The sequence below is a fragment of the Streptomyces sp. NBC_00207 genome (assembly GCF_045160965.1).
In the GTDB taxonomy this organism is placed as follows: domain Bacteria; phylum Actinomycetota; class Actinomycetes; order Streptomycetales; family Streptomycetaceae; genus Streptomyces.
Genome location: NZ_CP130715.1, coordinates 3,390,176 through 3,618,288 on the forward strand (window position 1 = coordinate 3,390,176; position 228,113 = coordinate 3,618,288).

General features: G+C 71.9%; 200 protein-coding genes, 6 tRNA genes and 4 pseudogenes (2 of these 210 running past the window's edge). 84 read left to right on the forward strand and 126 right to left on the reverse strand.

Annotated elements, in window-relative coordinates:
• A protein-coding gene (locus OG472_RS16295) for an FAD-binding oxidoreductase (RefSeq protein WP_401601713.1) crosses the window boundary here: on the forward strand, window positions 1-762 show its 3' portion. Its footprint begins 606 nt before the window's first position; only the last 762 of its 1,368 coding nucleotides appear in the window; the start codon falls outside the window, past its left edge; it ends in the stop codon at window positions 760-762.
• Window positions 763-794: 32 nt separating this feature from the next.
• Here the strand turns inward: OG472_RS16295 and OG472_RS16300 are convergent, their stop codons facing one another.
• Entirely contained in the window at window positions 795-2,807 is a 2,013-nt protein-coding gene (locus OG472_RS16300) for a bifunctional glycosyltransferase 87/phosphatase PAP2 family protein (protein ID WP_405941661.1), read from the reverse strand.
• 107 nt (window positions 2,808-2,914) lie between these two features.
• Between OG472_RS16300 and OG472_RS16305 the strand changes: the two genes are divergently transcribed.
• A complete protein-coding gene (locus tag OG472_RS16305; RefSeq protein ID WP_405941662.1) occupies window positions 2,915-3,262 on the forward strand; it encodes an antibiotic biosynthesis monooxygenase family protein in 348 nt (115 codons plus the stop codon).
• Window positions 3,263-3,352: 90 nt separating this feature from the next.
• On the opposite strand, the gene OG472_RS16310 is transcribed toward OG472_RS16305, so the two are convergent.
• Complete coding sequence (locus OG472_RS16310) at window positions 3,353-3,748, reverse strand: nuclear transport factor 2 family protein (protein ID WP_383576820.1); 396 nt, start codon at window positions 3,746-3,748, stop codon at window positions 3,353-3,355.
• Window positions 3,749-3,856: 108 nt separating this feature from the next.
• On the opposite strand from OG472_RS16310, the gene OG472_RS16315 reads away from it, so the two are divergent.
• Window positions 3,857-4,393, forward strand: a complete 537-nt coding sequence (locus tag OG472_RS16315; protein WP_405941663.1) for a GNAT family N-acetyltransferase — start codon at window positions 3,857-3,859, stop codon at window positions 4,391-4,393.
• 39 nt (window positions 4,394-4,432) lie between these two features.
• Here the strand turns inward: OG472_RS16315 and OG472_RS16320 are convergent, their stop codons facing one another.
• Window positions 4,433-6,502 (reverse strand): DHA2 family efflux MFS transporter permease subunit, encoded by a 2,070-nt coding sequence (locus tag OG472_RS16320; protein ID WP_405941664.1) that lies wholly within the window; start codon window positions 6,500-6,502, stop codon window positions 4,433-4,435.
• 205 nt (window positions 6,503-6,707) lie between these two features.
• Between OG472_RS16320 and OG472_RS16325 the strand changes: the two genes are divergently transcribed.
• Both OG472_RS16325 and OG472_RS16330 read left to right on the forward strand, forming a co-directional pair.
• Window positions 6,708-7,577 (forward strand): peptidoglycan-binding protein, encoded by an 870-nt coding sequence (locus tag OG472_RS16325; RefSeq protein ID WP_405941665.1) that lies wholly within the window; start codon window positions 6,708-6,710, stop codon window positions 7,575-7,577.
• 135 nt (window positions 7,578-7,712) lie between these two features.
• Entirely contained in the window at window positions 7,713-8,402 is a 690-nt protein-coding gene (locus OG472_RS16330) for an HAD-IA family hydrolase (RefSeq protein ID WP_405941666.1), read from the forward strand.
• A gap of 114 nt (window positions 8,403-8,516) precedes the next feature.
• Here the strand turns inward: OG472_RS16330 and OG472_RS16335 are convergent.
• Together OG472_RS16335 and OG472_RS16340 are read right to left on the reverse strand one after the other, a co-directional pair.
• Window positions 8,517-9,054, reverse strand: a pseudogene (locus OG472_RS16335) (DinB family protein).
• Between the two features lie 201 nt (window positions 9,055-9,255).
• Window positions 9,256-9,837 (reverse strand): TMEM165/GDT1 family protein, encoded by a 582-nt coding sequence (locus OG472_RS16340; protein ID WP_401601731.1) that lies wholly within the window; start codon window positions 9,835-9,837, stop codon window positions 9,256-9,258.
• A gap of 611 nt (window positions 9,838-10,448) precedes the next feature.
• Between OG472_RS16340 and OG472_RS16345 the strand changes: the two genes are divergently transcribed.
• The 4 genes from OG472_RS16345 (at window position 10,449) to OG472_RS16360 (ending at window position 14,599) form a co-directional block, all read left to right on the forward strand.
• Window positions 10,449-11,093: an HNH endonuclease family protein gene (locus OG472_RS16345; protein ID WP_405943186.1), complete on the forward strand. Its 645-nt coding sequence runs from the start codon at window positions 10,449-10,451 to the stop codon at window positions 11,091-11,093.
• A 95-nt stretch (window positions 11,094-11,188) separates the two neighbouring features.
• Window positions 11,189-12,847, forward strand: coding sequence for an alkaline phosphatase D family protein (locus tag OG472_RS16350; RefSeq protein WP_405941667.1), 1,659 nt, complete (start codon window positions 11,189-11,191; stop codon window positions 12,845-12,847).
• Between the two features lie 319 nt (window positions 12,848-13,166).
• On the forward strand, window positions 13,167-13,796 hold the full coding sequence (locus OG472_RS16355) for a DedA family protein (RefSeq protein ID WP_401601737.1): 630 nt from the start codon (window positions 13,167-13,169) through the stop codon (window positions 13,794-13,796).
• Window positions 13,797-14,080: 284 nt separating this feature from the next.
• Window positions 14,081-14,599 (forward strand): hypothetical protein, encoded by a 519-nt coding sequence (locus OG472_RS16360; RefSeq protein WP_401601740.1) that lies wholly within the window; start codon window positions 14,081-14,083, stop codon window positions 14,597-14,599.
• Window positions 14,600-14,652: 53 nt separating this feature from the next.
• Here the strand turns inward: OG472_RS16360 and OG472_RS16365 are convergent, their stop codons facing one another.
• On the reverse strand, window positions 14,653-14,877 hold the full coding sequence (locus OG472_RS16365) for a DUF2277 domain-containing protein (RefSeq protein ID WP_266484671.1): 225 nt from the start codon (window positions 14,875-14,877) through the stop codon (window positions 14,653-14,655).
• 147 nt (window positions 14,878-15,024) lie between these two features.
• On the opposite strand from OG472_RS16365, the gene OG472_RS16370 reads away from it, so the two are divergent.
• Both OG472_RS16370 and OG472_RS16375 read left to right on the forward strand, forming a co-directional pair.
• On the forward strand, window positions 15,025-15,099 hold the full coding sequence (locus OG472_RS16370) for a 50S ribosomal protein bL37 (RefSeq protein WP_100661309.1): 75 nt from the start codon (window positions 15,025-15,027) through the stop codon (window positions 15,097-15,099).
• A 280-nt stretch (window positions 15,100-15,379) separates the two neighbouring features.
• Window positions 15,380-15,991 carry a hypothetical protein gene (locus OG472_RS16375; protein WP_405941668.1) on the forward strand — a complete coding sequence of 204 codons (612 nt, stop codon included), beginning with the start codon at window positions 15,380-15,382 and terminating at the stop codon, window positions 15,989-15,991.
• Between the two features lie 648 nt (window positions 15,992-16,639).
• On the opposite strand, the gene OG472_RS16380 is transcribed toward OG472_RS16375, so the two are convergent.
• Window positions 16,640-17,329 (reverse strand): DUF4389 domain-containing protein, encoded by a 690-nt coding sequence (locus tag OG472_RS16380; protein ID WP_405829979.1) that lies wholly within the window; start codon window positions 17,327-17,329, stop codon window positions 16,640-16,642.
• A gap of 337 nt (window positions 17,330-17,666) precedes the next feature.
• Window positions 17,667-17,957 carry a hypothetical protein gene (locus OG472_RS16385; RefSeq protein WP_405941669.1) on the reverse strand — a complete coding sequence of 97 codons (291 nt, stop codon included), beginning with the start codon at window positions 17,955-17,957 and terminating at the stop codon, window positions 17,667-17,669.
• A gap of 99 nt (window positions 17,958-18,056) precedes the next feature.
• Between OG472_RS16385 and OG472_RS16390 the strand changes: the two genes are divergently transcribed.
• Together OG472_RS16390 and OG472_RS16395 are read left to right on the forward strand one after the other, a co-directional pair.
• Window positions 18,057-19,268, forward strand: coding sequence for a Shedu anti-phage system protein SduA domain-containing protein (locus tag OG472_RS16390; protein WP_405941670.1), 1,212 nt, complete (start codon window positions 18,057-18,059; stop codon window positions 19,266-19,268).
• Window positions 19,265-19,600: a hypothetical protein gene (locus OG472_RS16395; protein ID WP_405941671.1), complete on the forward strand. Its 336-nt coding sequence runs from the start codon at window positions 19,265-19,267 to the stop codon at window positions 19,598-19,600. The genes OG472_RS16390 and OG472_RS16395 overlap by 4 nt, the downstream gene beginning before the upstream one ends.
• 272 nt (window positions 19,601-19,872) lie before the next feature.
• Here OG472_RS16395 and OG472_RS16400 read toward each other — a convergent pair.
• Window positions 19,873-19,947: transfer RNA gene (locus tag OG472_RS16400), tRNA-Val, on the reverse strand.
• Between the two features lie 105 nt (window positions 19,948-20,052).
• Between OG472_RS16400 and OG472_RS16405 the strand changes: the two genes are divergently transcribed.
• The 3 genes from OG472_RS16405 (at window position 20,053) to OG472_RS16415 (ending at window position 22,744) form a co-directional block, all read left to right on the forward strand.
• Window positions 20,053-21,297, forward strand: a complete 1,245-nt coding sequence (locus tag OG472_RS16405; protein ID WP_401601752.1) for a hypothetical protein — start codon at window positions 20,053-20,055, stop codon at window positions 21,295-21,297.
• Window positions 21,298-21,714: 417 nt separating this feature from the next.
• The gene (locus tag OG472_RS16410) at window positions 21,715-22,452 is read left to right on the forward strand and encodes a DUF4383 domain-containing protein (RefSeq protein WP_401601755.1); all 738 of its coding nucleotides are present in this window, start codon (window positions 21,715-21,717) and stop codon (window positions 22,450-22,452) included.
• A 76-nt stretch (window positions 22,453-22,528) separates the two neighbouring features.
• A complete protein-coding gene (locus OG472_RS16415) occupies window positions 22,529-22,744 on the forward strand; it encodes a zinc ribbon domain-containing protein (protein WP_327413766.1) in 216 nt (71 codons plus the stop codon).
• A gap of 15 nt (window positions 22,745-22,759) precedes the next feature.
• On the opposite strand, the gene OG472_RS16420 is transcribed toward OG472_RS16415, so the two are convergent.
• From OG472_RS16420 to OG472_RS16435, 4 genes are all read right to left on the reverse strand, one after another.
• Window positions 22,760-23,419, reverse strand: coding sequence for an O-methyltransferase (locus OG472_RS16420; protein ID WP_405829987.1), 660 nt, complete (start codon window positions 23,417-23,419; stop codon window positions 22,760-22,762).
• A complete protein-coding gene (locus tag OG472_RS16425; RefSeq protein ID WP_405941672.1) occupies window positions 23,416-24,246 on the reverse strand; it encodes an HAD family hydrolase in 831 nt (276 codons plus the stop codon). The genes OG472_RS16420 and OG472_RS16425 overlap by 4 nt, the downstream gene beginning before the upstream one ends.
• Entirely contained in the window at window positions 24,243-26,756 is a 2,514-nt protein-coding gene (locus tag OG472_RS16430) for a phosphoribosyltransferase (RefSeq protein ID WP_405943187.1), read from the reverse strand. The genes OG472_RS16425 and OG472_RS16430 overlap by 4 nt, the downstream gene beginning before the upstream one ends.
• 101 nt (window positions 26,757-26,857) lie before the next feature.
• Window positions 26,858-28,024 carry an HpcH/HpaI aldolase/citrate lyase family protein gene (locus OG472_RS16435; protein ID WP_383568507.1) on the reverse strand — a complete coding sequence of 389 codons (1,167 nt, stop codon included), beginning with the start codon at window positions 28,022-28,024 and terminating at the stop codon, window positions 26,858-26,860.
• A 194-nt stretch (window positions 28,025-28,218) separates the two neighbouring features.
• Between OG472_RS16435 and OG472_RS16440 the strand changes: the two genes are divergently transcribed.
• Window positions 28,219-28,974 carry a TerD family protein gene (locus tag OG472_RS16440; protein ID WP_401601766.1) on the forward strand — a complete coding sequence of 252 codons (756 nt, stop codon included), beginning with the start codon at window positions 28,219-28,221 and terminating at the stop codon, window positions 28,972-28,974.
• Window positions 28,975-29,013: 39 nt separating this feature from the next.
• On the opposite strand, the gene OG472_RS16445 is transcribed toward OG472_RS16440, so the two are convergent.
• The 6 genes from OG472_RS16445 to OG472_RS16470 all read right to left on the reverse strand — a co-directional run bounded on the left by OG472_RS16445 (window position 29,014) and on the right by OG472_RS16470 (window position 33,511).
• Entirely contained in the window at window positions 29,014-29,754 is a 741-nt protein-coding gene (locus OG472_RS16445; protein WP_383568501.1) for a Tellurium resistance, read from the reverse strand.
• Between the two features lie 125 nt (window positions 29,755-29,879).
• A complete protein-coding gene (locus tag OG472_RS16450; protein ID WP_383568563.1) occupies window positions 29,880-30,995 on the reverse strand; it encodes a DUF475 domain-containing protein in 1,116 nt (371 codons plus the stop codon).
• Between the two features lie 23 nt (window positions 30,996-31,018).
• Entirely contained in the window at window positions 31,019-31,594 is a 576-nt protein-coding gene (locus OG472_RS16455; RefSeq protein WP_383568560.1) for a TerD family protein, read from the reverse strand.
• A gap of 173 nt (window positions 31,595-31,767) precedes the next feature.
• The gene (locus OG472_RS16460; RefSeq protein WP_030715382.1) at window positions 31,768-32,343 is read right to left on the reverse strand and encodes a TerD family protein; all 576 of its coding nucleotides are present in this window, start codon (window positions 32,341-32,343) and stop codon (window positions 31,768-31,770) included.
• Between the two features lie 138 nt (window positions 32,344-32,481).
• A complete protein-coding gene (locus tag OG472_RS16465; protein WP_327413775.1) occupies window positions 32,482-32,940 on the reverse strand; it encodes a peroxiredoxin in 459 nt (152 codons plus the stop codon).
• A gap of 139 nt (window positions 32,941-33,079) precedes the next feature.
• The gene (locus tag OG472_RS16470; protein ID WP_319721465.1) at window positions 33,080-33,511 is read right to left on the reverse strand and encodes a DUF3052 domain-containing protein; all 432 of its coding nucleotides are present in this window, start codon (window positions 33,509-33,511) and stop codon (window positions 33,080-33,082) included.
• 425 nt (window positions 33,512-33,936) lie between these two features.
• Here OG472_RS16470 and aceE point away from each other — a divergent pair, with 425 nt between their 5' ends.
• Window positions 33,937-36,669, forward strand: coding sequence for a pyruvate dehydrogenase (acetyl-transferring), homodimeric type (aceE, locus tag OG472_RS16475; protein WP_401601770.1), 2,733 nt, complete (start codon window positions 33,937-33,939; stop codon window positions 36,667-36,669).
• Between the two features lie 146 nt (window positions 36,670-36,815).
• Window positions 36,816-37,637, forward strand: a complete 822-nt coding sequence (locus OG472_RS16480; protein WP_405829991.1) for a potassium channel family protein — start codon at window positions 36,816-36,818, stop codon at window positions 37,635-37,637.
• Here the strand turns inward: OG472_RS16480 and OG472_RS16485 are convergent.
• Window positions 37,618-38,013, reverse strand: a complete 396-nt coding sequence (locus OG472_RS16485; protein WP_401601774.1) for a peptidase inhibitor family I36 protein — start codon at window positions 38,011-38,013, stop codon at window positions 37,618-37,620. The genes OG472_RS16480 and OG472_RS16485 overlap by 20 nt on opposite strands.
• 384 nt (window positions 38,014-38,397) lie before the next feature.
• On the opposite strand from OG472_RS16485, the gene OG472_RS16490 reads away from it, so the two are divergent.
• From OG472_RS16490 to OG472_RS16515, 6 genes are all read left to right on the forward strand, one after another.
• Window positions 38,398-39,069, forward strand: a complete 672-nt coding sequence (locus OG472_RS16490) for a TetR family transcriptional regulator (RefSeq protein ID WP_401601776.1) — start codon at window positions 38,398-38,400, stop codon at window positions 39,067-39,069.
• A 218-nt stretch (window positions 39,070-39,287) separates the two neighbouring features.
• Entirely contained in the window at window positions 39,288-40,427 is a 1,140-nt protein-coding gene (locus OG472_RS16495) for an alpha/beta hydrolase (RefSeq protein WP_401602487.1), read from the forward strand.
• 76 nt (window positions 40,428-40,503) lie between these two features.
• Window positions 40,504-41,349 carry a DUF4429 domain-containing protein gene (locus tag OG472_RS16500; RefSeq protein ID WP_405941673.1) on the forward strand — a complete coding sequence of 282 codons (846 nt, stop codon included), beginning with the start codon at window positions 40,504-40,506 and terminating at the stop codon, window positions 41,347-41,349.
• A 96-nt stretch (window positions 41,350-41,445) separates the two neighbouring features.
• Complete coding sequence (locus OG472_RS16505) at window positions 41,446-41,832, forward strand: GntR family transcriptional regulator (RefSeq protein ID WP_383568483.1); 387 nt, start codon at window positions 41,446-41,448, stop codon at window positions 41,830-41,832.
• Window positions 41,833-41,867: 35 nt separating this feature from the next.
• Window positions 41,868-42,716 carry an ATP-binding cassette domain-containing protein gene (locus tag OG472_RS16510; RefSeq protein ID WP_405943188.1) on the forward strand — a complete coding sequence of 283 codons (849 nt, stop codon included), beginning with the start codon at window positions 41,868-41,870 and terminating at the stop codon, window positions 42,714-42,716.
• Window positions 42,713-43,630 carry an ABC transporter permease gene (locus OG472_RS16515; RefSeq protein ID WP_401601784.1) on the forward strand — a complete coding sequence of 306 codons (918 nt, stop codon included), beginning with the start codon at window positions 42,713-42,715 and terminating at the stop codon, window positions 43,628-43,630. The genes OG472_RS16510 and OG472_RS16515 overlap by 4 nt, the downstream gene beginning before the upstream one ends.
• 22 nt (window positions 43,631-43,652) lie before the next feature.
• Here OG472_RS16515 and OG472_RS16520 read toward each other — a convergent pair whose 3' ends face one another.
• Both OG472_RS16520 and OG472_RS16525 read right to left on the reverse strand, forming a co-directional pair.
• Window positions 43,653-44,684: an aldo/keto reductase gene (locus OG472_RS16520; protein ID WP_405941674.1), complete on the reverse strand. Its 1,032-nt coding sequence runs from the start codon at window positions 44,682-44,684 to the stop codon at window positions 43,653-43,655.
• Entirely contained in the window at window positions 44,681-45,064 is a 384-nt protein-coding gene (locus OG472_RS16525; RefSeq protein ID WP_362806072.1) for a MerR family transcriptional regulator, read from the reverse strand. The genes OG472_RS16520 and OG472_RS16525 overlap by 4 nt, the downstream gene beginning before the upstream one ends.
• Window positions 45,065-45,142: 78 nt before the next feature.
• On the opposite strand from OG472_RS16525, the gene OG472_RS16530 reads away from it, so the two are divergent.
• Complete coding sequence (locus OG472_RS16530; protein WP_401602489.1) at window positions 45,143-45,961, forward strand: serine hydrolase domain-containing protein; 819 nt, start codon at window positions 45,143-45,145, stop codon at window positions 45,959-45,961.
• Here the strand turns inward: OG472_RS16530 and OG472_RS16535 are convergent.
• A complete protein-coding gene (locus OG472_RS16535) occupies window positions 45,958-46,611 on the reverse strand; it encodes a pirin family protein (RefSeq protein ID WP_401601790.1) in 654 nt (217 codons plus the stop codon). The two genes, OG472_RS16530 and OG472_RS16535, sit on opposite strands and share 4 nt — an antisense overlap.
• 92 nt (window positions 46,612-46,703) lie before the next feature.
• Between OG472_RS16535 and OG472_RS16540 the strand changes: the two genes are divergently transcribed.
• The 5 genes from OG472_RS16540 (at window position 46,704) to fabF (ending at window position 51,601) form a co-directional block, all read left to right on the forward strand.
• The gene (locus OG472_RS16540; protein WP_383568465.1) at window positions 46,704-47,921 is read left to right on the forward strand and encodes a PucR family transcriptional regulator; all 1,218 of its coding nucleotides are present in this window, start codon (window positions 46,704-46,706) and stop codon (window positions 47,919-47,921) included.
• A gap of 89 nt (window positions 47,922-48,010) precedes the next feature.
• Window positions 48,011-48,928 (forward strand): ACP S-malonyltransferase, encoded by a 918-nt coding sequence (locus OG472_RS16545; protein WP_401601794.1) that lies wholly within the window; start codon window positions 48,011-48,013, stop codon window positions 48,926-48,928.
• 19 nt (window positions 48,929-48,947) lie between these two features.
• Entirely contained in the window at window positions 48,948-49,952 is a 1,005-nt protein-coding gene (locus tag OG472_RS16550) for a ketoacyl-ACP synthase III (protein WP_327413788.1), read from the forward strand.
• 55 nt (window positions 49,953-50,007) lie between these two features.
• A complete protein-coding gene (locus OG472_RS16555) occupies window positions 50,008-50,256 on the forward strand; it encodes an acyl carrier protein (RefSeq protein WP_319721482.1) in 249 nt (82 codons plus the stop codon).
• A 79-nt stretch (window positions 50,257-50,335) separates the two neighbouring features.
• On the forward strand, window positions 50,336-51,601 hold the full coding sequence (fabF, locus tag OG472_RS16560; protein WP_401601797.1) for a beta-ketoacyl-ACP synthase II: 1,266 nt from the start codon (window positions 50,336-50,338) through the stop codon (window positions 51,599-51,601).
• 67 nt (window positions 51,602-51,668) lie between these two features.
• On the opposite strand, the gene OG472_RS16565 is transcribed toward fabF, so the two are convergent.
• A complete protein-coding gene (locus OG472_RS16565) occupies window positions 51,669-52,163 on the reverse strand; it encodes a DUF3145 domain-containing protein (RefSeq protein ID WP_351291109.1) in 495 nt (164 codons plus the stop codon).
• A 249-nt stretch (window positions 52,164-52,412) separates the two neighbouring features.
• On the opposite strand from OG472_RS16565, the gene OG472_RS16570 reads away from it, so the two are divergent.
• Window positions 52,413-53,309: an SGNH/GDSL hydrolase family protein gene (locus tag OG472_RS16570; RefSeq protein ID WP_401601800.1), complete on the forward strand. Its 897-nt coding sequence runs from the start codon at window positions 52,413-52,415 to the stop codon at window positions 53,307-53,309.
• A 109-nt stretch (window positions 53,310-53,418) separates the two neighbouring features.
• Here OG472_RS16570 and OG472_RS16575 read toward each other — a convergent pair whose 3' ends face one another.
• A complete protein-coding gene (locus OG472_RS16575; protein ID WP_405941675.1) occupies window positions 53,419-55,875 on the reverse strand; it encodes a beta-glucosidase in 2,457 nt (818 codons plus the stop codon).
• A 153-nt stretch (window positions 55,876-56,028) separates the two neighbouring features.
• Here OG472_RS16575 and OG472_RS16580 point away from each other — a divergent pair, with 153 nt between their 5' ends.
• Window positions 56,029-56,607, forward strand: a complete 579-nt coding sequence (locus OG472_RS16580; protein ID WP_405829999.1) for a TetR/AcrR family transcriptional regulator — start codon at window positions 56,029-56,031, stop codon at window positions 56,605-56,607.
• A gap of 13 nt (window positions 56,608-56,620) precedes the next feature.
• On the opposite strand, the gene OG472_RS16585 is transcribed toward OG472_RS16580, so the two are convergent.
• Window positions 56,621-57,280 carry a hypothetical protein gene (locus tag OG472_RS16585; RefSeq protein ID WP_405941676.1) on the reverse strand — a complete coding sequence of 220 codons (660 nt, stop codon included), beginning with the start codon at window positions 57,278-57,280 and terminating at the stop codon, window positions 56,621-56,623.
• 153 nt (window positions 57,281-57,433) lie between these two features.
• Here OG472_RS16585 and OG472_RS16590 point away from each other — a divergent pair, with 153 nt between their 5' ends.
• Window positions 57,434-58,150 carry a carbon-nitrogen hydrolase family protein gene (locus OG472_RS16590; RefSeq protein WP_405830002.1) on the forward strand — a complete coding sequence of 239 codons (717 nt, stop codon included), beginning with the start codon at window positions 57,434-57,436 and terminating at the stop codon, window positions 58,148-58,150.
• 55 nt (window positions 58,151-58,205) lie between these two features.
• On the opposite strand, the gene OG472_RS16595 is transcribed toward OG472_RS16590, so the two are convergent.
• The 3 genes from OG472_RS16595 to OG472_RS16605 form a co-directional block, all read right to left on the reverse strand.
• A complete protein-coding gene (locus OG472_RS16595; protein ID WP_405830004.1) occupies window positions 58,206-59,792 on the reverse strand; it encodes a DUF2142 domain-containing protein in 1,587 nt (528 codons plus the stop codon).
• A gap of 13 nt (window positions 59,793-59,805) precedes the next feature.
• Window positions 59,806-61,488, reverse strand: a complete 1,683-nt coding sequence (locus tag OG472_RS16600; protein WP_405941677.1) for a hypothetical protein — start codon at window positions 61,486-61,488, stop codon at window positions 59,806-59,808.
• Window positions 61,489-61,692: 204 nt separating this feature from the next.
• Window positions 61,693-62,031 carry a winged helix-turn-helix transcriptional regulator gene (locus tag OG472_RS16605; protein ID WP_405830006.1) on the reverse strand — a complete coding sequence of 113 codons (339 nt, stop codon included), beginning with the start codon at window positions 62,029-62,031 and terminating at the stop codon, window positions 61,693-61,695.
• 97 nt (window positions 62,032-62,128) lie between these two features.
• Between OG472_RS16605 and OG472_RS16610 the strand changes: the two genes are divergently transcribed.
• Window positions 62,129-63,016: an NAD(P)-dependent oxidoreductase gene (locus OG472_RS16610; RefSeq protein ID WP_405830008.1), complete on the forward strand. Its 888-nt coding sequence runs from the start codon at window positions 62,129-62,131 to the stop codon at window positions 63,014-63,016.
• 17 nt (window positions 63,017-63,033) lie between these two features.
• Here OG472_RS16610 and OG472_RS16615 read toward each other — a convergent pair whose 3' ends face one another.
• The 3 genes from OG472_RS16615 to OG472_RS16625 all read right to left on the reverse strand — a co-directional run bounded on the left by OG472_RS16615 (window position 63,034) and on the right by OG472_RS16625 (window position 65,457).
• Window positions 63,034-63,870, reverse strand: coding sequence for an EI24 domain-containing protein (locus tag OG472_RS16615; protein ID WP_405830010.1), 837 nt, complete (start codon window positions 63,868-63,870; stop codon window positions 63,034-63,036).
• 77 nt (window positions 63,871-63,947) lie between these two features.
• Window positions 63,948-64,370, reverse strand: a complete 423-nt coding sequence (locus OG472_RS16620; protein WP_030011104.1) for an organic hydroperoxide resistance protein — start codon at window positions 64,368-64,370, stop codon at window positions 63,948-63,950.
• A gap of 64 nt (window positions 64,371-64,434) precedes the next feature.
• Window positions 64,435-65,457, reverse strand: coding sequence for an NADP-dependent oxidoreductase (locus OG472_RS16625; RefSeq protein WP_401601829.1), 1,023 nt, complete (start codon window positions 65,455-65,457; stop codon window positions 64,435-64,437).
• Between the two features lie 95 nt (window positions 65,458-65,552).
• On the opposite strand from OG472_RS16625, the gene OG472_RS16630 reads away from it, so the two are divergent.
• Window positions 65,553-65,978: a MarR family winged helix-turn-helix transcriptional regulator gene (locus OG472_RS16630; protein WP_383568421.1), complete on the forward strand. Its 426-nt coding sequence runs from the start codon at window positions 65,553-65,555 to the stop codon at window positions 65,976-65,978.
• Window positions 65,979-65,996: 18 nt separating this feature from the next.
• Here OG472_RS16630 and OG472_RS16635 read toward each other — a convergent pair whose 3' ends face one another.
• Window positions 65,997-66,716, reverse strand: coding sequence for a hypothetical protein (locus OG472_RS16635; RefSeq protein ID WP_401601832.1), 720 nt, complete (start codon window positions 66,714-66,716; stop codon window positions 65,997-65,999).
• Between the two features lie 78 nt (window positions 66,717-66,794).
• Between OG472_RS16635 and OG472_RS16640 the strand changes: the two genes are divergently transcribed.
• Window positions 66,795-67,352, forward strand: coding sequence for a hypothetical protein (locus OG472_RS16640; protein WP_401601833.1), 558 nt, complete (start codon window positions 66,795-66,797; stop codon window positions 67,350-67,352).
• A gap of 7 nt (window positions 67,353-67,359) precedes the next feature.
• Here OG472_RS16640 and OG472_RS16645 read toward each other — a convergent pair whose 3' ends face one another.
• A complete protein-coding gene (locus OG472_RS16645; protein WP_405830013.1) occupies window positions 67,360-68,070 on the reverse strand; it encodes an esterase/lipase family protein in 711 nt (236 codons plus the stop codon).
• Between the two features lie 211 nt (window positions 68,071-68,281).
• Between OG472_RS16645 and OG472_RS16650 the strand changes: the two genes are divergently transcribed.
• Both OG472_RS16650 and OG472_RS16655 read left to right on the forward strand, forming a co-directional pair.
• Entirely contained in the window at window positions 68,282-69,319 is a 1,038-nt protein-coding gene (locus OG472_RS16650; RefSeq protein WP_030711274.1) for a rod shape-determining protein, read from the forward strand.
• Complete coding sequence (locus OG472_RS16655) at window positions 69,316-70,977, forward strand: GAF domain-containing protein (protein ID WP_401601838.1); 1,662 nt, start codon at window positions 69,316-69,318, stop codon at window positions 70,975-70,977. The genes OG472_RS16650 and OG472_RS16655 overlap by 4 nt, the downstream gene beginning before the upstream one ends.
• Window positions 70,978-71,006: 29 nt before the next feature.
• Here the strand turns inward: OG472_RS16655 and OG472_RS16660 are convergent, their stop codons facing one another.
• Window positions 71,007-71,447, reverse strand: coding sequence for an Lrp/AsnC family transcriptional regulator (locus OG472_RS16660; protein ID WP_383568405.1), 441 nt, complete (start codon window positions 71,445-71,447; stop codon window positions 71,007-71,009).
• Between the two features lie 69 nt (window positions 71,448-71,516).
• Between OG472_RS16660 and OG472_RS16665 the strand changes: the two genes are divergently transcribed.
• Window positions 71,517-72,227, forward strand: a complete 711-nt coding sequence (locus tag OG472_RS16665; RefSeq protein ID WP_405830016.1) for a LysE family transporter — start codon at window positions 71,517-71,519, stop codon at window positions 72,225-72,227.
• A gap of 154 nt (window positions 72,228-72,381) precedes the next feature.
• Window positions 72,382-73,731, forward strand: a complete 1,350-nt coding sequence (locus tag OG472_RS16670; RefSeq protein WP_401601842.1) for a carboxyl transferase domain-containing protein — start codon at window positions 72,382-72,384, stop codon at window positions 73,729-73,731.
• Here the strand turns inward: OG472_RS16670 and OG472_RS16675 are convergent.
• Entirely contained in the window at window positions 73,728-74,798 is a 1,071-nt protein-coding gene (locus tag OG472_RS16675) for an esterase-like activity of phytase family protein (RefSeq protein WP_405830018.1), read from the reverse strand. The genes OG472_RS16670 and OG472_RS16675 overlap by 4 nt on opposite strands.
• Window positions 74,799-74,912: 114 nt before the next feature.
• On the reverse strand, window positions 74,913-75,746 hold the full coding sequence (locus OG472_RS16680; protein ID WP_405830020.1) for a helix-turn-helix domain-containing protein: 834 nt from the start codon (window positions 75,744-75,746) through the stop codon (window positions 74,913-74,915).
• Between the two features lie 48 nt (window positions 75,747-75,794).
• Between OG472_RS16680 and OG472_RS16685 the strand changes: the two genes are divergently transcribed.
• On the forward strand, window positions 75,795-76,157 hold the full coding sequence (locus OG472_RS16685; protein ID WP_401601846.1) for a cupin domain-containing protein: 363 nt from the start codon (window positions 75,795-75,797) through the stop codon (window positions 76,155-76,157).
• Window positions 76,158-76,438: 281 nt separating this feature from the next.
• On the opposite strand, the gene OG472_RS16690 is transcribed toward OG472_RS16685, so the two are convergent.
• Entirely contained in the window at window positions 76,439-77,701 is a 1,263-nt protein-coding gene (locus OG472_RS16690) for an MFS transporter (protein ID WP_405830022.1), read from the reverse strand.
• Window positions 77,702-77,916: 215 nt separating this feature from the next.
• Here OG472_RS16690 and OG472_RS16695 point away from each other — a divergent pair, with 215 nt between their 5' ends.
• On the forward strand, window positions 77,917-79,074 hold the full coding sequence (locus OG472_RS16695; RefSeq protein WP_401601850.1) for a glutamate--cysteine ligase: 1,158 nt from the start codon (window positions 77,917-77,919) through the stop codon (window positions 79,072-79,074).
• 185 nt (window positions 79,075-79,259) lie between these two features.
• The gene (locus OG472_RS16700; RefSeq protein WP_405830024.1) at window positions 79,260-80,876 is read left to right on the forward strand and encodes an MFS transporter; all 1,617 of its coding nucleotides are present in this window, start codon (window positions 79,260-79,262) and stop codon (window positions 80,874-80,876) included.
• A 111-nt stretch (window positions 80,877-80,987) separates the two neighbouring features.
• On the opposite strand, the gene OG472_RS16705 is transcribed toward OG472_RS16700, so the two are convergent.
• From OG472_RS16705 to OG472_RS16715, 3 genes are all read right to left on the reverse strand, one after another.
• A tRNA-Ile gene (locus tag OG472_RS16705) sits at window positions 80,988-81,061 on the reverse strand.
• Window positions 81,062-81,251: 190 nt separating this feature from the next.
• A tRNA-Asn gene (locus OG472_RS16710) sits at window positions 81,252-81,324 on the reverse strand.
• 5 nt (window positions 81,325-81,329) lie between these two features.
• A tRNA-Asn gene (locus OG472_RS16715) sits at window positions 81,330-81,402 on the reverse strand.
• A 145-nt stretch (window positions 81,403-81,547) separates the two neighbouring features.
• Here OG472_RS16715 and OG472_RS16720 point away from each other — a divergent pair.
• The 5 genes from OG472_RS16720 to OG472_RS16740 all read left to right on the forward strand — a co-directional run bounded on the left by OG472_RS16720 (window position 81,548) and on the right by OG472_RS16740 (window position 87,837).
• The gene (locus OG472_RS16720; RefSeq protein WP_401601853.1) at window positions 81,548-81,847 is read left to right on the forward strand and encodes a YtxH domain-containing protein; all 300 of its coding nucleotides are present in this window, start codon (window positions 81,548-81,550) and stop codon (window positions 81,845-81,847) included.
• Between the two features lie 98 nt (window positions 81,848-81,945).
• Complete coding sequence (locus OG472_RS16725; protein WP_405830025.1) at window positions 81,946-83,427, forward strand: FGGY family carbohydrate kinase; 1,482 nt, start codon at window positions 81,946-81,948, stop codon at window positions 83,425-83,427.
• Window positions 83,428-83,545: 118 nt separating this feature from the next.
• On the forward strand, window positions 83,546-85,279 hold the full coding sequence (locus OG472_RS16730; protein WP_405830027.1) for an ABC transporter ATP-binding protein: 1,734 nt from the start codon (window positions 83,546-83,548) through the stop codon (window positions 85,277-85,279).
• Window positions 85,276-87,198 (forward strand): ABC transporter ATP-binding protein, encoded by a 1,923-nt coding sequence (locus OG472_RS16735; protein WP_401601859.1) that lies wholly within the window; start codon window positions 85,276-85,278, stop codon window positions 87,196-87,198. The genes OG472_RS16730 and OG472_RS16735 overlap by 4 nt, the downstream gene beginning before the upstream one ends.
• A gap of 117 nt (window positions 87,199-87,315) precedes the next feature.
• The gene (locus OG472_RS16740) at window positions 87,316-87,837 is read left to right on the forward strand and encodes a GNAT family N-acetyltransferase (RefSeq protein WP_405830030.1); all 522 of its coding nucleotides are present in this window, start codon (window positions 87,316-87,318) and stop codon (window positions 87,835-87,837) included.
• Between the two features lie 53 nt (window positions 87,838-87,890).
• On the opposite strand, the gene OG472_RS16745 is transcribed toward OG472_RS16740, so the two are convergent.
• Window positions 87,891-88,958: an RNA polymerase sigma factor gene (locus tag OG472_RS16745; protein ID WP_383568551.1), complete on the reverse strand. Its 1,068-nt coding sequence runs from the start codon at window positions 88,956-88,958 to the stop codon at window positions 87,891-87,893.
• A gap of 247 nt (window positions 88,959-89,205) precedes the next feature.
• Between OG472_RS16745 and OG472_RS16750 the strand changes: the two genes are divergently transcribed.
• Window positions 89,206-90,207 (forward strand): hypothetical protein, encoded by a 1,002-nt coding sequence (locus OG472_RS16750; RefSeq protein ID WP_405830031.1) that lies wholly within the window; start codon window positions 89,206-89,208, stop codon window positions 90,205-90,207.
• Here the strand turns inward: OG472_RS16750 and OG472_RS16755 are convergent.
• The 3 genes from OG472_RS16755 to OG472_RS16765 form a co-directional block, all read right to left on the reverse strand.
• Window positions 90,204-92,288 (reverse strand): molybdopterin oxidoreductase family protein, encoded by a 2,085-nt coding sequence (locus tag OG472_RS16755; protein ID WP_405830033.1) that lies wholly within the window; start codon window positions 92,286-92,288, stop codon window positions 90,204-90,206. The genes OG472_RS16750 and OG472_RS16755 overlap by 4 nt on opposite strands.
• Before the next feature lie 126 nt (window positions 92,289-92,414).
• A complete protein-coding gene (locus OG472_RS16760; RefSeq protein ID WP_405941678.1) occupies window positions 92,415-93,185 on the reverse strand; it encodes a glucose 1-dehydrogenase in 771 nt (256 codons plus the stop codon).
• Between the two features lie 79 nt (window positions 93,186-93,264).
• Window positions 93,265-93,972: a vancomycin high temperature exclusion protein gene (locus OG472_RS16765; RefSeq protein ID WP_401601866.1), complete on the reverse strand. Its 708-nt coding sequence runs from the start codon at window positions 93,970-93,972 to the stop codon at window positions 93,265-93,267.
• 412 nt (window positions 93,973-94,384) lie between these two features.
• Here OG472_RS16765 and OG472_RS16770 point away from each other — a divergent pair, with 412 nt between their 5' ends.
• The 4 genes from OG472_RS16770 (at window position 94,385) to dnaG (ending at window position 99,787) form a co-directional block, all read left to right on the forward strand.
• On the forward strand, window positions 94,385-95,113 hold the full coding sequence (locus OG472_RS16770; RefSeq protein WP_401601867.1) for a sirohydrochlorin chelatase: 729 nt from the start codon (window positions 94,385-94,387) through the stop codon (window positions 95,111-95,113).
• A 37-nt stretch (window positions 95,114-95,150) separates the two neighbouring features.
• Window positions 95,151-96,476: a deoxyguanosinetriphosphate triphosphohydrolase gene (locus tag OG472_RS16775; RefSeq protein ID WP_401601868.1), complete on the forward strand. Its 1,326-nt coding sequence runs from the start codon at window positions 95,151-95,153 to the stop codon at window positions 96,474-96,476.
• A gap of 93 nt (window positions 96,477-96,569) precedes the next feature.
• A complete protein-coding gene (locus tag OG472_RS16780) occupies window positions 96,570-97,835 on the forward strand; it encodes an NAD(P)/FAD-dependent oxidoreductase (RefSeq protein ID WP_405830036.1) in 1,266 nt (421 codons plus the stop codon).
• A gap of 53 nt (window positions 97,836-97,888) precedes the next feature.
• Window positions 97,889-99,787: a DNA primase gene (dnaG, locus tag OG472_RS16785; protein WP_405830037.1), complete on the forward strand. Its 1,899-nt coding sequence runs from the start codon at window positions 97,889-97,891 to the stop codon at window positions 99,785-99,787.
• Window positions 99,788-99,793: 6 nt separating this feature from the next.
• Here the strand turns inward: dnaG and OG472_RS16790 are convergent, their stop codons facing one another.
• A complete protein-coding gene (locus OG472_RS16790) occupies window positions 99,794-100,255 on the reverse strand; it encodes a gamma-glutamylcyclotransferase family protein (protein WP_401601874.1) in 462 nt (153 codons plus the stop codon).
• 421 nt (window positions 100,256-100,676) lie between these two features.
• Between OG472_RS16790 and OG472_RS16795 the strand changes: the two genes are divergently transcribed.
• A complete protein-coding gene (locus tag OG472_RS16795; RefSeq protein WP_401601875.1) occupies window positions 100,677-101,219 on the forward strand; it encodes a hypothetical protein in 543 nt (180 codons plus the stop codon).
• A gap of 130 nt (window positions 101,220-101,349) precedes the next feature.
• The gene (locus tag OG472_RS16800; protein WP_401601877.1) at window positions 101,350-102,069 is read left to right on the forward strand and encodes a class F sortase; all 720 of its coding nucleotides are present in this window, start codon (window positions 101,350-101,352) and stop codon (window positions 102,067-102,069) included.
• Between the two features lie 7 nt (window positions 102,070-102,076).
• Here OG472_RS16800 and OG472_RS16805 read toward each other — a convergent pair whose 3' ends face one another.
• From OG472_RS16805 to OG472_RS16815, 3 genes are all read right to left on the reverse strand, one after another.
• Window positions 102,077-102,853 (reverse strand): sulfite exporter TauE/SafE family protein, encoded by a 777-nt coding sequence (locus OG472_RS16805; protein ID WP_401601879.1) that lies wholly within the window; start codon window positions 102,851-102,853, stop codon window positions 102,077-102,079.
• A gap of 36 nt (window positions 102,854-102,889) precedes the next feature.
• The gene (locus OG472_RS16810; protein ID WP_383568301.1) at window positions 102,890-103,168 is read right to left on the reverse strand and encodes a hypothetical protein; all 279 of its coding nucleotides are present in this window, start codon (window positions 103,166-103,168) and stop codon (window positions 102,890-102,892) included.
• Window positions 103,169-103,272: 104 nt separating this feature from the next.
• Window positions 103,273-104,568, reverse strand: a complete 1,296-nt coding sequence (locus tag OG472_RS16815; protein WP_405941679.1) for a ferric reductase-like transmembrane domain-containing protein — start codon at window positions 104,566-104,568, stop codon at window positions 103,273-103,275.
• 157 nt (window positions 104,569-104,725) lie between these two features.
• Between OG472_RS16815 and OG472_RS16820 the strand changes: the two genes are divergently transcribed.
• From OG472_RS16820 to nirD, 3 genes are read left to right on the forward strand one after another with little or no spacing between them, the layout of a single operon-like run.
• A complete protein-coding gene (locus OG472_RS16820; protein WP_405830043.1) occupies window positions 104,726-106,078 on the forward strand; it encodes an NAD(P)/FAD-dependent oxidoreductase in 1,353 nt (450 codons plus the stop codon).
• A 1-nt stretch (window position 106,079) separates the two neighbouring features.
• Complete coding sequence (nirB, locus tag OG472_RS16825; protein WP_405830044.1) at window positions 106,080-108,605, forward strand: nitrite reductase large subunit NirB; 2,526 nt, start codon at window positions 106,080-106,082, stop codon at window positions 108,603-108,605.
• Entirely contained in the window at window positions 108,602-108,934 is a 333-nt protein-coding gene (nirD, locus tag OG472_RS16830; protein WP_030711012.1) for a nitrite reductase small subunit NirD, read from the forward strand. Before nirB ends, nirD begins: the two co-directional genes overlap by 4 nt.
• A gap of 18 nt (window positions 108,935-108,952) precedes the next feature.
• Here nirD and OG472_RS16835 read toward each other — a convergent pair whose 3' ends face one another.
• Window positions 108,953-109,360, reverse strand: a complete 408-nt coding sequence (locus tag OG472_RS16835; protein WP_401245362.1) for a VOC family protein — start codon at window positions 109,358-109,360, stop codon at window positions 108,953-108,955.
• Window positions 109,361-109,747: 387 nt separating this feature from the next.
• On the opposite strand from OG472_RS16835, the gene OG472_RS16840 reads away from it, so the two are divergent.
• On the forward strand, window positions 109,748-110,908 hold the full coding sequence (locus OG472_RS16840) for an alkaline phosphatase PhoX (RefSeq protein WP_405941680.1): 1,161 nt from the start codon (window positions 109,748-109,750) through the stop codon (window positions 110,906-110,908).
• Window positions 110,909-111,074: 166 nt separating this feature from the next.
• Here OG472_RS16840 and OG472_RS16845 read toward each other — a convergent pair whose 3' ends face one another.
• From OG472_RS16845 to dusB, 3 genes are all read right to left on the reverse strand, one after another.
• Window positions 111,075-112,073, reverse strand: a complete 999-nt coding sequence (locus tag OG472_RS16845) for a helix-turn-helix domain-containing protein (protein ID WP_401601890.1) — start codon at window positions 112,071-112,073, stop codon at window positions 111,075-111,077.
• A gap of 386 nt (window positions 112,074-112,459) precedes the next feature.
• Complete coding sequence (gene ppdK / locus OG472_RS16850; RefSeq protein WP_401601892.1) at window positions 112,460-115,168, reverse strand: pyruvate, phosphate dikinase; 2,709 nt, start codon at window positions 115,166-115,168, stop codon at window positions 112,460-112,462.
• Window positions 115,169-115,532: 364 nt separating this feature from the next.
• A complete protein-coding gene (gene dusB, locus OG472_RS16855) occupies window positions 115,533-116,693 on the reverse strand; it encodes a tRNA dihydrouridine synthase DusB (RefSeq protein ID WP_362811827.1) in 1,161 nt (386 codons plus the stop codon).
• A 33-nt stretch (window positions 116,694-116,726) separates the two neighbouring features.
• Between dusB and OG472_RS16860 the strand changes: the two genes are divergently transcribed.
• On the forward strand, window positions 116,727-118,175 hold the full coding sequence (locus OG472_RS16860; RefSeq protein ID WP_405830048.1) for an MFS transporter: 1,449 nt from the start codon (window positions 116,727-116,729) through the stop codon (window positions 118,173-118,175).
• Window positions 118,176-118,271: 96 nt separating this feature from the next.
• Here OG472_RS16860 and OG472_RS16865 read toward each other — a convergent pair whose 3' ends face one another.
• Window positions 118,272-118,727, reverse strand: a complete 456-nt coding sequence (locus tag OG472_RS16865; protein WP_383568271.1) for a MarR family winged helix-turn-helix transcriptional regulator — start codon at window positions 118,725-118,727, stop codon at window positions 118,272-118,274.
• 91 nt (window positions 118,728-118,818) lie between these two features.
• Between OG472_RS16865 and OG472_RS16870 the strand changes: the two genes are divergently transcribed.
• The 4 genes from OG472_RS16870 (at window position 118,819) to OG472_RS16885 (ending at window position 121,725) form a co-directional block, all read left to right on the forward strand.
• Window positions 118,819-119,163, forward strand: coding sequence for a DoxX family protein (locus OG472_RS16870; RefSeq protein ID WP_405830050.1), 345 nt, complete (start codon window positions 118,819-118,821; stop codon window positions 119,161-119,163).
• A 54-nt stretch (window positions 119,164-119,217) separates the two neighbouring features.
• Complete coding sequence (locus OG472_RS16875) at window positions 119,218-120,258, forward strand: aldo/keto reductase (RefSeq protein ID WP_405830052.1); 1,041 nt, start codon at window positions 119,218-119,220, stop codon at window positions 120,256-120,258.
• Window positions 120,259-120,279: 21 nt separating this feature from the next.
• Window positions 120,280-120,873 (forward strand): TetR family transcriptional regulator, encoded by a 594-nt coding sequence (locus OG472_RS16880; protein ID WP_405830054.1) that lies wholly within the window; start codon window positions 120,280-120,282, stop codon window positions 120,871-120,873.
• 141 nt (window positions 120,874-121,014) lie between these two features.
• A complete protein-coding gene (locus tag OG472_RS16885) occupies window positions 121,015-121,725 on the forward strand; it encodes a VC0807 family protein (RefSeq protein ID WP_405830056.1) in 711 nt (236 codons plus the stop codon).
• Window positions 121,726-121,801: 76 nt separating this feature from the next.
• Here OG472_RS16885 and OG472_RS16890 read toward each other — a convergent pair whose 3' ends face one another.
• Window positions 121,802-123,184: a glycine--tRNA ligase gene (locus OG472_RS16890; protein WP_401601904.1), complete on the reverse strand. Its 1,383-nt coding sequence runs from the start codon at window positions 123,182-123,184 to the stop codon at window positions 121,802-121,804.
• 155 nt (window positions 123,185-123,339) lie between these two features.
• On the opposite strand from OG472_RS16890, the gene OG472_RS16895 reads away from it, so the two are divergent.
• Genes OG472_RS16895 through OG472_RS16910 form a run of 4 tightly spaced genes read left to right on the forward strand, consistent with a single transcriptional unit; the run spans window position 123,340 to window position 126,490 of the window.
• The gene (locus OG472_RS16895; RefSeq protein ID WP_401601906.1) at window positions 123,340-124,326 is read left to right on the forward strand and encodes a metal ABC transporter substrate-binding protein; all 987 of its coding nucleotides are present in this window, start codon (window positions 123,340-123,342) and stop codon (window positions 124,324-124,326) included.
• Window positions 124,327-124,355: 29 nt separating this feature from the next.
• A complete protein-coding gene (locus OG472_RS16900) occupies window positions 124,356-125,147 on the forward strand; it encodes a metal ABC transporter ATP-binding protein (RefSeq protein WP_401601908.1) in 792 nt (263 codons plus the stop codon).
• On the forward strand, window positions 125,147-126,010 hold the full coding sequence (locus OG472_RS16905) for a metal ABC transporter permease (protein ID WP_405830060.1): 864 nt from the start codon (window positions 125,147-125,149) through the stop codon (window positions 126,008-126,010). The genes OG472_RS16900 and OG472_RS16905 overlap by 1 nt, the downstream gene beginning before the upstream one ends.
• A 51-nt stretch (window positions 126,011-126,061) precedes the next feature.
• Window positions 126,062-126,490, forward strand: coding sequence for a Fur family transcriptional regulator (locus tag OG472_RS16910; protein WP_401601912.1), 429 nt, complete (start codon window positions 126,062-126,064; stop codon window positions 126,488-126,490).
• A gap of 4 nt (window positions 126,491-126,494) precedes the next feature.
• Here OG472_RS16910 and OG472_RS16915 read toward each other — a convergent pair whose 3' ends face one another.
• The 5 genes from OG472_RS16915 to OG472_RS16935 form a co-directional block, all read right to left on the reverse strand.
• Window positions 126,495-127,031: a hypothetical protein gene (locus OG472_RS16915; protein ID WP_405830062.1), complete on the reverse strand. Its 537-nt coding sequence runs from the start codon at window positions 127,029-127,031 to the stop codon at window positions 126,495-126,497.
• 32 nt (window positions 127,032-127,063) lie between these two features.
• Window positions 127,064-127,885: an isoprenyl transferase gene (locus tag OG472_RS16920; protein ID WP_383568239.1), complete on the reverse strand. Its 822-nt coding sequence runs from the start codon at window positions 127,883-127,885 to the stop codon at window positions 127,064-127,066.
• A gap of 11 nt (window positions 127,886-127,896) precedes the next feature.
• On the reverse strand, window positions 127,897-128,643 hold the full coding sequence (gene recO, locus OG472_RS16925) for a DNA repair protein RecO (protein WP_383568237.1): 747 nt from the start codon (window positions 128,641-128,643) through the stop codon (window positions 127,897-127,899).
• Between the two features lie 96 nt (window positions 128,644-128,739).
• Window positions 128,740-130,239, reverse strand: coding sequence for a nucleobase:cation symporter-2 family protein (locus tag OG472_RS16930; RefSeq protein WP_405830064.1), 1,500 nt, complete (start codon window positions 130,237-130,239; stop codon window positions 128,740-128,742).
• Window positions 130,240-130,807: 568 nt separating this feature from the next.
• Complete coding sequence (locus tag OG472_RS16935; protein WP_405830065.1) at window positions 130,808-131,389, reverse strand: TetR/AcrR family transcriptional regulator; 582 nt, start codon at window positions 131,387-131,389, stop codon at window positions 130,808-130,810.
• Between the two features lie 56 nt (window positions 131,390-131,445).
• On the opposite strand from OG472_RS16935, the gene OG472_RS16940 reads away from it, so the two are divergent.
• On the forward strand, window positions 131,446-132,309 hold the full coding sequence (locus OG472_RS16940) for an alpha/beta fold hydrolase (protein ID WP_405830066.1): 864 nt from the start codon (window positions 131,446-131,448) through the stop codon (window positions 132,307-132,309).
• A 13-nt stretch (window positions 132,310-132,322) separates the two neighbouring features.
• Here the strand turns inward: OG472_RS16940 and OG472_RS16945 are convergent, their stop codons facing one another.
• A complete protein-coding gene (locus OG472_RS16945) occupies window positions 132,323-133,018 on the reverse strand; it encodes a TerB family tellurite resistance protein (RefSeq protein WP_327413949.1) in 696 nt (231 codons plus the stop codon).
• 215 nt (window positions 133,019-133,233) lie between these two features.
• Here OG472_RS16945 and OG472_RS16950 point away from each other — a divergent pair, with 215 nt between their 5' ends.
• Window positions 133,234-133,992 carry an SDR family NAD(P)-dependent oxidoreductase gene (locus OG472_RS16950; RefSeq protein WP_401601921.1) on the forward strand — a complete coding sequence of 253 codons (759 nt, stop codon included), beginning with the start codon at window positions 133,234-133,236 and terminating at the stop codon, window positions 133,990-133,992.
• Between the two features lie 72 nt (window positions 133,993-134,064).
• On the opposite strand, the gene leuA is transcribed toward OG472_RS16950, so the two are convergent.
• Complete coding sequence (gene leuA / locus OG472_RS16955; protein ID WP_405941681.1) at window positions 134,065-135,828, reverse strand: 2-isopropylmalate synthase; 1,764 nt, start codon at window positions 135,826-135,828, stop codon at window positions 134,065-134,067.
• Window positions 135,829-136,194: 366 nt separating this feature from the next.
• Here leuA and OG472_RS16960 point away from each other — a divergent pair, with 366 nt between their 5' ends.
• The 4 genes from OG472_RS16960 (at window position 136,195) to OG472_RS16975 (ending at window position 139,193) form a co-directional block, all read left to right on the forward strand.
• Complete coding sequence (locus OG472_RS16960; RefSeq protein WP_405830069.1) at window positions 136,195-137,268, forward strand: M4 family metallopeptidase; 1,074 nt, start codon at window positions 136,195-136,197, stop codon at window positions 137,266-137,268.
• A gap of 9 nt (window positions 137,269-137,277) precedes the next feature.
• Window positions 137,278-137,547, forward strand: coding sequence for a protealysin inhibitor emfourin (locus OG472_RS16965; RefSeq protein WP_383568215.1), 270 nt, complete (start codon window positions 137,278-137,280; stop codon window positions 137,545-137,547).
• A 27-nt stretch (window positions 137,548-137,574) separates the two neighbouring features.
• Window positions 137,575-138,402, forward strand: coding sequence for a GNAT family N-acetyltransferase (locus tag OG472_RS16970; protein ID WP_405941682.1), 828 nt, complete (start codon window positions 137,575-137,577; stop codon window positions 138,400-138,402).
• Between the two features lie 107 nt (window positions 138,403-138,509).
• Window positions 138,510-139,193 (forward strand): class I SAM-dependent methyltransferase, encoded by a 684-nt coding sequence (locus OG472_RS16975; protein WP_405941683.1) that lies wholly within the window; start codon window positions 138,510-138,512, stop codon window positions 139,191-139,193.
• Window positions 139,194-139,298: 105 nt separating this feature from the next.
• Here OG472_RS16975 and era read toward each other — a convergent pair whose 3' ends face one another.
• The 4 genes and pseudogenes from era to OG472_RS16995 form a co-directional block, all read right to left on the reverse strand.
• Entirely contained in the window at window positions 139,299-140,249 is a 951-nt protein-coding gene (gene era, locus OG472_RS16980; RefSeq protein ID WP_383568546.1) for a GTPase Era, read from the reverse strand.
• Between the two features lie 486 nt (window positions 140,250-140,735).
• Window positions 140,736-141,242: pseudogene (locus OG472_RS16985) on the reverse strand (WxL protein peptidoglycan domain-containing protein); the annotation flags it as partial.
• On the reverse strand, window positions 141,239-142,546 hold the full coding sequence (locus tag OG472_RS16990; protein WP_405941684.1) for a beta-xylosidase: 1,308 nt from the start codon (window positions 142,544-142,546) through the stop codon (window positions 141,239-141,241). The gene OG472_RS16990 and the pseudogene OG472_RS16985, both read right to left, overlap by 4 nt.
• Before the next feature lie 116 nt (window positions 142,547-142,662).
• The gene (locus OG472_RS16995; RefSeq protein WP_405941685.1) at window positions 142,663-143,748 is read right to left on the reverse strand and encodes a GlxA family transcriptional regulator; all 1,086 of its coding nucleotides are present in this window, start codon (window positions 143,746-143,748) and stop codon (window positions 142,663-142,665) included.
• A 71-nt stretch (window positions 143,749-143,819) separates the two neighbouring features.
• Between OG472_RS16995 and OG472_RS17000 the strand changes: the two genes are divergently transcribed.
• Window positions 143,820-145,142: an MFS transporter gene (locus OG472_RS17000; protein WP_405941686.1), complete on the forward strand. Its 1,323-nt coding sequence runs from the start codon at window positions 143,820-143,822 to the stop codon at window positions 145,140-145,142.
• Between the two features lie 452 nt (window positions 145,143-145,594).
• Here the strand turns inward: OG472_RS17000 and OG472_RS17005 are convergent, their stop codons facing one another.
• The 12 genes from OG472_RS17005 to hrcA form a co-directional block, all read right to left on the reverse strand.
• A complete protein-coding gene (locus OG472_RS17005) occupies window positions 145,595-145,951 on the reverse strand; it encodes a cytidine deaminase (RefSeq protein WP_401601932.1) in 357 nt (118 codons plus the stop codon).
• A 97-nt stretch (window positions 145,952-146,048) separates the two neighbouring features.
• Window positions 146,049-146,402 carry an MmcQ/YjbR family DNA-binding protein gene (locus OG472_RS17010; protein WP_383568194.1) on the reverse strand — a complete coding sequence of 118 codons (354 nt, stop codon included), beginning with the start codon at window positions 146,400-146,402 and terminating at the stop codon, window positions 146,049-146,051.
• A complete protein-coding gene (locus OG472_RS17015; protein ID WP_383568190.1) occupies window positions 146,399-147,703 on the reverse strand; it encodes a hemolysin family protein in 1,305 nt (434 codons plus the stop codon). The genes OG472_RS17010 and OG472_RS17015 overlap by 4 nt, the downstream gene beginning before the upstream one ends.
• Window positions 147,700-148,197: an rRNA maturation RNase YbeY gene (gene ybeY, locus OG472_RS17020; protein ID WP_401601934.1), complete on the reverse strand. Its 498-nt coding sequence runs from the start codon at window positions 148,195-148,197 to the stop codon at window positions 147,700-147,702. Before ybeY ends, OG472_RS17015 begins: the two co-directional genes overlap by 4 nt.
• 13 nt (window positions 148,198-148,210) lie before the next feature.
• Window positions 148,211-149,254, reverse strand: coding sequence for a PhoH family protein (locus tag OG472_RS17025; RefSeq protein WP_401245319.1), 1,044 nt, complete (start codon window positions 149,252-149,254; stop codon window positions 148,211-148,213).
• 158 nt (window positions 149,255-149,412) lie between these two features.
• Window positions 149,413-150,507, reverse strand: a complete 1,095-nt coding sequence (locus OG472_RS17030; RefSeq protein ID WP_401601936.1) for a carbohydrate kinase family protein — start codon at window positions 150,505-150,507, stop codon at window positions 149,413-149,415.
• A 94-nt stretch (window positions 150,508-150,601) separates the two neighbouring features.
• Window positions 150,602-151,507: a ribonuclease Z gene (locus OG472_RS17035; protein ID WP_401601938.1), complete on the reverse strand. Its 906-nt coding sequence runs from the start codon at window positions 151,505-151,507 to the stop codon at window positions 150,602-150,604.
• A gap of 4 nt (window positions 151,508-151,511) precedes the next feature.
• A complete protein-coding gene (locus tag OG472_RS17040; protein ID WP_383568176.1) occupies window positions 151,512-151,871 on the reverse strand; it encodes a histidine triad nucleotide-binding protein in 360 nt (119 codons plus the stop codon).
• Between the two features lie 265 nt (window positions 151,872-152,136).
• Window positions 152,137-152,880: a 16S rRNA (uracil(1498)-N(3))-methyltransferase gene (locus OG472_RS17045; protein WP_405830087.1), complete on the reverse strand. Its 744-nt coding sequence runs from the start codon at window positions 152,878-152,880 to the stop codon at window positions 152,137-152,139.
• The gene (locus tag OG472_RS17050; protein WP_405941687.1) at window positions 152,877-153,968 is read right to left on the reverse strand and encodes a nitronate monooxygenase; all 1,092 of its coding nucleotides are present in this window, start codon (window positions 153,966-153,968) and stop codon (window positions 152,877-152,879) included. The genes OG472_RS17045 and OG472_RS17050 overlap by 4 nt, the downstream gene beginning before the upstream one ends.
• A 156-nt stretch (window positions 153,969-154,124) precedes the next feature.
• Complete coding sequence (dnaJ, locus tag OG472_RS17055) at window positions 154,125-155,264, reverse strand: molecular chaperone DnaJ (protein ID WP_383568167.1); 1,140 nt, start codon at window positions 155,262-155,264, stop codon at window positions 154,125-154,127.
• Window positions 155,265-156,281, reverse strand: a complete 1,017-nt coding sequence (gene hrcA / locus OG472_RS17060) for a heat-inducible transcriptional repressor HrcA (RefSeq protein WP_383568164.1) — start codon at window positions 156,279-156,281, stop codon at window positions 155,265-155,267.
• Between the two features lie 148 nt (window positions 156,282-156,429).
• Between hrcA and OG472_RS17065 the strand changes: the two genes are divergently transcribed.
• A complete protein-coding gene (locus tag OG472_RS17065; RefSeq protein ID WP_405941688.1) occupies window positions 156,430-157,155 on the forward strand; it encodes an MBL fold metallo-hydrolase in 726 nt (241 codons plus the stop codon).
• A 28-nt stretch (window positions 157,156-157,183) separates the two neighbouring features.
• Window positions 157,184-157,993: a DUF3097 domain-containing protein gene (locus OG472_RS17070; RefSeq protein ID WP_401601945.1), complete on the forward strand. Its 810-nt coding sequence runs from the start codon at window positions 157,184-157,186 to the stop codon at window positions 157,991-157,993.
• Here OG472_RS17070 and OG472_RS17075 read toward each other — a convergent pair.
• The 5 genes from OG472_RS17075 to lepA form a co-directional block, all read right to left on the reverse strand.
• On the reverse strand, window positions 157,971-158,558 hold the full coding sequence (locus OG472_RS17075; RefSeq protein WP_405941689.1) for a Uma2 family endonuclease: 588 nt from the start codon (window positions 158,556-158,558) through the stop codon (window positions 157,971-157,973). The genes OG472_RS17070 and OG472_RS17075 overlap by 23 nt on opposite strands.
• A gap of 102 nt (window positions 158,559-158,660) precedes the next feature.
• Window positions 158,661-159,893: a radical SAM family heme chaperone HemW gene (gene hemW, locus OG472_RS17080; protein ID WP_383568153.1), complete on the reverse strand. Its 1,233-nt coding sequence runs from the start codon at window positions 159,891-159,893 to the stop codon at window positions 158,661-158,663.
• A gap of 41 nt (window positions 159,894-159,934) precedes the next feature.
• Window positions 159,935-165,508, reverse strand: coding sequence for an AAA domain-containing protein (locus OG472_RS17085; RefSeq protein WP_405941690.1), 5,574 nt, complete (start codon window positions 165,506-165,508; stop codon window positions 159,935-159,937).
• A 246-nt stretch (window positions 165,509-165,754) separates the two neighbouring features.
• Complete coding sequence (locus OG472_RS17090) at window positions 165,755-167,644, reverse strand: AMP-dependent synthetase/ligase (RefSeq protein WP_401601953.1); 1,890 nt, start codon at window positions 167,642-167,644, stop codon at window positions 165,755-165,757.
• Between the two features lie 233 nt (window positions 167,645-167,877).
• Window positions 167,878-169,743: a translation elongation factor 4 gene (gene lepA, locus OG472_RS17095; protein ID WP_030384650.1), complete on the reverse strand. Its 1,866-nt coding sequence runs from the start codon at window positions 169,741-169,743 to the stop codon at window positions 167,878-167,880.
• A gap of 199 nt (window positions 169,744-169,942) precedes the next feature.
• Between lepA and rpsT the strand changes: the two genes are divergently transcribed.
• Window positions 169,943-170,209: a 30S ribosomal protein S20 gene (gene rpsT / locus OG472_RS17100; RefSeq protein WP_319720709.1), complete on the forward strand. Its 267-nt coding sequence runs from the start codon at window positions 169,943-169,945 to the stop codon at window positions 170,207-170,209.
• A 292-nt stretch (window positions 170,210-170,501) separates the two neighbouring features.
• On the opposite strand, the gene OG472_RS17105 is transcribed toward rpsT, so the two are convergent.
• Complete coding sequence (locus OG472_RS17105; RefSeq protein ID WP_401602492.1) at window positions 170,502-171,293, reverse strand: N-acyl homoserine lactonase family protein; 792 nt, start codon at window positions 171,291-171,293, stop codon at window positions 170,502-170,504.
• Between the two features lie 167 nt (window positions 171,294-171,460).
• Window positions 171,461-172,453 (reverse strand): DNA polymerase III subunit delta, encoded by a 993-nt coding sequence (holA, locus tag OG472_RS17110; RefSeq protein ID WP_401601954.1) that lies wholly within the window; start codon window positions 172,451-172,453, stop codon window positions 171,461-171,463.
• A 76-nt stretch (window positions 172,454-172,529) separates the two neighbouring features.
• Here holA and OG472_RS17115 point away from each other — a divergent pair, with 76 nt between their 5' ends.
• On the forward strand, window positions 172,530-172,772 hold the full coding sequence (locus tag OG472_RS17115; protein WP_319720706.1) for a hypothetical protein: 243 nt from the start codon (window positions 172,530-172,532) through the stop codon (window positions 172,770-172,772).
• Window positions 172,773-172,786: 14 nt separating this feature from the next.
• Here the strand turns inward: OG472_RS17115 and OG472_RS17120 are convergent, their stop codons facing one another.
• From OG472_RS17120 to OG472_RS17185, 14 genes and pseudogenes are all read right to left on the reverse strand, one after another.
• Complete coding sequence (locus tag OG472_RS17120; RefSeq protein WP_405941691.1) at window positions 172,787-173,668, reverse strand: YceI family protein; 882 nt, start codon at window positions 173,666-173,668, stop codon at window positions 172,787-172,789.
• A 136-nt stretch (window positions 173,669-173,804) separates the two neighbouring features.
• Window positions 173,805-176,183, reverse strand: a pseudogene (locus OG472_RS17125) (ComEC/Rec2 family competence protein); the annotation flags it as partial.
• Window positions 176,180-177,022 carry a helix-hairpin-helix domain-containing protein gene (locus OG472_RS17130; RefSeq protein WP_405941692.1) on the reverse strand — a complete coding sequence of 281 codons (843 nt, stop codon included), beginning with the start codon at window positions 177,020-177,022 and terminating at the stop codon, window positions 176,180-176,182. The pseudogene OG472_RS17125 and the gene OG472_RS17130, both read right to left, overlap by 4 nt.
• Before the next feature lie 335 nt (window positions 177,023-177,357).
• Window positions 177,358-178,203: a DegV family protein gene (locus OG472_RS17135; RefSeq protein ID WP_401601960.1), complete on the reverse strand. Its 846-nt coding sequence runs from the start codon at window positions 178,201-178,203 to the stop codon at window positions 177,358-177,360.
• Between the two features lie 117 nt (window positions 178,204-178,320).
• Entirely contained in the window at window positions 178,321-179,058 is a 738-nt protein-coding gene (locus OG472_RS17140) for a hypothetical protein (RefSeq protein WP_405941693.1), read from the reverse strand.
• 141 nt (window positions 179,059-179,199) lie between these two features.
• Window positions 179,200-182,070, reverse strand: a complete 2,871-nt coding sequence (gene leuS, locus OG472_RS17145; RefSeq protein WP_405941694.1) for a leucine--tRNA ligase — start codon at window positions 182,068-182,070, stop codon at window positions 179,200-179,202.
• A 245-nt stretch (window positions 182,071-182,315) separates the two neighbouring features.
• Window positions 182,316-182,388: transfer RNA gene (locus OG472_RS17150), tRNA-Ala, on the reverse strand.
• Window positions 182,389-182,519: 131 nt separating this feature from the next.
• Window positions 182,520-182,753, reverse strand: coding sequence for a hypothetical protein (locus OG472_RS17155; RefSeq protein ID WP_008738908.1), 234 nt, complete (start codon window positions 182,751-182,753; stop codon window positions 182,520-182,522).
• A gap of 144 nt (window positions 182,754-182,897) precedes the next feature.
• Window positions 182,898-182,970 (reverse strand) — tRNA-Ala (locus OG472_RS17160).
• Between the two features lie 133 nt (window positions 182,971-183,103).
• A complete protein-coding gene (locus OG472_RS17165; protein WP_401602493.1) occupies window positions 183,104-183,760 on the reverse strand; it encodes a histidine phosphatase family protein in 657 nt (218 codons plus the stop codon).
• Entirely contained in the window at window positions 183,757-184,203 is a 447-nt protein-coding gene (gene rsfS / locus OG472_RS17170) for a ribosome silencing factor (RefSeq protein WP_319720701.1), read from the reverse strand. Before rsfS ends, OG472_RS17165 begins: the two co-directional genes overlap by 4 nt.
• A gap of 119 nt (window positions 184,204-184,322) precedes the next feature.
• Window positions 184,323-186,011 (reverse strand): LCP family protein, encoded by a 1,689-nt coding sequence (locus OG472_RS17175; protein WP_405830096.1) that lies wholly within the window; start codon window positions 186,009-186,011, stop codon window positions 184,323-184,325.
• Between the two features lie 24 nt (window positions 186,012-186,035).
• Window positions 186,036-186,653 carry a nicotinate-nucleotide adenylyltransferase gene (nadD, locus tag OG472_RS17180; RefSeq protein ID WP_327413985.1) on the reverse strand — a complete coding sequence of 206 codons (618 nt, stop codon included), beginning with the start codon at window positions 186,651-186,653 and terminating at the stop codon, window positions 186,036-186,038.
• Between the two features lie 36 nt (window positions 186,654-186,689).
• Window positions 186,690-186,857, reverse strand: coding sequence for a hypothetical protein (locus OG472_RS17185; protein ID WP_327413986.1), 168 nt, complete (start codon window positions 186,855-186,857; stop codon window positions 186,690-186,692).
• A gap of 140 nt (window positions 186,858-186,997) precedes the next feature.
• Between OG472_RS17185 and OG472_RS17190 the strand changes: the two genes are divergently transcribed.
• Window positions 186,998-188,080, forward strand: coding sequence for a M48 family metallopeptidase (locus OG472_RS17190; RefSeq protein WP_401601968.1), 1,083 nt, complete (start codon window positions 186,998-187,000; stop codon window positions 188,078-188,080).
• Here the strand turns inward: OG472_RS17190 and OG472_RS17195 are convergent.
• The 7 genes from OG472_RS17195 to OG472_RS17225 form a co-directional block, all read right to left on the reverse strand.
• Entirely contained in the window at window positions 188,064-189,206 is a 1,143-nt protein-coding gene (locus tag OG472_RS17195) for a hypothetical protein (protein ID WP_401601970.1), read from the reverse strand. The genes OG472_RS17190 and OG472_RS17195 overlap by 17 nt on opposite strands.
• Before the next feature lie 68 nt (window positions 189,207-189,274).
• The gene (locus OG472_RS17200; RefSeq protein WP_401601972.1) at window positions 189,275-189,835 is read right to left on the reverse strand and encodes a hypothetical protein; all 561 of its coding nucleotides are present in this window, start codon (window positions 189,833-189,835) and stop codon (window positions 189,275-189,277) included.
• A gap of 77 nt (window positions 189,836-189,912) precedes the next feature.
• Window positions 189,913-191,196, reverse strand: a complete 1,284-nt coding sequence (locus OG472_RS17205) for a glutamate-5-semialdehyde dehydrogenase (RefSeq protein ID WP_401601974.1) — start codon at window positions 191,194-191,196, stop codon at window positions 189,913-189,915.
• Window positions 191,197-191,450: 254 nt separating this feature from the next.
• The gene (locus OG472_RS17210; RefSeq protein WP_401602495.1) at window positions 191,451-191,972 is read right to left on the reverse strand and encodes a hypothetical protein; all 522 of its coding nucleotides are present in this window, start codon (window positions 191,970-191,972) and stop codon (window positions 191,451-191,453) included.
• Window positions 191,950-193,077, reverse strand: a complete 1,128-nt coding sequence (gene proB / locus OG472_RS17215; protein WP_030649917.1) for a glutamate 5-kinase — start codon at window positions 193,075-193,077, stop codon at window positions 191,950-191,952. Before proB ends, OG472_RS17210 begins: the two co-directional genes overlap by 23 nt.
• Window positions 193,078-193,153: 76 nt before the next feature.
• The gene (locus OG472_RS17220; protein ID WP_383568100.1) at window positions 193,154-193,582 is read right to left on the reverse strand and encodes a GtrA family protein; all 429 of its coding nucleotides are present in this window, start codon (window positions 193,580-193,582) and stop codon (window positions 193,154-193,156) included.
• On the reverse strand, window positions 193,579-194,574 hold the full coding sequence (locus tag OG472_RS17225; protein WP_401601976.1) for a glycosyltransferase family 2 protein: 996 nt from the start codon (window positions 194,572-194,574) through the stop codon (window positions 193,579-193,581). The genes OG472_RS17220 and OG472_RS17225 overlap by 4 nt, the downstream gene beginning before the upstream one ends.
• 188 nt (window positions 194,575-194,762) lie before the next feature.
• On the opposite strand from OG472_RS17225, the gene OG472_RS17230 reads away from it, so the two are divergent.
• Both OG472_RS17230 and OG472_RS17235 read left to right on the forward strand, forming a co-directional pair.
• Complete coding sequence (locus tag OG472_RS17230; RefSeq protein ID WP_405830099.1) at window positions 194,763-197,651, forward strand: CDP-glycerol glycerophosphotransferase family protein; 2,889 nt, start codon at window positions 194,763-194,765, stop codon at window positions 197,649-197,651.
• A complete protein-coding gene (locus OG472_RS17235; protein ID WP_405830101.1) occupies window positions 197,648-198,820 on the forward strand; it encodes a glycosyltransferase in 1,173 nt (390 codons plus the stop codon). The genes OG472_RS17230 and OG472_RS17235 overlap by 4 nt, the downstream gene beginning before the upstream one ends.
• An 85-nt stretch (window positions 198,821-198,905) precedes the next feature.
• Here the strand turns inward: OG472_RS17235 and galE are convergent, their stop codons facing one another.
• From galE to folC, 18 genes are all read right to left on the reverse strand, one after another.
• Entirely contained in the window at window positions 198,906-199,919 is a 1,014-nt protein-coding gene (galE, locus tag OG472_RS17240; protein ID WP_401601981.1) for a UDP-glucose 4-epimerase GalE, read from the reverse strand.
• 63 nt (window positions 199,920-199,982) lie between these two features.
• Window positions 199,983-201,599: a glycosyltransferase family 2 protein gene (locus OG472_RS17245; protein WP_405941695.1), complete on the reverse strand. Its 1,617-nt coding sequence runs from the start codon at window positions 201,597-201,599 to the stop codon at window positions 199,983-199,985.
• Window positions 201,600-201,669: 70 nt separating this feature from the next.
• Window positions 201,670-203,115, reverse strand: coding sequence for a GTPase ObgE (gene obgE / locus OG472_RS17250; RefSeq protein ID WP_401601985.1), 1,446 nt, complete (start codon window positions 203,113-203,115; stop codon window positions 201,670-201,672).
• Window positions 203,116-203,283: 168 nt separating this feature from the next.
• Window positions 203,284-203,538, reverse strand: coding sequence for a 50S ribosomal protein L27 (gene rpmA / locus OG472_RS17255; protein WP_030027134.1), 255 nt, complete (start codon window positions 203,536-203,538; stop codon window positions 203,284-203,286).
• A gap of 13 nt (window positions 203,539-203,551) precedes the next feature.
• Window positions 203,552-203,872 (reverse strand): 50S ribosomal protein L21, encoded by a 321-nt coding sequence (rplU, locus tag OG472_RS17260; RefSeq protein ID WP_030013082.1) that lies wholly within the window; start codon window positions 203,870-203,872, stop codon window positions 203,552-203,554.
• A gap of 275 nt (window positions 203,873-204,147) precedes the next feature.
• Entirely contained in the window at window positions 204,148-208,092 is a 3,945-nt protein-coding gene (locus OG472_RS17265) for a ribonuclease E/G (RefSeq protein WP_405941696.1), read from the reverse strand.
• A gap of 236 nt (window positions 208,093-208,328) precedes the next feature.
• Window positions 208,329-209,108: a TIGR03936 family radical SAM-associated protein gene (locus OG472_RS17270; RefSeq protein WP_401601988.1), complete on the reverse strand. Its 780-nt coding sequence runs from the start codon at window positions 209,106-209,108 to the stop codon at window positions 208,329-208,331.
• Between the two features lie 127 nt (window positions 209,109-209,235).
• Window positions 209,236-210,321: a hypothetical protein gene (locus OG472_RS17275; protein WP_405941697.1), complete on the reverse strand. Its 1,086-nt coding sequence runs from the start codon at window positions 210,319-210,321 to the stop codon at window positions 209,236-209,238.
• 63 nt (window positions 210,322-210,384) lie between these two features.
• Window positions 210,385-212,310: a TIGR03960 family B12-binding radical SAM protein gene (locus tag OG472_RS17280; protein ID WP_383568070.1), complete on the reverse strand. Its 1,926-nt coding sequence runs from the start codon at window positions 212,308-212,310 to the stop codon at window positions 210,385-210,387.
• Between the two features lie 72 nt (window positions 212,311-212,382).
• On the reverse strand, window positions 212,383-213,903 hold the full coding sequence (locus OG472_RS17285; RefSeq protein WP_405941698.1) for a CHAD domain-containing protein: 1,521 nt from the start codon (window positions 213,901-213,903) through the stop codon (window positions 212,383-212,385).
• Window positions 213,904-213,952: 49 nt separating this feature from the next.
• Window positions 213,953-215,152: a rod shape-determining protein RodA gene (gene rodA, locus OG472_RS17290; RefSeq protein WP_401601993.1), complete on the reverse strand. Its 1,200-nt coding sequence runs from the start codon at window positions 215,150-215,152 to the stop codon at window positions 213,953-213,955.
• 12 nt (window positions 215,153-215,164) lie between these two features.
• Window positions 215,165-217,345 (reverse strand): penicillin-binding protein 2, encoded by a 2,181-nt coding sequence (gene mrdA, locus OG472_RS17295; RefSeq protein ID WP_401601995.1) that lies wholly within the window; start codon window positions 217,343-217,345, stop codon window positions 215,165-215,167.
• Between the two features lie 13 nt (window positions 217,346-217,358).
• On the reverse strand, window positions 217,359-218,066 hold the full coding sequence (mreD, locus tag OG472_RS17300; protein ID WP_401601997.1) for a rod shape-determining protein MreD: 708 nt from the start codon (window positions 218,064-218,066) through the stop codon (window positions 217,359-217,361).
• Between the two features lie 13 nt (window positions 218,067-218,079).
• The gene (mreC, locus tag OG472_RS17305) at window positions 218,080-219,027 is read right to left on the reverse strand and encodes a rod shape-determining protein MreC (protein ID WP_401601999.1); all 948 of its coding nucleotides are present in this window, start codon (window positions 219,025-219,027) and stop codon (window positions 218,080-218,082) included.
• Window positions 219,028-219,162: 135 nt separating this feature from the next.
• Complete coding sequence (locus OG472_RS17310; protein WP_008738981.1) at window positions 219,163-220,182, reverse strand: rod shape-determining protein; 1,020 nt, start codon at window positions 220,180-220,182, stop codon at window positions 219,163-219,165.
• Between the two features lie 306 nt (window positions 220,183-220,488).
• A complete protein-coding gene (gene ndk / locus OG472_RS17315) occupies window positions 220,489-220,899 on the reverse strand; it encodes a nucleoside-diphosphate kinase (protein ID WP_030710854.1) in 411 nt (136 codons plus the stop codon).
• A 97-nt stretch (window positions 220,900-220,996) separates the two neighbouring features.
• A complete protein-coding gene (locus OG472_RS17320; RefSeq protein WP_405830110.1) occupies window positions 220,997-221,374 on the reverse strand; it encodes a DUF4233 domain-containing protein in 378 nt (125 codons plus the stop codon).
• Window positions 221,375-221,377: 3 nt separating this feature from the next.
• The gene (folC, locus tag OG472_RS17325; RefSeq protein WP_383568050.1) at window positions 221,378-222,916 is read right to left on the reverse strand and encodes a bifunctional tetrahydrofolate synthase/dihydrofolate synthase; all 1,539 of its coding nucleotides are present in this window, start codon (window positions 222,914-222,916) and stop codon (window positions 221,378-221,380) included.
• A gap of 117 nt (window positions 222,917-223,033) precedes the next feature.
• Between folC and OG472_RS17330 the strand changes: the two are divergent.
• Window positions 223,034-224,111, forward strand: a pseudogene (locus tag OG472_RS17330) (rod shape-determining protein).
• Between the two features lie 15 nt (window positions 224,112-224,126).
• On the opposite strand, the gene OG472_RS17335 reads toward OG472_RS17330, so the two are convergent.
• Window positions 224,127-225,278, reverse strand: a complete 1,152-nt coding sequence (locus OG472_RS17335; protein WP_405941699.1) for a sensor histidine kinase — start codon at window positions 225,276-225,278, stop codon at window positions 224,127-224,129.
• A gap of 284 nt (window positions 225,279-225,562) precedes the next feature.
• Window positions 225,563-228,113, reverse strand: partial view of a valine--tRNA ligase gene (locus tag OG472_RS17340; protein WP_405830113.1) — the 3' portion only. The gene runs 71 nt beyond the window's last position; the window shows 2,551 of its 2,622 coding nt (coding positions 72-2,622); its start codon lies beyond the right edge, outside the window; the stop codon is at window positions 225,563-225,565.

Genomic DNA, 228,113 nt, shown 5'->3' on the forward strand with positions numbered 1-228,113 from the left:
CCGGTGGTGCTGGCCGGGCCCGTCGTGTGGCCGATGGCCGAGTCGGCGCGGCTGATGCGCTTCTACCGCGAGTGGATCACCGACGTGCCGGACGAGCTGACCACGGCGATCGTCCACCGCAAGGCGCCCGCCGTCGACTACGTGCCGGCCGAGCTGCAGGGGCAGCCGGTGGTGATGGTGGTCTGCTGCTACGCGGGGCCCGTCGAGGAGGGGCAGGAGGTACTGCGGCCGCTGCGCGAGTCCGGGTCGCCGCCCGTGCTGGACCTGTGCGCGCCCAAGCCGTTCACCGAGCACCAGGCGATGTTCGACCCGTCCTTCCCGCACGGCCGCTGGTACTACTTCAAGTCCTGCGACGTCGACCGGCTCACCGACGAGGTCATCGACCGTACGGCCGAGCACGCGGCCCGGATCGTCTCGCCGCTCACCGCCTTCCCGATCTTCCAGCTCGGCGGGGCCATCGCCCGCGTCGGGGAGGACGAGACGGCCTTCGGTGGGCGCGGCGCCGGGCACACCTTCAACATCAACGGGACGACGGAGGGCGCCGAAGGCTTCGAGGCCGAGCGGACGTGGGCGCGCGGCCTGTGGTCGGCGCTCGCCCCCCACCAGACCGGGGTCTACCCGAACTTCCTGATGGAGGAGGGCGAGGAGCGCGTGGAGCAGGCGTACGGGGCGGAGAAGTACCGGCGCCTGCGCGAACTGAAGCGACGCTACGACCCCGGCAACCTCTTCCGCCTCAACCAGAACATCCCGCCGGCACCCTGAGGGTGCCGACGGGATCTGCCTGCAAGGACCGCCTAGGAACTGCGCGCCCCAGCCCGTACCGGCTGCTCCTCGTCGCTCCGGCGCTGCCCCGGAAGGCTCACCTGCAGCCGCCGCGGCCCGGACAGCACGTACACGAGCCCGAAGCCGGCGGTCACGACGACCGCGCCGCCGGCCGCGTCGAGCACCCAGTGGTTGGCGGTGGCGACGATCGCGCACACGGTGATCAGCGGGTGCAGCGCCCCGAGCAGCTTCTGCCAGCCCTTCGGCGCCAGCACGACGATCACGATCCCGCACCACAGCGACCAGCCGAAGTGCAGCGAGGGCATCGCCGCGTACTGGTTGGAGATCGCGGTCATGGCCCCGTACGAGGGGTTGGCCAGGTCCTGCGGCCCGTGCACGGTGTCGATGAAGTCGAGGCCGGGCATCAGGCGCGGCGGGGCGAGCGGGTACAGCCAGAAGCCGACGAGCGCGAGGACGGTGGCCAGGCCCAGGGAGGCGCGGGCCCAGCGGTAGTCGCCGGGGCGCCGCCAGTACAGCACGCCCAGGATCGTCAGCGGGACCACGAAGTGGAAGGACGTGTAGTAGAAGTTGAAGAACGCCTCCAGCCAGGGCGTGTTCACGACCGCGTGGTTCACGGCGTGCTCGATGTCGATGCCCAGGGCCTTCTCGATGCCGTGGATCTGGCTGCCGTTGCCCTCGGCGAGGGTGCGGCTGGTGGGCGCGGCGGCCCGGATGTGCGAGTAGAGCGAGTATCCGACCCGTATCAGCAGCAGTTCCAGCAGCAGGTTCGGGCGGGACAGCACGCGCCGCCAGAACGGCAGCAGCGGCACCCGCTGCCAGCGGGCGGCGGCGGGCCGTCCGTAGGCGGTCGGTACGGGCTCGCGCCAGTACGGCGACGAGCGCGGCAGGAACGGCACCGCGCAGGCCGCGGCCAGCGCGGCGAGCAGCAGTACGTTGTCGCGTACGGGGGCCAGCGCGGCCAGGTTCGGCAGCAGCACGGAGCTCGGCAGGGTCAGCGCGAGGACCACGGCCACCGGCCACACGCGCCGGTCGGCGGCGTGCTTGCCCACCTTGCCTGCGACGGCGAGCAGCACCCACAGCAGCTGGTGGCGCCAGCCGGCCGGGGCCACGGCGACGGCCACGCAGCCGGTGACGGCGACGGCGAGCAGCACCTGGCCGTCGCGGGCGTAGCGGACCGCGCGGCGCAGGCCGAACCAGACGACGGCGCCCGCGAGGGCGGCGTAGAGCAGGATCTCGGCGGGGCCGCTGAGGCCCAGGCGCAGCAGCGCGCCGTGCAGGGACTGGTTGGAGAGGCTGTCGGGGGCCCCGCCGAGTCCGGTGCCGGCCAGGTGCTGGGCCCAGTACGTCCACGAGTCGCGCGGCATGGCCGCCCAGGACAGCGCGGTGGCTCCGGCGAAGGTCACGGCGGCGGTCCGTGCGGCGGGGCGGCGCCCGGTCAGCCACAGCAGCGGGGCGAACAGCAGCAGGGCCGGCTGGAGCGCGGCCGCGAGGCCGACGAGGAAGCCCGCGGGCCGGTCGCCGGGCACGCGGAAGACGGCCAGCAGCACCAGCAGCACGGGCAGGACGGCGGTCTGGCCCGGTGAGGCGGCCTCGCGGACGGGCAGCGAGACCATCATCAGGGCCGTCAGCACGGGCGCGGCGAGCAGCGCGGTGCGCCGCGGTACGGGATCGGGCAGGCCGCGCGCGGCGACGAGCCCGATGGCGGCGACGAACAGCAGCGTCACGCAGGTCCAGGCCACCTCCAGGGACGGGGCGGCGAGGCCGACGAGCGGCTTCAGGACCAGCCCTGCGAAGGGGGTGCCGGCGAACTGGCCGGAGTCGTAGAGCGAGCCGGGGAGGGCGGCGGGAAGGTGCAGGCCGCTCAGCCACTCGCCGGGTGGCACCCGCAGTACCGCGGCCGCCTGTCTGACGGCGAGGGCGCCCGCGAGCGCCCACAGCAGGAGGCGTGCCGCCCCGAGCCTGCCGTTATCGCCTATGACCCCGGCATGTCCGTTCGCACCGCTGTGCTCTGCCGCGTTAGCCACGCCTCGCCGGCCTCCCGCCCTGTTGACCGCAACCCTGACTTCGCCTGGCTGCCGCGCTCCATTACCCGCACGACGATATCTCCCGCGGGATCCCTAGGATGGCTCCCATGAGCATCGTGAAGATCAACGCACTGACGGTCCCCGCCGAACAGCGGGAAGTTCTGGAGCGGCGCTTCGCCTCTCGGGCCGGGGCGGTGGAGGGTTCGGACGGGTTCGAATGGTTCGAGCTGCTGCGTCCGGTGGAGGGCACCGACCAGTACCTCGTCTACACGCGCTGGCGTTCGGAGGAGGACTTCCAGGCGTGGATGGAGGGGCCGATGAAGGCCGCTCACCAGGGCGGCGGCGCGGGCGGTGCGGGCGGCGAGGGCGGCGGCGAGCGGCCGAAGCCGGCGGCTTCGGCGTCGACGGTGTGGTCGTTCGAGGTCGTGCAGCAGGCCGCGCCGAAGAAGGCCTGACGCGGCTGGGGCGCGGGGCCCCGGCCCCGCGCCCCGCCCCGGTCGAGGGCTCGCCGGGTGCGCCGGCTCCGGAAGGCGTCTTCGGGTGCGTCAGCCCCAGAAGGCGTCTTCCTCGTCGATGTCCGCGGTGCACTGGTCGATGTCGGTGATCTTGTGGCCGACGATCGTGAAGAAGAGCCCTTCGCGGATCTCGATGCCGCGGTCGCCTCGGTCACCGCGCGCCGTGTGGAAACTCATCACGTGACCCCGCCCGTCCGCCAGGACCGACTCCAGGTGGACCTGGAAGGTGCCCTTCGTCTCCTCACCGAGCCGGCGGTAGAAGTCGAGGACGTTCTCCCGCCCCTTGTGGTGCCCGGACATGGGGTGGCTGCCGGGCACGTGGTGGATGACATCGGCCGTCAGCAGCGTGCTCAGCGTCTCCAGGTCGCCCTTGCCGAAGGCCTCGTAGCCGCGGCGGACCAGGGCACAGTCGGGATGCTCTGACATGGCGTTTCACACCCTCCGGGTACGCGGGATTTGTCCTTTTTCCTATCATCGGCCCGGCGTTGTGGATATTCCACGCGGCAGATCCGCCGCGAACTCCACAATGACCCCATGAACACGTACAGCAACCAGCTCGGCGAGCACGTCGACGACCACCGCCCGGCCACCGCGTCATGGACGGTGGCCCCCGAACCGGTCACCTCCCGCGACGCCACCCTCCTGCGCCGCGCCTATTACGCCGAGGTCGCCGGCCGGTACTGGAAACGTCAGGTCACGCAGGCCGAGATCGACCAGGGACTGCTGGACTTCCCGGACGACGACCTGGTCCCGCCGACGGGCGCGTTCGTCGTGGGGCGGCGCGGCGGCGAGCCGCTGGCGTGCGGCGGCCTGCGCCTGCTCGACCCGGTCACCGCCGAGCTCACCAAGGTGTACGTCGACCGGCGCGCCCGCGGTACCGGCGGCGGGGCGGCGCTGCTCGAGGCCCTGGAGGCGCAGGGCCGCGGGCTGGGCGCCGAGCGGGTCCGGCTGGACACCCGGACGGATCTCGTCGAAGCCCGCGCGTTGTACGCGCGCCACGGGTACCGCGAGATACCCGCGTACAGCTCGGGCCCGTATGCACAGCACTGGTTCGAGAAGCGCCTGGCTTGACCCCGCCCCGGGGACCCCGCCCGGGCCGCCCGGCACCCGCTAGTGCGCGGCGTGGTCCCGTCGCGGCGCCGCGTCGTAGGGCTCCTCCGCGTCGGATCCGCACAGCTCCGCGTTGATCTCCTGGACCAGCTTGACCAGGTCGGTCGGGCGGTCCGGGCCCCACCAGTCGCCGAGCAGTTCGGCGAGGGACTCCTGCCGGGCTTCTGCGAGCCGCGCGGCGGTCTCGCGTCCCCGGTCGGTCAGGACCAGCGCCAGCCCGTCCCGGGTGGCGAGGCCGCGCTCCTCGACCTGGCGGGCGGCGTCCGTGACGACCTTCAGCGGCACGCTGGCGCGCTCGGCGAGGAGGGCCGGCTCGCTGGCGCCGTACTTGTTGATCCGCAGCAGCAGCCAGCTGGCGGCGGGCAGCAGGTCGTAGCCCGCCTTCTCGGTGATCTTCTCGTAGACGTGGCGGCGGCCCTCGCGGGTGCCGAGGACCGACAGTGCGCGGGCGACCTCGTCGCGGGAGGAGCGGTGGACCGGGTTGGAGGCCAGGGTCTCGGTCACGTCGGGTGCGGTGACGGAGGTGCGGAGCTTGTCCTCCTTCAGGAACCAGGCGATCACGAAGGCGACCAGGACGATCGGCACGGCGTAGAGGAAGACGTCCGTGATGGCGGTGGCGTAGGCGTCGAGCACACGGGGACGGAGATCGGCCGGGAGCGCGGCGATGGCCCGCGGGTCGGCCTCCAGCTGCGCGACGCTGGCCCCGGCCGGCAGCTGGACACCGGCGAGGGAGGCGGCGAGCTTGTCGTCGAGCCCGTTGGTGAAGACCGTGCCGAAGATCGCGACGCCGAAGGAGGCTCCGATGGAGCGGAAGAAGGTGGCACCGGAGGTGGCGACGCCGAGGTCGGCGTAGCTGACGGCGTTCTGCACGACCAGGACGAGTACCTGCATGACCAGGCCGAGACCGGCGCCGAAGACGAAGAAGTAGATGCTCATCTCCCAGGTGGAGCTGGTGCGGTGCAGCTGGTGCAGGAGGAGCAGGCCGATGGCGGTGACGCCGGTGCCGGCGATCGGGAAGACCTTCCAGCGGCCGGTGCGGCTGACGATCTGGCCGGAGACGGTGGAGGAGATCAGCATGCCGATCACCATCGGCAGCATGTGGACGCCCGACATGGTCGGTGAGACGCCCTGGACGACCTGGAGGAAGGTCGGCAGGTAGACCATCGCGCCGAACATCGCGAAGCCGACGACGAAGCTGATCGCCGAGCAGAGGGTGAAGGTGCGGATCCGGAACAGCCCCAGCGGCAGGACGGGTTCTGCGGCCTTGCGTTCCACGAGGAGGAAAGCGGCGAGCAGTGCGGCGCCGAGGACGGCGAGGCCGATGATCCGGGCCGAGCCCCAGCCCCAGGTGCCGCCGAGGGAGGCGATGAGGACGAGGCAGGTGGCGACGCAGGCGATGAGGAAGGTGCCGAGGTAGTCGATGGTGTGCTTGGACGGGCGTGCCGGGATGTGCAGGGCCGCGGCGATGACGACGAGCGCGACGAGACCGATGGGGAGGTTGATGTAGAAGACCCAGCGCCAGGACAGGTGGTCGACGAAGAGACCGCCCAGCAGCGGGCCCAGCACGCTGGTCGCGCCGAAGACAGCGCCGAAGAGGCCCTGGTACTTGCCGCGTTCCCGGGGCGGGACGATGTCGCCGACGATCGCCATCGACAGCACGATCAGTCCGCCGCCGCCCAGGCCCTGGAGGGCGCGGAAGCCGATGAGCTGGGGCATGTCCTGGGCGAGCCCGCACAGTGCCGACCCGATCAGGAAGATGACGATGGCGTACTGGAAGAGCTTCTTGCGTCCGTACTGGTCGCCGAGTTTGCCCCAGAGGGGGGTGGCCGCGGTGGAGGCGAGCATGTAGGCGGTGACGACCCAGGCCAGGTGCGCCATGCCGCCGAGATCGCTGACGATGGTCGGCAGGGCGGTGGAGACGATGGTCTGGTCGAGTGCGGCGATCAGCAGGCCCAGCAGCAGGGCGCCGATGGAGACGAGGACCTCGCGGGAGGCGTGTTCGGTGGCGGGGCCGGACTTGTGCGGGCCGGAACCGGGGTCCACGGCATCCGCGGTCACATCCTGAGCCATCGATACCTCCTCAGGCCAGATCAACATCTCCATACTGAGCGGTGTGTCCGGTTATGGCCTCTCGGGCCGGTTGGGAGGGCCCCGGCGGGTCTGCATAATCGCAGGCAACGGCCAGGGAGGGAGTCCAGTGAGCGGTGAGCACTGTCCAGATTGCGGCGCTGTCGGCGTCGGCTGCGGGTGTGCGCCGGGTGTGGGTTTCAACCCCTTGCGCATCCGTCCGTACGTGACGCTGTCCGACCCGGGCGAGCAGGACACCGAGGTGTCCCCGCCCCCGGTGTCGGGCGTGGTCACCCCGCACCCGCACCCGGCACCGGTGCCGGCGCAGGAGCAGGAGCAGGACGACACCCCGGCGTACGGGATACCCGTGACGCCGGCAGCCGGACCGTGGCAGGAAGGGCCGCCGGGGCACGCCCCGCACCCGGCCGAGACGGTCCAGCTCCGGGCGATCCCGGAACCGGACCACACATACGGAGGCGGCGGAGGGGGTGGGGGCGGGGGCGGGGGCCCGGAGAAGCGAACCGGCTCCGGTTCACGCCGGCCGCTGGCGGTGCTGATCGGCGCCGCGGCGGTGGTCGCCCTCGGTGGGACGGCCATGGCGGTGTGGGTGCTGCCGAGCTCCGCGGGGAGCGATGCCGCCCTGGTGGACGCGAAGGCGCCGGCCCCCGCGGCGAGCGCCGCCCTGCCCGCGCCGTCCTCGTCCCCGACCCGGACCCCGGCCAGCCCGTCCGCCTCGGCCTCCCCGTCGCCGAGCGCGTCAAAGTCGACTTCGCCGTCCCCGTCACCGAGCGCGTCCCGGTCGTCCGCGCCGCCGTCCGCGAGCCCGTCGCCCAGCGCGAGCCGCTCGTCGGCCCCGCCGGCCTCACAGGCCCCGATCCTGCGGCTCGGGGACTCGGGTCCGGAGGTGGAGAAGCTGCAGCGTCTGCTGTCGGCGCAGGGTCTGTACCGGGGCAAGATCAGCGGGAGGTTCGACTGGAGGGTGGAGGACGCGCTGTCGCAGTTCCAGTACGACCGCGGCATCGACGACCAGGAGTGGGGCGTCTACGGGCCCGTGACCCGCAAGGCGCTGGAGGGATAGGGGTCACACATCGGCCGGTGGCGCGGACCACCCTTTGTTTTGTATCGTGTAGGAACAAAGTGGTTCCGTCCTCATTCCCTGACCGGTGGACGGAACCACTTGTTCTCTTTTCCCGCCCCGTCTGGAGCCCCGCCGATGCCGGCCAGCACCACCACCGCACCCGTCGTCCTCACCGCCAAGGCCCTGCTCCTGGACATGGACGGCACGATCGTCAACTCCGACGCGGTGGTCGAGCGCTGCTGGCGGGACTGGGCGCTGTCCCACGGCCTGGACCCGCAGGAGGCCCTGAAGGTGGTGCACGGCCGCCAGGGCTACGCCACCATGGCCGTCCTCCTGCCGGACCGCCCGATGGAGGTCAACCACGCCGAGAACGCGGTGATGCTGGCCCGCGAGACCGCCGACACCGACGGCGTGGTCCCGGTCGCGGGCGCTCCGGCGTTCATGACGGCGATCGCCGCCCTGCCGCACGCCCTGGTCACCTCCGCGGACGCCGCCCTCGCAACGGCCCGGATGACGGCCGCCGCCCTCCCGATGCCCGCGGTACGGGTCACGGCCGAGTCCGTCCAGGCCAGCAAGCCCGACCCCGAGGGCTTCCTCAAGGGCGCGGCCGCACTGGGCGTGGACCCGGCCGACTGCATCGTCTTCGAGGACTCGGCCGCAGGCATAGCCGCCGGCCGCGCGGCGGGCATGCGCGTGATCGGCGTAGGCCCCCGCGCAGCCGCCCACGCCCCGACGACCCACGTCCCGGACCTGACGACCCTGGCCGTGACGACCACCCCGGACGGCGCGATCCAGATCACGGTGGCGGCGGGTTCGGAGGCCTGAGGGCGCGGGGCTCGGGGCTGGGCTTCGGGGTGGCGGGAGCCGGCGGGGCGGAATTGCTACCGGGGTGGCGTTGGAGTCCCGCCCCGAGCCCCAGCCCCGGTCGCGATTCCGCCCCTACTGTCCGACCCGCCCGTCGATGCGTTCCCGTAGGAAGTCCGCGTGGCCGTTGTGGCGGGCGTATTCCTCGATCATGTGGACCAGGACCTCGCGGATTCCATCGGCTCGTCGCCCGCGTCCCCCGCTCCCCCCGCCTCCCCCGTGACGTCCAGGCTGGGGGCCTGCGCGACGAGTTGTTCCGCGAAGGCGACCTCGGCCCGCCAGGTCGCCCATGCGTCCGCGACCACCGCCGGGTCGGCCACGGCGCCGGTGAACTCGCCCGCGGGGTCTTCCTCCGAGCGGTAGTGGCGGCGTACGTCCTGGCCCGCCATGACCTGCCGGAACCAGTGCTGCTCGACCCCCGCGAGGTGGCGTACGAGACCCAGGAGGGACAGGTTGGACGGTTCCACCGAGCGCCTCGCGAGGGCCTCCGCGTCGAGCCCGCGCACTTGAGCTCCAGCGTCAGCCGCTGGTCGCGCAGGTAGCCGGCGAGTACGGCGCGTTCGCCCTGGAACCCCCCGTCGGTCCGGGTGTCCTCGTCGGGGTGGACGAACATGTTGGACCAGCCGAACTGCCGGTCCGACGCCGGTACGGATACGGATACGGGCTGGGGCGCCGGATGGGTGGAGGGGCCCGTGGGGGCGGTGGTGTCGGTCACGTGCGGCCCGCAACGGAATATCCCCCGCCACCTGCGGCTCGACCCGTGCCGCTCGACCTCACCCTTCCTCACCCACCCGGCCACCCGGCGGCCCGCCCGTCAGCCCGCGATCGCCTCGTACAGCGAGAACACGGCCAGCGCCGCCATCACCGCGGCCGCGATCTTGGTGATCAGTCGCAGCGGTACGTACTTCATCAGGGTGCGCCCGCCCAGGATGCCGATGCCCGCGACCGCCCACAGGGCCAGCACGGCGCCGATGCCGACGGAGACGGGGTCGTCGTACCGGGCGGCGAGGTTCGCGGTCATGATCTGGGTCAGGTCACCGAACTCCGCCACCAGGATCAGCATGAAGCCGGCCCCCGAGACCTTCCAGAAGGACTGGTCGGCGGGCGGCTTGACCGCCTCCTCCCCGTCGTCCTTCTTCAGGAGCAGCATGGCCGCGCCCAGGAGGAAGAGGATGCCGACGACGGCCTGGACGAGGCGGTGCGGGAGCAGGGTGAGCACGCTGCCGGCGGCGATCGCGAGGGCGACGTGTACGGCGAAGGCGGCGGCGACGCCCGCGAAGACGTAGGAGGCGCGGTAGCGCGTGCCGAGCATCAGGCCGGCGAGGGCCGTCTTGTCGGGGAGTTCGGCAAGGAAGACGACGCCGAAGGCGATCGCCGTGATGCTGAAGCTGAACACGGGGGTGGAAACCTCAATCGGTCGGGCAGGACGCCATCGGTACCGAGAGACCTGGGGTGTTTCAGGGGTCGCTTCGGCTCGGCGGCGCCCTGGCGTGCGTGTGCGCGTACGAAACGCGTCCACGCGTGAACAGGACACTGCGGCCGAAGGTCTCGCTGGCCGACCGCTGTGCGCGGCCTGCCTCCGGGCGCCGGCTGGGGTGACCCAGCAGTATGTCGACGGTCCGGCGAAGAGCTACTCCCCTTCTGCTCCGAACAGACTACGCGACGCCCCCGGCGTGCCGGAATGGGCCTTTGGTCCCGCCCTGACCGCACTCCAAGCCTGTTCCGACCCCGTCCCGACCTTGTTCCGGCCCCGCTCCGGCTCCGCCCCAACCCCACTCCGGCTCGATTCCGACCGCACCCCGACCACACTCCGACCGCGCTCCGACTGTTCGGAATCTCAACTTCCATTTAAATCAGGGCCATTGCTCCACTTGATGTGACGTGCCCATGTCGCCAGGCTGTCACCTGGCGCCCATCCCTGCGACACCCGGCGCCGTCAGCATGGCCACGGCCCGCCGGGGCCGCACGGCCACACCCCCCGCACCCAGGGAGCCCCTCATGGCACTCATATCCAATGTCTACGCGCGTCGAATTGGCGTGCTCGCGTCAGCAGCCGCCCTCGCCGCACTCACCTCCCTCCTCAACGCCCCGGCCGCCCAGGCCGCCCCGCCCACCCCCATCAGCGCCTCGGCCGCCCGCGCGTACCTGGCCACGGTCACGCCGAAGACCGAAGGGTCCACCAGCGGCTACAGCCGCGACCTCTTCCCGCACTGGAGCACCGTCTCGGGTACCTGCAACACCCGCGAGACCGTCCTCAAGCGGGACGGTGTGAACGTCGTCCAGGACTCGTCCTGCGCCGCGGTGAGCGGAAGCTGGTACTCCGAGTACGACGGAGCCACCTGGACCGCCGCCGCCGACCTCGACATCGACCACGTCGTCCCGCTCGCCGAGGCCTGGCGTTCCGGCGCCAACTCCTGGACCAGCAGCAAGCGCCAGCAGTTCGCCAACGACCGCACCCGGCCGCAGCTCATCGCGGTCACCGACAACGTCAACCAGGCCAAGGGCGACCTCGACCCCGGCAAGTGGCTGCCCCCGCGCACGGCCTACCGTTGTACGTACGCACGGATGTGGGTCGACGTGAAGCAGTACTGGGGCCTGAGCATGGACTCGGGTGAGAAGACGGCCCTGGTCAACATCCTGAACGGCTGCTGACCCCGGTCGTCCGATCTTTCCCCCGCCAGGGGGAGGCGTCGCTCCCCCCTCCCGTCGTACCGTGATCGAAGGGGCTACGGAGGAGGGGGAGTTGCATGGCCGGACTGCGTCTGGGGCCACTGCTGCGCCACGTCGACTGGGACACGGGCGGATCGGCCACGATATGGGTCGAGGCGGACCGCCCGTGCACGGCCGAAGTGCGGTGCGCCGACGGGGCGGGCGGCAGTGTGCGCACCTTCCAGATAGCCGGCCACCACTACGCGCTGGTGCCGGTCACCGGCCTGACCCCGGGCACGACGACGGCGTACGAGGTGCTGCTCGACGGCCGCCGCGTGTGGCCGCTGCCCGAGAGCGGATTCCCGCCGAGCACGATCGCCGCTCCGGCGGTGGCGGGCCCCGGCCGGCCCGCGCCCGGGCTGCGCGTCACCTTCGGCTCCTGTCGGCAGGCCGCGCCGCCTGCCGGCCGGCACGGTCCGCACGGCGCAGACGCGCTCGACACGCTCGCGGCGCGGCTGGCGGCCGATCCGGAGGCGGTCCGCCCGGACGTCCTGCTGCTGCTCGGCGACCAGGTGTACGCCGATGCGCTGTCCAAGGAGACCCGGCAGTGGCTCGCGGCCCGGCGGGATCTGCGGGAGGCGCCCGGTGCCCAGGTCGCGGACTACGAGGAGTACACGCGGCTCTACTACGAGTCGTGGCTCGATCCGGAGATCCGTTGGCTCCTGTCGACCGTGCCGAGCCTGCACATATTCGACGACCACGACGTGATCGACGACTGGAACACGAGCGCGGCGTGGCTGGCGGAGATGCGGGCGACGCCGTGGTGGCGGGAGCGCGTCCTCAGCGGGCTGATGTCGTACTGGGTGTACCAGCATCTGGGCAATCTCTCGCCGTCCGAGCTGGCCGCCGACGAGCTGTACGGGGCGGTCCGGGACACCCCCGACGGTACGGACGCGCTACGGGCCTTCGCGTCCGCGGCGGATGCCGATCCGGGCACGGTGCGCTGGAGCTATCGCCGCGACTTCGGCCGGACCCGGCTGCTGATGGTGGACACCCGGGCCGCGCGGGTGCTGGCCGAGGACGGGCGGGCGATGCTCGATCCGGCGGAGCAGCAGTGGCTCCGGGAGAACGCCCTCGCCGGGCACGGGGGTTACGACCACCTGCTGATCGGGTCCTCGCTGCCCTGGCTGATGCCGCCGTTGATCCACGATGCCGAGACGTGGAATGCCGCGCTGTGCCGTGGGGACCGGGGGCCGCGGTGGGCGCGGATCGGGGAGGATCTGCGCCGGCGCAGCGATCTGGAGCACTGGGCGGCGTTCCCGGCCTCGTTCGCGGCGCTGACCGATCTGATCGAGGAGGTGGGCACGGGGCCGCGGGCCCCGGCGACGGTGTGCGTGCTGTCGGGGGACGTGCATCACGCGTATGTGGCCGAGCCTCGAATACCGAGTACGGCGCGGGTGTTCCAGCTGACGTGCTCGCCGGTTCACAATTCCATCCACACCGCGGTGAAGTGGGGATTCCGGCTGGGCTGGTCCCGGACGGGCCGGTGGCTGGGGCGCGGCTTCTCGCTGCACGGGCGGACGGGGCGGCCGCCGCTGAACTGGCGGCGTACGGGTGGGCCGTGGTTCGGGAACCAGCTGATGACGCTGGCGCTGTCGGGGCGGTCGGCGCGGCTTCGGCTGGACCAGGCGCGGAAGAAGCGCGAGGGGGCCCGGCTGGTGACGGTGCTGGACCGGGACCTCACCGCGACGGAGTAGGGGACCGGCGGAGTAGGCGACCGACGGAGTAAGGCACCAGCCGGGTAAGGGCTTCGGCTGGCCGGGGCCGCAGAGGTGGCGGAGTAGCGGGATCCGGCGGGTTCGGTGGGTTTCGGGCGGTTTCGGTCGGCGGAGGCGGCTCGGGCAGCGGGCCGCGATGGCGGTGGAGTTGACGCGGCGGCGGTGCGGCAACCGCCCCGGGCACCCGGGTTACGGGCGCCGGGCGTACGCTGTATGGCTGTCAGCCGCTCCTGCCGCTCCCCCGCGACGTCGCGGCGCTTCATGCCGCAGCACGTCAATCGGACTGGGGAGTCCCGCTTTGTTTGAGACGCTGGGGTCGCTGACCGCGAGCCCATGGATCTACGCCCTGGTGGCGGTGTCCGTCGTGCTCGACGTCTTCCTTCCGGTACTGCCGAGCGGGGTCCTGGTGATCACCGCCGCCGCGGCCGCCGCTGCCGCCGGTGCGGCAGGACCGGTACCGGTGCCCGCGCAGGTGCCGGACATCCTGCTCCTGCTGGTCATCGCCACGACGGCGTCGGTGCTGGGTGACATGGCCGCGTACCGGCTGGGCCGGCGCGGCGGAGCCCGGCTGGACCGGGCCATCGCCCGCTCCCGCCGGCTGACCCGGGCCCATGAGCGCCTCGGCACGGCTCTGGCACGCGGCGGTGGCGCCCTCGTGGTGATCGCCCGGTTCGCCCCGGCCGGGCGCTCGGTGGTGTCCCTGGGCGCGGGCAAGACGCAGCGCAAGGTGGCCGAGTTCCTGCCCTGGTCGGTCCTGGCGGGCATGGCATGGGCCGGCTACAGCGTCGCCCTCGGCTACTTCGGCACCCAGTGGCTGGGCACCCAATGGCTCGGCACCGCAGTCTCGCTCGTCGCCCTCTTCGCGGCGGGCGCCCTGGCGGCCTTCCTCGTCCGCCGCCCGACCGCGACGACGGTGCCCGCGGCGTAGGCACTCTCCTCAGCCTCGGACGCCCGCGGGCGAAGGTCCCGGGCGGACATCGACCGCGGACTTCCACGGGCGGACGTCCACGGGCACGACTGCCGCTGGCAAGGCACCGTGTGCGGGAAGTCCGTGGCCCCCTCCCCCGGGCGGAGCAGTGGCTCACCCGTTCACCCGGCCCCGATCGCCGCCCCCGGCCCGGGCTCCTAGCGTCCACAGCACGGTGCGCAACCGAATCCGCGTCACATCCGTGCCCTGGCCGCGCCGTTTCGAGGAGCCGAGGAGTTCTCTCCATGCCCGCCAAGCCGCCTGCCACGTCACCCGTCACATCCCGACGTCTGATGACCGTCGCGGCCGCGACCCTCATCGTCGCCGCCACCGCTCCCGTCACGCTCGCGTACGCCGCCCCCTCCGCCGGTGTCTCCCCCACCAACGTCGCCCCCGGCGCCCGGGTCGCCCTCAATATCGAAGGCTGCGGGACCAAGACCGGCCGCGCCACGTCGACCGCCTTCGGGGAGGTACGGCTGACCCCCGGCAATCTGGAGGCCGCCAACCTCTTCGGCAGCGCCACCGTCTTCCGCGACGCCAACCCGGGCACGCACCGCGTCACCTTCGAGTGCGGCGGCCCGGGCGGCGAGCGCGTCACCGTATCGCTGCAGGTCACCGCGGGCGCGGCACGCGGCGGTACGGGCGGCAGCATCGGCTCGATGAGCCCGGGGCAGATCGCCGTCGGCGGCGCCCTCGCCATGGGCGCGCTCGGCGCCGGGGTCTGGGTGCTGCGCCGCCGCGCCGCGGGGACCGGGGCCGCGTAGACGGCGTAGGCCGGGTCCGGGGCGGTCCTGGTCGGGGCCGGGTCGGGCCCTGGTTACGCCGGGGCGGCCTGTCCCCGTACGTGCACCCCGTCGAGCAGCGCCGCGGTGGCCTCGGCGACGGCGTCCACGGCCGCCTCGAACACCTCGCGGTTGTGCGCGGCCGGCACCCGGAACCCGGACACCTTCCGTACGTACTGCAGGGCGGCGGCGCGGATCTCCTCCTCGGTGGCCTTCTCGGGGATGGCGGGCGGGCGCAGGGTCTTAATGGAACGGCACATACCCCTACTATCCCGCTGCCGACGCAGCTCGACCCCGCCCGATTTCGTGATTCGCGTCGCCGTCGGGGTGGAGCTGATGCGGAGGTCTCGGCCCGAATCTAGACTGACGAAGTCATGAAAAGTCACCAATTGAGGGAGACTCGCACCATGGCCAAACGAGGCAACAAGCGTCGGGCCCGCAAGAAGAAGAAGGCCAATCACGGCAAGCGCCCCAACGCCTGATCCGCCCCATCGAAAGACCCCCGACCACCACTGGCCGGGGGTCTTCGCATGCACGGGACCGGCGCCCCTCCGCCGCCCGCCACGGGCTCTTCACGTACTCCCGCACACGGATGGCCGAGCCGGCACCCGACCACTTCCGTGGTCACCGGGACCACCCCCCGGGCCGCCTCCACGCCGTGGCCCCTGTCAAGTCCCGAGATTCGGTGGCATGACGTGCCAGGTGCACAGCGGGCTTACTGGAATCTCCCAGCCCGACCTTTCCCACAGAAGGAGAACTCTTATGATCCGCACTTCCCGAAAGCAGCGTCTCACCATGCTGGCCGTTTCGGCCGCGCTCGTCGGAGGAGGCGCGCTGCTGCCCACCAGCGCATTCGCCGCCACGACGACGCACACCAGCGAGGCGACCAGCGTCGCGGCCAGTCACTTCGACCACGCCAAGGGTGACCGCGGCGGCCAGGGCAAGAAGAACAAAAAGAGCGGCAAAAAGAGGAACAGGGGCAACAGGATCCGTGACGTCGAGAACATGCCGGGCTGCAAGTTCTTCAAGAACAAGGTGTACTGCGAGCACAAGCCGGAGCCCAACCCGGCGCCGGCGCCGGCTCCGGGTACGGACACCCCGCCGCCCCCGGGCACCGGCACTCCTCCCGGCACGGGCAAGGACACCCCGCCGCCCCCCGGTAAGGACACGCCGCCGCCTCCGGGCAAGGACACCCCGCCGCCGCCCCCGGGCACGGACATGCCGCCGCCCCCCGGCACCGGCACTCCGCCCGGCACGGGCACGGACACGCCGCCGCCCCCGGGCAAGGACACCCCGCCGCCGCCCCCGGGCACGGACATGCCGCCGCCCCCCGGCACGGACACTCCCCCGGCACCGGACGAGGGTGGGCACTAGTGCCGGATGCCACGGCCGACAACTGAAGTCATTCGAGAAGGCCCCCGACCGAAAGCGGTCGGGGGCCTTTTCGCTTGCCGGGCGGGATGCCGAAGGCGGAGGTCACGCCGCCGCCGGCCCAGCCCACCTCCTCTGCGGCTTGGCAGCGTTCTTCTCCTCCTCCCGCCGTCCTCGCCTGGTCCATTTGCCTTGGTGCCGCCAGCACCGGGACGTGCCCTTCAACGTCAGGTTGGAACAGCGCTTTCCGCCCTCGACGGGCCACCCGCACTTCCCCTGCTTCCATTCGGTCAAGAGAACCCCCAACAGTCGCCGCTCGTCCGCTCGCCTGCTCGTCTACTCGTCTACTCGTCCGCTCAGACACCCAGGATGGGCGGCTCTGGAGCGGACGCGGAGAGCGCACGCTCGGCGCCCTGCGGCAGCTCCGGGGCAAGGCATCGCGACGGCTTCGCCCAACCACCTCCCACAGGCCTGTCCAGCCACCCCCGGACATCCATTGACCTGCGATGACACCCCACCAGTGGACGTGCAGCACGGCGCATCCGTCAGTGCTCCCGGCGTGGCGGACATGACGAGAGCCCCCCACCGCAATCGGTGGGGGGCTCTCACGGATGGGCTAGGACGCTTCCTGAGCCTCGGCGACGTGGTTCCTCACCCGCCGCCCGCCGGCTCCATCGCTCCTGCCACGGGCTCGCGCCCTCCCATGTCCAGCCGGAACGGCGGGTACTCGTCGGTCATGAGGGACGCGTAGACAAGCACCCGCAGCATCCAGCGCATCAGGCCCATGAGCAAGTCGAACAGACCCCTCGGATAGCTCCCGGTGCACGTCAGGATGACCACCGCGACCATGGTGAGCAGACCGATGAGGCCGGAGGAGAACGGACTGTAGTCGTCGAGGTACTGGTACGCCCTCCAGCCGCTGGTGACCATCAGCGTGATCACCAGCAGCTGCGGGATGACCAGCAGCCACTTGATCAGGACCAGGCCGCGGGACAGCTGCTCGGGATAGGTCATGTCGACGCGGATCGGGTAGTCGGTCACGTCCTTGAGGGTGAACGGCGGATATTTGTCGGTGCCCATCACCGCTGAGCAGTAGTAGTTGACCCGCGTAGTCCAACGTATGACGCCGACGTTGAAATCGAAGAGTCGCCGCGGGTAGCTGCCGGTGATGAGGATGCTGAAGAACGCGACGACGCTCAGCAACAGGAACGCGAGCTGCAGGAAGAACAGAACGACGTAGTGCGGAATGGCGAGGATCCATTTCACCAGCCACTTCCATCGGGTGAGCCGGGGATCCAGCGTTGCTTCGACACAGAGGGGATGGGCGGGAGCGGGAAACATGGCTGCCACGTCCTTTCGCGCAGGGGAATGGGAAAGGTGTCCCGCACATCGCACCGCCAGGGCCGTCCCGGACGGCGCACGCGGGCCACCACTGGCTCTGCACGAGCCGTATCGCCATTAGGCCCCTGCGACCGAAGCAGGTCATGACCCGAACTTCCGTGGCAGGAAATCACGTGACTTGACGACCGAACCGACCCGTGCCACCGCGACCGACCACGACCACCCACGCGAGCCCGGCCGGACGCGGACACGAGAGACCCCCGCCGTGATCGGCGGGGGTGCGAGGAGCCGCGGACTTCAACTCCGCGCCCAGCTCCGCTACAGCAGCCGGGCGCCCTCACTCATCGTCGCAGCGCTCCAAGACCAGGGCCACGGACCCGTCCTCCAGACCGTTGCCGTCTTCGAGGTGCAGGTGACTCCCATCGGGAACACCGTCCCCGGCAAGCACGAGCAGATGCCCTGCGAGCGTCCTGAGACCGGCCGCATTCGCCTCGATCACGACCTCTCCCCCGAGGTCCCGCACCTCGATCCGCGCGTCCGCCTCCCACGTGAAGACGTGCGCGACCCCATCGATCACGGCCGTCACTTGGGTGCTCTCGACGGGTGCACTGCCGGCTCCAGAGGTCATGGAGACCATGATGCCGTCGCCACTGCGCACGGCTCCGGCGTCCCCGTACGTCTCGCACGTTCCTGCAGCCTGTCAGTGCCCCCTCCTAGAGTCACGCGCATGGCGACATTCAGATCCGGCTTCACGCTCCGGCAGATGGTCCAAGCGGCAGCAGAGCTCACCGAGGACGGGCGCGTGCGTGAGCGCATCGACGCGGTGCTGAGCATCATGGGCGGACTCGGCGGGACATACGGCAAGGGGAGGCCCTTGGTGGACGCCTTGGAAGACACGGCCCAAGAAGCGGTCTTATGCGGGGATTTCGAGCTTGCTCAGCGCTTTCAGCGCTTCGCCGCCTATGCCGGAGGCGACTTGTTCCTCGAAATCCTGGAGCACTACTACGACGACGAAGCGCGGCAGCGCAGCGAGGAGTTCATGCGGAGGATGACCGCCATGGGGGCCGACCGGGCTGTCGCCGCCTTGGAAGTCCTGTGCCGCGAAAACCCTGATGCGACCGCCGCCGACGCCCGTGACCTGTTCCGTGGCATCGCCCAGTCGTCCGACTACGTGGGCCTCGGGACCGGCGAGGGCGGGATCCGCCTCTCCACCCGGGAGGTACGGCGCCTCCAGGTGTACGGGCACATGGAAATGGTCCTGCGGGACTTGCCCCGGCCCGCCTCCGTCGAAGCCGCGCGGATGATGAGCGACGTCCTGGAGGACGTGGACGCCGGGCTGTTGGCCCAGATGCTCGAACTTCGGGCCAGACGAGAGGGCCTCGCTGCCCTGCGTACCGCAGTCGAGGACCCGGACAGCTCCGAGAGCGCCCTCCATGCGTGTCTGAAGAACCAGGAGTGGATGTTCGGCGGGGCCTACGTCGCAGAGCTGGCCCGCCGCCAGTACACCCCGGACACCATCCTCGACATCCCGTTGCTCCGCGGTGACGGGTCCCTGCACGTGGTGGAACTCAAGCGCGCCAACATCAAGGACCTGGTCATCCGGCGAAGTGGCCACCTCATGCTGGGCGCCCCGGCGCATCACGCCGTATCCCAAGCGCAGAACTACCTCCGGGCCATGGACGAGAACCGCCACGGCATCCTGGCCGACCACGGCGTCGACACCCGCCGCGCCTCGGCAACGGTCGTGATCGGGCATCCGCGGTACGTGACCGGGACCGTCACAGCCCAGGACATCGCGGAGACGCTGCGGACCTACAACACCCATGCGGCGCGCATAGAAGTGATCACTTACGAGACCCTGCTGGAGTCGGCCTCCCGGATGCTGGCCCTCTCGTCGGCACAACAGGACTCCGCCGCGGACGAGGAGCCCGCCGCATGAACGACGCCCGGCCTGCCATCGAACCGCTGCTGGCCCGTCTGTGCGGTGGCGAGATCGCCGACAAGGACTACGTCGGCTACTTCATGAACGAGTTCGGAGAGGAACTCGTCTTCGCTCAGCGCCGGGGCGAGAAGAGCGCCCGGCTCTGGCACAGCGACGCGGACTGGGACATGTTCCGAGTCGGCGACCACTCGATACGGGTCGACGGGGAACCGAACGGGGTGATCACCGTCGCCGGCCTGATCATCCACCGCGCCGAGGCGACCTGGCTCTCCTCCTGCCTGGCCGCCTCCCGCCATCTAAGCCCGGGACGCGCCCGAAACCCCTCGTGACCGTCAGAAGCGCCGCCCAGGACCGGTTCTGCGACCTGGACCTGAAACCCGAAGCGGGAAGCGAAAATCGAATTCGCGCCCTCACCGGAAACCACCGGTGTTCCAGGGCAGAGCCGGTGCAAGGCGGGTCTCACGGATTCGCGTTGGCGCCCAGCCCAGAACCGCCACCCCGAAGCCACCACGCCGCCCCACCCCCAGAGTTACCGGCTGCTGCTGGGTTCCAGGGCAGACGCCAAAGGCCCCCAACCATGATCGGTTGGGGGCCTTTTCACTGGTGGGCGCGGACGGTTTCGAACCGCCGACATCTGCTTTGTAAGAGCAGCGCTCTACCCCTGAGCTACGCACCCGTGGATGAGTGGACAGCCTACATGGCGTGCACGCCCCCCACGCAAACCCGTTGCCGTGGGGGAGAATGGAGCGGGGCATGGCGGACGCGGTACGGGAGAGGGATTGTGACGACGGCATCCCGGCGGTGGTTCGGCGGGCGGGACGAGAGTCGGCGGGCGGATGCGCAGGCGGCGAAGGATGCCGCCGCGGCCGCGTTCTACGAGCTGGATACGGCACAGCGGGATCTGCGGATCTCGATCGAGACGATCGCCGCGGCGGACGGGTCGCCCGCCGCGCGGCAGGCGACCGAGGGCTTCGCCGCGCTCGGGCAGCGGATCGACCAGGTCAGCCATGTCTACATCGAGGCGGTCGACGCGCACGATCTGGACCGGCCCGAGCTGGAGGGTTCCGTGGCGACGCGGGCCCGGGAGGAGCTGACTCGGGCGCGCGAGGAGCTGGTGCGGGTCAAGGGGGAGCTGGACCGGTTCGCGCAGGGGCTGCAGCCGCTGCTGGACAAGGCCGAGACGCAGCTCGCCCGGGTCGCGCCGGCCCGGGAGCGGGCCAGGGCCGCGCTGATAGGGGCCAGTGACGCCCTGGACGCCGTACGGGCCAAGGGCATGCGGGCCGATGATCTGGCGGCGCGGCTGGCGGCGCTCGGTCCGGAACTGACCAAGCTGAACCAGGGCGCGGCGCAGCACGGGGTGCAGGAGACGGTGCAGCGCGCCGACCGGATCCTGCGCGACGCCGAGGCGATACGGGCCGAGGTGGCGCGGTTGCCGGAGCGGGCGGCGGAGATCGACCGGCGGCTGGTGAGCCTGCGGACGCGGGCGCAGGCCTTGCGCAACCGGGCGGACCGGGTGGATCCGGTGCTGAGCGAGTTGCGCCGGCGGTTCAGTGCGGCGTGCTGGCAGGACCTGCAGCACGTGCCGGACCAGGCGGTACGGGATGTCGCCGAGGCGGAGGACCGGCTCAAGGAGGCCGGCCGGGCGCGGGACGAGCAGCGTTGGGCGGACGTGGGCGTGCTGATCGAGGCGGTCCGCGGCTCGCTGGACGCGACGGACGAGGCGGTGTCGGCGGCGCAGGACCGGCTGACGCGGTTGGAGGCGGTGGCGCGGGATCCGCAGGCGGAGGTGGACCGGACCCGGTTCGCGATCCGGGACGCGCAGCGGCTGGCGATGGCGGGCCGGAGCGTGCCGGATCCGCGGCATGCGCGGCCACTGGACGATGCGGTGGCGCGGGTGAGCCGGGCGCTGGAGGGGCTGGAGGGCCGACACCCCGACTACTGGGCGTTCCTGCATGAGATGGAGGACGTACGGGCTGCCGTGAACCGGGTGGTGAGCGGGATCCGGGCGGAGCGCGGGCAGGCGTAGAACGCGGGCAGGGGCGGAGCGCGGGCAGGCGTAGAGCGCGGGCAGGGCTGGCGGACGGGCACGCGTGGCGGCGTGCGTGTCCGGTGCACGCCTGCGGGCACGCGTGGCAGGCACGCAGGCTGGTAGGCGTGGCGGCCACGCGCAGCGGGCCTGCGTGGCCGCCGGCACGCGTGTCCGGCCTGCCTGGCGGGCCTGCGTGGCCAGCAGGCGCGGCGGGCCTGCGCGGCGGACACGCCCGGAGGGGCTGCGCGGAGGGGCTGCGCGGCGGCCACACGCGGCCGACAGGCGCGGCGTGCGATGCGTGCCCGGTTCGGTCCGCGCGGCGGCGTCGGCCCGGGCGGGAGCGGCTCCCGTTTGTTTCGTGGCGTCCGGCGGCGGATGCTGGGAGGTGCCGGGAACGGACCAGAGGAGGGCACCATGGCTGCCCACACCTTCCACAAGCCTCGTACGACTGCGGCCCAGGAGCCGGGGCCGTACGTGGCCCACGCGGCGTACGGGTGCACCGAGCCGCATGAGCACTACGCGCCCTTCGTGGCTCACGAGCCCGATCCGAACGCCCCCGCTCCGCCACGCCTCGCCGACACGGTCTCCCGGCGCATGGAGCGCGCGATGCATCCCGTCAATGCGCGCCTCGACGACCACCTTCCCGTCGACCACAAGCTCGGCAAGGTCTACCGGGTGGGTGCCGGCCTGACCGGGCTGCTGCTGATCGTCTTCGGCGTCCTCGGGCTCATCGACCAGATCGGGTTCTTCGACACCGGTGGGGACACGGTGCTCGCGCTGAACACCAACGGCGCCCTGAGTGTCCTTTCGATCTGCATCGGCGTGCTGCTGTTCGTCGGGATGGTGATCGGCGGGACCTTCGCCTCCACCCTGAACATCGTGCTCGGGGTGGCGTTCATCGCGAGCGGGTTCATCAATCTCGCGCTGCTGGACACGGGGCTGAACTTCCTGGCCTTCGAGATCCAGAACGTGCTGTTCAGCTTCGTCGTCGGCGTGATGCTGATGTGGTTCGGGATGTACGGGCGGGTGGGCAGCGCCCTGCCGCACGACAATCCGTACTGGCGTGCCCGCCACCCCGAGCAGGCGGCCCGCGAGGACCGGGCGCGGCGCACCCAGGGGACGGCGCCCGTGATGCACGGCCGCTGTCCGTAGCCGGGCATACGAAGCCGCGTGTACGCAGCCGCGCGGTACGTAGCGCGCGGCTGCCGGGCGCGCTTAGCCTGTGCGCATGCCTCGATACGAATACCGCTGCCGGACCTGCGACGACACCTTTGAGGTCAGCCGGCCGATGGCGGAGTCCTCCGCTCCCGCCGACTGTCCCTCCGGGCACGCCGACACCGTCAAGCTGCTGTCCGCCGTCGCCGTAGGCGGGACCAGCAGTGCCCCCGCGCCCGCCCGGGCGGCGGGCGGCGGAGGCTGCTGCGGTGGTGGCGGCTGCGGCTGATCCCGGGCGGGAACGTCAGCGCTTGCGCGAGAGGGTGAGGCCGTCGGAGATCGCCAGCAGGACGGACTCCATGCGCGGGTCCGCCGCGACGTGCTCGTTGTAGGCGCGGACGCCGGCGGCCGCGCCCGTGGCCGACTCGTCGAGGACCGTGCCGTGGTAGAGCGTGTTGTCCGTGACGATCAGGCCGCCCGGACGCAGCCGCGGCACCAGCTCCTCCCAGTAGGCGATCTGGCTCTGCTTGTCGGCGTCCACGTAGGCCATGTCGATGTGGGGTTCGGCCGGCATCGCCTGCAGGGTCTCCAGGGCCGGTGCGATCCGCAGCTCGATGCGGTCCGCGACGCCCGCCTTCTCCCAGGCCTCCCTGCCGTACGCCGTCCACTCCTCGGAGACGTCGCAGGCGATGAGGCGGCCGTCGGCGGGCAGGGCCTGGGCCATGGACAGGGCCGAGAAGCCGGTGAAGGTGCCGACCTCGACGATGTGGCGCGCGCCCGTGAGCCGGACCAGGAAGGCCAGCAGCGGCCCCTGCTCCTCCGCCGACTGCATTCCGGCGACGTCGGGGAACTTCTCGTACGTCGTCGCCACCAGCCCCCGCTGGACCTCGTCCAGCGGGGGGTTGTGGCCGAGCACGTACTGGTAGAGCTCGTCCGTGATCTTGGTGCTGTTGCCCTTGGTCATGCGCCCAGTGTGCCGAGTCGGCCCGCCTCACGGGTGAACGCGCGGAGTATTTCCTCACCGGCCAGGACGCCCGCGGTGGTCAGGGCCGTCACCGAGGGCGCCGTCCAGGCCGCGTCGGCCAGTTCGCCGTGGCCCGGGCGCCAGCCCGCGTCCGCCGCCAGCAGCAGGTCCGCGTCCAGCAGCGAGTCGCCGGCGGCGAGGGTGGTGGTCGCTCCCGTCCGGCGGGCGACCTCGTGCATCGCGGCGCTCTTCGTGAGCGGGCGCGGGACGGCGTAGATCTTCCGGCCCTGGAGCGAGACGGCCCAGCCGCGGCTCTCGGACCACTCCGTCAGCGACTTGAGCCATTCGTCCGGGACCAGGGCCCGCTCGACGACGAGGTAGGCGAAGAGGTCCTCCGCCACCCGCGCCTTGCGCAGCCACGCCGGGTCGGCCGTGGACAGCAGGTGCTGGTGGACCTCCTCCAGCGGGGCGCACTCGCGTGCCAGGCGCGCCGCGACCTGCCGCCGCCAGTCGCGGTCCGGCACCCCGTCGACGAGCAGCTGCCCGCCGTTGGCGCAGATCGCGTAGCGGGCCGGGCGGCCGGGGAAGCGGATGCGCTGGTACTGCTTGCGGGTGCGGGTGGTGGTGGGCACGAAGACCACCGTGGGGTCGGCCGTCAGCTCCGCCAGCAGGCCCGCCGCCGTCTCGGTCATGTAGGACAGCGGCTTGCTCTCGTGGACCTCGACGCACAGCAGCCGCGGGGCCACCGGGTCGGGCATGGTCAGGCCGAGGGCGGCCGTCGAGTAGATGAGCGTACGGTCGAGATCACTGGCTACGAGGACAGTCACTTCGAGGCCACAGCCTTTCCGTCGGCGCCGGTGGCGCCGCGCGTGAATCGGGGGTGGATGAGTCCTACGCAGGTGTAGGGAAGCCCGTCGACCTCTTCCACCGGGACCCCGCGCTGCTCGGCGAGCAGCCGTACGTGGTCCAGGTCCGCCCCGGCGCCGCGCTGCGCCAGGATCTTCCACGGCACCCGGCGCAGCAGCACGCGGGTGGTTTCGCCGACGCCGGGCTTGACGAGGTTCACGTCGTGGATGCCGTACTCCTCGCTGATCCGCTCGACCGCCGCCCAGCCCTCCCAGGTCGGGGTGCGGTCGGCCGCGAGCAGCTCCTTGACCTCTTCGTCGACGGCGTCGGCCACCTCGTCGAAGTGGGCGGCGACGGTGTCGACGAACGCCACGGAGACGTCGGCTCCGGCCAGCTCGCGGTAGAACTTCGCGCCGTGGAAGTCGGCGGGACCGACCAGGTCGGACCTCAGAACCGTACGCGAGATGAGACCGGAGACGGTGGAATTGAGACAGGCGGAGGGGATGAGGAAGTCCTCGCGGGTGCCGTACGTGTCCACGCACGAGCCCGGGTCGGCGAGGACCACGATCTCCGGGTTGAAGCCCTCGTACTCGGCGAGGGCCTCGCGCAGCTCCCGGGTGATGGCGCCCTTGCCCGTCCAGCCGTCCACGAAGACGATGTCGGCGGGGTCGTGGTGGGCGGCGAGCCAGCGCAGGGCGTTGGCGTCGATGCCGCGGCCTCGCACGATGGAGACGGCGTAGTGCGGCAGGTCGAGGCCGTGCCGGGCCTGGGCCCAGCGGCGCATCAGTACGCCGACGGGGGTGCCTGCGCGGGCCAGGGAGACCAGGACCGGGGAGGGCGAGCGCTCGGCGAGGACGGTCTCGGTGACGGTGCCGACGGCCCGGGCGATGCGGGCGGCGGAGGCCGTGAGGGCGCTCTGGTAGAGCTCCTGGTACTGGGGGGACGGCTGGTACTCGACGGGCAGGGATTCGGCGTAGTGGGCGCCGCCCGCCTGGATGGCCTCCTCCCGCTCCTCGGTCGGGGCCTCCAGCTCGACGTCGGAGAAGTCCTGGAGCAGCCAGCCGACGTCCTCGGGGGCGTACGAGGAGAAGGCGGGGCCGCGCAGGGGCTCGGGCATGATCGGCTCCTGCCGCTCGGATATGTCGGATGTCGCCGACGTGACTGATGCCGCCAATGTGGCCGACGTGGCCGACGGGCCGGGTGTGTAGGACGGGACGACGGCCAGTACGACGCGGCCGGTGTGCGGGGCGAGGGCCGCGAGCAGCCCGGCGTGGAGTTCGGGGGTGTCGCCGGCGGAGTCGACGACGGCGACGACGGCGTCGAAGCCGGCGCCCGCGACGTTGTAGGCGTACCGGTCGCCGGGGCCGTCGGCGGGAGCATCGTGGGCCGGGAAGACCAGCCGGGTGCGGATGGCGTAGCCGGGGTCGTCCACGGCGAGCACCGGCGAGCGGGTGGTGGTGGAGAAGCGGACCTCGCGGGCCGCCCCCGCCTCCTCCAGGGCCTTCGCGAGGCGCAGCGGCGCGTACATCAGCTCTTCGTTTCCGAGTACGAGGACCCGGCCGGGTCCGGTGCCGAGCGCTGCGCCGAGCCGGTCGGCGATTTCCGGCAGGGCCGCCTCCAGACGGGCGCGGTGGGTGAGGGTGAAGCCGTGGCGGCCGCCGTCGGGGAGTCCGGAGGGCCAGTTCAGGTCGACGCGCGTGACCGGCTGCGGGCCGTCCGCCGGGGCTCCGCCGCGGACCCCGCTCCCCGAACTCCGGAGGGGCTGGTTCTGCCCGGCTGCCTCGTGTTCCTCGACCAGGGCCTGTCCCTTGGCCAGGACGTCGTCCGGGAGGGAGACCGTGCCCGAGGCGAGGGCGACGAGGTCCACCCGGGCGCCCAGCTCGGCGGCGAAGGCGGTGAGCCGGTCGCGGTCGGCCGGGGAGCGCATGTCGACGAGGGCGACGACCACGTAGTGCGAGCGGGGGTGGCGGGCGTGCAGGTCGCGGATGGTGTTCAGGACCGTGTTGCCGGTGGAGAACTCGTCGTCGACGAGGACCAGGGGACCGCTGCCCGCGAGCAGCTGCGGGTCCTCGGGCAGCAGCAGGTGCGAGGTGGCGTGCGAGTGCGCCTCCTCGAAGCCGCCGGCCGGCTCCACGCCCGGCACGGGCCGGCGGGTGGAGTGCAGGTACGGGGCGCGGCCCAGGCCGTCGGCCACGCAGTGGCCGAGCCCGGTGGCGGTCTCGGCGTAGCCGAGGACCACCGCCGCGGCGGCCCCGTCCTCGCCGAGCAGGGCCCGTACGCGTTCGCCGAGCCCGTACCCGGCGGCGTACACCGTCTGCGGGGACTGCGGGACGTGCTTGCCCAGCACCTGCGAGACGAGCAGGTGCGCCCGCTTGGGGTTGCGCCGCAGGGCCAGCCCGAGCAGCTCCGTCAGCCGCGGACCCCCTTCGGAGTCGTCCAGGCTGACGCCCAGCCGCTCTGCGACCCAGGTACCCGACCACACTGCTTCGATCGTCTTGCCTTTCCTCGGCGCCGGCGCGTTCCTCTGCGCCTGCGCGTTCGTCCGTGTCCGGCTCTGCTGCCGTGTCCGGCTCTGCTGCTCCGAGGGCCTGCTCACACCTGGAGCCCGGCCGTGAGCAGGTCGACGAAGCCGACCTCCTCCTTCGCCACACCGAAGACCTCGGCGCGCAGCATGGTGCGCTCGGCCCAGGCCCGGTGGGGCTTCACCTCGTTCATCTTGTTCGTGTAGGCGGAACGCATGACGCCGCCGCCGCCGCGCTCGGGTCTGAGGATGTCCTGGGCGTCGCAGAACTCCTCGTGCGAGACCACCGAGAGGGCGTGCACGGGCGTGACGTGGGCGGGGTGGATGCAGGTCTTGCCGAGCAGCCCGTTGGCCCGGTCGAGTTCGATCTCGCGCAGCAGGCCGTCCAGGTCGTGCTCGATGAGGGCGGTGCGCAGTTCCTCCACGCCTTCCTCCAGGAAGGGGCTGCGGCGCAGCTGGGGCTTGAAGAGGCGCTGCTGGCTGCGGAAGTACTCCCAGACGGGGCCGGTGACGGTGAAGCCGGTGCCGTCGGCGCGGCTGAGGACGTTGACGACGTCGGCGATCACGCCGGCGACGATCTGGACGTCGTAGGCGGTCATGTCGGGGGTGCGGCGCAGTCCGTAGGCCGAGCAGAAGTCGGTCACACCGAGCCGGAGGGCCAGGACCCGCTCGCGGTGGCTGTTGACCGTGCGGGAGATGCCGGCGAGGGCTTCGACGCGGGTTTCGAGGTGCAGGAGGTCCGGGGTTTCCAGGACGGGCATGGCATACAGCCGGGGCAGTCCGCTCACGGCCTCCGCCTGGGCGACGGCTTCGAGGAAGGCGATGCCCCGGCTCTCGTCGAACTTCGGGAGTACGAATCCGGCCAGGCGCCGCACGGAGCCTCCCAGGCGGCGCACCAGGTCGGGTATCTGCTCGGGCGTGCGGACGCGGATGAAGAGGAGCGGGAGCTCCGCTTCGTCGGTGTCGAGCTCGGCGAACTGCCGGACGAGGTTCTCCTCGGCTCCGCCGACATCGGCGTCGCTGATCGAATCCTCCAGGCAGAGGACCATGGAAACGACTCCGCGGCCGGCCTGCTTGCGGATGTCCGCGGCGAGTGCGGGGCGGGTGGCCGGGCTGTAGAGGGTGGCTCCCAGCGCGGCTGCGAGGACGCGGGCGGGCGAGGCTCCGGTGAATTCCGCCGGTTCCTGGTGGAAGAGGTCCTTACGGACGGTGGGCGTTATGTGCCCAAAGTGACGCATGTGCTTCCCCCGTACTGCCTCGGCGGCCCAACTGGCATGGCCGGTAATAGTACGTACGAACGTGAGTCAAGAGTTCCTCAAGCACATGAAGTTCAGGTAACCCTCTTGCACCATGCCCAGGTCTCTCGTTCGAGACAAGGCCCTACGGGGGGCCGCATTGTCCCGCTCCACCCCGGGAGGGCAGGATGACGTGCATGACGCACGCGATGCAGAAGGGCTCGAACATCCCGGTGGCCGCCGTGGCGGTCCGGGCGGTGCTGCGCTGGACCGGCGGCCCCCAGGTTCCGGACGTGGACGCCTCCGCGCTGCTCGTGGGCCCGGACGGGCGGGTGCGTTCGGACGAGGACTTCGTCTTCTACAACCAGCCCCGGCACCCCTCGGGGGCCGTGTGGCGGCTCGGCAAGAAGCAGATCGGTGACGCGATCACCGACGCCGTCCAGGCGGACCTGCGGACGGTGACGCCGACGGTGGACCGGATCCTGGTGGTCGCCTCCGCCGAGGACGTCCCCTTCGAACAGGTCCACGACCTGCGGATCCTCCTCTACGACGCCACCGCGACCGGCGCCTCCGAACCGCTCGCCTACTTCGACGTACGGCCCGAGACGGGCGCCGAGACGGCGCTGATCTGCGGGGAGCTGTACCGCCGGGGCGAGGGGTGGAAGTTCCGCGCGCTGGGCGAGGGCTACTCCGACGGGCTGGTGGGCCTGGCCACCGACCACGGGATCTCGGTCGACGAGAACGCCGCCGAGGCCGCCGCGAGCCCGGCGGCGGGGCCCGCCTCCGAGCAGACGACGGCGATGGCCCCGCCGACTCCGCCCACGCAGGCCCCGCCGGCCGTCCAGCCCGCCTACGGATACCCGCAGCCGGTGTCCCCGGCGCCGGTGCCGGGTCCGGGCGGCGATCCGTCCTTCCGGCTGCCGGTGCAGGGTCCGCAGTTCATCCGCCGCTGAGCCGGTACCGCCCCGCCGGCGAGGCCGCCGGGGCTCCGGTCAGCTCTTGGTGCTCTTGTAGCCCCGCCCCCACTGGAGCCCCCAGCCGTACAGCCGGTCCAGCTCGGCCTGGAACCCGTACACGAACTTCACCTCGCGCCGCACGACCAGCTCGCCCTTGACCTTCTCCAGGGAGACCACCGCGCAGGAGCGGGCCTGCGGGTGCCGCTCGTCCAGCGGGATCTCGATCCGCGGCCCCGTGACGGGGAAGAGGGTCACCATGGCGTGCGTCCGGTCGAAGGCCGGGGTCTGGTCGTAGATGTAGACGAAGACCAGCAGCCTCTTGATCTCGTCGGCGTGGTCGAGGTTGATGTAGAGGGTCTCCCCGGAGGCCGAACCGAACCGGTCGTCGCCGCTGAGCTTGACGTACGGCGGGTCGTTGAGGTCGCCCAGCAGGTTCCCCAGCGGCTGTACGGCACCACGGGTGCCGTCGGTCAGCTCGTACAGGCAGCCCATGTCGAGGTCGACGTTGACCATGCCCTGGGTGTGCGCCTGTACCATGTCCGGTTTGAACAGCTTGAACGGGTGCCGGAAGAGCTGGCCGCTCTGGCCGGAGCGGCCCCCTATGTCCGAGGTGCGCATGCGCCAGGACAGATTGACGCGCAGATTGCCGTGGACGGCCCCCTGTTTGGTGAGCGACACCGTCGAGTGCCGCTTGGTCAGCTCGATCGCGTTCGACGAGGCGCTGCCCGACTGGAACTGCACGGCGCGGCTGCCCATGATGCCGTCGAAGAAGCCCATCCCCTTACCCCCCTGATCCCCTGGTCCCCTGATCCTTTGTGGAGCCTACGGAAGCGGGGCGGCCCGCCGGGTCCGTGGACCCGGTGGACCGCCCCGCAATTGAGCGTTCCGCATTACCGCCGCGGTCATGCCTCGGCGGTGGAACCCTCCAGTTCCAGGCGCTTGTTGCGGCGCACCGAGGACCAGAAGGACCATCCGATCAGCAGCACGCCGACGAGACCGGTGATGATCTCGTTGATCTCGTACTGGATGGTGACGAGAAGGATCACGGCGAGGGCGCCGATCGCGTAGTGCGCGCCGTGCTCCAGGTAGACGTAGTCGTCGAGGGTGCCCTGGCGGACCAGGTAGACCGTCAGCGAACGGACGTACATGGCACCGATGCCGAGGCCGAGGGCCATGAGCACGATGTCGTTGGTGATGGCGAAGGCGCCGATGACCCCGTCGAAGGAGAAGGAGGCGTCGAGGACTTCGAGGTAGAGGAACATGAAGAAGGCGGCCTTGCCGGCCATGGCCACGGCCGAGACGGGCTTGCCGGTCCGCTTGGCCTCTTCCTCCGCCTCGTGCTCGGCCTCCTCCTCTTCCTCCAGCTTGTTCTCGAAGTAGCCGGAGAGGCCGCCGACGACCATGTAGGTGATCAGGCCGAGGATGCCGGAGATCAGGACGGTCTGCGCCTTGTCCACGTGGACGCCACCGTGCTGGTGGGCGTTGGCCGCGAAGGTCATCGAGGTGATGACCAGGACGATCAGCGCGATGCAGGCGGACAGCATGTCGACCTTGCCGAGCTTGGCGAGCGGACGCTCGAGCCAGGCGAGCCACTTGATGTCACGGTCCTCGAAGATGAAGTCGAGGAAGATCATCAGCAGGAACATGCCACCGAACGCGGCGATGGACGGGTGGGCGTCGGTGACGAGCTGCTCGTACATCTCCTTGTCGTTGACGGCCAGTTCCACGGCCTCGATGGGCCCGATCTTGGCGCTGATCGCGACGATCACAACGGGGAAGACCAGTCGCATACCGAAGACCGCGATGAGCACGCCGACGGTGAGGAAGATCTTCTGCCAGAAGGCATTCATCTTCTTCAGGATTCCGGCGTTGACCACCGCATTGTCGAAGGACAGCGAGATCTCGAGGACCGACAGGATCGCCACGATCCCGAAGGCCTGCCACCCCCCGTAGAACACCGCTGCGACCAGACCGAGCGCAGTGATTGCGAACGACCAGCCGAAGGTTTTGAGAACCACTGGCACCCCATCGTTGTACGGCTTTACGAAACGTTGACCCCGAAGTCTAGAGCGATGCCCCTGAGCCCCGACGCGTACCCCTGCCCCACCGCACGGAACTTCCATTCGCCCCCGTAGCGGTAGACCTCACCGAAGATCATCGCGGTCTCGCTGGAGGCGTCCTCGGAGAGGTCGTAGCGGGCCAGTTCCTGCCCGTCGGCCTGGTTCACCACCCGGATGAAGGCGTTGCTGACCTGGCCGAAGCTCTGCCGGCGGCTGTCCGCCTCGTGGATGGAGACCGGGAAGACGATCTTGTCCACCTGGGCCGGCACCTTGGTCAGGTCGATGATGATCGACTCGTCGTCGCCTTCACCCTCGCCGGTGAGGTTGTCCCCCGTGTGTTCGACGGAGCCGTCGGGGCTCTTCAGGTTGTTGTAGAAGACGAAGTACTCGTCCCCCAGCACCCGGCCGCTGTTGCACAGCAGCGCGCTGGCGTCGAGGTCGAAGTCGGCTCCCGTGGTCGAGCGCGCGTCCCATCCGAGACCGATCAGCACCCTGGTGAGGTTCGGTGCGGCCTTGGACAGGGAGACATTGCCCCCCTTGGCGAGTGTGACGCCCATGTTGTGGTCCTCCCCGGACGACGGTGTGGCGATGTGGCTGCGTGGCGTGGCCGTGCAGTGCGGTGTGGTGCGATGTATGCAGTGCAGTGCACTGCATGTGTACAGCGATGTGGTGAAGCACGTCCGGCGCCGTACACACAGTGCACGGCGCCGGACGGATGGACTGCTCGGGGTCAGACGTTGACGCCGAAGTCCTGCGCGATGCCGCGCAGGCCGGAGGCGTAGCCCTGGCCGATGGCGCGGAACTTCCACTCCGCGCCGTTGCGGTACAGCTCGCCGAAGACCATGGCGGTCTCGGTCGAGGCGTCCTCGGAGAGGTCGTAGCGGGCGAGCTCGCTGTTGTCGGCCTGGTTCACGACGCGGATGTACGCGTTGCGGACCTGGCCGAAGCTCTGCTGGCGGCTCTCGGCCTCGTAGATCGAGACCGGGAAGACGATCTTGGCTACGTCGGCGGGAACGCCGGCGAGGTTCACCTTGATCGCCTCGTCGTCGCCCTCGCCCTCACCGGTGGTGTTGTCACCGGTGTGCTCGACCGAGCCGTCGGGGCTCTTCAGGTTGTTGAAGAAGACGAAGTTCGCGTCGCTGGTGACCTTGCCCTGGTCGCTGGTCAGGATCGCGCTGGCATCGAGGTCGAAGTCGACGCCGGTGGTGGTGCGAGCATCCCAGCCCAGACCGACGATGACCGCCGTCAGGTTAGGCGCGGCCTTGGTCAGCGAGACGTTGCCGCCCTTGCTGAGGCTGACTCCCACGGGTCCTCCATTGGGTTCTGTGTGGGGCGGTGCCCCGTCTTGCGGTTGCTACCGGATCAACGTTTCGATCCTAGTGACGGGTTCCCGCCCGTAAGCGGTTTTCGCAGGGAACTGCGCGTACGGCCCGGGCAGACTCGCTCAGAGACTGTCGAGCGCCTTGATGTACTCGTTCAGGTCACGTGCGTCGGGCAGCCCGTTGACCACGGTCCAGCGCACCACGCCGTCCTTGTCGATGATGAAGGTGCCGCGGACCGCGCAGCCCTTCGCCTCGTCGAAGACGCCGTACGCGCGGGAGGTCTCCCCGTGCGGCCAGAAGTCCGACAGCAGCGGGTAGTCCAGTCCCTCCTGCTCCCCGAAGACCCGCAGGGTCGGCACGGAGTCGTTGGAGACCGCGAGGAGCTGCACGTCGTCGTTCTGGAAGCGCGGGAGCTGGTCGCGCAGCTCGCACAGCTCGCCGGTGCAGACTCCGGTGAAGGCGAACGGGTAGAAGAGCAGCACCACGGCCTTCTCCCCGCGGAAGTCGGAGAGCCGCACGGTGGCGCCGTGATTGTCCTTGAGCTCGAAGTCCGGGGCCTTGTCGCCGACCTCGATCGCCATCTGTCGCATCCCTTCGTTCCTGCATCAGTGCGTTGGGCTGTTCGGGTGAGACACAGCTTAGGGCGGCCGGGGCCGCGAACGCGTACACCCCGCCGACCGGGGTCGACGGGGTGTACGAGATGTCCTCGAAGGACGCTGCTCAGCGCTTCTTGGCGGCAGTCTTGGGCGTCACCAGCTTGGTGGCGGCCCACTCCTTGCCGACGGGGGCGCCCTTGGCCAGCGAGAGACCTGCGGTCTCCGCGGCTTCCTGGATGTCGCTGGCCTCGACGTAACCGGGACGGCCCGTCTTGGGGGTCAGCAGCAGGATCAGTGCGCCGTCCTCGATCAGCTCGGTGGCATCGACCAGTACGTCCGCCAGATCGTCGGCGTCGGGTTCCTCTCGGAACCACAGCAGTACGGCGTCCGCGACGTCGTCGTAGTCCTCGTCGACGAGTTCGCCGACGAGCTCCTCGACGACATCACGGAATTCCTGATCGACGTCGTCGTCGTAGCCGATCTCCTGGACCACCTGTTCGGACTGGAAACCCAGCCGGGCGGCCAGGCTCTCCGCGTGGTCCGCGGTCGCGCTCACGGGGTGCCTCCTGCTCATGTTCGGTGAATGTCTTCGGCGGCGCGCGTACGCGCAGCATTGGGCGTAGTCCACACGGGCGCGGCGGATCGCGCAAGTACCCGGCCGCCGAGACCGTCGAAACGGTGACGATTGCGGCCGTCTCGCCGCAACTTTCAGCCTTCCCGTGTGCACCTCTGGTGATTCATCCCACACCATTCCAGCTCATTCGGCATCATCGGCGACCCTCGACGGCTTTCCTACCTGTTTGAGCGACGAACGGTCTCACGGAGCCGGCGCCCGGCTCGGGCGTAAGATCGCGGTTCGTCCGGACCCGCCACCGATCTTCCGGCCATTACCCGGCGGTAAAGATGACGATTTCGGTCGAGCGTAAGAGCATGGGAGGCGGCGAACTCAAGGCACGACTCCCCCGACAGCGAAGGAACAGCGTGGCTTCCGCATCCGATCGCAATCCGATCATCATTGGCGGCCTGCCGAGTCAGGTCCCGGACTTCGATCCGGAGGAGACGCAGGAGTGGCTCGACTCCCTGGACGCCGCAGTCGACGAGCGGGGACGTGAACGCGCCCGCTACCTGATGCTGCGGCTGATCGAGCGGGCCCGCGAGAAGCGCGTGGCCGTGCCCGAGATGCGCAGCACGGACTACGTCAACACGATCGCCACCAAGGACGAGCCGTTCTTCCCCGGCAACGAGGAGATCGAGCGCAAGGTTCTGAACGCCACCCGGTGGAACGCGGCCGTCATGGTCTCGCGCGCCCAGCGTCCCGGGATCGGGGTGGGCGGCCACATCGCCACCTTCGCCTCCTCCGCCTCGCTCTACGACGTGGGCTTCAACCACTTCTTCCGGGGCAAGGACGAGGGCGACGGCGGCGACCAGATCTTCTTCCAGGGCCACGCCTCCCCCGGCATCTACGCCCGCGCCTACCTCCTGGACCGGCTCTCCGAGCAGCAGCTCGACGCGTTCCGCCAGGAGAAGTCGAAGGCCCCGTACGGCCTTTCCAGCTACCCGCACCCGCGGCTGATGCCGGACTTCTGGGAGTTCCCGACCGTCTCGATGGGCCTCGGCCCGCTCGGTGCGATCTACCAGGCCCGGATGAACCGGTACATGGAGGCGCGCGGGATCGCGGACACCTCCAAGTCCCACGTGTGGGCGTATCTCGGCGACGGCGAGATGGACGAGCCGGAGTCGCTCGGCCAGCTGTCGATCGCCGCCCGCGAGGGCCTGGACAACCTGACCTTCGTGGTCAACTGCAACCTGCAGCGGCTCGACGGGCCGGTGCGCGGCAACGGCAAGATCATCCAGGAGCTGGAGTCGCAGTTCCGCGGGGCCGGCTGGAACGTCATCAAACTGATCTGGGACCGCTCCTGGGACCCGCTGCTGGCCCAGGACCGCGACGGCATCCTGGTCAACAAGATGAACACCACCCCCGACGGGCAGTTCCAGACGTACGCCACCGAATCGGGCGCGTACATCCGTGACCACTTCTTCGGGGACGACCAGCGGCTGCGCGCGATGGTCGAGAACATGACCGACTACCAGATCCAGCACCTGGGCCGTGGCGGGCACGACCACAAGAAGGTCTACGCGGCGTACGCGGCGGCCAAGGCCCACAAGGGCCAGCCGACGGTGATCCTGGCGCAGACGGTCAAGGGCTGGACGCTCGGCCCGAACTTCGAGGGCCGCAACGCGACGCACCAGATGAAGAAGCTGACGGTCGACGACCTCAAGCGCTTCCGGGACCGCCTGCACATCCCGATCACCGACCAGCAGCTGGAAGGCGGGGCGCCGCCGTACTACCACCCGGGCCGCAACTCCCCCGAGATCCAGTACATGCACGACCAGCGCAGCTCGCTGGGCGGCTACGTGCCGACCCGTGTGGTGCGCGCCAAGCCGCTGGAGCTGCCGGGCGACGCGGCGTACGCGGCCGCCAAGAAGGGCTCGGGCCAGCAGTCGATCGCCACCACGATGGCCTTCGTCCGCATCCTGAAGGACCTGATGCGGGACAAGGAGATCGGCAAGCGGTTCGTGCTGATCGCGCCCGACGAGTACCGCACCTTCGGCATGGACGCGTTCTTCCCGAGCGCCAAGATCTACAACCCGCTGGGCCAGCAGTACGAGGCGGTCGACCGCGACCTGCTGCTCGCGTACAAGGAGTCGCCGACCGGCCAGATGCTGCACGACGGCATCTCGGAGGCGGGCTGCACGGCCTCGCTGATCGCCGCGGGTTCGGCGTACGCGACGCACGGCGAGCCGCTGATCCCGGTCTACGTCTTCTACTCGATGTTCGGTTTCCAGCGCACGGGTGACCAGTTCTGGCAGATGGCCGACCAGCTGGCGCGCGGTTTCGTCCTCGGCGCGACCGCCGGGCGGACCACCCTTACGGGTGAGGGCCTGCAGCACGCCGACGGTCACTCCCAGCTGCTCGCCTCGACGAACCCGGGCTGTGTGGCGTACGACCCGGCCTACGGCTACGAGATCGCGCACATCGTCCAGGACGGTCTGCGGCGCATGTACGGGCCGGAGGCGGAGGACGTCTTCTACTACCTGACCGTCTACAACGAGCCGATCCAGCACCCGGCCGAGCCGGCGGACGTCGACGTGGACGGCATCCTCAAGGGCATCCACCGGGTCTCGAAGGGCACCTCGGGCATCGTCGGGGCGCAGCTCATGGCCTCGGGCGTGGCAGTGCCGTGGGCGCTGGAGGCGCAGCGGATCCTGGCCGCGGAGTGGAACGTCCGGGCGGACGTCTGGTCGGCGACCTCCTGGAACGAGCTGCGCCGCGAGGCGGTGGAGGCTGAGGAGCACAACCTGCTCCACCCGGAGGAGGAGCAGCGCGTTCCGTACGTGACGCGGAAGCTGTCGGGTGCGGAGGGGCCGTTCGTGGCGGTCTCGGACTGGATGCGGGCGGTCCCGGACCAGATCTCGCGGTGGGTGCCCGGCCCGTACACCTCGCTGGGTGCGGACGGCTTCGGTTTCGCGGACACGCGCGGTGCGGCCCGGCGCTTCTTCCACATCGACGCGCAGTCGGTGGTCCTGGCGACGCTCACCGAGCTCGCGAAGACCGGTCAGGTCGACCGGTCGGTGCTGAAGCAGGCCGTCGACCGGTACCAGCTGCTGGACGTGGCGGCGGCCGACCCGGGCGCGGCGGGCGGCGACGCCTGACGCCTGCGGCGGGCCCGGCGGGGTGAGGGCGGGGGCTGACCGGTCCCGGCCGGCCCCGCCTCCCGCGCACAGGTGTGCGGACCCGGCGCGGGTCCCGGCTCCGGCCGGGGCCCGCGCTTCTTTACGCGTTGCCTACGATGCTCGGCATGAAGGAACCCTCACGTCAGGCGCAGTGGGAACGCCGTACGCAGGCCCCGCTGCTGGTGCTCGCCCTGGCTTTCGCCGTCGCGTACGCCGTGCCGATCGTCGCCCCCGACGCGGACGCGGGAGTGCACCGGGCGTGCACGCACGCGGAGTGGGTGGTGTGGGGTGCCTTCGCCCTCGACTACCTGGTGCGGCTGGGCCTCTCGACGGACCGCAAGCACTTCGTCCGGACCCACTGGCTGGACCTGGCCGCCGTGGTGCTGCCTCTCGTGCAGCCGCTGCGGCTGCTGCGGCTGGTCGCGACGCTGATGCTGGTGGGCCGGCGGGCCCGGATGGCCCCGCAGATCCAGCTGACGACGTACGTGGCCGGGGCGGTCGTGGGCCTGCTGATGTTCGGCTCGCTGGCGGTGCTGAGCGTGGAGCGGGACGCCCCCGACGGGAACATCAAGAACCTGGGCGACGCCGTGTGGTGGTCCTTCACCACGATGACGACGGTCGGGTACGGGGACCACTCGCCCACCACCGGACTCGGCCGGGTCCTGGCCGTGGGCCTGATGCTGTCGGGGATCGCCCTGCTCGGTGTGGTGACCGCCAACATCGCCGCCTGGTTCATCTCCCGCTTCGAGCGCGACGACCAGGCGGAGCGGCTCCAGCTGGCGGCCATCCGGGAGCTCAGGGAGGAGGTGCGGGCGCTGCGCGGCGAGGTCGCCCGGCTGGGCGGCGCGGGGGCCGTGACCGGGGCGGCGGCCGGCGCCTCGGCCCCGCCCGCACCCGACCAGCCGAACGCCCCGGCGCAGCGGGAAGCTACCTCTCCCACACCTTGAACGCCCGCACCTGGTAGGGCGACTGGGGCAGCCAGACCCCGTCGCCCGGGTAGGTCTGGAACTCGCCGGTCTCCGCGCACTGCGCCGACTGGTAGGTGGTCACCGGCCGCCCGGTGCGGTTGGCGAGCGACTGGGCGCTGGTCCCGGCGGGCAGTGCGGTGCAGCTTTCGACGTCGAGGGTGCTGAGCTCGTGGGTCCGCTTGGTGCCCTTGAACTCGGGTTTCGCCCACAGGCACAGCTGCCCGGTCGCGCAGGCCCCGAGGGCCGGCGGGCCCGCGGCCTGTGCCGTGGTGGCCGTACTCGGGATGAGGGCGGTGAGGGCCAGGACGGTCGCGGCCAGGACGGTGGTGACGCGCGTGGTTCGACACGTACGCATGACGGGTCAACTCCTTGTGGACGGCGGGCGCCCGGACCGATTCCGGGGCCTTACCGGCACCACGCTGACCTGCGGTGACGGGCGGGCGGAAGGGGCCCCGGGCGGGTCCACCCGGATAGGCGACGGCCCCGCCGGAACCGTCCGGCGGGGCCTTCGTACGTACGGAGTTGACGCTTCCGGGAGCCGTCGGAGCGTGCCGCGCCCGCCCCGGCGGGGGCGGGGCCCCGGACGGCGGACGACCCGAACGTGTCATGCGCGGCCGGTCGCCCAGACGGGCCCGGGACGGCGGACGACCCTTCGCAAACGGCTTAACGCGACCGTCGCGGCCCGCCGGTCACCGGTACTCTGACCGCCCACTCGGCGTCGGAAGGGAGCCCCGGAGTGATGATCGACGAGCGTTCTGCGCCGGCGGCACCGGTGCCCGGGCTGCGTGAACGCAAGAAGCGCCGCACCCGGAACGCGCTGCTGCGCGCCGCACTCCTGCTCTTCCTCTCCCAGGGGTACGAGCGCACCACCGTCGACGAGATCACCGACGCCGTGAACGTGTCCCAGCGCACCTTCTTCCGCTACTTCGCCAACAAGGAGGAGGTCGTCTTCGCCGTCCAGGACCTGACCGAGGCGCACTTCGTCGCCTCCCTGGACGCCCGGCCGGCCGCCGAGGGGCCCCTCGAAGCCATGCGGGGCGCGGTCCTCGCCGCCTGGGACACCGTCGAGGAGGCCCTCGCCGACGTGGTCCCCGTCGAGGTCTACATGCGCAGCTACCGGCTGATCGAGTGCACCCCGGCCCTGCTCGCAGTGCACCTGCGGCGCTCCACCGAGCTGGAGGAACGGATCTCCCGGCTGATCGCCGCCCGCGAGGGCCTGGACGTGGACGCCGATCCGCGGCCGCGGGTGGCCGTCGCCGCGTTCTGCGGCGTGATGCGGCTCACGGGGCGGCTCTGGGGGCACGGCGAGGACACCAGCGTGGCCGCGATCCGGCGGCTGACGGAGGCCTACCTCGACCGCATCGGCCCCTCGCTGGCCGCGAGCTGGCGCTGGGAGGCGGCCGGGGCCTGATCGCCCGGACTGCCCGGGGAGTTGTAGCGGATCACCCGCGTTCCGTAAGGGGTCCCACGGTCGGCCGTGAGTCCTGTCACCCGGGGCGCCACTGCCGGTGGGGGTCTCCTACGCTGGTCCCAGTGAATCTGTCCGGCCTCGCCCACCCCCCCGTTCCCGGCGCCGACCCGCGCCCTGCCGCCCTGCGTGCGCTGCTCGCGCTGGCGGTGGTCTTCATCATGCTGGCGACCACCGGCTGGACGGCCGTGCACCGGCCCGAGGGGGGCACCCCGCTGCGGGCCGCCGCGCTCCAGGCCTGGGCCAAGGCCAGGATCGACGGCCGTCCGGTGCCGCCCGCCGACGCCCCCGTACGGACGGTGGCCCGCTTCTTCGCGGGCCTCGACGGGGCGCAGCGGGCCCGGCTCGCCGACGGCTACCCCTTCGTGGTGGGCAACCTCGACGGGACTCCCGCCGCCACCCGCTACCGGGCCAACCTGCACGGCCTGGAGCAGGCCCGCCAGGTCGAGGAGGCCCGCAGCCGCGACGTGGCGCTGACCCCGGCCGACCGGGCGGAGGCCACCCGGCGCTCCCACCGCTTCGCCTCGCTCGCCGACCCCGGCCGGCAGATCCTCACCTTCGATCCCACCGGCGACGGCCGCGTGGCCGAGGTCTTCGGCGACCTCGACGGGGCCCGCCGGGTCTCGGTGATCGTGCCCGGCGTCGACACCGACGCACTCACCTTCGAGCGCACCCAGCGCCGCCTGACCTCACCCGTCGGCATGGCCGAGTCCCTGTACGCGGCGCAGCGCGCGACCTCGCCGGACAGCCGGACGGCGGTCATCGCCTGGGCCGGCTACACCGCGCCCGCCGGGGTGGGCGTGGACGCCGCCACGGGCCGGATGGCCGTCGACGGCGCGGTCCGGTTGAAGGCGCTGACCACGTCCCTGCCCGGGGGTTCGGGCGTGGCGCTGTTCTGCCACAGCTACGGATCGGTGGTGTGCGGGGTCGCCGCGCACGAGCTGCCGGCCCGGGTGACGGACGTGGTGGTGGCGGGCAGCCCCGGGATGCGCGCTTCGAGCGTCGAGGGCCTGCACACCTCGGCCCGGGTCTGGGCGACGCGGGACGAGGGCGACTGGATCGCGGACGTACCGCACCTGGAGGTCGGCGGGGTGGGCCACGGCGCCGATCCGGTGTCCCCGGAGTTCGGGGCGCGGCTGCTGTCCTCGGCCAGGGCCAGGAGTCACACCGGCTATTTCGCGCCAGGTACGGACTCGGTGGAGAACTTCGCCAAGATCGGAACCGGTGCGTTCGCTTCCGTTGTCTGCGCGACCGGGGACGACGCCTGCCGGCGTGGAATTTCCGGGACAGAGGCGGACTGACGCGCGTAGAGGCGCGGAAAACGGGCCCGGCACCGAGGGGGGACGCGCGGGGGCGCCGCCCTTTACGATGTGCCGCATGGGTGACGTACTGGCCGGAAATCATGCCGTCTGGGAGTTCGACTCGGACTCGGTGCTCATCCGCTTCTCACGGGGAATACGAACGCCGAGAGTGCCGAGGCTCCTGCACGCCCTCGGCTCGCGCCGGATCCCCCTCGAAGCGGTGTCCGAGGTGACCGTGACCGCCGGGAAGCGGGACACGGTGGTTCTGCGTGCCGTCCCGCGGCCGGGAGCGGATCCGCTGATGGAGGCTGCCGCCGGGCAGCTGAAGGAGAACTGCGACCCGTACCGGCTGGTGCTGCCGGGCGACCGGGCGCCGCACGCCGCCGCGTTCGCGGACGCCCTGCGGTCCCGGCTGGGGCCGGACGCCGCCGAGCCGGCCGAGCACTTCCTGGTCGAGGCGCCGCGGCCGCCGGTCCACCTGAAGGCGTTCGACGCCCGGGTGGACTTCGACGGATCGGCGGTCACCTTCCACTGGTCCCGTACCGGTGCCACCGGCACCAAGTGGAGGGCCGGCGACCAACGGGTCCCGCTGGCCGACCTCACCGGCGTCGAGTGGTGCTCCCCGGAGGGCCCGGGCGGCCACCTGAGGCTGCACGTGCGGGACACCCCCTGCGATCCGCGCCCGGACCACGACCTGACGGCGGCCGTCTTCGGCATGGGCTACGGGGCGGTGTACGAGTCGCTGCCCTTCGCGGCCGCGGTCCTGGCCGCGGTGCGCGGCCGCACCCGGGTCACCGCCGGGGGCTCCGTCCCGGCGGCGCGCGCCGGGGGCGAGCGGATGCGGCACCTGGACGAGCTGCACAGCGCGGGGCTCCTCACGGACGCCGAGTACGTGGAGCTGGTGGACCGCTTCCGGGCCTAGGGGACCCGTACCAACACGCGCGGCACAGAGCCCCGTTGACATCGTGCGTCACGTGCAGCACCATTTCACTACTTAACTAGTGAAAGGGTGCTGCACGTGCTGGAATACCGCATCGACCGGCGCAGCGGCATGGCCACCTACCTGCAGATCGTCCACCAGACCAAGCAGGCGCTGCGCCTGGGACTACTGGAACCGGGCGACAAGCTGCCCACCGCGCGCGAGGTCGTCGAGGCGACGGCCATCAACCCGAACACGGTGCTCAAGGCCTACCGGGAGCTGGAACGCGAGGGCCTCGTGGAAGGGCGGCGGGGCATGGGCACCTTCGTCCGGAGGTCCCTGGGCAGCGCACCGGCCGACTCCCCCCTGCGGGAGGAACTGGCCGACTGGGCACGGCGCGCGCACGCCGCCGGGCTGGAACGGGACGACGTGGCCGCGCTCTTCACATCCGTACTGGACCAACACTTCAAGGGGGAAGACGCGTGACGGACCATCCGGTGATCGAGGCGTCCTTGCTCGGCGTGCGCTACGGACGGCGGCGGGGCTGGGCACTGCGCGACTGCTCCTTCCGGCTGCCCGCGCGGCGGGTCTGCGCGCTGGTCGGCCACAACGGCGCGGGCAAGTCGACCCTCCTCGCGCTCGCGGCAGGACTGCTCCGGCCGACCGAGGGAACCATCGACGCGCCGCCCCGCGAGGAGACGGCCTACGTGGGCCAGGACAAGCCCCTCTACCCGCAGCTGACCGTCGACGAGACCCTGCGCATGGGCCGCGAGCTCAACCCCGGCCGCTGGGACGCGAAGAGCGCGGAGCGGATCGTCGAGGAGGGCGGCCTCGACCGCACCGCCAAGGTCCGGACCCTCTCGGGCGGCCAGCGCACCCGGGTCGCCCTGGCCCTCGCCCTCGGAAAGCGCCCCGGCCTGCTGCTGCTGGACGAGCCGATGGCCGATCTCGACCCGCTCGCCCGGCATCAGCTCATGGGCACGCTGATGGCCGACACCGCCGAGAACGGCACGTCCGTGGTGATGTCCTCGCACATCCTCACCGAGCTGGAGGGTGCCTGCGACCACCTGCTGCTCGTCGACGGCGGCCGGATCCGCCTCTCCGGCCCCGCCGACGAGGTCGTCGCGGCCCACCGCCTGCTCACCGGACCCGCCACGGCCCTCACCGACCTCGCCGCGCACACCGTCGTCGAGTCCCGCACGGCGGGCCGCCAGCTCACCGCCCTCGCACGGCTGCGCGGCCCGGTCGACACGGACACCTGGCACACGGCCCACCCGTCCCTGGAGGAAGTCCTGCTCGCCCACCTGCGCTCCCCGGAGGCCCCGGCCCTCGCCATCGGCCCCCTCGCCACCGAGGGAGCGCAGGCATGAGCGTGCCGACCCTGAACGGCCCGCGCTGGGTCACGGTCCGCCAGCACCGGCGCGCCCTGTGGGCGCTGCCCGCGGCCGTCGCCGTGAGCCTCGCCGTCGTCCTCGTGCTGCGCTGGTGGGCGAGCTCCCCGGCCGGTCTGCGCTGGAACAACCCGGACGGCCCGCTGCGGGTGGGGATGGAGTACGCCGGCATGGCGATGCTGTTCCTGCCCCTGCTGCTGGGGGCCTTCGTCGCCGGCCCGATGGTCGCCCGCGAGCTGGAGAGCGGCACCTACCGCCTCGCCCTGACCCAGTCGTCGACGCCCCGGGCCTGGCTCGCCTCGAAGATCACGGTGGCCGCCGTGGCCGCGGTGGCCGGCTCGGCCGCACTGGCCGGGGTCTACCGCATCGGCTGGACCCCGCTCGACGGCACGCACCAGTTCGCCTGGGCGGACCGGGGGCCGTACGAGTCGCTCGGCACCGTGCACGTCGCGTACTGCCTGCTGGGCGTCGCCGTCGGAGCCCTCGTCGGCCAGCTCGTACGGCGCACGCTCGCCGCCATGGCGGTCACCGGGCTGGTCACCGGCCTGGTGATGGTGCTGCTCGGCGCCCTGCGGTGGTCCTTCCTGCCCGTACGGACCCTCACCACGTCGTCGGTCGAGACCGGGGTGCCGATGCCCCGGGGCGACACCTTGACGATGGACTACGGACTCACCACGGCCTCGGGCGGACGCCTGCCCGAGTGGACCTGCTTCGCACGCTCCGGCAGCCACCGGGGGTGCCCCGACGACCTGAACGTGACCGGGTGGTACGTCGACTACCACCCGGCCACGCACTACTGGCCGACCCAGTCCATCGAGACGGCGGTGGTCCTGGCCCTCGCCGCCCTCGCCCTCTGGGCGGCCTTCGCGGTCCTGCGCACCCGGTACCGCTGAGGCGCACGGCCAGGGCCTTTCTTCAGCTCCGGTCCTGGCCCTCGCGCGCCTCCGAGGTCGCACTCATGTCCGGGTAGCGGTCGCCCGCGACCCGGGCGGCGATCGGCTCCAGGCGGGCCAGCTGCGCCGCCGTCAGGGTGATCCGGGTCGCGGCGGTGTTCTCGCGCAGCCGGCCCGGCTTGCGGGTGCCCGGGATGGGGATCACGGTCAGCCCGTGCACCTGCGCCCGCTGCTGCACCCAGGCCAGGGCGATCTGCGCCGGGGTCGCCCCCAGCTCCTCGGCGATCTCCCGGACGGGCGCCAGCAGCGCCGCGTTGGCCTTCGCGTTCTCGCCGGTGAACCGCGGCTGGTGGCGCCGGAAGTCGTTCTGCGACAGGTCCGCGGTGGCGTCCGCGAAGGCCCCGGTCAGGAAGCCCCGGCCCAGCGGGGAGTACGGCACCAGCGCCACGCCCAGCTCCGCCGCCGCCCCCACCGCGCTGCGCTCCACGCTCCGGCTGAAGAGCGACCACTCCGACTGGAGCGCCGCGATCGGGTGGACGGCGTGCGCCTCGCGCAGTTCGGCGCCGGTGACCTCGCTGAGCCCGAGGTGGCGCACCTTGCCCTCCTGCACCAGCTCCGCCATGGCGCCGACCGACTCGGCGAACGGCACGGCGGGGTCGCGCCGGTGCATGTAGTAGAGGTCGATGACGTCCACGCCGAGGCGGCGCAGGCTGTCCTCGACGGCCCGCCGGACGTAGGCGCGGTCGTTGCGCACGCCCCGGTAGGCGGGGTCGTCGCTGCGCTCTATGGCGAACTTCGTCGCCAGGGTGATCTCGTCCCGGTGGGCGGCCACGAACGGGGCGAGGAACTCCTCGTTGCGCCCCCGCCCGTAGACGTCCGCGGTGTCGATGAGGGTGACCCCGGCGGCCAGCGCCGCGTCCAGGGTCTCGCGGGCGGCCACCTCGTCGGTGTCCCCGTAGAACTCGCTCATGCCCATGCAGCCGAGGCCCTGGACGCCGACCAGCGGGCCGCCCTTGCCGAGTTCGACCTGGTCGATCTTCGTGGCTTCCGTCATGGCTGTGCCTTCCCCGAGTAGATGCCGATCTTGTAGTCCAGTACGGCCAGCGCGTCCGTGAGCTCCGAGATCCGCGCCCGCACCTCGTGCCGCGTCCGCTCCAGCAGCTCGCGGCGCTCCCCGACGGTGTGCCCGCCCTCACGGACCAGTTCGGCGTACCGGACCATGTCCGCCACCGACATCCCGGTGGCGCGCAGCTTGCCCACGAAGGCCAGCCAGTCCAGGTCCTTGTCGGTGAAGCGCCGCTGTCCCGAGTGGGAGCGGTCCACGTGCGGCATCAGGCCGATCCGCTCGTACCAGCGCAGGGTGTGCTGGGTCAGACCGGTCCGGGCCTCGACCTCGCTGATCGTGTACCGCGTCTGCGTCAGGCTCTGGCTCATGACCCCACGCTAAAACCCTGGAGTGCACTCCAAGCAAGTAGGCTCGGCCGCATGGAGAGCATGGAGGCCGTCAACGGCATGGAAAGCCTGCGGATCATCGAGACCTGGCCGGTGGAGACGGCCGCGGCGGCCGTCGTACGCGCCGACGGAAGCCTCGCCGGCGCCCACGGGCCCGTCGACCACCGCTTCGCGCTGGCCTCCGTGACCAAGCCGCTCGCCGCGTACGCCGCCCTCGTCGCGTACGAGGAAGGGGCGATCGAGCTGGACGAGCCTGCCGGGCCCGAGGGGTCGACGGTCCGTCACCTGCTCGCGCACACCAGCGGCCTGGCCTTCGACGAGCACCGGGTGTCGGCCCCGCCCGGGGAGCGCCGGCTGTACTCCAACGCCGGTTTCGAGGTGCTCGGCGACCACATCGCCAAGGCCACCGGCATCCCCTTCGCGGAGTACGTGCACCAGGCGGTCTTCGAGCCGCTGGGCATGACGGGGACCACCCTGGAGGGCTCGCCCGCCAAGGACGGCGTCTCCACCGTGTCCGACCTGCTGCGCTTCGCCGCCGAGCTGCAGGCGCCCCGGCTGCTCGACGTCCGTACGGTCGCCGCGGCGACCTCCGTCGTGCACCCCGGGCTCAAGGGCGTCCTGCCGGGGTACGGGCACCAGTCGCCCAACGACTGGGGCCTCGGCGTGGAGATCCGCGACGGCAAGTCCCCGCACTGGACGGGCCTGTCCTCCTCGCCCCGCACCTTCGGCCACTTCGGCCAGGCCGGCACCTTCCTGTGGGTGGACCCGGACGCGCGCGCCGCGTGCGTGGCGCTGACGGACCGCGCCTTCGGCCCGTGGGCCGTGGCGGCCTGGACCCCGTTCACGGACGCGGTCCTGGCCGAACTGCGCTCGGCCTAGGGGAGTTCCCAGATCAGCAGTTCCCCCGGGGACCCGGCGGTGATCTCCAGGTCCCGCTCGGCGGTGATCCGCACCGAGTCCCCGGGGCCCAGCTCCTCCCCGTCCAGGCGCAGGTCCCCCCGCACCACGTGCAGGTACACCCGCTCCGCCGCCGGCACGGCCACCCGCTCGCCCGCGCCGGGCCGCCGCACGTGCAGCACGGCGCCGGCCGCGGGGACCTCGTAGGGCGTGCCGTCGGCGACGTCCCGGACCACCTCGTACGAGGGATCGCCGCCCGCGGCGAGGGGCGCGAGCCACATCTGCACGAAGCGCAGCCGCCCGTCGCCGTCGTTGCGCTCCACGTGCCGCGCGCCGGATCCGGCGCTCAGCCACTGCACGTCCCCGGCCCGGACCAGGCCCTTCTCGCCGGTGCTGTCCTGGTGGGTGAGCTCCCCCTCGACGACCCAGGTCACGATCTCGGTGTGGCTGTGCGGGTGCTCGTCGAATCCGGCGCCCGCGGCGAGGACCTCCTCGTTGCAGGCCAGGAGGGGGCCGAAGCGCAGATTGTCCGGGTCGTAGAAGGACCCGAAGGAGAAGGCGTGCCGGGTGGTGATCCCGGCGGCCGGGTCCCCGCCCTCGTACCGGTCGGCGCCTCGGCGTACATCAATCATGGGGGCCACGGTAGACCCAGTCGCGGCACGGGGGCGCGGCCCGGCCCGGTACCGGACTCCGCACACCCGTCCCGATAAGGCAGTCTTGTCACGTGCCTCAACCCGAACGTGAGCATTCGCCCGCCACACACGCCGCGCATCCCGCTCCCGCCCATCCGCACACCGCGACGCTGCGCCGACTGGAGAAGTCCTCCGGCCGGCTCGCCGCCAACGCGATCGCGCGGATGGACGAGACCCTGCCGTGGTACCGGGCGATGCCACCCGAGAACCGGTCCTGGATCGGCCTGGTGGCGCAGGCCGGCATCGCCGCGTTCACCGAGTGGTTCCGGCACCCGGAGACCCCGCAGGCGATCTCCACCGACGTGTTCGGGACGGCTCCGCGCGAGCTGACCCGGGCGATCACCCTGCGCCAGACCGTCGAGATGGTCCGCACCACGATCGAGGTCATGGAGACCGCGATCGAGGAGGTGGCGGCCCCGGGTGACGAGCAGATCCTGCGCGAGGCGCTGCTCGTGTACGCCCGGGAGATCGCCTTCGCGACGGCCCAGGTGTACGCGCAGGCCGCCGAGGCGCGCGGGGCGTGGGACGCCCGGCTGGAGTCCCTGGTCGTCAACGCGGTGCTGTCCGGCGAGGCCGACGAGGGTGCACTCTCCCGGGCGGCGGCGCTGGGCTGGAACTCCCCCGAGCACGTGTGCGTGGTGCTCGGCACCGCGCCGGAGGGGGACAGCGAGCTGACGGTGGAGGCGATCCGGCGCGCGGCCCGCCACCACAAGCTGCAGGTCCTCACCGGAGTGCTCGGGGACCGGCTGGTCGTCATCGCGGGCGGCAGCGACAACCCGATGCAGGTGGCGAAGTCGCTGATCGGGCCGTTCGCGGCCGGTCCGGTGGTGGCCGGCCCGGTGGTCTCCGACCTGCTGAACGCGACGAAGTCGGCGCAGGCCGCGGCGGCCGGGCTGAAGGCCTGCACTGCCTGGCAGGACGCCCCGCGTCCGGTCCTGGCGGACGATCTCCTGCCGGAGCGCGCGATCGCCTCCGATCCCGCTGCCAGGGAACAACTGGTGGAGGAGATCTACAGACCACTGGAAGAGGCCGGGTCTGCGCTGCTGGAGACGCTGAGCGTGTACCTGGAGCAGGCGAGCAGCCTGGAAGGGGCGGCGCGGATGCTGTTCGTGCACCCCAACACGGTGCGCTACCGGCTGCGACGTGTGACCGACGTCACCGGATGGTCACCCTCCGATGTCCGCTCGGCGTTCACGCTGCGAATCGCCCTGATTCTCGGGCGTCTGGCCGACGGCGATCTCCAGACCTAGACTTTTGTCGGACATCAACAATTACCCCGACGGTTCTTCGTCCCTGTCCCCACGGGCGGCCGGGACCACCTACAAGAGAGAGTGTGAGGGTGCTCGTACTCGTCGCTCCCGGCCAAGGCGCTCAGACGCCCGGCTTCTTGACTCCCTGGCTCGACCTCCCCGGTGCCGCTGACCGCGTCGCCGCCTGGTCCGACGCCATCGGGCTGGACCTTGCCCACTACGGCACGAACGCTGACGCCGACGAGATCCGCGACACGGCCGTGGCCCAGCCCCTGCTGGTCGCCGCGGGCCTGCTGTCCGCCTCGGCGCTGCCGGCTTCCCTGACCTTCGGTGCCGTCGCGGGCCACAGCGTCGGCGAGATCACCGCCGCCGCCTACGCCGGCGTGCTGTCCGAGGCCGACGCGCTGTCGTTCGTCCGGACCCGCGGTCTCGGCATGGCCGAGGCGGCCGCCGTCACCGAGACCGGCATGGCCGCGGTCCTCGGCGGTGACCGCGACGTGGTCGTCGCACACCTGGAGAAGCTGGGTCTGACCCCGGCCAACATCAACGGCGCGGGCCAGATCGTGGCCGCCGGCACCATGGAGCAGATCGCTGCCCTGGAGGCCGACAAGCCCGAAGGCTCCATGAAGATCGTCGCCCTCAAGGTCGCGGGCGCCTTCCACACGCACCACATGGCCCCCGCGGTGGCCACGCTGGAGAAGGCCGCCGAGGCCCTCTCCCCGGCGGACCCGGTGCTGAAGTACGTCTCGAACAAGGACGGCCTTGTCGTCACCACGGGCGCCGACGTCGTCGCCCGCCTGGTCGGCCAGGTCGCGAACCCGGTCCGCTGGGACCTGTGCATGGAGACGTTCGCCGAACTGGGCGTCACGGGGATCATCGAGCTCTGCCCCGGTGGCACCCTGACGGGTCTGGCCAAGCGCGCGCTGAAGGGCGTACCGAGCGTGGCTCTGAAGACCCCGGACGATCTCGACAAGGCCGCGGCGCTCGTCGCCGAACAGACGGCCTGAGAGAAGGAGCCCACACAGCATGTCCAAGATCAAGCCGGCCAAGGGCTCCCCGTACGCCCGCATCCTCGGAGTCGGCGGCTACCGCCCGACCCGTGTGGTGCCCAACGAGGTCATCCTCGAGACCATCGACTCGTCCGACGAGTGGATCCGTTCCCGCTCGGGCATCGCGACCCGCCACTGGGCCTCGCCCGAGGAGACGGTCGCCGCGATGTCGGTGGAGGCCTCGGGCAAGGCGCTGGCCGATGCCGGCGTCTCCCCCGAGCAGATCGGTGCCGTGATCGTCTCGACGGTCTCGCACTTCAAGCAGACTCCGGCCGTCGCGACCGAGATCGCGCACCGGATCGGCGCGGTCAAGCCCGCCGCCTTCGACATCTCCGCGGGCTGCGCCGGTTTCGGCTACGGTCTGACCCTGGCCAAGGGCATGGTGGTGGAAGGTTCGGCGGAGTACGTCCTCGTCATCGGCGTGGAGCGGCTCTCGGACCTGACGGACCTGGAGGACCGCGCGACGGCCTTCCTGTTCGGCGACGGCGCGGGTGCCGTGGTCGTCGGTCCCTCGGACGAGCCGGCCATCGGCCCCACGGTGTGGGGTTCGGAGGGCGACAAGTCCGACACGATCAAGCAGACCGTGCCGTGGGACGAGTTCCGCACCAAGGACACCGCCGAGAAGTTCCCGGCCATCACGCAGGAGGGTCAGGCGGTCTTCCGCTGGGCCGTCTTCGAGATGGCCAAGGTGGCCCAGCAGGCGCTCGACGCCGCCGGGATCACCGCGGACGACCTGGACGTCTTCATTCCGCACCAGGCGAACATGCGGATCATCGACTCGATGGTGAAGACTCTGAAGCTGCCGGAGCACGTCACGGTCGCCCGTGACGTGGAGACCACCGGCAACACGTCGGCCGCCTCGATCCCGCTCGCTATGGAGCGGCTCCTGGCGACCGGAGCGGCGAAGAGCGGCGACACCGCGCTCGTCATCGGCTTCGGGGCGGGACTCGTCTACGCCGCGACGGTCGTTACCCTCCCCTAGGGCCGGGATCCACATCCCGGTCTGTCTACCCAGTTACCCAGAGAAGGAGCGCCACATGGCCGCCACGCAGGCAGAGATCGTCGAGGGTCTCGCGGAGATCGTCAACGAGATCGCGGGTATCCCGGTCGAGGACGTCCAGATCGAGAAGTCCTTCACCGACGACCTGGACGTCGACTCGCTGTCCATGGTCGAGGTCGTCGTCGCCGCCGAAGAGCGCTTCGACGTCAAGATCCCGGACGAGGACGTCAAGAACCTCAAGACGGTCGGCGACGCCGCGGACTACATCGCGAAGCACCAGGCCTGAGCCTGACGAGCGTTTGTCGCCACCTGGCGGTGGCGCCGTGACAATTCAGCACCCCCTGAGACGTGGAGAAAGAATTCCTGTGAGCCCGACCAATCGCACCGTGGTCGTCACCGGTATCGGCGCAACCACTCCGCTGGGTGGCGACAGCGCTTCGACCTGGGAAGGTCTGCTTGCCGGCCGTTCCGGCGTAACGCCCCTGGAGGGCGAGCGCTTCGCCGAACTCCCGGTACGCATCGCCGCCCGTGCCGCCGTGGACCCGAGCGAGGTCCTGCCCCGGCCGCTGGCCCGCAAGCTCGACCGCTCGGCGCAGTTCGCCGTCATCGCGGCGCGCGAGGCGTGGGCCGACGCCGGCTACACCGCCCCGGCCGGCGAGGACGAGCAGATCCGGCCCGAGCGCCTGGGCACGGTGATCGCCTCCGGTATCGGCGGTGTCACCACCCTGCTCGACCAGTACGACGTACTGAAGGAAAAGGGTGTGCGCCGGGTCTCCCCGCACACCGTCCCCATGCTCATGCCGAACGGCCCGTCGGCCAACGTCGGCCTGGAGGTCAACGCCCAGGCGGGCGTGCACACTCCGGTCAGCGCCTGCGCCTCCGGCGCCGAGGCCATCGGCTACGCCGTCGAGATGATCCGTACCGGCCGTGCCGACGTGGTCGTCGCGGGCGGCACCGAGGCGGCGATCCACCCGCTGCCCATCGCCGCGTTCGCCAACATGATGGCGATGTCCAAGAACAACGAGAACCCCGAGCAGGCCTCCCGTCCGTACGACAAGGGCCGTGACGGCTTCGTACTGGGCGAGGGCGCGGGCGTCGTCATCCTGGAGTCCGCCGAGCACGCCGCCGCGCGCGGCGCCCGGGTCTACTGCGAGGTGCTGGGCCAGGGTCTGTCCGCGGACAGCCACCACATCGCGCAGCCGGAGCCGACCGGCCGCGGTGTCGCGGCCGCGGTGCAGAACCTGCTCGACAACACGGGCCTCGACCCGGCCGAGCTGGTCCACCTGAACGCACACGCCACGTCGACCCCGCAGGGTGACACGGCCGAGCTGAAGGCCCTGCGCAAGGTCCTGGGCGACGACCTCGACCACATCGCGATCTCCGCGACCAAGTCGATGACCGGTCACCTGCTGGGCGGCGCGGGCGGTATCGAGACCGTCGCGACCGTGCTGGCGCTCTACAACCGGCTGGCCCCGCCGACCATCAACGTCGACGACCTCGACGAGGACATCGACGCGGACATCGTGCGCGGCGAGCCCCGCAAGCTGCCGGCCGACGGCCCGATCTCCGCGATCAACAACTCCTTCGGCTTCGGCGGTCACAACGTCACCCTGGCGTTCCGCACCGTCTGATCCCGTACCGCACGACGAAGGGCCCCGCACAGCACTCGCTGTGCGGGGCCCTTCGCGTCGTGAGCGTTCAGACCACCTGGTGGAGCCAGCGGACCGGGGCGCCCTCGCCCGCGTAGCGGAAGGGCTCCAGTTCGTCGTCCCAGGGCTTGCCGAGCAGTTTGGCGATCTCCGCCTCCAGGTCGGTCTCGCCGCGTGCGGACCGGGCGAGGGCGGCGCGCAGCCGGTCCTCCGGGATCAGGATGTCGCCGTGGATGCCGGTGACGGCGTGGAAGATGCCGAGCTCCGGGGTGGAGCTGTAGCGCTCGCCCTCGGCGTTCGGGCACGGTTCCGCGGTCACCTCGAAGCGCAGCAGGTGCCAGCCGCGCAGCGCGGAGGCGAGTTTCGAGGCGGTGCCCGCTTCGGCCTGCCAGGAGAACTCGGCTCTCCAGGTGCCCGGGGAGGCGGGCTGCCTGATCCAGTCGAGGTTCACCCGCACCCCGAGCACGCCCGCAACAGCCCATTCCACATGCGGGCAGAGCGCGCGCGGTGCGGAATGCACGTACAGAACTCCACGTGTCGTCACCGGGACCTCCAGTGGTGGACGAGGTCGGGAATAAACTCCAGAAAACGGACAGTATGTGACGTGATGTAATGTAACGGAAATTATTTGACATTGCGCTACGGGACCTGCGGCCGAAACGCCACGGGAAAAAGCTACCGTGCGCCGGGGGTCATGGTGTGACGTACGGTCGCTCCAAGGCCCGTAAACACAGAGCTTTCACTCAGCAGGACCCCCCGAACGATGCGGGGGCGAAAAGGAGGAGCCCTTCCCATGCGCACCACCGCTCCGCGCACTCCCGCGCGCCGGATCCTCGCGGGCGCGGGTGCGGCTGCCGTACTGCTGGCCGGCGCGGCGACGGGGTGCAGCTCGGGCGCGTCGGGCGGCGAGGGCGAGCGCGGGGCTCAGGCCGCTCCGCGCTGGAACACGGCGCCGGCCTCGCTCGCGGCCGTGGGCGACTCCATCACACGCGGTTTCGACGCCTGTTCGGTCCTGGCCGACTGCCCGGAGGTCTCCTGGGCCACCGGGAACGACCCCGCGGTCCGCTCCCTCGCCGCCCGGCTGCTCGGGGACGCCGAGGTGCCCGCCCGCAGCTGGAACTACGCGGTGACCGGCGCACGGATGGCGGACCTGCCGGGGCAGCTGACGGAGGCCGCCGCGCACAAGCCCGACCTGGTCACGGTCATGGTGGGCTCGAACGACGCCTGCCGGCCCACGGCTTCGTCGATGACGCCGGTGGCGGAGTTCCGGGACGGATTCGAGAAGGCCCTCGCCGGGCTCCGGACCGCGTCCCCCTCCTCCCAGGTGTACGTCTCCAGCGTGCCGGACCTCCAACGGCTGTGGGAGCAGGGCAAGGACCTCCCGATGGTGCGGCAGGTCTGGAAGCTGGGCATCTGTCAGTCGATGCTCGCCGATCCGCTGTCGGCGGCGACGGGGGCGACGGCCCGGCGCGAGCAGGTGCGGGCGCGGGTGGTCGAGTACAACGAGGTGCTGCGCGAGGTCTGCGCGAAGGACGCACTGTGCCGCTACGACGGCGGGGCGGTGTTCCAGTACCCCTTCGCGGCGGATCAGTTGAGCCGCTGGGACTGGTTCCATCCGGGCAAGGACGGGCAGGCACGGCTGGCGGAACTGGCGCACCGCCAGGTGACGGCCGCCGAACCGCCACGTTGACGCCGCTGTGCACGGAGGGTCCGGGGGCGAGAGTCAGGTCTCGCCCCCGGACCGGCTTTCGTGGCTGTTTCAGGGGTGATTTCCAGCCATTTCCGATGGTTACGGTGTGTTACGCGACGTCGAGCGTGGCCGTCAGCCGCGTGTCACCGTGCGAGTGGCTCGCGCGGACCTCGTAGGCGCCGCCGATCCGCTGCCAGCCGGAGCTCTCCCGGTCCCAGATCTCGAAGGCCCGGGCGGGCAGGGCGATCACGGCCTCGACGGTCTCGCCGGGTCCCGCCGAGACGCCCGCGAAGCCCGCCAGCCAGCTCGCCGGGCGCTCCACGGTGTCCGCGACGGGGGCGAGGTAGACCTGGACGACCTCGCGGCCGGGCCGGGTACCGGTGTTGGTGAGGCGGACCCGGACCGTGTCGGCGGTGGCCTCCAGGGACTCGTACGCCCAGTCGGTGTAGCCGAGGCCGTGCCCGAAGGGGAAGGCGGGGGCCACGCCGTGCTTCTCGTAGGCCCGGTAGCCGATGAAGAGGCCCTCCCGGTACTCCAGGCGCCCCTCGGTGGGGACGACTTCGGTGACGGGCGCGTCCTCGAACCGCGCGGGCCACGTGGTGGGCAGCCGCCCGCCGGGCTCCGCGTCGCCGAGGAGTACGTCGGCCAGCGCGGCCCCGCCCTCCTGCCCGGGGAACCAGGTCAGCAGCACCGCGGCGACGTCCTCGCGCCACGGGAGCTCCACCGGGGAGCCCGCGTTGACGACGACCACGGTGTTCGGGTTGACGGCGGCGACGGCGCGCACCAGGTCGTCCTGGCGGCCCGGGAGGGTGAGGTCCTGCCGGTCGAAGCCCTCGGACTCCACGCGCTCGGTGGTGGCGACGACCACGACGGCGGTGTCGGCGGCGCGGGCGGCCGCCACGGCCTCGGCGATCAGCTCGTCGGGGTCGCTGCGCGGGCCGAGGTGGAGCAGCGAGAACATGATCGCCTTGAGCGGCAGCGCGGACACGTCGGGGACCTGGTAGGTCAGCGACACCTCGACGGGCTCGCCCTCGGTGACGGTGACGCGGGCGCGCTCGCTGGGAGCGCCGAAGAAGGCCTCGAAGGGGTCGGCCTCGTTGCCCATCTCCTGGACGCCCTCCCAGAGGGTCCGCCCGTCGACCGCGAGGCTGAAGGCGCCCAGTCCGCGGGTGCCGAAGGCGTGCTCGCCGCTCTCGCGCGGGAGGAACGTACCGCGGACCTCGATGCTCGCCATCGTCTCGTACGTGGCGCCGGCGGGCAGGTCGTCGCCGATCCACTGGACCTGGCCGGTCGGCAGGCTGCCCTCGCCGACGACGGCGCCGGAGGCGTCGCGGCAGACGGCGCGCAGTTCGAAGCCCTTGTCGGCGGGGACCAGTTCGTCGGAGGGGTCGGCGCCGACGGTGAAGGTCAGGGCTCCGTCCGGGAGGGCGGCGGTGAGGCCGTCGAGCGGGGAGACGATCCGCTCGGGGAAGACGGTGGCGCTGCCGCCGCCGAGGACGCGGGCGTCACGGGCCGCGGCGCCGGAGAGGGCGACGGTACGGCCGGCGGAGGCGTCGAGCGGCAGGGCGGCGCTCCGGCCGGGCACGGCCTCGTTGCGCACGAGGACGAAGCCGCGGGCGGCGAGCTCGCGGGCCAGCGCCTGGCCGTCGACCGGGGCCGGGGCGGTCTCGACGGCGGCGGGCGCGCCCTCCAGTGCGCCGACGCGGGCGGCGAGGCGCAGGACGTTGCGCACGGCGTCGTCGACGAGGGACTCGGAGACCTCCCCGGCGCGGACAGCCTCGGCGAGGGCGGGCCCGTAGACGCCGGTGGGGCCGGGCATGGCCACGTCCAGGCCGCCCTCGATGTCGCCGGTGGTGGAGCGGGCGGCCATCCAGTCGGAGACGTTGTACCCGTCGAAGCCCCATTCGCCGCGCAGGACTTCGTTCACCAGGTACCGGTGCTCGGTCATCGTCGTGCCGTTGACCTGGTTGTAGGCGGTCATGATGCCCCACGGGTGGGCGTTGGCGACGATGGCCTCGAAGGGCGCCAGGTACAGCTCGCGCAGTGGGCGCGGGGCGATGACGGAGTCGACGGTGAACCGGTCGGTCTCGGATTCGTTGCCGACGAAGTGCTTGACGGTGGTGCCGACCCCGCCGTCCTGGACGCCGTTGACGTAGCCGCTGCCGATGACCCCGGTGAGGTAGGGGTCCTCGGAGTAGCACTCGAAGTGGCGGCCGCCGAGCGGGGAGCGGTGCAGGTTGACGGTGGGTGCGAGCAGGACGTGGACGCCCTTGCGGCGGGCCTCCTGGGCGAGGAGGCGGCCGGCGCGGCGGGCGAGCTCGGGGTCCCAGGCGGCGGCGAGCGCGGTCGGGGAGGGCAGGGCGATGGACGGGTCGTCGGCGGTCCAGCGCACGCCGCGGACCCCGATGGGGCCGTCGGACATGACCAGGGATTGCAGCCCGATCTCGGGGATCGCGGGCAGCGACCACATGTCCTGCCCGGCCAGCAGTCGGGCCTTGGTGTCGAGATCGAGCTTCCCGAGCGCCACTTCGACGACGCTGGTGCGGACCTGATCGGCATCGGTCACGGCCGTGCCTCCTCGTTGAGTGCGGTGGTGCGGTGCGGTGCCCCCATCGTGGACCTGTTACCTGTTGAGCGGTAGGGTTCGTAATCTTTTCGTGATATCAAGATGACGTACGGTCCTGCTGGCAGGAGTCGTACGGGAAGGGGTGCCGGGGCGATGGTCAGGGCAAGGAGCGAGGAGCGCCGCGGGGAGATCGTCCGCGCGGCCGTCGAGGTGATCGCGGAGCGTGGCTACCGGGGCGCGTCCCTGGGCACGGTCGCCGAACGCGTGGGCCTGACCCAGCAGGGGCTGCTGCACTACTTCCCGACCAAGGAGGCGCTGCTGGTCGCGGTGCTGGAGGAGCGCGACCGCTGGGACACCGGCGGCGGCTCGCGCGCCGCGGCCGACACCTGGCGCCTCGACCTGCTGGCCTCGCTCGTGGAGTACAACGCGATGCGCCCGGGCATCGTGCAGACCTTCTCGGCGCTGCTGGGCGAGAGCGTCACGGACGGGCACCCGGCGCGGGAGTTCTTCACGGAGCGCTACGCCCAGGTCCGCGCGGAGATGGCGGCGGTGCTCCGCGCCGAGTTCGGCGAACTCCTCCCCTCGGGCCTCACCCCGGAACAGGCGGCCCCCCTGCTGACGGCCGTCATGGACGGACTCCAGTACCAGTGGCTGCTCGCCCCCGAGTCGGTGGACATGCCCGCCGCCTTCCGCTCCTTCCTGACCCTCCTGCGGGGCCCCGCGGACTCCTAGCGGGCGCCCGGGGCTAGGGCGGGCCGAGCAGCGGGTCGTGGACCGGGCAGGACGGCCGGCGGCGGGGCACCCGGTAGTACGCCCGGTCGCGGAGCCGGCCCGTCCAGGGCTCCGCGGTGGACGGCCGCTTGACGAGGACGTGCCGGCTGCTGCCCGCCCCCAGGTGCCTGCGGTACTCGCCCAGCAGCGGGTCCACCGCCCCGAGGAACGCCCGTATCTGATCCTCCACCAGGCAGAACGGGCAGTCCGGGCCGGGCGGCAGGTGGAACTGCCGGCCCTCCGGCCGGGCGTCGCTGCCGAAGGCGGTGAGGACCAGCGCGCCGGTGTAGGTGACGCACACGCCCATCACCTGGGGCCCCTCGGAACCCGCGACGTGCCCCACGAGGTCCCGGAAGCGGGCGGTGTCCACGCGCTCGATGCGTTCGAGCGCGGTCCGCGCCGCGGCGACGGTGTTGACCACCGCGGCCACCAGGGAGACCGCGATGACGGCCGGCACCGCCCACGGCGGCCCGTCGTCCCACAGCAGCCACAGCAGCCACAGCATTCCCACGTTCAGCACGATCATGAAGGCCACGGCCACCCGCAGCCCCGCGCCGGAAGTCCGCACCACCCGGTACGCGAGGACCAGGAAGGCACCGGTGAGGACCGGCTGGACCCAGTCGGGGGCCGTCACCAGGCTGAACCGTCACGTCGCATCGGATACCCCCCGTACGCCGGAACCGTCGACCGCGCTGCGTGAGCGCGCCGTTACAGCATCCCTCCGCGCCGCCGGTACGTCGACCCCCCGGAAGTCCCCGGGCACCGCCCGGCTGGCATCCTCGGCCGAATGAAGATCGCCGCAGCCCAGATGACCTGCGTCCCCGCCGATGTCCCCGCCAACGTCGCGCGGGCCGCCGCTCTCGCCGCCGCGGCCCGCGAACAGGGCGCCGCACTGGTGGTGTTCCCCGAGTTCACGCTCACCGGTTACGAACTGGACGCGCTGGCCCGCGACCCCGGCCTGTGGACGGCCGCCGACGACCCGCGCCTGGACCCGCTGCGCTCCGCCGGCATCGCCACCGCCGTCAACGTCGCCCTGCCCGCCGCCGGCCCGCGCCCCGCCATCGCGACGCTGGTGCACGATGCGGACGGCGCGCTCCTGACGACGTACGCGAAGCAGCACCTCTTCCGGCACGAGCAGGACGTCTTCGCCCCCGGCACGGGCGACGGGCGCTTCGAACTCGGCGGGATCCGCTTCTCCTTGGGCGTCTGCTACGACAACCACTTCCCCGAACTGCCCGGCCGGGGCGCGGCCGACGGCTGCCGGGTGCACCTGGCGAGCTCCCTGTACGGGACGGGCGACGGGATCGGCGAGCGCGCCACCGTGTACCCGGGGATCGCGAAGGACCACGGCCTGTACGTCGTCCTCGCCAACCACGTCGGCCCGGCGGGCCCGTGGACCGGCTGCGGCCGCGCGGCCGTGTGGGCCCCGGGCGGCTCCCTGCTCGCCGAGGCGGACGACCGTACGCCGTCGGTGGTGACCGCCGAGGTCGGCCCCGCCGCCTGACGGGGTGCGCCCGTCAGACGGCGTGGGTCAAGCGGGGTGGGTCGGGCGGGGTGCGTCAGGCGGGCTCGGGCACCCGTACCTCGCGGTCCGGACGCGGGGCGTCGAGGTCCGGGAGCTGCGGCGCGGCGGCCTTGCGGTCCGAGACCAGGGCGGGCACGACGATGGCGAGGGCCGCCACCGCGTACACGCCGGTCCAGAAGACCCAGCCGCCGGGCGGGGCCCAGTGCGCCGAGGTCGGCACCCACGAAGCCTTGTTGCCGACGGCGAACCGGCGCAGCGTCCAGTAGAACGCCGCCACGTTGGCCACCGCCAGGCCGCCGACGCAGAGGCCGACCAGCCGCCGCCAGGGGAAACCGCGCCCGGGGACGCGCGTGGCGCAGATCAGCACGGCCATCAGCGGCAGGCCGACGGCGAAGGGCAGCAGGTAGCGGCCCTGCCACACCATGCCGATCCGCTCCGCCTCCGAGGCCTGCGCGGCCACCGGCACCATCACGATGGCCACCAGCATGCCGAGCACCGCCACCACGTCGCGCTTGTGGCCGTAGACCAGCGCCAGCATGACGAGCGTCGCGAGCACCGCCATCCACACCAGGTACAGCAGGGCCGGGCCCGGGGTGTCCAGCCAGCCGAAGAAGCCGACCATCTGCTTGATGTACCAGTCGGTGGTGCCGAGGGTGCGCTTCGCGGCCACGGCCGCGGTGAGCGAGTCGGGAATGTCTATCTTCGAACGGTCCGGGTGCCTCGCCGCCCAGTACAGCGCACCGGCCGTGGCCAGGCCCAGCAGGGCCGTCCAGAGCCACAGGGCCTTGCGGCGCAGCACGGATCCCAGCACTCCGCGCCGCTGCGTGAGCAGCAGGCAGAAGAAGACCGCTCCGCCGAACCAGATCAGTCCGAGGGGCCGGATGTTGATGAGGACCAGGCCGCCGGTGCCCAGCCTGGCCAGCCGCCGGTTCAGCAGCACCGGGTCGGGTGACAGGACGATCGACAGCAGGGCCGTCCACACCAGGATCCCGGCGGCGATCTCGCCGCCGCTGGGGTTGAGCATGCCGGACATGTAGAGCGTCATCGGCGTGGTGGCGGCGAGCACGCCGAGCACGGCCAGCGAGCGGCGCCGCCATTCGGCGGCCGTGACCAGCGCGCTCGCCAGCAGGGCCGAGCAGAGCAGCGCCGACATGAAGCGCATCAGGTACAGCCCCTCGGGGCCGTCGACCAGCAGGCTCGGCCAGCCGGTCGCCAGGTAGTACGCCGGGTGGTAGCGGCCGGCCGCCGTGGGGACCTGGACGATCTTCTCGGAGTCGCCGAGCGAGGGCGCGCAGGACGCGGGCTGGGACTGGCGCCACGCGTAGCACTCGTGCACCGTGGCCAGGTTCCCGTACCACTCCGGGAGCTGCATCCCGGCCTCGGCGAACTGCCCGTCGATTCCCGCCACCCGGTGCGGGACCATCACCAGGGGTCCGCTGATCTGGCCCCGGGCGGCGGCCGCGGCACGGACGAAGTGCGCGTGTTCGTCGGGAGAGCCGCCGATGGGGCTGGCGGCCGACCAGGAGCCCGCGAGCGCGAAGAACAGCGCGAACGAGATCAGCCAGAGCCGCCTGGGTGTGCCGGCGGACCAGTCGGCCAGCCGCGTCAGTGCGGAGATCATCGGTTCCCCCGGGTCATCGGATGAAGCTCAGCCAGCTCTGGTCGCCGTCCTTGGAGCAGGTGCCGCCGGGCGCGTACTGCGGACAGCTGCCGTCCTGCTCCGTGATGGTGTGCGACACCCACGGCAGGATCCGGTAGGTGTTCTCCTTGGCCGGCATGTAGCGGTCGGCCATCGAGGAGGAGACGGTGCCGAGGAGCAGCAGCAGGGCGCACAGCGCTCCGATCACCGCGCCCTCGCGGCCCGGGAACCCGGCGCCCGCCGTACCGCTCGCGGACTCGGCGCCGGCCCCGGACTCGGCCCGGCGCGCGGCCATCCGCTGCGAGACCAGGTGGACGACCAGTGCGCACAGCAGCAGCCCGCAGTAGAGGAGCTGGTTGTTCGTGCGGGTGTAGAGCTGGACGGTCTGCGTCTCGTACATGTGCGAGGCGATGTACATGCGCATCACCCACGCGCTGATGAACATCGCGGCGACGGTGACCACCATCGGCCTGCGGATGCCCAGCCAGATCGCGGCGCCGAGGCAGACGAAGGTGACGAGGGCGAACAGGCCGACCCCGCCGTACTCGCCGGGCGGCGGCCACTCGCCGACCTTGCCGGGCATGTCCGTGCGCCACATGAGGTAGTACGCCGGGTCGGTGAAGTTGTCGAACCGGAAGTTGTAGTCCTTGGTGGTCTGGCCCTCGGTCAGCATGACCGCGAGGTAGCGGCCGGCGACCACGAGGAAGGCGGCCAGGGAGGCGCCGAGGAAGGCCGCGCCCTTGAGCCGGCCGAGGCGGCCGGTCCGCCACGGGAAGTACAACAGCGCGGCGAACAGGACACCCGCCGCGCTCCACAGGAACCAGCCCGAGTAGGTGAGGAACAGCACGCCGAGCAGCGCGCCGAATCCGGCGCCCTTGAGCAGGAGCGGCCGCCAGCCCTGGGCGGCGCTGCGGCTCAGTGACACCACCATCGCCACCAGGACCGGGACGAGCACCACGAGCACGGTCTGGCTGTACGGCTTGTACGCGTCGATCAGCGCGAAGGCCGGTGCCACGCCGAAGGCGAGGGCCCGGACCGGGCTGAGCAGCATGCGCCAGCAGAGGTAGGCCAGCGGCCCGAAGGCGGCGGCGCCGAGGATCTGGAGGTCCTTGAACGCGTAGGCGGTGTTGCCGCCGCGGAACCACTCGGCGTAGTAGCCGAGGGTGTGGAGGGGAGCCGGCGGGTAGACCGGCGAGCCCGAGGGCCGGCCGTTGGCCACCGCGTGGGCCCACTCGACGATGCGGCCGCTGTCTCCGTTGAGGCCGAACATCGGCCAGGGCGTCCCGTGGAGGGCGACGACCGCGCCGGCGGCGACGAAGCCGCTGGCCAGGCCCGCGAGGGCGGCGGCGGCGATCCGGGCGGCCAGGTCGAAGTGCCGGCCTCCCCGCAGCCTCATGGCCAGCGCCACCGCGGCGATGAACAGCAGACCGACGAGCGCGAACCGCAGCTGGATCGCGGCGAGGCCGCTGACCTGCGCGATCCGGTCCAGGGGGTCGAGTTTGAAGCGGACGGCCAGCAGCGGCAGCACGAGCGCCGCGCCGAACGCGACGACGGCTTCGAGGAGCAGGAGCGTGCCGCGCGAACCGAGCCCGCGCCGGACGGCGGGTATCGGGCGGGCGGGCGCGGCCGGTCCGCCCGGGGGCAGCACGGCGACCGTGCCCTCGGTACTGACTGTCACTGCTGTGTCCCTACTGCTGGTCGGTCCTCGGCCCGGCGGCCGGTCGTGGCTCGGCAAGCCGCTGCCCGGCTCCGGGCTTCTCCCCGAGGCGGTGGGCCAGGGCGGACTCAAAGGCAGTGAGAGACGGCCTCGGCGCGTGCTGCCGCCATGCATACTACGGGCCCACCAGGGGGTGACGGAGGCCGCCGGCCGATCACGACTCGGCTACGCGGAGTCCGGTAGCAGATGCTTTGCACCCCACTCCCCCAGGGACTCCAGCGCCGCGTTCAGGCCCTGCCCCAGCGGGGTCAGGGAGTACTCGACGCGCGGCGGTACCTCCTCGTGGACCTCGCGGTGGACGATGCCGTCCTGCTCCAGCTCGCGCAGCTGCGCGGCGAGCACCTTCTCGGAGACGCCGGGGACGAGCCTGCGCAGTTCACCGAAGCGGCGTCGCGGGCTCCGCTCCAGCTCCCACAGGAGCGAGACCTTCCATTTGCCGTCGATCACCGACATCGCCGCGGCGATCCCGCAGTGATCGGCACCGGGCCTTCGTGTCACCGCCATCGCGCACCCCTCCCCACCTGTTCGCTCACCTTGGGGTAACCACCCACTCCAAAGTGCGTACTTGAGCGCCTCACAGCCTGCCAGCAGGCTAAACGCCATGACTGACAACACACCTCGGTACTCGCTCACCCTGCTCGGACTCGGCGACATGGGCACCGCCCTCGCCCGTACCTGGCTCGCCGCCGGCCACCGGCTCACCGTTTGGAACCGCACCGCCGCCAAGGCCGCGCCACTGGCCGCCGAAGGGGCCCTCGTCGCCGCGAGCCCGGCCGAGGCCGTCGCCGCGAACGGGCTCGTCGTGGTCTGCCTGCTGGACGACGCCTCCGTCGGCTCCGCCCTGGACGGCATCGACCTGACCGGCAAGGACGTGGTGAACCTGACCACGGGCACTCCGGCCGAGGGCCGGGCGCGGGCCGCCTGGGCCGAGGAGCGCGGGGCCCGGTTCGTGGACGGCGGGATCATGGCCACGCCGACGATGATCGGGGCCCCCGAGGCCGGCGGATACGTCTTCTACAGCGGCTCGCGCGCGCTCTTCGACACCCACCGGGCGGTCCTGGAGGTCCCGGCCGGGGCCCGCTTCGTCGGCGAGGACGCCGGTCACGCCGCCCTGCACGACGTGGCGCTGCTCAGCGCGATGTGGGGGATGTTCGCCGGCATCTCGCACGCCTACGCCCTGATCGAGGGCGAGGACATTGCCCCGAAGGACCTGGCTCCGCTGCTGTCCGAGTGGCTGGGGGCGATGGGCTTCTTCGTCGGCAACGCCGCCGAGCGGCTGACCTCGCGGGACTTCACCTCGGGGGTGGTGTCCAACCTGGCCATGCAGGTCACGGGCACCGGCACCATGCTGCGCACCGCCGAGGAGCAGGGCGTCAGCACCGAGCTGATCTCCCCGTACGTGGACCTGCTGCGGCGCCGGCTGGCCGCGGACCCGGACGTGTACGGCGGGGAGGACACCACCGGGGCCATCCTGCTGCTGAAGCGGTAGCAGAGAGTGGGGCGCGGTTACGAGTACGCGGGCGGCGGCGGTCCGAAGCCCGCCGGGGCGGACGGGGCCTGCGGTGCGGCCGGGCCGCCCGGCGCCGCCTCGGCGGACGGGGTCTCGTCGACGGCCATGAGGTCGCGCGCCATCAGCGTGGCGCCGGCGACCGCGCCCGGCATCAGGAACACCGCGACCAGCGGCACCACGAACGACAGCACGAGCGGCACCCCGAAGCCGAGCACCAGCATCCGCCGCGACCGGAGCAGCTCCAGCCGCCGGTGCAGGTCCACCTTGCGCCGCTGGAGGGCCACGGCGGTGAGCTCCTGGGTCAGGAAGTACCCGGAGACGCAGAACCCGAGCGCGGGGACCACGGTCTGCCCGATCACCGGGATGAAACCGAGGGCGAAGAGCAGGATCCCGTAGAGCAGCACCCGTGCGAGCACCTTCACGCTGTCCCGGGCCGAGATCCACAGCTCCCGCCACAGCGGCAGCCCGGACTGCGGGACCTCGCCGCCCTCGCTGCGGTCGACCTGCTCCGAGAGGGACTCGTAGAAGGGCTGGCCGATCAGCAGGGTCACGGCGGTGAAGGTGATCACCGCGAGGAAGAGCCCGAGGCCGAAGACCAGCGCGGTCAGGAAGCCGCGGAAGAGCCCGAGCCACGGCTTGGACCAGTCGTCGGCGAAGGGGGTGGCCCAGGCGGTCAGGTCGTCGGCCCCGTAGCCGAGGCCGATCAGCGCGCCGGCGTAGAGGACCAGCGAGACGAGCCCGGGCAGCAGCCCGAAACCGAGCCACCGGCCGTGCCGGAACACCCATCGCTGTCCGGCCAGCAGATACCGGAAGCCCCCCGCAAGATCGCGCATGGGGCCAGTTTAAGGCTGCCGGGTACGGCGAAGGCCGCACCCCTGACGGGGTGCGGCCTTCGCTGAGCGGTGCCGGATCAGACGGCGAGCTCGACGGTGATGTTGCCGCGGGTCGCCTTGGAGTACGGGCAGACCTCGTGGGCCTTCTCGATGAGGTCCTTGGCGGTGGCGGCGTCCACGTTGGGGATCACGGCGGAGATCTTGACGATCAGGCCGAAGCCCTCGTCGTTCTTGCCGATGCCGACCTCGGCGGTGACCGTGGAGCCGGAGATGTCGGCGTTCACGTTCTTGGCGACGACACCCAGGGCGCCCTGGAAGCAGGCGCTGTAGCCGGCGGCGAACAGCTGCTCCGGGTTGGTGCCGGCACCGCTGCCGCCGAGCTCCTTCGGCGGGTTCACGACGACGTCGAGCTGGCCGTCGTTGGTGGCGACGCGACCGTCACGGCCGTTCTCGGCGGTGGCTACGGCGGTGTACGCGACGTCGGACTGCTGGATGGACATGTAAGGAAATCCTCCTGGTAATCGCCGCGACTCGCGCCCACGGTCACGACGGTGTGCAGTGAGCCTAACCGGTGAAAGAAACGATCATCTTTCCGGTGTTCTCGCCGCGCAGCATGCCGAGGAAGGCCGACGCCGCGTTCTCGACGCCCTCGACGACCGTCTCGTCGTACCGGAGCTCACCGGAACGCAGCCATCCGGCGACGTCCTGGACGAACTGCGGCTGCAGGCCGGCGTGGTCGTTGACGAGGATGCCCTGGAGCCGCAGCCGCTTGCCGATGACCTGCATCAGGTTGCGCGGGCCGGGGGCGGCCTCGGTGTCGTTGTAGCCGGCGATCGCGCCGCACAGGGTGGCCCGGCCGTTCACGTTCAGGGAGGAGATGGCGGCCTCGAGGTGGTCACCGCCGACGTTGTCGAAGTAGACGTCGATGCCGTCGGGGGCGGCGTTGCGCAGCTGCTCGGCGACGGGGCCGTTCTTGTAGTTGAAGGCGGCGTCGAAGCCGTACTTCTCTGTGAGCAGCGTCACCTTCTCGTCCGAGCCGGCGGAGCCGATGACCCGGGAGGCGCCCTTGATCTTGGCGAACTGGCCGACGAGGCTGCCGACGGCACCGGCCGCGCCGGAGACGAAGACGGCGTCGCCCTCCTTGAAGGAGGCGACCTCGAAGAGGCCGGCGTAGGCGGTCAGGCCCGGCATGCCGAGGACGCCGAGGTAGGCGGAGAGCGGGGCGAGCGAGGCGTCCACCTTGGTGGCGAACTTCGCGTCGAGCTCCGCGTACTCGCGCCAGCCCAGGTGGTGCAGCACGTGGTCGCCGACGGCGAAGCCCTCGGCGGCGGAGGCGACGACCTCACCGACGGCGCCGCCCTGCATCGGCTCGTCCAGCTGGAACGGCGGGACGTAGGACTTCACGTCGTTCATCCGGCCGCGCATGTAGGGGTCCACGGACATGTGGAGGTTGCGGACGAGGATCCGGCCGGCGGCGGGCTCGGCGGACACGGGGGCCTCGCGCAGGGCGAAGTCCTCGGCTACGGGCCAGCCCTGCGGGCGACGGACGAGGTGCCACTCGCGGCTCACGGCGGGAATCTCAGACATGCGGCGCTCCTGGTAAGAACGAAATTGCTTCACTAGGTGAAACAACCATGCGCCTGGATATTTCATGTTGTCAAGTAAATGGGTACGCTGGTTCCATGCCCAGTCGTCGCATAGACCCAGTGACCGTCGAGGTCGTCGAGCTCATCGGCGACGTCGTGGCCCGCTACCACATGGAGTACGAGCACGCGGCCGCCAGCCACCAGCTGACCGGCGCGCAGGCCAAGGTGCTGAACATGCTCTCCCTGGAGCCGACGCCGATGCGCCGCATCGCCCAGAAGCTGAGGTGCGAGCCCTCGAACGTGACCGGGATCGTCGACCGGCTGGAGACCCGCGGCCTGGTCGAGCGCCGCCCGGACCCGGCCGACCGGCGGGTCAAGATGGCCGCCCCCACCGAGGAGGGGCTGCAGACCGCGGAGCGGCTGCGCGAGTCGCTGGAGTTCGCGCGCGAACCGCTGGCCGGACTGTCCCCGGCGGAGCGGGCGATGCTGCGGGACCTGCTCAAGCGGATGCTCGACGGGTAGAGGCAGGACGCGCCCTGGTCAGTCGCCCCAGCAGAGCATGCCCAGGAAGCCGCAGTCCTTGGTCGGCGTGGGCGTGGGCTTCGGCGGGACCGGGGGCGGCGGCGTCTGCGCGGTGCCGGAGATGCTCTGGGAGGGCCTGCCCGACGCACTGGGCTGTACGGATCCCCCCGGGCCGGGGGAACCGGACGCCGGACCCGAGGTCGCGGGGGCGGGGGCGGACGGGCTCGGACCCGGCTGCGTGACGCCCCCGGAGGGCGCCCCGGAGCCGGACTTCTTCGTGCCCGCGGGGGCGGCCTTCGCGGTGGCCTTCCCGGACCCCGTGGGCGCACCGGCCGTCGGCGCGTCCGGCAGCGGGGCGGGCTGCTGCGGGCCGTCGTCGGTCAGCACCACGGTGGCGGCCCGGTCGGTGCGCTGCCCGTCGGTGGCGATGTGGGCCACGGCCAGCGAGCCCCCGAGCGCGACCGCCAGGCCGAGCCCGATGGTCAGTACGGTCCGGCGGCGTCTGCGGTGCGTGACCCGGCGGCGCGCGCCCGGCCTGCGCTCGTTCGGGGCGGACAGCACGACCAGCGAGTCGGCGAACACATCGGCCAGCGCCGGCGGCGGCTCCGGTGCGGGCGCCACGGGGGCGGCCTGCGCGGCGGTGGGCGCGGCGGGTATCAGGTACTCGGCGGGCGTTCCGCATCCGGCGCACGCCAGTGCGCCGTTGAGGTGCCTCCGGCATGCGTGGCAGTAGTTCATGGCGCCCGCAGGCTACGTGGTGGGCGGCAACATCCGCATTCCGAGAACGTAAGGATCCTGTGTGGAATCGTTCCTTCCATGACTTCCTTCGGTCCCACCGCCTTCCAGTTGGTGCTGTTGCGGCGGATGTCGGATTTCCAGCCGGAACTCGCCGACGAGGCCCGCCGCCGGCTCGGCGCCTCGCTCGCGGACCAGCGGGAGGCCAACAAGCACTGGCAGGCGATGGTCAGGTCGCCGCGCTCCCGCGGCGCCCTGGCCCGGTACCGCTCGGTGCTCGGCCCGCCGGAGTCCGCCGAGCGCCGCACGATCGGCGACCTGGAGTGCGAGGCCCTGCTGTGGCCGCTGCCGCTCTGGCCGGACCTGCGCTTCGAGGTGCTGGCCGCGCCGGACGGGGCGGTGTGGAACGAGTGGCTGGTGCGCGCCCCGGGCGCGCGGGGGCCCGTACTGGAGTCGCCGGACGACCTGCGGCCCTGGTCGGCGACGGTGGACGAGGTGGCGCGGGCCTTCGCCCCGGTCCGGCCGATGGAGGGCACCGCCCCGACCCGCTGGCGCCTCGCCTTCGCCGCGCGGGGCAGGCCGTGCGTGGCGGAGTTCACGTACGGCCTGCTCCAGCGGGTCGCGGTGGACGGCGCCTGAGCCCGGCCTAGGAGGCGAGGAAGGCGCGGACGCCCGCCGAGGTGCCGTCGTCGCCGAGCAGGTCGTTGTGCTTGAGGCAGCCGACCGGCGTGTTGGCGGCCCCGGCGAGCGGGACGCTGTCGTCCGGGTTGACCACCTCGTCGCAGTTGGACCAGAAGGTCGCGTACTTCACCGCGCCCGGGGTCTCGTCCCCGCCGTTCAGGTTCTTCACCACGTACGACCCGGGGGTCATGTCCCGGCAGGCCTGGTCCCACAGGGCGCAGGCCCACGCGGTGGAGGTGCCCCGGTTGGGGCCGGCGAGCGACACCCAGTGGTCCACGGTGGCCGTGCCGCCGCCGAACTTCACGTACCAGCGGCTCACGAGCGAGCCGAAGGAGTGCGCGACCACGTCGACGCGGGCGGCTCCGGCGTCCCGGCGGACCTGGTCGACGTAGGCGCCGAGCCGCCCGGCGAGGACCTCGTTGACGGACTGGTGGGTGTCGTAGCCCCAGGAGAAGAGCTCGGAGTCGGCGTACCCGGCGGCGCGCAGGTCCCCGCGCAGGGCTCCCCAGACGCCGGGATCGGCGTTGTAGCCGTGCACGAAGATCACCGGATTGCGCGATGACGCCTGGTCAGAGGTGGAGGCCGGGACCCGGTCGGCGGCATGGGCCGAGATCGGCGCCGCCAGCGCCAGGCAGAGCGTCAGGAGTGCCAGCAGTCTCTGTCGGGCCGTCAGCATCGGCTCCCCTTTACCTTGTTACGCGTGAGTAGCGCGTGCGGTGCGGGCATGGTGCTGCCTGTCGGTACAGAAATCCACCCCCATGCAGGCGCGCCGCACCCCCGGCCGGAGCAGCCCAACGGGCGGTTAGACCCAAATGTCCGAGATGATATGAAAAGTGACCGGCATTTCCGCCGGTCCTCTTGCGTCAGCGCTCTCGGGAGGATCTGCCGTGACCGTCAGTCTTGAGCAGTTGCGCCGCTGCCACGTCGCCGTCGACCTGGGGGCGGCAAGGACCCGCGTGTACGTGAAGGGCGCCGGCCTCGTGGTCGACGAGCCCAGCGTCGCCGCGGTCAACACGCGCACCGGCGCACTCATCGCCGTCGGCACCTTCGCCGAGCGGATGACCGGCCGCACGCCCGACTACATCCGGGTCGTACGCCCCGTCTCCGGCGGCACCGTCGTCGACATCGAGATGGCCCAGCGGATGCTGCGTCACCTCCTCGGCGAGAAGCTGCGGCGCGCCCTGCGCCGCAAGCCCCGGCTGCGGGCCGCCGCCTGCACCCCGCACGACGCGGACCCGCTGGCCCAGCGGGCCACCGTGGAAACCCTCGTCGGGCTCGGCGCCCGCCGCGTCGAACTGGTCGACACCCTGATCGCGGCGGCCGTCGGCTGCGGACTGCCCGTGGAGCAGCCGACCGCGACGATGATCATGGTGTGCGGGGCCGCGGCCACCCAGGTCGCCGTCCTCTCCCTCGGCTCGATCGTCACCGCGGAGCGGATCCCGGTCGGCGGCGAGGCCATCGACCACGCGGTCGTCCAGCACCTGCGGCACGCCCACGAGCTGATGCTGCCCAGCCAGGCCGTCCGGCCGCTCCAACTGGCCCTGCACGGCAACGGCATCACCGCCGAGGGACCGGCCTCCACCCTGATCCACGGCCGCGACGTGGCCACCGGACTGGCCCGTTCGGTCCACGTGGACACCGCCGCCGTACGGGACGCCATCCACACGCCGCTGACCGCCGTCCTCGACGGCATCGGCAAGGTGCTGCGGGACTGCCCGCCGGACCTGGTCGCGGACCTGACGGACCGGGGGATCATGATGGTGGGCGGCAGCGCCCTGCTGCCGGGCCTGGACCAGATGCTGCGGGACGCCACCGGAATGCCCGTCGCCATCGCGGAACGGCCGGACGTGTGCGCCGTACTCGGTCTCGGCGCGATGCTCGAAGGGAAGATCGCCCCCATGGTTCTCAACCCGCTGGCCGAATGACGGACTCCGGGCAGGAGCCCGAGGAAGGCCCCGGCGCCAGGCCGGGAAGGAATCGCGCCGAGAAGTTCGACGCGGAGTTCGGCACGGAGCTCGCCACGGAGCTCGACGAGGAGTTCGACGAGGAGGGCACGAGCCTCCCGGTGCTGCTGGAGGCCGTCCTCAGCGTCGGCTCCGAGCTGGAACTGCACGCCACCCTCCAGCACATCGTGGACTCGGCGACCGAGCTGTGCTCGGCGCGGTACGGCGCGCTCGGGGTCGTCGACCCCGAGCGCGCCCGGCTGACCGAACTGTTCACCGCCGGTCTGACCGAGGCGGAGCGGGCAGCGATCCCCCGCCTGCCGGACGGGCGCTCCGGGCTGCTCGGAGTCCTCATCCGGGACCCGCGCCCGCTCCTTCTGGACGACCTCACCCGGGACCCCCGGGCGGCCGGCTTCCCGCCGGGGCACCCTCCCATGCACAGCTTCCTGGGCGTTCCGATCCGGGTGCACACGGAGGTCTTCGGCAATCTCTACCTCACCGAGAAGAGCGGCGGCGGCCCGTTCACGGACGAGGACCTCGCCCTGCTGCGGGTGCTGGCCTCGCAGGCGGGCATAGCGATCGGCAACGCCCGGCTGTACGAGACCGCGCGCCGCCGGGAGCGCTGGATCGACGGCGCCGCCGCGGTGACCACGACCCTGCTGGCCGGACGTCCCGCGGCCGACGCCCTGATGTGCGTGGCCGAACGGGCCCGGCTGCTCGCGGACGCCGCGGCCGGCGTGGTGCTCCAGCCGACCCCCGAGGGCGGCATGGAGATCGTGGCCGCCTCCACCCACGGGGACCCCGGTGACCTGGTCGGCACCGCGATCGCCCCCGGCAGCCCGGTCCTCACGCAACTCCTCGGCGGCGAGCCGGTCTTCATCGAGGACTCGGCCACGGACCCCCGGATGACCACGCACGTGCGGGAACGTTTCGGCCCGAGCATGATGCTCCCCCTGCAGAGCGGCGGCCAGCTGATCGGCACCCTGGCCCTGCCGCGCGCCCGGGGCGGCCCTCCGTACGACGCGGTGGACCGGCTGCTCGCCTCGCAGTTCGCCTCCCAGGCCGCGCTGGCCCTCGTCCTCGCGGACGCCCAGCACGACCGGGAGCAGCTCGCCGTGTACGAGGACCGCGACCGGATCGCGCGGGACCTGCACGACCTTGTGGTCCAGCGGCTCTTCGCCACCGAGATGATGCTGGAGAGCACCCGGCGGCGCGCCGCGAACGCCCCGTCCGAAGACACGGTCGGCGACGAACTCGGCCACGCCGTGGACGAACTGGACTCCACCATCCAGGAGGTCCGCACTGCCATCTTCGCCCTCCAGCAGCCGCCGACCGAAGCCCCGACCACCTTCCGGGGGCGGGTCCTGCGGGAGACGGGCGGGGCGGCCGTCGTGCTCGGCTTCCAGCCGTCGGTGCACTTCGCGGGCGCGGTGGACGCCCTGCTGCCGGACCCGGTCGCGGCCGACCTGCTGGCCGCCCTGCGCACCGCCCTGGCCGCGGCGCACCGGCGCAGCGGGGTCACCTCCATCGAGGTGGTGGTGGACGCGACCCCGTCCCGGGTCCGCCTGACGGTCGCGGACGACGGCCGTACGGAGTCGGGCCCGCCCGGCACGTCGGTGACGTGGGAGTCGGCGCTGTAGGCGGCCGGGCGGCGGGGCGGGGGCGGGGCCTACGTCTGGCCGGGGCGCTTGGCGGCGCGGAGGGCGAGCCGGGTGTTGGACTGGGCCACGCCCGCCTCCCGTTTCAGCCGGCGGAGCAGCCCGTCGAGGGCGGCGGGGTCGGCGGCCCGGGCGCGTACGAGGTAGTCGTGCTCGCCGGTCACGTGCACGGCCTCGGTGATCCCGGGGAGCTTGGCGACCTGCCGCTCGAACTCCTCGTTGGTCGTGTCCTGGCGCAGGGTGACGTCGATGAAGACGACGAGCCCGCCGGCGGTGTCGGCAGCCGGATCCACCACGACGGTGAACCCTCGGATCACCCCCTCCCGGCGCATCCTCCGCACCCGGTCGGCGGTGGCGTTGGCGCTGAGGCCGACGCGGACGCCGAGGTCCCGGTACGAGATCCGCGCATCCTGCTGCAGGATGCCGAGGATTTCCCTGTCGAGGCGGTCCATACCGAGATTCTCGCAGTCGGGCCCGGTATTCGCGCGCATCCCTCGGGGTCCTGGGCCGACCCTCCCCCTATGAGCGAACTGATGACACCGGCCCTGGCGGGCGCGGTCGCGGGCCTGGGCGTGGCGATGCCGATGGGGGCGATGAGCGTACTGCTTCTCCAGGAGGCCATGCGGCACCGCCGTACGGCGATGGCCGCGGCCGCCGGCATCGCCGTGGTCGACCTCGGCTACGCGGCCCTCGCCACCGCCCTCGGCCCATGGGTGGCCTCCCACGTCTCCCCGGTGGAGGCCTGGGTCCGCCTGGCCTCGGCCGCCATCCTCCTGACCATCGCGGCCCGCGGCCTCTCCTCCTCGGCCCGGCCGGCACTCTCAGCCCCGCCGCCACCCCCAGCCCCGCCGGCGCTTGAGGCGCGGGGACCGGGGCGGAGCCCCGACAGCGGCGCCGCACCCGGCCCGGGAACCCGCACCGGCACGCGTCCCGCGGCCAGGGCATTCGCACGCTACGTCGGCCTCACCGCCCTCAACCCCACCACCGCCCTCTACTTCGCCGCCCTCACCACTGCCCAGGGCGCCACCCTCGGCTCCGGCCCGGCCGGAGCCGCCTTCCTCCTCGGCGTCGGCGCGGCCTCGCTCCTCTGGCAGCAGACCCTCGTCGTCCTCGGCTCGCTCGCCGGCACCCGCATCTCCGACACCGCCCGCGTCTGGACCTTCCGCCTCGGCTACGGCCTGGTCGCCGCCTACGCCCTGAAGATCGCCTTCCCCCTGCCGTCCCTCGGGTAAGGGCGATCCGGGGAGACGGCCGGGGAGCACTGAGGGACGGCTCGGGTCCGCGGCCTTTTTCCCCCCGGCCCGGGCCGCGGCCCGGCCCCTGGACTCCCCCCTGCCCCTGCGCAACGCCCGGGCAGCCCGGCAGCGCACCCCCTAGGGTGACCCCGTGACGACGACCCGCCTCTCGGCCCGCGCGGCCATCGCCTCCGTGACCGACCCCGGCAGCTTCGCCGAACTCCCCGCCCCCCGGCGGGAGTCCCCCGCCGACGGGCCCCTGGCCTGGACCGGCTACGACGACTCCCGCGCCCGCGCCGCCGGCCGTACGGGCGAGCAGGAGTCCGTCGTCGTCGGCACCGCCCGCATCGGCGGCCGCGAAGCCACGGTCGTCTCCTTCGAGTTCGGCTTCCTCGGCGGATCCCTCGGCGAACGCACCGGAGACCGGCTCGAAGCCGCGTACGCCCACGCCCGCGCCCACCGCCTCCCCCTCGTCTCGCTCATCGCCACCGGCGGCTCCCGCATGCAGGAGGGGATGCTCGCGCTGACCCAGCTCCAGCGCGTGGCCCGGCAGAGCGTCCTGACGCGGGCCGCGGGCCTCCCCCAGCTGGCCGTCCTGCGCGATCCGACCACCGGCGGCGGCTGGGCCACCCTCGGGGCCGGGGCCGACGTCGTCCTCGCGCTGCCCGGTGCCCAGGTCGGCTTCGCCGGCTCCCGGGTGCGCCCGGCGGACGCGGATCCGGCGGCCTACTGCGCCGAAGGCCAGTACGCCGCAGGCCACGTGGACGCCGTGGTCCCCGCCGCGCACCTGCCCGGCACCCTCGCCGACTGGCTCCGCGTGCTGGCCGCGCCCCGGCCGGCCGGGCCCGTCGAGCCCCCGGCCGCGCTGGCCGACGTACGGCCTCCGGCCACCGGCTGGGACGCCGTCCGTCAGGCCCGCCACCCGGACCGGCCACGCGCCGAGGCGTACCTGGACGCCTACTTCGAGCTGCGCCTGCACCTCTCCGGGGACCGGGCGGGCGGCACCGACCCCGGCATGCTGTGCGGATTCGGGCTGCGGGAGGGCCGGGCCGTCGCCTACGCCGCCCAGTGCGGCACCGCGACCCGCCCGGCGGGCTACCGTACGGCCGCCCGCGTCATCCGCCTCGCGGACCGGCTCGGCATCCCCGTGCTCACCCTGGTGGACACCCCGGGCGCGGCCAACGACGCCGCCGCCGAGCACGCGGGCGCGGGCGCGGCCATCGCGGACACCTTCGCGGCGCTGGCCGGTGCCTCCGTCCCCGTCACCACCCTGCTGATCGGCGAGGGCGGTTCGGGCGGCGCCCTCGCCCTGGCCGCGCCGGGCAACACCTGGGTCACCCCGGACAGCTACTTCTCGGTCATCGCCCCGGAACTGGCGGCGGCCATCCTCAAGCGCCCCCCGTCGGCCGCCCCGGCCACCGCGGACCAACTCCGCATCCGCCCCCAGGACCTGGTGGCCCTGGGGGTCGCCCGCGGCATCGTCGCCCGGGAGCAGGGCTAGGAACTCCGGCGCGCCGGCAGCAGGACGTCCATCCGGTACAGCCGCGTCACCTGCTGCGCGAGCTCGTTGTCGTCGCTGACCAGCAGCAGCCGTACCCGCCCGGGACCGGCGTGGTCGGTCACCACCATGCCCTCGGCGTTGTCCACCAGCGGGTGGTTCTGCGGGAGCTTCGACGGCGCCCCGAGGGTCGGGCAGGCGTCGAGGTCCCCGAGCGCGGTCTTGCGGGCGACCCGCAGCCGCGGCCCCTCGGTCAGCGCCTCCACCTCCGAGGTGTCCGTCGCGCCCAGGGGGTCGGCGAGGTACAGCCGTGCGGTGATCTTGAACTGCTGGGTGAAGCCCCGCTCCAGGACGATCAGCCGGCCGTCGCGGGTCGGCGCGAGCTCGACGAGGCCGTGCCCGGCGTCGACCGGGTAGGCGTACTGGCGCCCCAGCCGGAACTCGCCGCTCCGGCCCCGCTCCCAGGTCTGGATCCGCTGGAGGGTGCGCCCCTGCGCGTCCTTGCCGTCGCCGGCCAGCGGCCCCTCGACGCCCGCGACCAGCGTGTGCCCGCCGGGCAGCAGCGTCAGCGACTCGAAGGTCTGGTTCGCGGCGGCCCGCCCCTGCGGCGCGAGCCGGAAGGCGTCCGGGACCGGGAGCGCGCCCAGCACCTTCCCGTCCCTGCCGTACCGGCGGATCGCGAGGGCGAACTCGTCGGCGACCAGGTAGGACCCGTCCCGGTCGACGACGACGCCCTCCGAGTCGACGGCCTTCCAGGCCCCGTCCGTGAGCGGGAGCCGCGCGGTGGCACGGGCGGCCGGGGTGTCCCCGCGCCCCACCTTCAGCGAGTAGAGCACCGACCGGTCGGAGACCGCGGCGACCGTGCCGTCCTTGTCGACGGCGAGGCCCGAGATGCCCCCGACGAGGCCTCCGTCGAGCGTGGTCTTGTCGAGCGCGTCGGAATAGCCCGCGACGGAGAGGTACGGCGAGCAGGACCGGTCCTCCTTCGGGGCCGCGACGGCGGGCGGCACGAGCATGCCGGAGAGCGCGGCGGCGGCTGCCGCGGTGGTGGCGAGCGTACGAAGGCGCATGAAGGCCTTCCTCCTGGTTCGGCGGACACGATTCGACTTCCGAACCGTCATATGCCGGATCGAAAGAAAGAGGAAGGCGTGCCACACGATGGCAACGAACCGGCCAACTCCCCTTCACATCCGGCCGGATCGGGCGAACCGCGCCGGGCTGATCCCCACGTGCCGCCCGAAGTGCCGTGTCAGGTGCGCCTGGTCGTAGAAGCCCGCGGCCGTCGCCGCCTCGGCCGGCCGCATCCCCACCAGCAGCAGCCGCCGCGCCAGCGCCACCCGCCGCCCGGTGAGGTAGGCGTGCGGGGGCAGCCCGTACGCCGTCCGGAAGCTCCGGATCAGGTGGGTGGGGTGGACGTGCCCCAGCTCCGCCGAGGCCTCCTCCAGGCCGAGCCCCTCGGTCACGCGCGCGTCGAGCAGCTCGCGCAGCCGTACGGCGAGCCCCGCACCCGGCGCCCCGTACGCCGCCGGCGCGCGCCCCGCGAGCCACCGGTGCAGCCGCTCCCGTACGAAGGCCAGCCGCGACTCCGCCTCCAGCCGCTCGACCGCCCCTGCCGGCAGCTCCCGCGAGCCGAGCGCCCGGTGCAGCCCGTGGACGCGCTCCCGCAGCACGGCATCGAACAGCAGCGGGGCGTCGACGGCGGCCCCGGTGAGGCTCTCGGGCAGGACGGAGGCGTCGAGGTAGAGGTTGCGCTTGCGGAAGCCGGCCTCGGTGACGGTCCGCCCGTCGTGGACCACCCCCGGCGGCAGCAGGATCACGGCGTCCCGGACCCCGACACCGTGCCGCTCGCGGTCCAGCGCGAAGTCGACCCGCCCGCCGTCCAGGATCATCAGCGTCCAGGTGTCGTGCACGTGCGCCGGATAGGCGTGGTCGGTGAACCGGGCATGGAAGACCTCGGCGATCCCCGGGACCGGCGGCTGCCAGGCGGAGACGGTGCTGCGCGGACGTATCGCGGGCATGTCAGGAACGTACAAGACCGCCCGCCTTCGCTCCGGCAGGCTGCCCGCATGACGACACACAAGGTCAACATCGCCGAGAAACTGGCCGGATTCACCGAGCAGTGGGCCCCGCACCGCATCGCCCGCGTCAACGACTACGAGGTCAAGGCAGCCAAACTGCAGGGCGAGTTCGTGTGGCACAGCCACGAGGACACCGACGAGCTCTTCCTGGTGGTCAGCGGCACCCTGACGATCCGCCTGCGCGACGGGGACGTGGTGCTCGGCCCCGGCGAGATGTACGTCGTCCCGCGCGGGGTGGAGCACTGCCCGGCGGCGGACGAGGAGGCGGCCATCCTGCTGTTCGAGCCGACGGGCACCCCCAACACCGGCACCGCGGGCGGCACCCGCACCCGCGAACCGGTGGACGCGTAGCCCAGGCCGGGTGCGGCGCCACTACCGGGGCTCCGCCCCGGACCCCGCCGGGCTCCGCCCGGACCCGCTCCTCAAACGCCGGAGGGGCTGAAGCAGACGGGTCGGGTGTGTGTCGGGGCGCTCCCCGCAGGGCGTCGAACGCAACGGGGCTCGGCCCTCCGACCCCCCGTCACGTTCGGCGCCCGAGGAGACGCCCCGGCGCGCGCCCGGCCCCACCCGAACCGGCGAAGCCAGCCAGGCCGGCTCGGCCCGCGGCCCGCCCGGCCCAGCGGTCCCAGCGACTACGCCTGCGGCGACCGCGCGTCGTAGCGGGCGAAGTTCCGCCACCGCAGCGCGAGCAGGCCCAGTACGAGCACGCACGCCAGCCCCCCGCCCGTGACGGCCGCGGTCGGGGAGGTCAGGTCGGCAGTGGTCCCGGCGATGAAGTCCCCGAGCCGGGGCCCGCCCGCGACGACCACGATGAAGACGCCCTGGAGGCGGCCGCGCATCTCGTCGGGCGTGGCGGCCTGGAGCATCGTGCTGCGGAACACCATCGAGACGGTGTCCGCGGCCCCGGCGAGGGCCAGGAAGAACAAGCCGAGCCACAGGTTCCGGCTGAGTCCGAACGCGGCGATGGCCAGTCCCCATCCGGCGACGGAGAGCAGGATCATCAGCCCGTGCCGCCGGACGCGGCCCTGCCAGCCGGAGAACAGCCCGCCCAGCAGCGCCCCGGCGGCGATCGAGGCCACCATCAGGCCGACCGTCTTCGCGTCGCCGCCGTACCAGAGCACGGCGGCGGCCGGGAACAGTGCCTTCGGCTGCGCCAGCACCATGGCGGCCATGTCGGTGAAGAAGGTCATCCGGATGTTGGGCCGGGTCCCGAGGAAGCGCAGTCCGTCGACGACGGAGGCCCGCCCCCGCGCCTCCTCGCCGCGGTCGGGCTTCATCGACGGCAGCCGCCACATCGCGTAGAGGGCGGCGGTGAAGGTGACGGCGTCGATCAGGTACGCCGACTGGTAGCCGCCGAGGGCGACGATCAGCCCGCCCAGCGCGGGCCCGACCATCGTCCCGAAGGTCATGGTCACCGAGTTCAGGGCATTGGCGGCGGGCAGCTGCTCGGCCGGCAGCAGCCTCGGTATCATGGCGGACCGCGCCGGTCCGGCGAGCGCCCCGCACACCGCCTGGAGGGCGACGACGCCGTACAGGAACCAGACCCGGTGGTAGCCGAGCAGCGCGGCCCCGGCGAGTGCGACCGACAGGGCTGCGGCGCCGAGGGAGCTGTAGAGGCCGAGCTTGCGCCGGTCCACGGTATCGGCGATGGCGCCGCCGTAGAGCCCGAAGACCACGAGCGGGACGAGCGAGAAGAGCCCGACGAGCCCGACGGAGAAGCTGGACCGGGTGATGTCGTAGACCTGCAGCGAGATCGCGAGGGCGGTCATCGCCTGGCCGACCCAGGAGATCGTGCCGCCGACCCACAGCCGCCGGTAGTCCGCGGACGTGCGCAGAGGGGTGAGGTCGGCGAATATTCGCCGCCGGGGGCGGGTGGGAGCGGTCGTCGGGGGCACAGGGGATCCTAACCGCCGGCCGTCCGGCGCCCCGAAGGGTTATTGCGCGGCTTCACACACCGGCAACAGTCACCCCATCCGGCCCCGCGGTCCCGCCGCGGATGGCCTCTTGCCGGTAACTCGCCACTATCACCGGACATTTGACTGAATCGACGCGCGCTCCTCACCTCATGTTCAGCTCATGATGAAAAGACTCGTATGTCCAGGGAGGCGTAGTGATCGAACCTGGCAACAGCACCACGAGCACCGGCACGACGCAGAACACGGTGCGCCCCACCGTCCCCCTCACCGTCGGCGTCGAGGAGGAGTTCCTGCTCGTCGACGCCCGCACGTTCCGAGTGGTCCCCGCCGCCCCGCTGGTCCTCGCGACGGCCGGCGGGCTGCCCGGCGAGCTGCACCCCGAGGGCACCCGCTACCAGGTGGAGATATCCACTCCGATAGCCCATTCGGCGGCTGCGCTGCGCGCCGAACTCGCCGCCCTGCGGCGCACCCTCGGCCGGGCGGCCCGCGCCCACGGCTGCCGGCTGCTGGCCGCGCCCTCGCCGGTGGTCGCCGTGGAGGGGCCGCTGCACCTGACCGACGACGAGCCGCGCCAGCGCGAGCAGCACCGCCGCTTCGGCGCGCTCACCGACACGCTGGTCAGCTGCGGCCGCCACATCCACATCGGCACGCTCGACGTGGACACCGCCGTGGCGGTGTCCAACCGGATCAGACCGTGGCTGCCGACACTGATCGCCCTGGCGGCCAACTCGCCGTTCTGGGGCGGGCGTGACACGGGTCACGCCAGCTGGCGGGCGATGGCCTGGTCCGGCTGGCCCTCGGCGGGGCTGCCGCCGCACTTCACGTCCACGGCCCATTTCCGGCGCTCGGTGCAGACCCTGCTCGGCTCCGGGGCGGCCCTGGACATCAAGATGGTCTATTGGGACCTCCGCCCGTCCGGGCACTGGCCGACGCTGGAGATCCGGGCGCCCGACATGTCCCCGGACATCGACTCGGCGATCCTCCAGGCCGAACTGGCGCGCGCGCTGGTCTCCACGGCCCTGCGCGAGATCGAGGAGCACCGCCCCGAGCCGGCCGTACGGGACGACGTACTGCGCCTCGCGCGCTGGCGGGCGGCCCACGACGGACTGGAGGGCTTCGGGCTCGACCCGTACACGGGCACGGAACTCCCCGCGGCCGACCTCGCGGAGGCCCTGCTGGACCTGGTCGCACCGGACCTGGCCGCTGCCGGCGACCTCGACCACGCGGCCAAGACCCTGGCCGGCCTCCTGCGCGACGGCTCGGGCGCCCACCGCCAGCGCGTGGCCTTCGCCCGCCGCCAGGACCTGACGGACGTACTGCGCCACCTCGCGGACGAAACGGAGGACTTCTAGCCGGCGCCGGAAGCCCCCGGAGACGCCCGGCCGCAGGTGCGATCGGCTTCTGCACCTGCGGCTCGCAGGAGGACGGGCGGGGCCCCTCGGCCCGGGCGCGCCGCCCGCCACGGCGTAGCCGCTGTCCGGTCGACAGCGCGGCGGGTCGGCCCTCCGGGCCCCCGGGCGGCTGGGACCATGCGTCCATGTCATCCCGGGCAGGCACGACCGAGAGTTCGGCGAAGGCGCGAGTGGTCCTGTTGACGCTCGCGTCCGGTCAGTTCCTGATGGCGCTCGACAGCTCCGTCATGAACGTCTCCATCGCCACGGTGGCCGAGGACGTGGGCACGACCGTGACGGGCATCCAGGGCGCGATCACCGCCTACACCCTCGTGATGGCGATGTTCATGATCCCCGGCGGCAAGGTCGGGGCGCTGATCGGCCGCAGACGCGCGTTCATGATCGGCTGCTGCATCTACGGGGCCGGCTCCCTCACCACGGCGCTCGCACCGAACCTCACCGTGCTGCTGCTGGGCTGGGCGCTCCTGGAGGGAATCGGAGCCTCGCTCATCCTGCCCGCGATCGTCGCGCTCGTCGCCGGCAACTTCGCCGTCGAACGCCGCCCCGCCGCCTACGGGCTCGTCGTGGCGGCCGGGGCGATCGCCATCGCGCTCGGTCCTCTCATCGGCGGCATCGCGACGACGTACTTCTCCTGGCGGTGGGTCTTCGCCGGGGAGGTTCTGGTGGTGCTCGCCATCCTCGTGCTCGCGCGCCGCATCGCGGACGCCCCGCCGGGTGAGCGCCGGGGCATCGACTTCGTCGGCGCCGTCCTCTCCGCGCTCGGGCTCGGGATCTTCGTCTACGGCGTGCTCCGATCGGACGAATGGGGCTGGTTCCAGCCGAAGTCCGGCGCGCCCGCGTGGCTCGGGGTGTCCCTGACGACGTGGCTGATGCTGGCGGGTCTGGCGCTGCTCTGGCTCTTCCTCCGCTGGGAGGCGAGGGTCGTGGAGCGGGGCGGTGATCCCCTCGTCGATCCCGGGATGCTGCAGAACAGGCAGCTCACCGGCGGCCTGACGATGTTCTTCTTCCAGTACCTCGTGCAGATGGGTGTGTTCTTCCTCGTCCCGCTCTACCTGTCCGTCGCCCTGGGCCTGTCGGCGCTGGAGACGGGCACCCTCCTGCTGCCGCTCTCGGTCAGCCTGCTGGCGGCCGCGGTCCTGATCCCCCGCTTCCTCCCGGACGTCTCGCCGCGGCGCGTGGTGCGGCTCGGGATCCTCGCGCTGCTCGTGGGAGCGGTGGTCCTGATGGCCGCGCTCGACCTCGACGCCGGCTCGGAGGTCGTCACCGTCCCGCTCCTGCTGATCGGGCTCGGCATGGGGGCGCTGGCGTCGCAGCTGGGGTCGGTCACGGTGTCCGCGGTGCCGCAGGCGCAGAGTGCGGAAGTCGGCGGCGTGCAGAACGCCGTCACGAACCTCGGCGCCTCGATCGGCACGGCACTCGCCGGATCGATCATGATCGCCGCGCTCACCACCTCCTTCCTGACCAACATCGCGGCGAATCCGGCGGTCCCGGACAGCGTCACGAGCCAGGCGACCGTGCAGCTCCAGAGCGGCGCACCGTTCCTGTCCGACGCCCAGCTCGAGACCGCCCTCGAGGAGGCCGGCACGAGCCCGGAGGTGTCGCAGGCGGCACTGGACGCGAACGCCGACGCCAGGCTCGACGGCCTGCGCGCGGCGCTGGCCATCCTGGTCCTCGCTGCGCTCATCTCCCTGTTCTTCGTCCATCGGATCCCGTCGGCCCAGCCGCGCTCGCCGGAGCCGTAGCCACCGCCCGCGTGCGCCGGGTCCCGCACTGCCCCGGGGGCCCGGCACACCGCCCGTTCCTGAAAACGCCGAAGCCGCAGATGCAATCGTTTCTGCACCTGCGGCTCGCAGTGGGGCGGGTGGGACTCGAACCCACGGCCGACGGATTATGAGTCCGCTGCTCTAACCGGCTGAGCTACCGCCCCTTCACGGCGTGGCGCGTACACGTGTGCGCGCCGTCTGCCGCAGCATAGCCGCTCATACGATCTCCTGCCTCGGATGCCTCGCATGATCGGCTTCGCCTGTTCAGAGAGACCGCGCTGAGGGCTGCCCGGTTCCCGAATGGCTCAACAAAGAAAAGAAGAGGACCCCGTGGGGCCCTCTTCTTCTTCCTTGCTCCCCCGGCTGGACTCGAACCAGCAACCCTCCGGTTAACAGCCGAATGCTCTGCCAATTGAGCTACAGGGGACCGCGCTCCCCCGACTGGACTCGAACCAGTAACCTGCCGGTTAACAGCCGGCTGCTCTGCCAATTGAGCTACAGGGGATTGCTGCGGTGCATCGAACAGCCCACCTCCGGCCTTGCCGGGGGGCGAGTGCCCGTTGCGAGTCATAGATTAGCGCAAGCAGGGGGGTGCTCCGCCAATCGGTATCGACAGCAGGCCGGGCACCACACGACGAAGGGTGGCAGGCATGCGGTACAAGGTCACGTTCGTGGTCGGACTGGCCCTCGGGTACGTGCTCGGAACCCGGGCCGGGCGCGAGCGCTACGAGCAGCTGAAGAAGTCCGCGCGCGAGTTCGCGCAGAACCCCGCGGTGCGCAACGCCGCCGAGACCGCGGGCCACACCGGGCGCCAGTACGCCGGCAAGGCCTTCGCCGCGGTGAGCGAGAAGGTCGGCGACGCCGTGCCCGCCTCGCTGGCCGGGCGGGTGCGCGGACTGCGCGACCGGTCCGGGGCCGGCGAGGACGACTGGGGCACGAGCAACACCTGAGGCGTCCGAAGTCCACCGCGTGGGGTTCCCGGGACCTGTGAGGTTCCGGGGGCTCCGCGACGGTCGATACGGGCCCCGCGTGCGGCAGAATCCTCCACATGGGGATAGTCGCCGGGCTGGACAGCTCTTCCGCCTTCACACGCATCGTCGTCTGTGACACCGAGACCGGCGCCGTGCTGCGCCAGGGGTACGCCCCCCATCCGCAGCCCACGGGCGAACCCGACGGCGCGAACCCCCACGAGACCGATCCGCAGGCCTGGCTGCTCTCCCTCGGCGAGGCCGCCGGCGGCGGGCTCCTCGAAGGGGTCCAGGCCATAGGGGTCTCCGCACAGCAGCACGGCCTGCTGCCGCTGGACCCGCAGGGCGCCCTGGTGCGCCCCGCCCTCGTCGGCAACGACAAGCGTCCTCAGGTCGCCGCCGCCGACCTCACCGAGGCCCTCGGCGGCCGGCACGCCTGGGCCGAGGCGGTGGGCTCGGTCCCGCACGCCGCGCAGCCGGTCGCGAAGCTCGCCTGGCTGGCCCGCAACGAGCCCGAGGCGGCCCGCCGGGTGGCCGTGCTGATGTCCCCGCACGACTGGCTGGTCTGGCAGCTGCTGGGCCGGCCGGCCCGGCGGACCACCGACCGGGGCGGCGCCTCGGGTACCGGGTACTGGTCGGCGGCCTCCGGATCCTGGCGCCCCGACCTGGTGGAGCTGGCGCTCGGGCACCGGGCGCTGCTGCCCGAGGTGCTCGGCCCGGCCGATGCCGCCGGCACCACGCCCGAGGGGCTGCTCATATCCGCCGGCACCGGCGAGACGATGGCCGCCGCGCTCGGGCTGGGGCTGGGCCCCGGCGACGCGGTGGTCTCGCTCGGTGCCTCCGGTTCGGTGATGGCGGTGCACCACGAGGCGCTGTCGGAGCCGGGCGGGCTGATCACCTCCCTGGCCGACGCCACCGGCATGCACCTGCCGGTCGTGAACACCTCCAACGCCGTACGGGCCCTGCGCGGCACCGCCGAGCTGCTCGGCACCGATCTGGAGGGGCTGTCCGAGCTCGCGCTGAAGTCGACGCCGGGCGCGCACGGCCTCGTGCTCCTGCCGTACCTGGAGGGTGAGCGGACGCCGAACCTGCCGCACGCCGCCGGGACCCTGTCCGGGCTGCGCCGGGACTCGATGAAGCCGGAGCACCTGGCCCGGGCCGCTTTCGAGGGCATGCTGTGCGGGCTGGTGGACGCGCTGGACGTGCTGCGCTCGCGCGGGGTCGAGATCCGCCGGGTGTTCCTGCTGGGCGCGGCGGCCGAGCTGCCCGCCGTACAGGCCGCGGCTCCGGGGCTGTTCGGGACGCAGGTCGTCGTACCGGCGCCGGCGGACTACGCGGCGCTGGGCGCGGCGCGGCAGGCGGCCTGGGCGCTCGGGGTGGCGCAGGGCACGCTGGCCCCGCACTCCCCGCCGGTCTGGCCGGCGCCCGCGGCCCAGATCTTCGAACCGGGCGAGGAGTTCCCGGCGTGGCAGGGGGTGCGCCAGCAGTACATCGCGACGCGGGAGCAGATCCACCCGGGGGCCTTCCAGGGGCGCGCGGGCGGGCTCGTTCCGGGGGCCTAGGGCCGCGCCCGGTGGCCTACTCCTTTTGACCGGCCTTTGCGAAATCCGGTGGGGTTCGATGGGCCGGTTGGCCCAAGATGGGGTGAACCCCCTCGATCATGCCGACCGGAGCCTGCGCGTGCTCATACGACTTCTGCGGACCCATCTGGGTGCGTACCGGAAACCCATCGCGGTGCTGGTCCTGCTGCAGCTGCTGCAGACCAGCGCCAGCCTCTACCTGCCCACACTGAATGCCGACATCATCGACCAGGGTGTCGTCAACGGCGACACCGGCTACATCCTCCGCTTCGGCGCCCTGATGCTCGGCGTCTCCCTCGTGCAGCTCGTCTGCAACGTCGGAGCCGTCTACTACGGCGCCCGTACGGCGGCGGCCTTCGGCCGGGACGTCCGCGCGGCCGTCTTCGACCGCGTACAGAGCTTCTCCGCACGGGAGCTCGGCCAGTTCGGCGCCCCGTCGCTGATCACCCGTACGACGAACGACGTCCAGCAGGTCCAGATGCTGGTGCTGATGACCTTCACCCTGATGGTCTCGGCCCCGATCATGTGCGTCGGCGGCATCGCCATGGCGCTCTCGCTGGACGTGCGGCTGTCGGGCGTCCTGCTCGCCGTGGTCCCGGTGCTCGGGATCTCGGTCGGCGCCATCGTCTACAAGACGCGGCCGCTGTTCCGCCAGATGCAGGACCGCCTGGACACCGTGAACCGGGTGCTGCGGGAGCAGATCACCGGCAACCGGGTGATCCGGGCCTTCGTCCGCGACGACTACGAGAAGGACCGTTTCCGCGAGGCCAACGCCGACCTGACCGGCGTCTCGCTGGCCTCCGGCAAGCTCCTGGCGTACATGTTCCCCACGGTCATCGTGGTCGTGAACATCTCCAGCGTCGCCGTCATCTGGTTCGGTGCGATGCGCGTCGACAGCGGCGGCATGGAGATCGGCCAGCTGACGGCCTTCCTCGCCTACCTGATGCAGATTGTCATGGCCGTGATGATGGCCACCTTCATGTTCATGATGGTGCCGCGCGCCGAGGTCTGCGCCGAGCGCATCCAGGAGGTCCTGGACACCGAGTCCAGCGTGGTGCCGCCCACCGACCCGGTGCGCAAGCTGCTGCGCAGGGGCGTACTGGAGCTGCGCGGCGCGGACTTCGGCTACCCGGGCGCCGAGTCCCCGGTGCTGCGCGGGGTGAGCCTGGTGGCCCGCCCCGGCGAGACCACGGCGGTGATCGGCTCCACCGGAAGCGGCAAGTCCACGCTGCTGGGCCTGGTCCCGCGCCTGTTCGACGCGACCGGCGGCGAGGTGCTGGTCGACGGGGAGGACGTGCGCCGGCTCGACCCGGACCTGCTGGCCAAGACGGTCGGCATGGTTCCGCAGAAGCCCTACCTGTTCTCCGGAACCATCGCGTCCAACCTGCGCTACGGGCGCCCGGACGCGAGTGACGAAGAGCTGTGGCAGGCGCTGGAAGTGGCGCAGGCCAAGGAGTTCGTGTCCGCGCTGGAGGGTGGCCTGGAGGCCCTCGTCACCCAGGGCGGAACCAATGTCTCCGGCGGCCAGCGCCAACGCCTGGCCATCGCCCGCACCCTGGTGCAGCGTCCGGAGATCTTCCTCTTCGACGACTCCTTCTCGGCCCTGGACTACGCGACGGACGCGGCGCTGCGCGCGGCGCTCTCCCGCGAGACGGAGGACGCGACCGTGGTCATCGTCGCCCAGCGGGTCTCCACGATCCGCGACGCCGACCGGATCATCGTCCTGGACGAGGGCCAGGTCGTGGGCGAGGGACGCCACCACGAGCTGATGGCCGGCAACGAGACCTACCGGGAGATCGTGCTCTCCCAGCTGACGGAGGCGGAGGCCGCATGAGCGGGCCCGGAGGACGGATGATGATGGGGCCGGCCCAGCGGTCCATGGACTTCAAGGGCTCGGGCAAGCGGTTGCTGGGCCAGCTCGCGCACGACCGCGCCAAGATCTGGGGCATGGTCGCGGCCGTGGTCGGCAGCGTCGGCTGCGCGGTGGTCGGCCCGAAGATCCTGGGCGAGGCCACCGACCTGGTCTTCGCCGGGATCGTGGGCCGGGAGATGCCGGCCGGGATCACGAAGCAGCAGGCCCTGGAGGGGCTGCGCGCCAGGGGTCAGGACGGCATGGCGGACATGCTCTCCGGCACCGACTTCACTCCGGGGCAGGGCATCGACTTCGGCGCGGTCGGGGTCGTGGCGCTCTGGGCGCTGGTGGTCTTCACGCTGGCGGGCCTGCTGATGCTGGTCGCGACCCGGCTGTCGAACCACGTCATGAACGGCACCGTCTACCGGATGCGCGAGGAGCTGCAGGCGAAGCTGTCGCGGCTGCCGCTGTCGTACTTCGACCAGCAGAAGCGCGGCGAGGTGCTGAGCCGGGCCACCAACGACATCGACAACATCGGCCAGACGCTCCAGCAGACGATGGGTCAGCTGCTGAACTCGCTGCTGACGATCGTCGGCGTGCTCGCCATGATGTTCTGGATCTCGCCGCTGCTGGCGCTGGTCGCACTGCTGACCGTGCCTCTCTCGGTCTTCGTCGCGGCGAAGATCGGCAAGAAGTCGCAGCCGCAGTTCGTGGCGCAGTGGAAGACGACCGGCGCGCTCAACGCCCACGTCGAGGAGATGTACTCGGGGCACAGCCTGGTCAAGGTCTTCGGCCGGCAGAAGGAGTCCGCGGCCGTCTTCGCCGAGCAGAACGAGGCCCTCTACCGGGCCTCCTTCAAGGCGCAGCTGGTCAGCGGCATCATGCAGCCGGTGATGTTCTTCATCTCGAACATCAACTACGTGCTGATAGCCGTCGTCGGCGGGCTCCGGGTCGCCTCCGGCACCCTGTCGATCGGTGACGTGCAGGCTTTCATCCAGTACTCGCGGCAGTTCTCCATGCCGCTGACGCAGGTCGCCTCGATGGCGAACCTCGTGCAGTCCGGTGTCGCCTCGGCGGAGCGGGTGTACGAGCTGCTGGACGCGTCGGAGCAGGAGGCGGACGCCGAGGTTCCGGAGCGTCCGGAGGAGCTGCGCGGCCAGGTCACCTTCGACAAGGTGGCCTTCCGCTACGAGCCGGACAAGCCGCTGATCGAGAACCTCTCGCTGTCGGTCGACCCGGGTCACACCGTCGCGATCGTCGGCCCGACGGGCGCCGGCAAGACGACGCTCGTGAACCTGCTGATGCGGTTCTACGAGGTCACCGGCGGGGAGATCGCCCTCGACGGGGTGGACATCGCGAAGATGACGCGCGAGGAACTGCGCGCGGGCATCGGCATGGTGCTCCAGGACACCTGGCTGTTCGGCGGCACCATCGCGGAGAACATCGCCTACGGTGCCTCGCGCAAGGTCACGCGCGCCGAGATCGAGGAGGCGGCGCGGGCCGCGCACGCGGACCGTTTCATCCGCACCCTGCCGGACGGCTACGACACCGTCCTGGACGACGAGGGCGCGGGCGTCAGCGCGGGCGAGAAGCAGCTGATCACCATCGCCCGGGCGTTCCTGTCGGACCCGGTGATCCTGGTGCTCGACGAGGCCACGAGCTCGGTGGACACCCGTACCGAGGTGCTGATCCAGAAGGCGATGGCGCGCCTCGCGCACGGCCGTACGTCCTTCGTGATCGCGCACCGGCTCTCCACGATCCGCGACGCGGACGTGATCCTGGTGATGGAGAGCGGCTCGATCGTGGAGCAGGGCACGCACGAGGAACTGCTGGCGTCGGACGGTGCGTACGCACGGCTGTACGCGGCACAGTTCGCGCAGGCGGTCGTCGAGGTCGAATAGTCGGCCAGGTCGTCCCTTGCGTGCGGCGCAGGGCGGAGGGGCACCCGGGTACGGGACGTACCCGGGTGCCCCGGCATCCCGGGGTCCGCGGCGCGACGGCGTGGCTAGCATGACGGCATGGCATTGGACGTGGTGATACGCCCGGCCCGGGCGGAGGACGAGCACGAGATCCTGGAGCTGCACCGCTCGGCGTGGTCACGCGTGAGCGAACCCGGCCCCAAGCGCCCACGGGACGCGGCCGTCTTCGACGAGCGCCACCCCGTGGAGAGCTTCCTCGTCGCGGAAGACGGGCGCAGGGTCGTCGGATACATCGCCCAGGCCCCGGCGAGTCCCCTCGCGTCCAATCGGCACGTCCGTCACATCCAGGGACTGGCGGTCCTCGAGTCCACCCGTGGCAGTGGAATCGGGCAGGCCCTCGTCGAGGCCGCCTGCGCCGCCGCCCGGGCCGGGGGTGCCCGCCGCATGACCCTGCGCGTGCTCGGCCACAACGGGCCGGCGCAGCGGCTCTACCGGCGGTGCGGCTTCGCGGTGGTCGGCGTCCTGCCCGAGGAGTTCCTGCTGGACGGGGCCTATGTCGACGACGTCTGGATGAGCCGGAGCCTGTCCGACGGCCACGGCCACGGGCCCGCGCAGGCGTAGCCGGGGAACGGGGCGGGGGCGCCTGGCGGGGCGCCCCCCTTTCCCGTCGGCCGTCAGTCCAGGTAGCCCCTGAGCTGATCGGCGAAGGCGTGGTCGCGGAGCTTGTTGAGGGTCTTCGACTCGATCTGGCGGATCCGTTCGCGGGTCACGCCGAAGATCCGGCCGATCTCCTCCAGGGTCCGCGGCCGCCCGTCGGCGAGCCCGTAGCGGAGCTGGACGACCTTGCGTTCGCGTTCGCCGAGGGTCGACAGGACGGCTTCCAGGTGCTCGCGCAGCAGGAAGAACGCGGCCGATTCCACGGGGGAGGCGGCGTCCCCGTCCTCGATGAGGTCACCGAGGGCGACGTCGTCCTCCTCGCCGACCGGCGCGTGCAGGGAGACCGGTTCCTGGGCGAGGCGGAGCACTTCCATGACCCGCTCGGGGGTCAACTCCAGGTGGACGGCGACCTCTTCGGCGGTGGGCTCGTACCCGCGCTCCTGGAGCATGCGGCGCTGGACGCGCACGACGCGGTTGATCAGCTCGACGACGTGGACGGGGACGCGGATGGTCCGGGCCTGGTCGGCGAGGGCCCGGGACATCGCCTGCCGGATCCACCAGGTGGCGTAGGTGGAGAACTTGTACCCGCGGGCGTAGTCGAATTTCTCGACGGCCCGGATGAGCCCGAGGTTCCCCTCCTGCACGAGGTCGAGCATGGTGAGCCCGCGGCCCACGTAGCGCTTCGCGACGGAGACGACGAGCCGCAGGTTCGACTCGATGAGCCGGCGTTTGGCCATCCGCCCCATGACGACGAGCTTGTCGAGGTCCAGGGCGAGCCGGGAGTCGAGGTCGGGGGTGTTGCCGAGCTTCTCCTCGGCGAACAGCCCGGCTTCGACGCGCCGCGCGAGGTCCACCTCCTCGGCGGCGGTCAGCAGGGGGATCCTGCCTATCTCGCGCAGGTACTGCCGGAACAGATCGGCGGAGGGCCCCGCTCCGCCCCCGCCGTCGCTGTTGCTCCGCCTGCGGGGCGCCGGCACCGGATCGATCGGCTCCAGTACCTCGGGCTCTTCGTCCACGGCCTTGGCCTCCGAGGACTCGCTCACGTTCACGGTCAGGGTCCGGGTCTGCACGGGGGCGACCTCCAGGGCTCCGAGGACGGGGGCACCGCCCTCAGTGTGGGGTACGACACATCGCGGCCACGAGGGGCGTGCGAGCACTTTCTGAGTCCGGTGCGTGACCGGATGGTTACCCCCCGGCGAGAACCCCGATGCGGATCGGACGCATGTCCGAGATGATCGGCCCCACGTCCGAGTACGAAACCCACGTGACGGTGCGCTGCGCGGACGGGGCGGCCCTGGACCGCCTCGACGCCTGGGCCCGGGCGGCGGCTACTTGGAGCACCACCTCGAGCTGCGGCTCCCGGCGGGCTTCGAACACGCGACCCTGGAGTCCCTGGTGACCCCGCACGGCGCCCACCTGTCGTGGAACACCCGCCGCACCCTGCCGGGCGGCGGCCGCGTGCGACGCGCTGGTCGCGGCGCTCGGCTCGGCCGGGTACGGGATGGGACCGGTGCGCAGGACGCGGCCGGGGCCGACCGGAGGCGGCGCCGCCTCGAACTGCCGCGCACCTCCACGGCCGGGCTGGACGCCGCGGGCGCCGGGGAACGGGTCTTCGACCCGGCCCCCAAGCACTTCGCCGACGGCTGCCGGATCGCCGACACGGCGGTGGCTCCCGCGCTGCGCCCCGCCTGGCAGGCCGCCCGCCGGACGGCGCTCGACGTGGCCGCGCGCGGGGTCGCCCGGTCCGGGTGGGCGGACGCGCTGGTGCTGCGCGGCAGCATGCTCATGTCCGGGTGGTTCGGGGCGGCGGCGCGGGAGCCGCACGACCCGGACTTCGTGGTCGTCCCGCAGGACCGGGGGATCGAGGAGCCGCGGACGGGCCGGCTGCTGACGGCCGTCGCGGAGGCGGCCGAGCGGGTCGCCGCCGAGGAGGGCGGGCTGGTGATGCCGGCCGGCGGGGCGGTCTGCGAGGACATCTGGACGTACGAACGCGTGCCCGGCCGCCGCTGGTGCTGCCGGTGGCTCCGGAGCCGGCCGAGGTCGCCGGGGTGCTGCTGCCCGCGGCCGCCCGGGAACTCTCCCTGGCCTGGAAGCCGATGTGGCTGGTCGGGGACCTCTACCCGCAGGGCAAGGACCTGTACGACGCGGTCCTGCTGGCCGAACGGCACCGGTTGCCGAACGCGCTGCTCCAGGAGGTGTTCCGGCAGGCGGGCGAGGCCCCTCAGCCGAACCGGGACGTGGAGCTCCTCGACATCGCGCACATCGCCCGGGGAGGAGGTCTTCCCGGCCCGGCTGGTGGAGGCCCTGCGTCCGACGTTCCCCGACGCGGCCTAGGCCGGCTCCACCCGGACCGCGCACACCTTGAACTCCGGCATCCGGGAGACCGGGTCGAGGGCCGGGTTGGTCAGGGTGTTGGCGCGTCCCTCGCCCGGCCAGTGGAAGGGCATGAAGACCGTGTCCGCGCGGATGGTGTCGGTGATCCGGGCCGGGGCCACCGCGCGGCCTCGGCGGGAGGTCACCGCCAGCGGGCTGCCGTCGACCGCGCCGATGCGGGCGGCCAGGCGCGGGTGGAGTTCCACGAAGGGGCCCGGGGCAGCCGCGTTGAGCTCCTCCACCCGGCGGGTCTGGGCGCCGGACTGGTACTGGGCGACCACGCGCCCGGTGGTGAGCAGCACCGGGTAGTCCGCGTCGGGGACCTCGTCGGCATCGCGGTGGGAGACGGGGACGAAGCGGGCCCGGCCGTCCTCGGTGGCGAAGCGGTCCAGGAAGAGGCGCTCGGTCCCCGCGGAGCCCTCGGGGCAGGGCCAGAAGACGCCCTGTTCGGCCTCGATGCGGGCGTAGGTGATGCCCGAGTAGTCCGCCGGACCGCCGGCGGAGGCCAGGCGCAGTTCCTCGAAGACCTCCTCGGGGGAGGTCGGGAAGCCCTTCTCGATGCCCATGCGGGCGGCGAGTCCGTGGAGCACGTCCAGGTCGCTGCGGACGCCCGCGGGCGGGGTCAGGGCGCGGCGGCGGAGCAGGACGCGGCCTTCGAGGTTGGTGGTGGTGCCGGTCTCCTCGGCCCACTGGGTGACCGGGAGGACCACGTCGGCGAGGGCCGCGGTCTCGGAGAGGACGACGTCGGCGACCGCGAGGAAGTCCAGGGAGCGGATGCGGTCCTCGATGTGGGAGGCGTGGGGGGCCGAGACCACCGGGTTGGAGCCCATCAGGAGCAGGGCCCGGACGTCCGTGCCGAGGGCGTCGAGGAGTTCGTAGGCGCTGCGGCCGGGGCCGGGGAGGTCGTCGGGGTCGACGCCCCAGACCTCCGCCACGTGCGCGCGGGCCGCGGGGTCGGTCAGCTTGCGGTAGCCGGGGAGCTGGTCGGCCTTCTGGCCGTGTTCGCGGCCGCCCTGGCCGTTGCCCTGCCCGGTGAGGCAGCCGTAGCCGGAGAGCGGGCGGCCGGCCCGGCCGGTGGCCAGGCAGAGGTTGATCCAGGCGCCGACGGTGTCGGTGCCCTTGGACTGCTGCTCCGGGCCGCGGGCGGTGAGGACCATGGCGGATTCCGGGGCGCAGAACATCTCGGCCGCCGCGCGGAGCTTGGGGACGGGTACGCCGGTGATGCGTTCGACCAGTTCCGGCCAGTGGGCCATGGCGGCCGCCCGGGCCTCCTCCCAGCCGGTGGTGCGCCCGGCGATGAACTCCTCGTCGGTACGGCCTTCGGCGACCACCAGGTGCAGCAGGCCCAGGGCCAGTGCGAGGTCGGTTCCCGGGCGCGGGGCCAGGTGCAGGTCGGCCTGTTCGGCGGTGCGGGTGCGGCGCGGGTCGATGACGATGAGGGTCCCGCCGTTGGCCTTGAGCTCGGTGAGGTAGCGCAGGGCGGGCGGCATGGTCTCGGCCAGGTTCGAGCCGACGAGGATCACGCAGCCGGTGCGCGGGATGTCCTCCAGCGGGAAGGGCAGCCCTCGGTCGAGCCCGAAGGCCCGCTGGTGCGCGGCGGCGGCCGAGGACATGCAGAACCGGCCGTTGTAGTCGATCTGCGAGGTGCGCAGGGCGACCCGGGCGAACTTGCCGAGCGCGTACGCCTTCTCGTTGGTGAGCCCGCCGCCGCCGAAGACCCCGACCGCGTCCGGGCCGTACGCGCGGCCCGTGCGGGCGAGGCCCTCGGCGACGGCGTCGAGGGCCTCCTCCCAGGTGGCCGGCTCCAGCTGCCCGGCGTGGGTGCGGACGAGCGGCTGGGTCAGGCGCACCCGGGAGGAGAGCAGGGCGGGGGCGGTGCGGCCCTTGCCGCACAGCGCGCCCCGGTTCACGGGGAAGTCGGCACGTTCCTCGACCGTCACGCCCGCGCCGCCCGGCTCGGGGCGCAGGTTCATCCCGCACTGCAGCGCGCAGTACGGGCAGTGCGTGGCGGTGGCGGGGGTGGCGGCGTCCGGCGTGTGCATGACGCCAGCGTGAGTCGGCGGTGTTACGCCGGCCGCCGCCCCGCGTTACGAGTCGGGGTGCTCTGCCTCAGCGGCCCGGACCGGCCGCGGTGAGGACCGGCGGGGCCCTGCCACCGGCTCACCGGCTCACTGGCCGGTGAGGTGCTTCACCGTCAGGCCCGCCGTCCAGCCGCCGTCGACGGCGAGCTCGGCGCCCGTCATGTAGGCCGCGGCGTCCGAGAGCAGGAAGGCGACCGCGGCGGCGATCTCCTCGGGCGCGCCGACGCGGCCCATCGGGGCGCCGGGGTAGTTGCCCTCGCCGGCCTGGATGCCGATGGGGGCGGTCATCGGGGTCAGCGTCATGCCGGGGTGCACCGAGTTCACGCGGATCCCGGCCTCGGCCAGTTCGACCGCCCCGATCTTCGACAGGCCGCGCACGCCCCACTTGGAGGCTCCGTAGCCGGCGGTGAGGGCGAGGCCGGTCAGGCCTGCGGCGGAGGAGATGTTGACGATGGAGCCGCCGCCGTTCGCGCGCAGCAGCGGGACGGCCGTCTTGATGCCGATGAACACGCCGACCAGGTTGATCTCCACGACCCGGCGGAAGTGCTCGACGCTCTCGTGCTCCAGGAACTGGCCGGCGGCGATGCCCGCGTTGTTCACCAGGCCGTCCACGCGGCCGAACTCGGCGACCGCGTACTCCAGCGCCGCCTGCCAGTCCGCCTCGCTGGTCACGTCGTGCCGCAGGAACCGCGCCGCGCCGCCGAGCTTCGCGGCCGTCGCGGCGCCCTCCGCCTCCAGCACGTCGGTGATCAGCACCCGGCCGCCGCCGTCCACGACGGCCTGCGCGGCCGCGGCGCCCAGGCCGCGGGCCCCACCGGTGATGACGACGACCCTGTCGCGCAGATCCACAACAGCCACGGTTCCACACCCCTGATGCTCGTACGGACGGACCGGACCGGCTCCCGTATATGACTATTCGAAATAGCCGGTGCGCGCGTCAGTCTGCCAGAGCGGCCAGGGCCCTCGACACCCCCTGCTCCTTCGGTCCGAGGAACCGCGGGGCGGGCTTGAAGGCCGCGTCCAGCGCCGCCTTGCCGGCCGCGAAGACCTCGCGGGTCTCGCCGTAGTACCAGGTGGCGTCGTGCACGTCGGCCACTCCGACGCCGTACGAGTCCAGGCCCGCCGCCTGGCAGAGCGCGACGGCCCGGCGGATGTGGAAGCCCTGGGTGACCAGCACGGCCCGCTCGACCCCGAAGATCTCCTTGGCCCGCACGCAGGAGTCCCAGGTGTCGAAGCCCGCGTAGTCGCTGACGATCTGGGTGTCCGGCACCCCCTTCGCCGTGAGGTAGGTCCGCATCGCGTTCGGCTCGTCGTACTCGGTGCGGCTGTTGTCCCCGGTGACCAGTACGACCTTGACCTTGCCGGTGCGGTACAGCTCGGCGGCGGCGTCGAGCCGGTCGGCCAGGTAGGGGGTGGGCCGGGTCCCCAGCAGGCCGGCCCCGAACACCACGGCGACCTCGGACGCCGGCGCGTCGGCCGTGGTGCGCAGCCGGTCGGCGGCCACCGCGTGCATCCACGCCGAGGGCAGCAGCGCCAGCACGCAGCCCGCCATGACGGCCTGCACCGCCAGCCTCCGGGTCCGTACGGTGCGCAGCGCGGCCGCCGTCCGGCTCCACGTGACTCTCGGCAGGCGCGGTCCGCGCATCATCCATCCCCTGGTGTCTCGACTGCTGGTCCCCTGGTCAGGACGCTGCGGGGGGCCGCTTGGTTCACCCGGGCCAACCGGCGCATGCGGCTGCGGCCCGTTGGCCGGGGCGCGTCCGGGCCCCGGACGACGGCCGGCGCGGCCCCGGCGCCGGCCCTCCAGGCTCCCGCGGCGAGGGCCTGCGCGGGCGCCCGACAGCCGCACGGCCGGGCCTGTGAGCACCCGGCAAACACCCGTCACCCCCGCGCAACGCACCGGCAATGTCCGGCGCGCAGGATCGGTTCATGACGGAGCCGGTGCACCCTCCCGAATTCCCCGCCCTCCCCTTCGACAGTGCGGCCGAGCTCCTCGGCCGCATCACCCTCCAGCTGGGCACGCAGCTCAGCGGCCTGCGCCGACCCGGAGTCCGCCCATGCAGCCCACCCTCGTCGCCGTGGCCCACGGCAGCCGTGACCCGCGCGCCCTGCACACCGCCCTCGCCCTCCTCGAACGGGTCCGCGAACTCCGTCCCCGCCTCGACGTCCGGCTCGGCCACGTCGAACTGAACGAGCCGCTGCTCGACTCCGTCCTCGGGGAGCTGCAGGGCGCGGCGGTGCTGGTCCCCCTGCTGCTCGGCCGGGGGTACCACGTCAAGCGCGACCTGCCCGCGGCCGCCGCCGCGGCCGCGCACCTGCGCACCCGGATCGCCGCCCCGCTGGGCCCGCATCCGCTGCTCGTCGAGGCCCTGTACGAACGGCTCGTGGAGGCCGGCTGGACCGCCGGCACGGCCGTCGTGCTCGCCGCCGCCGGTTCCCGCGACCCCGACTCGGCGGCCGACACCCGACGCACCGCCGCCATGCTCGCCGAACGCCTCGGCGGTGTCCCGGTGGTCCCCGCCTACGCCTCCGCCGCCGCCCCGAGCGCACCCGAGGCGGTCCGGGCCCTGGCCGCCCGCGGCCACCACCGGACGGCCGTGGCCTCGTACTTCGCCGCTCCCGGCCGGTTCGCCGCGCAGACCGCCGCCGCGGCGCCCGCGCTCGCCGCCGCCCCGCTGGGCGACCACCCGGCCCTGGCCCGTCTGTTGCTGCGCCGCTACGACGAGGCCTGCGCCCGGCCCGCGCGGCCCGCCCTGCCCGTGCGGCCGGAACTCGTCTCCGCCTGATCCCGGTTTGTCAGTCATTCCGGTTACCGTCTCTTCCATGGAAGGCACCGCGCACGCCCCCGCAGACGACCACGACGACCTCTACGACGCCTCCGACACCGAGCGCTGGGCCGCCGAGCCCGACAAACGGCCCGGCCGGACCGCCTTCCAGCGCGACCGCGCCCGTGTGCTGCACTCCGCCGCGCTGCGCCGCCTCGCCGGGAAGACCCAGGTCGTCACCCCCGGCACCCGCTCGTACGACTGGGACGCGAGTCCCCGCACCCGCCTCACCCACTCCCTGGAGTGCGCCCAGGTCGGGCGGGAGCTCGGCGCCGCGCTCGGCTGCGACCCCGATCTGGTCGAGGCCGCCTGCCTCTCGCACGACATGGGCCACCCGCCCTTCGGCCACAACGGCGAGGAGGCGCTCAACGAGTTCGCCAAGGACTGCGGGGGCTTCGAGGGCAACGCGCAGTCGCTGCGCCTGCTGACCCGGCTGGAGCCCAAGCGGTTCGTGCCCGACCCCGCGAGCGGCGAGCTCGTCAGCGTCGGCCTCAACCTCACCCGGGCCTGCCTGGACGCCGCCACCAAGTACCCGTGGGCCCGCGGGGACCACCCCACCGACCCCGGCTCGGTGAAGTTCGGCGCGTACGAGGACGACCTGCCGGTCTTCGCGTGGCTGCGCCGCGGCGCGCCCGCGGACCGCAAGTGCTTCGAGGCGCAGGTCATGGACTGGGCGGACGACGTCGCGTACTCCGTCCACGACTTCGAGGACGGCCTGCACGCCGGCCACCTCGACCCCAACCTCCTCTTCTCTGAGCCCGAGCGCACCGCGATCTGGCGGGTCGCCATCGGCCGCTACGTGCCCGCCGACACCGAGCCGGAGGAGCTGCGGGCCGCCCTCGACCGGCTGATGGAGGAGGAGTGGTGGCCGCACGGGTACGACGGTTCGGCCGTCGCCCAGGCCCGGCTGAAGGATGCGACGAGCCAGCTGATCGGCCGTTTCTGCCTGGCCGCCGAGGGCGCCACCCGTGAGGCGTACGGTTCCGGCCGCCTCACCCGCTACGGTGCCGAACTGGTGGTCCCGCGCGAGGCGCGCAACGAGTGCGCGGTGCTCAAGGCGGTCGCCGACCTGTACGTCATGCAGCGCGACGAGCAGGAGCGGATCCGCGCCGACCAGCGCATCGTCCTGGCCGAACTCGCGGAGGCGGTCAGCGCCCGGGCCCCCGAAGGGCTGGACCCGCAGTTCCGGGCGATCTTCGACGCGGCCCCGGACGACAGGGCGAGGAAACGGGCGGTCATCGACCAGATCGCGTGTCTCACCGACGCATCCGCCCGTTCCCTGCACGCACGTCTCACGCGGCGCACCCGACGCGCCGAAGGGTGAGCCGATCGAGCCACTCCCCCTTCACGCGGCAGGCTCAGTGCGGGACGCTCGCATGTGGTCGCATGTGGCGGAGAGGTTATGAGGAGGCATCAGGTGGTCGACGCACACCGGACATTCGTCATCGTCGGCGCAGGGCTCGCCGGAGCGAAGGCGGCCGAAACGCTGAGGTCCGAGGGGTTCACGGGGCGGGTGATCCTGATCGGCGACGAGCGCGACCATCCGTACGAACGGCCCCCGCTGTCCAAGGGCTACCTGATGGGCAAGGAGGACCGCGAGAGCGTCTTCGTCCACGAGCCGTCCTGGTACGCGGCCGCCGACGTCGAGCTGCACCTCGGCCAGCCGGCGGTCCAGCTCGACCGGGACGCCAAGAAGGTGGTCCTCGGTGACGGCACGGTCCTGCACTACGACAAGCTGCTGCTGGCCACCGGCGCCGAGCCGCGCCGCCTGGACATCCCCGGCACGGGTCTCGCCGGGGTGCACCACCTGCGGCGCCTCGCGCACGCCGAGCGGCTGAAGGGGGTCCTCGCCGGACTGGGCCGGGACAACGGCCACCTGCTCATCGCGGGCGCCGGATGGATCGGCCTGGAGGTCGCCGCCGCGGCCCGCGGGTACGGCGCGGAGGTCACCGTGATCGAGCCGGAGGCCACGCCGCTGCACGCGGTGCTGGGCCCGGAGATCGGCCGGCTCTTCGGTGACCTGCACGCCGATCACGGGGTGCGGTTCCACTTCGGGTCGCGGCTGACGGAGATCGTGGGCCACGACGGCATGGTGCTGGCGGCCCGTACGGACGACGGGGAGGAACACCCGGCGCACGCGGTGCTCGCCGCGATCGGGGCCGCGCCGCGGACCGCGCTCGCCGAGACCTCCGGGCTGGCCCTGGTCGACCGGGAGCACGGCGGCGGGATCGCCGTGGACGAGTCCCTGCGCACCTCCGACCCGGACATCTACGCGGTCGGGGACGTGGCCGCCGCCCACCACCCGGTGCTCGGGACCCGGCTGCGGGTCGAGCACTGGGCCAACGCGCTGAACGGCGGCCCGGCCGCCGCGCGGGCGATGCTGGGCCACGATGTCAGCTACGACCGGGTGCCGTACTTCTTCTCGGACCAGTACGACGTGGGTCTGGAGTACTCGGGGTACGCGCCGCCCGGCGGCTACGACCAGGTGCTGATCCGCGGCGACGCGGGCAAGCGGGAGTTCATCGCCTTCTGGCTGTCCGAGGGGCGGGTGCTGGCCGGGATGAACGTGAACGTGTGGGACGTCGCCGACCAGATCCAGGCCCTGATCAGGTCGAAGGCGCCGGTGGACCGGGAGGCCCTCGCAGACCCGTCGGTTCCGCTCTCCTCGCTGATGGGAGGGTAGGGGCCGCCCGGGGGGCTGACGGGATTGCCGGCGCCCGGCCGTAGACTTCACGGGTGGCTGGACGGATCAACGACGACGACGTGAAGGCGGTACGGGACGCGGTCCCGATCGACGCCGTGGTCTCCGAGTACCTCCAGCTGCGCAACGCGGGCGGCGGCAACCTCAAGGGCCTCTGCCCCTTCCACGACGAGAAGTCCCCGTCCTTCCAGGTCAGCCCCAGCAAGGGCCTCTACCACTGCTTCGGCTGCCAGGCGGGCGGGGACACCCTCGACTTCGTCATGAAGATCGACCACCTCTCCTTCTCGGAGGCCGTCGAGCGCCTGGCCGGCCTGGCCGGCATCACCCTGCGGTACGAGGAGGGCGGCTACACCTCCGGCACCAGCGGCCGCGGTGACCGCATCCGGCTGGTCGAGGCGCACAAGGCCGCCGCCCAGTTCTACGTCGACCAGCTCGGCGGCCCCGAGGCGGAGATCGGCCGCAGGTTCCTCGCGGAGCGCGGCTTCGACCAGGCCGCGGCCACGCACTTCAGCGTGGGCTACAGCCCGGCCGGCTGGGACCACCTGACCCGCTTCCTGCGCGGCAAGGGCTTCACCGACAAGGAACTGATCACCTCCGGGCTCGCCCAGGACAGCCGCAGCGGCAAGCCCATCGACCGCTTCCGCGGCCGGCTGATGTGGCCGATCCGCGACATCAGCGGCGAGGTGGTCGGCTTCGGCGCCCGCAAGCTGCGCGACGACGACAACGGCCCGAAGTACCTGAACACGCCGGAGACGGCGATCTACAAGAAGTCCCAGGTCCTCTACGGCATCGACCTGGCGAAGAAGGAGATCGCGAAGACCTCGCGGGCCGTGGTGGTCGAGGGCTACACGGACGTGATGGCCTGCCACATGGCCGGGGTCACCACCGCGATCGCCACCTGTGGCACCGCCTTCGGCGGGGACCACATCAAGATCCTGCGCCGGCTGCTGATGGACAACGCCACCGCCGAGGTGATCTTCACCTTCGACGGCGACGCGGCGGGCCAGAAGGCGGCGCTGCGCGCCTTCGAGGACGACCAGAAGTTCGCCGCGGAGACCTCGATCACCATCGCCCCCGGCGGGATGGACCCCTGCGACCTGCGCCTCGCGCAGGGGGACGCGGCCGTGGCCGGCCTGGTGGAGGCCCGGACGCCGCTGTTCGAGTTCGCCCTGCGGCACATCGTGTCCCGGCACAACCTGGAGAACCCGGCGGGGCGGGCGGCCGCGCTGGCCGAGGCCGCGCCGGTCGTCGCGAGCATCAAGGACCTCTCGATCCAGCACGAGTCGGCGGTCCAGCTGGCGGGCATGCTGGGCATCCTCGACGAGCCGTTCGTCGTCAAGCGGGTCGCGCAGCTGGCGCGGTGGGCCCGGGAGCGCGGCAACCAGCCGCAGCAGCAGGGCCGGAGCCGCCCGCAGGAGGCCGCCCCCGCCACGCCGCCGCCGGTCGGTGGCGGACCCGCCCTGAACCTGCGCAGCCCCGCCCACCGCACCGAGCGGGAACTGCTCAAGCTGGCCCTCCAGCGGCCTGCGCTGGTCTCCCCCGCGTTCGACGCGTACGGGATCGACGAGTTCACCGCCCCGCCCTACGCCGCGGTCCGCCGGGCCATCCAGGACGCGGGCGGCGCCTCGCACGCCGCCGATGACTACCTGGCCCGGGTCCGCGACGCCGCCCCGAACGACACCGTCCGCGCGATGGTCACGGAGCTGGCGGTGGAGGCCATCCACGCCAAGACGGTGGACGAGGTCTACGCCGGGGTCCAGCTGGTCCAGGTCCGCCTGCGCGCCGTCGACCGCCGGGTCCTCGAGATCCAGGGCGCCATGACCCGCCTGAGCCCGCAGGCCCCGCCGGAGCAGCACGCGGCGGTCCAGGAGGAGCTGTGGGTGCTCCAGCAGTACGGCCAGCGGCTGCGCAACCGCGGCGCCGAAGGCCTCTGACCGGGGCTACGTCGCGGACGCGCCCCGGCGCCCGAACCAGTCGCCGCCGGGTATCTCGGTCCCCGACTCCCGCAGGTCGCGGGCGAGCAGCGGGGCCGCCAGATAGACCCAGGCCCGCACCGGGGTGCCGTCGGGGCGCAGGGCCGGGCGGGCGATCCGGTCGTAGACGTTCCCCGGGCGGCCCGGGCCGCCGTACTCCTCCAGCAGGTCCAGCGCGGCCAGCAGTTCCCCGTACGCGCCCGGGGCCGCCGTGATCAGCTCGCCGACGACGGCCGAGCCGGGCCGGTGGACCGCGTACGGGTATCCGGGGCCGTCGTAGAGCACCGCGTCCGGGAGGGTGGCGGGCTCCTCGGAGGCCGTGCGGCCGCGCAGGAACAGGCCGTGGTTGACCTCGCCGGGGCGCAGGGTCCCGTAGACGAAGAACGGGAGCGGGGCGGTCGGGTCTTGTGGCCGTTCGACCGGTGTCACGGGGCCTCCCTCGGGGTAGGGCGCAGTGTCCGCCGGCCGGGCCGAAGGTCCCGGCTTCGCTGCGCACCACCACCGTACGCACCGCTGTTGCACGACCTCCCGGTGCCCGTGACCCGTGCCGTCCAGCGCCGGCCTCCGCCCCCTCCCACCTCACGGTTCTGCGTCCACGACGGCTTCGTCCCGCCGCCCGCCCGCCGCCCTCCTGTGCGCATGCGCACCCGCCGTCGGCGGCTGCGCCGCGCCCGGCGGGAGTCACCCGGACGGCGCGGACGCCCCGGATGGCCGCATCACCCGCCTTGAGCTGCGGATACGGCTCGCGCAGGGACCGCGTACGGGCACACCTGACGGGACATCAGCAGGCGCGCGGCGGGCGGCCCGGGTTATCTCGGAAGCACGACCCCGTGTCTTCAGGAGAGTCCCGATGCGCCGACGTACCGCACACGTGCTGACCGCGACCGCGCTGACCGCCGCCGCGTTCACCGGGCCGGTCGCCGGCGCGGTCGCCGCCGTGGACCTCGGCATGGTGGGTTTCGCGCCCGGGGACTTCGCCCCGCTGGAGGTGTGGCCCAAGTCCGCCTCCCCCGGCGCCACCGTCACCGTGAACACCACCGCCTGCGGCTCCGGCAGCCACGCCGAGGGCGATGCCACCACGGTCGGCGGCGGCCGGTTCAAGCTGGTCCCGGGCACCCACAAGGAGGTGGTCGTGGGGCAGTTCCAGGTGGCCCACGGCACCCGGCCCGGCTCCTACGCCATCGGCGCGACCTGCGCGAACGGCAAGTTCGCCACCGGCGACCTGGTCGTCACCGAACGCGGCCCGCAGGGCCACGTCCACACCGGGGTGGGCGGTGGCACGACCACCACCACGAACCCCGCCAAGATCGCGGTGGGGGCGGCCGTACTGGCCGCCGCCGCCGTCGGCGGTACCTGGCTCCTGCGTCGCCGGGCGAGCGGCACGCGGAGCTGACGGACGCCCACCGCGGCTCCGGCCGCGGTCCGACCGGTACCGTCCCCCGTCGCCCGCCCCGCGAGGTCCCCCCCGTTCGCGGGGCCGGGCGACGGCCAGTCACCCCGAAACGAAAGCCGAGGGGGTACGCATGGGTGGCGAATTCGGTGGTGTCCGGGGCCGCGACCGGCAGCCCTGGCCCCCGCCCGGCGACCGCCCCGGAGCAGGTGCGCGGCCCCCGGCCCGGGCCGTCCGCACCCCGACCGCCCGCCACGGGGGACTCGTCGCGCTCGCCGCCTGCATCGGCATCTGGCTCGTCACCAGCGGTTCCCGGGAGCCGGTCGGGCCGCCGCTGCCCTCCCCCGCCGAGGCCCTGACCGCCGCCGGAGTCGTGGGTCCGGGCATCGCCCCGCTCCCCGGCTCCCCGCCCGGCCGGATCCGGATCCCGTCCATCCGGGTCGACGCCCCGCTGACCGGACTGGGCCTGGAGCGGGACGGCAGCCTCGAAGTACCCCCGCCGGACCGCCGCGACCTGGCCGGCTGGTACCGCGAGGGCACCACCCCGGGCGCCACCGGCACGGCCGTCATCGCCGGGCACGTGGACGACGCCGCCGGGCCGGGGGTCTTCTACCACCTGGGCGCGCTGCACCGGGGGGCCGCGATCGAGATCCCGCGCGCGGACGGGCGTACGGCCGTGTTCACGGTCCACGCGGTCGAGGTCTACGACGCCAAGGCCTTCCCCGACACCCGTGTGTACGGCCCCTCGGCGCGGGCCGAGCTGCGGGTGATCACCTGCGGCGGCGGCTTCTCGCCGCGCACGGGCTACCGCGGCAACGTGGTCGTCTTCGCGCACCTCACCGGGACGTACTGAGCACCGGTCATCCCCACTGCTCGATGCCGAGCTTGACCACCAGCGCGCCCACCACCGTCAGCAGCACCCCGCGGACGAAGCCGCTGCCCTTCTTGAGCGCCATCCGGGCGCCGATCATGCCCCCGGCCAGGTTGAAGACCGCCATGAGCGCGGCCAGCTGCCACAGCACCATGCCCTGGTAGGCGAACATCGCGAGCGCCCCCGCGTTGGTGCAGCAGTTGACGATCTTGGCGGTCGCGGAGGCGGTGACCAGGTCGAGGTGGAGCAGCGCCGTGAGCGCGAGCACCAGGAAGGTGCCGGTGCCGGGTCCGATCAGGCCGTCGTAGAAGCCGATGCCGAGGCCGGCGAGCCCGATGGCGAGCAGCACCCGCTGCCGGCTGACGGGCGCGGTCGAGGGGGCGGTGCCGAAGCCCGGTTTGAAGATCACGACGCCCGCGACGATCACGAGCACGCCCATGATCAGTGGCCGGAGCGCGTCCTTGCTGATGCCGCCGGCGAGCGCGGCCCCGCCCATCGAGCCGGCGAGCGCGGCCAGGCCGATGCGGACGGCGAGCTTCACGTCCACCGGGGCCTTGCGGACGTAGGTGACCGCCGCGCCCGCCGTGCCGACGATGGCCACGGCCTTGTTGGTGCCGAGGACGGTGGCGGGGTGGGCGTTCGGCAGGCCGAGCAGGAGCGCGGGCAGGAGCAGCAGGCCGCCGCCGCCCACCACGGCGTCGATCCAGCCGGCCGCCGCCGCGGCCACGCACAGGACGATGATCATGGTCGTTGATATGTCAGGCACGAGATGACCCTATGGAGCTGTCAGGTGCAGGGGCCATCAATCCCCGGAAACTTGCGCAAAGGTTGAGCTTTGCCGGGCCGGCACCCGGTCCGGGGCCACCGGAGCCGCCGGGTCCACCGCCGCCGTGAGCACGGTCGCGGCCAGCACACTGGCCGCCCCCAGCCCCACCGCCAGCCGCCGCGCGGGAGGTACGGAGGCCAGTGCGGCCAGCCCGGCCCGCACCACCGAGGGCGTACGGGGCTTGCGGTGCCGGGCCGCGGCCGGGGCCTTGGCCCCGACGGGTACGGACAGGGCGACGTGCAGCGGGTGACGCATGGGGCGGTGACTCCTCGGGGAACGCCGGACGGAAGGGAAAGCCCCGGATCAGAAGCCGGATCAGAAGCAGATCAGGACCGGTCCGGAACCGGATCGGAACCGGATCAGAGGCTGAAGCACTCGGAATGGATGCGTCCGGCCGGCACCCCGGCCCGCAGCAGGGCCGCCCGGGTCGCCTCGGCCATCCCCGGCGGCCCGCACAGGTACACGTCGTGCTCGGTCAGGTCCGGCACCAGCGAGGCCAGCGCCTGCGGAGCCAGCGGATCGTACGCCGCGCCCGACGGCCCCAGCAGGTAGTGCAGCCCGGCCTGCCTTTCGGCGGCGATGCTCTCCAGCTCGCCGCGCAGGACGAGGTGCTCCTCGGCCCCGGCCCGGTAGAGCAGGGTGATGTCCCCGGGACCCCCCGGCAGCGTCTCGAACAGCGCCCGCATCGGGGTGATCCCGACCCCGCCCGCGATCAGCAGCACCTTGGGCCGGGTCCGCCGGGCGGCGGTGAGCGCCCCGAACGGCCCGGTGGCGAGGACCCGCGTGCCGGGGCGCAGCCGGCGGATCCGGCGCGAGTGGCCGCCGAGCCCCTTGACGGTGATCCGCAGGGCGTTCCCCCGGACCGGCGCGGACAGCGAGAACGGCAGGGCGGTGTGCCACAGCCGCCGCTGGAGGAATCGCCAGCGCAGGAACTGGCCCGGCTCCGCGCGCAGTTCCGCGAGGTGCTCCCCGTACATCACGACGGAGACCACCCCGGGCCCCTCCACCCGCACGTCCGCGACCCGCAGCGCGTGGCGCAGGGCCTGCCGTACGGGGACCACCGCGCGGTACCAGACCAGCAGGACGGCGACGGCGGTGTGCGCGAGCGCCCAGAACCAGGCGGCCGCGGCGAGATCGGGCCCGGCGAGCTGGTGGCCGAAGGCGAGGGCGGCCGCGAGATAGACCAGCAGGTGCACCCCGCGCCAGGTTTCGTGCGGCACCCGGCGGCGTACCGCCCGGGCGGAGGTCACACCGACCGCGGCCAGGAGGACGGTCCCGGCCGCGGCGGCGGCGAGCGCGGGGTAGCCGAGCAGCTCCCGGACGGCGGAGACCACGTCGACACCCTCGTGCACGGCGTATCCGAGCAGGGCGAAGAGCCCGTGCCCGAAGCAGAGGAGGAGCACGTACCGGCCGCCGAAGGCGTGCCAGCGGGCGAGCCGGTCGGCGCCGACCCCGTGCTCGACGGCGGGCACCCGGGCCATCAGGAACAGCAGCACGAGCACCCCGTAGCCGGCGAGCAGACCGGTCAGGTGCGCGGCGGTCGCGAACAGCGCGTCGGGCCGGGCCGAGGGCCGCACCTGCGCCGCCCAGAGCAGGGTCACCACCCCCGCACCGGCCAGCATCCCGCCCCTCACCCGCACCACCGCATTCCGCATACGGATCACGCTAAGGCCGCAGGTGGCGGCCCTGATGACCCTTAAGGCGGCCTTGAGGAAGGCCTCACCGACCCTTAACCCCGGCGCTGAGGTCGGCGTTCCGTCCGGGTAACAGCGGCGATGCGGAGGGGAAACAGCGGCCGCGCACGCTCGTGCCATGACCTCGAATCAGCGTGTGGTGGTGATCGGCGGCGGCCTCGCGGGCCTGCGACTGGCCGCGCGCCTGACCGGTGCGGCGGCGGTGACCGTCCTCGGCGAGGAGCCGCACGCCCCCTACAACCGGGTCCTGCTCGCGGAGGTCCTCGCCGGCCGCTACGCACCGGAGGTCACCGCCCTCCCGGCGCCCGGCCCGGCACTGCGCCGGGGCGTCCGCGCGGTACGGATCGACCGCACCGACCGGACCGTGCTGTGCGACGACGGCACCGTGGCGGAATACGACACGCTGGTCCTGGCCACGGGCTCGAACGCGGTGCTCCCGCCGCTGCGCGGGCTGTTCGAGCCCGAAGGCCGGGAGCTCCCGGACGGGGTCCACGCGTTCCGCACGATGGACGACTGCCTGGCCCTCTCGGCGGCCGTACGCCCCGGGGTGCGGGTGGTGGTGATCGGCGGGGGCCTGCTGGGCGTCTCCGCGGCCCGTGCGCTCGCCGCGCGGGGGGCGGTGGTGGTCCTGGCCCAGCAGGGCGAGCGCCTGATGGAACGCCAGCTGGACGCCGACTCCTCCGCCCTGCTGGCCACGCACCTGACCGACCTCGGCGTGGAGATCCACACGGAATGCCGGGTCCGCGGTCTGCTCACGACGGGGTCGCCCGCGGCTCCGCTGCCGGGGCTCCGCCCCGGACCCCGCGCCTCAATCGCCGGCGGGGCTGATTCTTCAGCCCGTCCGGCGTTTGAGGACCGGGTCCGGGCGGAGCCCGCGAAACTGCGGGGCGGAACGGAAACTCCGCGCAAGGTCACCGGGGTCGAGCTCGCCGACGGCTACCGGCTGGAGGCCGATCTCGTCGTGCTCGCCTGCGGCGTACGCCCCCGCACGGGCCTCGCCAAGGCCGCCGGCCTCGACGTCCGCACCGGCATCGTGGTCGACGACCACCTCCGCACCAGCGACCCCCGCATCCACGCCATCGGCGACTGCGCCGAGCACGCCGGCCAGGTGTACGGCCTGGCGGGCGCCGCCCTGGAGCAGGCCGACGCCCTCGCCGCGGTCCTCAACGGAACCCCCGCGCGCTACACCGGCACCCGCGCCCTCACCCGCCTCACCCTCGGCGGCGCCGAGAACGGCTCCCTTGACCTCGCCGCCTTCGGCGAGACCACCCCCCGCCCCGGAGACGACGTGGTCCGCCTCGCCGACGCCACTCGCGGGACCTACCGGAAGGTCGTCGTCCGCGACGACCGGCTCGTCGGCGGGGTGCTGCTCGGCGAGCTCTCCACCGTGGGCGCCCTCGCCCGCACCTGGGAGGGCGACGAGTCCCCGCACGACCTGTTCCACCTGCTCACCGACGACGGAGGCCACTGACATGCCCGAGCCCCTGCCCACGATCGTGCTCATCGGGCACGGCATGGTCGGCCAGCGCTACCTCGAAGCGCTCGCCGAGCGCGGAGTCACCGCCACGCACCGGATCACCGTGCTCTGCGAGGAGCCCCGCCCCGCCTACGACCGCGTGCACCTGACCTCGTACTTCTCCGGCAGCACCGCCGAGGACCTCTCCATGACCCCCGCCGGGTTCATGGACGAGCACGGCATCGCCCTCCACCTCGACGACCCCGCCGAGCACATCGACCGGGCCGCCCGCACCGTCACCTCCCGCTCCGGGCAGGTGTTCCCGTACGACGTCCTGGTGCTGGCCACCGGCAGCTATCCCTTCGTGCCGCCGGTCCCCGGCAAGGACGCCCCCGGCTGCTTCGTCTACCGCACGATCGAGGACCTCCTCGCGATCGAGGAGTACGCCAAGACCCGGACCAGCGGTGCGGTCGTCGGCGGCGGGCTGCTCGGCCTTGAGGCCGCCGGCGCCCTGCAGGGGCTCGGCCTGGCCACCCGCATCGTCGAGTTCGCCCCGCGGCTGATGCCCGTCCAGGTCGACGAGGGCGGCGGCGCCGCCCTGCTGCGCACCATCGAGTCCATGGGCCTGACCGTCCACACCGGGGTCGGCACCCAGGAGGTGGTGACCGGCGAGGACGGCCACGTCAGCGGCATGCGGCTGTCCGACGGCTCCACCGTCGACACCGACCTCGTCGTCTTCTCCGCGGGAGTCCGTCCCCGCGACCAGCTGGCCCGTGACGCGGGGCTGGACGTCGGCGAGCGCGGCGGCATCGCGGTCGACGCCCGCTGCCGCACCTCCGATCCGCACGTCTACGCCATCGGCGAGTGCGCCCTCGCCGTCGACGGCCGGGTCTACGGCCTGGTCGCCCCCGGCTACGAGATGGCCGAGACCGCCGCCGACGACCTGCTGGGCCGGGAGAAGGAGTTCACCGGAGCCGACCTCTCCACCAAGCTCAAGCTGCTCGGCGTGGACGTGGCCTCCTTCGGCGACGCCCACGGCGCCACCGAGGGCAGCCTGGACGTCGTATGGTCCGACTCCCGGTCCGGCGTCTACAAGAAGCTGGTCGTCTCCCCCGACGGGATCCTCCTCGGCGGCGTCCTGGTCGGCGACGCGGACTCGTACGGCCTGCTGCGCCCGCTCACCGGCAGCGTCCCGCCCGTCGCCCCCGAGCAGCTGGTGCTGCCGGCCGGGGTCGGCGCGCCCGTCGCGCTCGGCCCGTCCTCCCTCCCCGACCACGCCGTGATCTGCTCCTGCCACAACGTCACGAAGAAGGCCATCGCCGCCTGCGCCACCCTCGCCGAGGTCAAGAAGTGCACCAAGGCGGGCACCGGCTGCGGCAGTTGCGTCAAGGTGATCGGCCAGCTGCTGCCGGCCGCCGCCGACAAGGGGCTGTGCGGCTGCTTCCCGTACACCCGCTCCGAGCTGTACGAGATCGTCCGCACCCGGCGCCTGACCTCGTACGAGCAGCTCCTCGACGGCCACGGCCGCCCGGAGGCCCGCGGCGGCGACGGCTGCGAGGTCTGCAAGCCCACCATCGGCTCGATCATCGCCTCGCTCGCCCCGACCCTCGGCGCCAGCGGGTACGTCCTGGACGGGGAGCAGGCCGCCCTCCAGGACACCAACGACCACTTCCTGGCGAACATGCAGCGCAACGGCTCGTACTCGGTCGTCCCGCGCATCCCCGGCGGTGAGATCACCCCCGACAAGCTGATCGTGATCGGCGAGGTGGCCCGCGACTTCGGCCTCTACACGAAGATCACCGGCGGTCAGCGGATCGACCTCTTCGGTGCGAGCGTGGACCAGCTCCCGCGGATCTGGGCACGGCTCGTCGACGCCGGCTTCGAGTCCGGGCACGCCTACGGCAAGGCCCTGCGGACGGTGAAGTCCTGCGTGGGGCAGACCTGGTGCCGCTACGGGGTCCAGGACAGCGTCAGGATGGCCATCGACCTGGAGCTGCGCTACCGCGGGCTGCGCGCCCCGCACAAGCTCAAGTCGGCGGTGTCCGGCTGCGCCCGCGAGTGCGCGGAGGCGCAGAGCAAGGACTTCGGGGTCATCGCGACGGCCAGCGGCTGGAACCTCTACGTGGGCGGCAACGGCGGGGCCACCCCGCGCCACGCCGACCTCCTGGCCCAGGACCTGTCGGACGCGGAACTGGTCCGGCTGATCGACCGCTTCCTGATGTTCTACATCCGCACCGCCGACCGGCTGGAGCGGACCTCCACCTGGCTGGAGCGGCTGGAGGGCGGCCTGGCGCACCTGCGGGACGTCATCGTGCACGACTCGCTCGGGCTGTGCGCGGAGCTGGAGTCCCTGATGGCCGACCACGTGGCGCACTACCGGGACGAGTGGGCCGAGACGCTCCAGGACCCGGAGCGGCTGCGCCGGTTCGTGTCCTTCGTGAACGCGCCGGGCGCCCCCGACCCCACCGTGAAGTTCGTCCCCGAACGCGACCAGGTCAAGCCCGACCTGGCCGTCCTGACCATAGGAGGTGCCGTCCGATGACCGTGGAACTGCAAGTGGCGCAGGGCTGGCTGACGGTGTGCGAGCTGTCCTCGCTGGTCCCCGGGCGCGGGGTGGCGGCCCTGCTGCCCGACGGGAGCCAGGCCGCGGTGTTCGTCGACCGTGCGGGCCGCCCGTACGCCATTGGCAACCAGGACCCCTTCACCGGGGCGCACGTGCTCTCGCGCGGGCTGGTGGGCGCGGTGGCGGGCCGGCCGTTCGTGGCCTCGCCGCTGCTGAAGCAGCGCTTCGACCTGGAGTCGGGGCGCTGCCTGGACGACGAGGAGGTGGCGGTCCGGACCTACCCGGTGCGGACCGCCGCGACCTCGTGACCACGTGGTGCGGGGCGGTCAGCCCTGCACCACGGACGGGTCCATCCACATGATCTCCCAGGTGTGGCCGTCGAGGTCGTCGAAGGCGCGGCCGTACATGACGCCGTGGTCCTGGGCGGGGCGGGGCTCGGTGGCACCGGCCGCCAGGGCCCCGTCCACCAGCTCGTCGACGGCGGTGCGGCTGGGGGCGCTCAGACAGAGCAGCACCTCGGAGGTCTTCGTCGCGTCCGCGATCTCCTTGTGGGTGAAGTCCTTGTAGCGGTCCTCGGTCAGGAGCATCGCGACGATGGTGTCGCTGATGACCATCGAGGCGCAGTTCTCGTCGGTGAACTGGGCGTTGAAGGTGTAGCCCAGCTTGCCCCAGAAGGTCTTGCTGGCCTCCAGGTCCTTGACCGGCAGGTTGACGAAGATCATGGTGGCGGACATCGAGGTCTCTCTTCTCTCGGATGCGGTGCTCGGTGCTCGGTACTCGGTGCTTTCGAGAGGTAGACCGGGCGGCCCCGGGAAACTCATCGCTCCCCGTGAATCTTTTTTGAGATTTCACGAAATCGCAGGTCAGGCCGCCTATCGCAGCTTCGGCGAGGCGAGCCGCACAAGGCCCACCCGGCCCTCGCCGCACAGTGACCACGCTCCCGGAGGCCGGTGATCCGGATCGGCCCTGTGTCCTGAAGTCCCCCCTCGGGTATTGAACTCGCAGCGGTCGCCCGGGCGTCATGAGGAATTGAGGTCGCGTCAACTCGGTGCTCCTAGGTTCCTCGACGCGTACCCCGCGCTCGACCGGGTGCGGGGGGCCTTCCTCCCACAGGAGTGACCGTGGAACGTCGTACCTTCCTGCGCGGCGCCGTCATCGGCTCGTCGGCCGCCGCCTTCGGCGGCACCTTGATGCACGGAGCCGCCTACGCGGCGCCCGCACAGCCCGGCGCCGGACCCTACGGGGCACTCGGCGCGGCGGACGCCAACGGCATCATGCTCCCCAGCGGCTTCAGCAGCCGGGTGATCGCCCGCTCGGGCCAGACCGTCAGCGGCACCTCGTACACCTGGCACAACGCCCCCGACGGCGGCGCGTGTTTCGCCGACGGCTCGGGCTGGATCTACGTGTCCAACTCGGAGATCAACCCCTCCGGCGGGGCGAGCGCGGTGAAGTTCAACTCGTCCGGCACCGTCACCGGCGCCTACCGGATCCTCTCCAACACCCGGCAGAACTGCGCGGGCGGCAAGACCCCCTGGAACACCTGGCTGTCCTGCGAGGAGGTCGACCGCGGCTTCGTCTACGAGACCGACCCGTACGGCGTGAACGCGTCCGTACAGCGCCCCGCGATGGGCCGCTTCAAGCACGAGGCGGCCGCCGCCGACCCGGTGCGCCAGGTCATCTACCTGACCGAGGACGAGACGAGCGGCTGCTTCTACCGGTTCATCCCGACCACCTGGGGCAACCTCTCCTCCGGCACCCTCCAGGTCCTCAAGGCAGGCACCGCCACCTCGGGCTCCTTCACCTGGGCCAACGTCCCCGACCCGGACGGCTCGCCGACCGCGACCCGCAGTCAGGTGTCCGGCTCGAAGAAGTTCAACGGCGGCGAGGGCTGCCACTACGCCAACGACACGGTCTGGTTCACCACCAAGGGCGACAACCGCGTGTGGCAGCTCAACCTCACCGACAGCACGTTCGAGCTGGCCTACGACGACTCCCTCGTCCCCGGCGGGGCGGCCCCGCTGACGGGCGTCGACAACGTCACCGGATCCTCCTTCGGCGACCTGTACGTCGCCGAGGACGGCGGCAACATGGAGATCTGCATGATCACCCCGGACGACGTGGTGGCGCCCTTCCTGCGGGTCACCGGCCAGTCCTCCTCTGAGATCACCGGCCCGGCCTTCTCCCCGGCCGGCAACCGCCTCTACTTCTCGAGCCAGCGCGGCACGAGCGGCAGCTCGTCCGGCGGCATCACCTACGAGGTAACGGGCCCCTTCCGCCTTTAGAGCCCCGCCGGCGTTTGAGGCGCGGGGTCTGGGGCGGAGCCCCGTTCTTTCAGCCCCGCCGGCGTTTGAGGCGCGGGGGCTCGGGGGCAGCGCCCCCGCAACGGCGCCGCGCCCGCACACCCGACCGCGCCCCGACGGGTTCGACCCCGCCGGGGCGCGGCCGCGTTCACGACGCCACCGCCCCACCTTTCAGCAGCGCCGCCCCCAACGGCGTCACCGTGTGCAGCACCGCGTTCCCCCGCCGCAGCGTGGTGACCAGCCCCGCCTCCCGCATCACACACGCGTGCTGGCTCGCCGAGGCGAGCGAGACCCCGGCCCGGCGGGCCAGCTCACTGGTGGTCGCCCCGTCCCCTATGGCCCGCAGCACCACCGACCGGGTGTGCCCCACCAGCTTGCCCAGGGTGCGCTGGCGCTGCTCCTCCACGGGCCGCGCCGCCTCACCCCCCGCCGGCGCCGAGGCCAATTGCGCCGCCGCCGGATAGACCAGCACCGGCGGCAGCTCGGGATCGTGCAGCGTCACCGCGGTGCGCCGGCAGAAGAACGACGGCTGCAGCAGCAGCCCGCGCCCCCGCAGCCGTACGTCCCGGTCCACCGGGTAGTCGCACTCCAGCACCGGCGCCCGCCAGCGCAGCATCGGCGGCAGCGAGGCCAGCAGTTCGTCCGCGCCCCCGTCCAGCAGGGCCCGGCCGCGCGCGGCCCGCTCGGCCTCGATCTGGGCCTGGATGTGGGTCCAGTACGGCTCCACGGCCGCGCGGTGGTACGCGCGCAGCTCGCCCATCAGCCTCGGCAGGTGCTTGACTCCGCCGTCCGTGAACTCCCGCAGGCGCGGCGTCATCGCCGCACCGGCGGCCAGCAGCGTCAGCTCGCGCCGCATGCGCTCGGGACGGATGCCGCGCAGCGCGTCGAGGCCCACGTCCCACCCGTACTGCCCCTCCACAGGGGTCAGGAAATCGGGAAAATAACCATGACTCGGTATGAGCATACCGAGCGTGCGTGTTTCACTATTCAACCTGCTCCGGGTTTCCGTACGCCATTCACCGAACAACCGGGCATCGCGCCGGTCTCTTAAGCGGTGAAAGCTGAGAATCGTTTCCCACAACGCATCGGGACGCCCTGCCATCCGTACGCGTGCCAGGTCCACTCCAGTGAAATGGATACGCAGCACCGAACCCCCACCTGTGCAACCGCAATCCCCCCGCTCCATGAGTATGCACGCCGTCACACGTGGTCACCACGCCCTTTCGGCCACAGTTGAAACCCCTTTCGGCAGGGGCGTGACAACCGAAATCCTGTACTCCGCCGGGCACACTCCGGTGCGACCGAAACGCTCCGCGAAGGCCGTGGGGGGCTTTGCGGGGCCTGGCGGTCGGTCGCACCGGGAAGCGCCGACGTGCCCGGCAGAATGACAGCGGCGGTGGACGGGTGGGGATCCGTCCACCGCCTGCTGGCGTAAAGATTTGTTGAACAACGGAAATAGGCGCGCCCGCCGCCGGGCAGTCAGGGAACCCGGGGGCAGGCGCGGTCTATGGGAGCCCTTCGCAGGGCCGGGGGTCAGCGGCTGTCGCTGCCCTTCGCCTCGGCGGCCGCGCGACCGGCCTCCAGGCGCGCCACCGGAATCCGGAAGGGCGAGCAGGAGACGTAGTCGAGGCCGACCTCGTGGAAGAAGTGGACGGACTCGGGGTCGCCGCCGTGCTCACCGCAGACGCCGAGCTTGAGGTCGGGGCGGGTGGCCCGGCCCAGCTTGGCCGCGTGGCGGACGAGCGAGCCGACGCCGTCCTTGTCGATGGTCTCGAAGGGCGAGACCCCGAAGATGCCCTTTTCCAGGTAGGCGGTGAAGAAGCTGGCCTCGACGTCGTCGCGGGAGAAGCCCCACACCGTCTGGGTCAGGTCGTTCGTGCCGAAGGAGAAGAACTGCGCGGCCTCGGCGATCTGGTCGGCGGTCAGGGCGGCGCGCGGCAGCTCGATCATGGTGCCGATGGACAGCTTGAGGCTGGTGCCGGTGGCGGCCTCGACCTCGGCGATGACCTGGTCGGCCTCCTCGCGGACGATCTCCAGCTCCTGGACGGTGCCGACCAGCGGGACCATGATCTCGGCGCGGGGGTCGCCCTTGGCGTTCTTGCGCTCGGCCGCGGCCTCGGCGATCGCCCGGACCTGCATCTTGAACAGGCCGGGGATGACCAGGCCGAGGCGGACACCGCGCAGACCCAGCATCGGGTTCTGCTCGTGCAGCTTGTGCACGGCCTGGAGCAGGCGCAGGTCGTTCTCGTTGGCGTCCTGGCGGGACTCGGCGAGGGCGACGCGCACCGACAGCTCGGTGATGTCGGGCAGGAACTCGTGCAGCGGCGGGTCGAGCAGGCGGACGGTGACGGGCAGGCCGTCCATCGCCTCGAACAGCTCGACGAAGTCCTTCTTCTGCAGCGGCAGGAGGGCACTCAGTGCCTCCTCGCGCTCGCCGTCGGTGTCCGCGAGGATCAGTCGCTCCACCAGTTCGCGGCGCTCGCCGAGGAACATGTGCTCGGTGCGGCACAGGCCGATGCCCTGGGCGCCGAAGCGGCGGGCGCGCAGCGCGTCCTCGGCGTTGTCGGCGTTGGCGCGCACCCGCAGGCGGCGGACGCGGTCCGCGTAGGCCATGATCCGGTGCACGGCGGCGACGAGCTCGTCGGCGTCGTCGGCGCCGGCGTGCATGCGGCCCTCGAAGTACTCGACGACCGGGGACGGTACGACGGGTACCTCACCCAGGTACACCTTGCCGGTGGAGCCGTCGATGGAGACGACGTCGCCCTCTTCGATCACCGTCTCGCCGACCGTCATGCGGCGGCGCTTGGTGTCGACGTCGAGCTCCTCGGCGCCGCAGACACAGGTCTTGCCCATGCCGCGGGCGACGACGGCCGCGTGCGAGGTCTTGCCGCCGCGCGAGGTCAGGATGCCCTCGGAGGCGATCATGCCGTCCAGGTCGTCCGGGTTGGTCTCGCGGCGGATCAGGATGACCTTCTCGCCGGAGCGGGACCACTTGACGGCCGTGTAGGAGTCGAAGACGGCCTTGCCGACGGCCGCGCCCGGGGAGGCGGCGATGCCGCGGCCCAGCAGGGTGGTCTTGGCGCCCTCGTCGAAGCGGGGGAACATCAGCTGCGCCAGCTGGTGACCGGTGACGCGCTGCAGGGCCTCGGCCTCGTCGATCAGGCCCTGGTCCACGAGCTGGGTGGCGATGCGGAAGGCGGCGCCGGCGGTGCGCTTGCCGACGCGGGTCTGGAGCATCCACAGCTGGCCGCGCTCGATGGTGAACTCGATGTCGCAGAGATCCTTGTAGTGGGTCTCCAGCGTCGTCATGATCGTCATGAGCTGGTCGTACGAGGCCTTGTCGATGGCCTCCAGGTCCGCGAGCGGCACGGTGTTGCGGATGCCCGCGACCACGTCCTCGCCCTGGGCGTTCTGGAGGTAGTCGCCGTAGACGCCCGCGTGGCCGCTGGCGGGGTCGCGGGTGAAGGCGACGCCGGTGCCGGAGTCGGGGCCCAGGTTGCCGAAGACCATGGAGCAGATGTTGACCGCGGTACCCAGGTCGCTCGGGATGCGCTCCTGGCGGCGGTAGAGCTTGGCGCGGTCGGTGTTCCACGAGTTGAAGACGGCCTCGACGGCGAGGTCCATCTGCTCGCGGGCGTCCTGCGGGAACTCGCGGCCGGCTTCCTTCGCCACGATCTTCTTGAAGTGCTTGACCAGCTTCTTCAGGTCGGCGGCGTCGAGGTCGGTGTCGACGGTGACCTTCTTGGCGGCCTTGGCCTCGTCGAGGGCGTCCTCGAAGAGCTCGCCCTCGACGCCGAGGACGGTCTTGCCGAACATCTGGATGAGGCGGCGGTACGAGTCCCACGCGAAGCGCTCGTCACCGGCCTGGGAGGCAAGGCCGGTCACGGACTCGTCGGAGAGACCGATGTTCAGGACGGTGTCCATCATGCCGGGCATCGAGAACTTGGCGCCGGAGCGGACGGAGACCAGCAGCGGGTCGTCCGACTGTCCGAGCTTCTTGCCCATCTTCGCCTCGAGGGCCGCAAGGTGGGCGCTGACCTCTTCGCGCAGCGCGGCCGGGGCCGTGCCGCTCTCGAGGTAGACCTTGCAGGCCTCGGTGGTGATGGTGAAGCCGGGAGGGACCGGCAGACCCAGGTTGGTCATCTCGGCGAGGTTGGCTCCCTTGCCGCCGAGAAGGTCCTTGAGGTCGCGGTTTCCCTCGGTGAAGTCGTAGACGAACTTCTGATCTTTGTTTTCCGACACGGGTCTCGACTCCTCGAGGCTCGGTGGCTGCCCTGACGGCCAGGAACATACCCAGATCGAAGGCTTCTGGGTACGTCCACTTGGTCGTCATACGGCTGTAACCACCCGTGCGCCAGCAGATCGAAAGTAACTCATGGGTAATCAGAAAATACGAGCAGCATTCACCTCTCGAAGATGGAGGGGGGTTTTGAGGCTTGATCACGCTCGGATGAGCGATCATCGATCCATTTGCGTTCAAGAGTTGAACGCACAAAGGGTGGCACCCAGTGCCACCCTTTGAAAGTCTTACCCGTGACTTCAGTGCTCATCTGAGCGAAACCCTTCCCATGCGTGGCGTATATCACGCGCCACGGAGGGCGATTTGTCAGCCTCCGGAGGTGTCCAGTTCAGCGTCCTCGCTCACACCCGCGCAGTCGTACGGGTCCTTCAGCCAGCCGTCCGGCAGGACAACTCGGTTGTTTCCGGACGTCCGACCGCGAGGCCCGTCCGCGCTCTCCGGCCATGCTTGATCCAGATCGAGCTCGCTCAGATGAGCGTCCAGCTCGGCCAGGGAGGAGGTGACCGCGAGCTTCTTGCGCATCTCGGACCCGACCGAGAAGCCCTTCAGGTACCAGGCCACGTGCTTACGGAAGTCGATCACCCCGCGCGCCTCGTCGCCGATCCACTCCCCCAGCAGCTGTGCGTGCCGGTGCATGGTGGCCGCGACCTCGCGCAGCGTCGGCTTGTGGAAGTCCTCCGGGCGGCCCTCGAAGGCCGCCACCAGGTCGTTGAACAGCCACGGCCGCCCCAGACAGCCGCGGCCCACGACCACGCCGTCGCAGCCGGTCTCGCGGACCATGCGCAGGGCGTCCTCGGCGCACCAGATGTCGCCGTTGCCGAGCACCGGGATCTCCGGCACGTGCTCCTTGAGCCGTGCGATGGCGTCCCAGTCGGCGGTGCCGCCGTAGTGCTGGGCCGTGGTCCGCCCGTGCAGGGCTATCGCGGTGACACCCTCCTCGACGGCGATCCGGCCGGCGTCGAGGTAGGTGAGGTGGTCGTCGTTGATGCCCTTGCGCATCTTCATGGTCACCGGCAGGTCGCCGGCCCCGGCGACGGCCTCGCGGAGGATCGCGCGGAGCAGGTTGCGCTTGTACGGGAGGGCCGAGCCGCCACCCTTGCGGGTGACCTTGGGGACCGGGCAGCCGAAGTTGAGGTCGATGTGGTCGGCGCGGTCCTCTTCGACGATCATCCGGACGGCCTTGCCGACCGTCGCCGGGTCGACCCCGTACAGCTGAATCGAGCGGGGCTTCTCGGTCTCGTCGAAGTGGATCAGCTGCATGGTCTTCTCGTTGCGCTCGACCAGGGCGCGGGTCGTGATCATCTCGCTCACGAACAGCCCCTTGCCGCCTGAGAACTCCCGGCAGAGGGTACGGAACGGGGCATTGGTGATGCCGGCCATGGGCGCGAGCACCACCGGGGGCTGCACGGTGTGCGGGCCGATCGCGAGAGGCGGGGGGAGCGTGGTCATCCGCCCATTGTCCCGCATGCCGAGGGGGTGGGGCAGACGTAGCATCAGCGCATGATCGAGTCGAGTCCCCGGCAGCGCATGCTCGTCCTGGCCATCTGCTGCATGAGCCTGCTGATCGTCAGCCTCGACAACACCGTGCTCAACGTCGCGCTCCCGTCGATGCGCCGTGAACTCGACACCTCGGTCGCAGGGCTGCAGTGGACCATCGACGCGTACACCCTGGTCCTGGCCTCGCTGCTGATACTCGCGGGCTCCACGGCCGACCGGATCGGCCGCCGCAAGGTGTTCGTCGCCGGCCTGCTGGCCTTCACCGCCGGCTCCCTGCTGTGCTCGCTCGCCCCCAGCCTCGGCTGGCTCATCGTCTTCCGGATGGTGCAGGCGATCGGCGGCGCGATGCTCAACCCGGTGGCGATGTCGATCATCACCAACACCTTCACCGATCCGGCCGAGCGGGCCCGGGCCATCGGCGTGTGGGGGGCTGTCGGGGGCGTCTCCATGGCCGCGGGGCCCCTGATCGGCGGAGTGCTGGTGGACTCCGTGGGCTGGCGCTCCATCTTCCTGATCAACCTGCCGATCGGTCTGGCGGCGCTCGTGCTGACCCTGCGCCACATCCCCGAGTCCCGGGCGGCCCGGCCGCGGCGCCCCGACCCGGTGGGCCAGGTGCTGGTCATCGCGCTGCTCGGCAGTCTGACGTACGGGATCATCGAGGCCCCGGCGGCCGGCTGGCGCTCGCCGCTGATCATGGGGTGCGCGGTGGTGACGGTGGCCTCGCTCGTGGGGCTGCTGGTTTACGAGCCGCGGCGCGAGGACCCCCTGATCGATCTCCGGTTCTTCCGGAGCGCGCCCTTCAGCGGCTCGACCGTGATCGCGATCAGCGCCTTCGCCGGACTGGCCGGCTTCCTCTTCCTGAACACGCTGTACCTCCAGGACGTACGGGGGCTCAGCGCCCTGCACGCCGGGCTCTACCTGCTGCCGATGGCGGCGCTGACCGTCCTCTTCGCGCCGCTGGCCGGGCGGCTGGTGGGCAGCCGGGGGCCGCGGATCTGCCTGCTGATCGCGGGCGTGGCGATGGCGGCGAGCGGTCTGCTGTTCGCCCTGTTCGAGGCCGAGACGTCCAACCCGCTCCTGTTCACCGGGTACGTGCTGTTCGGGCTCGGCTTCGGCATGGTGAACGCGCCGATCACCAATACGGCGGTATCGGGGATGCCGCGCTCCCAGGCGGGCGTCGCGGCCGCCATCGCCTCGACCAGCCGGCAGACCGGCGGCACGCTGGGCGTCGCCGTCATCGGCTCGGTCCTGGCGGCGGGGCTGGCCAGTGGCTCCGACTTCTCCGAGGCGGCCCAGCCGGCCTGGTGGATCATCACGCTGTGCGGGCTGGCGGTGCTGGTCGTGGGTGCAGTGACGAGCGGGAACTGGGCCCGGGCGACGGCGGAGCGCACGGCCCGCACCCTGGAGGAGCCCGTCAGTCCGTCCGCGACCGCGGGGTCGCCGCGCGCCTGATCGCAGGCACGGACTCGGTCCCGGCCGGGCGCTGGGGCGTGATCCCGGCCGGGCGCTCGGCCGTGCGCCTGACCGTGCGGCCGGCCCGTACGGCGCCTACTCGTCGCACCTGAAGTCCTCGGCCGAGGTGTTGACCCGGTCGAGGAGGCCGCGCAGGAGCGCGCGCTCCTGGTCCGACAGCCCCGCGAAGATGCCGCCTTCGACCTCGTCGAGGGCGGCGTTCGTCTTGCGCAGGGCGGCCTCCCCCGCGGTGGTGATGGCCACGTTGTGACGGCGCCGGTCGGCCGGGTCCCGGCGGCGTTCGGCCAGGCCGTCGCCCTCCAGGTCGTTCAGGATCCCGACGAGCACGCTCGGGTCCACCTCCAGCCGCTCGGCGAGCGCCCGCTGGCTGATGGGGCCGCCCTCCAGGTGCATCAGCGTCATCGCGTGCCGCGGGGTGAGCCCGGCGGAGCTGAGCGCCCTCCTCATCCGGGTCTGGGTGACCGATCCGTGCCAGGCGAGCAGCAGGCCCAGCCGCTGCGGGGGGTGCGATCCGTCCTGATCTGCCGTCATGGTCCACATCGTAGCAATCAAGAAATGATTGCCTTGGAGATATCGTTGATGCTATTCAATGGTTTCACGCTATCGACCGTTGGAGACTTTCATGTTCATCGCCTACGCCGTCGTCGGCGGCCTGCTCGCCCTCGTCCTGGCCGCCTCCGCCACCTTCACCCTCCAGCGCAACGACCAGATCGTCGCCAGCATGCAGAAGGTCCAGGTCCCGGACGCATGGCTGCCGCGGCTGGCCACCCTCAAGGCGGCCGGCGCGATCGGCCTGGTCGCCGGCCTCTGGGTGACGCCGCTCGGCGTGGCCGCCGCCACCGGCGTGACCCTCTACTTCATCGGCGCGGTCATCAGCCACCTGCGCGTCAAGGACTACGAACTCGCACCGGCGGCCGTACTCACCCTGGTCGCGGCGGCGGCCCTGGTCCTGCGGATCCTCTCGTGACACTGACGGGTGACAGATATTGAAATCTGTCACCCGTCATGCCATTCTCGTTCCATGACGAAGAACGAGAACGAGAACACGCAGACGACCACCCTCGGCAGCACCGGCCCCTCCGTCTTCCCGCTGGGGCTGGGCTGCATGGGGATGTCCGCCCTCTACGGGGAGGCCGACCGGGCCGAGTCCCTCGCGACCATCCACGCAGCCCTGGACGCCGGCGTCACGCTGCTCGACACCGGCGACTTCTACGGCATGGGCCACAACGAGCTGCTGATCAGCGAAGCTCTGCGCACGGCGCCCGCCGCCGCCCGCGAGCAGGCGCTGACCAGTGTGAAGTTCGGCGCGCTGCGCACGGTGGAGGGCGGGTTCACCGGTTATGACGGGCGCCCCGCAGCCGTCAAGAACTTCCTGGCCTACTCGCTGCAGCGGCTCGGCCGGGACCACATCGACATCTACCGGATCGCCCGCGTGGACCCGGACGTGCCGATCGAGGAGACCGTCGGGGCCATCGCCGAGGCGGTCCAGGCCGGACACGTGCGCCACATCGGCCTGTCCGAGGTCGGCGCGGACACCCTGCGCCGGGCCGCCGCCGTGGCCCCGATCTCCGACCTCCAGATCGAGTACTCGCTGATCTCCCGGGGCATCGAGGCCGAGATCCTGCCGACCGCGCGCGAGCTGGGCATCGGGATCACGGCGTACGGAGTGCTGTCCCGCGGCCTGATCAGCGGCCACTTCACCCGCGACCGCGCGCTGGCCCCGGGCGACTTCCGCGGCATGAGTCCCCGCTTCCAGGGCGAGAACCTCGGCCGCAACCTCGACCTGGTCGACGCCCTGCGCAAGGTCGCCGAGGACAAGGGGGTGAGCGTCGCCCAGACCGCGATCGCCTGGGTGCTCGCGCAGGGCCCCCGGCACGGCGTCGACATCGTGCCGCTCGTGGGCGCCCGGCGCCGGGACCGGCTCGCCGAGGCACTGGGTGCCATGGACGTCACGTTCAGCGCCGCCGACCTGGCCGCCGTCGAGGAGGCCGTGCCCGCCGGGGCCGCGGCCGGCGAGAGGTACCCGGAGGCCCAGATGGCCCACCTCGACAGTGAGCACTGAGCTGACGGTACGGTCGTACCCATGCCCCCCGCTGCCGCCGAGCCCCTGACCCCCGAGCGCATCCTCGAGACCACCGAGGAGGTGCTGCGCCGCTTCGGGCCCACCAAGGCGACCGTGGTGGACGTGGCGCGCGCGCTCGGTGTCAGCCACGGCAGTGTGTACCGGCACTTCCCGTCGAAGGCGGCGCTGCGCGAGGCCGTCACGGACCGCTGGCTCGCCAAGAGCGTGGTCCTGCTGGAGGAGATCACCTCGGCGCCCGCCGAGAGCGCCCCCTCCAAGCTGGAGGCGTGGCTCGGGGCCCTGTTCGAGACCAAGCGCCACAAGGCGGGCGCGGATCCGGAGCTGTTCGCGACCTACACCGTGCTGCTCGCCGAGAACAGCGGCGTGGTTGACGCGCATCTGGCCGAGCTGATCGACCAGCTGGCCCGGATCATCGCGGAGGGTGTCGCCGCCGGGACGCTCGCCGCCGAGGACGTGCCGGCCGCCGCCCGGGCGGTCTTCGATGCCACCGGCCGCTTCCACGACCCGCAGTACGCGGGCGACTGGCTCTCGCCCACGATCTTCACGGAGTTCGAGGCGGTCACCACCCTGGTCATCCGGGGCCTGCGCGCCTGACCGGACCCGGCCCGGTCTGTCCGGAACCCTTCCGTCCGGAGAATTTGATGATCATTTTGGGCGCATTCGTCTTGTCCATGTCATCTTGATGTCCTTACGTTCCCCTTACCGCACTTCATCAGGCACGTTCCAGGGGGAACCTTGTCCACCCACGTAGCACGACCCGCGCCTCCCGCCCGCTCAGGGGCCGCGACAACCATCGGCTGGATCCTGACCATCGGCCTCAACGTGGTCGCGCCGATCATCACGTACAACACCCTCGTCGACGACCACGGCTGGAGCGAGTTCTCGGCGCTGCTCCTCAGCAGCGCCTGGCCCGTGCTCGACAGCGCCATCAGCATCGCCTGGCGCCGCAAGCTCGACGAATTCGCCGTGGTCACCCTGGTGTTCATCGTGATCACGGCCGGGGTCACGCTCGTCGGTGACCCCTCGGCGCGGGCCCTGCTGGTCAAGGACTCCGCCGTGACCGGGGTGTTCGGGCTTCTCTGCCTGTCCACACTGCTGGCGCCGCGTCCGCTGATGTTCTACTTCGGCCGCAAGTTCGCCACCGACGGCACTCCCGAGAGCACCGCCTGGTGGAACGGCCTGTGGCAGTACGAGGGCTTCCGCACCACGATGACCCGGATGACCCTGGTCTGGGGCGTCGCGTACGTCATCGAGGCCATCGTCCGCATCGCGCTGGCGTACACGCTGAGCACCAAGACCATGGTGACCCTCAGCCCGATCATGATCTACGGAGTGCTCGGCGCCCTGGGCGTGTGGACCGCCCTGTACGGCAAGCGCTCCCAGGCGGAGGGCGAGCGCCGGGCCGCCGAGGCCGCCGCGGCGGAGGCCGGGGGCTCCGCCGCCTGACCCGCCGCGAAGACGAAAGACCGGTGGCCCGGTGCGCTCGTCGCGCACCGGGCCACCGGTCTTCGTGCGTCCTGGCCTAGCAGCCGAGCAGGCGGCTGCCGAGGTAGGTCTGGATCTGGTCCAGGGAGACGCGCTCCTGCTTCATGGTGTCGCGCTCGCGCACGGTCACCGCGTTGTCGTCCAGGGTGTCGAAGTCGACGGTGACGCAGAACGGCGTACCGATCTCGTCCTGGCGGCGGTAGCGGCGGCCGATGGCGCCCGCGTCGTCGAACTCGATGTTCCAGAACTTGCGCAGGTCGGCGGCGAGGCCCTTGGCCTTCGGCGACAGCTGCGCGTTGCGGGACAGCGGCAGGACGGCGACCTTGATCGGGGCCAGGCGCGGGTCGAAGCGCATCACGGTGCGCTTCTCCATGACGCCCTTGGCGTTCGGGGCCTCGTCCTCGACGTACGCGTCGAGCATGAAGGCGAGCATGGCGCGGTTCACGCCGGCCGCCGGCTCGATGACGAACGGGGTGTAGCGCTCCTTGGTCTCCTGGTCGAAGTACACGAGGTCCTGGCCGGAGGCGGCGGAGTGGGCCTTCAGGTCGAAGTCGGTGCGGTTGGCCACGCCTTCGAGCTCGGAGAACTCGTTGCCGCCGAAGTTGAAGCGGTACTCGATGTCAGCGGTGCGCTTCGAGTAGTGGGACAGCTTCTCCTTCGGGTGCTCGAACCAGCGGATGTTCTCCTCGCGGATGCCGAGGTCGCGGTACCAGTTCCACCGCTCCTGCATCCAGTACTCCTGCCACTGCTCGTCCTCGCCCGGCTTGACGAAGAACTCCATCTCCATCTGCTCGAACTCGCGCGTACGGAAGATGAAGTTGCCGGGGGTGATCTCGTTGCGGAAGGACTTGCCCATCTGCGCGATGCCGAACGGGGGCTTCTTGCGCGCGACGGTCTGCACGGTGGCGAAGTTGGTGAAGATGCCCTGGGCGGTCTCGGGGCGCAGGTACGCCTTGGAGCCGGTGTCCTGGGTCGGGCCGAGGTGCGTCTCCAGCATGCCGGAGAACTGCTTGGGCTCGGTGAACTGGCCCTTCACGCCACAGTGGGGGCAGTTGATGTCGGCGAGGCCGTTGGCGGGCACGCGGCCGTGCTTGGCCTCGTACGCCTCTTCAAGGTGGTCCGCGCGGTGCCGCTTGTGACAGGCGGTGCACTCGGTCAGCGGGTCCGAGAAGGTCGCGACGTGGCCGGAGGCCACCCACACCTCGGGAGCCAGGATCACGGACGAGTCGATGCCGACGATGTCCTCACGCCCGGTCACCATCGCCTTCCACCACTGGCGCTTGATGTTCTCCTTGAGCTCGACACCCAGCGGGCCGTAATCCCAGGCGGCCTTGGAGCCGCCGTAGATCTCACTGCACGGGAAAACGAAGCCACGGCGCTTGCTCAGGCTGACGATGGTGTCGATCTTGTCGGCGGCCACGGTGCTCTCTTCATTACGAGGACGAACGGCGAAGTCTTTAGGTTACCGGCGCCCGCACCCCCCCTTTCAAATCGGATCCCCCTCCACGGCCGCCCGCCCGGCCTCCCCACCTGGGTTTTTGACAACCGTTTCCATTTTTGATGAAAATGGATGTCATGAACGTACGACGCCTCATACCCACCGCCGCCCTCGCCGGAGCCGTCGCCCTCGGCGCCACCGCCCTCACCGCCTGCTCCGGAGCCGGCGCCACCGGCGGCAAGGACGGCAAGCTCGGCGTGACGGCGTCGTTCTATCCGATGCAGTTCCTCGCCGAGCAGATCGGCAAGGACCACGTGAAGGTCGACGTCCTGACCAAGCCCGGCGTCGAACCGCACGACCTGGAGATCACCCCGCGGCAGACCGCGCAGCTCGGCGAGGCCGACGTGGTCCTCTACCTCAAGAGCCTGCAGCCCGCCGTCGACAAGGCCGTGGCCCAGTCCGGCGTGAAGAACGTCGTCGACGCCGCGACCCTCACCAGGCTGGAGGCCCACGCCGCCTCCGGCCACGGCGAGGAGGGCCACGCCCACCAGGACGGCGACGAGCACGCCGCAGAGGCCGAGGGCCACAGCCACGGCGCGGCCGGCACGGACCCGCACGTCTGGCTCGACCCCGCCAAGTACGCGGAGATCGCCAAGGGCGTCGGCGCGGCCCTGGAGAAGGCCGACCCGAACAACGCGGCGGACTACAAGAAGAACACCGACGAGCTGGTCGGCAAACTGACCGCGCTGGACACCGAGTTCAAGGACGGCCTGAAGAACACGGCCTCCCGGACCTTCATCACCACCCACTCCGCCTTCGGCTACCTCTCCGAGCGCTACGGCCTGGACCAGGAGGGCATCTCCGGCGTCGACCCCGAGTCCGAGCCGAGCCCGGCCCGGATGAAGGAGCTCCAGGAGATCGCGAAGAAGGAGAACGTCTCCACCGTGTTCTTCGAGACCCTGGCCAGCGACAAGACCGCCAAGGTCCTCGCGACGGACACCGGCCTGAAGACCGACGTCCTCGACCCGCTCGAGGGAATCACCGACAAGTCCCAGGGCGCTGACTACTTCGAGGTCATGCGGTCCAACCTGAAGAACCTCCAGAAGGCACTCGGTAGCAAGTGATGGCACCAGCAGCAACGGAGGCGCGAGCCATGCAGTCCACGCCCCGCCCGGCGGGCGACCAGCCCGTCATATCCCTGCGCGGGGCCACGGCCTCGCTCGGCTCGCGCCCCGTGCTGCGCGGGATCGACCTCACCGTCCACCGCGGTGAGGTCGTCGCCCTGCTCGGCGCCAACGGCTCCGGCAAGTCCACGGCCGTCCGCGCCGTGGTCGGCCAGGTCCCGCTGACCGACGGCGCCCTGTCCCTCTTCGGAACGGAATTCAAGCGCTTCCGCGACTGGTCGCGCATCGGATACGTCCCGCAGCGCACCACCGCCGCCGGCGGGGTCCCGGCCACCGTCCGCGAGGTCGTCTCCTCCGGCCGGCTGGCCCGCTCCCGCTTCGGCCTCCTGCGCAAGGCCGACAGGGCCGCCGTCCAGCGCGCCCTGGCCCTCGTCGACATGGAGTCGCACGCCGACGCCTCGGTCGACGCCCTCTCCGGCGGCCAGCACCAGCGCGTCCTCATAGCCCGGGCACTCGCCGTCGAACCCGAGCTGCTGATCATGGACGAGCCCATGGCCGGCGTGGACCTCGCCAACCAGGAGGTCCTCGCGCACGCCCTGCGCCAGCAGGTCGCCGCCGGCTCCACCGTCCTGCTCGTCCTGCACGAGCTGGGCCCGCTGGAGCCCCTGATCGACCGCGCCGTCGTCCTGCGCGACGGCTGCGTCGTGCACGACGGACCGCCCCCGGAGGCCGTGGGCCAGCACGCCCTGCCCGGACACGACCACGTACACCCCCACGCGGCGCACGACGCCGGGCCCCTGCGGACGGGACTGCTGAGCTGATGGACATCCTCGATTACGCCTTCATGCAGCGCGCGCTGATCGCGGCCGCCCTGGTCGGCATCACGGCCCCCGCCATCGGCACGTACCTCGTCCAGCGCCGCCAGGCCCTCATGGGCGACGGTCTCGGCCACGTCGCCATGACCGGCGTCGCCCTCGGCCTCGTGCTCCACACCAGCCCGGTCTGGATGGCCACCCTCGTCTCCGTCCTCGGCGCCGTCGGCATGGAGCTGATCCGCGCCCGCGGCAGGACCAGCGGGGACGTCGCCCTCGCCATGCTCTTCTACGGCGGCCTCGCCGGCGGAGTCATGATCGTCAACCTCGGGGGCGGCCAGACGGCCAGCCTCCTGGGCTCCATGTTCGGCTCGATCACCACGGTCGGCGCCGAGGACGTGACCGCGATGGCGATCCTCGCCGCGTTCGTCCTAGCCGTCGCCATCGGCCTGCGCAGGCAGCTCTTCGCCGTCTGCCAGGACGAGGAGTTCGCCCGGGTCACCGGCCTGCCCGTGCGCGCCCTGAACCTGCTGATCGCCGTCACGGCGGCGGTCACCGTCACCGTCGCCATGCGCATCGTCGGTCTGCTGCTGGTCAGCGCCATGCTGGTGATCCCGGTCGCGGCCGCCCAGCGGCTCACCCGCAGTTTCGCCACCACGCTGGGCCTGGCCATGGCCATCAGCGTGACCGTCTCCCTGACCGGCACGGCCGCCACCTACTACATGGACGTGCCCTCGGGCGCGACGATCGTCCTGCTCGCGATCGGCGTCTTCATGGTGCTGGCGGCCCTCTCCGCGCCCCTGGCCCGGCGCCGGGCGAAGGCGGCCCGCGCCGCCGAAGAGGTGTGCACGCGGGACGACGTAAAGGTCTAGGGGCCTCGGCCGCCTGGCACAATGGCGGCAGGCCGATACGAGGAGGAACCGGTGGCGACTGCGCCTGGCGAGATGAATACCGCGCCAGTACGAGGGCGATCCACCCGGCAGCGGGCGGCCGTGGCCGCGGCGCTGGACGAGGTGGACGAGTTCCGCAGCGCCCAGGAACTCCACGACATGCTCAAGCACCGTGGCGATTCCGTGGGCCTGACCACCGTCTACCGCACCCTCCAGTCCCTCGCGGACGCCGGCGAGGTCGACGTCCTGCGGACCAGCGACGGCGAGTCCGTCTACCGCCGCTGCTCCACCGGGGACCACCACCACCACCTGGTCTGCCGCAAGTGCGGCAAGGCCGTCGAGGTGGAGGGGCCGGCCGTCGAGAAGTGGGCGGAGTCCATCGCGGCCGAGCACGGCTACGTGAACGTGGCCCACACGGTGGAGATCTTCGGCACCTGCGCCGACTGCGCCGCCGCCACGTAGCGGCTCAGAGCCGCCGCAGGTTCCGGGCGTGGATCTCGCGAACCCGGTCCAGCTCGGCGTCCGTCAGGGCGGCCCGCTTGGGCAGCCACAGCACCGCGCCGTTCTCCTTCACCAGCAGGACGAACAGGTTCCGGGTCTCGCCGAACCCTGCGCACCAGTCCCACAGGACCTCGCCCGAGGTCCCGTCGGGCAGCCGGGTCACCACCCCCGTGCCGGAGAGCGTGCAGCGGTACTCGGGGTACCGCGCCGCCCGCCGGTACATCCGGTGCGCCTGCCAGTCCAGGCTCAGGTACGCCCCGTACCAGCCGACGGCGGGCACCAGCACGGCCAGTACCGCCGTCTGCTCCTCCGGAATGCCCCGGGCGGCCCCCAGCGCGGCGGGCACCAGGGGCAGAGCCAGCCACAGGAGCAGCCGGATGCGGCCCCTGAGCGTCTTGCGGATCCGCCACCTCAGCGCCTCGCGGGCGTCGCCGGGCCGGGGGCTGTAGTAGACCTCGACCTCCCCCGGGCCGGCGCCCCGCACGTCGTCTGTCGTGTCCATGACGGCAGAGCGTACCCGCAGGTCAGCCCGGGTCAGCCCTTCGAGCCCTCGGGCTGGTTGGGGACGGCGCCGCCGAAGCGGCGGTCGCGCTGCGCGTACTCCAGGCAGGCCGCCCACAGGTTGCGCCGGTCGAAGTCCGGCCACAGGACGTCCTGGAAGACCATCTCGGCGTACGCGCTCTGCCAGAGCAGGTAGTTGGAGGTGCGCTGCTCGCCGCTCGGACGCAGGAACAGGTCCACGTCCGGCATGTCCGGGTAGTACATGTACTTCGCGAAGGTCTTCTCGTTGACCTTCGACGGGTCCAGCCTGCCGGCCGCCACGTCGCGGGCGATCGCCTGCGCCGCGTCCGCGATCTCGGCGCGGCCGCCGTAGTTCACGCAGAAGTACAGGGTCATGGCGTCGTTGTCGACGGTCTGCTCCTGCGCGACCTGGAGCTCCTGGACGACCGACTTCCACATCTTCGGCATGCGGCCGACCCAGCGGATGCGGATGCCCAGCTCGTTCATCTCGTCGCGGCGGCGCCGGATGACGTCGCGGTTGAAGTTCATCAGGAAGCGGACCTCGTCGGGCGAGCGCTTCCAGTTCTCCGTCGAGAAGGCGTACAGGGAGAGGTTCTTGACGCCCATCTCCAGGCAGCCCTTGAGCACGTCGAGGACGACGCCCTCGCCGACCTTGTGCCCCTCGGTGCGCGGCAGACCGCGCTCCTTGGCCCAGCGGCCGTTACCGTCCATGACGACGGCGACGTGGTTGGGGACCAGCTCGCCGGGGATCTTCGGCGGGACCGCACCGGAAGGGTGCGGCTCGGGAACCTTGTACTCCCGGCGAGAGCGTCCCAGAATCCCGCGTCGTGCCATGTGCCCAGCTCCTATTTCTCGACGTATCGCAGGGAGCGTAGCCCGCGCTCCAGATGCCAGTGCAAATAGGCGGAGACCAGCCCGCTGCCCTCCCGCACGTGACGCGCCTCACACGCGTCGGCATGCCCCCAGTCGCCCGTCAGCAGGGCGCTGAGCAGGGCGATGGCCTCAGACGAGGGTACGACGCTGCCGGGCACCCGGCAGTCCCCGCATATGACCCCGCCCGCGGCGACGGAGAAGTGCCGGTTGGGGCCGTGGATCCCGCACTTCGCGCAGTCGTCGAAGCTGGGCGCGTAGCCGTTGACGGCGAGGGAGCGCAGCAGGAAGGCGTCGAGGATGAGGTGGGGTTCGTGTTCGCCGCGCGAGAGCGTGCGCAGGGCGCCGACGAGCAGCAGGTACTGCTGGACGGAGGGTTCGCCCTCGTTCTCGGTGAACCGCTCGGCGGTCTCCAGCATCGCGGTGCCGGCGGTGTAGCGGGCGTAGTCGGTGACGATGCCGTTGCCGTACGGGGCGATGATCTGGGTCTGGGTGCAGAGCGGGAGGCTGCGGCCGATCAGTTCGCTGCCGCGGGCGAAGAACTGCACGTCGGCGTGGGAGAAAGGTTCCAGCCCGGCGCCGAACTTGGACTTCGTACGCCGGACCCCGCGGGCGACGGCCCGCACCCGGCCGTGGCCCCGGGTCAGGAGCGTGATGATGCGGTCCGCCTCACCCAGCTTCTGGGTGCGCAGCACGATGCCGTCGTCGCGGAACAGACTCATGCGCCCATTGTCGCCTGTGCGGGCACCCGCCCGGGGACAGCAATGGCCCCTCGCCCGGACCGGGTCCGGGCGAGGGGCCACCACCCCTTGGGAGGATCAGCCGGCGGAGGACGTCTCCGCGTCGTCCGCCTTCTCGGCGCCGGCCGGGGCGGCCACCGGCTGGGCGGGCAGCTCGGCCTTGGGGGCGTCGGCGGTCCCGTGGGCGTCGTCCTTGGGAGCGTCGGCGGCGCCGTGGGCGTCGTCCTTGGCCATGCCGTTGAAGACCAGGTTGAGGACGATGGCGGCCGTGGCACCGAGGGTGACACCGCTGTTGAGGAGCGAGGCCAGGTCCGCGTCCATGTACTTGGTGAAGAACACCGGGACGGTCGCGGGGAGCAGGGCGAAGGCGAGGGAGACGCCGACGATCAGCGCGTTCTTCTCCTCCTTGAGGTCCACCTTGGCCAGGGTCTGGATACCGGCCAGGGCGACCATGGCGAACATGACGGTCGCGGCGCCGCCGAGGACTCCGTGCGGGACGGCGGCGACGATCGCGGCGGCCTTGGGCAGCAGGCCCAGGATGATCATGAACACGCCGGCGGCGACGACCACGAACCGGCTCTTCACCTTCGTCATCCGCACCAGGCCGACGTTCTCGGCGAAGGCGACGTACGGGAAGGAGTTGAGGACACCGCCGAGGGCGGTGGCGGCGCCGTCGGCACGCAGGGCGCGGGCCACGGTCTCGCTGTCGACGTCCTTGCCGACGATGTCGCCGACGGCGTAGGTGTCACCGGTCGTCTCGACCATGGTGATCAGCATGACGATGAGCATCAGGACGATCGGGAACCACTCGAACTTCGGGACGCCGAAGTGGAACGGGGTGGTGACACCGACCCAGTCGGACTTGCTCACGTCGCCGAACTTCGCGTCGCCGAGGAGGAAGGCGACTCCGGTGCCGACCACCAGGCCGAGCAGGATGGAGATGCTGGAGAGGAACTGCTTGCCGATCTTCATCAGGATCAGGATGAAGAGCATCGTGCCGCCGGCGTAGGCGAAGTTCTTCGGGTCCCCGAAGTCGGGGCTGCCGAGGCCGCCGGCCGCGTCGTTGAGGCCGACGGGGATCAGGACGATGCCCAGCACCGTGATGACCGTGCCGGTGACGACCGGCGGGAACAGCCGCATGACCGTCCGGAACGCCTTGGCGGGCAGCCAGGCGAAGGCGAAGGTGGCGATGCCGGCCGTGATGACCGCGCCGTAGATGACCAGCAGGGCGGCTGTTCCGCCGCCCGCGCCGAGGCCGATGGCGATCATCGGGGACACGGCGGTGAAGGTGACGCCCTGGATCAGCGGCAGTCGCGCGCCGATCCGGCCGATGCCCCAGGCCTGGATGATCGAGGCGATACCGCAGGTGAAGAGGTCCGCGTTGATCAGGTAGACCAGCTGTTCAGGGCTCAGCTTCAGCGCGTTGCCGACGATGATCGGGACGATCACCGCGCCGGCGTAGAAGGCGAGTACGTGCTGGAAGCCGTACAGCGCGAGCTTGGGGAGGGGGAGCACCTCGTCGACCGGGTGCGTGCTCCGCTCTCCATCGGTGGAAAGCCGGGCGGCGACACGTGCCATCTCTGCCTTGCCCTTCAAAAGGTAGGTAAACGAGAGGAATCTGGTTATCCCCGGCCGGAGTGGGTCGCTATCCCGTTTTCCGCCAGGGTTGTCAGTACGTTCACGTGAATCGAAGCCCGACTGTGTTACCGGCCGCGTTTCCCCGTGTGACCGGAATTGAACGCCTGTGGGGACGCTCACAGATATCGTGGACTTCCACAAAGTGTTGAGACTTGGCGATCTTCGCTTTGGAGGGTTCTCCCATGGCGCACAGCGCATCGGCGGAGTATGGACAGATTCTGCCGAGATGTCCGTTCCTGATGCGCAACTGCGAATCCCACCCGCTGTGACCAGCCAGCGCCGGGTTCACGTCATTCCGTGGCGCAAACATGAGGGCATGGTTCCGGCCACTCGATTGGGCGATCCGCCGAGTGCGGAGGGTGCGACTCCACCCATTGCACGAGCGCCGGGGGAACTCGGTTCACGTGCGCGAGGCCGGATCGTTACCTGAATTCGCCGCAGTTCGTACGGATTCCGGTATGAGTTGTACGTTTTCCGGGACATGCTCCCCCCGCGAGAGGAGAAGGGGTCAATTCCGGAGCGCCCCCGCCACGATCGCGGCCGCCGCCGAGGCCGCGGTGAGCACCGGCTCCGGGGACCGGTTCGCGCGGCCGAGCATGAAGGCCCCTTCCAGGAGGGCGATCACCGAGGTCGCCGTGGCCCGCGCGGAGCCGATGCCCCGGGAGGCGTAGGAACCGGCCAGGGCGTCGATCCAGGAGGCGAAGACCTCCGCCGTGGCCCGCCGCAGCCCCTCGTGCGTACTGGCCACCTCCAGCGCGACCGTGGCGATGGGGCACGGGTCGGCGAAGTCCAGCGACTCCAGGGTCGCGGCCGCGCCGAGGAAGGCCTCGCGGGTGGCCTCCACGGGATCGGCGCCCGCGTCCTCGCCGAACAGCTCCCCGATCAGGGCCAGGTAGGCCGCCCCCGAGGTGCGCACGACCTCTTCCCCCAGCTGGGCCTTGCCGCCCGGGAAGAAGTGGTACGCGGATCCGTACGGGGCTTCGGCCGTCGCCACGATCTGCTTCATGCCGGTGGCCGCGTAGCCCTGGCGCCGGAACAGCTCGGTCGCCGCGGTCAGGATGCGGGCTCTGGTATCGCCTGTCGTCGTCATCGCGACTAGCCTCTCACTAGATCGGTCTATCAAGAACCTTTCCACTGGGGGAACGCGTGCCTGCCATCGAACTCTCCTCGGGCGTCATCGACTACACCGACACCGGCCCGGACCCGGCCCGCGAAACCGTCGTCCTCGTCCACGGGCTCGGCTTCGACGAGTCCCTCTGGCAGCCCGTCGTGGCGGACCTGCGGGCGGACTTCCGCGTCGTCGTCCCCGTCCTGCCCCTCGGCAGCCACCGCCGCGCCATGCGCCCCGGCGCCGACCTGTCCGCGCAGGGGATCGCCGCCCTGCTCGCCGAGTTCCTCGACCGCCTCGACCTGCGGGCGGTCACCCTCGTCCAGAACGACGCCGGCACCGCCCAGCTCCTCGTCGGCGACCACGACGAGCGCGTCGGCCGGCTGGTCCTCACCTCCTGCGAGGCCCTCGACAACTACCCGCCGGGCCTCCAGGGCCGGACCCTCCAGGCCGCCTCACGCGTCCCGGGCGGCATCTTCCTGCTCCTGCAGTCCTTCCGCTCGCCCTTCCTCGCCGGGCTGCAGAGCTCACTGGGCGGCATGGCCAAGCGGCCGATCCCGTACGAGCTCGTCCGCCGCTGGTACCGCCCGCTGCTGACCGATCCCGCCGTCCGCCGCGACTTCACCGCGTTCCTGCGCAGCACCCGCAAGGACACCTATCTGCGGGCCGCCGAGCGGCTGCGCTCCTTCGACCGTCCGGCCCTCGTCGCCTGGGGCGCGGAGGACCGCATGATGCCGCCCGAGACCGGCCGCCGGCTCGCCGGGCTGCTGCCGCACGGCCGGTACGAGGAGATCCCCGACGCCCGCACGCTGATCCCGCTGGACAACCCGGCGGGCCTCTGCGCGGCGCTGCGCCGTTTCATCGCGCAGACGCCGCCGGCCGAAGTGGAGGAGAGCCGCTAGGCCCGGACCGGGCTCAGGGCGCGCGTACCGCCGACAGCAGCCGCTCCACCTCGTCCGCGTCGATCCTCAGCGCCGCGCCGACGGTGGCGAGCACCTCGCGCTCGGCCGGGGTGTACGGGCCGTCCGCGAGCGCGATGCGGGCGCCCTGCAGCAGGATCGATTCGCGGCCCGGGCCCGCCAGGTGCGGGGCCAGCGGCTCCAGGGCCTCGTGGAGCTCTATCGACAGTGCGGCCCCGCAGCACTCCGGGACGTCGTACAGCCCGAGCCGGCCTTCGTCGGTGGACAGGGCCTCCACGAGGGACTCCAGCTGTTCCTCGGTGCAGTCCGGGAAGCCCGCGGCCCGTACGGCGCCCACCGCGGCCTCCAGCGCGCTGCGCGAGGCCGTCCCGCCCGCGGTCAGCACGGCCAGCGCGACGGTGTGCACGGCGTCGCGCAGCAGGGCCGTGAAGCGGGTGGTGGTGAGGTGGTCCAGGACGTCCGTGTCGAACCGGGCGCGGCAGCCCTGGCACTCGACGACGGGCCCGGCCTGCCCGCGCGGCAGCAGCGGCACCCCGACGACGGTGAACCGGCGTCGCCCGGTGCGCCTGCGGTAGTTGCGGTCTCCACCGCAGGCGGGGCAGAAGAACTCCCCGTCGCCCACGGTGCTCCAGGTGGTACGGATGCCCCAGACCGTCAGCTTCCGGCCGTCCCCACCCCGAACTGGCAGCACGTCGCACCTCCGTAACTCCCCCGTCGCCCCGCGGGCACGGGAGGGACCCCCACGGCAGCATCGCCGGGTTGGCGTGATGTTAGCCACATCGGTGAGGATGCGTCAGTCGTGTGACAAGACAACATGTGCCGGGGCGCGCACTTGGCCGATCTGCGCCCCCGCGTCCGCCCCCGTCCTCCCCGTGCCCCCGTCGCGCTCCCCCTAAGGTCGGCCGCATGAAAGAGAAGTCCTGTCTGGTGACCGGCGCCGCGAGCGGGATCGGCCGGGCCACCGCCGTGCTGCTGGCCCGCTCCGGGGCCAGGGTCACCGCGGCCGATATCAACGGCCCCGGGGTGGAGTCCCTGCGTACGGAACTGGCCGCGGAGGGGTGTGACGTCACGGCGGTCGCCGGTGACGTGTCCGATCCGGAGGCCAACCGCGCGATGGTCGCCGCCGCCGTCGGGGCGTACGGGCGCCTCGACGTCGCCGTGGCGAACGCCGGGGTGCTCCCTCTTTCGGACGTACGGGAGACCAGTCCGGAGGACTGGGACCACGTCATGGCCGTCGACGGCCGGGGAATGTTCCTGACCTGCAAGTACGCCATCGAGGCGATGACGGCGCAGCCGCGGCCCGGCGGGGCGCTGGTCTGCGTGTCCTCGATCTCGGGGGTGGCCGGGCAGGCGCGCCAGGCGGCGTACGGACCGGCGAAGTTCGTCGCGTCGGGGCTGACCAAGCACCTCGCGGTGGAGTGGGCCGCGCGCGGGATCCGGGTCAACGCGGTGGCACCGGGCACCATCCGTACGGAGCGGGTGGTCGCGCTGAAGGACGAGCCGGGCGGGCCGGAATACCTGGAGGAGATCGCGGGGGCGCACCCGATGGGCCGGCTCGGCGAGCCGGAGGAGGTGGCCCGGGTCATCGCCTTCCTGGCCTCCGACGCGGCCTCGTTCGTGACGGGCGTGGTGCTGCCGGTGGACGGCGGCTACCTGGCCCGCTGAGCCGGGAACGACGCGGCCCCGCCCCTCCGGAGGAGGGACGGGGCACACGTACGGGCGATGGGCGCCGGAGGATCAGCGGCCCGCGCGGTTGACGGCGGAGATGACCGCCTTCAGGGAGGCGCGGGTGGTGTTGGCGTCGATGCCGATGCCCCACAGGACGCGGCCGTCGATCGCGCACTCGATGTACGAGGCGGCCACGGCGGAGGCGCCCTCGCTCATCGTGTGCTCGGTGTAGTCCAGCAGGCGGGCGTCGATGCCGATGCCGGCCAGCGCGTCGAAGAAGGCCGAGATCGGGCCGTTGCCGGTACCGGCCAGGACCATCTCCACGCCGTCCACGACCGCCTCGACGGTCAGCGTGTCCGTGCCGTCCTTGTCGGTGGCGGTCGAACCGGAGCGCAGCTGGATCCGGCCCCACGGGTTCTCCGGGTTGGGCAGGTACTCGTCCTGGAAGACCGACCAGATCGCCTTCGGCGTGACCTCGCCGCCCTCGGCGTCGGTCTTGGCCTGGATGATCCGGGAGAACTCGATCTGCATGCGGCGCGGCAGGTCCAGCTTGTGGTCGTTCTTCAGGACGTACGCGATGCCGCCCTTGCCGGACTGCGAGTTGACCCGGATGACCGCCTCGTAGGAGCGGCCGACGTCCTTCGGGTCGATCGGCAGGTACGGGACCGCCCACTCGATGTCGTCGACGGTCTTGCCCTGGGCGGCCGCGTCGGCCTCCATGGCGTCGAAGCCCTTCTTGATGGCGTCCTGGTGGGAGCCGGAGAAGGCGGTGTAGACCAGGTCGCCCGCGTAGGGGTGGCGCGGGTGGACCTCCATCTGGTTGCAGTACTCGCTGGTGCGACGGATCTCGTCGATCTGCGAGAAGTCGATCTGCGGGTCGATGCCCTGGGAGAACAGGTTCATGCCCAGCGTGATCAGGTCGACGTTGCCGGTGCGCTCGCCCTGCCCGAACAGGCAGCCCTCGATGCGGTCGGCGCCGGCCATCAGGGCCAGCTCGGCGGCGGCGACGGCGGTGCCGCGGTCGTTGTGCGGGTGCACGGAGATGCAGACGTGCTCGCGGCGGGTCAGGTTGCGGGCCATCCACTCGAAGCGGTCCGCGTGCGTGGACGGCGTGGAGCGCTCCACGGTCGCGGGCAGGTTCAGGATGATCTCGCGGCCCTCGGCCGGCTGCCAGACGTCGCAGACGGCCTCGCAGACCTCCAGGGCGAAGTCCAGCTCGGTGTCGGTGAAGATCTCCGGGCTGTACTGGTAGCCGAAGGCGGTCTCCGGGCCCAGCAGCTTCTCGGCGTACTCCATGACCAGGCGGGTGCCGTCGACGGCGATCTGCTTGATCTGCTCCTTGGAGCCGCGGAAGACGACCCGGCGGAAGGTGGGCGCGGTCGCGTTGTACAGGTGCACGGTGGCGCGCTTGGCGCCGACCAGGGACTCCACGGTCCGCTCGATCAGGTCCTCGCGGGCCTGGGTCAGTACGGAGATGGTGACGTCGTCCGGGATCGCGCCCTCGTCGATGATGGAGCGCACGAAGGCGAAGTCGGTCTCGCCGGAGGACGGGAAGCCGACCTCGATCTCCTTGTAGCCCATGCGCACCAGCAGGTCGAACATCTCGCGCTTGCGGGCGGGCGTCATCGGGTCGATCAGCGACTGGTTGCCGTCGCGCAGGTCGGTCGACAGCCAGCGGGGAGCCTTGGTGACGCGGGCATCGGGCCACGTGCGGTCCGGGATGTCCACCTGCTCGTACGCGCCGTACTTGTGGATCGGCATCCCGGAGGACTTCTGGGTGTGGGTCGCGTTGGTGATGGGCGTGGGGCGACCGACAAAAGGCTGCTGGCTCATGGCGTTGGGCTCCTCGCGTGTCCGCGTGTAGTTCGCTGGGACGGCCGACGGCGGTCGTAAAAACCGCAACACCAAACTCCGCGGGGAGGGGGCCGGCCTACGACTACAGACCCTCGCCGCGGCAGCTAAGGAGAAGCAGCCCGAAACGCATGATGGACCGAGCCTAGCCGAGCCGCGCGGTGACGCGAGGACCTGTTTCAGTATGCAAGACCCCACCGTCCAATTTGCACCAAATGTGAGCTAAGCCTCTTTCAAAGCGCCCGGGTCAGGGCGATCCGTCAACCCGGCGCCACCGCTTTCAGACAAGTGAATGAATCATGGTCGCAGGTAGTGACACCGGCATGACCCACTGCCACATTGCCGGGCATGGATGCCTCCCACGCTCACCGCCACCCCGTCTTCTGCACCGTCGTACCGCCCCACCTCCTCGACAAGGCCGCCCTGTCCGGGGACTCACGGCGCGCCGATCTCGCCCAGCGCACCCTCGAGCGCGACTCCCTGCTGCGCACCCGGCGCAGGGTCACCGCCGTCCGCGGGATCGTGCCCACGCTCGGTGCGCCGGCCTCCGACGGGCCGGACCGGACGCTCTACGACGCCCAGCACCGCACGCAGCTGCCCGGGAAGAAGGTCCGGGTGGAGGGCGACCCGCTGAGCAAGGACGCCACCGTGAACCGCGCCTACGCGGGGCTCGGGGCGACGTACGACCTGTTCCTGAAGGGATTCGGGCGGCGCTCGATCGACGATGCCGGGCTTCCGCTGGATGCGACCGTCCACTACGACGAGGACTACAACAACGCCTTCTGGGACGGGCAGCAGATGGTCTTCGGGGACGGGGACGGGGACCTCTTCCTCGACTTCACGGTGTCCGTGGACGTCATCGGGCACGAGCTGACCCACGGGGTCACCCAGTACACGGCGAACCTGCGCTACCGCGGGCAGTCGGGCGCCCTGAACGAGTCGATGTCCGACGTCTTCGGCTCGCTGATCAAGCAGTACTCGCTGGAGCAGACGGCCGACCAGGCCGACTGGCTGATCGGGGCCGGCCTGCTGGGCCCCAACGTGACCGGGGTCGCGCTGCGCTCGATGAAGGCGCCGGGGACCGCGTACGACGACGACGAGCTCGGGAAGGACCCGCAGCCGGCCACGATGGACGACTACGTGAACACCCACAGCGACAACGGCGGGGTCCACATCAACTCCGGCATCCCCAACCACGCCTTCTACATCGTGGCGACCGAGCTGGGCGGCAAGGCCTGGGAGCGGGCCGGGCAGATCTGGTACGACACCCTGACCGGCGGGGAGCTCGCCTCGAACGCCGACTTCGAGGACTTCGCCCGGCTCTCCACGGCGGCGGCCGTGACCCGGTACGGCGACGGCGGCGCGGAGCACCAGGCCCTGCAGAAGGCCTGGTCCGCGGTGGGCGTCCCGCTCGCGGGGTAGATCGCTCCCATGCGCATTCAGGTGGTACGGACGGGCGGCTTCGCGGGCATCGAGCGCCGGGCCGAGGTGGACACCTCGGGCCGGCCGGACGAGGACGAGTGGCGGGCCCTGGCCCAGCTCGCGCTGCGGCCCGGTCCGCCGGGCGATCCGGCGGACCGGGTGCGGGACGGGTTCTCGTACCGGATCACGGTGGACGGGCGGACGGTCTCCTGCGCCGAGCCGGGCCTGTCGGAGGCACAGCGGACGCTGATCTCGCGGATCCTCAAAGAAGGTGCCTGAGCAGCACCGCTTTGCTTGGATGTCCGGATGACCGACCACATGATCGATTCGAAGCTGTCCGAGCTGGAGCGGTACTACGACACGGTGCCGCGGGTGGGCGGGGCGCGGGCCGAGGACTTCGGCCCGCTGACCCTGTTCGTCCAGGAGGGTCCGGGCTGGGCGTACTACGCGCGGCCCACGCTCGGCGGCTCCGGCGCGGCGACCGCGGAGGACGTCCGGCGGGTGCTGTCCCGTCAACGGGAGCTCGGGGTCCCCGAGGCCTTCGAGTGGGTGGCCGAAACCAGCCCCTCGCTGCGGACCGCCGTGGAAGCGGCGGGACTCTACGTCCACGCCCATCCGCTGATGGTGCTGGAGGACACCGAGGCGCCCTCACCGCACCCGGAGGTGCGGCTGCTCGGCGCCGATGACCCCCTGCTGTCGGCCGCGCTGGCAGTCCCGGCGCTGGCCTTCGGCGACCCGGGTACCGCGGTGGGCGAGGCCGGGCCGGCGGAACTGGCGGCCGCGCTGGCGGACCCGTCGGCGGAGACCCGCCAGGCGAGCGTCTCCGCGAAGCTCGCGGCGGGCACCTCGGGGATGGCCGCGGCCGTCCGCGACGGCGTGGTGCTGTGCTCGGGCATGTTCAACCCGGTCGGGGACGTCGCCGAGGTGGTGGGCGTCGGAACCCTGCCGTCGGCCCGCCGCCAGGGCCTGGCCCTCGGGGTCACGGCCGCGCTGGTCGTCGACGCCCGGGCGCGGGGCGCCCGTACGGTCTTCCTCTCGGCGGGCGACGAGGACGTGGCCCGCATCTACGGCCGCATCGGCTTCCGCCGGGTGGCGACGGCCCTGATCGCGGAGCCGCCGGCCGACGCCGCGTAGGGGCGGTCGCGCCGGATGCTTTTGCCGGACCGGCAACAGGGTTTGCCGTGAGTGCCGGTCCGGGCGGAGCATCGGGGCCACCGAGACCCGTAGCGGAAGAGGCCCCCATGCCGAAGCACGAAGACGCACCCCAGCACAGGCACGCGCACGCGCACGCCCCCGGCGCCCCGCGCGAGGGCGGCGAGGAGTTCTGGGACGAGCGCTACAGCGAGAGCACGCGCATCTGGAGCGGCAACCCCAACGCGGTCCTGGTCCGTGAGGTCCAGGACCTCTCCCCCGGCCGGGCCCTGGACCTCGGCTGCGGCGAGGGCGCCGACGCCGTCTGGCTCGCCCGCCGGGGGTGGCGGGTCACCGGCGCCGACATCTCGAAGGTCGCCCTCGGCCGGGCGGCCGAGCACGCCGCCGAGGCAGGGGTGGACGAGCTGGTGGAGTGGCAGCGGCACGACTTCACCGAGTCCTTCCCCGACGGGGAGTTCGACCTCGTCTCGGCGTGCTTCCTGCACAACTACGGGGACTTCCCGCGCGCCCGGGTCCTGCGCACGGCCGCCGCCGCCGTGGCCCCCGGCGGGGTCCTGCTGGTGGTCGGCCACGCGGGCGGGCCGTCCTGGGACCCGGACAGGCACGCGGAGATCGGCTTCCCCACCCCGGACGAGGTCCTCGCGCAGCTGGAGCTGGCGGAGGGCGCGTGGGAGGTCCTCCTCGCGGAGGAACACGTACAGGCCCTGGACGGGCCCGACGGCCGGCCCGGGACCCGCCCGGACAACGTGGTGAAGGTGCGGCGGCTGCGCTGACGCGCCCACGGCCCGCCGCGGGAGCACCGGACGGGGTCCGGTGCAGCGCCCCGGAGCCCGCAGGGCCCGCGGGGGCCGAGCGGTGCGCGGGGCGCGTCCGGCGGGCTAGAAGCCGAGCTTGCGGAGCTGCTTGGGGTCCCGCTGCCAGTCCTTGGCGACCTTCACGTGGAGGTCGAGGAAGACCGGGGTCCCGAGCAGTGCCTCGATGTGCTTGCGCGACTTCATCCCGACCTCCTTCAGGCGGGAGCCCTTCGGGCCGATGATGATGCCCTTCTGGCTCGGCCGCTCGATGTAGACGTTGGCGTGGATGTCGAGCAGCGGGCGGTCGGCCGGACGGTTCTCCCGCGGGATCATCTCCTCGACGACCACGGCGATGGAGTGCGGGAGCTCGTCCCGTACGCCTTCCAGTGCGGCCTCGCGGATCAGTTCCGCGACCATCACCATCTCGGGCTCGTCGGTGAGGTCGCCCTCCGGGTACAGCGGCGGGCTCTCCGGCAGCAGCGGCGCGATCAGGTCGGCCAGCAGCTGGACCTGGCTGTCGCCGACCGCCGAGACGGGGACGATCTCGGCCCACTCGAAGCCCAGCTCGGCACCGAGCTGGTGCACGGCGAGGAGCTGCTCGGCCAGGGCCTTGGACTCGACCAGGTCGGTCTTGGTGATGATGGCGATCTTGGGGGTCTTCTTGATCCCCGCGAGCTCCTTGGCGATGAACTTGTCGCCGGGGCCGAGCTTCTGGTCGGCCGGCAGGCAGAAGCCGATGACGTCGACCTCGGCCCAGGTGGTCCGGACGACGTCGTTGAGGCGCTCGCCGAGCAGCGTGCGCGGCTTGTGCAGGCCGGGCGTGTCGACGAGGACGAGCTGCGCGTCGGGGCGGTGCACGATGCCGCGGACGGTGTGGCGGGTGGTCTGCGGCCGGTTGGAGGTGATCGCGACCTTGGTGCCCACGAGTGCGTTGGTGAGGGTCGACTTCCCCGCGTTGGGGCGGCCGACGAAGCAGGCGAAGCCCGCACGGTGCGGGCTGGTGGACTCGGGGGAACGATCGCTCATACGGGCCATTCTCCCCGATGCGGCTCCCAGCGCCGACCAGATGACGGCAGTGAGGGCGAGCACAGTCGTGAGCAGGGGGTGCGCGGCGTGGGCTGCGCGACCCTGAGCTGTGGTTCCTTCGGCCCGGGCGCGCACCGTCACCTCGGCCCATTCCGCGGCGGGCGGACCCTCCCAGCGGGTTTCGAGCCGCACTTCCTGACCCGGCAGCAGTTCGGCGGGCAGCCCCGTGAGCTCGCGCTTCAGCAGCGTGCGGCCGAGGGCGCCGGAGGCGGTGAGGGACGCGTGCGGGCGGAGGGTGACGTTGCCGGTGTTGCGGAGCGTGTACGCGATGTCCGCGCCCGCGCCGCGGCGGTGCACGGTGACGCCCTCGACTGCGAGGGCGGCCGCGGTCGGGCCGGTCACCCGCAGGTACACCCGGGCGGCGACGGCCTGCTGGACGCCGATCCCCCGGGCGGTGGCGGCGGGCCGGTCCTCCAGGGCCACGATGGCACCGGGGTGGTCCCCGGGCTCCGCCCGGTCGGGGACGGTGAGGGTGAAGCCGACGCGGACCGACCCCCGGGCCGGTACGGTCACCTGCTCCCGGTCGAGCTTCGCCCAGGCGGCGGTGGCCCGGCGCGGCTCGTCGGGGCCGCGCAGCGCGAAGCCGCCGTCGCGGGCGGTGTTGTAGGCGTCGGCGGGGTAGAGCCGGAAGGTGCGGGGACGGTCGGTGCGGTTGGTCACGGTGACGGTGTCGGTGACGGCCTGGCCGGGCGCGGCGGCGAGGTAGAAGTACGGCCGCTGGCCGATGCCCGTCGCGGCGGGGAGCACGGACCACTGGCCGTTGTCGGCGGATTCGGCCGGCGCGGCGAGCAGGAGGACGAGCCCGGCGGCGACGAGCAGGGCCACCGCTGCGCGGAGCCCGTCCCCCACCCCGAAAATCCAGCCTCGCCGGCGTTTGAGGCGCGGGGTCCGGGGCGGAGCCCCGATCGTGAAGCCCCGTCGGCGATGGGGGCGCGGGGTCACGACAGGGTCAGGGTGAGGACCGCCGTGTACGCCCCCGGCGGGGTGTACGGCGGGACCTGCAGGGTCACCGTGGCGTCGACCGTGAAGGTGCCGCCGACGAGCGGGGCGTCGGCGGTGGAGGCCAGGAGGGCCCCCTCCGGGCCGACCACGCCCGCGCTGCCCGGCGTACAGGCGCTCGGGCTGCCCGGGGCCGCCACGCAGGTCGGGTTCCAGGACAGGGACGCGCCCGGGATGCGCACCCCACCCGGGCCGGTGAAGTCGGTGACCTTGCCGGTGAGGGACCAGCCGGCCGGGCCGCCGCGGGCGTCGGTGACCGTGACGGTCCCGATCCGGCCGGGGGCGGCGCCGCCGTCGCCGTACGGGACGGCGCCGAGGGTGATGTCCTCGCCGGCCTGGGTCATGCCGAGGGCGCCCGGTTCGACGGTGGCCGTGACCTTGCGGGTGCCCGCCACCGTCGGGGTGGTGTCGATGACGGTGTACGCGGCCGGGCCCGAGCCCCGGCTCGCCGACCAGGCCGGGCCCTCGTAGGCGATCACCCCGGTGGTGGCCTTGTCCGTGACGGGCAACTCCACCAGGGCCGTGCCCAGTTCGTCGGCGGTGGCGCTCACCCGGTCGGCGGTTTCGGCGGCGCCGGCCCGTCCGGCCACCGTCACGGCCGCGCCCGGGGGGAAGCCGGCGGCGGTGACCTTGACCTTGGCGCCCGGCTTTCCGTGGGCCGCCGCGAGGAAGACGCTGCGCAGGTTGGCCGTGGGCAGCGCGGTCGCGGTCAGGCGTTCGGAGACGGGGGTGGCGGACGGCGCCGCGGCGGTGCAGGTGGTGTCGAGGTCCAGCAGGTGGCTGGTGTGCAGGGTGTAGGCGCCCGGGGCGAGGGTGATCTCACCGGGCGCGGTGACGGTGAAGGTGCCGGTCATGGTGACGGCGGGAAGGGGCTCGCCGGCCTTGACGGGGTCGTTGCGCTTGGCCCCGACGACGGTGACCTCGCCGCTCTGGGCGCCCGCGAGCACGATCCGGCCGGTCGGGGTCAGCACGTCGGCGGGGAGCCGGCCGTCGGCCGCGTTCGGATCCAGGGGTGGCACGGCGGGGGTCCGGAGCACCTGGTAGGTCACGGTGACGGTGTCGCCGACCTGCGGAGCCGGGTCGTCGACGGTGATCCGGGCGGTGGTCGGCCCGTCGGCGGGCGGGAGGCCGGCCTCCTGGGGCGGCAGGCAGTGCGTCGGGAACTCCACCTGGCCGGGAGGGGTCTCCCCCTCGGCCGCGGCCGGTGCGCTCAGGGCGCCCCCGGTCGTGGCGGCGAGCACCGCCATGCCGACTGCGGCCGACCATCTCCGCTTCCGCGCCCCTGTTCGCACTGCCCGCCCCCTGGGTTCCCTCGCGCCGAGCCCCTGCGCAGGGGCCATTCACGAGCGGGCGGCGGGAGAAGTCAATGCACGGATCCGGCATCAACTGATGGCCCATCAGGAGATGGCAGGTTCCCGCTCCCACGGCCGTCTCGGCCCGCATCCCCGCCCGCATCCGCGCCCGCATCCGGGCCCGCGTCCCCGCCCGCCGCACGGAACGTGCGCCGGTACGCCGTCGGGCTCACCCCGAGCGCCGCCTGCACGTGCTTGCGCAGCGACTGCGCCGTCCCGAATCCCGTCTCCCGCGCCACCTGTTCCATCGGCAGATCCGTCCGCTCCAGCAGCCACCGGGCCCGTTCCACCCGCTGTCCGACGATCCACTCGCCGGGGCTGATCCCGGCCTCCTCCCGGAACCTGCGCGTGAACGTCCGTACCGACATGGCCTCCTGCCGGGCCAGGTCGACCAGCCGCACCGGCTCGTGCAGCCGGTCCAGCACCCAGGCCCGGGCCGCCGCGGTGCTGGCCAGCTGCGGCTGCGGCACCGGGCGTTCGACGAACTGGGCCTGCCCGCCGTCCCGGTGCGGCGGTACGACGGTCCGCCGGGCCACGTCGTTGGCGACGGCCGCGCCGTGGTCGCGGCGCACGATGTGCAGGCACAGGTCGATGCCGGCGGCGACCCCGGCCGAGGTCAGCACGTCCCCGTCGTCGGTGTAGAGCACGTCGGCGTCCACCCGCACGGACGGGAAGAGCCGCTGGAAGTGCTCCGCGTGGAACCAGTGGGTGGTGGCCGGGCGCCCGTCCAGGAAACCGGCGGCGGCCAGCACGTACCCGCCCGTGCAGATGGAGACGAGCCGCGTCCCGGGCCGGATGTGCGCGAGCGCCGCGGCGAGCTCGCCGCTCAGCCGCCCCTCCTCGTACACCGGCCCCAGCTCGTACGAGGCGGGCACCACCACGGTGTCGGCCGTGGCCAGCAGCTCGGGGCCGTGCTCGACCTGGACCGCGAAATCGGCGTCCGTGCGCACCGGCCCGGCGGCCAGGGCGCAGGTGAGGATCTCGTACAGCGGCTCTCCGGCAGGACCCTTGGCCCGGCCGAAGATCCGGTGCGGGATGCCGAGCTCGAAGGGCAGCAGCCCCGTGAGCGCGAGGACGACGACACGGTGAAGGGTCATGGCCCAATCGTATCGAAGGGTGTCAGTCAGGCCACTGTCGTACGGGACCCTCCCGGCCGGAAGCTGTCCGGGTGACGCAGACAGCCCCCATCCCCGCCCCCACGACCACCCCTCCGGCCGTCCCGGGACGGGTCCACCGCGCCTGGTTCGTCGCGGCCGTCGCCTTCGTGACGATCATCGGCGCGGCCGCCTTCGCCTCGCTGCCCGGACTGCTCATCGAGCCGCTGCACGAGGAGTTCGACTGGTCGCGCGGCACGATCGGCTTCGCCGTCTCGGTGAACCTCGCGCTGTACGGGCTCACCGCCCCCTTCGCCGCGGCGCTGATGGACCGCTTCGGCATCCGCAAGGTGGTGGCCCTGGCCCTGCTGGTCATATCCGGCGGCACCGCGGCCACCGTGTGGATGACGGCGTCCTGGCAGCTGGTGCTGTTCTGGGGCGTGCTGGTGGGCCTGGGCAGCGGCTCCATGGCGCTGGCCTTCGCGGCGACGGTGACCAACCGCTGGTTCACCGCCCGGCGCGGGCTGGTCACCGGCATCCTGACCGCGGCCGGGGCCTCCGGCCAGCTGATCTTCCTGCCGCTGCTGTCGTGGCTGGTGGAGCACCACGGCTGGCGCCCGGCGGCGGTGACGGTGTCGCTGGCGGCCCTGGCCGTCGTCCCGTTCGTGTGGCTGCTGCTGCGCGACCATCCCGCGGACGTGGGTCTCGCGCCGTACGGCGGCACCTACGCGGAAAAGCCCGCCCCGGTGACGGGCGCGGCGCGGCGGACGGTGACGGTGCTGTTCAAGGCGGCCCGGACCGGCCCCTTCTGGCTGCTGGCGGGGACCTTCGCGATCTGTGGGGCCTCGACCAACGGGCTGGTCAAGACCCACTTCGTACCGGCGGCCCACGACCACGGCATGCCGGTGACGGCGGCCGCGGGACTGCTCGCGGTGATCGGGGTGTTCGACGTCGTCGGCACCATCGCCTCCGGCTGGTTCACCGACCGCTTCGAGGCGCGCCGACTGCTGGCGGTGTACTACGCGCTGCGCGGGATCTCGCTGCTGTTCCTGCCGATGCTGCTGGCGCCGTCCGTGCACCCGCCGATGGTCTTCTTCATCGTCTTCTACGGGCTGGACTGGGTCGCGACCGTCCCGCCGACCATCGCGCTCTGCCGTGAGCACTACGGGGAGGACAGCGCGATCGTCTTCGGCTGGGTGCTGGCCTCGCACCAGGTCGGCGCGGCGGCGGTGGCCTTCCTGGGCGGCCTGGCCAGGGACGCCTTCGGCTCGTACGACGTCGTCTGGTACGCGTCGGGCGCGCTGTGCGCGATGGCTGCGCTGATGGCGATGGTCATCCGCCGTCGGCAGCCTCCCGGCGGGGCAGCCGATCCCACCGGCGGGGCTCGGTACGCCTGACGGCGACCCGCGCGGGTGCCGGCCGACTCCCGCCCCGCCCGCGGCCCGACCCGGCTTCGCCGCCGCCTTCGGGCCGGCCCTGGGTCAATCCGGCCTCGCCGCCGCATTCAGGCTCGCATGGGCAAACCCAGGCCCGCCGGCTTTCAGGCTCGGCCGGGCCACAACCAGCCTCGCCGACGTTTGAGTGGGGGTCCCCCGGACGAAGTCTGGGGGAGGGTCCGGGCGGAGCCCGGTGCCCGGCGGAGCCGGGTTCTCCCCCAGCTACCGCTGGGAGGTGCCCCCAGGGGCTCCGCCCCAGACCCCGCGCCTCAAACGCCGGCGAGGCTGGATTGTGCCGGCGGAGCCGGATCTGCCCGGCGGGGCAGGACATGGCCCGGGCCGGGCTGGGTGTGGCCCGGCTCCAGGGGCCGGGCGCGGGGCGCGCAGGGAGGGGCGGCCACCCCGCCGGGAGGCTAGGCGCCTGCGGGAGTGGTGGACTTCAGCGTGCCGTCCGGGGCCGCCAGCAGCACCGGGGTGTCCGGGCCGCCCAGGTCGCGGACGGCCGCGCGGTCGGCCTCGGCGGGGGCGTCGGCCGCGCTGACGACGGCCGCGGCCTCCAGGGAGCGTGCGCCGCTCGCCACGGCCATCGCGACCGCGGTCTGCAGCGCGCTCAGCTTCAGGGAGTCGAGCTCCACCGTCCCGGCGACGTAGGTGCGGCCCGTCTCGTCGCGCACCGCCGCCCCCTCGGGCACGCCGTTGCGGGCCCGGGCGCTGCGCGCCAGCGTGATGATCTTGGTGTCCTCGGGGTCGATCCCGGTGCTCTCGGTCATGGGCGAAAGCATAGGGAGCGGCCGGTCCGGGCCGCGCAACGACCCCGCCACGGCGCTCCGGGCACGGCCGGGCTCAGGGCCGGGCGCACCCCCGGGCTCAGGGCCGGTCGAGCTTCAGCCGCTCCGCCCGCGGCAGCCCTGCGACGACCAGGTCGTACGAGTCCTCGACGAGCTCGCGCAGCATCGCCTCGGGGACCCCGCCCACCGTCACCGTGTTCCAGTGCCGCTTGTTCATGTGGTAGCCCGGCACGATCGCCTCGTGCTCCTCGCGCAGCCGCACCGCCAGCTCCGGCTCGCACTTGAGGTTGACCTTCAGCGGCTCCGCGTCCAGCGCCGAGAGCGCGAACACCTTGCCCAGCACCTTGAAGACCGAGGTCTCCGGGGTGAAGGGGAACTCCTCCACCGCCGCGTTGAAGCCCAGACAGAATTCCCGCAGCTCCGCCGGGGTCATTCCCCCTCCTCCCCCACGGCCTCCGCCGCGGCCACCGGTTCCACCAGCACCGTCACGATCTTGTTCCGCCGTCCCGCCGGGGACTCGGCCGTCAGCCGCAGCGGACGCCCGTCCGGCAGTTCCACCACCGCCGAGGCGCCCGCGATCGGCACCCGGCCCAGCGCCTTCGCCAGCAGGCCGCCGACCGTCTCCACGTCCTCGTCGTCGAAGGCCTCGACCTTGAACAGCTCACCGAGGTCGGTGATGTCGAGGCGCGCCGTGACCCGGTAGCGGTCCTCGCCCAGGTCCTCGACGGGCGGGAGTTCCCGGTCGTACTCGTCCGTGATCTCGCCGACGATCTCCTCGAGGATGTCCTCGATGGTGACGATGCCGGCCGTGCCGCCGTACTCGTCGATGACGACGGCGACGTGGTTGCGCACCTGCTGCATCTCGCGCAGCAGATCGCCCGCGTTCTTGGTGTCCGGCACGAAGACGGCCGCCCGCATCGCCGTGGAGACCAGGTCGGACTCCGCCTCGCGGCTGATGTGGGTCTTGCGGACCAGGTCCTTCAGGTAGACGATCCCGACGATGTCGTCCTCGTTCTCCCCGGTCACCGGGATGCGCGAGAAGCCGGACCGCAGTGCCAGCGTGGTCGCCTGACGGATCGTCTTGTACCGCTCGATGCAGACCAGGTCGGTGCGCGGCACCATCACCTCGCGCACCAGGGTGTCGCCGAGCTCGAAGACCTGGTGCACCATCCGGCGCTCGTCGTCCTCGATCAGCGATTCCTTCTCCGCGAGGTCCACCATCGCGCGCAGCTCCGCCTCGGAGGCGAACGGCCCCTTGCGGAAACCCTTTCCGGGCGTGAGCGCGTTGCCGATGAGGATCAGCAGCTGCGGGATCGGCCCCATCACCCGGGCGAGCGGTACGAGGACGTACGCGGCCGCCGTCGAGGTGTTCAGCGGGTGCTGGCGGCCGATCGTGCGCGGGGAGACGCCGACGGCGACGAAGGAGACGAGCACCATCACGGCGATGGCCACGAGCAGCGCGGTCCAGTTCTCGCCGAACTCGTCGAGGCAGACGTAGGTGACGAGCACCCCCGCCGCCATCTCGCAGGTGACCCGGACCAGCAGCGCCACGTTGAGGTAGCGGGTGGGGTCGCCGGCGACCTGGGCGAGCTTCTCGCTGCCGCGCCGGCCCTCCCGCACGGCCTGCTCGGCGCGGAAGATCGAAATGCGGGCGATGCCGGACTCCGCGCAGGCCGCGAACCAGGCCACGACCACCAGCAGCACCGCTCCGGTGATCAGCTGCGCGGCGTTCACGAGACGGTGGGCGCCGGCGACGGACCCGTCATGCCGCGCTCACCGCGCCAGCCGTCGACGATGGCCGCCTGCAGACCGAACATCTCGGCCTTCTCGTCCGGCTCCTCGTGGTCGTAGCCGAGCAGGTGCAGCACTCCGTGGACGGTCAGGAGCTGGAGCTCCTCGTCCATGGAGTGCTGCGTCGGGGCTTCCTCGCCCTGCTTCTTCGCGACTTCGGGGCACAGCACGATGTCGCCGAGGAGTCCCTGCGGGGGCTCCTCGTCGTCCTTCGTCGGCGGACGGAGCTCGTCCATCGGGAAGGACATGACGTCGGTCGGGCCGGGCAGATCCATCCACTGGATGTGGAGCTGCTCCATCGCGTCCTCGTCGATGACGATGACGGAGAGCTCGGAGAGCGGGTGGATCCGCATCCGGGTGAGCGCGTAGCGGGCGATGTCGAGGATCGCCTGCTCGTCGACCTCGGTTCCGGACTCGTTGTTGACGTCGATCGACATGGTGCGCTGGGTTCTACTTCCGCTGGTGGCCGTTCGCGGCCTGCTGGCCGTCGTCGTACTTCTCGTACGCGTCGACGATACGGCCGACCAGCTTGTGCCGGACGACATCCTCGGACGTGAGCCGCGAGAAGTGGATGTCCGGCACCCCGTCGAGGATCTCCTGGACCTGACGCAGACCGCTCTTGGCGCCACCCGGCAGGTCGATCTGCGTGACGTCGCCGGTGACGACGATCTTCGAGTCGAAGCCGAGCCGGGTCAGGAACATCTTCATCTGCTCGGCGGTGGTGTTCTGCGCCTCGTCGAGGACGACGAAGGCGTCGTTGAGCGTGCGTCCGCGCATGTACGCCAGGGGCGCGACCTCGATCGTCCCGGCGGCCATGAGCCGCGGGATCGAGTCGGGGTCGAGCATGTCGTGCAGCGCGTCGTAGAGCGGGCGCAGGTACGGGTCGATCTTGTCGAAGAGGGTGCCCGGCAGGAAGCCGAGCCGCTCCCCCGCCTCGACGGCGGGCCGGGTCAGGATGATCCGGCTGACCTGCTTGGACTGCAGGGCCTGGACCGCCTTGGCCATGGCGAGGTAGGTCTTGCCGGTGCCGGCGGGGCCGATGCCGAAGACGATCGTGTTCTTGTCGATCGCGTCGACGTACCGCTTCTGGTTGAGGGTCTTGGGTCGGATGGTGCGGCCGCGGCTGGAGAGGATGTTCTGGGTGAGCACCTCGGCGGGCGTTTCCTCGGGCCCGTTCCCGTTTCCGTTGCCGCTCGCCTTGAGCATGGCGATCGAGCGTTCCACTGCGTCCTCCGTCATCGGCTGCCCGGTGCGGAGCACCAGCATCATCTCGTCGAACAGGCGCTGGACCAGTGCGACTTCCGCCGCATCCCCGATCGCGCTGACCTGATTGCCCCGAACATGGATGTCGGCCTTCGGGAAGGCCTTCTCGATCACGCGCAACAGGGCGTCACCGGATCCGAGCACCGTCACCATCGGGTGCCTGGCCGGGACGGTGAAGTGGGCTCGCGCCTGCCCCGGCACTGGAATGTGGGCTGTGGGTGTCTGAGTCATGGGCCGGCACTGTGGCCTGCACATACCTCCCGCTGAGGGGCCGCGCCGATCGACGACCTCCGGAATACCAAGCGTACGTCGCCGTCGCGGCTTCCCCGAGAGGTTTTACGCCCTCTCCGCGCGGCCCCCGGAGCCGCCACGGCCCCGCGGTCGTCCGGTCACGCGGAGTGCCGGAATCCGATCGTCGGCACGGCTCTGCGCCGGGACGCCGGGCCCGAGCCGGGCGGGATCAGATCGTCCAGGAAGCCGTAGCGGCCGCGCAGCGACTGCGGGGCGGTCCGCCACCAGTGGGCCACCTCCGGCCAGCCGGGGGCCGACAGGGAGCCGCCGAACTCCTGGACGGACAGGGCCGCCGTCAGCCCGGCGAAGGCCAGTCGGTCCGCGAGGGGCCAGCCCGCCAGCGTGCCGGTGACGAAGCCCGCCACGTACACGTCCCCCGCCCCCGTGGGGTCCAGCTCGTCCACAGTGATCCCGGGGACCTGCGCCGTCTCCCCGGTGCGCCCGTCCACCGCGTACGAGCCCTCCGAACCCATCGTCACCACCGCGATCGGCACCTTCTCCGCCAGGGCCCGGGCCGCGGCCCGCGGACAGTCGGTCCGTGTGTACCGCATGGCCTCGCCCGCGTTCGGCAGGAAGGCCTCGCAGTGCTCCAGGTCGGCCAGGGCTCCAAGATCCCACCGGCCGCTCTCGTCCCACCCCACGTCCGCGAAGATCCGCGAGCCGCGCCGGGCGGCCTCGCCGATCCACGCCTCGCCGCGGCCGGGACCGAGCGCGGCCACGGCCGCGCGGGCCGGCGGCGGGCACTGCGGGAACGGCCCGGAGCCGGCCGGCGGCGGGGCCTCGTGACCGTGCGAGACCATCGTGCGCTCGCCCTCGTAGGCCATCGAGACGGTGACGGGGCTGTGCCAGCCGGGGATCGTGTGCGACATGGACAGGTCGATGCCCTCGCCCTGCTCCAGGGCGTCCCAGCAGTACTCGCCGTAGTGGTCGTCCCCGAAGGCCGCGGCCAGTGAGGTGCGCAGCCCGAGCCGGGCCAGGGCGGTGGCCATGTTGGCGACGCCGCCGGGGCTGGAGCCCATGCCGCGCGCCCAGGACTCCGTACCGCGGACCGGCGCCGAGTCCAGGCCCGTGAAGATGATGTCGAGGAACACCGTGCCGGTCAGGAAGACGTCGCAGCCCGGCTCCTGCGGATCGCGCAGCGGACCGAGCGGGTCCACGGCGGCTGCGCGGCTGTCGAAGTCCCTACTGGTCACGGTGTACTCCCCGATGTGTTTCCTACGGAAAGCTGCCAGCCCTGCCCGTCCGGTGCGGAGCCAAACCCCAGTGTGGCGCAGATCACCTACACGTTCAGCCCCGCTTGGGCAGCGGAACGCGCACCAGGTCCGCCGCCACCGTCAGCTCGCCCTCGAAGCCCGCCGCCCGCGCCTGCCGCTCGAACTCGGACGGGTCCGTGTACCGCTGCGAGAAGTGCGTCAGCACGAGGTGCCGGACGCCCGCGTCCCGCGCCACCCGCGCCGCCTGGCCCGCCGTGAGGTGGCCGTGGTCGGTGGCCAGCCGCTCGTCCTCGTCGAGGAAGGTCGACTCGATCACGAGCATGTCGCAGCCCTCGGCGAGCGCGTACACCCCGTCGCAGAGCCGGGTGTCCATGACGAAGGCGAACCGCTGCCCGCGCCGGGGCTCGCTGACCTCGTCCAGCGCGACCTCTCCGAGCCTGCCGTCGCGCTGGATCCGGCCCACGTCCGGCCCCTTGACGCCGTGCCGCGCGAGCAGCTCCGGCACCATGCGGCGCCCGTCGGGCTCGGTGATCCGGTAGCCGAAGGACTCCACCGGGTGCGAGAGCAGCCGGGCCTCCAGGACGTACGTGGCCCCCTGCGCCAGCGTCCCGTCCGCGGCCACCGGTTCCTCGCGCAGCGGGACGGTCTCGCGGTAGGCCGTGGCGTACCGCAGCCGGTCGAAGAACTTCTGCCCGGAGGCCGGGTAGTGCGCGGTGACGGGGTGCGGGACCTGGTCGAGGTTGATCCGCTGGATCACCCCGGCCAGCCCGAGGCTGTGGTCACCGTGGAAGTGGGTGATACAGATCCGGTTGATGTCGTGCGCGGCGACCCCGGCCCGCAGCATCTGCCGCTGCGTGCCCTCGCCCGGGTCGAAGAGGATGCCCTCGCCGTCCCAGCGCAGCAGGTAGCCGTTGTGGTTGCGGTGGCGGGTGGGCACCTGGCTGGCGGTGCCCAGCACCACGAACTCTCGTACGGACACGTGCTTATCCGGGGGGCCACTGGAGGCCGCGGCCGCCGATGACGTGCGCGTGCGCGTGGAAGACGGTCTGCCCGGCGCCGGAGCCGGTGTTGAAGACGACGCGGTAGCCGTGCTCGACGATCTTCTCGTCGAGGGCGATCTGGCCGGCCTCGCGCAGTATGTCGGCGGCGACGGCCGGCTCGGCGGCGGCGAGGGAGGCCGCGTCGGGGTAGTGCACCTTGGGGATCACGAGCACGTGCGTGGGCGCCTGCGGGTTGATGTCCCGGAAGGCGACCGTGGTCTCGGTCTCGCGGACCACGGTCGCGGGGATGTTCCCCTCGACGATCTTGCAGAACAGGCAGTCGGCCTGCGGTTCCCCGGCCATTGCTGAGCCTCCCGTGACGTTGATCGGTCCGGGCATCGTATCCAGCCGCACGCCTGCCGCGGGCGGGCATTACGGCCGCCCCACGCGCCGGTCGGCGCCGGGCCGCAGCCGGACCGGGGGCGGAGCAGCCCTCGGGGGCGGAGGTACCAGAAGCAGCGGGGCGGCCCGGCAGACCGCCAGGCCGCCGAAACCAGGGGCCCGGCCATCAGGACCGGCAGGCCTTCGGACCAGGGGGCCAGGCCGGCCAGGGGGCGGATCGACGGCGTCAGGCCCAGCGGCCCGTGCGGGCCAGCAGGACCGCCGTGGCCGCGGTGCCCGCCGTGGAGGTGCGCAGGACGGAGCGGCCCAGGCGGTGGGGGTGGGCCCCCGCCGCGGCGAAGGCCGCCAGCTCCTCCGGGGAGACGCCGCCCTCCGGGCCGACCACCAGGACGACGGAACCGGAGGAGGGGAGGGCCGCCGTGGCCAGGGCCTCGGAGGGGGTGTCGCGGTCCTCGTGCAGGACCATCGCCAGGTCGGCTTCGGCCAGCAGCGCCGCGACCTGCTTGGTGGACATGGCCTCGGCCACCTCCGGGAAGCGGACGCGGCGGGACTGCTTGCCCGCCTCCCGGGCGGTGGCCCGCCACTTGGCCAGGGACTTGGCGCCCCGGTCGCCGCGCCACTGCGTGATGCAGCGCGAGGCCTGCCAGGGCACGATCGCGTCGACGCCGGTCTCGGTCATGGTCTCGACGGCCAGCTCGCCGCGGTCCCCCTTGGGCAGGGCCTGGACCACGGTGATGCGGACCGCAGGTTCCGGTTCCAGCCCGGCCGAGGAGACCGACACGACGAGGCGGTCCTTGCCCTCCGCGGCCTTCACGACCGCCTCCGCCCAGCCGCCCCGGCCGTCGGTCAGGACCACCGCCTCGCCCGGGTTCAGCCGTTTCACGGACACCGCGTGCCGGCCCTCCGGGCCGTCCAGGACGAACTCCGGCCCCGCGGGGACCTCTTCGACCACGAACACCGGGGCGGTCATGACGCACTCCTCATCTGCATTGCCTTCAACGTGCTCTGCGCCTCGGCCAGTTCGGCCGCCAGCACCTCCACCAGTTCCCCCGCCGGCAGCGCCCGCGCCAGCCGGTGCCCCTGGCCCGCCCACAGGGCCATGCCCTGCGCGTCCCCGGCCGCGGCGGCCGCCCTGCGCAACCCCGAGGTCAGGTGGTGGACCTGCGGGTAGGCGGCCGGGGCGTACGGTCCGTGCTCCCGCATGAACCGGTTCACCAGACCCCGCGCCGGCCGCCCGGAGAACGCCCGGGTCAGCTCGGTCCGGACGAACATCGGATCCGTCAGTGCCTTCTTGTGCACGGGGTCCGCCCCCGACTCGGGGCAGGCCAGGAAGGCCGTCCCGAGCTGCGCCGCCTCGGCGCCCGCCGCCAGCAGCGCCGCGATCTGCGAGCCGCGCATGAGGCCGCCCGCCGCGATGATCGGGAGGGCCACGGCCTCCCGCACCTGGGCCACCAGCGCGAGCAGCCCCACGGCCGCCGTGCCGTCGGCCTGGGGGTCGTCGCGGTGGGTGCCCTGGTGGCCGCCCGCCTCGACGCCCTGGACGCACACGGCGTCGGCGCCCGCCTGCTGGGCGGTACCGGCCTCCTCGACGGAGGTCGCCGTGACGACCGTGTACGTACCGGCCTTGCGCAGGGCGGCGAGGGCCTCGGAGGAGGGGCAGCCGAAGGTGAACGAGACGACCGGGACCGGGTCTTCGAGGAGGATGGCGAGCTTGGCGTCGTAGCCGTCGTCGCTGGTGCCGATGATGTCCTCCTCGGCGAGCGAGATCGCGTACCAGCTCGCCTCACCGGCCAGCTGCCCGCGGTACGCCTCCACGGCGGCCGGATCCACGAAACCGGTCTGCGGAAGGAAGAGGTTGACGCCGAAGCGGCGCCGGGTGAGGGCCCGCACCTGCTTGATCTCCTGGTACATCCCGTCCGCGGTCTTGTACCCGCCGGCCAGGAAGCCCAGCCCGCCCGCCTCGCACACGGCGGCGACGAGCGGCGGACAGGAGGCGCCGCCCGCCATGGGAGCCTGCACGATCGGGTAAGGGGAGAGACCGTTCGGTGCGGAGGACATGGACTGCATCGTGCCATGTCCCGCTCATGGGGCCGAATCATGGCATTCGCCTGGCATAGTCCGCTTCCCGGCCCGGTCACGGGCCCCCGCCGGGCCCATGCGAAGAGCCCGGCAGGGAATCCCCTGGCCGGGCTCTCGGCGGTGTCCGCCGGCCGCTCAGCGACCGTTGAACGCGTCCTTCAGACGGCTGAACAGGCCCTGCTGACCTGGCGCGAACTGGCCCATCGGCCGCTCCTCGCCGCGCAGCTTCGCCAGCTGGCGCAGCAGGTCCTCCTGCTGGGCGTCCAGCTTGCCCGGGGTGGTGACCTCGACGTGGACGATCAGGTCGCCGCGCCCGCCGCCGCGCAGGTGGGTGACGCCGCGCCCGTGCAGCGGGATCGCCTGTCCGGAGCCGGTGCCGGGCCGGATGTCGATCTCCTCCAGGCCGTCCAGCGTCTCCAGCGGGCACTTGGTGCCCAGTGCGGCCGCCGTCATCGGGATCGTCACCGTGCAGTGCAGGTCGTCCCCGCGCCGCTGGAAGGTCGGGTGCGCCAGCTCGTGGATCTCCACGTACAGGTCGCCGGCGGGGCCGCCGCCGGGGCCGACCTCGCCCTCGCCCGCGAGCTGGATGCGGGTGCCGTTCTCGACACCGGCCGGGATCTTGACCGTGAGGCTGCGGCGGGAGCGGACCCGTCCGTCGCCCGCGCACTCGGGGCACGGGGTCGGGACCACGGTGCCGAAGCCCTGGCACTGCGGGCAGGGCCGCGAGGTCATGACCTGGCCGAGGAAGGACCGGGTGACCTGCGAGACCTCACCGCGGCCGCGGCACATGTCACACGTCTGCGCGGAGGTGCCGGGAGCGGCGCCCTCGCCGGAGCAGGTGGTGCAGACGACGGCCGTGTCGACCTGGATGTCCTTGGTCGTCCCGAAGGCCGCCTCGTCCAGCTCCAGGTCCAGGCGGATCATGGCGTCCTGGCCGCGCCGGGTCCGCGAGCGCGGGCCGCGCTGCTGACTCTGGCCGAAGAAGGCGTCCATGATGTCGGAGAAGTTGCCGAAGCCGCCCGCCCCGAAGCCGCCCGCGCCACCGCCGCCGCCCGAGGAGGACAGCGGGTCGCCGCCGAGGTCGTAGACCTGCTTCTTCTGCGGGTCCGAGAGGACCTCGTAGGCGGCGTTGATCTCCTTGAAACGCTCTTGCGTCTTGGGATCGGGGTTCACATCCGGGTGCAGCTCGCGCGCGAGCCGACGGAATGCCTTCTTGATCTCGTCCTGCGATGCGTCGCGGCGCACGCCGAGAACGGCGTAGTAGTCCGTGGCCACTTACGACTCCGCCAGGATCTGTCCGACGTAACGTGCCACTGCGCGTACCGCTCCCATCGTTCCGGGGTAGTCCATGCGGGTCGGTCCGACCACGCCGAGTTTGGCGACTGTTTCGCCGCCCGAACCGTAACCGACGGAGACGACGGACGTGGAGTTCAGTCCCTCGTAGGCATTCTCATGCCCGATCCGTACGGCCATTCCCGACTCGTTGGCCTCGCCGAGCAGCTTGAGGAGCACGACCTGCTCCTCCAGCGCCTCGAGCACCGGCCTGATCGTCAGGGGAAAATCGTGTCCGAAGCGGGTGAGATTGGCGGTGCCGCCGATCATCAGCCGCTCTTCGGCTTCCTCGACCAGGGTTTCGAGGAGGGTGGAGAGCACGGTGGAGACGGTGCCCCGGTCCTCCGCCTCGAAGGATTCGGGCAGGTCCTGGACGAGCGGGGGCACATCGGTGAAGCGCCGTCCGACGACCCGGCTGTTGAGCCGGGCCCGCAGGTCGGCGAGCGAGGCCTCGCTGAAGGGGCTCGCGCAGTCGATGAGCCGCTGCTCGACCCGCCCGGTGTCCGTGATCAGTACGAGCATCAGGCGCGCGGGAGCGAGCGAGAGCAGCTCCACGTGCCGGACGGTCGACCGGGTCAGGCTCGGGTACTGGACGACCGCGACCTGACGGGTGAGCTGCGCGAGCAGCCGCACCGTGCGGCCGACGACGTCGTCGAGGTCGACGGCGCCGTCGAGGAAGTTCTGGATGGCCCGGCGCTCGGGCGTCGACAGCGGTTTGACCCCCGCCAGCTTGTCGACGAAGAGGCGGTAGCCCTTGTCGGTGGGGATCCGGCCGGCGCTGGTGTGGGGCTGGGCGATGTAGCCCTCGTCCTCCAGCACGGCCATGTCGTTGCGCACGGTCGCGGGCGAGACGCCGAGCCGGTGCCGCTCGGTGAGCGCCTTGGAGCCGACCGGCTCCTCCGTCCCGACGTAGTCCTGGACGATGGCGCGCAGCACTTCGAGTCTGCGTTCGCTGAGCATCGCGCGCACACCTCCAGCTGTGGTCCGTTGCCGTGTTCTGCCGTGTTGGTTGGCACTCTGGCCGTTCGAGTGCCAGAGATCCCCCGCTCAGTGTACGGCCGGGCGGTAAGCCCCTGGCAAGGGAGGCCCGCCAGGGTAGCGTCGCCCCATGGACGTGCGTTGGGAAGAGGAAGGCTGGGAGCGGCTGACCGGATGGGCCGGCCGGCGACGGCTGCCGGTGTGGGACTGCACCGTGGGGCTGGTGGTGGGGGACGAGTCGGTGCTCCTGATCGACCCCGGTTCGTGTGTCCGGGAGGGCGCTCAGGTGCGGGCCGAGGCGGAGCGGCTGACGGGCCGGCGCGTGACCCATATCGCATTCACGCACGGTCATTTCGATCACGTGCTGGGCGGGGCGGCCTTCTCCGGGGCCGAGGTGTTCGGGGCGGTCGGACTGGACGCAGTGCTGTCGACGGGCCGCGAGGAGCTGCGCGGGGACGCGGTGCGGCACGGCCTGGCGGAGGCGGAGGCGGCCGAGGCGGTGGACCTGCTGGTGGCGCCGAAGCACCTGGTGTCGGGCGAGTGGACGCTGGATCTGGGCGGGCTGCAGGTGCTGCTGGCCAATGTGGGGCCCGGCCACACGGGACACGACCTGGCCGTCTTCGTGCCGGGCGGGCGCGAGACGGTGTTCTGCGGGGACCTGGTCGAGGAGTCGGGCGAGCCCTTGGCCGGTCCGGACGCGGCGCCCCGGCAGTGGCCCGCCGCCCTGGACCGGCTGCTGGCGCTCGGCGGGGACGACGCACTGTACGTGCCGGGTCACGGAGCGGTGGTCACGGCGGACTTCGTCCGTGCGCAACGCGCCACACTGGCAGCCCGTTTCGGCGTGTCGGAGACATGACGCGGGCGGCTCTCCTACTGTCGGCCGGATGCGCGAGTACTCCCCCGACCTGACCCCGCAGTGGAAGCGACCCAAGGCAGTGCCGGAGGTGGCGGCCGAGCCCGATCTGGTGGTCGAGGTGGCGGGTACGGACTTCTGCGGCGCGGTGGTGGCCTGCGAGGCGGGCACGGTGACCCTGGAGGACCGGTTCGGCAAGCGCCGGGTGTTCCCGATGGAGCCCCGGGGGTTCCTGCTGGAGGGCGCGGTGGTCACCCTGGTCCGCCCGCCCCGGGGCCCGTCCGCGCCGGCCCGTACGGCCTCGGGCTCGATCGCCGTTCCGGGAGCCCGGGCACGGGTGGCGCGGGCCGGGCGCATCTACGTGGAGGGCCGGCACGACGCGGAGCTGGTGGAGCGGGTCTGGGGTGACGACCTGCGCATCGAGGGCGTGGTGGTGGAGTACCTGGAGGGCATCGACGACCTTCCGGCCGTCGTCGCGGAGTTCGCCCCGGCCCCGGACGCCCGGCTGGGGATCCTGGTGGACCATCTGGTGCCGGGCTCGAAGGAGTCCCGTATCGCGGCGTCGGTGACCTCTCCGGACGTCCTGGTCGTGGGCCACCCGTACGTGGACGTCTGGCAGGCCGTGAAGCCCTCCGCGCTGGGTATCCCCGCGTGGCCGGTGGTCCCGCGCGGCCAGGACTGGAAGACGGGCATCTGCCGCGCCCTGGGCTGGCCGGAGAACACGGGCGCCGCCTGGCAGCACATCCTGTCCCGGGTGACGTCCTACAAGGACCTGGAGCCGACGCTCCTGGGCCGCGTGGAGGAACTGATCGACTTCGTCACGGCCGGTGGTACCCCTTGAATTGCGGCAGGGTGCCGAATTCACCGGTGTCCAGCTTGATGTCCAGGACGGCCAGAGGGACGGGCTCGCCGAACCTCACCGTTCGTTCGACCTTGTAGTCAGCGTCCTCGGCAGCCCCGGCCGGCTCGGTGAGGAGCAGGCATTCCGCCTTGAACGGGTCGATGATCAGGTAGGCGGGAACCCGGCCCGCCGCGTACATCGAGCGCTTGATCCCGTAGTCGGCGTTCGCACTGTTCTTGGAGACGACCTCGACCAGCAACGTGATGGCCGGGGCGGGCACGAGCCTGCCCGGACCGTCGAAAGCGCCGTGCTCGACGACCACAAGATCCGGCTGCGGCTCGGAAGACTCCTCGGGGATCGAGATGTCCTGCGTCTGCACCGGATACCACTTGTCCAGTGGAATCTGCTTCTGCACGTGCAGGACGATCAGGTTGTGGACCCAATCGGCCCCGGCCATCATCACGATGTCCCCCCTGAGGAGCTCCGCCTTGAAACCCTCGGGGACCTCCAGGTCCTCGAAGGCTTGGACGGCATCCGTGATCAGCCGGTCATCCACAGCGGTCATCTCCGTGGTCCTCCGCGTCCTGCCGCCGTCGCTTACGGTGGCAGCGCACGAACAGGATAGGCAGGCTCGTCCCGATCCCGCCCGGATTCACTCGCCCGAGTGTCAGTCCACCAGGTCCCGGACCACCGCGTCGGCCAGCAGCCGGCCGCGCAGGGTCAGGACCGCCCGCCCGGCCTCGTACGGACCGGCGTCCAGCAGCCCGTCCTCGAGGGCCTTGCGGGAGGCGGCGAGCCCGGCGGGGGCGAGCAGGGACAGCGGGACGCCGTCCACGAGGCGCAGCTCCAGCAGGATCCGCTCCACCCGGCGGTCCTCCTCGGAGAGGAGCTCGCGTCCCGCGCCCGGGGAGCGCCCCTCCGCCAGGGCCGCCGCGTAGGCGCCCGGGTGCTTGACGTTCCACCACCGGACCCCGCCCACGTGCGAGTGCGCGCCCGGCCCCGCGCCCCACCAGTCGGCGCCGCGCCAGTACAGCTCGTTGTGCAGGCAGCGCCCGGCCTCCGAGGTGGCCCAGTTCGAGACCTCGTACCAGGAGTACCCGGCCCCGGCCATGACCTCGTCCGCGATCAGGTAGCGGTCGGCGTGCACGTCGTCGTCCGTCATCGGGACCTCGCCCCGGCGGATCCGGCGCGCCAGCTGCGTGCCCTCCTCCACGATGAGCGCGTAGGCGCTGATGTGGTCCGGGCCCGCCCCGAGCGCCGCGTCCAGTGAGGCCCGCCAGTCCTCGTCCGACTCGCCCGGCGTCCCGTAGATCAGGTCGAGGTTGACGTGCTCGAAGCCCGCGGCCCGCGCCTCCGCGACGCAGGCCTCCGGGCGACCGGGGGTGTGGGTGCGGTCCAGCACCTTCAGGACGTGCTGCTTGGCGCTCTGCATGCCGAAGGAGATCCGGTTGAAGCCCCCGGCGCGCAGCTCGGCCAGGTACTCCGGGTTCACGGACTCCGGATTGGCCTCGGTGGTGATCTCCGCGTCCTCGGCCAGGCCGAATTCGTCCCGGATCGCCGCGAGCATCCGCACGAGGTCCCCGGCCGGCAGCAGCGTGGGCGTACCGCCGCCCACGAACACCGTCCGGACGGCCCTCGGGTCGTCCCCGAGGACCTTCCGCGCGAGGCGGACCTCGTCGATCAGGGTGTCGGCGTAGTTCTCCCGGGAGGCGAGCACGCCTCCGGTGCCCCGCAGCTCGGTGGCCGTGTAGGTGTTGAAGTCGCAGTACCCGCAGCGCGTGGCGCAGTACGGGACGTGCAGGTAGAACCCGAGCGGCCGCTCCCCCGCGCCCGCCAGGGCATGCGACGGCAGCGAGCCGTCTTCGGGCATGGGTTCACCGTCGGGCAGTGCGGAAGGCATGACCCCATTGTCCCGCACCGCCCGACGGAGAATTCACTCCCTCATGCGTCGATGTAGCGGATGATCACGCTTCGTCGCGCTCCGTCCTCGTTGGCGCACACGACGGTGTCGCCGACCTCCCGCCACATCAGAGCCTGGCCCAGTGCCGAATACGGACTGAGTCGCTCGGCCTCACCGCTCGGGCTGAGCGCGATCTCGTACGCGGTGATGCCGTCCTCCTCGTCCACGTCCTCCAGACCGACCAGGCAGCCCGGCGTGACCAGGCCGCCCTCCTGTACCGAAGGGTCGATCTCCGCCTGGTCGACCACGGCACGGAGGAAGTCCTTGCGGTCCTTCAACAGCTTCTCGCGCTTCTCCCTGGACCCTTGCTGGGCGTGCCAGGAGGAGCTGTCCACCGCGACGACCTCCGGCGGCGGCTTCTCCAGCTCGTCCCGGATCCTGTCCAGCTCCTGCTGGACCCGGCGATAGGCCGCCAGGGAGATCCCGTGGACCTTGATCCGCCGGTCCCGGCTCACGGCCGGAGCCACGGGAACGGACGGGGCGGCCTTCCCGTTCGCGTGCGGCGTGCTCCGCGGCTGCGGCGGGACCGCATCCACCGTGCTCACGCCCGCCTCGGCATCCGGAGGCGTGGGGCGCAGGAGTTCTATGGCGGCCCCCCGCCTGAAACCCTCGGCCGACCGGCCGTCGTGGTAGCGGATGAGTGCCGTCTGGCGACCGCCGACCAGCACGGGAATGTCCGTCCTCGCGATGCTGGCCATGACGGCGGCCTGCACCTCGTGCTGGGTCAGGCTGACCAGGACCTTGCGCTCCCGTGTCACCTCGACGGTGTCCTCGCCCGTGGGATCCGGATTCCCGATGAAGCGGGCCTTGCCGTCCGGCTCCTCCGTGTTCGGGACGGAGCGGCGCATGCTGAGCGCGTGCTGAGCGGTGTTGACGTCGGAACGCCGCAGCCAGGCCGCCGTCCTGAATCCATCGGCATCCAGCGTCCAGGCGGCGGGGGCGACTGGGGCGACGGGCACTGCCGGGGACGGTGTCGCACGGCGGGCTTCCGGCTCCCTGCGCGGGACGGACGTGGCGGACGAGGTGGACGAGGTGGACGAGGTGGACGAGGCAGGCTGGACGGACGGTGCAGGCCGGGCGGACGGTGCAGGGACGACCGCCTCCGCCGCCCCTCGCGCGTCGGACCGGGCTGCAGGCTCGATGCCGAGCCGGTCCAGCTCCGCCCACAGCGGCTCGAGCGCCTTCTCCGGGTCGAGGAAGAAGCGACTGCCTCGGATCCGTACGAACGTCCAGCCCACCCGCTCCAGTTCGCGCTGGCGCGCCGCGTCCGCGTCCGCGTTCTCCTCGGTGTGGAAGGCGTCGCCGTCGCATTCCACCGCCAGCCGGCGCGTGCCGCCCTCCACCACCAGGTCGATGCGGTAGCGACCGGCCGGGTACTGCGGGCGGACCCGGTATCCCCTGGCCCGCAGGGCAAGGAAAACGCGCTGTTCGAAGAGGCTGTCGAACGCCGCGTGCGGTTCGTCGGGCGAGACCTCTCCCAGGCCCGTTCCGTCCTGGGCCTCGGCCGGCCGCGAGAACCAGTCCAGATAGGAACGCCGCAGATCGGATTCGCCCAGCTCGGAGAGACCGAAGCTGTGGAAGAACCACACCTGGTCACGGGCCCGGGAGGCCGCCACGTTGATGTGCTGCTGATTCAGGGTGCTGCTGAACGGGCCGATGCGGCGCGGACCGTCGGGGCCGGTCAGCGACGTGACCGCACTGATGAAGACGATGTCACGCTCGTCGCCCTGGAACTCCTCGGCATTGCCGACGCGCAGCCGCCGCCGCTGCCGCTCGTCCAGCGGGAGGTCGCTGAGCAGATCCTCGATCAGGAATTTCTGTGCGGCCCCGAGCAGCGTGATGACACCCATCGTGCGCCCCGCGTACGCGGGATCCCCGACACACCGGAACACGGCCTCGACCAGCCGCTCCGCTTCCGCCCGGTTGACCTGCTTCTGGCCGCTGCCCTCCACGTACCCGTCGGTCACGTGCACGGCTCGCAGCGGTACCAGCCGGTCGGCACCGTACTGACGCAGCGGCTGCAGTCGGCCGCCGTAGCAGAGCTCGTTGGAGAAACCGATGATCTCCGGCATGCAGCGGAAGTGCTCGCGCAGCATCAGGCGGCCTCGGCCTCCGGCGAGTCCGGAGGCTATGTCGAAGAAGCTGGCGGTCGGTGTGAAGAGGTTCCGGCGGAAGTCCGGCAGCCCGCTGAGCAGCCTGCTCTGGAGCAGAAACAGCTCCTCGTGGTCGATGCCGACGTTGGCAGGGCTGACCTGCTTGTCGTCACCCACCACGATGATCTTCGCGCCGAGCCAGGCGAGCAACAGGGCCTCCGGCCCCGACTGGCTCGCCTCGTCGATGATGACGACGTCGAAGCGCCCGGCCCGATCCATGGGGACGGTGTCGGTCACCTGGTGAAGCGGCATGATCCACGCGGGTACCGCCGACTGGCTGGCCTGCAGGCTCTCGCGGGCCTGCCGCCGGTAGCGCGGAGCGTACTTGCCGGTGCCTTTGCCCAGTCTCTTGACGCTCTGCTGGTAGGAGGTCAGTGCGACCGCCTGATCGTCGGTCAGCCTGGACAGGCAGCTGTACCAGGCCTTGTCCGCGGCGAGCCGCTCGAGGCTGATGCGTATGTCGGCATCGGCCTGCGCGAGCCGGGCGAGTTCCTGCTCCTCGGCCGCCGGGTCGGTGAGTTCGCGCATCCGCGCGTCCCACGCCGACCAGGCCCAGGCCGCCTCGTAGTCGGGCAGCCTGCTGTCCCACTCGACGGACTCCGCCTCGGCCTCGATCTGGTCGGCGAGCTCCGGCAGCAGTTCCGCAACGGCCGAGTAGGCGTCGTCGCAGGCACGCTTGCGCTCCAGGGCCTCGCGCAGGTCCTCGACCTCGGCCATCGCCTCGGCGTATGCCCTGGGGTCGCGCTCCTCGGCGGCCGCGCGGGCCCGGTCCAGCGCAGCCGCCGCCCCCCTGGCGTGCGCCGCATCCCGCAAGGCGGCCAAGGTGCCGGAGAGTCTTTCACGCGGGGCTCGCGCCGCGCGCCGGGTCGCGTGCGCCCTCAACAGGCTCCTGACCGTCTCGAGGAGCGTGGAGTCCTGCCAGGCGGTCCCCGCGAGTCCGGGCGCCGCGGCAGCGGCCCCGATGACGTCGCTGCGGCGATCGGCGAGATCACACAGCCGGGTCAGGACGGCCACGTTCTGCCGGAGCCTTGTGAGGCGTCGGGCATGCGGCTGCCACGCGGATTCGGGTACACCGCCTTCCTCTTCGGTGTCCTGCAAGTTGCGCTCCAGACGGATCCGGTGCAGCACGATCTCAGCTGCACCGGCCGTCTGCAGGGGCTGACCGTCGAGCCTCGCCGTCTCGGGAAAATCACCCACAGCCTTGCGGAGCCTGGTCTTCAGGCCCAGGGGACCCCGGAGTTTCTCACCTGCGGCAAGGGAGTCCCGCAGGACCGTGGCCAGCCCGAGCGCCTCGGGCACGTGGTAGTTCTCCAGCCCGCTCACGAGGGCGGACCCCAGTGCGGAAGACGAGGCCTGCGCCTCGTCCGACAGGGCGGACTCGCGCGCCAACCGGTCCCGCAGGTGCAGGTCCCGGCCCGCCAGCGCCTCCTCGCGCAGGGCGGCGAGCCAGGCTGTCGGCTCATCCGCCGTGGTGGCCGCCACGGTCGCAAAGGCGTCCAGGGCGGCTGCGAGCCGATCCTGTGCATCCGCGGACAGCCCCGAGACGGCAGCGTCCAGGCGGGAGGACAGCGGGTCCTCACGCAGGAGGCTCAGATCGGCCTCGGCGGCCTTCACCGCCGCGACAGCGGCCGCGAAGTCCGCTGCCGAGAGCAGCACCGCTCGTTCGGGCAGCTTGGCCGTCGTGGACGCGGCAAGACTGCGGTGACGGGTGGTGAACGCGAGCGACGCCCGGCGCAGTTCCACCAGCAGCGCCCCGTCGACGAGCGGTTCGCCGCCGGGGACCGCTCCGATCCACTCGAAGCGCGAGCGCTCTTCGTTGAGCCGCTGCGCGATACGCGCCAGGGTCCCCTGGTAGTCGCCGATGTCCGGACCGTGCAGGTACGTCTCCTGCTCCCGCAGGGCCCGGAGGTTCTTCAGCGCCACCGCCTGCGTTGCGCGTGCGGATCGCAGCTTCGTCTCGTGGTTCTGGATGGCACGCCTGTAGGTGTGCCCGGAGAACTCGCCCTGTCGGTGCAGGATGGCTCGGATCGACTGTTCGAGCTCCTGCTGGGCGGTGAGGTCATCCGTGCGGCTGACGCACAGTTCCCGGATGGAATCCGGCAGCTTGTCCTTGAGCACCTTCAAGGCCCTGGCGGTGTGGCTGGTGATCAGGACGCGCTGGCCGTGGGCGAGCAGGTCGGTGACGAGGTTGGCGATGGTGTGGGTCTTGCCCGTGCCCGGGGGCCCTTGCACGACCACCAGGTCCCTGTCACGGAGCCGTTCGGCGATCGTCCGCTGTTCGTCGTTGGACGGCAGGGCGAAGTAGAGCTCCTGCGGCACGGAGCCGGCGGTCGGCCGGCCCGGTTCCCCGCCCTGCTCCCCCTCGAAGGGGGCCGAGGCTCCGGCGCCGGCGATGGCGCGCAGCAGCCCGGTGGGTTCCGCCCCCTGCTCGATGCGGTTCGCCACACCCTGGAGTGCTTCGAGCATGCTGCGACGGGTGCGTTCACGGAGGATGAGCGCCGGGGCGAAAGTGACCTCGGGCACCCTCCTGCCGGCGGCCGCGCTGTGGTGAACGGCGCTGCTCTCGTACCGCCCCGCCTCGTGAGCGGCGATCACCCAGGTGCTGAGCGCCTGGTGCACGGTGCCCAGCTGGTCCGGATCGGTGGTGTCCGCCGCCTCCAAGTCCTGGCGGATGCTTTCCCGGGTCTGGGCGCGTGCCTTCTGCTCGCCGTCGAGCATGGACTCTTCGAGAGTGGGGGTGCCGTGCTCGGGGTCGGGGCCGACCGAAATGGTGCCGGTGTCCGGATCGAGGGCGACCACCGCGCGGCAGGTGATCAGATGGCGCCGCACGGACTCGCCACCGGACGTCCAGGTCAGATAGCCGAGCCCGACGACGAGTTCGTAGCTCTCACCGAGGTCGGTGACGTCCTCGTGGATGCGGTAGAGCCTGTCGTACACCCTCGCCGCCGGCTTCACGACGCGGTCGCGTTCTGCCCAGCGCCGCCAGCGGGACGCCCAGGCCCGATGGTCGGCCAGCAGCTCGTCCCGCCGGTGGAAGGCGTCGAGGAGGACAGTGGTGTGGTCGGACTGCGTGTCCCCGCCGACGGGAACCGTCGATGTGCGGAGTTCCGCCTGCTCGCGCAGTTCGGGAGCGGAGGTCCGGTCCGAGTCCCTTGCCTCGGCCGGGTCCAGCCACGGCGCGAGGAGTGCCGACGGGGCCGGCGCATCGGGTCGCACCGGGCGCGCCGCGGACAGCCACAAGGGTCCGTCTCCCTGCACCGGTTCGTCGAGGAACGAGGCGAACTGTCCCGGGAGGTCGCTGAACCAGAGGAGATGCCGTGCGCCGTCGTGGTTGCGGACCGGCTTGGTCCGGCTCTCGCCCACCTCCGCGAGATAGCGGAATATCTGCCGGACACGGACCATGTCTTCAGGGACAGCGGCGGGGACGGACACTGGTACCTCGCTGTTCGGACAGCCGATGTGAAGAGAGTGTGCGAATCCTACGCGGCTGTCGTGACAGTGGCTCAGGTGTCCCCGCCCTTGGGACGTACGGGCTGCCGGCGCGGCCGCCGACCGCCCGGGACCCCCGCGAGGGACTCGCGGGACCGGCGGAAGCGTGCGGGGGTGGGGCAGCTGGCCGCCCCACCCCCGCCCGGCCCGCGGCAGGCGCTACGCCTCGCGCGAACCCTCGTACATCTCCTCGATCAGGTGCTTGAACTCACGCTCGACCACCGGTCGCTTCAGCTTCAGGCTGGGCGTCAGGTCTCCGTGTTCGACGTCGAGGTCACGCGGCAGCAGCCGGAACTTCTTGATCGTCTGCCAGCGCTGGAGGCCCTCGTTCAGGGTCTGTACGTACGTCTCGATCAGGCGCTCGGTCTCCGGTGCGGCCAGGACCTGTCCGTACGTCTTGCCCTCGAGCCCGTGGTCGGCCGCCCAGGTGAGGATCGACGGCTCGTCGAGGGCGATCAGGGCCGAGCAGAAGTTCCGGTCGGCGCCGTGCACGACGATGGTCGACACGTACGGGCAGATCGCCTTGAACTGGCCCTCGATCTCCGCCGGGGCGACGTACTTGCCGCCCGAGGTCTTGATCAGGTCCTTCTTGCGGTCGGTGATGCGCAGGTAGCCGTCCGCCGACAGCTCGCCGATGTCGCCCGTGTGCAGCCAGCCGTCGGACTCCAGGACCTCGGCGGTCTTTTCCGGCTGCTGGTGGTAGCCCTGCATGATGCCGGGGCCGCGCAGGAGGACCTCGCCGTCGTCGGCGATGCGGACCTCGGTGCCGGGGAGCGGCTTGCCGACGGTGCCGGTGCGGTAGGCCTCGCCCGGGTTGACGAAGGAGGCCGCGCTGGACTCCGTCAGGCCGTAGCCCTCCAGGATGTGGATGCCCGCGCCGGAGAAGAAGTAGCCGATCTCGGGCGCCAGCGCGGAGGCGCCGGAGACGGCGGCGCGCAGGTTGCCGCCGAAGGCCTCGCGGAGCTTGGAGTAGACGAGGGCGTCGGCGATCTTGTGCTTGGTGGTGAGGCCGAAGGGGGCGCTCGCCTGACCGGTGCGGCGGAAGTTGTCCTGGGTGACCTTGGCGTACTCGCGGGCGACGCCGACCGACCACTGGAAGATCTTGTACTTGGCGCCGCCGGCGGCGCGGGCCTTGGCGGCCACGCCGTTGTAGACCTTCTCGAAGATGCGCGGAACGGCGGCCATGTACGTGGGCTGCACGATCGGCAGGTTGTCGATGATCTTGTCGATCCGGCCGTCGACGGCGGTCACGTGCCCGGCCTCGATCTGCCCGGAGGTCAGCACCTTGCCGAAGACGTGCGCCAGCGGCAGCCACAGGTACTGGACGTCCTCCCGGCCGATCAGGCCGGTGGCGACCATGGCCTTGGCCATGTACGACCAGTTGTCGTGCGGCAGCCGCACGCCCTTGGGGCGGCCGGTGGTGCCGGAGGTGTAGATGAGGGTGGCGAGCTGGTCGGAGGTGATGGCCGAGACCCGCTCCTTGACCGCCTCGGGGTGCTTGACGAGGTACTCCTTGCCGCGCGCCTCCAGCTCGGCGAGCGAGAGCACCCAGCCCTCGGGGTCGCCGTCGGCGGCGACCGCGTCCGCGGCGTCCAGGACCACGACGTGCGCCAGCTTCGGCAGGTCGGCGCGGCGCTCGCGCGCCTTCGCCAGCTGCTTGGCGTCCTCGGCGATGAGCACCCGGCTCTCGGAGTCCGCCAGGATGAAGGCCGACTCGTCGGCGTTGGTGCTGGGGTAGACGGTGGTGACCGCGCCGCCCGCGCACATCACGCCGAGGTCGGAGAGGATCCACTCGACCCGGGTGTTGGAGGCGAGCGCGACGCGCTCCTCCGTCTGCAGGCCGAGGGCGATCAGCCCGGCGGCGATGGCGAAGACCCGCTCGGCCGCCTGGCCCCAGCTGAGGGACTTCCAGTCGTCGGCGCCCTGGCCGCCGGCCGCGGGCACCGGGAACCGGTAGGCCTCCGCGTTCGGCGTCGCTGCGACGCGATCAAGGAAGAGCACCGCCACGGTGGGCGGGCGGTTCTCGAGATAGGCCTGTGTGTCGCTCACGACATCCTCCGGACCGATCCACGCGGTAGTGCGTGGGCGTGGGGCGCTTGGGGGCGCTGGGGACTGGCGGGTTTGAGACGTACCAGCTTGTGACTGGCGAGTAACCATCGAGCAGTGATCAGACTAAAGCCCGTCCGGCGCCTGCGTAAGAGCTCGCGAGCGGCCGGTTCATAACGAAACAGGCCCCCACGCCGGTGCGTGGGGGCCTGGTTCCGTCGAGTGGCGGGGCGGCGCTACTTCTTCTTGCCGCCGGACTCGTCGCTGGACAGGACGGCGATGAAGGCCTCCTGCGGGACCTCCACGGAGCCGACCATCTTCATCCGCTTCTTGCCTTCCTTCTGCTTCTCCAGCAGCTTCCGCTTACGGGAGATGTCACCGCCGTAGCACTTGGCGAGGACGTCCTTGCGGATGGCGCGGATGGTCTCGCGGGCGATGACGCGGGAGCCGATCGCGGCCTGGATCGGCACCTCGAAGGCCTGCCGCGGGATGAGCTCGCGCAGCTTGGCGACCAGGCGCACGCCGTAGGCGTAGGCCGCGTCCTTGTGCGTGACGGCGGAGAAGGCGTCGACCTTGTCGCCGTGCAGCAGGATGTCGACCTTGACCAGGCTGCCGGACTGCTCGCCCGTGGGTTCGTAGTCGAGGGAGGCGTAGCCGCGCGTCTTGGACTTCAGCTGGTCGAAGAAGTCGAAGACGATCTCCGCGAGCGGGAGGGTGTAGCGGATCTCGACCCGGTCCTCGGAGAGGTAGTCCATGCCGAGGAGGGTGCCGCGGCGCTGCTGGCACAGCTCCATGATCGCGCCGATGAACTCGGTCGGCGCGAGCACGGTGGCCCGTACGACCGGCTCGAACACGTCCGAGATCTTGCCCTCGGGGAACTCGCTCGGGTTGGTGACGGTGACTTCCTTGCCGTCCTCCATGACCACCCGGTAGACCACGTTGGGCGCGGTGGCGATCAGGTCGAGGCCGAACTCGCGCTCCAGGCGCTCGCGGACCACGTCCAGGTGGAGCAGGCCGAGGAAGCCGACGCGGAAGCCGAAGCCGAGCGCCGCCGAGGTCTCCGGCTCGTAGACGAGCGCGGCGTCGTTCAGCTGCAGCTTGTCCAGGGCTTCGCGCAGGTCCGGATAGTCCGAGCCGTCGAGCGGGTACAGGCCCGAGAAGACCATCGGCCGCGGGTCCTTGTAGCCGCCGAGCGCCTCGGTGGCGCCGTTGTGCAGGCTGGTGATGGTGTCACCGACCTTGGACTGACGGACGTCCTTCACGCCGGTGATGATGTAGCCCACCTCGCCGACGCCGATGCCGTCGGACGGGGTCATCTCCGGCGAGGAGACGCCGATCTCCAGCAGCTCGTGGGTGGCGCCGGTGGACATCATCCGGATCCGCTCGCGCTTGTTCAGCTGCCCGTCGACCACACGCACGTAGGTCACGACACCGCGGTACGAGTCGTAGACCGAGTCGAAGATCATCGCGCGGGCCGGGGCGTCCTTGACGCCGACCGGGGCCGGGACGGTGGCGACGACCTTGTCGAGCAGCGCCTCGACGCCGAGACCGGTCTTCGCCGAGACGCGCAGGACGTCCTCGGGCTGGCAGCCGATCAGGTTCGCCAGTTCCTCGGCGAACTTCTCCGGCTGGGCGGCCGGCAGGTCGATCTTGTTCAGTACGGGAACGATCGCGAGGTCGTTCTCCATCGCCAGGTACAGGTTGGCGAGGGTCTGGGCCTCGATGCCCTGGGCGGCGTCCACCAGGAGGACCGTGCCCTCGCACGCGGCGAGGGAGCGCGAGACCTCGTAGGTGAAGTCGACGTGCCCGGGGGTGTCGATCATGTTGAGGATGTGGGTGTTGCCCTGGCCCTCGCCCGTGGTCGGCGCCCAGGGCAGCCGGACCGCCTGGGACTTGATCGTGATGCCGCGCTCACGCTCGATGTCCATGCGGTCGAGGTACTGGGCGCGCATCTGCCGCTGGTCGACCACACCGGTGATCTGGAGCATCCGGTCGGCAAGCGTCGACTTGCCGTGGTCGATGTGCGCGATGATGCAGAAATTGCGGATCAGAGCCGAGTCGGTACGGCTCGGCTCGGGCACGTGGCTGGGGATCGCGGGCACGCAGTGTCCTGATTCTCGGTCGCAGTCGGAACATCGGAACGAAGTCTGAGTCCTCCCATGGTCCCATGGATGGGGCAGTGCGCTCGGTTTGGGCCGCCAGGAGCGTGCCTGGTAGCCTGGGCAGCTGTGTCTCGTATGCCCTCTCAGCTGTCGAGGCACAATCCGAAGAACAAAACTCTGAACCTGAAAAGGCTCTTTCGTGGCGAACATCAAGTCCCAGATCAAGCGGAACAAGACGAACGAGAAGGCGCGCCTGCGCAACAAGGCCGTCAAGTCCTCGCTCAAGACCGCGATCCGCAAGGCCCGCGAGGCCGTCGTCGCCGGTGACGTCGAGAAGGCCACCGTGGCTTCTCGCGCCGCCGCGCGTGCGCTCGACAAGGCTGTCTCGAAGGGTGTCATCCACAAGAACGCCGCCGCCAACAAGAAGTCGGCGCTGGCGATCAAGGTTGCCTCCCTCCAGGGCTGAGCTCTCGATGTGAATCGCCGGTAAGGACCCAGCGGGCCCTCTCTTCCGCTCCTTCACCGGCACACCGCGCCGCACGCGGCCTGCGTTCGCCACGCGGGTGCGGCGCACCCAATGCAGTGACCGAAGGCCCCGGCCTCCACCCTTCCCCAGGGTGGCGACCGGGGCCTTCGCGTTACCCGCGGACGGCATCGGCACACTGATCACGGCGCGCTCCGCGCAGCAGACCGGCGCGGCGCACGCTGGTCATGGCGCCGTTCCAGGGGCTCACGGGCTGACCTGGCGGGTTCGCCTTCTAGTCCCAGAACTCGCCGTCGTGCGGCAGGGCCGCGAAGTGGCCGGGGTCGTGGGAGAGGAACACCGGGATGCCGGCCCGGGACAGCGCGCGCAGGCGCCCGTGGCTGAGCAGCTTCTCCTGGATGTTCCAGTCGCTGGGCATGGGCACGTTCCGGTCCAGGCCCTCCTGCAGGTGCGCGGCGTCGCCCATGAGGCCGATCCGTCCGTAGTTCTCGAGGTCCAGGACGACTCCCTGGTGACCGGGGGTGTGGCCGGCGGTGTGCAGGAGGGTGAGCGTTCCGTCCTGGAACAGGTCCATGTCACCCCGGAGCTCCAGGAACTCGTAGTCCCGGCTGCCCGCGTAGTCGTTGAACGCGTACCCCCGGGCGGTCCAGCGGTCCGGCCACCAGGCGTGGCGCAGCTCCTCGTGCTGGACCACGTGCACGGCGTGCGGGAAGTAGGTCATCCCTCCGGCGTGGTCGAGGTGCAGGTGGGAGTAGACGACGTACCTCACGTCGGCGATCCGGTAGCCGAGGCGCTCCAGCTGCGCGTCGACGGCGTGCGCCCGGGTGAACCCCTCGGCCCCGTACGCCGCCCGCAGCCCCGGACCCCAGTGGGCCTCGGCGGCCTCGGGGTCCGCCACGCGGTGGTTGATCCCCGTGTCGAAGAGGACCACCCCGTGGGTGGCGTGCTCCATGACGGCCACGGTCGAGGGCACGGTGACCATGCCGCCGGCCCCGTACAGGAGGTCGCCCTTCGGCATGGTGAAGGGCCCGGCGTTCACCATCGTCACCCGCAGTCTGCCGGCCACGGCACCTCCCTCTCGCCCACCGGGACACCGCTTCCGTCCACTGGTGGAGGCGGCCTGACCGGCGATTCCCCGTGTCCAGGCTAACCCTGGCGCGACGGACCCACGCGCCGACGGCCGGCAGGCGGGCCAGCCGCAGCAGCGGGCCGACAGGATCCGAAGGAGACGGCTCAGCGGCGCTGCGGGCGGGCCGCGCGGGCCACCGCCACGACCGCCTTCTCCAGGGCGTACTCGGGGTCGTCGCCACCGCCCTTGACCCCCGCGTCGGCGGCGGCCACGGCGCGCAGCGCGTCCGCGACGCCGTCCGCCGACCAGCCCCGCATCTGCTGGCGGACCCGGTCGATCTTCCACGGCGGCATGCCGAGGTCCCGGGCGAGGTCGCCGGGGCGGGCCCCGCGCGGGGCGGAGGCCAGCTTGCCGATCGCGCGCACCGCCTGGGCCAGCGCGCTGGTGATCAGGACCGGCGCCACCCCGGTGGACAGGGACCAGCGCAGGGCCTCCAGGGCCTCGGCCGCACGTCCCTCGACCGCCCGGTCGGCGACCGTGAAGCTGGAGGCCTCGGCCCGGCCGGTGTAGTAGCGGCCGACCACGGCCTCGTCGATGGTGCCCTCGACGTCCGCGCACAGCTGCGCCGCCGCACTCGCCAGCTCCCGCAGGTCGCTGCCGATCGCGTCGACCAGGGTCTGGCAGGCCTCCGGGGTCGCCGCCCGGCCCAGCGTGCGGAATTCTCCCCGCACGAACGCGAGCCGGTCGGCGGCCTTCGTCATCTTCGGGCAGGCGATCTCCCGCGCGCCGGCCTTCCGTGCCGCGTCCAGCAGGCCCTTGCCCTTGGCCCCGCCCGCGTGGAGGAGGACGAGGATGATCTCCTCGTAGGGCGCGTCGAGGTAGGCCTTGACCTCCTTGACCGAGTCCGCGGAGAGGTCGTGCGCATTGCGCACGACCAGCACCTTGCGCTCGGAGAAGAGCGAGGGGCTCGTCAGCTCGGCCAGGGTGCCGGGCTGGAGCTGCTCGGAGGCGAGGTCGCGGACGTCCGTGTCGGCATCGGCGGCGCGGGCGGCCGCCACCACCTCCCGCACGGCGCGGTCGAGCAGCAGCTCCTCCTGCCCCACCGCGAGGGTGAGCGGGGCGAGCGGATCGTCGGTGGGGTTCTTCCTGGTGGCCATCGCCTCCAGCATCCCATGCCGCACTGACAACCCCCCGCGCCCCGGCCCCCCTCACCGGATACTCGAGAATGGTCGCGTGAACGTGCGACATGTACTCGTCCTGCCCGACCGCGACGCCGCCGAGGAGGTGGCGCAGGAGGCCGTGGACCGCTTCGGCCTCCCGGAGGAACCGCAGTTGGTCCGCGACGCGCTGGCCGGCGAGGACGACGCCGAGGACGCCCAGTGGCTGGTGGTCGTCGAGGACCCGCAGGAACGGCTCGACGCCACCTCGCTGGACGGCCTCGCCGCCGAGTACGAAGGCTGGCTGGAAGCCCCGTAGGGGAGCGTCCGGGATCAGGCCTTGTGCACGATCTGGACGTCCAGCGTCACGTCCACGCTCGTACCGATCGCCGCGATCCCGTGCGCCAGCACCGACTGCCAGTTCAGGGTGAAGTCCTCGCGGTTCAGTTCGGCGCTGGCCCGGCAGGCGGCCCGCGGCTCGCCCTCCAGGCCGGTGCCGAGACCCAGGTACTGCGTGTCCAGGGTGACGGAACGGCTGACCCCGTGGAGGGTCAGGGCGCCGGCCACCGCCCAGCGGCTGCCACTGCGGTGGATGAACCGCTCGCTGTAGAACTCCACCGTGGGGTACCGGATCGCGTCCAGGAAGTCCCCCGACCGCAGGTGGTCGTCGCGCAGCCGCACCCCGGTGTCGATGCTCGCCGCATCGATGATCACGTGCATGGAGGAGTCCTCCATGCGCTCGGCGATCCGTACCGCTCCGGCGAACGTGTTGAACCGGCCGCGGATCCGCGCCATCCCTATGTGCCGGGCCGTGAAGGCGATGGAGGAGTGCGTCGGGTCGAGCTCCCAGTGACCGAGCTGCGGCAGCAGCGGCGGCTCCACCGCGTCGAGGATGATCTCCCCCGTGCCCGGTTGCGCCGGGTCCCCCACGAGCGTCGCCCCGTGGAACGGCGTGTACCCCTCGGCGGTGACGGAGAGCCGGTACTCGCCCTCCGGCACGGCCGCCGTGAAACCGCCGTACGGGTCCGTCTCCCCGCTGACGATCCGGCGCCCGATCGGGTCGGTCACCTCGAACGCGGCCTGCCGGATCGGCTGGTGGACCGTGTCGAGAACCCGGCAGCTGAGCAGGCGCGCCGTCGGCGGCAGCGTCAGTGTCGCGGATGTGTGCGGGCTGGAACTTCCGGCTGTCTCCATCCCCCGTCGGCGACCGAACATGGCTGATGCACCCCCGTGCTGTGTGGACTTGGACCGTTCTGGCGAAGACGCATTCGATCATGCTGTCGGGTTGTGGGCAAACAGAGCGGTCACGCCCGGTATGCCCACGCCGGATCCGGCGCCGGGTGGCCGGAAACGCACGCATCCGAACGCCGGTTCCACTGACGGCGATCGAGCCGTCGGTGTCGGTGCGCAGCACTGTCGCCCCGACCGCCCGCAGGCGTGTGAGCGTACCGGGCGCGGGGTGCCCGTAACGGTTTTTTGTGCCGACGGGAACAATCGCGAGGCGCGGCCGGACCCGGGCGGTCAGCTCGGGATCCTGGTGCGCGGAGCCGTGGTGGGCGACCTTGAGGACGTCCACCGGACCCAACTGCGGATGCTCCCTCAGAAGCGCCTGCTGCGCGGGTGGTTCGAGGTCGCCGAGCAGGAGCAGGGTCAGACCCGCGGCGCGTACCAGCAGGGCGACGCTCGCGTCGTTGGGCCCCTCGGGCGGCGGCCCGGCCGCCGGCGGCCAGAGCACCTGCCACTCCAGCGGGCCGGCCCGGCGGCGCTCCCCCTGGACCGCCCGCACCACGGGCACGCCCGCGGCCGCGGCCGTCCGGCGGACGAACTCGGCCTGCGCCGAGGGCTCTTCCAGCGTGGTGGCCTGAATCACACCGACGGACCGCCCCCGCAGCACCCCGGACAGCCCTCCGATGTGGTCGGCGTGAAAGTGCGTCAGCAGCAGCATCGGCACCCGGTGCACACCCAGCGCACGCAGGCAGCGGTCCACCGGGCCGGGCTCCGGTCCGGCATCCACCACCAGGGCCTCTCCCGGGCCGACCGCGAGGACGGCGGCGTCCCCCTGCCCCACGGCGCACTGGACGTAGCTCCAGTCGGGCGGAGGCCAGCCGGTGAGCGTACGGGTGAGCTGCGGCGGCCGCAGCACGGCCAGGAGCAGCAGCACCGCCAGCGCGGAGCAGAGCCATCGCCGCCGCGGCCCGATCCTGCTTCCCGCGGCCACGACGGCCACGGTGGCCGCGGCCAGCAGCAGGCCGCCGGTGAGCCCGCCCGGCCAGGCCAGCTCCGCCCCCGGCACCCGCGCCCCGGTCCGGGCCACGGCCGCGATCCACCCGGCCGGCACGCCCGCGCACCAGGCGAGCACCTGCGCGGCGGGCATCCACAGCGGGGCCGCGGCGAGCGCGGCGAAGCCGAGGACCGTCGCCGGGCCCGCCGCGAGCTCGGCCAGCAGGTTGCACGGCACCGCCACCAGGCTGACCCGGGCCGTGAGCACGGCCACCACCGGCGCGCACACCGCCTGGGCGGCCCCCGCGGCTCCGAGCGCGTCGGCGAGCCGGGGGCCCATCCCGCGCCGCCGCAGGGCTTCGCTCCACCGGGGAGCGAGGGTGAGCAGCGCCCCGGTGGCCAGCACGGAGAGCAGGAAGCCGTGACTGCGGGCCAGCCACGGGTCGTAGAGCACCAGCAGCAGTACGGCCGCGCCCAGGGCCGGGATCAGGGACCTGCGCCGCCCGGTGGCGATGGCCAGCAGGGTGACCGCCCCGCAGGCCGCGGCGCGCAGCACGCTGGGCTCCGGCCGGCACACCACCACGAACCCCAGTGTCAGGGCCGCCCCGCACAGGGAGGTCACCCGCAGCGAGAGCCCGAGCCGGGGCGCCAGCCCGCGCCGCTCGGCCTGCTGCGCGCGGGCCGGGGGCCCGATGAGCAGGAACAGCACCACGGTCAGGTTGGACCCGGAGACGGCCAGCAGGTGCAGCAGGTCGGTGGCCCGGAAGGCCTCGTGCAGATCGGGCGGCACCCTGGACGTGTCCCCGACGACCAGCCCGGGCAGCAGGGCCCGGGCGTCCGGTGCGAGCCCCTCGGTGGCCTCGCGCAGCCCGGCCCGCAACCGCCCCGCGAGCCGCTGCGCGGTGTCCGGACCGCCGGTCACCCGGGGCGGGGTGTCAGCGGCCGGGCGGAGCAGTGCCACGGCCCGCTCTCCGTCCCGGGCCGGGGCCAGCCGGGCGACCACCGCCACCCGGGTCGACGGCTGCAGCCGGGCCCATGCCGCATGCCCGGCCAGCACCCGCACCGGGGTCTCGACCCGGGTGCTCGTCCCGCCGGCCCCGGTCACCCGGGTCACCACCGCGTCCAGCACCACCACCGGCGGCCCGCTGCCACCGCGGGCGGTCCTCGGGTCGGAGCCGACGGTGAGCTCGGCGAGGACGCGGGCATGCTCCCGCGCGAGCCCTGCGACCGGACCGGCCCGCGCCTCGGCCCGCTGGAGCCCCGCCACCCCTGCCCCAGCCGCCGCACAGAGCAGGGCCGCCGCCACGGCCGGGGCGACCTTCCACAACGGGCCCGGGCGCCGGCACCCGGCCAGGATCAGCAGACCCGCGCAGACCACCCCCAGCCCCACCCCGAGGGCGGTCGGGCCGGCGGGCGCATCCAGGGCGAGGGCGGCCGCCGCCCAGGCGGCCACGGCCGGCACCGCCAGGCGCAGATCCACCGGGCCCGACGGCCCTTCGGAGCGGTTCACGGCCGCACCCGCGTACGCAGGTCGGCGAAGCGCCGCTCGCCGATGCCGTCGACCTGGCGGAGCTCCTCCACGGACCGGAAGCCGCCGCGGGCGGTGCGGAAGTCGACGATGTGCTGGGCCAGGACGGGCCCGACCCCCGGCAGACCGTCCAGCTGCGCGACCGTGGCCGAACCCAGACTGAGCGGTCCCGCTCCCGGCCCCGGCCCCGAACCCGGACCGGCGGCGGACCCGCCCGGTGCAGGCTGCGCCGGGGCGCCCACCAGCACCTGCTCGCCGTCCACGAGCACCCGGGCCCGGTTCAATCCGGTGGTGTCGGTGCCCGGGCGCACTCCCCCGGCGGCGGCCAGCGCGTCCTCCACCCGCGAACCGGCGGGCAGCCGGCGCACCCCGGGATCCCGGACCTTCCCACTGACGTCGACGACGATCCGCGCGCCACCGCCGGCTCCCCCACCCGCGGCCGGCGCGGCAGCCGGTGCCGTGGCCGCCGCCGGGACCGCGCCCGGGGCGACGAGCGCGGGGACGCTCACCGGCCGCGGCCGGGCCGACCAGTACTGCTGCCCGGCGAAGCCGACGGCGGCGGCCAGCACCACGGCGACGGCGGCGACCGTGCGCGGCTCCACCCCGCACCGGGCCTGCAGCCACAGCGGCAGCCGCTCCCGCACGGCCAGCCTCCGCGCGGCCGCGGAGGGCAGCCCGGCCGCCTCGAGCCCCGCCGGACCAGGGTCGGCCGGACCAGGGTCGGCTGCCTCGTCGGGCAGGGTCCCGGGATCCGCCCCGGCCGGCGGCGGTGCCTGCGGCAGACCGCTGCCACCGAGCAGGGCTTCGGCCCGTCGGCGCACCGCGCCGGGCTCGGCATGGGGAACCCGGTGACCCGGGCGCCCGCCCAGGCCACGGCGGTGGCGGAGACGACCTCCCGGGAAACGACCGTCCGAGAGACGACTGCCGGAGAGACGACTGCCGGAGAGACGGCCGTCGGAGAGGCGGCCGTCGGAAAGACGACTGTCCGAAGGACGGGAGCGGCCCGGACCACTGCCGGCGCCGCCCGACGGATGTGAAGTACGCGTTCGAAGAGTCATGCCACGACGGTAGGGGCCCGTCCCGACCCCCGTTCGGAGCCTTCAATTCCGGTGGATGGCCAGCCCGTTGTGGACAACCGGGCCACCCGTTCCGGTGATCAGCGAGGGGAGACGACCGCCGCCAGCAGCCCCGGCCCGGTGTGCGCGCCGATCACCGCACCGACCTCGCTGACGTGCAGCTCGACCAGGCCGGGGATGCGCTCGCGGAGCCGCTGGGCGAGCTTCTCGGCCCGCTCCGGTGCCGCCAGGTGGTGCACGGCCACGTCGACGGCCGCGGACCCGGCCCGCTCGACGGCCAGCTCCTCAAGGCGGGCGATGGCCTTGGAGGCCGTGCGCACCTTCTCCAGCGGCTCGATCCGCCCGCCCTCCAGCGTCAGCAGGGGCTTCACCGCCAGCGCCGAGCCGAAGAGTGCCTGCGCGGCCCCGATCCGGCCGCCACGGCGCAGGTAGTCGAGGGTGTCGACGTAGAAGTACGCGGACATGTCCGCCGCCCGCTTCTCGGCGGCCGCCACGGCTTCGTCCACGGAACCGCCCGCCTCGGCCACCTCGGCGGCGGCCAGCGCACAGAAGCCCAGGGCCATCGCGATCATGCCGGTGTCCACGACGCGCACCGGCACGGGTGCGGTCTTCGCGGCGAGCACGGCGGCGTCGTACGTGCCGGACAGCTCGGCGGACAGGTGGAGGCTGACGATGCCGGTCGCCCCGGCGTCCGCGGCCGCCCGGTAGGCCCGGACGAACTCCTCCGGGCTGGGCCGCGAGGTGGTCACCGACCGGCGCTTCTGCAGGGCCACGGCCAGGCTGCGCGCCGAGATCTCGGTGCCCTCCTCGAGCGCCTCGCCGCCGAGGACCACGGTCAGCGGTACGGAGGTGATTCCGTGCCGCGCCATGGCCGGTGGGGGCAGGTAGGCCGTGGAATCGGTGACGATGGCGACATGGCGGGACATGAGGCGGAGGTTACCGCCAGTGGGGGTGTGACGGCAGCCTGGGCCCCCTGCCGGGGCCTGCGGACGGCTGTGCGGGGCTCACCCCGCCCGGCCCGGCGGGGCTCGAAGGACTGCCGATCAGGTCGTGCTTTCCGGACGGCGTGTCTTCTGCCAGGGGTATTCGGGCGCCGGAGCGGCAGGATTGAGCGCCGCTTTCCGAGGCTGCTCACGCTGTTGTGCCCGCTGAGGGCCCTGTGGCTGCTGCGAGCCCTGCGCCTGCTGCGTCGCGTCCCACTCCGCGGCCGCCGCCGCCAGGTGGTCCACGGACTCCCGTGACCAGTCCCGCAGCGCGCCGGACTCCATCTCGATCTGGGCCGACAGGGCGGACAGGTCGTCCTCCGCGAATCGGCTGGCACGGTCCCGCGCGGCCCAGCGCAGCGAGTCCGCGGCCTGTGTGATCTTGGCCGTCCGCTCCCGCAGGTCTGGCATGCGCTCCGCGATCCGCGTGCGGTCCGGATCCTGCTCCAGCCGCTTCAGCTCGTCGTCCAGCTCGTGCCCGTGCGCGCTCAGCCGCTCGAACAGAGCGATCGACTCCCGCAGCGAGGCGTCGAGCCGGACCCCTTCGTGCAGTGCCTGCTGCGTGGACCGCATCGACGTCCGCAGGTCCAGACGCAGCTGCGCGAGCGCCCCTGTGACCCCGACCTGGCCGAAGCTCTTGGCCCGCAGGGTGGTGTCCTCCACCGTCCGTCGCGCCTGGGTGATCGTCCGGTCCACTCCGCGCTTGGTCGCCTGCACCACCTTGACGGTCGCGTACGCCCCCAAGCCCAGGAAGGCGAAAAGCACCATCAGCGCGAAGATGATCAACGCGGCCTCCATGAGTGTCCCTTCCCCAGTCCCCGCCGGCTTACTGCCGTCCCCTCCACCGTAAACGCCACGGGCAGGCTGGGGGTTCCATTCGAACCCCCAACCTGCCCGTACGGGATCTCCCCCATGCGGGGGCGGCGCATCCGACCGCGGTCAGATGACGATGTTCACCAGCTTCGGCGCACGCACGATCACCTTGCGGATCTCCGCGCCGCCCAGCGCCGCCACGACGCCCTCGTCGGTGACGGCCAGCTGCTCCAGCTCCGCCTCCGAGATCGCCGGCGACACCTCCAGCCGCGCCTTGACCTTGCCCTTGACCTGCACCACGCACGTCACGGTCTCGTCCACGACGTACGCCGGGTCCGCGACCGGGAAGTCCTGGTGGACCACCGATTCGCCGTGGCCCAGACGGCTCCACAGCTCCTCGGCGATGTGCGGGGCCAGCGGGGCGATCAGCAGCACCAGCCGCTCGGCGACCGAGCGCTCCAGCGGGCGGCCCGCCTTAGTCAGGGCGTTGTTCAGCTCGGTGATCTTCGCGATGGCGGTGTTGAAGCGCAGGCCGGTCATGTCCGCGCCGGCCCCGTCGATCGCCTTGTGCAGCGCGCGCAGGGTGTCCTCGGCCGGCTCCCCGTCCACGACGGTGACCCGGCCGGTCTCCTCGTCGACGATGTTGCGCCACAGGCGCTGCAGCAGGCGGTACTGGCCGACCACGGCACGGGTGTCCCACGGACGCGAGACGTCCAGCGGGCCCATCGCCATCTCGTACAGGCGCAGGGTGTCGGCGCCGTACTCCTCGCAGATCTCGTCGGGCGTGACGGCGTTCTTCAGGGACTTGCCCATCTTGCCGTGCTCACGCTTGACGGGCTGGCCCTGGTAGAAGTAGCCGCCGTCGCGCTCCTCGACCTCGGCCGCCGGGACGTAGACGCCGCGCGCGTCGGTGTACGCGTACGCCTGGATCATGCCCTGGTTGAACAGCTTGTGGAACGGCTCCGCAGAGGAGACGTGACCCAGGTCGAACAGCACCTTGGACCAGAAGCGGGCGTACAGCAGGTGCAGCACGGCGTGCTCGGCGCCGCCCACGTACAGGTCGACACCGCCGTGCGGCGCGCCTTCGCGGGGGCCCATCCAGTACTGCTCGATCTCCGGGTCCACCAGCGCCGACGCGTTGTTCGGGTCCAGGTAGCGCAGCTCGTACCAGCAGGAACCGGCCCAGTTCGGCATGGTGTTGGTCTCGCGCCGGAAGGAGCGGGCGCCACGGCCGTCGCCCAGGTCCAGCTCGACGTTGACCCATTCCTCGTTGCGCGACAGCGGGGTCTCCGGCTTGGAGGCCGCGTCGTCGGGCTCGAAGGTGCGCGGCGAGTAGTCCTCGACCTCCGGCAGCTCCAGCGGCAGCATCGACTCGGGCAGCGGGTGCGCGACGCCGTCCTCGTCGTAGACGATCGGGAAGGGCTCGCCCCAGTAGCGCTGACGGCTGAACAGCCAGTCGCGCAGGCGGAAGTTGACGGTCCCTTCGCCGATGCCCCGCTCGGCCAGCCAGTCGGTGATCGCGGCCTTCGCCTCGACGACGCCCAGGCCGTCCAGGGAGATGCCCTCGCCCGTCGAGTTGACCAGCGTGGCGTCGTAGGAGACGAAGGCGTCGTCCCACTCGGCCGGGTCGATGTCGCGGCCGTCGGTCGGCTCGACCACGCAGCGGACGGGCAGCTCGAAGGCGCGCGCGAACTCGAAGTCGCGGGCGTCGTGCGCCGGGACCGCCATGATCGCGCCGGTGCCGTAGCCCATCAGCACGTAGTCGGCGATGAAGACCGGGACCTTCTGGCCGCTGACCGGGTTGACCGCGTACTCGCCGGTGAAGACACCGGTCTTGTCCTTGGCCTCGGCCTGCCGCTCGACGTCCGACTTGGCCGCGGCCTGCTTGCGGTACGCGGTGACGGCCTCGGCCGGGGTGGCGTGTCCGCCAGTCCACACCGCGTGGGTGCCCTCGGGCCAGGCGGCCGGGATGAACTTCTCGACCAGCGGGTGCTCGGGCGCCAGCACCATGTAGGTGGCGCCGAACAGCGTGTCCGGGCGGGTGGTGAAGACGGTGATCGCCTCGTCGCCCAGCGCGAAGTCGACGCGCGCGCCCTCGCTGCGGCCGATCCAGTTGCGCTGCTGCAGCTTGATGGCCTCGGGCCAGTCCAGCACGTCCAGGTCGTCCAGCAGCCGGTCGGCGTACGCGGTGATCCGCATGTTCCACTGGCTCAGGCGCGACTTGAAGACCGGGAAGTTGCCGCGCTCGGACCGGCCGTCCGCGGTGACCTCCTCGTTGGCCAGTACGGTGCCCAGCCCGGGGCACCAGTTCACCGGCGCGTCGGAGGCGTAGGCCAGCCGGAAGCCGTTCAGCACGTCGGCGCGCTCGCCCGCGGTCAGCTCGGCCCAGGCGCGGCCACCGGGAACCTCGCGCGAGCCGTCCTCGAAGGCGGCGACCAGCTCGGTGATCGGCCGGGCCTTGCCCGCGTCGGCGTCGTACCAGGAGTTGTAGATCTGCAGGAAGATCCACTGGGTCCACTTGTAGTAGTCCGGGTCGATCGTCGCGAAGGAGCGGCGCTTGTCGTGGCCCAGACCCAGCCGGCGCAGCTGGACCTTCATGTTCTCGATGTTCGCCTCGGTCGACACCCGCGGGTGCGTGCCGGTCTGCACGGCGTACTGCTCGGCCGGCAGCCCGAACGCGTCGAAGCCCAGGGTGTGCAGGACGTTGTGGCCGGTCATCCGCTGGTGGCGGGCGAAGACGTCGGTGGCGATGTACCCGAGCGGGTGACCGACGTGCAGCCCCGCACCGGACGGGTACGGGAACATGTCCATGATGAACTTCTTGGGCCGTGCGACCACCGCGGGATCCCCTGCCAGGTCACCGGTCGGGTTCGGGGCCTCGTACGTGCCCTGCGCGTCCCATACGTCCTGCCAGCGTGCCTCGATGTCGGCGGCCATGGCAGCCGTGTAGCGGTGCGCCTCGGCCGCCTCGGGGGCCGGGGTGTTCGTCTCGCTCATGATTTCTGAAGCTCCATCGATCGTCTTCGCCGTCTCTGCCTGCCCAAACGAAAAAACCCCTCGCACAGGAGGGGACGCCGCGCCGATGCCGACCTCTCGAAGGTCGGCGCTGATCAGCGCGGCTCGGTAAGCAGAAGGCGTACGGCACGCATGGCGTCAGGGTACCGCAGCACCCGTGGCGCCCGCTCGGACGACCGCATGACGAGAAGCGGGCCACCCGATCCGGGTGGCCCGCTTCTTCACTGTGGAGCTAAGGAGAATTGAACTCCTGACCTCCTGCATGCCATGCAGGCGCTCTACCAACTGAGCTATAGCCCCTTGTTCTGCTTGCCGCTTCGGTTCCCCTTGCCGGTTCCCCTTGGCGACGTCCCAAACATTACACGGTCATGGCCCTGGTCCAAAAATCGGTTTCCACCGACCATGGGCCATGTCCGATTTGATCCAACTTGTCACGCTCTCGCGAACTGATAGAACCGCTTGAGCGTGCAGTGCTCGTCGAGCAGCCGGCCGTAGATCGGCTCCCCTTCCAGCTCGCGGTACGTCTCGATCGGGTCGCCTTTTATGATCAGCGCCCGCGCGCATTCCTCGCACCAGTACTGGTAGTCGGGGTTGACCGGGTCCATGTCCCGCACGATCGGCGTGCCGTTGTTGCACCAGTCGCACCGGCGCCGGTGTGCACCCATCCGTCAGCGACTCCCTCCCGCGTCGGGCCGTCGTCTCCCCCCTCCGGCGGTCCGATTCTGCCATGCCGGTGCGGGCCAGGTCAGCAAACGCAAAGGGTACAAAAACAAGGATCCCGCCCCCTGTTGGGGACGGGATCCTGATTGTGGAGCTAAGGAGAATTGAACTCCTGACCTCCTGCATGCCATGCAGGCGCTCTACCAACTGAGCTATAGCCCCGCTCTCCGCCGCGCTCCCCCCGTCTCCGGTGTTCTGCGCTGCGAACAAGAAGAACTCTAGCCTGTGACCAGCCGGAAAGTGAAATCCAGGTGGCAGCCCCGGCAGGGAGCGGCAAGAAGCGGCGGGAAGCAGCTCAGTCGTCGTCGCCGAGCACCGGTTCCGGCAGGGTGCCGGCGTTGTGCTCCAACAGGCGCCAGCCGCGCGCGCCCTCACCGAGGACGGACCAGCAGCAGTTGGAGAGCCCGCCCAGGCCCTCCCAGTCGTACGCGTTCAGGCCCAGCAGGCGCCCGATCGTCGTACGGATGGTGCCGCCGTGGCTGACCACGACGAGGGTGCCGCCCTGCGGCAGCCGGTCGGCGTGCGCCAGGACCACCGGCGCGGCGCGGTCGGCGACCTCGGTCTCCAGCTCACCGCCGCCGCGGCGGACCGGTTCGCCGCGCTTCCACGCCGCGTACTGCTCGCCGTACTTCTCGATGATCTCGTCGTGCGTGAGGCCCTGCCACTCGCCGGCGTACGTCTCGCGCAGCGCCGCGTCGTGCTGCACGGGCAGCCCCGTGACGGAGGCCAGTTCGGCCGCCGTGGCGGAGGCGCGCTGCAGGTCGGAGGCCACGATGGCATCCGGCTTCAGCGAGGCGAGCAGCCGCGCGGAGCGGCGCGCCTGCGCCACACCCGCCTCGGTCAGCTCGATGTCCGTGGAGCCCTGGAAGCGCCGCTCCAGGTTCCACGCGGTCTGGCCGTGGCGCCAGAGGACGATCTTGCGTCCGGACTTGCCCGAGGTGCTCGCGCTCAGAACAGATCACCGTCCAGATCCTCGTCGCCCGCCGCCTCGCGCAGCTTGGCGTGCTCCTCGGCCTTGCCGATGGTGAGCTTGGCGTCCTCGGGCAGCTCGATCTCGGGGCAGTCCTTCCACAGGCGCTCCAGCGCGTAGAAGACCCGCTCCTCGCTGTGCTGGACGTGGACGACGATGTCGACGTAGTCGAGCAGGATCCAGCGGGCGTCGCGGTCGCCCTCCCGGCGCACCGGCTTGGCGCCGAGCTCCTTGAGCAGGCGCTCCTCGATCTCGTCGACGATCGACTTGACCTGACGGTCGTTGGGCGCCGAGGCGAGCAGGAAGGCGTCGGTGATCGACAGCACGTCGCTGACGTCGTACGCGATGATGTCGTGCGCGAGCCGGTCGGCCGCGGCCTGGGCGGCGGCGGTGATGAGCTCGATGGAGCGGTCCGTGGCGGTCACTGGCCATGCTTTCGGGTTGGCGGGCAGATCCTTACAAGGGTCTCATGTACCGCCGACACCGCCCGCGCGGAACGGCCCGCGCGGGCGAAAGCACTCCTCGGGACCGGGCCGGAGCCCGGTCAGGACGCCTTGTAGTCCTTGCCCAGGATCACCACGACCTCCGCGTTCACCACGTTCTCGGCCTTCTTCACGACCGTCTCGGGCAGCCCCAGGGTCTTGGCGACCTCGATCGCGCGGTCCCGCTGCGCGTCGTCCTGGTACGTGATCTGGGAGGCGGCCGCGGTCTTGTCGGCCTTGCCGCCGTCCACGAAGGTGTAGCCGCCGTTCAACAGCGTCGCCTTTGCCGTGACCTGCGCCTTCTCGTCGCCGGTGGCGTCCTTGAGGCCGACGCGCGGGGAGGCGCCGGGCTGCGCCGCGGCGACGGAGCCGCCGAGCACCTCCTTGACGACCTTCTTGTTGGCCTCGTCCGTGAGGGTGCCGTCCGCCTTCACCGCAAGGAGGTCGGTGCGGTACGCGCCCACCTTGGCGTGCTCGCCGAGCCGGGCCAGCAGGGCACCGAGGGTCTGGGCGTTCAGGGCCGGGTCGAGGATCTGCCCGATGCTCTCGACCGTCACGGCCGCGGCCTTGGGGTCGCTCGGAACCTTGCGCAGGACCGCCTGGAGCACCTTGCCCACGCGCTCCAGCTGCTTGGTCTCCGGTTCGCCCTGGCCGCGGTACGTGGCGTACGCGACGGCCATGGGCCCGCTCAGGCTCTGCTTCTGCCCCTGGGCCACGGCCGGGGTCTTGGCCGCGTCGTCGGCCGGGACCGCGGTGTCGGTGTCGACCTCGATGCCGCCGACCAGCTCGACCAGGTTCTCGAGGAAGGGGGTGTCCAGCCGCCAGGTGCCGCCGATCTGGGTGCCGAGCACCGAGTCGAGGGCCTCGCGGGTGCCGAGGCCGCCCTCCTCGACCGCCTTGCCGAGCGCCGTCGCGGAACCGTCCTGGCTGCTGACGCCGAGGGCGTTCGGGAGCAGGACGGTGGCGCCCTGCTTGGTGGTGACGTTGTCGACGAGCAGCGCCGAGGAGGTGCCGCCCTTCTTGGTGTTGTGCAGGTGGACGACGATCATGTCGCGCTTCTGCGCCCCTGCGGCGGCGGTCGCGCCGCTCTTGTCCTGGCCGGGGCCGTCGAGGAAGGGCAGCTTGCCCGCGTACCAGAGGTAGCCGAGGCCGCCGACGACGAACAGGGCGAGGACGACGATCAGCGCCACCACCCGGTTGCGGCCGCGGCGGCGGGCCTCCTCGCGGCGTTCGGTCCGGCTCTCGGTGAACTTGAGCCAGTCGATGACGTCCTCGGAGTCCTCGTCCGGCTGGTCGATGAAGGCGAACATCTCGGTGCGGTAGTCCCGGCCCGCCTCGGGCTCGCCGTCGGGCCGGCGCGGCTCGGGGACCTGGGCGGTCCGGCGCTCGGCCGGGGCAGGGGCCGGCGGCTCGGGGGCGGCCTGCTGCGGGGCGGCCTGCTGCGGGATCCACTGCTGGGTCTGCTGCGTGTCGTAGCCGTAGCCGGGGGCCTGCGCGTAGTCCTGCTGCCCGTACTCCTGGGCGGGCGGCTGCGGCGCGTAGTACTGCTGCGGCTGCTGCGACTGCTGCTGCTGCTGGTTGTAGCCCTGGTAGTCGTAGCCGTACTGCTGCTGCTCGTACTGCGGCTGCGGCGCGGACGGAGCGGGCTGCGCGGGCACCTGGCCGTACACCGGCCGCCCGTACGCGTCGTAGCCGATGAGCTGCTGCTCCTGGGCGGCATACGGGTCGTACGGATCCTGTCGGTCGTTCACCGCGGGGCCCCTCTCTCCGGAAGCTCAGGCTCCCCGGTACAGCTCACGCTTGTCGATGTAGCGCACGACGCCGTCCGGCACCAGGTACCAGACAGGATCCCCCTGGGCCACCCTCGCACGGCAGTCCGTGGACGAGATAGCCAGCGCGGGCACCTCGACCAGGGAGACGCCGCCCTCGGGCAGCCCGTCGTCGGTGAGGACGTGCCCCGGCCGGGTGACGCCGATGAAATGGGCGAGCGAGAAGAGCTCGTCGGCGTTCCGCCAGGTCAGGATCTGTGCGAGAGCGTCGGCACCCGTGATGAAGAACAGGTCGGCGTCGTCGTTCAGCGCCTTGAGGTCCCGCAGGGTGTCGATCGTGTACGTCGGCCCGCCGCGGTCGATGTCGATGCGGCTGACCGAGAACTGGGGGTTCGAAGCCGTGGCGATGACCGTCATCAGGTAGCGGTCCTCGGCGGGAGAGACGGCCCACTGCGACTTCTGCCACGGCTCGCCCGTCGGCACGAACACCACCTCGTCGAGGTGGAAAAGGGCGGCCACCTCGCTGGCGGCCACCAGGTGTCCGTGGTGGATCGGGTCGAATGTCCCGCCCATCACGCCGAGCCGGCGCTTGACCGGACCGGTAGGCATCTCCTGCTCTCCCATGAGCGCAGAGCCTACTGGCCCGGCGGACCGGTCGGTCTAGCGGTCGCGGTTCAGGCGCGTGGTGACCCAGAGCATCAGCATCAGGACGACGAAGGCACCGCCGCCGGTCAGGTACGGGTTCAGGCTGTCGTGGTTGCCGCCGTGCTGTTCGGCCCCCTCCGAGGCGAGGACGACCAGGTTGTGGGCGGTGGAGGCGAGGCTCATCAGGCAGGTACCTATCGAGTCGGGGAGCGGGCGGAGACTTCGCTCACATCGTATGCGGGGGCCTGGGGCACGCTCACGCCGACTCAGGCGTTGGAGAGGATAGACGCACGGCCACGCAGGCCATTCCAGGGGAGGGCGCTATGACGGAGACGGGTTTCGAGAAGGCACCGGCGCGGGACCGCAGGCGGTTCCCCGGTATCTCCTCGCGGGCGTACGAGCATCCGGCGGACCGCTCGGCGCTGGTGGCGCTGCGCAAGCTGACCGGGTTCGACACCGTGTTCAAGGCCCTGAGCGGGCTGCTTCCGGAGCGGAGCCTGCGGCTGCTGTTCCTGTCGGACTCCGTACGGGTCGGGGAGACGCAGTTCCCGCACCTGTACGCGATGCTGCGCGACGCCTGTTACATCCTGGACCTGGAGAAGGTCCCGCAGATGTACGTGCAGCAGGACCCGAGGCCCAATGCCATGTGCATCGGGCTGGACGAGCCGATCATCGTGGTGACCACGAGCCTCGTCGAGCTGCTCGACGAGGAGGAGATGCGGGCGGTGGTGGGCCACGAGGTGGGCCACGCCCTGTCGGGTCACTCCGTGTACCGCACGATCCTGCTGTTCCTGACGAACCTGGCGCTGAAGGTCGCGTGGATCCCGCTGGGCAATGTGGCGATCACGGCGCTCGTGACCGCGCTGCGGGAGTGGTTCCGCAAGTCGGAGCTCTCGGCCGACCGCGCGGGGCTGCTGGTGGGGCAGGACGTGACGGCCTCGATGCGCGGGCTGATGAAGCTGGCGGGTGGCAACCACCTGCACGAGATGAACGTGGACGCCTTCCTGGAGCAGGCCGACGAGTACGAGAAGGGCGGCGACCTGCGGGATTCCGTGCTGAAGATCCTCAACATGCTGCCGCGCACGCACCCCTTCACCACGGTCCGGGCGGCCGAGCTGAAGAAGTGGTCGGAGAGCCGGGACTACCAGCGGATCATGGACGGCCACTACCCGCGGCGCGAGGAGGACAAGGACGCCTCGGTCACGGACTCCTTCCGGGAGTCGGCCGCGCACTATGCCGACTCGGTGCGCACCAGCAAGGACCCGCTGTTCAAGCTGGTGGGCGACATCGCGGGCGGAGCGGCCGACATGGGCGGCAAGCTCCGCGACAAGTTCACGGGTGCCGGCGGCGGATCAGGCGCGGGCACCGGTCCGGCGGGCAAGGGCGGGGCTACGGAGCAGGGCTGACGGAGGTCTCCCCCGGGGCCGCGGAGGGCGCCAGTACGCCGCACAGCCCGGCCGCGCGCCGCGGCTCGCCGGTGGCGTACGGGTCGCTCGCGGGCGGGCCCACCGTGGTCGGGCCGGCTCCGGCCAGCACCGGGCGGAAGCCCCCGGCAGGGTCGCTGGAGCAGTCCTGCGGCCCGGCCATCACATAGGCCGCGACCAGCTCCAGCCGCCGGACTTCCAGGTCGTCCCGGTCGAAGCGCAGCCGCAGCTCCCGCCGGACGGTGAACAGCGAGGCGCCGTCGGCCGCGGCCGGGGCTCCGGTGGCCGGCCGCACGGCGTACACGAAGGTGTGGTCGGTGATCACCTCCAGCACGTCCGGGGCGACCTCCGCGTAGGCGAGGGTCCCGTTCACCCGGACGCGGGAGTCGGCCACGACCGCGGTGGCCGGGTCGAAGCGGACCAGCCAGCCGGTGACCGCGTGCCGGCCGTCGCCGGCGGGCGAGGTCATGCTGCGGTCGAACTGCGCCAGCTGGTCGGGGTCGAGCAGGACGCGCACCGGCCGGTTGGCGGTTCCGGCCAGGACATCGGGGTCCAGCGAGGAATTCACCAGGTAGTCCTTGGCGATGGACAGCGCGGTGAGGATCTGGGCGTCGGTGAAGTGCTCCGTGCGGCGCACGGCGGGCAGGGCGATCCCGGCCGCCCCGACCCGGTAGTCGGCGGCGGGGCTCTTCGCGTACAGGTCGCCGGGCCGCCCGCCGGGCACGGCGCTGGTCGGCGCGAGCGGCACCACGGTGCTGCTGAGCGCCTGGGCGGGCCCTGTGGGCGGGGGGACGTAGGGGTTGCGCAGCCCCATGTAGACGGCGGCCGAGAAGGCCGTGGCGATGAGCAGCACGAGGAGCATGCCCTGCCGGGCGCCCCGGCCGGGGGTGCCGGTGCGGGGCCCGGAGCCGCCCGACCAGATGGAGCGGCTGCGCACGGCCCTGGCGTGTTCGCCCATGCGTTCCTGTGCCGAGTACTCCTGGAGCCGGGCAGCCCTGACGAAGTCCTCGTCGAACACCACCGATCGGTACTCGTCCGACCGGAACTCGTCGTCGCCCCCGCCCATGCCTTCGGGGGTGCCATTGGGCGGATCTCCTGGAACGGCCATCGCTTCTCCCCGCTGTCCCCGCTTCAGAGAAGCCCCCTACTCCGGCGTACGCGAGTGGGGTCGTACCTTCAGGGTTGGCGGACGGAGGGGTACGTAAACGCGCCGACGCCGGTGACTTCGCGCCTGGGGGTGCTGGCGGGCGCCGGGGCGGGGTCCGCTTCGCCCGAGGCGCTGCGGTAGACGGCGCTGAAGGCGAGCGCGACCATGCCGAGGCCCATCACGAAGGCGAGCACCCAGGCGACCGGGCGCAGCCAGGGCGCCCGGCCGCGGTACGGGCGCAGGCTGCCGCCGTAGGCCCCGTACGGGCCGTAGGTGCCGTCGGGGTAGCCGGGGCCGCGGTCGTCCCAGCCGTGTTCGTCGCCCTCGTAGCCGTCGGGACGGCCGTAGGCGTATCCGTCGTAGTCGTCGTCGCCCGTCCAGCCGCCGGCCACCGCGCGGGCGGCTTCCGCCTCCGCGTGCGCCCGGTCCGCCGCCCGCTGGCGCTCGGCGGCACTCGGTTCATGGATCTCGGCGTTCCGGACGAAGGCCTCGTCGAACACCACGGAGGCGAAGTCCTGATCCGCGCCTCCGCGGTCGTCGTCGGGCTCCCCGTCGTCCGGGAACGGCTTGCCCCCCACGTCGTCCGGCACGGGACCAGCCTAGACCTGGGGGACGCCTTTGGGCAGGGTGTCCGCCGAATTCCGGCCACACCGTGTCCAGGCTCCGACTACCGAACGTGACCGTCGCCGGTGACGATGTACTTCGTGGAGGTGAGCTCGGGAAGGCCCATCGGGCCCCGGGCGTGCAGCTTCTGGGTGGAGATGCCGATCTCGGCGCCGAATCCGAACTGACCACCGTCCGTGAACCGAGTGGATGCATTCACGGCGACCGTGGTCGAGTCGACCAGCTGGGTGAAGCGGCGTGCGGCGGCCTGCGAGGTGGTGACGATCGCCTCGGTGTGGCCGGAGGTCCAGCGGCGGATGTGGGCGACGGCGTCGTCGAGGGAGTCCACGACGCCCGCGGCGATGTCGTAGGAGAGGTACTCGGCGGCCCAGTCCTCGTCGGTGGCGGGCAGGGCGGTGACCTTGCCGCCTTCGGCCGCGGCCAGGACCCGGGCGTCGCCGTGCACGGTGACGCCGGCGTCGGCGAGTGCGTCGAGGGCGCGGGGCAGGAAGGCGTCGGCGATGTCCCGGTGGACGAGGAGGGTCTCGGCGGAGTTGCAGACGGACGGCCGCTGGGCCTTGGAGTTGACGAGGATGTCCACGGCCATGTCCAGGTCGGCCTGGGCGTCGACGTAGACGTGGCAGTTGCCGGTACCGGTCTCGATGACCGGGACGGTGGACTCCTCGACCACGGTCTTGATGAGGGAGGCGCCGCCGCGCGGGATGAGCACGTCGACGAGGCCGCGGGCGCGCATCAGCTCGCGGACGGAGTCGCGGGACTCGCCGGGGACGAGCTGGATCGCGTCGGCGGGGAGGCCCGCCTCGGTGATGGCGTCGCGGAGGATGGCGACGAGCGCGGTGTTGGAGGCGTAGGCGGAGGAGCTGCCGCGCAGGAGGACCGCGTTGCCGGACTTGAGGCAGAGGGCGGCGGCGTCGACGGTGACGTTGGGACGGGCCTCGTAGATGATCCCGACGACGCCGAGGGGGACGCGGATCTGCCGGAGGTCGATGCCGTTGGGGAGGGTGGAGCCGCGGACGACCTCACCGACGGGGTCGGGGAGGGCGGCGACGTCACGCACGTCGGAGGCGATGGCGGCGACGCGGTCCGGGGTCAGGGTGAGGCGGTCGATGACGGTCTCGCTGGTGCCGGCGGCGCGGGCCTTGTCCGTGTCCACGGCGTTGGCGGCGATGATCTCGGCCGTACGGGCCTCCAGCGCGTCCGCGATCGCCAGCAGGGCCGTGTCCTTGGCGGACCGCGGGAGTGGCGCGATGGCGGCGGCCGCGGTGCGGGCCGCTTGCGCGGTGGCGATGACGGGCGAGGTGGCGGTGGCGGCATCGAGCGAGGTCATGCCGCCCAGGGTAATCCCCCGCCGGTGCACCGCCGGTGGGGTTCCACCCCGCGAGACGCCGCCGCGGGCCGTCTGTGGGGCCGCTGCGCGGGGCCTTCTCCCCGCCCCGCCCTTTCTCCGTTTCCCCGGGCTCTGCCCGGACCCCGGTCGGCCCTCAAACGCCGGACGGGCTGAAAGATCCTGGGGCTCTGCCCCGGACCCCGCGCCTCAAACGCCGGCAGGGCTGGATGGTCCCTGGCGGGGGCTGAAAGCACTCAGTACGGGTGCACGCCCACCGGGTGGGCCGGGGGTGGGCCGTAGCCCTCGGCTACCCGTTGGTGGTAAGTGGCGCGGTCGATGACCTCCAGGCCGACGATCTCCCAGGGCGGGAGCTGCGCCGAGGAGCGGTGTTCGCCCCACAGGCGCAGGGCGACGGCCGCCGCGTCGTGGAGGTCACGGGCCTCTTCCCAGTAGCGGATCTCCGCGTGGTCGTCGGCGTACCGGCTGGTCAGCAGGAAGGGGTGGTCGTGGGCCAGTTGTTCCAGCCCGCGCCGGACCTCGGACAGCGGGGCCGGCCTGCCGGAGACGCTCAGGGTCACGTGCCACAGGCGCGAGGCGTGATCCTGCTCCTCCCCGCCGCCGCCGTCACCGTCCCCCGGACCGACGCTGGTCAGCGCTCGTCTCACCAGCCGCCTCCTGTCTCCACTGCGCGTGTCCGCCCGCCCCTCACAGTTGACCAGTCCCCGGCCCGCCGCGCTGCGCTTTTGCCGAACCTCAGCCCTGCAGCAGGACCAGATCGTCGCGGTGGACGACCTCCCGCTCGTACGCGGGTCCGAGTTCCCGTGCGAGCTCGCGAGTGGAGCGGCCGAGGAGCTGCGGGAGCTCCTTGGCGTCGAAGTTGACCAGGCCCCTGGCCACCGCGCGGCCGTCGGCCGCGCGCAGCTCCACGGGGTCCCCCGCGACGAAGTCGCCCTCGACCGCGGCGATGCCGGCGGGGAGGAGCGAGCTGCCGCGTTCGGTGACGGCGCGCACCGCGCCGTCGTCCAGGACCAGGTGGCCCTGCGGGGTCGAGGCGTGCTGGAGCCAGAGCAGCCGGTCCGCAGAGCGGCGCCCGGTGGCGTGGAAGAACGTGCCGGTCCCCCGCCCGGCGAGGGCGTCGGCGGCCTGGCTCGCGGAGGTCAGCACCACCGGGATCCCGGCGGCGGCCGCGATCCGCGCCGCCTCGACCTTGGTGACCATGCCGCCGGTGCCCACGCCCGCCTTGCCGGCGCTGCCGATCGAGACGTGCGCAATGTCCTCGGGCCCGTGGACCTCGTCGATGCGGGTGGTGCCGGGCTGGGACGGGTCGCCGTCGTAGAGGCCGTCCACGTCCGAGAGGAGGACGAGGAGGTCGGCGCGGACGAGGTGGGCGACGAGGGCGGCCAGCCGGTCGTTGTCGCCGAAGCGGATCTCGTCCGTGGCGACGGTGTCGTTCTCGTTGACGACCGGGAGGGCGCCCATGGCGAGCAGCTGGTCGAGGGTGCGGTACGCGTTGCGGTAGTGGGCGCGGCGGCTGGTGTCGTCGGTGGTGAGCAGCACCTGGCCGACGCGGAGGCCGTAGCGGGCGAAGGAGGCGGTGTAGCGGGCGACGAGCAGACCCTGGCCGACGCTGGCGGCGGCCTGCTGGCGGGCCAGGTCCTTGGGGCGGCGGCGCAGCCCGAGCGGGGAGAGTCCGGCGGCGATGGCTCCGCTGGAGACGAGGACGATCTCCTTCTCGCCGCCGCTGCGGGCCTTGGCCAGGACGTCGACCAGCGCGTCCACCCGGTCGGCGTCGAGGCCGCCGGCCGCGGTGGTCAAGGAGGAGGAGCCGACCTTGACCACGATCCTGCGGGCGTCCACGACACCTTGCCTAGCCGCTGACACGTCTGTCCCCTTGCCCCTTGCCGAAATGCCTGCCACCTCAATCTACGGGGTGGGCCCGAAGGGCTGCTCGGGGGTTTCAGACCCTGGACGGGCCGTCGTGCGCGTGCTCCGGTTCGACGGCCCGCGCAGCGCCCGGGACGAGGATCTTGCGGGAGAGCAGGAAGGTGAACGGGATGGCCACGATCGCCGCGACCAGCGGGGCGATCCGGGTGTCCATCCCGGCCCAGGTCACCAGGGCGTAGAGGCCGGCCGACTGGATCACGTAGTTGGTGACGTTCGTCAGCGGGAAGAGGAAGAACTTCTTCCAGGTCGGCCGGGTCCGGTAGGTGAAGTAGGTGTTCATGAAGAACGAGCCGACCATCGCCAGCACGAAGGCGAGGGAGTAGGCCGCGAAGTACGGCATCCACGGGTGCAGCAGGAGGTAGATGCCGAAGAAGGTGCCGGTGTTGACCCCGCCGACGAGGGCGAAGCGAAAGATCTGGCCGAGCTGGTCCCTGCGGCTCATCGGGCGCTGCGCTCCACGATGGCGGGCTCCGCCGACGGCCGGGTCCGGCCGTCGCGCGGGGACTGCTCCGTGCCGTGCGACTCCTTCACCAGGAAGTGCGGCCGGCGCTTGGTCTCGTAGTAGATGCGGCCGATGTACTCGCCGATGAGGCCGAGCATGATCAGCTGGACGCCGCCCAGGCCGGTGATGATCGCCACGAGGGTGACGTATCCCGGGGACTCGACGCCGTTGGTGATCGCCATGATCGTGATCCACAGCGCGTACAGGCCGGTCAGGGCGACCAGCGACACGCCGAACCAGATCCCGATGCGCAGCGGCCGGTTGTTGAAGGAGATCAGGCCGTCCATGCCGTAGTTCAGCAGGGAGCCGAACTTCCACTTCGTCTCGCCGGCCTCGCGCTGCGCGTTGCGGTAGTCGAAGTGGACGGTGTCGAAGCCGATCCAGGAGAAGAGGCCCTTGGAGAAGCGGTTGTACTCCGGCAGCGACAGCAGGGCGTCCACGGCCGGGCGCGACAGCATGCGGAAGTCTCCGACGCCGTCGGTGAGCTCCACGTCGACCCAGCGGTTGACGCCCCGGTAGTAGAGGCGGCTGAGGGCGGAGCGGAGCTTCTTGTCGCCCTCGCGCGTGCGGCGGGCGATGATCTGGTCGTGGCCCTGCCGGTAGAGCTCCAGCATGCGTGCGATGAGCTCCGGCGGGTGCTGGAGATCGGCGTCCATGATCACTACGGCGTCGCCGGTGGCCTCGCGCAGGCCGGCGAGCATGCCGGCCTCCTTGCCGAAGTTGCGGCTGAAGGAGACGAAGAGCGTCCGGTCGCCGTGCTCCGCGGCGATCTTCCGCAGTTTGCCGAGGGTGCCGTCGCGGCTGCCGTCGTCCACGTAGCAGATCTCGTACTCGACGGGGAGGGCGTCCAGGACCTTGCGGACCTCCGCGTCGAAGCTGTCGATGACGGCCTCTTCGTTGTAGCAAGGGACAACTACGGACAGCTTCGTCATGAACACTTCCTGCTGGGTCCGAACGGGTGATTGTCGGCGACCGGACCGGCCTCTCACCTCTTCCTTAGAAGTATGCACGGCGAGGGTGGAGCGTCGGTCGGCCTGCCTGAGCCGAGAGCGGTACACGGTAGCTTTGACGAGATAAGCGGAATGAGCTGAACGAAACGCAACGAAACGAAGGGATCGAGGTGCACGTGCCCGACGTCTCCGTGGTCGTCATCGTCTACAACGACGCAGAGCGTCTGTCGACAGCAGTCCAGTCGGTTCTGGACCAGACCCTGCACGGGGTCGAAGTCGTGATCGTCGACGACTGCAGCAAGGACCGTTCCTACGCGGTCGCCCAGGAACTGGAGGCCGCGCATCCGGGAAGAGTGCGCGCGTTCCAGCTGCCGGAGAACAGCGGTGGCTGCGGCGCGCCGCGCAACCACGGCATCCTGCAGGCCACCGGAACGTACGTGATGTTCCTCGACAGCGACGACGTCCTGGAGCGCAACGCCTGCCGGAACATGCTGCAGGCCGCCGAGCGGACCGGCTCCGACCTGGTGTCGGGCATGTGCGTACGGGTGCACCTCGACAACCGCTGGGGGAAGACCACCGAGTGGTACCCCTGGATCTACTCCCGCACGCGCACGCTGGAATCGATCACCGAGTTCCCCGACCTGCTGGTCTACGACACCCTCTCCACGAACAAGTGCTACCGGCGCGCGTTCCTGCTGGAGCAGGGCCTGGAATTCCCGGTCGGCATCCACTACGAGGACCTGCTCTTCTCCGCGCAGGCGTACGTGGCGGCCCGGCGCATCACCTTGATCCCGAACCACGTCTACTTCTGGAACGTGGTCGAGAAGGCCTCCGCCAAGTCGATCAGCAACCGGCGCCACGAGATCGCGAACTTCGTCCACCGGATGGAGATCCACCGCCGCGTCGACCAACTGCTGGCGGCGGAGGGCCACGCGGACATCAAGTCCGCGAAGGACGCCAAGTTCGTCAAGCACGACCTGGTGCTGCACCTGCGCGACCTGCCGCTGCTCAGTGACGAGTACCGCCAGGAGTTCGCCCGGCTGGCCAACGGCTACCTCGCGGGGATCGACCCGACCGCCTACGAGAACGTCACCTACCTCCAGGCGATCTGCGCCTACCTGCTGGGCAAGGAGGACTGGGACAACCTGCTCCCGGCCGCCGACGCCATGACCAACAAGGGCCGGCTCACCTCCCCGCTCGCCGAACGCGACGGACGCGTCTACTGGTGCGCGCAGCACATCGACAGCCCCGATCCCGCCGAGGCGGCCGAGGCCCGGCGGATACTGGACGTCACCGAGCAGGCCTTCCACACCACCCCGCTCACCTCCCTCACCGTGGGCAACCGCCTCACGTCCTACGAGGACGACGGCCGCGGCAGCGTCACGCTGTCCGGCTCCGTCGTGAATCCGCTGGGCCGGATCCCCGCCGACGCCGACCTGAAGGCCACGCTGGAATTCAGGGCCCGCCGGCAGATCGGCGTGCGTTCCTTCAGCTTCCCGGTGGCAAGCGTGCGCCATGCCGGTGACACGATCGAGTGGACCGTCACCGCCGACGTCGCGAGCACCGTCCGCCCCCTCGGCATCATCGACGCCGTCTGGGACGTCCGCCTCAAGCTGACCGCGGGAGGCGAGCGGATCACCACCCGCGTCTCGGTCGGCGGGGTCGACCTGGACTCGGCGGCCCGGCTGCGCGTGCGCCCGCGGCTGACCCGGCTGGTCTCCGACCGCTTCGGGCCCGAGGTGACCAAGAAGGGCAACCTCAGCTATGTCCTGACCGCCGAGAGCGCCGCCGCCGTCCGCACCCAGTCGCTGATCAACAACGCCATACAGGGCAAGGCGGCCGGCGTGGTCAAGCGGGGCCTGCGCAAGGCGCTGCGGGCCCGCCGGAACATGGGATCCGGCGAGCAGAAGGTGAAGCTCTACCACGAGGTCTTCTCGAAGCTGCCCATCAAGAAGGGCACGGTCGTCTTCGAGAGCCACATGGGCAAGCAGTACAGCGACAGCCCCAAGGCGATCTACGAGGAGATGGTGCGCCAGGGCGTGCCGTTCGAGGCGATCTGGTCGTACGCGGGCGCCAAGCCCACCGGCTTCCCCAAGGAGGCCACCCTGGTGCGGCGCTGGAGCTGGCCCTACCTGCGGGCCCTGGCCCAGGCCGAGTACTGGGTCGACAACCAGGGCTTCCCGCTGGCGCTGGCCAAGCGCCCGGGCACCACGTACATCCAGACCTGGCACGGCTCCGCGCTCAAGCGGATGGGCTTCCACGAGCCCCGCACCAAGGCGCAGGGGCGGGCCGGCCAGAAGCGCTTCCAGGCGGCGGTCGACCGCTTCGACCACTTCCTGATCCGCTCCGAGCACGACACCCGCACCCTCGCCAAGGGCTTCCGGCTGCGCGACGAGGTGCTGCTGCGCACGGGCTACCCGCGCAACGACGCCCTCGTGGAGGCGCACCGGACCGAGGTGCAGAGCGGTGAGCGGGTCCGCGGACCCCTGGCGGCCGAGCTCGGCATCGACCCGGACAAGAAGGTGCTGCTGTACGCGCCGACCTTCCGGGCGGGTGCGGACGGCGCGGTGGAGGGCTTCACCTTCCCCTTCGACGTGGAGGAGTTCGCGGACCGGCTCGGTGACCGCTTCACGCTGCTGGTGCGGACCCACTACCTCAACAGCGTCTCGCTGCCGCCGTCGGTCGCCGGCCGCGTCCTCGACGTGTCCCGGCACCACGACATCACCCCGCTGCTGGCCCTCGCCGACGGACTGATCACCGACTACTCGTCCGTGATGTTCGACTACGCGGTCCTGGACCGGCCGATGCTGTTCTTCGCGTACGACTACGAGAAGTACGCGACGGACATCCGCGGCACGTACTTCGACCTGAAGGAGAAGGCACCGGGCCCGGTGGTGGCCACGGCGGACGAACTCCTGCAGGCGATCGCCGCCTTCGAGGAGGCGGACGCCAAGTACGCCCAGGCGCGCGAGCGCTTCCTCGCCGAGTTCGGCGAGTACGACCGCGGGGACGCGGCCCGCCAGATCGTCGAGAAGTTCTTCACCAGGAGCGGCAAGTGAGCCAGGAGACCACCACCCCGGGCGGCCGTGACATCTTCATCGTCTCCAACAACGTGGACGAGCTCGGCGGCGTGACCACCTGGTCGCACCAGATGGCCCGGCTGTTCACGGACCGCGGCCACCGCGTGCACATCGTCGGCATCGCCCCGGTCGCCGAGGAGATCCGGCAGAAGCTGCCGCAGGACCTGCCGTACGCGATGACCACGCTCTACGACGCCCACCCGCCGTCGGCCCGCCGGCTGCGCGGGATCAAGGGCCGGCTGAACGCACCCGAGCGGCGCCGCCAGGCGGCCCGCCGGGCGAAGATGCGGGCCAAGGCGGAGCAGCTGAGCGAGCTGCTGCGCGCGGCCCGTCCGGGCGGTGTGGTCATCGTCACTCAGGTCTGGGCGATGGAGTGGGTGGCGCTCGCCGACACCAAGGGGCTCACCGTCATCGGCATGAGCCACGAGTCGTTCGAGGCCAGCCAGAAGTCCACCCGCGGCGAGCGGGTCCGCCGCCACTACCCCGAGGTCGACCGGCTGCTGGTGCTGACGGCCGAGGACGCGGACCTGTGGATCCGGGCGGGGATGGAGAACGTCGGCAGCATGCCGAACCCGCTGCCCTTCATGCCCGACACCCCTGCCCCGCGCACGGAGAAGGTCGTGGCGTGCGTCGGACGCCTCGCCTTCGAGAAGGGCGTCGACCTGCTGCTCGACGCGTGGGCGGACGCCGCGCCGCACCACCCCGACTGGGTCCTGCGGATCTACGGGGCGGGCGCGGAGGAGCAGGCGCTGCGGGCGCACTGCACCTCGCTGGGTCTGGACGACTCCGTGGAGTGGATGGGCAGCACCGGCGACGTGCTGGGCGCCCTGCGCGGGGCCTCGGTCTTCGCCCAGGCCTCGCGGGCCGAGGGCTTCCCCATCACGCTGCTGGAGGCGATGGCGGCGGGCGTCCCGGTGGCCGCCTTCGACTGCGCGCCGGGCGTACGGGAGATCGTCGAGCACGGCGAGGACGGGCTGCTGGCCCGGCTGGGCAACACGATGGAGCTGGCCGGGCACCTGCACGCGCTGATGTCCGACCGTGAACTGCGCGACCGGCTCGGCGACAACGCCTTCCACGCGGTGAAGCGGTACTCCAGCGCCGACATCACCGACCGGTGGGAAAACCTGTTCGCCTTCCTGGAGCGCTGACCCCTCCCGCCGCACACCGCACGAAGCCGCCCGCCCCGGACACATCCCGGGGCGGGCGGCTTCGTACCCGGCCTTCGCCGGCCGGTCAGGCCTTGTGGACGTCCGCGTGGCGGTCCGTGCGGGCGGCCTTGTTGGCCTCCCAGCCCGCCCAGGCGGAGGTGACCATCTCCCGGACGTCGTGGCGGGCCTTCCAGCCCAGCTCGCTGGTGATCTTGTCGGCCGAGGCCACGACCTTCGCCGGGTCGCCGGCGCGGCGCGGGCTGATCACCGGCGCGTAGTCGTGCCCGGTGTTCTCGTTCAGGAGCGCCACCATCTCGGCGACCGAAACGCCCTCGCCGCGCCCGATGTTGACGGTGAGGTCCTTGTGCTCCCCGGCCGCACCCCACTCGGCGAGCTTGCGGGCCGCCGCCACGTGGGCCTCCGCGAGGTCCTCGACGTGGATGTAGTCGCGAATGCAGGTGCCGTCCGGGGTCGGGTAGTCGTCACCGAAGATCTTGGCGCCCTCGCCGGCGTCGTAGCGCTCGAAGACCATCGGGACCAGGTTGAAGACGCCGGTGTCGGCGAGCTCGGGGGTCGCCGCGCCCGCCACGTTGAAGTAGCGCAGGCAGGCCGTGGAGATGCCGTGCGCCTTGCCCGCGGCGCGCACCAGCCACTCGCCGGCCAGCTTGGTCTCGCCGTACGGGCTCAGCGGCGCGCACGGGGTGTCCTCGGTGACCAGGTCCACGTCGGGCATGCCGTAGACGGAGGCGGAGGAGGAGAAGAGGAAGTTGCGGATGCCCGCGTCGGCCACGGCCTGGAGCAGGACCGTCAGACCCTGCACGTTCTCGTGGTAGTAGTACAGCGGCTTCTCGACGGACTCGCCGACCTGCTTCTTCCCCGCGAGGTGCACCACACCGGTGATCTTGTGCGCGCGGATGGTCTTGTCCAGGGTCAGCCGGTCCAGGACGGAGCCGACCACCAGCGGGACGCCCTCCGGGACGCGGTCCTCCTTGCCCGTGGAAAGGTCGTCGAGCACGACGACCTTCTCCCCCGCGAGCACCATCGCGCGGACGACGTGCGCGCCGATGTAACCGGCGCCACCGGTGATCAGAAACGTCATGTGTATCTCCTTGGTCCTGTCCGACTTCGGTGGGGAAAAAGCGCAGCGGTGTGGAAGCGGCCGTCAGCCCGTCCCGCGGCCTGCCCGGGCCCGGTGGAAGCGGTTGCGCACGAGGTACAGCGCACCCTCGGCGCCGGGCGCGAGGCGCAGCGCGAGGGCGCCGGCCCCCGTCCGGTAGGGCTGCGCCAGCAGAACACCGTACCGGCTGCTGGGCAGGGCCCGGCGGCGGAGCAGGCGACCAGCGGGGCGCAGGGAGGTGAAGACCGAGCTCCCGTCGGCGCACTCCACGCGTACCCCGACGTTCCAGGCCTGCATCCTGCGCAGCCCCTGGCGGCGGCCCGTGACGGCCAGGTCGGCCAGCCGGAAGGGCAGCACGGCGATCCAGCCGCCGCTGCGGTCGGGGCGCAGCTCGACGGGCTGGGCGAGGACCGGCTCGGCTCCCGCGCGCGGCATGAAGCTCAGCTGCACGGTCCGCGGCCCGGCCTCGGCGAGGCGCCCGTACAGGTCGTGCAGGCGCACCCGGACGGCGGCGCGGCCGGCCGGTTCGGCGTCGACGGTCACGGGCAGTTCGGCGACCGGCAGCCCGGCCAGGCCGTCCAGCTCCACCGGGAGCTCCTCGCTCCACACCGGGGTGCCGGTGGGGCCGACCGCGTACGGGGGCAGCAGCCGCGGCGGTTCGGCGGCGAGCCGGGTCAGCCGGCCGACGTCGGCGGGCGGGGTCGCGGTGGCGCGCAGCACCCGTACGATCCAGCGGGCGTGGGCGGCGGCGGACTCGATGTCGGCCTCGGCGAAGGTGTCGAGGTACTCGCGGGTGAGGGTCCACCAGTCGGCCTGGTAGCCGGGGTCCTTGCCGAGCTCGCGCAGGTACATGCGCAGGTCGTACTCCAGGAACTTCACCTGGCAGGCGCTGCCCAGCTCCGGGGAGGCGGCGGCGAGGGTCCGGGCGGCCGTGCGGTGCGCCTCGACGCGGGCGCGCCAGTTCCCGACGTCCTTGCGGTCCAGGGAGATCGACACCTGGGCGGCGCTGCGCCGCACGTGCCAGACGTAGACGAGGTCGCCGGTGACGGCGATGCGGGGGGCCGCGGCCAGTACGCGCGCGGTGAAGACGAAGTCCTCGTAGACGAACCGGCCGTCGGGGAAGCGCAGACCGTGTTCCTGGAGGAAGGCGCGCTCGTAGAGCTTGTTGACGCAGAGGGTGTCGCGGACGAGCTCGGGCCGGTCCGCCGGCCGCTCGATGACGTCACCGGGCGTGTAGAGCCCGGGCATCCACGGCACGTCGTGGTGCTGGGGCAGCTCGCGGCGGACCGCCGCGCCGACGGTGACAGGCGCGCGGTGCTCCTCGGCGGTGCGCACCAGGGCGTCGGCCGCACCCGGTGGCAGGACGTCGTCGCTGTCCAGGAAGAGGACGTACTTCCCGGACGCGACCGCGATCCCGTCGTTGCGCGGGGTGCCGCACCCCGCGCTGTTCTCCGTGCGGTGCACGGCCTTGAGGCGGGGGTGCGCGGCCGCCAGCTCGTCAAGCACCCGCGCGGTGCCGTCGGACGAGGCGTCGTTCACCGCGATGACCTCGGTGACCACCGGGCCCTGGGCGAGGGCCGAGGAGACGGCCTCGCCCACGAGCCCGGCGTCGTTGTACGCGATGACCACGACGGAGACCGTGGGGAGGTTGCTGCTGTTCACCCGAAGGATCCTAGGCGACCCACATAAAGGCGCCTTCAAACCCTCCGGGGCAGATTCCCCCGGGAGGGGACTAGAACGGCCGGAATTCGTCGTACTCCTTCTGCACCGAGTCCCCGCGCTGGGCGTCCTTCTCCTTGCGGCGGGTGGTGGCCGGACGCGGGGCGTCCAGACGGTGGTCCTCGCCGCGGCGGCCCAGCATCTCGGCGCCGGCCATCACGGTCGGCTCCCAGTCGAAGACGACCGCGTTCTCGTCGGAGCCGATGGCCACGCCGTCACCGGCGCGGGCGCCGGCCTTCTTGAGCGCCTCCTCGACACCGAGGCGGTTGAGGCGGTCGGCGAGGTAGCCGACGGCCTCGTCGTTGTTGAAGTCGGTCTGGCGCACCCAGCGCTCCGGCTTCTCGCCGCGCACGTTGTAGACGTCCTCGACCTCGTCGTAGGTGACGGTGAAGCCGGCGTCGTCCACGGCCTTCGGACGGATGACGATGCGGGTCGCCTCCTCCTTCGGCTTGCGGGAGCGGGCCTTGGCGATGCCCTCGGCGAGGAAGTAGGAGAGCTCCTTCAGGCCCGTACGGGCGACCGCGGAGACCTCGAAGACCTTGTAGCCGCGCGCCTCCAGGTCCGGGCGGACCATGTCGGCGAGCTCCTGGCCGTCCGGGATGTCGACCTTGTTCAGGACGACGAGGCGCGGGCGCTTCTCCAGGCCGCCGCCGTAGAGCTTGAGCTCCTCCTCGATGACGTCGAGGTCGGCGATCGGGTCGCGGTCGGACTCCAGGGTGGCGGTGTCCAGGACGTGCACGAGCACCGAGCAGCGCTCGACGTGGCGCAGGAACTCCAGGCCCAGGCCACGGCCCTGGCTGGCGCCGGGGATCAGGCCGGGGACGTCGGCGATCGTGTAGACGGTCGAGCCGGCGGTGACGACGCCCAGGTTCGGGACGAGGGTGGTGAAGGGGTAGTCCGCGATCTTCGGCTTGGCCGAGGAGAGCACCGAGATCAGCGAGGACTTGCCGGCGCTCGGGAAGCCGACCAGGGCCACGTCGGCGACGGTCTTGAGCTCCAGGACGATGTCGCCGGTGGTGCCGGGGACACCGAGGAGCGCGAAGCCGGGCGCCTTGCGGCGGGCGGAGGAGAGCGCGGCGTTGCCGAGGCCGCCGCGGCCGCCCTCGGCGGCCACGTAGGTGGTGCCCTGGCCGACGAGGTCGGCGAGGACGTTGCCCTCCTTGTCGAGGACGACGGTGCCGTCCGGCACGGGCAGGATCATGTCCTGGCCGTCCTTGCCGGAGCGGTTGCCGCCCTCGCCGGGCTTGCCGTTGGTGGCCTTGCGGTGGGGGCTGTGGTGGTAGTCCAGCAGGGTGGTGATCGCCTGCTCGACGACCAGGATGACGTCGCCGCCACGGCCGCCGTTTCCGCCGTCGGGGCCGCCGAGCGGCTTGAACTTCTCCCGGTGAACGGAGGCGCAGCCGTGGCCCCCGTTACCCGCGGCGACGTGCAGCTCGACGCGGTCCACGAAGGTGGTCATGGTTGTTCCTCCAGTTACATGCGGGAATGTCCCGGACAGGCCTTGCTGTCCATTAAAACGTCTGTACGTACCAACGCGCCGAGGGCGGACCTCTCTTCCCGGCTGACGCCGGGAAGAGCTGAGATCCGCCCTCGGGAAGTTACGAACGCTTGATCAGCCGAAGCTGGATCAGGCGGCCGGAACGATGTTGACGACCTTGCGGCCACGGTGCGTGCCGAACTGCACGGCACCCGCCTGCAGCGCGAACAGCGTGTCGTCGCCACCACGGCCGACACCCGAACCCGGGTGGAAGTGGGTGCCACGCTGGCGGACGAGGATCTCGCCGGCGGAGACGACCTGACCGCCGAAGCGCTTCACGCCGAGCCGCTGGGCATTGGAGTCGCGCCCGTTCCGGGTGGACGATGCGCCCTTCTTGTGTGCCATGTCTCAGTCCCTCTTACTTCGCAGCCGCGGGGATACCGGTGACCTTGATCGCCGTGTACTGCTGGCGGTGACCCTGGCGACGGCGGTAGCCGGTCTTGTTCTTGTAGCGCAGGATGTCGATCTTGGCGCCCTTGTGGTGGTCCACGACCTCGGCCGTGACCTTGATACCGGCCAGCACCCACGGGTCGCTGGTCACGGCTTCGCCGTCGACAACGAGCAGGGTCGAGAGCTCGACCGTGTCGCCAACCTTGGCAGTGGAAATCTTGTCAACCTCAACGATGTCGCCGACAGCAACCTTGTGCTGGCGACCACCGCTGCGCACGATGGCGTACACGCGGATCTCTCTCTCACTCGGGACGGATGCTCCTGAAGCCAGCCGCCCAGGCGGGCCAAGGCCCACGCTGATCCGGATTGGACGAGCGGCCTCTCCCGTACAGCGCTTGCGCGCGGCATAGCGGGAGGAAGGTGCTCAGGAGCGCGGCGCACACTGGACGGATTCGTCCAAGACACGCCGACGGTCTAGGTTACGGGGCCGGTTCCGGAGGGTCAAACCGGGCCCCGCACGGCCGTGGGCCCCGCCGCTCGGCGGGGCCCACGGTCATGAGCGGATCAGGCTTCGGTCGGAGCCGAGACGGAGGGCAGCGTCTGCTGCTCCGCCGCCGCGGTCTTCTTCGTCGCCCGCTTCGCCACGGTCTTCTTGGTCGTGGCCGCCTTCTTGGCCACGGTCTTCTTGGCGGCCGCCGCCTTCTTGGCCGGGGCCTTCTTCGCCGTGGTCGCCTTCTTGGCCGGAGCCTTCTTGGCGGCCTTCTTCGCCGGTGCGGCCTCCTCGGCCGGTGCGGCTTCCTCGACGGGCGCCGGGGCCTCGGTCACCGGGGCGGCCTCGACGACCACCACGGCGGCCTCTGCCGCACCTGCCGGGGACCCGGCGGGTGCGGTGGCCTTACGGGTGGCACGCCGGCGCGGACGGGCCGGTGCGGCCTCCGCCACGGGGGCCTCCTCGACCACGGCCACGGGCTCGGGCTCGGCGACGGCCGGCTCGGGCTCGACGACGGGCTCGGGCTCCGGCACGACGACCGGCTCCGGGGCCGCCTCGGCCGCGGGGGCCGGGGCGCCCGCCGGGGCGGTGGCCTTACGGGTCGCACGGCGACGGGTACGGCCCTTGGGGGCCTCCTCCGCCACCGGCTCCGCGACGACCTCGGCCACGGCTTCGACGACGGGCTCGGGCTCGGGCACCAGCACCGTGTCGGCCGGCTCGGTCACCGGCTCGGTCGCGGCCTCCGGGGCCTGCGCCGGAGTGACCGCACCGCGCGGGGCACCCGCCGGAGCGGTCGCCTTGCGGGTGGCGCGGCGCCGGTTGCGACGGCTGCTCAGGCCGGCAGCGGCCTCCGCCTCGGAGGGGCTGCTGTAGAGCTCCTCGTCCGCGACGAACTCCGGCTCGGGCAGCGCCCGCGGGGCGGCGGCCTCGGCAGCCACCTCCGCCTCGGACTCGAAGCCCTCCGTGTCGACCGTCTCGACCTCGTGGTCGTGCTGGTCGAACTCACCGCGGCCGCCGCGGCGCTTCGAGCGCTTGCCGTTGCCACCGCCGCCGATCGCGGTCGGCGTCTCCATGTGCACGATGACACCGCGGCCGTTGCAGTGGACGCAGGTCTCGGAGAAGGACTCCAGCAGGCCCTGGCCCACCCGCTTGCGGGTCATCTGGACCAGGCCCAGCGAGGTGACCTCGGCCACCTGGTGCTTCGTACGGTCGCGGCCCAGGCACTCCAGCATGCGCCGCAGGACCAGGTCGCGGTTGGACTCCAGGACCATGTCGATGAAGTCGATGACGACGATGCCGCCCAGGTCGCGCAGCCGCAGCTGGCGCACGATCTCCTCGGCCGCCTCCAGGTTGTTCCTGGTGACGGTCTCTTCGAGGTTGCCGCCCTGACCGGTGAACTTGCCGGTGTTGACGTCGATGACGATCATCGCCTCGGTCTTGTCGATCACAAGCGAGCCGCCCGAGGGCAGCCACACCTTGCGGTCGAGCGCCTTGGCGAGCTGCTCGTCGATCCGGTACGTCGCGAAGACGTCGACCTCGGAGGTCCAGCGGGACAGCCGGTCGGACAGGTCCGGGGCCACGTGGTTCACGTAGCCGTGGATGGTCTCCCAGGCGCCGTCGCCGCTGACGATGACCTTCGAGAAGTCCTCGTTGAAGATGTCGCGCACGACGCGGACGGTCATGTCCGGCTCGCCGTACAGCAGGCTCGGCGAAGAGGTCGAGATCTGCTTCGACTTCTTCTGGATGTCCTCCCACTGGGCCTGCAGACGCTCGACGTCGCGGCGCAGCTCGTCCTCGCTCGCGCCCTCGGCGGCGGTGCGCACGATGACGCCCGCGTCCTCGGGGACGATCTTCTTGAGGATGGTCTTCAGACGCGCACGCTCGGTGTCGGGCAGCTTGCGGCTGATACCGGTCATCGAGCCCTCGGGCACGTAGACCAGGTAGCGGCCGGGCAGCGAGACCTGGCTGGTCAGGCGGGCGCCCTTGTGACCGATCGGGTCCTTGGTGACCTGCACGAGGACCGACTGGCCGGACTTGAGGGCGGACTCGATGCGACGCGGCCCGTTGGCCATGCCGAGCGCCTCGAAGTTGACCTCACCGGCGTACAGGACCGCGTTGCGGCCCTTGCCGATGTCGATGAAGGCGGCCTCCATCGACGGCAGCACGTTCTGGACCTTGCCCAGGTAGACGTTGCCGACGTACGAGGTGGCTTCTTCCTTGTTGACGTAGTGCTCGACGAGCACGTTGTCCTCGAGGACGCCGATCTGGGTGCGCTCGCCGGACTGGCGGACGACCATGACGCGCTCGACGGCCTCACGGCGGGCCAGGAACTCGGCCTCGGTGATGATCGGGACGCGGCGGCGGCCCTGCTCGCGGCCCTCGCGGCGGCGCTGCTTCTTCGCCTCCAGGCGGGTCGAGCCCTTGATGGACTGGACCTCGTCGGACGGCTCGGCCTTCTCACGGGCCGGGCGCGGCTCGCGGACCTTGACGACGGTGCGCACACCGTCCTCGTCACCCGCTTCGGCGGCCTCGGCGGCGGTGTCGCCACTGCGGCGACGGCGACGGCGGCGACGACGGCTGGAGCTGGAGCCGAGGGCCTCTTCGGCCTCGTCCTCTTCCTCCTCGTCGGCCTCCTGCTCGGCGGACTCGGCCTCTGCCTCGGCCTCCTCCTCGGCGGACTCGTCGAGGTCGGCGGCCTCACCGCGGCGGCGGCGACGGCCACCACGGCGGCGGCGGCGCGACGGGCGCTCGCCCGACTCGTCGCCCTCTTCGAACTCCGCGGACTCCTCTTCGAGCTCGGCCTCGGGCTCCTCCTCGGCGAGAACCTCGGGGAGGGAGACCGGCGCGGACTCGGCGGCCGGGGCGGACTCGGCGGCGCCGCGCCCACGGCGACGGCGGCGGCCGGCGGGCTGCGGGGCGGGGGTCTGGACGACCTCGGCCTCGAGCTCCGTCTCGTCCTCCTCCTCGACCTCGTCGGCCGGGGCGGCGGCGCGGGCGGCCGCGGCGGCCATGGCGGCCGTCTCGGGGGTCTGGAACATCGGCTCGGCGAAGACCGGGGCCTGGAAGACGGCCACGGCGGGGCGCGCGGCGCGGCGGGCGCGGGCCGGGGCGGCGGGCGCCTCGGTCTCGGCGGCGGGCTGCGCGGGGGCGGCCGGTGCGGTGGTGGAGCGGGTGGCGCGGCGGCGGCCGCCGCGCTTCGGGGAGTCCAGGGCGTCGGCGACCGTGAAGGCGCGGGCGGCGGCCCTGGGGGCCTCCTCCGCGACCGGCTCGGCCTCGGCGGCCGGGGTCTCGACGACGGCGGCGGCCTCGGCGGCCGGGGCGGTCACGGCACGGGTGGCACGACGACGGGCACGCGGAGCCGGAGCGGCCGGGGCCTCCTCCTCGACCACGGGCGCGGCCTCGGCGGCCGGAGCCTCCGGGGCGGTCACGGCGCGGGTGGCACGGCGGCGGGCACGCGGGGCGGGAGCGGCGGGCTCCTCCTCGACCACCGGCGCGGCCTCGGCCACGGGGGCCTCCACGACGGCGGCGGCCTCGGCGGCCGGGGCGGTCACGGCACGGGTGGCACGACGACGGGCACGCGGAGCCGGAGCGGCCGGGGCCTCCTCCTCGACCACGGGCGCGGCCTCGGCGGCCGGAGCCTCCGGGGCGGTCACGGCGCGGGTGGCACGGCGGCGGGCACGCGGGGCGGGAGCGGCGGGCTCCTCGGCCGGAGCGGCAGCGGGGGCCGCGGCGGCGGGGGCCTCGACGACGACGGCCTCGGCCGGCGTCTCGGGGGCGGCCACGGCGCGGGTCGCGCGGCGGCGGGGACGTGCGGGGGCGGCGGCCGGAGCGGCCTCCGCCGCACTCGCCTGGGGCTCGGCCGGGGCGGCCTCCGTCACCGGGGTCACCTCTGCGGTGGCCCCGCCGGGCGGGCCGGCGGGCCGGGAAGCGGCGCGGCGACGCCTGCGCGGCGGCAGGTTGTCGCTGGGGCTGCCGCTGTCGGCGTTACCTGCGGTGGTGTCGTTTTCGTTGTTGAGCATTGCGGGCGGTTCTCCCGTCACGCTCCCGGGCGCCGCGGCTGACTTCCGGTCCGGCACGGCTGCCGCGTAATGAGCGCGGAACCGGCCTCCGGGGCGCGTTCGCCACACGGGAGCTGTAGTCCATGGCCGCCGGTTCCGTACGTGTTGTCCGTACGGCCTGGCGGAAGTCTTCAGGTCTGTGCGCGGCCCGACCCAGGTGGCTCCCGAGTGCCAGGGCTGCGCGACGACGACGTTCCCTACGCGGCGGGACCTTCCGGCGCCTTCGCGTCGGCTGCTACGGCGGCCGTGGGTGGGGCGGCCGTGTCAGCCTCGCGGTCGGGCGCGAGCGGGTCGGTCACCGTGCCGGACTCCTCGTCGAAGAGCCCCTGCGCCAGCCTGGTCACCGCTGAGGGGACCGGCGGCGCCAGGTCGGCCACAGCTCGGAGACCGGACAGGACGTCGTCGGGTCGCACGGCAGGTGTCAGATGCCGAACAACCAGCCGCAGTATCGCACAGGCATTGTCCAGGGTCCTATCAGCCGGGGCAGGAAGGGCTTCCAGACTGACGACCGCGCCGCGCGTGTCGAAGGTCCGCATGCCGTTCTTGGTCCGGCGCTGCACCTCCACGGTCTCGGCTGCGAGGAACGCCGTCACGGCCCGTTCGGCCTCGGCGGGCTCCACGCCGTCCAGGCGCAGCTCCCACACGGAGGCGGTCAGCCGGTCCGCGAGGCCCGAGGTGCGGGCCTCGACGGCGTCGATGATGTCGAGCCCGGTCGGCATCGACTCGTCGAGCAGCTCGCGGAGCTTCTCGGGGTCGCGGGGCTCGGCGAGGCCGATCTCCAGGTATTCCGCCTCGCTGCCGGTCCCGGTCGGGGCGGCGTTCGCGTACGAGACGCGCGGGTGCGGGGTGAATCCGGCCGAGTACGCCATCGGCACCTCGGCACGGCGCAGGGCCCGCTCGAAGGCGCGCTGGAAGTCTCGGTGGCTGGTGAACCGGAGGCGGCCGCGCTTGGTGTAGCGCAGTCGGATGCGCTGCACCACCGGTGCGGGAGGCGGGCCTTCGGGCTGTCGCTTGCCCAGTGGTTCTTCTCCTTGTGCGGGGCTCCGCGGCTCGCGCGTCGCCCTGAGCGTCTGTGGGACCGGCCGGCCCCGCCCTGCCTCCGGCTCACCCCTGCCGTTCGTGGAGGGAGATCTCGGGAGCGGGCGTGTTGCCTGCGGCTGTCGTACTACCCAGAGTACGCGCCCGTGACCTCGCCGGTTCCACGGGAGGAGTACCGAACAGCGCCTGCCGCACCGCGGCCCGCGCCTCCCTGACCGCGGCGCGGCCGGTGCGCCAGACCTCGCGGACGGCGTGGCCGGCGGGGGTCAGCACGTGCCGGTACACCCGGGACGCGGGCCAGCCGACCAGCACCCAGGCGACCCGTTTGAGCCCGCGCCACAGGGCTCCGGCGATCAGGCCGGCCACGTGCCAGGCCCAGAGGAGGACCTGCCCGACCGGCGTGAGCACGTGGCGGTACAGCGCGACCGCCAGCCAGGCGAGGCCGAGTCCGACCGGCCGCAGCAGGTACCGGTACAGCGACACCACCAGCCATACGAGGCCCAGCCCGACCGGGCGCAGCAGGTACCGGTAGGCCGCCGCCGCCAGCCACGCGAGGCCGTGTCCGATCGGGGTGAGCACGTACCGGTAGGCGGTCGCGGCCAGCCACAGGAGGCCGCGGCCGACGGGCGCGAGCACGTACCGCCACAGCGCGACCCACGGCCACACGAACAGGAGCATGGTCAGGAACCAGGCCGCCCAGGCCACCGCCTTGCCGAGCGGGGCGAGCAGGTACCGCAGCCCGCCCCGGCCGGCCCAGGCCAGCGCCGCCCCGAGCGGGCGGAACACGTAGGTGCTCAGGATCCGCCCGGCCGGAGCGAGCAGGTGCGCGTACGCGCCGCTGCCCAGCCATGCCAGGCCCCGCCCGACCGGGGTGACCACGTACCGCCACAGCCCGACCCACGGCCACACGAAGACCAGCTTGAGCAGGGTGGCCAGCACCCATCCGAACACCCGGAGCGCCGGCTCGACGACGTGGACGTACAGCGGCCCGAGGACGTGCCGGTGCGCGGCCCGGCCCAGGGCGACGAGCAGCTCCCAGACCACTCGTACGGGCAGTACGACGAGTACGGCGACGATCTTGACGGGGATCCTGATGACTCCCACCAGGCATCCGTCGCCACCGTCGCCGGGAGGCCGTTCGCGCAGTTCCATACAGCCAAGGACACGGCAGAGGCCCCCACCCGTTGCGGGCGGGGGCCTCTCGTGACCCAAGGGTTACTTCACGACCGACAGCGGCAGCAGCTTCTTGCCCGTCGGGCCGATCTGGATCTCGGTCTGCATCTGCGGGCACACGCCGCAGTCGAAGCACGGGGTCCAGCGGCAGTCGTCGACCTCGGTCTCGTCGAGGGCGTCCTGCCAGTCCTCCCAGAGCCAGTCCTTGTCGAGACCGGAGTCCAGGTGGTCCCAGGGCAGGACCTCCTCGTACGTGCGCTCGCGGGTCGTGTACCAGGCGACGTCCACGCCGTAGGCCGGCAGCGTCTTCTCCGCGGCCTCCATCCAGCGGTCGTACGAGAAGTGCTCGCGCCAGCCGTCGAAGCGGCCGCCCGATTCGTACACGGCGCGGATGACGTCGCCGATGCGGCGGTCGCCGCGCGAGAGGAGGCCCTCGACGATGCCCGGCTTGCCGTCGTGGTAGCGGAAGCCGATGGAGCGGCCGTACTTCTTGTCGCCGCGGATCTTGTCGCGGAGCTTGCCCAGGCGGGCGTCCGTCTCCTCGGCCGACAGCTGCGGCGCCCACTGGAACGGGGTGTGCGGCTTCGGCACGAACCCGCCGATGGACACCGTGCAGCGGATGTCGTTCTGGCCGGAGACCTCGCGGCCCTTGGCGATGACGTTGACCGCCATGTCGCCGATCTGGAGGACGTCCTCGTCGGTCTCGGTGGGCAGGCCGCACATGAAGTACAGCTTCACCTGGCGCCAGCCGTTGCCGTAGGCGGTGGCGACCGTGCGGATCAGGTCCTCTTCCGAGACCATCTTGTTGATGACCTTGCGCATGCGCTCGGAGCCGCCCTCGGGGGCGAAGGTCAGACCGGAGCGGCGCCCGTTGCGGGTCAGCTCGTTGGCCAGGTCCACGTTGAACGCGTCCACGCGGGTCGACGGCAGGGACAGACCCACCTTGTCGTCCGTGTAGCGGTCCGCGAGGCCCTTGGCGATGTCCGCGATCTCGGTGTGGTCCGCGGAGGACAGGGAGAGGAGGCCGACCTCCTCGAAGCCCGTGGCCTTCAGCCCGCGCTCCACCATCTCGCCGATGCCGGTGATGCTTCGCTCCCGCACGGGGCGCGTGATCATGCCGGCCTGGCAGAAACGGCAGCCGCGGGTGCAGCCGCGGAAGATCTCCACGGACATCCGCTCGTGGACGGTCTCGGCGAGCGGGACCAGGGGCTGCTTGGGGTAGGGCCACTCGTCGAGGTCCATGACCGTGTGCTTGGACACGCGCCACGGCACGCCGGAGCGGTTGGGCACGACACGGCCGATGCGGCCGTCCGGCAGGTACTCCACGTCGTAGAAGCCCGGCACGTAGACGTTGCCGGTCTTCGCCAGGCGCAGCAGGACCTCCTCGCGCCCGCCCGGCCGCCCCTCGGCCTTCCAGGTGCGGATGATCTCGGTCATGTCGAGGACGGCCTGCTCGCCGTCGCCGATGACCGCGCAGTCGATGAACTCCGCGATCGGCTCGGGGTTGAAGGCCGCGTGGCCGCCCGCGAGGACGATCGGGTGGTCGACCGTACGGTTGCGGGCCTCCAGCGGGATGCCCGCGAGGTCCAGCGCCGTGAGCATGTTGGTGTAGCCCAGCTCCGTGGAGAAGGACAGGCCGAACACGTCGAAGGCGGAGACCGGGCGGTGGCTGTCCACGGTGAACTGCGGCACCTTGTGCTCGCGCATCAGTTCCTCGAGGTCGGGCCACACGCTGTAGGTGCGCTCGGCGAGGACGCCCTCGCGTTCGTTCAGCACCTCGTAGAGGATCATGACGCCCTGGTTGGGCAGCCCGACTTCGTACGCGTCCGGGTACATGAGCGCCCAGCGGACGTCACAGCTCTCCCACTCCTTGACCGTGGAGTTGAGTTCACCGCCGACGTACTGGATGGGCTTCTGCACATGCGGAAGCAGGGCCTCAAGCTGAGGGAAGACCGACTCGGTCATCACGCGACTTTCGTGAAGCGGGCAGGGGGCAGCTCTCAAGCGTACCTCGGCCCCCGGCCGCCCCCACCCACATGATCATCCCAACGCCGTCCGCAGCGCGGGGTCCGAGGCCTTCGACCAGATGCCCGGAAGTTCCCGTTCGCGCCGCTCGGCCAGGGCCTCCTCGCGGGCGTAGAGGACACCCCAGGTGAACGCGGACTCTCCCGCGCCCGCCGCCTGGACCGCGAGGCCGCGCAGGGCCTCGCGGGCCACCACGCTGTCCTGGTGGTCGCCGAGCAGGGTCTGGACCTTCTTCCCCGCCTTGGCCAGGCGCTTCGCCGGCTTGCCGAGGGCCGGCACGGCCGACTCCGCCGCGTACCGCAGGCGCTTCGCCGCCTTGCGGGCGTCGTGCAGGGCCAGGTCCCGTTCGTCGCCCTCCGCCAGGGAGAGCGCGCCCTCGACGCGGACGGCGAGCCGCGCGTAGTCGCCGAGCACGGCCTTCGGCAGGATCGCCCGCGGCTCCGCATCGGCGCCCTTGAGCAGCGGCGGCGCCTCCAGCAGGGCGTCGAGGGAGTCCAGGAGGGAGACGTACCGCTCGCCGTCGAGGACGGCCACGGCCCGGCGCCGCGACGCGGAGCGCCGGGTGGTGTTCCACACCTTCAGCCGGCTGCGAACGGGGCCGATCACCAGGGTGCGCGGCAGCTCGCCGAGGCTGGTCTGGATCCGCTCCAGCAGGACCTCCTGGTCGCGGTCGACGCCGAGTTCGGCGGCCAGCCAGCGCAGCTCCTCGCCGATCGGGTCGGTGGCCGCCCGGTCGAGCACCTTGCGGTAGGTCTTGAAGGCGCTGCGCAGCCGCCGGGTGGCGACCCGCATCTGGTGGACGGAGTCCGGCAGGCTCCGTCGCACGGCCGGGTCCTGGGCGATCAGGGCGTCGCGCTGTTCACGCAGGTACGCCAGGACGTACGCGCCCGCAGTGCCCTCGGGGCCGCCGCCCTCGGGCCGGGCCGGGGGGACGGCGTCGGTCTCCACGAGCGCCCGGGCGAGCTTCGAGGGGGCGTCGGAGACCCGGAGCCCGGCCTTGCGGAAGGTCTTCTCCACGGCGTCGAGCAGTTCGGGGTCCACCCCGTCGGCGAGTTCCACCTCGACCTCGGTCCAGGAGGCGCTGGCCTGGCCCCGCTCGGCCAGGACCTCGTCGGTGCTCAGTTCCGCGAGCAGGGCTCCGTCGGCGTCGAGCAGGTGGCTGACGCGGCGCGAGGAGACCAGCCTGACCTGCGGCTGGAGTCCGGCGCCGCGCACCCGGGAACGGACGAGGGCGGCGAGGGAGGGCGGGACGGTGTCGCTGAGCGCGGCCGTGACCTCGTCGCGCACTCCCGGGGAGACGGGCAGTTTGAGGTGCCAGCCCGCGTCCGCGCCGCCCGTTCTGCGCCGCAGGGTGAGGCCGTCGGCCGCGAGGCGTTGGTCGGGGGTGTCGTAGTAGACGGCGTCGAGGTCGACGGTGCCCTGGTCGGAGACGGCCGCGATCGCGGCCGTGCCCGTCAGGTCCGGCAATCCCCGCCGGGCAGATTTGGCCTTGGAGAACTCGAATTTACGCTCGATTTCGCGCTTGGTGTCCGCCATAGACCGAACTTAGTCCTGAACGGATCACGGCGGCAGGGTGAACAGGAGATCAGGCTGACAATGGCCGCTGCACCTTGATCGACTGCAGCAGTCCGATCGCCACCCACACCGCGAACATCGACGAGCCTCCGTACGAGACGAACGGCAGCGGCAGCCCGGCCACCGGCATGATCCCGAGGGTCATCCCGATGTTCTCGAAGGACTGGAAGGCGAACCAGGCGATGATCCCGGCGCAGACGATCGTCCCGTACAGCTCGGTGGTCTCCCGGGCGATCATGCAGGCCCGCCACAGGATGACGGCGAGCAGGAACAGGATCAGCCCGGCCCCGAGGAAGCCCAGCTCCTCCCCCGCCACGGTGAAGACGAAGTCGGTCTGCTGCTCCGGCACGAACTGACCGGTCGTCTGCGAACCCTTGAAGAGTCCCGATCCGGTGAGACCGCCGGAGCCGATCGCGATGCGCGCCTGGTTGGTGTTGTAGCCGACGCCCGCGGGGTCCAGCTCGGGGTTGGCGAAGGCCGCGAAGCGGTTGATCTGGTACTCGTCGAGGACGCCGAGCTGCCAGATCAGGATGGCGCCGCCCGCGCCGGTGCCGAGGAGTCCGAGCACCCAGCGGTTGGAGGCGCCGGAGGCCAGCAGCACGCCGAGCACGATGACGATCATGACCATGACGGACCCGAGGTCGGGCATCAGCATGACGATGCCCATCGGGGCGGCGGCCAGGCAGAGCGCCTTGACGACCGTGCGGTGGTCCGGGTGGGTGAGGTCGCCGGCGTCCACCCGGGTGGCCAGCAGCATCGCCATGACCAGGATGATCGTGATCTTCACGAACTCGGAGGGCTGGAGGGAGAATCCGCCGCCGATCACGATCCACGCGTGGGCGCCGTTGATGGTGGCGCCGAGCGGGGTGAGCACGGCCAGGATGAGCACGAGCGAGAGCCCGTAGAGGACCGGCACGGCACCGCGCAGGGTGCGGTGGCCGAGCCAGACGGTGCCGATCATCAGGACGAGGCCGATGCCGGTGTTCAGGGCGTGCCGGGCCAGGAAGTAGTACGGGTCCCCCTGGTTCAGCTGGGTCCTGTTGCGGGTCGCCGACCACACCAGCAGGGCGCCCATGAAGGACAGGGCGAGCGCGGCGAGGAGTATCGGCCAGTCGAGCCGGCGCACCACGGAGTCGCGGGCGGTGAGCTTGGCCATCGCCCCGCGCTCGGGCGCGTACCGGGAGACGGAGAACTTGTTGGCGGTCTGCATGTCTTTCGGTCCTCAGTCGTGCCGTGCGGGGGGCGGGGCGGGCGGCCCGGCGAGGGCGGGCGGTTCCGGTTCCTCCGGGGACGGCGGCACGTACGGCCGGATCTCCGGGGAGTCGATGGAACCGTCGGGGCGGATCTTGGGCAGGTTCGCCTCGGGCTGCAACAGCAGGGCCTTCTTCAGGTCCTGCTTGCCGGCCATGTCGAGACCGTAGATGGCGTTGTAGAGGTTGCGGACGGCGGGGCCGGAGGCTCCGGAGCCGGTGCCGCCCTGGGAGATCGTCATGACGATCGTGAAGTCCTTGGTGTAGGTCGCCAGCCAGGACGTGGTCTGCTTGCCGTAGACCTGGGCGGTGCCGGTCTTGGCGTGCATCGGGATCTTGTCCATCGGCCAGCCGATGAACCGCCAGGCGGCGGTGCCGCCCGGCTCGGCGACCGAGCGCAGGCCCTTGTCGAGGTCGCTGATGGTCCTGGCGCTGATCGGCAGCCTGCCGTGGGACTGCGGCTTGATCATCTCGATGCGCTTGCCGTCGGGGCTGACCAGGGCCTTGCCGACCGTGGGGTTGTAGAGGGTGCCCCCGTTGCTGATGGCGGAGTACGCGGTGGCCATCTGGATGGGGGTGACGAGGACGTCTCCCTGGCCGATGGCGAAGTTGATGCTGTCGTAGGCCTTCAGCTGGTTGCCTTCGAGGCAGCTCTCGTAGGCGATCTGCTCGACATAGGTGCCGCCCCGCTTGCCCTGCTTGCACCAGGAGTTCTTGTTGGCCGCCCAGAAGCTCTGCTTCCACTGGCGGTCGGGGATGCGGCCGGTGACCTCGTTCGGCAGGTCGATGTGGGTCTCGGAGCCGAGGCCGAATTCACGGGCGGTCCGGTAGAACCAGTCGTGGGCGTTCTTCTTGGGCTTGAGGCCGCCGTCGCGCTGCCACTCCTTGTGGCCGAGGGCGTAGAAGACGGTGTTGCAGGAGAACTTGAGCGCGTCGCCGAGGGTGATGGGGCCGTGCCCCTTGGACTCGAAGTTCGCGAAGCTCCGGCCGCCCATGTTGTAGGAGGCGCTGCAGTTGTACTTGTCGTTGAAGTCGTATCCGGCCCGCACGGCCGCGCTCGCCGAGACCACCTTGAAGATGGAGCCCGCGGGGGCCTGGCCCTGGATGGCCCGGTTGAGCAGCGGGTAGTTGGAGTTCTTGCTGGTGAGCCTGGCGTAGTCCTTGCCGGAGATGCCGCCGACCCAGGCGTTGGGGTCGTAGTCGGGCTGGGAGGCCATCGCGACGACGCGGCCGGTCTTGGCCTCCATGACGACGACGGCGCCCGAGTCGGCCTCGTACTTGCGGCCGGTGATGTTGTCGGTCTCGTTCCGGACGACCTTCATCGCCTGCTGGAGCTCGAACTCGGCCACGGCCTGGACCCGGGCGTCGATGCTGGTGATGAGGGTGGACCCGGCGATGCCCGGGTCGGACTTGGTCTGGCCCATGACCCGGCCGAGGTTGTCGACCTCGTACGAGGTGACCTCCGCCTTGCCGCGCAGCTGGCGGTCATAGGTGCGTTCGATGCCGGAGCGGCCGACCTGGTCGGACCGCAGGTGCGGCGAGTCGGTGTCCTTGGCCTTCTGGATCTCGTCGTCGGTGACCGGCGAGAGGTAGCCGAGCACCTGGGAGGTACGGGCCCCGCCGGGGGCCGGGTAGCGGCGGACGGCGGTGGGCTCGGCGGTGATGCCGGGGAAGTCCTCGGGGCGCTCCCGCAGCTGGAGCGCCTGCTGCGTGGTGGCCTCCATGGTGACCGGGATCGGCTGGTACGGGGAACCGTTCCAGCAGGGCGCGGGGGTCTGGGAGTCGCAGAGGCGGACCTTCTCCATGACCTCCTTGGGGGTCATGTCCAGGACGTCGGCGAGGCGGGTCATGACGCCCTTGCCCCGGTCCTTCATCTTCATCAGAGCGGTCCGGCTGGCGGAGACGACCAGCCGGGTCTCGTTGTCGGCGAGGGGGACCCCGCGGGCGTCGAGGATCGAACCGCGCACGGCGGGCTGGACCACCCGCTGGACGTGGTTGCTCTTGGCCTCGTGGTAGTACTCGGCGCCGTTGCGGATCTGCAGGAACCAGAGCCGGCCGCCGAGGGTGACCAGCATGGAGATGATGAGCACCTGCATGATGACGAGCCTGATCTGCACCCGGGAGGTACGGCCGGTCTCCGGAACGTTCGTCATGCCTGCTCCTCCCTCACAGCTTCTTGACGCTCTTCACACCCTTGACTGCCTTGACGCCCTTTATGCGGACGGCCTTGTTGGCGCGGGAGCGCGCGGTCTTCAGCCGGAGCCCGCCGCGCTGGCTGCCGATGCGCAGGCCCGTACCGCCGGCCAGCCAGCCGGCGGAGACGTCGGCGGCCTTGTTGGCGGGGCCGCCGCCGGCCTCGACGGCCATCGGGTCGTTCTCGGCCTTCCGCGCCAGCGCCATGATCCACGGCACGGTGAACGGCGCGAGCAGCAGGTCGTAGAGGGTGGCGGTGAACACCAGCCCGGTCAGGCCCACGTGGCGGGCAGCGGTGTCGCCGACGAGGGCGCCCACGCCCGCGTAGAGCAGGGTGGAGCCGATCGCGGCGGCGACGACGGTGAGCATCGGGCCCCAGGCGGAGCGGAACCGGCCGCCGTCGGGGCGGGTCAGTCCGGCGACGTAGCCGATGACGCACAGCACGAGCGCGTACCGCCCGGCGGCGTGGTCGGCGGGCGGGGCCAGGTCGGCGAGGAGACCGGCGGCGAAGCCGATCAGGGCTCCGCTGACGTGCCCGTACACGAGTGCGAGGGCGACGACGGTGAGGAGCAGCAGGTCGGGTACCGCGCCGGGCAGTTGGAGCCGGCCCAGGACGGTGACCTGGATGACGAGGGCGACCACGACGAGCGTGGCCGAGAGCAGGATCCGGTTGAAGCGCATGGGCGGTCTGCTCCTACTCGTCGGCCGGCTTGCCGGGCACGCTGGCGGACCCGGACGGGGTCACCGTGACGGTGACCGTCGGGGTGGGCTTGGGGGCCTCGGGCTTGGGCGGCAGCACGGCGTCACGAGGGTCCTCGCGCGGCGGCATCACGACGACGCCGACGATGTCGAGGCGCGAGAAGGCGACGGCCGGATTGACCCAGACGGTGCGGGTCAGGTCGCCGCGCGAGGGGTCGACCTTGATCACCTCGCCGATCGGCACACCGGGCACGAAGGGCTTGTTGCCGCGCGAGCCGAAGGTGACGAGCCGGTCGCCGGGGTTGATCTTCGCCTTGCCGTTGAGCATCTGGACGGACATCGCGCGGTCGCCCTGGCCGGTGGCGAAGCCGAGTTCGCCGGTCTTCTCCAGCCGGGTGCCGACGGTGAAGTCGGGGTCGTTGGCGAGGACGACGGTGGCGGTGTCCGGGCCGACGGTGCTGACCCGGCCCACGAGGCCGTCCCCGTTGAGGACGGTCATGTCGCGTTCGATGCCGTCCTTGCTGCCGGCGTCGATGGTGACGGTCCAGGAGAAGCCCTGGGCCGCTCCTATGGCGATGACCTCGGCGCCCTTGATGCCGTACTGTCCGGCGCCCGCCCGCTTGAGCATCTCGTCGAGCTCGTGGATGCGGCTGCGGGTCTGCTCGTCGCTGCCGAGCTTGGCCTTCAGGGCTGCGTTCTCGCGCTCCAGCGCGGCGATGCGGTTGTGCCGCTCGCCCGAGTCCCTTACCGCCCCTATGGCGTTGGCGACCGGATCGACAGCGGTCGCCACACCCTTCTCGACCGGCCCGAAGACCGCTGCCGCGGCCTGCCGGGCACCGTCGACCGGCGACTCCTCGCCTGCCCTGATGTCCACCGTGATCAACGCGAACGCGATGGCGATCAGAAGCACCAGGAGCAGCCGGCTTTCTCGTGTGTCCCTCACGTGCGGCGGCCGTGCCTTCCTCGTCGGAATTCTCTTTTGCCTGTATATCAACGATCCGCCGCACGGGCCCGGTAGCACCCGTACGGCGGATCCTTGTGTTCCGCATGGCCCCTCCCCGGCAGGGAGGGGCGTCTGTCAGCGACGGGGCTGGGCGTCCAGGACCTGCTGGAGCGCCTCGAACTCCTCGACGCACTTGCCGGATCCGAGCGCCACGGAGTCGAGCGGGTCCTCGGCGATGTGGATCGGCATGCCGGTCTCCCGGCGCAGCCGCTCGTCGAGGCCGCGCAGCAGGGCGCCGCCGCCGGTCAGGACGATGCCGCGGTCCATGATGTCGCCGGAGAGCTCCGGCGGACACTTGTCGAGCGTGGTCTTGACCGCGTCGACGATGGCGTTGACCGGCTCCTCGATGGCCTTGCGCACCTCGGCGGCCGAGATGACGACCGTCTTGGGCAGTCCGGAGACCAGGTCGCGTCCCCGGATCTCGGTGTGCTCGTCCTTGTCGAGGTCGTACGCCGAACCGATGGTGATCTTGATCTGCTCGGCCGTGCGCTCGCCGAGGAGGAGCGAGTACTCCTTCTTGATGTGCTGGATGATCGCGTTGTCGAGCTCGTCGCCGGCCACCCGGATGGACTGTGCCGTGACGATTCCGCCGAGGGAGATGACGGCGACCTCGGTGGTGCCGCCGCCGATGTCCACGACCATGTTGCCGGTGGCCTCGTGGACGGGCAGGCCCGAGCCGATGGCGGCGGCCATGGGCTCCTCGATGATGTGCACCTGGCGGGCGCCGGCCTGCGTGGACGCCTCGATGACGGCGCGTCGCTCCACTCCGGTGATGCCGGAGGGGACACAGACCACGACGCGCGGACGTGCCAGGTACCGTCGCTTGTGGATCTTGAGGATGAAGTACCGGAGCATACGCTCGGTGATCTCGAAGTCGGCGATGACGCCGTCCTTGAGGGGCCGTACGGCGACGATGTTGCCGGGCGTGCGCCCGATCATCTTCTTCGCCTCCGAGCCGACCGCCAGAATGCCGCCGGTGTTCGTGTTGATGGCGACCACGGACGGCTCGTTCAGGACGATCCCCCGGCCCCTCACGTACACCAGCGTGTTGGCGGTCCCGAGGTCGATCGCCATGTCACGGCCGATGAACGACATGTTGTTCCCCTTGTTCCCCATGAGGAGCGTCTGGCCTTCCAGTTGATAGCGGCTGCTGTCAGGTCGGCGAGGTGGGTGTGTGGGTGGAGGCCCCATCGTAGTCACGGTAGTACCGACACCGCGCGACGGGACTCCGGCAATCCCGCCGGAATGGATACCCGCCCCCTTAGTGGTGACGACGTGTCCTGCCCAGGCGTTCCCGCTTGCGCCGGGAAATACCGAAGGGCGACCGAAATTACTTCGGTCGCCCCAGGTCATGAGCGCTATTTGGCTGATGTCTCGTCAGGAAAGCGTGATCCGAATGAGTCAGAGAGCGGGGAAGAACAGCTTCAGCTCGCGCTCCGCGGACTCCTCCGAGTCCGAGGCGTGGATCAGGTTCTCCCGGGTGACGGTACCGAAGTCGCCCCGGATGGAGCCGGGCGCCGCGGCGATCGGGTCGGTGGGTCCGGCCAGCTGGCGGACACCCTCGATGACGCGTTCCCCTTCGACGACCAGGGCGACCACGGGACCGCTCGCCATGAAGCCCATGAGGGGCTCGTAGAACGGCTTGCCCTTGTGCTCGCCGTAGTGCGTCTCCAGGGTCTCCTGGTCCAGCGTGCGCAGCTCCAGGGCGGGAATGGTCCAGCCGGCCTTCCGCTCGATGCGGCCGATGATCTCGCCGACCAGACCGCGACGGACGGCGTCGGGCTTGAGCAGGACGAGGGTGCGCTGGGTCATGTTTCGGCTCCTTGCGGCAAACGGGTGCGGTGGGACGAATCTACAGGGCCATCAGGGGACGTCCGGCCGGTCGCCGGCCGGGCCCGGAGGGGACCCGTCACGCGGTGTCGGGCGCCGCGGACGCCGCGGGCGCCGCAGACGCTTCCTGCGCGGCCGCCCAGCGCTCCTTGATCGTGTCGATCTTCCGGCCGTAGTGCACCGAGCACCACCACAGGCCGGCGAACACCGCGCCGAGGAAGAACATCGTCGGGACGACGAACCCGCTCACGATCAGGCCGATCTGCAGGGCCCAGCCGAGCTGGACCGCCCCGGGACGCGACAGCATCCCGCAGAGCAGCACCGACAGCAGCATCGCGACCCCGCACACCGTCCAGACCGTGGCCTGGGTCAGGTCGGGGTCCTTCATCGCCACCAGCCCCGCGAAGCCGATCACGAAGAACTCGCCGATCAGCGTGCTCGCACACAGCGTGCGCATCCCTCAGCCCCTCTTCAGCAGCAGGCGGGCCTCGCCCACCGTGATCACGGAACCGGTCACCAGGACCCCGGCCCCTCCGTACTCGGCCTCTTCCTCCGCCAGGGTGATCGCCGCCTCCAGGGCGTCGTCCAGCCGCGGCTCCACCTGCACCCGGTCCACGCCGAAGACCTCGACCGCGACGGCCGCCAGTTCGTCCGCGCCCATCGACCGGTGGCTGGAGTTCTCCGTGACCACCACTTCCGCGAAGATCGGCTCGAAGGCCTCCAGCACCCCGCGGACGTCCTTGCCCTCGCTCGCGGCCACGACCCCGATCAGCCTGCTGAAGCCGAACGACTCGGTCACCGCCTCCGCCGTGGCCGCGGCACCCGCCGGGTTGTGCGCCGCGTCCAGGACCACCGTCGGGCTGCGCCGCACGACCTCCATGCGGCCCGGCGAGGTCACCGAGGCGAAGGCCCGCTGCACGGTCTCCAGGTCCAGCACCCGCGCGTGCTCCTGGCCGATGCCGAAGAAGGCCTCGACCGCCGCCAGCGCCACCGCCGCGTTGTGCGCCATGTGGGCGCCGTACAGCGGCAGGAAGATGCCGTCGTACTCCCCGCCCACACCGCGCAGCGTCAGCTGCTGGCCGCCGACCGCGACCTCGCGCGAGACGACGCCGAACTCCATGCCCTCGCGGGCCACCGTGGCGTCGACCTCCACGGCCTTCTTCAGCAGTACCTGCGCCGCGTCCACCGGCTGCTGCGCCAGGATCACGGTCGCGTCCTGCTTGATGACGCCGCCCTTCTCCACGGCGATCTCGCCGGGCGTGGAGCCGAGCCGGTCGGTGTGGTCCAGGCTGATCGGGGTGACCACCGCGACCGAGGCGTCGATGACGTTGGTGGCGTCCCAGCTGCCGCCCATGCCCACCTCGACCACGGCCACGTCCACGGGTGCGTCCGCGAAGGCCGCGTAGGCCATTCCGGTGAGCACCTCGAAGAACGACAGCCGGAACTCCTCGGAGGCGTCGACCATCTCCACGTACGGCTTGATGTCCTGGTACGTCTCGACGAACCGCTCGGCGCTGATCGGCGCCCCGTCGAGGCTGATCCGCTCGGTGATCGACTGCACGTGCGGGCTGGTGTAGCGCCCGGTGCGCAGCTCGAAGGCGTTCAGCAGGCACTCGATCATGCGGGCCGTGCTCGTCTTGCCGTTGGTGCCGGTGACGTGGATGGAGGGGTACGCGCGCTGCGGCTCGCCCAGCACGTCCATCAGGGCCGCGATCCGCGACACCGACGGCTCGAGCTTGGTCTCGCCCCAGCGGGTGGAAAGCTCCTGCTCCACCTCCAGCAGTGCCTTAGCGACCTCCGGGTCTACGGGCGGGGCGGGTACCGGGTCGCCCTGGGGCGGTCCGGCCTGGGCGCGCAGGGTGCGGCTGCCGGCCTCGATCACCGCCAGGTCGGGGTCGCGGTCGGACTCTTCCGCCACGATCTGGTCGAACTCGTCGAAGGTGCCGGCGAGGTCGTCGTTGTCGTCGCGGTCGTGGCTCTCGGGCTGCTGCTCACTCACAGGGCCAGTCTACGGACGGGGACCCGCAGGACTTTCGGCCCGGCCGTTCAGGGACCTTCGACGGCAAGAGCGACCGGATCGTTATGCAAGCCTTGCGAGCAGCAGATAGGGGAACAAATGCCGCAGGACAGCACCAACAAGACGGCTACCAGCCGCGACATAGGGATAGACCTGGGGACGGCCAACACCCTCGTCTACGCGCGGGGGCACGGAATCGTCCTCAATGAGCCGTCCGTGGTCGCCGTCAAAGCGGGCACCACCACCGCCCTGGCCGTCGGATCGGACGCCAAGGAGACCATCGGCCGCACCCCCGGCTCCATCACCGCGATCCGCCCCCTCAAGGACGGCGTGATCTGCGACTACGAGGCCGCCGAGGAGATGATCCGGCACTTCGTGCGCAAGGCCGTCCCCGGCCGCCGGCCCCGCACCCGGATGGTGATCTGCGTGCCGTCCGGGGTCACCCCCGTCGAGCGGCGGGCCATCGTCCACGCCTCCACCCGGGCCGGAGCCAAGGCCGTACACCTGATCGAGGAGCCGATGGCCGCCGCGATCGGCGCCGGACTGCCCGTGGCCGAACCGCGCGGCTCCATGGTCGTGGACATCGGCGGCGGCACCTCCGAGGTCGCCGTCATCTCCCTTGGGGGTCCCCCCAGGACGGAGTCCTAGGGGGAGGCATCGTCACCTCCCGGTCCCTGCGCGTCGGCGGGGACCGGCTCGACGCGGCGATCACCGACCACGTGCGCAAGGAGCACGCGCTCCTCATCGGAGAGCGCACCGCCGAGGACGTCAAGCTCGGCATCGGCTCGGCCTGGCCGGTGCCCGACCGGCCGGAACTGGAGACGCGCACCTTCACCGTGCGCGGCCGCGAGAAGGTCGGCGGCATGCCCAAGACCTCGGAGCTGGGCGCCGCGGACGTGCGGGCGGCCCTCGACGAGCCGGTCGAGGCCATCATCGCCGCCGTCCGCACCACCCTGGAGGAGTGCCCGCCGGAACTGTCCGGCGACGTGATGGAGCACGGCATCACCTTGACCGGCGGCGGCGCCCTGCTCCCCGGCATCGACCTGCGGATGGCCTCCGCGACCGGCATCCCCGTCTTCGTGGCGGACACCCGCTGGACTGCGTGGCGCTGGGCTCCGGCCGGTGCGTGGAGGACCTGGACACGCTGGGCAGCCTGCTGGTCCCCGCGAAGGCCTGAGCGCCCGGACAGGACCTAGCCGCGCGGCAGCGTGGCCACGACCTCGTACGCGTCCTGCGTGCGCCTCGCCGTCAGGGTCCCGCCCAGGCTGCGTACGCGCTCGGTCATGCTCGCCGTGCCGGAGCCCGCCGAGACGGGGGCCCGGCCCGGGGTCCGGGCAGGCAGCGCGTTGCTGACGGCGATCCGCAGCTGCGGGCCGTCCGCCGCGATCGACACGTCGATGCTCTCCCCGTGCGCGTGCTTGGCGGCGTTGGTCAGGCACTCCTGCACCACCCGGTAGACCGCCGCCTGCCGCAGCGGCGACAGCCCGTGCACTTCCCGGTCCATGGTGAGCCGCACCGGCGACCCCGCCCGCCCGCTCTCCTCGGCCAGCGCGGGCAGCCCGTCCACGCCCGGGGTCGAGGCCCGCTCGCCGCGCTGCACGATGATCTCGTTGAGCACCAGATGGGCCCGGCGCGCGGTGTCGGCCAGCTCCTCGAAGTCCTTCGCGTGCGTGGTCTCGCGGGCCCGCACGGACAGCACTTCGGAGCGCACCGTCAGCAGGGTCAGTTCGCGCCCGACGAAGTCGTGGACGTCGCGGGCGACGGAGGTGCGCTCCTGCTGGACGGCCTGCAGCACGGCGGACTCGGCCCGCCGGGCGGTGAGCTCCCCCACCAGGTCGTGCCGGTAGGCGGCGATGCCCACCGCCGAGGCGAGCACCCCGATGGGCACGAACAGGCCGAGGAAGCCGCTGAGCGTCCCGGCCTTGTCCGCCGCCCAGCCGGGGACGCAGGAGAACAGGAGCAGCGCGAAGCCGACGTACCCGATCGTGGCCAGGACCGCGGCCCGCCGCCCCCGGTAGCGGCCCACCGAGTACAGCGCGAACTGGATCAGGGTCAGCTCGTGCAGCCACCCGATGAACAGCAGCGCGGCCAGGTACGAGATCCAGGGCGTCCGGCGGCGCACCAGCAGGCTCGCGCAGCCCACGGCGAGCACGACGGCGGCCGCGGGTCCGCTCAGCGAGTTGTCGGCGGCGGCGAGCCCCGGCAGATCGAGGGCCATCAGGCCGAGGCAGCTCAGCGCCGTGAGCACGTCCAGCGCACGTGGCGAGCCGGCCCAGCTCGCGGCGAGCCGGCGGCCGGAGGCCATCCACCGGTGGTACGCCGAGACGACGGGCTTGACGGGCATGCCCTCCATCATCCGTGGTCAGCGGATCGGATCGGATCGACCGGGACCGAAAACCGAGTGATTTAGGGCACTTCGGACAGGTGAAGGTCCCGGCATCCCGCGACCTCGCGCCCTGCCGCGAGCCCGCCGGGCTCGGCCTCGCCGGCTTCCTTTCGGAGTTCGGCACGCGCCTCCTGTGAGACCGCTCCCCGCACGGGGAACGCTGAAGGCGAAGGCCCCCGCATCGACCGACGGTGCGGGGGCCTTCGCCTTGTTGTCTGCGCGTCGTCTGCGCCTACGGACCGCTAGGCGGCGGGCAGCGCGTCCAGCTGGGCCTGGAGCCGCGCGATGTCCGCCTCGGCCTTGGCGAGCCGGCCCTTGATCTTGTCCACGACGTTGTCGGGGGCCTTGGCGATGAACGCCTCGTTCCCCAGCTTCGCCTCGGCCTGCTGCTTCTCCTTCTCCGCGGCCGCGAGGTCCTTGGAGAGGCGCTTGCGCTCGGCGGCCACGTCGATCGTGCCCGACAGGTCGAGCGCGACCGTGGCGCCGGCGACCGGCAGGGTCGCGGTGGCGCTGAAAGAGTCGCCCTCGGGCTGCAGGCGCAGCAGCTGGCGGATGGCGCCCTCGTGCGCGGCCAGCGCCGTACCGGTCAGGTCCAGGCGGGCCGGGACCTTCTGGCCGTCCTGCAGACCCTGCTCCTTGCGGAACCGGCGGACCTCGGTGACGACGGCCTTGACGAGTTCGATCTCGGCCTCGGCCGCCTCGTCGCGGAAGCCGCTGTCGCTCGGCCAGTCGGCGATCACCAGGGACTCGCGGCCGGTGAGGGTGGTCCACAGCGTCTCGGTGACGAAGGGGACCACCGGGTGCAGCAGCCGCAGCATGACGTCGAGGACCTCGCCGAGGACCCGGCCGGAGACCTGGGCCTGCGCGCCGCCCGCGAAGAACGTCGTCTTCGACAGCTCGACGTACCAGCTGAAGACCTCGTCCCACGCGAAGTGGTAGAGCGAGTCCGACAGCTTCGAGAACTGGTAGTCCTCGTAGAAGGCGTCGACCTCGGCCACGGTCTTGTTGAGCTGCGACAGGATCCAGCGGTCGGTCGCCGACATCTGCTCGGGGGCCGGCAGCTCGCCCTCGATGGTGGCGCCGTTCATCAGCGCGAAGCGGGTGGCGTTCCAGATCTTGTTGGCGAAGTTCCGGGAGGCCTGGACCCAGTCCTCGCCGATCGGGACGTCGACGCCCGGGTTCGCGCCGCGGGCCAGCGTGAAGCGGACCGCGTCGGAGCCGTAGGTGTCCATCCAGTCCAGCGGGTTGACCGCGTTGCCGAAGGACTTCGACATCTTCTTGCCGAACTGGTCGCGGACCATGCCGTGCAGGGCGATGGTGTGGAACGGCGGGGTGCCGTCCATCGCGTACAGGCCGAACATCATCATCCGGGCGACCCAGAAGAAGAGGATGTCGTAGCCGGTGACCAGGACGGAGTTCGGGTAGAACTTCGCGAGGCTCTCGGTCTGCTGCGGCCATCCGAGGGTGGAGAAGGGCCACAGGCCGGAGGAGAACCAGGTGTCGAGGACGTCGGTGTCCTGGCGCCAGCCCTCGCCCGCCGGCGGCTGCTCGTCCGGTCCGACGCAGACGACCTCGCCGTTCGGGCCGTACCAGACGGGGATGCGGTGGCCCCACCACAGCTGGCGCGAGATGCACCAGTCGTGGAGGTTGTCGACCCAGTCGAAGTACCGCTTCTCCATCTCCTGCGGGTGGATCTTGACCTTGCCGTCGCGGACCGCGTCACCGGCAGCCTTGGCCAGCGGACCGACCTTGACCCACCACTGCATGGACAGGCGCGGCTCGATGGTGGTCTTGCAGCGCGAGCAGTGGCCGACGGAGTGGGTGTACGGACGCTTCTCGGCGACGATCCGGCCCTCGGCGCGCAGCGCGGCGACGATGGCGGAGCGGGCCTCCAGGCGGTCCAGTCCCTGGAAGGGGCCGTGCGCCGTGATGATGGCGTGCTCGTCCATGACGGCGAGGTTCGGCAGGTTGTGGCGCTGGCCGATCTCGAAGTCGTTCGGGTCGTGCGCCGGGGTCACCTTGACGGCGCCGGTGCCGAACTCCGGGTCGACGTGCTCGTCCGCGACGACCGGGATGCGGCGGCCGGTCAGCGGCAGCTCGATCTCGGTACCGACGAGGTGCTTGTAGCGCTCGTCCTCCGGGTGGACGGCGACGGCGGTGTCGCCGAGCATCGTCTCGGCGCGGGTGGTCGCGACGACGATGGACGCGTCGCCCTCGCCGTAGCGGATCGAGACGAGCTCGCCCTCGTCGTCCTGGTACTCGACCTCGATGTCGGAGATCGCGGTGAGGCACCGCGGGCACCAGTTGATGATGCGCTCGGCGCGGTAGATCAGCTCGTCGTCGTAGAGCTTCTTGAAGATGGTCTGGACGGCCTCGGAAAGGCCCTCGTCCATCGTGAAGCGCTCGCGCGACCAGTCGACACCGTCACCGAGGCGGCGCATCTGGCCGGAGATCTGCCCGCCGGACTCGCCCTTCCACTGCCAGACGCGCTCGACGAACGCCTCGCGGCCCAGGTCGTGGCGGGACTTGCCCTCCTTGGCGAGCTCGCGCTCGACAACGTTCTGGGTGGCGATGCCGGCGTGGTCCATGCCGGGCTGCCACAGCGTCTCGAAGCCCTGCATGCGCTTGCGGCGGGTCAGGGCGTCGATGAGCGTGTGCTCGAAGGCGTGCCCCAGGTGGAGCGAGCCCGTGACGTTCGGCGGCGGGATGACGATGGTGTACGCCGGCTTCTCGCTCTTCGCGTCGGCCTCGAAATACCCACGCTCTACCCAGCGCTCGTAGAGCTTCCCCTCT

Excerpts from the sequence above, each read along its gene's own strand:
- OG472_RS17265 (WP_405941696.1), bottom strand. The coding sequence starts at position 208,092 with ATGCTCAACAACGAAAACGACACCACCGCAGGTAACGCCGACAGCGGC.
- mreD (WP_401601997.1), bottom strand. The coding sequence starts at position 218,066 with ATGCGCTTCAACCGGATCCTGCTCTCGGCCACGCTCGTCGTGGTCGCC.
- OG472_RS16900 (WP_401601908.1), top strand. The coding sequence starts at position 124,356 with ATGCAGTCCACGCCCCGCCCGGCGGGCGACCAGCCCGTCATATCCCTG.
- nirB (WP_405830044.1), top strand. The coding sequence starts at position 106,080 with ATGCCCGAGCCCCTGCCCACGATCGTGCTCATCGGGCACGGCATGGTC.
- OG472_RS17040 (WP_383568176.1), bottom strand. The coding sequence starts at position 151,871 with ATGGCCGGGGAACCGCAGGCCGACTGCCTGTTCTGCAAGATCGTCGAG.
- OG472_RS16930 (WP_405830064.1), bottom strand. The coding sequence starts at position 130,239 with ATGGCACGTGTCGCCGCCCGGCTTTCCACCGATGGAGAGCGGAGCACG.
- nadD (WP_327413985.1), bottom strand. The coding sequence starts at position 186,653 with ATGGGAGAGCAGGAGATGCCTACCGGTCCGGTCAAGCGCCGGCTCGGC.
- holA (WP_401601954.1), bottom strand. The coding sequence starts at position 172,453 with ATGGCCACCAGGAAGAACCCCACCGACGATCCGCTCGCCCCGCTCACC.
- rodA (WP_401601993.1), bottom strand. The coding sequence starts at position 215,152 with ATGCAGACCGCCAACAAGTTCTCCGTCTCCCGGTACGCGCCCGAGCGC.
- OG472_RS16595 (WP_405830004.1), bottom strand. The coding sequence starts at position 59,792 with ATGATCTCCGCACTGACGCGGCTGGCCGACTGGTCCGCCGGCACACCC.
- OG472_RS16535 (WP_401601790.1), bottom strand. The coding sequence starts at position 46,611 with ATGATTGATGTACGCCGAGGCGCCGACCGGTACGAGGGCGGGGACCCG.
- OG472_RS16770 (WP_401601867.1), top strand. The coding sequence starts at position 94,385 with ATGCAGCCCACCCTCGTCGCCGTGGCCCACGGCAGCCGTGACCCGCGC.
- OG472_RS16835 (WP_401245362.1), bottom strand. The coding sequence starts at position 109,360 with ATGTCCGCCACCATGATCTTCGTCAACCTGCCGGTCAAGGACCTGGAG.
- OG472_RS16415 (WP_327413766.1), top strand. The coding sequence starts at position 22,529 with ATGCCTCGATACGAATACCGCTGCCGGACCTGCGACGACACCTTTGAG.
- OG472_RS16660 (WP_383568405.1), bottom strand. The coding sequence starts at position 71,447 with ATGGACCGCCTCGACAGGGAAATCCTCGGCATCCTGCAGCAGGATGCG.
- OG472_RS16920 (WP_383568239.1), bottom strand. The coding sequence starts at position 127,885 with ATGGCACGACGCGGGATTCTGGGACGCTCTCGCCGGGAGTACAAGGTT.
- OG472_RS16485 (WP_401601774.1), bottom strand. The coding sequence starts at position 38,013 with ATGCGTACGTGTCGAACCACGCGCGTCACCACCGTCCTGGCCGCGACC.
- OG472_RS16520 (WP_405941674.1), bottom strand. The coding sequence starts at position 44,684 with ATGACGGAAGCCACGAAGATCGACCAGGTCGAACTCGGCAAGGGCGGC.
- OG472_RS16435 (WP_383568507.1), bottom strand. The coding sequence starts at position 28,024 with ATGCGTCACTTTGGGCACATAACGCCCACCGTCCGTAAGGACCTCTTC.
- era (WP_383568546.1), bottom strand. The coding sequence starts at position 140,249 with ATGGCCCGTATGAGCGATCGTTCCCCCGAGTCCACCAGCCCGCACCGT.
- OG472_RS16420 (WP_405829987.1), bottom strand. The coding sequence starts at position 23,419 with ATGACCAAGGGCAACAGCACCAAGATCACGGACGAGCTCTACCAGTAC.
- OG472_RS17045 (WP_405830087.1), bottom strand. The coding sequence starts at position 152,880 with ATGACCGCCCCGGTGTTCGTGGTCGAAGAGGTCCCCGCGGGGCCGGAG.
- OG472_RS17140 (WP_405941693.1), bottom strand. The coding sequence starts at position 179,058 with ATGGAGGCCGCGTTGATCATCTTCGCGCTGATGGTGCTTTTCGCCTTC.
- OG472_RS16735 (WP_401601859.1), top strand. The coding sequence starts at position 85,276 with ATGAGCGGGCCCGGAGGACGGATGATGATGGGGCCGGCCCAGCGGTCC.
- OG472_RS16550 (WP_327413788.1), top strand. The coding sequence starts at position 48,948 with ATGTCCAAGATCAAGCCGGCCAAGGGCTCCCCGTACGCCCGCATCCTC.
- OG472_RS16350 (WP_405941667.1), top strand. The coding sequence starts at position 11,189 with ATGGCCGGACTGCGTCTGGGGCCACTGCTGCGCCACGTCGACTGGGAC.
- OG472_RS16875 (WP_405830052.1), top strand. The coding sequence starts at position 119,218 with ATGACGAAGAACGAGAACGAGAACACGCAGACGACCACCCTCGGCAGC.
- OG472_RS16440 (WP_401601766.1), top strand. The coding sequence starts at position 28,219 with ATGACGCACGCGATGCAGAAGGGCTCGAACATCCCGGTGGCCGCCGTG.
- OG472_RS16775 (WP_401601868.1), top strand. The coding sequence starts at position 95,151 with ATGGAAGGCACCGCGCACGCCCCCGCAGACGACCACGACGACCTCTAC.
- recO (WP_383568237.1), bottom strand. The coding sequence starts at position 128,643 with ATGAGTCTGTTCCGCGACGACGGCATCGTGCTGCGCACCCAGAAGCTG.
- OG472_RS16385 (WP_405941669.1), bottom strand. The coding sequence starts at position 17,957 with ATGACCTCTGGAGCCGGCAGTGCACCCGTCGAGAGCACCCAAGTGACG.
- OG472_RS16720 (WP_401601853.1), top strand. The coding sequence starts at position 81,548 with ATGCGGTACAAGGTCACGTTCGTGGTCGGACTGGCCCTCGGGTACGTG.
- OG472_RS16970 (WP_405941682.1), top strand. The coding sequence starts at position 137,575 with ATGACCGACCACATGATCGATTCGAAGCTGTCCGAGCTGGAGCGGTAC.
- OG472_RS16665 (WP_405830016.1), top strand. The coding sequence starts at position 71,517 with ATGAGCGAACTGATGACACCGGCCCTGGCGGGCGCGGTCGCGGGCCTG.
- ybeY (WP_401601934.1), bottom strand. The coding sequence starts at position 148,197 with ATGTCGATCGACGTCAACAACGAGTCCGGAACCGAGGTCGACGAGCAG.
- OG472_RS16330 (WP_405941666.1), top strand. The coding sequence starts at position 7,713 with ATGCCGGCCAGCACCACCACCGCACCCGTCGTCCTCACCGCCAAGGCC.
- OG472_RS16995 (WP_405941685.1), bottom strand. The coding sequence starts at position 143,748 with ATGACCCTTCACCGTGTCGTCGTCCTCGCGCTCACGGGGCTGCTGCCC.
- obgE (WP_401601985.1), bottom strand. The coding sequence starts at position 203,115 with ATGACCACCTTCGTGGACCGCGTCGAGCTGCACGTCGCCGCGGGTAAC.
- galE (WP_401601981.1), bottom strand. The coding sequence starts at position 199,919 with ATGACGTTTCTGATCACCGGTGGCGCCGGTTACATCGGCGCGCACGTC.
- OG472_RS16490 (WP_401601776.1), top strand. The coding sequence starts at position 38,398 with ATGATCGACGAGCGTTCTGCGCCGGCGGCACCGGTGCCCGGGCTGCGT.
- OG472_RS16680 (WP_405830020.1), bottom strand. The coding sequence starts at position 75,746 with ATGCCCGCGATACGTCCGCGCAGCACCGTCTCCGCCTGGCAGCCGCCG.
- OG472_RS16605 (WP_405830006.1), bottom strand. The coding sequence starts at position 62,031 with ATGGCGGTGACACGAAGGCCCGGTGCCGATCACTGCGGGATCGCCGCG.
- OG472_RS16950 (WP_401601921.1), top strand. The coding sequence starts at position 133,234 with ATGAAAGAGAAGTCCTGTCTGGTGACCGGCGCCGCGAGCGGGATCGGC.
- OG472_RS16935 (WP_405830065.1), bottom strand. The coding sequence starts at position 131,389 with ATGACGACGACAGGCGATACCAGAGCCCGCATCCTGACCGCGGCGACC.
- OG472_RS16580 (WP_405829999.1), top strand. The coding sequence starts at position 56,029 with ATGGTCAGGGCAAGGAGCGAGGAGCGCCGCGGGGAGATCGTCCGCGCG.
- OG472_RS16960 (WP_405830069.1), top strand. The coding sequence starts at position 136,195 with ATGGATGCCTCCCACGCTCACCGCCACCCCGTCTTCTGCACCGTCGTA.
- OG472_RS16365 (WP_266484671.1), bottom strand. The coding sequence starts at position 14,877 with ATGTGCCGTTCCATTAAGACCCTGCGCCCGCCCGCCATCCCCGAGAAG.
- OG472_RS16455 (WP_383568560.1), bottom strand. The coding sequence starts at position 31,594 with ATGGGCGTCACACTCGCCAAGGGGGGCAATGTCTCCCTGTCCAAGGCC.
- OG472_RS16870 (WP_405830050.1), top strand. The coding sequence starts at position 118,819 with ATGTTCATCGCCTACGCCGTCGTCGGCGGCCTGCTCGCCCTCGTCCTG.
- OG472_RS16465 (WP_327413775.1), bottom strand. The coding sequence starts at position 32,940 with ATGGCGATCGAGGTCGGCGACAAGGCCCCGGACTTCGAGCTCAAGGAC.
- OG472_RS16755 (WP_405830033.1), bottom strand. The coding sequence starts at position 92,288 with ATGCACACGCCGGACGCCGCCACCCCCGCCACCGCCACGCACTGCCCG.
- OG472_RS16915 (WP_405830062.1), bottom strand. The coding sequence starts at position 127,031 with ATGGACACGACAGACGACGTGCGGGGCGCCGGCCCGGGGGAGGTCGAG.
- OG472_RS17070 (WP_401601945.1), top strand. The coding sequence starts at position 157,184 with ATGCGCGAGTACTCCCCCGACCTGACCCCGCAGTGGAAGCGACCCAAG.
- OG472_RS17190 (WP_401601968.1), top strand. The coding sequence starts at position 186,998 with ATGACGGAGACGGGTTTCGAGAAGGCACCGGCGCGGGACCGCAGGCGG.
- OG472_RS17120 (WP_405941691.1), bottom strand. The coding sequence starts at position 173,668 with ATGTTCGGTCGCCGACGGGGGATGGAGACAGCCGGAAGTTCCAGCCCG.
- OG472_RS17185 (WP_327413986.1), bottom strand. The coding sequence starts at position 186,857 with ATGAGCCTCGCCTCCACCGCCCACAACCTGGTCGTCCTCGCCTCGGAG.
- OG472_RS16320 (WP_405941664.1), bottom strand. The coding sequence starts at position 6,502 with ATGGCTCAGGATGTGACCGCGGATGCCGTGGACCCCGGTTCCGGCCCG.
- OG472_RS16590 (WP_405830002.1), top strand. The coding sequence starts at position 57,434 with ATGAAGATCGCCGCAGCCCAGATGACCTGCGTCCCCGCCGATGTCCCC.
- OG472_RS16360 (WP_401601740.1), top strand. The coding sequence starts at position 14,081 with ATGCCCGCCAAGCCGCCTGCCACGTCACCCGTCACATCCCGACGTCTG.
- OG472_RS16570 (WP_401601800.1), top strand. The coding sequence starts at position 52,413 with ATGCGCACCACCGCTCCGCGCACTCCCGCGCGCCGGATCCTCGCGGGC.
- OG472_RS16975 (WP_405941683.1), top strand. The coding sequence starts at position 138,510 with ATGCCGAAGCACGAAGACGCACCCCAGCACAGGCACGCGCACGCGCAC.
- OG472_RS16860 (WP_405830048.1), top strand. The coding sequence starts at position 116,727 with ATGATCGAGTCGAGTCCCCGGCAGCGCATGCTCGTCCTGGCCATCTGC.
- ndk (WP_030710854.1), bottom strand. The coding sequence starts at position 220,899 with ATGACCCAGCGCACCCTCGTCCTGCTCAAGCCCGACGCCGTCCGTCGC.
- OG472_RS16880 (WP_405830054.1), top strand. The coding sequence starts at position 120,280 with ATGCCCCCCGCTGCCGCCGAGCCCCTGACCCCCGAGCGCATCCTCGAG.
- OG472_RS16395 (WP_405941671.1), top strand. The coding sequence starts at position 19,265 with ATGAACGACGCCCGGCCTGCCATCGAACCGCTGCTGGCCCGTCTGTGC.
- OG472_RS16725 (WP_405830025.1), top strand. The coding sequence starts at position 81,946 with ATGGGGATAGTCGCCGGGCTGGACAGCTCTTCCGCCTTCACACGCATC.
- OG472_RS17195 (WP_401601970.1), bottom strand. The coding sequence starts at position 189,206 with ATGGCCGTTCCAGGAGATCCGCCCAATGGCACCCCCGAAGGCATGGGC.
- OG472_RS17010 (WP_383568194.1), bottom strand. The coding sequence starts at position 146,402 with ATGACCCCGGCGGAGCTGCGGGAATTCTGTCTGGGCTTCAACGCGGCG.
- OG472_RS16555 (WP_319721482.1), top strand. The coding sequence starts at position 50,008 with ATGGCCGCCACGCAGGCAGAGATCGTCGAGGGTCTCGCGGAGATCGTC.
- OG472_RS16685 (WP_401601846.1), top strand. The coding sequence starts at position 75,795 with ATGACGACACACAAGGTCAACATCGCCGAGAAACTGGCCGGATTCACC.
- OG472_RS16390 (WP_405941670.1), top strand. The coding sequence starts at position 18,057 with ATGGCGACATTCAGATCCGGCTTCACGCTCCGGCAGATGGTCCAAGCG.
- OG472_RS16635 (WP_401601832.1), bottom strand. The coding sequence starts at position 66,716 with ATGAACTACTGCCACGCATGCCGGAGGCACCTCAACGGCGCACTGGCG.
- OG472_RS17065 (WP_405941688.1), top strand. The coding sequence starts at position 156,430 with ATGGACGTGCGTTGGGAAGAGGAAGGCTGGGAGCGGCTGACCGGATGG.
- OG472_RS17310 (WP_008738981.1), bottom strand. The coding sequence starts at position 220,182 with ATGTCGTTCATCGGCCGTGACATGGCGATCGACCTCGGGACCGCCAAC.
- OG472_RS17205 (WP_401601974.1), bottom strand. The coding sequence starts at position 191,196 with ATGACCTCGCTCGATGCCGCCACCGCCACCTCGCCCGTCATCGCCACC.
- OG472_RS16675 (WP_405830018.1), bottom strand. The coding sequence starts at position 74,798 with ATGCGCCTTCGTACGCTCGCCACCACCGCGGCAGCCGCCGCCGCGCTC.
- OG472_RS16820 (WP_405830043.1), top strand. The coding sequence starts at position 104,726 with ATGACCTCGAATCAGCGTGTGGTGGTGATCGGCGGCGGCCTCGCGGGC.
- OG472_RS17025 (WP_401245319.1), bottom strand. The coding sequence starts at position 149,254 with ATGACTCAGACACCCACAGCCCACATTCCAGTGCCGGGGCAGGCGCGA.
- OG472_RS16640 (WP_401601833.1), top strand. The coding sequence starts at position 66,795 with ATGACTTCCTTCGGTCCCACCGCCTTCCAGTTGGTGCTGTTGCGGCGG.
- leuA (WP_405941681.1), bottom strand. The coding sequence starts at position 135,828 with ATGAGCCAGCAGCCTTTTGTCGGTCGCCCCACGCCCATCACCAACGCG.
- OG472_RS16380 (WP_405829979.1), bottom strand. The coding sequence starts at position 17,329 with ATGTTTCCCGCTCCCGCCCATCCCCTCTGTGTCGAAGCAACGCTGGAT.
- OG472_RS16865 (WP_383568271.1), bottom strand. The coding sequence starts at position 118,727 with ATGACGGCAGATCAGGACGGATCGCACCCCCCGCAGCGGCTGGGCCTG.
- OG472_RS16630 (WP_383568421.1), top strand. The coding sequence starts at position 65,553 with ATGCCCAGTCGTCGCATAGACCCAGTGACCGTCGAGGTCGTCGAGCTC.
- OG472_RS17075 (WP_405941689.1), bottom strand. The coding sequence starts at position 158,558 with ATGACCGCTGTGGATGACCGGCTGATCACGGATGCCGTCCAAGCCTTC.
- OG472_RS16625 (WP_401601829.1), bottom strand. The coding sequence starts at position 65,457 with ATGTCTGAGATTCCCGCCGTGAGCCGCGAGTGGCACCTCGTCCGTCGC.
- OG472_RS16310 (WP_383576820.1), bottom strand. The coding sequence starts at position 3,748 with ATGTCAGAGCATCCCGACTGTGCCCTGGTCCGCCGCGGCTACGAGGCC.
- OG472_RS17285 (WP_405941698.1), bottom strand. The coding sequence starts at position 213,903 with ATGGCGGACACCAAGCGCGAAATCGAGCGTAAATTCGAGTTCTCCAAG.
- OG472_RS16315 (WP_405941663.1), top strand. The coding sequence starts at position 3,857 with ATGAACACGTACAGCAACCAGCTCGGCGAGCACGTCGACGACCACCGC.
- OG472_RS16655 (WP_401601838.1), top strand. The coding sequence starts at position 69,316 with ATGACGGACTCCGGGCAGGAGCCCGAGGAAGGCCCCGGCGCCAGGCCG.
- OG472_RS17085 (WP_405941690.1), bottom strand. The coding sequence starts at position 165,508 with ATGGTCCGTGTCCGGCAGATATTCCGCTATCTCGCGGAGGTGGGCGAG.
- OG472_RS16495 (WP_401602487.1), top strand. The coding sequence starts at position 39,288 with ATGCTGGCGACCACCGGCTGGACGGCCGTGCACCGGCCCGAGGGGGGC.
- OG472_RS16515 (WP_401601784.1), top strand. The coding sequence starts at position 42,713 with ATGAGCGTGCCGACCCTGAACGGCCCGCGCTGGGTCACGGTCCGCCAG.
- OG472_RS16815 (WP_405941679.1), bottom strand. The coding sequence starts at position 104,568 with ATGCGGAATGCGGTGGTGCGGGTGAGGGGCGGGATGCTGGCCGGTGCG.
- OG472_RS16800 (WP_401601877.1), top strand. The coding sequence starts at position 101,350 with ATGGGTGGCGAATTCGGTGGTGTCCGGGGCCGCGACCGGCAGCCCTGG.
- OG472_RS16645 (WP_405830013.1), bottom strand. The coding sequence starts at position 68,070 with ATGCTGACGGCCCGACAGAGACTGCTGGCACTCCTGACGCTCTGCCTG.
- OG472_RS16500 (WP_405941673.1), top strand. The coding sequence starts at position 40,504 with ATGGGTGACGTACTGGCCGGAAATCATGCCGTCTGGGAGTTCGACTCG.
- OG472_RS16810 (WP_383568301.1), bottom strand. The coding sequence starts at position 103,168 with ATGCGTCACCCGCTGCACGTCGCCCTGTCCGTACCCGTCGGGGCCAAG.
- OG472_RS16305 (WP_405941662.1), top strand. The coding sequence starts at position 2,915 with ATGAGCATCGTGAAGATCAACGCACTGACGGTCCCCGCCGAACAGCGG.
- OG472_RS16965 (WP_383568215.1), top strand. The coding sequence starts at position 137,278 with ATGCGCATTCAGGTGGTACGGACGGGCGGCTTCGCGGGCATCGAGCGC.
- OG472_RS16615 (WP_405830010.1), bottom strand. The coding sequence starts at position 63,870 with ATGCGCGATCTTGCGGGGGGCTTCCGGTATCTGCTGGCCGGACAGCGA.
- OG472_RS16445 (WP_383568501.1), bottom strand. The coding sequence starts at position 29,754 with ATGGGCTTCTTCGACGGCATCATGGGCAGCCGCGCCGTGCAGTTCCAG.
- OG472_RS16905 (WP_405830060.1), top strand. The coding sequence starts at position 125,147 with ATGGACATCCTCGATTACGCCTTCATGCAGCGCGCGCTGATCGCGGCC.
- rpmA (WP_030027134.1), bottom strand. The coding sequence starts at position 203,538 with ATGGCACACAAGAAGGGCGCATCGTCCACCCGGAACGGGCGCGACTCC.
- OG472_RS16765 (WP_401601866.1), bottom strand. The coding sequence starts at position 93,972 with ATGCGCGGACCGCGCCTGCCGAGAGTCACGTGGAGCCGGACGGCGGCC.
- OG472_RS16620 (WP_030011104.1), bottom strand. The coding sequence starts at position 64,370 with ATGTCCATCCAGCAGTCCGACGTCGCGTACACCGCCGTAGCCACCGCC.
- OG472_RS16795 (WP_401601875.1), top strand. The coding sequence starts at position 100,677 with ATGCGCCGACGTACCGCACACGTGCTGACCGCGACCGCGCTGACCGCC.
- hrcA (WP_383568164.1), bottom strand. The coding sequence starts at position 156,281 with ATGCTCAGCGAACGCAGACTCGAAGTGCTGCGCGCCATCGTCCAGGAC.
- OG472_RS16525 (WP_362806072.1), bottom strand. The coding sequence starts at position 45,064 with ATGAGCCAGAGCCTGACGCAGACGCGGTACACGATCAGCGAGGTCGAG.
- OG472_RS17275 (WP_405941697.1), bottom strand. The coding sequence starts at position 210,321 with ATGGAACTGCGCGAACGGCCTCCCGGCGACGGTGGCGACGGATGCCTG.
- OG472_RS16990 (WP_405941684.1), bottom strand. The coding sequence starts at position 142,546 with ATGGCGGTGCTCGCCGCCACGACCGGGGGCGCCCTGAGCGCACCGGCC.
- dusB (WP_362811827.1), bottom strand. The coding sequence starts at position 116,693 with ATGCGGGACAATGGGCGGATGACCACGCTCCCCCCGCCTCTCGCGATC.
- OG472_RS17320 (WP_405830110.1), bottom strand. The coding sequence starts at position 221,374 with ATGCGCACGCTGTGTGCGAGCACGCTGATCGGCGAGTTCTTCGTGATC.
- leuS (WP_405941694.1), bottom strand. The coding sequence starts at position 182,070 with ATGAGCGAGACGAACACCCCGGCCCCCGAGGCGGCCGAGGCGCACCGC.
- OG472_RS17225 (WP_401601976.1), bottom strand. The coding sequence starts at position 194,574 with ATGACGAAGCTGTCCGTAGTTGTCCCTTGCTACAACGAAGAGGCCGTC.
- OG472_RS16700 (WP_405830024.1), top strand. The coding sequence starts at position 79,260 with ATGTCATCCCGGGCAGGCACGACCGAGAGTTCGGCGAAGGCGCGAGTG.
- OG472_RS16375 (WP_405941668.1), top strand. The coding sequence starts at position 15,380 with ATGATCCGCACTTCCCGAAAGCAGCGTCTCACCATGCTGGCCGTTTCG.
- OG472_RS17135 (WP_401601960.1), bottom strand. The coding sequence starts at position 178,203 with ATGTCCCGCCATGTCGCCATCGTCACCGATTCCACGGCCTACCTGCCC.
- OG472_RS17155 (WP_008738908.1), bottom strand. The coding sequence starts at position 182,753 with ATGGGTGCACACCGGCGCCGGTGCGACTGGTGCAACAACGGCACGCCG.
- OG472_RS17050 (WP_405941687.1), bottom strand. The coding sequence starts at position 153,968 with ATGTCCTCCGCACCGAACGGTCTCTCCCCTTACCCGATCGTGCAGGCT.
- OG472_RS17220 (WP_383568100.1), bottom strand. The coding sequence starts at position 193,582 with ATGAGCCGCAGGGACCAGCTCGGCCAGATCTTTCGCTTCGCCCTCGTC.
- OG472_RS16480 (WP_405829991.1), top strand. The coding sequence starts at position 36,816 with ATGAAGGAACCCTCACGTCAGGCGCAGTGGGAACGCCGTACGCAGGCC.
- mrdA (WP_401601995.1), bottom strand. The coding sequence starts at position 217,345 with ATGACGAACGTTCCGGAGACCGGCCGTACCTCCCGGGTGCAGATCAGG.
- hemW (WP_383568153.1), bottom strand. The coding sequence starts at position 159,893 with ATGCCTTCCGCACTGCCCGACGGTGAACCCATGCCCGAAGACGGCTCG.
- OG472_RS17335 (WP_405941699.1), bottom strand. The coding sequence starts at position 225,278 with ATGCCCGTCAAGCCCGTCGTCTCGGCGTACCACCGGTGGATGGCCTCC.
- OG472_RS17005 (WP_401601932.1), bottom strand. The coding sequence starts at position 145,951 with ATGACCGAGAGCACCGGGATCGACCCCGAGGACACCAAGATCATCACG.
- OG472_RS16410 (WP_401601755.1), top strand. The coding sequence starts at position 21,715 with ATGGCTGCCCACACCTTCCACAAGCCTCGTACGACTGCGGCCCAGGAG.
- OG472_RS16895 (WP_401601906.1), top strand. The coding sequence starts at position 123,340 with ATGAACGTACGACGCCTCATACCCACCGCCGCCCTCGCCGGAGCCGTC.
- nirD (WP_030711012.1), top strand. The coding sequence starts at position 108,602 with ATGACCGTGGAACTGCAAGTGGCGCAGGGCTGGCTGACGGTGTGCGAG.
- OG472_RS16610 (WP_405830008.1), top strand. The coding sequence starts at position 62,129 with ATGACTGACAACACACCTCGGTACTCGCTCACCCTGCTCGGACTCGGC.
- OG472_RS16740 (WP_405830030.1), top strand. The coding sequence starts at position 87,316 with ATGGCATTGGACGTGGTGATACGCCCGGCCCGGGCGGAGGACGAGCAC.
- OG472_RS16530 (WP_401602489.1), top strand. The coding sequence starts at position 45,143 with ATGGAAAGCCTGCGGATCATCGAGACCTGGCCGGTGGAGACGGCCGCG.